Origin of the sequence: Amycolatopsis sp. NBC_00438 (assembly GCF_036026695.1) — a bacterium.
GTDB lineage: Bacteria > Actinomycetota > Actinomycetes > Mycobacteriales > Pseudonocardiaceae > Amycolatopsis.
Map to the genome: position 1 here is coordinate 6,373,333 of NZ_CP107923.1, position 227,329 is coordinate 6,600,661.

Annotated in this window: 209 protein-coding genes, 1 tRNA gene and 3 pseudogenes (1 of these 213 cut by a window edge); 94 read left to right on the forward strand and 119 right to left on the reverse strand. The window is 70.6% G+C overall.

What is annotated here, in order from left to right; genetic code table 11:
- Positions 1-135, forward strand: partial view of an NADAR family protein gene (locus OG494_RS28445; RefSeq protein WP_328443828.1) — the 3' end only. The gene continues 435 nt to the left of window position 1, outside the view; only the last 135 of its 570 coding nucleotides appear in the window; its start codon lies off the left edge, out of view; it ends in the stop codon at positions 133-135.
- 3 nt (positions 136-138) lie between these two features.
- On the opposite strand, the gene OG494_RS28450 is transcribed toward OG494_RS28445, so the two are convergent.
- The 3 genes from OG494_RS28450 to OG494_RS28460 form a co-directional block, all read right to left on the reverse strand.
- Positions 139-1,566 carry an alpha/beta fold hydrolase gene (locus OG494_RS28450; RefSeq protein ID WP_328443830.1) on the reverse strand — a complete coding sequence of 476 codons (1,428 nt, stop codon included), beginning with the start codon at positions 1,564-1,566 and terminating at the stop codon, positions 139-141.
- 54 nt (positions 1,567-1,620) lie between these two features.
- Entirely contained in the window at positions 1,621-1,935 is a 315-nt protein-coding gene (locus OG494_RS28455; RefSeq protein WP_328443832.1) for a hypothetical protein, read from the reverse strand.
- Between the two features lie 225 nt (positions 1,936-2,160).
- Positions 2,161-2,865 carry a FadR/GntR family transcriptional regulator gene (locus tag OG494_RS28460; protein ID WP_328443834.1) on the reverse strand — a complete coding sequence of 235 codons (705 nt, stop codon included), beginning with the start codon at positions 2,863-2,865 and terminating at the stop codon, positions 2,161-2,163.
- Between the two features lie 76 nt (positions 2,866-2,941).
- On the opposite strand from OG494_RS28460, the gene OG494_RS28465 reads away from it, so the two are divergent.
- Together OG494_RS28465 and OG494_RS28470 are read left to right on the forward strand one after the other, a co-directional pair.
- Positions 2,942-3,814 carry a carbon-nitrogen hydrolase family protein gene (locus OG494_RS28465; protein WP_328443836.1) on the forward strand — a complete coding sequence of 291 codons (873 nt, stop codon included), beginning with the start codon at positions 2,942-2,944 and terminating at the stop codon, positions 3,812-3,814.
- Positions 3,811-5,136 (forward strand): APC family permease, encoded by a 1,326-nt coding sequence (locus OG494_RS28470; protein WP_328443838.1) that lies wholly within the window; start codon positions 3,811-3,813, stop codon positions 5,134-5,136. Before OG494_RS28465 ends, OG494_RS28470 begins: the two co-directional genes overlap by 4 nt.
- Here OG494_RS28470 and OG494_RS28475 read toward each other — a convergent pair whose 3' ends face one another.
- The 3 genes from OG494_RS28475 to OG494_RS28485 are packed head-to-tail and all read right to left on the reverse strand — an operon-like array spanning position 5,137 to position 6,543.
- Positions 5,137-5,337: a hypothetical protein gene (locus tag OG494_RS28475; protein ID WP_328443840.1), complete on the reverse strand. Its 201-nt coding sequence runs from the start codon at positions 5,335-5,337 to the stop codon at positions 5,137-5,139.
- A 22-nt stretch (positions 5,338-5,359) separates the two neighbouring features.
- A complete protein-coding gene (locus tag OG494_RS28480) occupies positions 5,360-5,743 on the reverse strand; it encodes a hypothetical protein (RefSeq protein WP_328443842.1) in 384 nt (127 codons plus the stop codon).
- Positions 5,744-5,787: 44 nt separating this feature from the next.
- Positions 5,788-6,543, reverse strand: a complete 756-nt coding sequence (locus OG494_RS28485; RefSeq protein WP_328443844.1) for an acyltransferase — start codon at positions 6,541-6,543, stop codon at positions 5,788-5,790.
- A gap of 52 nt (positions 6,544-6,595) precedes the next feature.
- Here OG494_RS28485 and OG494_RS28490 point away from each other — a divergent pair, with 52 nt between their 5' ends.
- Together OG494_RS28490 and OG494_RS28495 are read left to right on the forward strand one after the other, a co-directional pair.
- Complete coding sequence (locus tag OG494_RS28490; RefSeq protein ID WP_328443846.1) at positions 6,596-7,558, forward strand: nucleoside hydrolase; 963 nt, start codon at positions 6,596-6,598, stop codon at positions 7,556-7,558.
- A gap of 11 nt (positions 7,559-7,569) precedes the next feature.
- Positions 7,570-8,703 carry a C40 family peptidase gene (locus OG494_RS28495; protein WP_328459048.1) on the forward strand — a complete coding sequence of 378 codons (1,134 nt, stop codon included), beginning with the start codon at positions 7,570-7,572 and terminating at the stop codon, positions 8,701-8,703.
- A gap of 354 nt (positions 8,704-9,057) precedes the next feature.
- Here OG494_RS28495 and OG494_RS28500 read toward each other — a convergent pair whose 3' ends face one another.
- The 3 genes from OG494_RS28500 to OG494_RS28510 all read right to left on the reverse strand — a co-directional run bounded on the left by OG494_RS28500 (position 9,058) and on the right by OG494_RS28510 (position 12,078).
- Entirely contained in the window at positions 9,058-10,281 is a 1,224-nt protein-coding gene (locus tag OG494_RS28500; RefSeq protein ID WP_328443848.1) for a glycosyltransferase, read from the reverse strand.
- A gap of 130 nt (positions 10,282-10,411) precedes the next feature.
- The gene (locus tag OG494_RS28505) at positions 10,412-11,233 is read right to left on the reverse strand and encodes a hydrolase (protein ID WP_328443850.1); all 822 of its coding nucleotides are present in this window, start codon (positions 11,231-11,233) and stop codon (positions 10,412-10,414) included.
- Positions 11,230-12,078, reverse strand: a complete 849-nt coding sequence (locus OG494_RS28510) for an alpha/beta fold hydrolase (protein WP_328443852.1) — start codon at positions 12,076-12,078, stop codon at positions 11,230-11,232. The genes OG494_RS28505 and OG494_RS28510 overlap by 4 nt, the downstream gene beginning before the upstream one ends.
- Before the next feature lie 98 nt (positions 12,079-12,176).
- Here OG494_RS28510 and OG494_RS28515 point away from each other — a divergent pair, with 98 nt between their 5' ends.
- The 3 genes from OG494_RS28515 to OG494_RS28525 all read left to right on the forward strand — a co-directional run bounded on the left by OG494_RS28515 (position 12,177) and on the right by OG494_RS28525 (position 14,370).
- A complete protein-coding gene (locus tag OG494_RS28515) occupies positions 12,177-12,548 on the forward strand; it encodes a winged helix-turn-helix transcriptional regulator (RefSeq protein ID WP_328443854.1) in 372 nt (123 codons plus the stop codon).
- 138 nt (positions 12,549-12,686) lie between these two features.
- Positions 12,687-13,826 (forward strand): serine hydrolase domain-containing protein, encoded by a 1,140-nt coding sequence (locus OG494_RS28520; protein WP_328443856.1) that lies wholly within the window; start codon positions 12,687-12,689, stop codon positions 13,824-13,826.
- A gap of 7 nt (positions 13,827-13,833) precedes the next feature.
- On the forward strand, positions 13,834-14,370 hold the full coding sequence (locus tag OG494_RS28525) for a hypothetical protein (protein WP_328443858.1): 537 nt from the start codon (positions 13,834-13,836) through the stop codon (positions 14,368-14,370).
- 6 nt (positions 14,371-14,376) lie between these two features.
- Here OG494_RS28525 and OG494_RS28530 read toward each other — a convergent pair whose 3' ends face one another.
- Positions 14,377-14,745: a VOC family protein gene (locus OG494_RS28530; RefSeq protein WP_328443860.1), complete on the reverse strand. Its 369-nt coding sequence runs from the start codon at positions 14,743-14,745 to the stop codon at positions 14,377-14,379.
- Between the two features lie 86 nt (positions 14,746-14,831).
- Here OG494_RS28530 and OG494_RS28535 point away from each other — a divergent pair, with 86 nt between their 5' ends.
- Complete coding sequence (locus OG494_RS28535; protein WP_328443862.1) at positions 14,832-15,461, forward strand: winged helix-turn-helix transcriptional regulator; 630 nt, start codon at positions 14,832-14,834, stop codon at positions 15,459-15,461.
- Between the two features lie 4 nt (positions 15,462-15,465).
- Here OG494_RS28535 and OG494_RS28540 read toward each other — a convergent pair whose 3' ends face one another.
- The gene (locus tag OG494_RS28540; protein WP_328443864.1) at positions 15,466-16,317 is read right to left on the reverse strand and encodes an SDR family oxidoreductase; all 852 of its coding nucleotides are present in this window, start codon (positions 16,315-16,317) and stop codon (positions 15,466-15,468) included.
- Between the two features lie 85 nt (positions 16,318-16,402).
- Between OG494_RS28540 and OG494_RS28545 the strand changes: the two are divergent.
- Positions 16,403-17,116 (forward strand): annotated as a pseudogene (locus tag OG494_RS28545) (helix-turn-helix transcriptional regulator); the annotation flags it as partial.
- An 11-nt stretch (positions 17,117-17,127) separates the two neighbouring features.
- Here OG494_RS28545 and OG494_RS28550 read toward each other — a convergent pair.
- Entirely contained in the window at positions 17,128-18,309 is a 1,182-nt protein-coding gene (locus OG494_RS28550) for an MFS transporter (RefSeq protein ID WP_328443866.1), read from the reverse strand.
- Between the two features lie 31 nt (positions 18,310-18,340).
- On the opposite strand from OG494_RS28550, the gene OG494_RS28555 reads away from it, so the two are divergent.
- The 3 genes from OG494_RS28555 to OG494_RS28565 all read left to right on the forward strand — a co-directional run bounded on the left by OG494_RS28555 (position 18,341) and on the right by OG494_RS28565 (position 20,925).
- The gene (locus tag OG494_RS28555) at positions 18,341-18,727 is read left to right on the forward strand and encodes an MmcQ/YjbR family DNA-binding protein (protein ID WP_328443868.1); all 387 of its coding nucleotides are present in this window, start codon (positions 18,341-18,343) and stop codon (positions 18,725-18,727) included.
- Positions 18,728-18,905: 178 nt separating this feature from the next.
- Entirely contained in the window at positions 18,906-19,481 is a 576-nt protein-coding gene (locus OG494_RS28560; protein ID WP_328443870.1) for a PadR family transcriptional regulator, read from the forward strand.
- A gap of 10 nt (positions 19,482-19,491) precedes the next feature.
- The gene (locus OG494_RS28565; protein WP_328443872.1) at positions 19,492-20,925 is read left to right on the forward strand and encodes an FAD-dependent monooxygenase; all 1,434 of its coding nucleotides are present in this window, start codon (positions 19,492-19,494) and stop codon (positions 20,923-20,925) included.
- 38 nt (positions 20,926-20,963) lie between these two features.
- On the opposite strand, the gene OG494_RS28570 is transcribed toward OG494_RS28565, so the two are convergent.
- Positions 20,964-21,482 (reverse strand): GNAT family N-acetyltransferase, encoded by a 519-nt coding sequence (locus tag OG494_RS28570; RefSeq protein WP_328443874.1) that lies wholly within the window; start codon positions 21,480-21,482, stop codon positions 20,964-20,966.
- A 10-nt stretch (positions 21,483-21,492) separates the two neighbouring features.
- Entirely contained in the window at positions 21,493-22,389 is an 897-nt protein-coding gene (locus tag OG494_RS28575) for a TetR/AcrR family transcriptional regulator C-terminal domain-containing protein (protein ID WP_328443876.1), read from the reverse strand.
- 137 nt (positions 22,390-22,526) lie between these two features.
- Between OG494_RS28575 and OG494_RS28580 the strand changes: the two genes are divergently transcribed.
- The 3 genes from OG494_RS28580 (at position 22,527) to OG494_RS28590 (ending at position 24,820) form a co-directional block, all read left to right on the forward strand.
- Entirely contained in the window at positions 22,527-23,231 is a 705-nt protein-coding gene (locus tag OG494_RS28580; protein ID WP_328443878.1) for a DUF2306 domain-containing protein, read from the forward strand.
- A 146-nt stretch (positions 23,232-23,377) separates the two neighbouring features.
- Entirely contained in the window at positions 23,378-24,352 is a 975-nt protein-coding gene (locus tag OG494_RS28585; RefSeq protein ID WP_328443880.1) for a chitinase, read from the forward strand.
- A gap of 51 nt (positions 24,353-24,403) precedes the next feature.
- A complete protein-coding gene (locus OG494_RS28590) occupies positions 24,404-24,820 on the forward strand; it encodes a hypothetical protein (RefSeq protein WP_328443882.1) in 417 nt (138 codons plus the stop codon).
- Here OG494_RS28590 and OG494_RS28595 read toward each other — a convergent pair.
- The 7 genes from OG494_RS28595 to OG494_RS28625 all read right to left on the reverse strand — a co-directional run bounded on the left by OG494_RS28595 (position 24,810) and on the right by OG494_RS28625 (position 30,782).
- Positions 24,810-25,655 carry a LysR family transcriptional regulator gene (locus OG494_RS28595; RefSeq protein ID WP_328459049.1) on the reverse strand — a complete coding sequence of 282 codons (846 nt, stop codon included), beginning with the start codon at positions 25,653-25,655 and terminating at the stop codon, positions 24,810-24,812. The genes OG494_RS28590 and OG494_RS28595 overlap by 11 nt on opposite strands.
- Position 25,656: 1 nt before the next feature.
- Positions 25,657-26,037, reverse strand: a complete 381-nt coding sequence (locus OG494_RS28600; protein WP_328443884.1) for a DUF427 domain-containing protein — start codon at positions 26,035-26,037, stop codon at positions 25,657-25,659.
- A gap of 64 nt (positions 26,038-26,101) precedes the next feature.
- Entirely contained in the window at positions 26,102-26,866 is a 765-nt protein-coding gene (locus OG494_RS28605) for an HAD family acid phosphatase (protein WP_328443886.1), read from the reverse strand.
- Between the two features lie 85 nt (positions 26,867-26,951).
- The gene (locus OG494_RS28610) at positions 26,952-28,115 is read right to left on the reverse strand and encodes a class I SAM-dependent methyltransferase (RefSeq protein ID WP_328443888.1); all 1,164 of its coding nucleotides are present in this window, start codon (positions 28,113-28,115) and stop codon (positions 26,952-26,954) included.
- Positions 28,116-29,081: a class I SAM-dependent methyltransferase gene (locus OG494_RS28615; protein ID WP_247061787.1), complete on the reverse strand. Its 966-nt coding sequence runs from the start codon at positions 29,079-29,081 to the stop codon at positions 28,116-28,118.
- 4 nt (positions 29,082-29,085) lie between these two features.
- Complete coding sequence (locus OG494_RS28620) at positions 29,086-29,865, reverse strand: enoyl-CoA hydratase/isomerase family protein (RefSeq protein ID WP_328443891.1); 780 nt, start codon at positions 29,863-29,865, stop codon at positions 29,086-29,088.
- A 95-nt stretch (positions 29,866-29,960) separates the two neighbouring features.
- A complete protein-coding gene (locus tag OG494_RS28625) occupies positions 29,961-30,782 on the reverse strand; it encodes an ABC transporter ATP-binding protein (RefSeq protein WP_328459050.1) in 822 nt (273 codons plus the stop codon).
- A 330-nt stretch (positions 30,783-31,112) separates the two neighbouring features.
- Here OG494_RS28625 and OG494_RS28630 point away from each other — a divergent pair, with 330 nt between their 5' ends.
- Together OG494_RS28630 and OG494_RS28635 are read left to right on the forward strand one after the other, a co-directional pair.
- Entirely contained in the window at positions 31,113-31,658 is a 546-nt protein-coding gene (locus OG494_RS28630) for a cysteine dioxygenase (RefSeq protein ID WP_328443893.1), read from the forward strand.
- Positions 31,655-32,050 (forward strand): rhodanese-like domain-containing protein, encoded by a 396-nt coding sequence (locus tag OG494_RS28635; RefSeq protein ID WP_328443895.1) that lies wholly within the window; start codon positions 31,655-31,657, stop codon positions 32,048-32,050. The genes OG494_RS28630 and OG494_RS28635 overlap by 4 nt, the downstream gene beginning before the upstream one ends.
- Positions 32,051-32,057: 7 nt before the next feature.
- On the opposite strand, the gene OG494_RS28640 is transcribed toward OG494_RS28635, so the two are convergent.
- Positions 32,058-33,044 (reverse strand): LLM class F420-dependent oxidoreductase, encoded by a 987-nt coding sequence (locus tag OG494_RS28640; RefSeq protein WP_328443897.1) that lies wholly within the window; start codon positions 33,042-33,044, stop codon positions 32,058-32,060.
- A 164-nt stretch (positions 33,045-33,208) separates the two neighbouring features.
- The gene (glgP, locus tag OG494_RS28645) at positions 33,209-35,737 is read right to left on the reverse strand and encodes an alpha-glucan family phosphorylase (protein WP_328443899.1); all 2,529 of its coding nucleotides are present in this window, start codon (positions 35,735-35,737) and stop codon (positions 33,209-33,211) included.
- A 133-nt stretch (positions 35,738-35,870) separates the two neighbouring features.
- Between glgP and OG494_RS28650 the strand changes: the two genes are divergently transcribed.
- Positions 35,871-37,295: a neutral zinc metallopeptidase gene (locus OG494_RS28650; RefSeq protein ID WP_328443901.1), complete on the forward strand. Its 1,425-nt coding sequence runs from the start codon at positions 35,871-35,873 to the stop codon at positions 37,293-37,295.
- Between the two features lie 589 nt (positions 37,296-37,884).
- Here OG494_RS28650 and OG494_RS28655 read toward each other — a convergent pair.
- A complete protein-coding gene (locus OG494_RS28655; RefSeq protein ID WP_326955499.1) occupies positions 37,885-38,865 on the reverse strand; it encodes a tetratricopeptide repeat protein in 981 nt (326 codons plus the stop codon).
- A 91-nt stretch (positions 38,866-38,956) separates the two neighbouring features.
- Here OG494_RS28655 and OG494_RS28660 point away from each other — a divergent pair, with 91 nt between their 5' ends.
- Entirely contained in the window at positions 38,957-39,364 is a 408-nt protein-coding gene (locus OG494_RS28660; protein WP_328443909.1) for a hypothetical protein, read from the forward strand.
- 43 nt (positions 39,365-39,407) lie between these two features.
- On the opposite strand, the gene OG494_RS28665 is transcribed toward OG494_RS28660, so the two are convergent.
- Positions 39,408-39,713 carry a thiamine-binding protein gene (locus OG494_RS28665; RefSeq protein ID WP_328443911.1) on the reverse strand — a complete coding sequence of 102 codons (306 nt, stop codon included), beginning with the start codon at positions 39,711-39,713 and terminating at the stop codon, positions 39,408-39,410.
- A 78-nt stretch (positions 39,714-39,791) separates the two neighbouring features.
- On the opposite strand from OG494_RS28665, the gene OG494_RS28670 reads away from it, so the two are divergent.
- Positions 39,792-40,292 (forward strand): MarR family winged helix-turn-helix transcriptional regulator, encoded by a 501-nt coding sequence (locus OG494_RS28670; protein ID WP_328443912.1) that lies wholly within the window; start codon positions 39,792-39,794, stop codon positions 40,290-40,292.
- A 59-nt stretch (positions 40,293-40,351) separates the two neighbouring features.
- Here the strand turns inward: OG494_RS28670 and OG494_RS28675 are convergent, their stop codons facing one another.
- The 3 genes from OG494_RS28675 to OG494_RS28685 all read right to left on the reverse strand — a co-directional run bounded on the left by OG494_RS28675 (position 40,352) and on the right by OG494_RS28685 (position 46,648).
- A complete protein-coding gene (locus tag OG494_RS28675; protein ID WP_247061728.1) occupies positions 40,352-40,717 on the reverse strand; it encodes a DUF3817 domain-containing protein in 366 nt (121 codons plus the stop codon).
- Positions 40,718-40,944: 227 nt separating this feature from the next.
- Positions 40,945-43,332: a GH92 family glycosyl hydrolase gene (locus OG494_RS28680; protein ID WP_328443913.1), complete on the reverse strand. Its 2,388-nt coding sequence runs from the start codon at positions 43,330-43,332 to the stop codon at positions 40,945-40,947.
- 91 nt (positions 43,333-43,423) lie between these two features.
- Positions 43,424-46,648 (reverse strand): GH92 family glycosyl hydrolase, encoded by a 3,225-nt coding sequence (locus OG494_RS28685; protein WP_328459051.1) that lies wholly within the window; start codon positions 46,646-46,648, stop codon positions 43,424-43,426.
- Between the two features lie 311 nt (positions 46,649-46,959).
- Between OG494_RS28685 and OG494_RS28690 the strand changes: the two genes are divergently transcribed.
- From OG494_RS28690 to OG494_RS28745, 12 genes are all read left to right on the forward strand, one after another.
- A complete protein-coding gene (locus OG494_RS28690; protein WP_323337544.1) occupies positions 46,960-47,943 on the forward strand; it encodes a LacI family DNA-binding transcriptional regulator in 984 nt (327 codons plus the stop codon).
- The gene (locus OG494_RS28695) at positions 47,940-48,977 is read left to right on the forward strand and encodes a class I mannose-6-phosphate isomerase (protein ID WP_328443914.1); all 1,038 of its coding nucleotides are present in this window, start codon (positions 47,940-47,942) and stop codon (positions 48,975-48,977) included. The genes OG494_RS28690 and OG494_RS28695 overlap by 4 nt, the downstream gene beginning before the upstream one ends.
- Positions 48,974-49,738, forward strand: a complete 765-nt coding sequence (locus OG494_RS28700; protein ID WP_328443915.1) for an ATP-binding cassette domain-containing protein — start codon at positions 48,974-48,976, stop codon at positions 49,736-49,738. Before OG494_RS28695 ends, OG494_RS28700 begins: the two co-directional genes overlap by 4 nt.
- The gene (locus OG494_RS28705) at positions 49,735-50,778 is read left to right on the forward strand and encodes an ABC transporter permease (protein WP_328443916.1); all 1,044 of its coding nucleotides are present in this window, start codon (positions 49,735-49,737) and stop codon (positions 50,776-50,778) included. The genes OG494_RS28700 and OG494_RS28705 overlap by 4 nt, the downstream gene beginning before the upstream one ends.
- A gap of 36 nt (positions 50,779-50,814) precedes the next feature.
- A complete protein-coding gene (locus OG494_RS28710) occupies positions 50,815-51,813 on the forward strand; it encodes an ABC transporter substrate-binding protein (RefSeq protein WP_328443917.1) in 999 nt (332 codons plus the stop codon).
- Positions 51,814-52,001: 188 nt separating this feature from the next.
- On the forward strand, positions 52,002-52,643 hold the full coding sequence (locus OG494_RS28715; protein ID WP_328443919.1) for a hypothetical protein: 642 nt from the start codon (positions 52,002-52,004) through the stop codon (positions 52,641-52,643).
- A gap of 39 nt (positions 52,644-52,682) precedes the next feature.
- The gene (locus tag OG494_RS28720) at positions 52,683-53,738 is read left to right on the forward strand and encodes a sensor histidine kinase (protein ID WP_328443921.1); all 1,056 of its coding nucleotides are present in this window, start codon (positions 52,683-52,685) and stop codon (positions 53,736-53,738) included.
- A complete protein-coding gene (locus OG494_RS28725) occupies positions 53,735-54,490 on the forward strand; it encodes a LytR/AlgR family response regulator transcription factor (protein ID WP_328443923.1) in 756 nt (251 codons plus the stop codon). Before OG494_RS28720 ends, OG494_RS28725 begins: the two co-directional genes overlap by 4 nt.
- On the forward strand, positions 54,487-54,834 hold the full coding sequence (locus OG494_RS28730; RefSeq protein ID WP_328443924.1) for a hypothetical protein: 348 nt from the start codon (positions 54,487-54,489) through the stop codon (positions 54,832-54,834). Before OG494_RS28725 ends, OG494_RS28730 begins: the two co-directional genes overlap by 4 nt.
- Entirely contained in the window at positions 54,834-56,558 is a 1,725-nt protein-coding gene (locus OG494_RS28735) for a sodium/solute symporter (RefSeq protein WP_328443926.1), read from the forward strand. Before OG494_RS28730 ends, OG494_RS28735 begins: the two co-directional genes overlap by 1 nt.
- 129 nt (positions 56,559-56,687) lie before the next feature.
- The gene (locus tag OG494_RS28740; protein ID WP_328443927.1) at positions 56,688-57,050 is read left to right on the forward strand and encodes a DUF485 domain-containing protein; all 363 of its coding nucleotides are present in this window, start codon (positions 56,688-56,690) and stop codon (positions 57,048-57,050) included.
- Complete coding sequence (locus OG494_RS28745) at positions 57,050-58,681, forward strand: solute symporter family protein (RefSeq protein ID WP_328459052.1); 1,632 nt, start codon at positions 57,050-57,052, stop codon at positions 58,679-58,681. The genes OG494_RS28740 and OG494_RS28745 overlap by 1 nt, the downstream gene beginning before the upstream one ends.
- A gap of 72 nt (positions 58,682-58,753) precedes the next feature.
- Here OG494_RS28745 and OG494_RS28750 read toward each other — a convergent pair whose 3' ends face one another.
- Complete coding sequence (locus OG494_RS28750) at positions 58,754-59,494, reverse strand: isocitrate lyase/PEP mutase family protein (protein ID WP_328443928.1); 741 nt, start codon at positions 59,492-59,494, stop codon at positions 58,754-58,756.
- On the reverse strand, positions 59,491-59,952 hold the full coding sequence (locus OG494_RS28755; protein ID WP_328443929.1) for a carboxymuconolactone decarboxylase family protein: 462 nt from the start codon (positions 59,950-59,952) through the stop codon (positions 59,491-59,493). The genes OG494_RS28750 and OG494_RS28755 overlap by 4 nt, the downstream gene beginning before the upstream one ends.
- A gap of 46 nt (positions 59,953-59,998) precedes the next feature.
- Between OG494_RS28755 and pdxR the strand changes: the two genes are divergently transcribed.
- Complete coding sequence (gene pdxR, locus OG494_RS28760; RefSeq protein WP_328443930.1) at positions 59,999-61,369, forward strand: MocR-like pyridoxine biosynthesis transcription factor PdxR; 1,371 nt, start codon at positions 59,999-60,001, stop codon at positions 61,367-61,369.
- Positions 61,370-61,916: 547 nt separating this feature from the next.
- Here the strand turns inward: pdxR and OG494_RS28765 are convergent.
- Positions 61,917-62,645: a peptidylprolyl isomerase gene (locus OG494_RS28765; RefSeq protein ID WP_328443931.1), complete on the reverse strand. Its 729-nt coding sequence runs from the start codon at positions 62,643-62,645 to the stop codon at positions 61,917-61,919.
- A 194-nt stretch (positions 62,646-62,839) separates the two neighbouring features.
- Between OG494_RS28765 and OG494_RS28770 the strand changes: the two genes are divergently transcribed.
- Positions 62,840-63,391 carry a DUF6939 family protein gene (locus tag OG494_RS28770; protein WP_328443932.1) on the forward strand — a complete coding sequence of 184 codons (552 nt, stop codon included), beginning with the start codon at positions 62,840-62,842 and terminating at the stop codon, positions 63,389-63,391.
- 95 nt (positions 63,392-63,486) lie between these two features.
- Here OG494_RS28770 and meaB read toward each other — a convergent pair whose 3' ends face one another.
- Positions 63,487-64,452 (reverse strand): methylmalonyl Co-A mutase-associated GTPase MeaB, encoded by a 966-nt coding sequence (meaB, locus tag OG494_RS28775; protein WP_328443934.1) that lies wholly within the window; start codon positions 64,450-64,452, stop codon positions 63,487-63,489.
- Entirely contained in the window at positions 64,453-65,640 is a 1,188-nt protein-coding gene (locus OG494_RS28780) for an acetyl-CoA C-acetyltransferase (RefSeq protein ID WP_328443936.1), read from the reverse strand.
- A 137-nt stretch (positions 65,641-65,777) separates the two neighbouring features.
- Here OG494_RS28780 and mce point away from each other — a divergent pair, with 137 nt between their 5' ends.
- Positions 65,778-66,233, forward strand: coding sequence for a methylmalonyl-CoA epimerase (mce, locus tag OG494_RS28785; protein ID WP_328443938.1), 456 nt, complete (start codon positions 65,778-65,780; stop codon positions 66,231-66,233).
- A gap of 426 nt (positions 66,234-66,659) precedes the next feature.
- Positions 66,660-67,652 carry an IS481 family transposase gene (locus tag OG494_RS28790; RefSeq protein ID WP_328443940.1) on the forward strand — a complete coding sequence of 331 codons (993 nt, stop codon included), beginning with the start codon at positions 66,660-66,662 and terminating at the stop codon, positions 67,650-67,652.
- On the opposite strand, the gene OG494_RS28795 is transcribed toward OG494_RS28790, so the two are convergent.
- Together OG494_RS28795 and OG494_RS28800 are read right to left on the reverse strand one after the other, a co-directional pair.
- Positions 67,649-68,221, reverse strand: a complete 573-nt coding sequence (locus tag OG494_RS28795) for a TetR/AcrR family transcriptional regulator (protein ID WP_328443942.1) — start codon at positions 68,219-68,221, stop codon at positions 67,649-67,651. The genes OG494_RS28790 and OG494_RS28795 overlap by 4 nt on opposite strands.
- A gap of 252 nt (positions 68,222-68,473) precedes the next feature.
- On the reverse strand, positions 68,474-68,842 hold the full coding sequence (locus OG494_RS28800) for an SPW repeat domain-containing protein (protein WP_328443944.1): 369 nt from the start codon (positions 68,840-68,842) through the stop codon (positions 68,474-68,476).
- 206 nt (positions 68,843-69,048) lie between these two features.
- On the opposite strand from OG494_RS28800, the gene ccrA reads away from it, so the two are divergent.
- The 4 genes from ccrA (at position 69,049) to OG494_RS28820 (ending at position 73,450) form a co-directional block, all read left to right on the forward strand.
- A complete protein-coding gene (gene ccrA / locus OG494_RS28805) occupies positions 69,049-70,389 on the forward strand; it encodes a crotonyl-CoA carboxylase/reductase (protein ID WP_328443946.1) in 1,341 nt (446 codons plus the stop codon).
- A gap of 174 nt (positions 70,390-70,563) precedes the next feature.
- Positions 70,564-71,772: a chromosome segregation protein gene (locus tag OG494_RS28810; protein ID WP_328459053.1), complete on the forward strand. Its 1,209-nt coding sequence runs from the start codon at positions 70,564-70,566 to the stop codon at positions 71,770-71,772.
- Between the two features lie 92 nt (positions 71,773-71,864).
- A complete protein-coding gene (locus OG494_RS28815; protein WP_328443948.1) occupies positions 71,865-72,317 on the forward strand; it encodes a universal stress protein in 453 nt (150 codons plus the stop codon).
- Between the two features lie 2 nt (positions 72,318-72,319).
- On the forward strand, positions 72,320-73,450 hold the full coding sequence (locus tag OG494_RS28820) for an adenylate/guanylate cyclase domain-containing protein (RefSeq protein ID WP_328443950.1): 1,131 nt from the start codon (positions 72,320-72,322) through the stop codon (positions 73,448-73,450).
- Between the two features lie 429 nt (positions 73,451-73,879).
- Here the strand turns inward: OG494_RS28820 and paaE are convergent, their stop codons facing one another.
- The 6 genes from paaE to paaZ are packed head-to-tail and all read right to left on the reverse strand — an operon-like array spanning position 73,880 to position 79,589.
- The gene (gene paaE, locus OG494_RS28825; protein WP_328443952.1) at positions 73,880-74,929 is read right to left on the reverse strand and encodes a 1,2-phenylacetyl-CoA epoxidase subunit PaaE; all 1,050 of its coding nucleotides are present in this window, start codon (positions 74,927-74,929) and stop codon (positions 73,880-73,882) included.
- Entirely contained in the window at positions 74,929-75,417 is a 489-nt protein-coding gene (paaD, locus tag OG494_RS28830) for a 1,2-phenylacetyl-CoA epoxidase subunit PaaD (protein ID WP_328443954.1), read from the reverse strand. The genes paaE and paaD overlap by 1 nt, the downstream gene beginning before the upstream one ends.
- Positions 75,411-76,268, reverse strand: coding sequence for a 1,2-phenylacetyl-CoA epoxidase subunit PaaC (gene paaC, locus OG494_RS28835; RefSeq protein ID WP_328443956.1), 858 nt, complete (start codon positions 76,266-76,268; stop codon positions 75,411-75,413). Before paaC ends, paaD begins: the two co-directional genes overlap by 7 nt.
- Positions 76,265-76,579, reverse strand: coding sequence for a 1,2-phenylacetyl-CoA epoxidase subunit PaaB (paaB, locus tag OG494_RS28840; RefSeq protein ID WP_328459054.1), 315 nt, complete (start codon positions 76,577-76,579; stop codon positions 76,265-76,267). Before paaB ends, paaC begins: the two co-directional genes overlap by 4 nt.
- 38 nt (positions 76,580-76,617) lie before the next feature.
- Positions 76,618-77,562 (reverse strand): 1,2-phenylacetyl-CoA epoxidase subunit PaaA, encoded by a 945-nt coding sequence (paaA, locus tag OG494_RS28845; RefSeq protein WP_328443958.1) that lies wholly within the window; start codon positions 77,560-77,562, stop codon positions 76,618-76,620.
- On the reverse strand, positions 77,559-79,589 hold the full coding sequence (gene paaZ / locus OG494_RS28850; protein ID WP_328443960.1) for a phenylacetic acid degradation bifunctional protein PaaZ: 2,031 nt from the start codon (positions 79,587-79,589) through the stop codon (positions 77,559-77,561). Before paaZ ends, paaA begins: the two co-directional genes overlap by 4 nt.
- 224 nt (positions 79,590-79,813) lie before the next feature.
- On the opposite strand from paaZ, the gene paaI reads away from it, so the two are divergent.
- Genes paaI through OG494_RS28865 form a run of 3 tightly spaced genes read left to right on the forward strand, consistent with a single transcriptional unit; the run spans position 79,814 to position 82,094 of the window.
- Positions 79,814-80,230: a hydroxyphenylacetyl-CoA thioesterase PaaI gene (gene paaI, locus OG494_RS28855; protein WP_328443962.1), complete on the forward strand. Its 417-nt coding sequence runs from the start codon at positions 79,814-79,816 to the stop codon at positions 80,228-80,230.
- Positions 80,227-81,504, forward strand: coding sequence for a phenylacetate--CoA ligase PaaK (gene paaK / locus OG494_RS28860; RefSeq protein WP_328443964.1), 1,278 nt, complete (start codon positions 80,227-80,229; stop codon positions 81,502-81,504). The genes paaI and paaK overlap by 4 nt, the downstream gene beginning before the upstream one ends.
- Positions 81,501-82,094 (forward strand): TetR/AcrR family transcriptional regulator, encoded by a 594-nt coding sequence (locus tag OG494_RS28865; RefSeq protein WP_328443966.1) that lies wholly within the window; start codon positions 81,501-81,503, stop codon positions 82,092-82,094. The genes paaK and OG494_RS28865 overlap by 4 nt, the downstream gene beginning before the upstream one ends.
- 1 nt (position 82,095) lies before the next feature.
- Here the strand turns inward: OG494_RS28865 and OG494_RS28870 are convergent, their stop codons facing one another.
- Entirely contained in the window at positions 82,096-82,407 is a 312-nt protein-coding gene (locus OG494_RS28870; protein WP_328443968.1) for a hypothetical protein, read from the reverse strand.
- A gap of 196 nt (positions 82,408-82,603) precedes the next feature.
- Between OG494_RS28870 and OG494_RS28875 the strand changes: the two genes are divergently transcribed.
- Positions 82,604-83,275, forward strand: a complete 672-nt coding sequence (locus OG494_RS28875) for a TetR/AcrR family transcriptional regulator (RefSeq protein ID WP_328443970.1) — start codon at positions 82,604-82,606, stop codon at positions 83,273-83,275.
- Here the strand turns inward: OG494_RS28875 and OG494_RS28880 are convergent.
- Positions 83,196-84,251: an AraC family transcriptional regulator gene (locus OG494_RS28880; RefSeq protein ID WP_328443972.1), complete on the reverse strand. Its 1,056-nt coding sequence runs from the start codon at positions 84,249-84,251 to the stop codon at positions 83,196-83,198. The genes OG494_RS28875 and OG494_RS28880 overlap by 80 nt on opposite strands.
- A 79-nt stretch (positions 84,252-84,330) precedes the next feature.
- On the opposite strand from OG494_RS28880, the gene OG494_RS28885 reads away from it, so the two are divergent.
- The 7 genes from OG494_RS28885 (at position 84,331) to OG494_RS28915 (ending at position 92,219) form a co-directional block, all read left to right on the forward strand.
- Positions 84,331-85,422, forward strand: coding sequence for a winged helix DNA-binding domain-containing protein (locus tag OG494_RS28885; RefSeq protein WP_328443974.1), 1,092 nt, complete (start codon positions 84,331-84,333; stop codon positions 85,420-85,422).
- Between the two features lie 85 nt (positions 85,423-85,507).
- Positions 85,508-86,965 carry a flavin-containing monooxygenase gene (locus tag OG494_RS28890; protein ID WP_328443976.1) on the forward strand — a complete coding sequence of 486 codons (1,458 nt, stop codon included), beginning with the start codon at positions 85,508-85,510 and terminating at the stop codon, positions 86,963-86,965.
- Entirely contained in the window at positions 86,965-88,623 is a 1,659-nt protein-coding gene (locus tag OG494_RS28895) for a GMC family oxidoreductase (RefSeq protein ID WP_328443978.1), read from the forward strand. The genes OG494_RS28890 and OG494_RS28895 overlap by 1 nt, the downstream gene beginning before the upstream one ends.
- 642 nt (positions 88,624-89,265) lie before the next feature.
- The gene (locus OG494_RS28900; protein ID WP_328443980.1) at positions 89,266-89,691 is read left to right on the forward strand and encodes an NUDIX hydrolase; all 426 of its coding nucleotides are present in this window, start codon (positions 89,266-89,268) and stop codon (positions 89,689-89,691) included.
- Between the two features lie 19 nt (positions 89,692-89,710).
- Positions 89,711-90,331, forward strand: a complete 621-nt coding sequence (locus OG494_RS28905) for a cytidylate kinase family protein (RefSeq protein ID WP_328443982.1) — start codon at positions 89,711-89,713, stop codon at positions 90,329-90,331.
- A gap of 107 nt (positions 90,332-90,438) precedes the next feature.
- The gene (locus OG494_RS28910; RefSeq protein ID WP_328443984.1) at positions 90,439-90,957 is read left to right on the forward strand and encodes a hypothetical protein; all 519 of its coding nucleotides are present in this window, start codon (positions 90,439-90,441) and stop codon (positions 90,955-90,957) included.
- Positions 90,954-92,219, forward strand: coding sequence for a hypothetical protein (locus tag OG494_RS28915; RefSeq protein WP_328443986.1), 1,266 nt, complete (start codon positions 90,954-90,956; stop codon positions 92,217-92,219). Before OG494_RS28910 ends, OG494_RS28915 begins: the two co-directional genes overlap by 4 nt.
- Before the next feature lie 5 nt (positions 92,220-92,224).
- Here OG494_RS28915 and OG494_RS28920 read toward each other — a convergent pair whose 3' ends face one another.
- The 3 genes from OG494_RS28920 to OG494_RS28930 form a co-directional block, all read right to left on the reverse strand.
- A complete protein-coding gene (locus OG494_RS28920) occupies positions 92,225-92,854 on the reverse strand; it encodes a class I SAM-dependent methyltransferase (RefSeq protein WP_328443988.1) in 630 nt (209 codons plus the stop codon).
- The gene (locus OG494_RS28925; RefSeq protein WP_328443990.1) at positions 92,851-94,575 is read right to left on the reverse strand and encodes a BTAD domain-containing putative transcriptional regulator; all 1,725 of its coding nucleotides are present in this window, start codon (positions 94,573-94,575) and stop codon (positions 92,851-92,853) included. The genes OG494_RS28920 and OG494_RS28925 overlap by 4 nt, the downstream gene beginning before the upstream one ends.
- A gap of 195 nt (positions 94,576-94,770) precedes the next feature.
- Entirely contained in the window at positions 94,771-96,237 is a 1,467-nt protein-coding gene (locus OG494_RS28930) for a chitinase (RefSeq protein WP_328443992.1), read from the reverse strand.
- A gap of 149 nt (positions 96,238-96,386) precedes the next feature.
- Here OG494_RS28930 and OG494_RS28935 point away from each other — a divergent pair, with 149 nt between their 5' ends.
- Positions 96,387-98,789, forward strand: coding sequence for a Tex family protein (locus tag OG494_RS28935; protein ID WP_328443994.1), 2,403 nt, complete (start codon positions 96,387-96,389; stop codon positions 98,787-98,789).
- 75 nt (positions 98,790-98,864) lie between these two features.
- Here the strand turns inward: OG494_RS28935 and OG494_RS28940 are convergent, their stop codons facing one another.
- The 4 genes from OG494_RS28940 to OG494_RS28955 are packed head-to-tail and all read right to left on the reverse strand — an operon-like array spanning position 98,865 to position 102,227.
- A complete protein-coding gene (locus OG494_RS28940; protein WP_328443996.1) occupies positions 98,865-99,278 on the reverse strand; it encodes a hypothetical protein in 414 nt (137 codons plus the stop codon).
- Between the two features lie 38 nt (positions 99,279-99,316).
- Entirely contained in the window at positions 99,317-100,078 is a 762-nt protein-coding gene (locus tag OG494_RS28945) for a 2-keto-4-pentenoate hydratase (protein WP_328443998.1), read from the reverse strand.
- Positions 100,075-100,524 (reverse strand): nitroreductase family deazaflavin-dependent oxidoreductase, encoded by a 450-nt coding sequence (locus tag OG494_RS28950; protein WP_328444000.1) that lies wholly within the window; start codon positions 100,522-100,524, stop codon positions 100,075-100,077. Before OG494_RS28950 ends, OG494_RS28945 begins: the two co-directional genes overlap by 4 nt.
- Positions 100,521-102,227, reverse strand: coding sequence for an acyl-CoA dehydrogenase (locus tag OG494_RS28955; protein ID WP_328444002.1), 1,707 nt, complete (start codon positions 102,225-102,227; stop codon positions 100,521-100,523). Before OG494_RS28955 ends, OG494_RS28950 begins: the two co-directional genes overlap by 4 nt.
- 236 nt (positions 102,228-102,463) lie before the next feature.
- Here OG494_RS28955 and OG494_RS28960 point away from each other — a divergent pair, with 236 nt between their 5' ends.
- On the forward strand, positions 102,464-104,068 hold the full coding sequence (locus OG494_RS28960; RefSeq protein ID WP_328444004.1) for a DEAD/DEAH box helicase: 1,605 nt from the start codon (positions 102,464-102,466) through the stop codon (positions 104,066-104,068).
- Positions 104,069-104,303: 235 nt separating this feature from the next.
- On the forward strand, positions 104,304-104,672 hold the full coding sequence (locus OG494_RS28965) for a hypothetical protein (protein WP_328444006.1): 369 nt from the start codon (positions 104,304-104,306) through the stop codon (positions 104,670-104,672).
- On the opposite strand, the gene OG494_RS28970 is transcribed toward OG494_RS28965, so the two are convergent.
- From OG494_RS28970 to OG494_RS28990, 5 genes are all read right to left on the reverse strand, one after another.
- A complete protein-coding gene (locus tag OG494_RS28970) occupies positions 104,653-105,474 on the reverse strand; it encodes an SMP-30/gluconolactonase/LRE family protein (RefSeq protein WP_328444008.1) in 822 nt (273 codons plus the stop codon). The genes OG494_RS28965 and OG494_RS28970 overlap by 20 nt on opposite strands.
- On the reverse strand, positions 105,471-105,848 hold the full coding sequence (locus OG494_RS28975) for a DUF1761 domain-containing protein (RefSeq protein WP_328444010.1): 378 nt from the start codon (positions 105,846-105,848) through the stop codon (positions 105,471-105,473). Before OG494_RS28975 ends, OG494_RS28970 begins: the two co-directional genes overlap by 4 nt.
- A gap of 84 nt (positions 105,849-105,932) precedes the next feature.
- Positions 105,933-106,832, reverse strand: a complete 900-nt coding sequence (locus OG494_RS28980; RefSeq protein WP_328444012.1) for an ABC transporter permease — start codon at positions 106,830-106,832, stop codon at positions 105,933-105,935.
- Positions 106,819-107,610 (reverse strand): ABC transporter ATP-binding protein, encoded by a 792-nt coding sequence (locus tag OG494_RS28985; RefSeq protein ID WP_328444014.1) that lies wholly within the window; start codon positions 107,608-107,610, stop codon positions 106,819-106,821. The genes OG494_RS28980 and OG494_RS28985 overlap by 14 nt, the downstream gene beginning before the upstream one ends.
- Before the next feature lie 19 nt (positions 107,611-107,629).
- Positions 107,630-108,688 (reverse strand): ABC transporter substrate-binding protein, encoded by a 1,059-nt coding sequence (locus tag OG494_RS28990; RefSeq protein ID WP_328459055.1) that lies wholly within the window; start codon positions 108,686-108,688, stop codon positions 107,630-107,632.
- Positions 108,689-108,871: 183 nt separating this feature from the next.
- On the opposite strand from OG494_RS28990, the gene OG494_RS28995 reads away from it, so the two are divergent.
- Both OG494_RS28995 and OG494_RS29000 read left to right on the forward strand, forming a co-directional pair.
- Complete coding sequence (locus tag OG494_RS28995) at positions 108,872-109,297, forward strand: hypothetical protein (protein WP_328444015.1); 426 nt, start codon at positions 108,872-108,874, stop codon at positions 109,295-109,297.
- Position 109,298: 1 nt separating this feature from the next.
- Positions 109,299-109,700, forward strand: a complete 402-nt coding sequence (locus tag OG494_RS29000) for a hypothetical protein (protein WP_328444017.1) — start codon at positions 109,299-109,301, stop codon at positions 109,698-109,700.
- Positions 109,701-109,762: 62 nt separating this feature from the next.
- On the opposite strand, the gene OG494_RS29005 is transcribed toward OG494_RS29000, so the two are convergent.
- The 5 genes from OG494_RS29005 to OG494_RS29025 form a co-directional block, all read right to left on the reverse strand.
- On the reverse strand, positions 109,763-110,758 hold the full coding sequence (locus tag OG494_RS29005) for an S-adenosylmethionine:tRNA ribosyltransferase-isomerase (protein ID WP_328444019.1): 996 nt from the start codon (positions 110,756-110,758) through the stop codon (positions 109,763-109,765).
- Positions 110,755-111,429, reverse strand: coding sequence for an SDR family NAD(P)-dependent oxidoreductase (locus OG494_RS29010; RefSeq protein ID WP_328444020.1), 675 nt, complete (start codon positions 111,427-111,429; stop codon positions 110,755-110,757). The genes OG494_RS29005 and OG494_RS29010 overlap by 4 nt, the downstream gene beginning before the upstream one ends.
- Before the next feature lie 44 nt (positions 111,430-111,473).
- The gene (locus OG494_RS29015) at positions 111,474-112,847 is read right to left on the reverse strand and encodes a purine-cytosine permease family protein (RefSeq protein ID WP_328444022.1); all 1,374 of its coding nucleotides are present in this window, start codon (positions 112,845-112,847) and stop codon (positions 111,474-111,476) included.
- Between the two features lie 241 nt (positions 112,848-113,088).
- Positions 113,089-115,056 (reverse strand): S53 family peptidase, encoded by a 1,968-nt coding sequence (locus OG494_RS29020; protein ID WP_328444024.1) that lies wholly within the window; start codon positions 115,054-115,056, stop codon positions 113,089-113,091.
- A gap of 319 nt (positions 115,057-115,375) precedes the next feature.
- Positions 115,376-116,524, reverse strand: a complete 1,149-nt coding sequence (locus tag OG494_RS29025) for an ROK family transcriptional regulator (protein WP_328444026.1) — start codon at positions 116,522-116,524, stop codon at positions 115,376-115,378.
- Between the two features lie 85 nt (positions 116,525-116,609).
- Here OG494_RS29025 and OG494_RS29030 point away from each other — a divergent pair, with 85 nt between their 5' ends.
- Entirely contained in the window at positions 116,610-117,881 is a 1,272-nt protein-coding gene (locus OG494_RS29030; protein WP_328444028.1) for an MGH1-like glycoside hydrolase domain-containing protein, read from the forward strand.
- Between the two features lie 323 nt (positions 117,882-118,204).
- On the opposite strand, the gene OG494_RS29035 is transcribed toward OG494_RS29030, so the two are convergent.
- From OG494_RS29035 to OG494_RS29045, 3 genes are read right to left on the reverse strand one after another with little or no spacing between them, the layout of a single operon-like run.
- Complete coding sequence (locus OG494_RS29035; protein WP_328444030.1) at positions 118,205-118,831, reverse strand: TetR family transcriptional regulator; 627 nt, start codon at positions 118,829-118,831, stop codon at positions 118,205-118,207.
- A 24-nt stretch (positions 118,832-118,855) separates the two neighbouring features.
- Entirely contained in the window at positions 118,856-120,427 is a 1,572-nt protein-coding gene (locus OG494_RS29040; RefSeq protein WP_328444032.1) for an alkaline phosphatase D family protein, read from the reverse strand.
- A gap of 32 nt (positions 120,428-120,459) precedes the next feature.
- Positions 120,460-121,116, reverse strand: coding sequence for a hypothetical protein (locus tag OG494_RS29045; RefSeq protein WP_328444034.1), 657 nt, complete (start codon positions 121,114-121,116; stop codon positions 120,460-120,462).
- A gap of 110 nt (positions 121,117-121,226) precedes the next feature.
- Here OG494_RS29045 and OG494_RS29050 point away from each other — a divergent pair, with 110 nt between their 5' ends.
- The 3 genes from OG494_RS29050 to OG494_RS29060 all read left to right on the forward strand — a co-directional run bounded on the left by OG494_RS29050 (position 121,227) and on the right by OG494_RS29060 (position 127,117).
- A complete protein-coding gene (locus OG494_RS29050) occupies positions 121,227-124,172 on the forward strand; it encodes an AfsR/SARP family transcriptional regulator (RefSeq protein WP_328444036.1) in 2,946 nt (981 codons plus the stop codon).
- Between the two features lie 164 nt (positions 124,173-124,336).
- Positions 124,337-125,557, forward strand: coding sequence for a hypothetical protein (locus tag OG494_RS29055; protein WP_328444038.1), 1,221 nt, complete (start codon positions 124,337-124,339; stop codon positions 125,555-125,557).
- Positions 125,558-125,881: 324 nt separating this feature from the next.
- Entirely contained in the window at positions 125,882-127,117 is a 1,236-nt protein-coding gene (locus tag OG494_RS29060) for a glucuronyl hydrolase (protein ID WP_328444039.1), read from the forward strand.
- A gap of 33 nt (positions 127,118-127,150) precedes the next feature.
- On the opposite strand, the gene OG494_RS29065 is transcribed toward OG494_RS29060, so the two are convergent.
- A complete protein-coding gene (locus OG494_RS29065; protein ID WP_328444041.1) occupies positions 127,151-127,606 on the reverse strand; it encodes a DUF4396 domain-containing protein in 456 nt (151 codons plus the stop codon).
- A gap of 290 nt (positions 127,607-127,896) precedes the next feature.
- Between OG494_RS29065 and OG494_RS29070 the strand changes: the two genes are divergently transcribed.
- Positions 127,897-128,913 (forward strand): autoinducer 2 ABC transporter substrate-binding protein, encoded by a 1,017-nt coding sequence (locus OG494_RS29070; protein WP_328444043.1) that lies wholly within the window; start codon positions 127,897-127,899, stop codon positions 128,911-128,913.
- Positions 128,914-128,916: 3 nt separating this feature from the next.
- On the opposite strand, the gene OG494_RS29075 is transcribed toward OG494_RS29070, so the two are convergent.
- The 3 genes from OG494_RS29075 to OG494_RS29085 all read right to left on the reverse strand — a co-directional run bounded on the left by OG494_RS29075 (position 128,917) and on the right by OG494_RS29085 (position 132,767).
- The gene (locus OG494_RS29075; RefSeq protein ID WP_328444045.1) at positions 128,917-130,485 is read right to left on the reverse strand and encodes an esterase-like activity of phytase family protein; all 1,569 of its coding nucleotides are present in this window, start codon (positions 130,483-130,485) and stop codon (positions 128,917-128,919) included.
- 183 nt (positions 130,486-130,668) lie between these two features.
- Complete coding sequence (locus OG494_RS29080) at positions 130,669-132,006, reverse strand: DUF6923 family protein (RefSeq protein ID WP_328444047.1); 1,338 nt, start codon at positions 132,004-132,006, stop codon at positions 130,669-130,671.
- Positions 132,003-132,767: a bestrophin-like domain gene (locus tag OG494_RS29085; RefSeq protein WP_328444049.1), complete on the reverse strand. Its 765-nt coding sequence runs from the start codon at positions 132,765-132,767 to the stop codon at positions 132,003-132,005. Before OG494_RS29085 ends, OG494_RS29080 begins: the two co-directional genes overlap by 4 nt.
- Positions 132,768-133,254: 487 nt before the next feature.
- Here OG494_RS29085 and OG494_RS29090 point away from each other — a divergent pair, with 487 nt between their 5' ends.
- The 3 genes from OG494_RS29090 to OG494_RS29100 all read left to right on the forward strand — a co-directional run bounded on the left by OG494_RS29090 (position 133,255) and on the right by OG494_RS29100 (position 137,328).
- A complete protein-coding gene (locus OG494_RS29090) occupies positions 133,255-134,667 on the forward strand; it encodes a family 2B encapsulin nanocompartment shell protein (RefSeq protein ID WP_328444051.1) in 1,413 nt (470 codons plus the stop codon).
- A 244-nt stretch (positions 134,668-134,911) separates the two neighbouring features.
- A complete protein-coding gene (locus OG494_RS29095; RefSeq protein WP_328444054.1) occupies positions 134,912-136,300 on the forward strand; it encodes a family 2B encapsulin nanocompartment shell protein in 1,389 nt (462 codons plus the stop codon).
- On the forward strand, positions 136,300-137,328 hold the full coding sequence (locus OG494_RS29100) for a family 2 encapsulin nanocompartment cargo protein polyprenyl transferase (RefSeq protein ID WP_328444056.1): 1,029 nt from the start codon (positions 136,300-136,302) through the stop codon (positions 137,326-137,328). The genes OG494_RS29095 and OG494_RS29100 overlap by 1 nt, the downstream gene beginning before the upstream one ends.
- A gap of 214 nt (positions 137,329-137,542) precedes the next feature.
- Here the strand turns inward: OG494_RS29100 and OG494_RS29105 are convergent, their stop codons facing one another.
- Entirely contained in the window at positions 137,543-138,670 is a 1,128-nt protein-coding gene (locus OG494_RS29105) for a CapA family protein (protein WP_328444058.1), read from the reverse strand.
- Positions 138,671-139,052: 382 nt separating this feature from the next.
- Here OG494_RS29105 and OG494_RS29110 point away from each other — a divergent pair, with 382 nt between their 5' ends.
- The 6 genes and pseudogenes from OG494_RS29110 to OG494_RS29130 all read left to right on the forward strand — a co-directional run bounded on the left by OG494_RS29110 (position 139,053) and on the right by OG494_RS29130 (position 144,582).
- Entirely contained in the window at positions 139,053-140,027 is a 975-nt protein-coding gene (locus OG494_RS29110) for a substrate-binding domain-containing protein (RefSeq protein ID WP_328444060.1), read from the forward strand.
- A 114-nt stretch (positions 140,028-140,141) separates the two neighbouring features.
- Positions 140,142-140,612 (forward strand): annotated as a pseudogene (locus OG494_RS48460) (ATP-binding cassette domain-containing protein); the annotation flags it as partial.
- A gap of 318 nt (positions 140,613-140,930) precedes the next feature.
- A pseudogene (locus OG494_RS48465) lies at positions 140,931-141,635 on the forward strand (ATP-binding cassette domain-containing protein); the annotation flags it as partial.
- Positions 141,636-141,708: 73 nt separating this feature from the next.
- Positions 141,709-142,743, forward strand: coding sequence for an ABC transporter permease (locus OG494_RS29120; RefSeq protein WP_328444063.1), 1,035 nt, complete (start codon positions 141,709-141,711; stop codon positions 142,741-142,743).
- A 12-nt stretch (positions 142,744-142,755) separates the two neighbouring features.
- Complete coding sequence (locus tag OG494_RS29125) at positions 142,756-143,427, forward strand: FadR/GntR family transcriptional regulator (protein ID WP_328444065.1); 672 nt, start codon at positions 142,756-142,758, stop codon at positions 143,425-143,427.
- 72 nt (positions 143,428-143,499) lie between these two features.
- Positions 143,500-144,582: a glycoside hydrolase family 88 protein gene (locus tag OG494_RS29130; protein WP_328444067.1), complete on the forward strand. Its 1,083-nt coding sequence runs from the start codon at positions 143,500-143,502 to the stop codon at positions 144,580-144,582.
- A 63-nt stretch (positions 144,583-144,645) separates the two neighbouring features.
- Here the strand turns inward: OG494_RS29130 and OG494_RS29135 are convergent, their stop codons facing one another.
- From OG494_RS29135 to OG494_RS29160, 6 genes are all read right to left on the reverse strand, one after another.
- Entirely contained in the window at positions 144,646-145,959 is a 1,314-nt protein-coding gene (locus OG494_RS29135; protein ID WP_328444069.1) for a DNA polymerase IV, read from the reverse strand.
- A 1-nt stretch (position 145,960) separates the two neighbouring features.
- A complete protein-coding gene (locus OG494_RS29140) occupies positions 145,961-146,275 on the reverse strand; it encodes a transcriptional regulator (RefSeq protein ID WP_328444071.1) in 315 nt (104 codons plus the stop codon).
- Entirely contained in the window at positions 146,272-146,892 is a 621-nt protein-coding gene (locus OG494_RS29145) for a hypothetical protein (RefSeq protein ID WP_328444073.1), read from the reverse strand. Before OG494_RS29145 ends, OG494_RS29140 begins: the two co-directional genes overlap by 4 nt.
- A gap of 54 nt (positions 146,893-146,946) precedes the next feature.
- On the reverse strand, positions 146,947-147,678 hold the full coding sequence (locus tag OG494_RS29150; protein WP_328444075.1) for an ABC transporter permease: 732 nt from the start codon (positions 147,676-147,678) through the stop codon (positions 146,947-146,949).
- Positions 147,675-148,583, reverse strand: a complete 909-nt coding sequence (locus OG494_RS29155; protein ID WP_328444077.1) for an ABC transporter ATP-binding protein — start codon at positions 148,581-148,583, stop codon at positions 147,675-147,677. Before OG494_RS29155 ends, OG494_RS29150 begins: the two co-directional genes overlap by 4 nt.
- A 152-nt stretch (positions 148,584-148,735) precedes the next feature.
- Positions 148,736-150,310 (reverse strand): alpha/beta hydrolase, encoded by a 1,575-nt coding sequence (locus OG494_RS29160; RefSeq protein WP_328444079.1) that lies wholly within the window; start codon positions 150,308-150,310, stop codon positions 148,736-148,738.
- Positions 150,311-150,582: 272 nt separating this feature from the next.
- On the opposite strand from OG494_RS29160, the gene OG494_RS29165 reads away from it, so the two are divergent.
- On the forward strand, positions 150,583-151,755 hold the full coding sequence (locus OG494_RS29165; RefSeq protein WP_328444081.1) for a macrolide family glycosyltransferase: 1,173 nt from the start codon (positions 150,583-150,585) through the stop codon (positions 151,753-151,755).
- Here the strand turns inward: OG494_RS29165 and OG494_RS29170 are convergent.
- Genes OG494_RS29170 through OG494_RS29195 form a run of 6 tightly spaced genes read right to left on the reverse strand, consistent with a single transcriptional unit; the run spans position 151,743 to position 158,115 of the window.
- Positions 151,743-153,392, reverse strand: a complete 1,650-nt coding sequence (locus OG494_RS29170) for a caspase family protein (protein WP_328444083.1) — start codon at positions 153,390-153,392, stop codon at positions 151,743-151,745. The two genes, OG494_RS29165 and OG494_RS29170, sit on opposite strands and share 13 nt — an antisense overlap.
- A gap of 2 nt (positions 153,393-153,394) precedes the next feature.
- Positions 153,395-153,772, reverse strand: a complete 378-nt coding sequence (locus tag OG494_RS29175) for an effector-associated constant component EACC1 (RefSeq protein ID WP_328444085.1) — start codon at positions 153,770-153,772, stop codon at positions 153,395-153,397.
- A 52-nt stretch (positions 153,773-153,824) separates the two neighbouring features.
- Complete coding sequence (locus tag OG494_RS29180; protein WP_328444087.1) at positions 153,825-155,543, reverse strand: aminotransferase class V-fold PLP-dependent enzyme; 1,719 nt, start codon at positions 155,541-155,543, stop codon at positions 153,825-153,827.
- Positions 155,540-156,307, reverse strand: coding sequence for an amino acid ABC transporter ATP-binding protein (locus tag OG494_RS29185; RefSeq protein ID WP_328444089.1), 768 nt, complete (start codon positions 156,305-156,307; stop codon positions 155,540-155,542). The genes OG494_RS29180 and OG494_RS29185 overlap by 4 nt, the downstream gene beginning before the upstream one ends.
- Positions 156,300-157,178, reverse strand: a complete 879-nt coding sequence (locus OG494_RS29190) for an amino acid ABC transporter permease (RefSeq protein WP_328444091.1) — start codon at positions 157,176-157,178, stop codon at positions 156,300-156,302. The genes OG494_RS29185 and OG494_RS29190 overlap by 8 nt, the downstream gene beginning before the upstream one ends.
- On the reverse strand, positions 157,165-158,115 hold the full coding sequence (locus OG494_RS29195) for an ABC transporter substrate-binding protein (protein ID WP_328444093.1): 951 nt from the start codon (positions 158,113-158,115) through the stop codon (positions 157,165-157,167). The genes OG494_RS29190 and OG494_RS29195 overlap by 14 nt, the downstream gene beginning before the upstream one ends.
- A gap of 932 nt (positions 158,116-159,047) precedes the next feature.
- Between OG494_RS29195 and OG494_RS29200 the strand changes: the two genes are divergently transcribed.
- Positions 159,048-160,034 (forward strand): Gfo/Idh/MocA family protein, encoded by a 987-nt coding sequence (locus OG494_RS29200; protein WP_328444095.1) that lies wholly within the window; start codon positions 159,048-159,050, stop codon positions 160,032-160,034.
- On the opposite strand, the gene OG494_RS29205 is transcribed toward OG494_RS29200, so the two are convergent.
- Both OG494_RS29205 and OG494_RS29210 read right to left on the reverse strand, forming a co-directional pair.
- Positions 159,995-160,576, reverse strand: a complete 582-nt coding sequence (locus OG494_RS29205; protein ID WP_328444097.1) for an NADAR family protein — start codon at positions 160,574-160,576, stop codon at positions 159,995-159,997. The genes OG494_RS29200 and OG494_RS29205 overlap by 40 nt on opposite strands.
- A 115-nt stretch (positions 160,577-160,691) precedes the next feature.
- Positions 160,692-161,897 carry a glycosyl hydrolase family 8 gene (locus OG494_RS29210; protein WP_328444099.1) on the reverse strand — a complete coding sequence of 402 codons (1,206 nt, stop codon included), beginning with the start codon at positions 161,895-161,897 and terminating at the stop codon, positions 160,692-160,694.
- Between the two features lie 157 nt (positions 161,898-162,054).
- On the opposite strand from OG494_RS29210, the gene OG494_RS29215 reads away from it, so the two are divergent.
- Positions 162,055-162,447 (forward strand): TIGR03618 family F420-dependent PPOX class oxidoreductase, encoded by a 393-nt coding sequence (locus OG494_RS29215; RefSeq protein WP_328444101.1) that lies wholly within the window; start codon positions 162,055-162,057, stop codon positions 162,445-162,447.
- A gap of 48 nt (positions 162,448-162,495) precedes the next feature.
- On the opposite strand, the gene OG494_RS29220 is transcribed toward OG494_RS29215, so the two are convergent.
- The 5 genes from OG494_RS29220 to OG494_RS29240 form a co-directional block, all read right to left on the reverse strand.
- Complete coding sequence (locus tag OG494_RS29220; RefSeq protein ID WP_328444103.1) at positions 162,496-163,038, reverse strand: TetR/AcrR family transcriptional regulator; 543 nt, start codon at positions 163,036-163,038, stop codon at positions 162,496-162,498.
- Complete coding sequence (locus tag OG494_RS29225; protein ID WP_328444105.1) at positions 163,038-164,579, reverse strand: acyl-CoA synthetase; 1,542 nt, start codon at positions 164,577-164,579, stop codon at positions 163,038-163,040. Before OG494_RS29225 ends, OG494_RS29220 begins: the two co-directional genes overlap by 1 nt.
- A 125-nt stretch (positions 164,580-164,704) precedes the next feature.
- Positions 164,705-165,907 (reverse strand): GTPase, encoded by a 1,203-nt coding sequence (locus OG494_RS29230; protein WP_328444107.1) that lies wholly within the window; start codon positions 165,905-165,907, stop codon positions 164,705-164,707.
- Positions 165,904-167,685 carry an isoniazid inducible protein IniA gene (locus OG494_RS29235; protein WP_328444109.1) on the reverse strand — a complete coding sequence of 594 codons (1,782 nt, stop codon included), beginning with the start codon at positions 167,683-167,685 and terminating at the stop codon, positions 165,904-165,906. The genes OG494_RS29230 and OG494_RS29235 overlap by 4 nt, the downstream gene beginning before the upstream one ends.
- 92 nt (positions 167,686-167,777) lie before the next feature.
- On the reverse strand, positions 167,778-168,782 hold the full coding sequence (locus OG494_RS29240; RefSeq protein ID WP_328444111.1) for an IniB N-terminal domain-containing protein: 1,005 nt from the start codon (positions 168,780-168,782) through the stop codon (positions 167,778-167,780).
- 300 nt (positions 168,783-169,082) lie between these two features.
- Here OG494_RS29240 and OG494_RS29245 point away from each other — a divergent pair, with 300 nt between their 5' ends.
- From OG494_RS29245 to OG494_RS29255, 3 genes are read left to right on the forward strand one after another with little or no spacing between them, the layout of a single operon-like run.
- A complete protein-coding gene (locus OG494_RS29245; protein WP_328444113.1) occupies positions 169,083-170,201 on the forward strand; it encodes a molecular chaperone DnaK in 1,119 nt (372 codons plus the stop codon).
- A complete protein-coding gene (locus OG494_RS29250) occupies positions 170,198-172,996 on the forward strand; it encodes a helix-turn-helix transcriptional regulator (protein WP_328444115.1) in 2,799 nt (932 codons plus the stop codon). Before OG494_RS29245 ends, OG494_RS29250 begins: the two co-directional genes overlap by 4 nt.
- 29 nt (positions 172,997-173,025) lie before the next feature.
- On the forward strand, positions 173,026-174,225 hold the full coding sequence (locus tag OG494_RS29255; protein WP_328444117.1) for a hypothetical protein: 1,200 nt from the start codon (positions 173,026-173,028) through the stop codon (positions 174,223-174,225).
- Between the two features lie 307 nt (positions 174,226-174,532).
- Here the strand turns inward: OG494_RS29255 and OG494_RS29260 are convergent, their stop codons facing one another.
- From OG494_RS29260 to OG494_RS29270, 3 genes are read right to left on the reverse strand one after another with little or no spacing between them, the layout of a single operon-like run.
- Positions 174,533-175,276, reverse strand: a complete 744-nt coding sequence (locus OG494_RS29260) for a ferredoxin reductase (RefSeq protein ID WP_328444119.1) — start codon at positions 175,274-175,276, stop codon at positions 174,533-174,535.
- Positions 175,246-175,845 (reverse strand): sulfite oxidase-like oxidoreductase, encoded by a 600-nt coding sequence (locus tag OG494_RS29265; protein WP_328444121.1) that lies wholly within the window; start codon positions 175,843-175,845, stop codon positions 175,246-175,248. Before OG494_RS29265 ends, OG494_RS29260 begins: the two co-directional genes overlap by 31 nt.
- A gap of 29 nt (positions 175,846-175,874) precedes the next feature.
- On the reverse strand, positions 175,875-176,486 hold the full coding sequence (locus OG494_RS29270) for a pentapeptide repeat-containing protein (RefSeq protein WP_328444123.1): 612 nt from the start codon (positions 176,484-176,486) through the stop codon (positions 175,875-175,877).
- Positions 176,487-176,531: 45 nt separating this feature from the next.
- Between OG494_RS29270 and OG494_RS29275 the strand changes: the two genes are divergently transcribed.
- The 3 genes from OG494_RS29275 (at position 176,532) to OG494_RS29285 (ending at position 179,132) form a co-directional block, all read left to right on the forward strand.
- Positions 176,532-177,425 (forward strand): ornithine cyclodeaminase family protein, encoded by an 894-nt coding sequence (locus OG494_RS29275; protein WP_328444125.1) that lies wholly within the window; start codon positions 176,532-176,534, stop codon positions 177,423-177,425.
- A 258-nt stretch (positions 177,426-177,683) separates the two neighbouring features.
- Complete coding sequence (locus OG494_RS29280; RefSeq protein ID WP_247061574.1) at positions 177,684-177,938, forward strand: hypothetical protein; 255 nt, start codon at positions 177,684-177,686, stop codon at positions 177,936-177,938.
- Positions 177,939-178,304: 366 nt separating this feature from the next.
- Complete coding sequence (locus OG494_RS29285) at positions 178,305-179,132, forward strand: hypothetical protein (protein ID WP_328459056.1); 828 nt, start codon at positions 178,305-178,307, stop codon at positions 179,130-179,132.
- A 106-nt stretch (positions 179,133-179,238) separates the two neighbouring features.
- On the opposite strand, the gene OG494_RS29290 is transcribed toward OG494_RS29285, so the two are convergent.
- From OG494_RS29290 to OG494_RS29315, 6 genes are all read right to left on the reverse strand, one after another.
- On the reverse strand, positions 179,239-179,805 hold the full coding sequence (locus tag OG494_RS29290) for a hypothetical protein (RefSeq protein ID WP_328444129.1): 567 nt from the start codon (positions 179,803-179,805) through the stop codon (positions 179,239-179,241).
- Positions 179,802-181,421 carry a substrate-binding domain-containing protein gene (locus OG494_RS29295; RefSeq protein WP_328444131.1) on the reverse strand — a complete coding sequence of 540 codons (1,620 nt, stop codon included), beginning with the start codon at positions 181,419-181,421 and terminating at the stop codon, positions 179,802-179,804. The genes OG494_RS29290 and OG494_RS29295 overlap by 4 nt, the downstream gene beginning before the upstream one ends.
- Positions 181,418-182,533 carry a toxic anion resistance protein gene (locus OG494_RS29300; RefSeq protein WP_328444133.1) on the reverse strand — a complete coding sequence of 372 codons (1,116 nt, stop codon included), beginning with the start codon at positions 182,531-182,533 and terminating at the stop codon, positions 181,418-181,420. The genes OG494_RS29295 and OG494_RS29300 overlap by 4 nt, the downstream gene beginning before the upstream one ends.
- A 1-nt stretch (position 182,534) precedes the next feature.
- On the reverse strand, positions 182,535-183,602 hold the full coding sequence (locus OG494_RS29305) for a hypothetical protein (protein WP_328444135.1): 1,068 nt from the start codon (positions 183,600-183,602) through the stop codon (positions 182,535-182,537).
- An 81-nt stretch (positions 183,603-183,683) separates the two neighbouring features.
- Entirely contained in the window at positions 183,684-185,177 is a 1,494-nt protein-coding gene (locus tag OG494_RS29310; RefSeq protein WP_328444137.1) for a carboxylesterase/lipase family protein, read from the reverse strand.
- On the reverse strand, positions 185,177-186,598 hold the full coding sequence (locus tag OG494_RS29315) for an ATP-binding protein (RefSeq protein ID WP_328444139.1): 1,422 nt from the start codon (positions 186,596-186,598) through the stop codon (positions 185,177-185,179). Before OG494_RS29315 ends, OG494_RS29310 begins: the two co-directional genes overlap by 1 nt.
- A 44-nt stretch (positions 186,599-186,642) precedes the next feature.
- On the opposite strand from OG494_RS29315, the gene OG494_RS29320 reads away from it, so the two are divergent.
- The gene (locus OG494_RS29320) at positions 186,643-187,860 is read left to right on the forward strand and encodes an RNA-guided endonuclease InsQ/TnpB family protein (protein WP_328444141.1); all 1,218 of its coding nucleotides are present in this window, start codon (positions 186,643-186,645) and stop codon (positions 187,858-187,860) included.
- Positions 187,861-187,874: 14 nt separating this feature from the next.
- On the opposite strand, the gene OG494_RS29325 is transcribed toward OG494_RS29320, so the two are convergent.
- The 9 genes from OG494_RS29325 to OG494_RS29365 all read right to left on the reverse strand — a co-directional run bounded on the left by OG494_RS29325 (position 187,875) and on the right by OG494_RS29365 (position 199,000).
- The gene (locus tag OG494_RS29325) at positions 187,875-189,527 is read right to left on the reverse strand and encodes an FAD-dependent oxidoreductase (protein WP_328444143.1); all 1,653 of its coding nucleotides are present in this window, start codon (positions 189,525-189,527) and stop codon (positions 187,875-187,877) included.
- Between the two features lie 9 nt (positions 189,528-189,536).
- The gene (locus OG494_RS29330) at positions 189,537-190,463 is read right to left on the reverse strand and encodes a ribonuclease Z (RefSeq protein WP_328444145.1); all 927 of its coding nucleotides are present in this window, start codon (positions 190,461-190,463) and stop codon (positions 189,537-189,539) included.
- A gap of 15 nt (positions 190,464-190,478) precedes the next feature.
- Positions 190,479-191,042 carry an HdeD family acid-resistance protein gene (locus tag OG494_RS29335; RefSeq protein ID WP_328444147.1) on the reverse strand — a complete coding sequence of 188 codons (564 nt, stop codon included), beginning with the start codon at positions 191,040-191,042 and terminating at the stop codon, positions 190,479-190,481.
- A 61-nt stretch (positions 191,043-191,103) separates the two neighbouring features.
- On the reverse strand, positions 191,104-192,630 hold the full coding sequence (locus OG494_RS29340; protein ID WP_328444149.1) for a TIGR03767 family metallophosphoesterase: 1,527 nt from the start codon (positions 192,628-192,630) through the stop codon (positions 191,104-191,106).
- A complete protein-coding gene (locus OG494_RS29345) occupies positions 192,630-193,688 on the reverse strand; it encodes an ABC transporter ATP-binding protein (RefSeq protein ID WP_328444151.1) in 1,059 nt (352 codons plus the stop codon). Before OG494_RS29345 ends, OG494_RS29340 begins: the two co-directional genes overlap by 1 nt.
- Positions 193,688-194,491: an ABC transporter permease gene (locus tag OG494_RS29350; RefSeq protein ID WP_247061559.1), complete on the reverse strand. Its 804-nt coding sequence runs from the start codon at positions 194,489-194,491 to the stop codon at positions 193,688-193,690. The genes OG494_RS29345 and OG494_RS29350 overlap by 1 nt, the downstream gene beginning before the upstream one ends.
- Complete coding sequence (locus OG494_RS29355; RefSeq protein ID WP_328444153.1) at positions 194,488-195,366, reverse strand: ABC transporter permease; 879 nt, start codon at positions 195,364-195,366, stop codon at positions 194,488-194,490. The genes OG494_RS29350 and OG494_RS29355 overlap by 4 nt, the downstream gene beginning before the upstream one ends.
- Positions 195,367-195,418: 52 nt before the next feature.
- Positions 195,419-196,546 carry an ABC transporter substrate-binding protein gene (locus tag OG494_RS29360; RefSeq protein WP_328444155.1) on the reverse strand — a complete coding sequence of 376 codons (1,128 nt, stop codon included), beginning with the start codon at positions 196,544-196,546 and terminating at the stop codon, positions 195,419-195,421.
- A 240-nt stretch (positions 196,547-196,786) separates the two neighbouring features.
- Positions 196,787-199,000 (reverse strand): RICIN domain-containing protein, encoded by a 2,214-nt coding sequence (locus OG494_RS29365; protein WP_328444157.1) that lies wholly within the window; start codon positions 198,998-199,000, stop codon positions 196,787-196,789.
- 280 nt (positions 199,001-199,280) lie between these two features.
- Between OG494_RS29365 and OG494_RS29370 the strand changes: the two genes are divergently transcribed.
- Positions 199,281-199,353, forward strand: a tRNA-Ala gene (locus tag OG494_RS29370).
- On the opposite strand, the gene OG494_RS29375 is transcribed toward OG494_RS29370, so the two are convergent.
- Complete coding sequence (locus OG494_RS29375; RefSeq protein WP_328444159.1) at positions 199,345-200,613, reverse strand: tyrosine-type recombinase/integrase; 1,269 nt, start codon at positions 200,611-200,613, stop codon at positions 199,345-199,347. The two genes, OG494_RS29370 and OG494_RS29375, sit on opposite strands and share 9 nt — an antisense overlap.
- Before the next feature lie 711 nt (positions 200,614-201,324).
- On the opposite strand from OG494_RS29375, the gene OG494_RS29380 reads away from it, so the two are divergent.
- From OG494_RS29380 to OG494_RS29390, 3 genes are all read left to right on the forward strand, one after another.
- Entirely contained in the window at positions 201,325-202,128 is an 804-nt protein-coding gene (locus tag OG494_RS29380) for a DUF4231 domain-containing protein (RefSeq protein WP_328444161.1), read from the forward strand.
- An 861-nt stretch (positions 202,129-202,989) separates the two neighbouring features.
- Complete coding sequence (locus tag OG494_RS29385; RefSeq protein ID WP_328459057.1) at positions 202,990-203,187, forward strand: serine hydrolase domain-containing protein; 198 nt, start codon at positions 202,990-202,992, stop codon at positions 203,185-203,187.
- A 438-nt stretch (positions 203,188-203,625) separates the two neighbouring features.
- On the forward strand, positions 203,626-204,492 hold the full coding sequence (locus OG494_RS29390; protein ID WP_328444162.1) for a hypothetical protein: 867 nt from the start codon (positions 203,626-203,628) through the stop codon (positions 204,490-204,492).
- A 629-nt stretch (positions 204,493-205,121) separates the two neighbouring features.
- On the opposite strand, the gene OG494_RS29395 is transcribed toward OG494_RS29390, so the two are convergent.
- Positions 205,122-206,051 (reverse strand): tyrosine-type recombinase/integrase, encoded by a 930-nt coding sequence (locus OG494_RS29395; protein ID WP_328444164.1) that lies wholly within the window; start codon positions 206,049-206,051, stop codon positions 205,122-205,124.
- Positions 206,026-206,445 carry a hypothetical protein gene (locus tag OG494_RS48470; RefSeq protein ID WP_442874290.1) on the reverse strand — a complete coding sequence of 140 codons (420 nt, stop codon included), beginning with the start codon at positions 206,443-206,445 and terminating at the stop codon, positions 206,026-206,028. The genes OG494_RS29395 and OG494_RS48470 overlap by 26 nt, the downstream gene beginning before the upstream one ends.
- A gap of 468 nt (positions 206,446-206,913) precedes the next feature.
- On the opposite strand from OG494_RS48470, the gene OG494_RS29400 reads away from it, so the two are divergent.
- Positions 206,914-209,586, forward strand: a complete 2,673-nt coding sequence (locus OG494_RS29400; protein WP_328444166.1) for an RICIN domain-containing protein — start codon at positions 206,914-206,916, stop codon at positions 209,584-209,586.
- Positions 209,587-209,921: 335 nt separating this feature from the next.
- Here the strand turns inward: OG494_RS29400 and OG494_RS29405 are convergent, their stop codons facing one another.
- The 3 genes from OG494_RS29405 to OG494_RS29415 form a co-directional block, all read right to left on the reverse strand.
- A complete protein-coding gene (locus OG494_RS29405) occupies positions 209,922-210,050 on the reverse strand; it encodes a hypothetical protein (protein ID WP_328444168.1) in 129 nt (42 codons plus the stop codon).
- A 116-nt stretch (positions 210,051-210,166) separates the two neighbouring features.
- Positions 210,167-210,601 carry a hypothetical protein gene (locus tag OG494_RS29410; protein ID WP_328444170.1) on the reverse strand — a complete coding sequence of 145 codons (435 nt, stop codon included), beginning with the start codon at positions 210,599-210,601 and terminating at the stop codon, positions 210,167-210,169.
- Positions 210,602-210,640: 39 nt separating this feature from the next.
- On the reverse strand, positions 210,641-211,510 hold the full coding sequence (locus OG494_RS29415) for a helix-turn-helix domain-containing protein (protein WP_328444172.1): 870 nt from the start codon (positions 211,508-211,510) through the stop codon (positions 210,641-210,643).
- 63 nt (positions 211,511-211,573) lie between these two features.
- Between OG494_RS29415 and OG494_RS29420 the strand changes: the two genes are divergently transcribed.
- Genes OG494_RS29420 through OG494_RS29430 form a run of 3 tightly spaced genes read left to right on the forward strand, consistent with a single transcriptional unit; the run spans position 211,574 to position 213,428 of the window.
- The gene (locus tag OG494_RS29420) at positions 211,574-212,203 is read left to right on the forward strand and encodes a DsbA family protein (protein WP_328444174.1); all 630 of its coding nucleotides are present in this window, start codon (positions 211,574-211,576) and stop codon (positions 212,201-212,203) included.
- A gap of 20 nt (positions 212,204-212,223) precedes the next feature.
- A complete protein-coding gene (locus OG494_RS29425) occupies positions 212,224-213,030 on the forward strand; it encodes an MBL fold metallo-hydrolase (protein WP_328444176.1) in 807 nt (268 codons plus the stop codon).
- Positions 213,021-213,428 carry a nuclear transport factor 2 family protein gene (locus OG494_RS29430; protein ID WP_328444178.1) on the forward strand — a complete coding sequence of 136 codons (408 nt, stop codon included), beginning with the start codon at positions 213,021-213,023 and terminating at the stop codon, positions 213,426-213,428. The genes OG494_RS29425 and OG494_RS29430 overlap by 10 nt, the downstream gene beginning before the upstream one ends.
- A 12-nt stretch (positions 213,429-213,440) precedes the next feature.
- Here the strand turns inward: OG494_RS29430 and OG494_RS29435 are convergent, their stop codons facing one another.
- The 6 genes from OG494_RS29435 to OG494_RS29460 all read right to left on the reverse strand — a co-directional run bounded on the left by OG494_RS29435 (position 213,441) and on the right by OG494_RS29460 (position 219,024).
- Positions 213,441-214,088, reverse strand: a complete 648-nt coding sequence (locus OG494_RS29435; RefSeq protein WP_328444180.1) for a response regulator transcription factor — start codon at positions 214,086-214,088, stop codon at positions 213,441-213,443.
- On the reverse strand, positions 214,085-215,251 hold the full coding sequence (locus tag OG494_RS29440) for a sensor histidine kinase (protein ID WP_328444182.1): 1,167 nt from the start codon (positions 215,249-215,251) through the stop codon (positions 214,085-214,087). Before OG494_RS29440 ends, OG494_RS29435 begins: the two co-directional genes overlap by 4 nt.
- A gap of 97 nt (positions 215,252-215,348) precedes the next feature.
- Positions 215,349-216,482 (reverse strand): ABC transporter substrate-binding protein, encoded by a 1,134-nt coding sequence (locus OG494_RS29445; protein WP_328444184.1) that lies wholly within the window; start codon positions 216,480-216,482, stop codon positions 215,349-215,351.
- A 631-nt stretch (positions 216,483-217,113) separates the two neighbouring features.
- Positions 217,114-217,422, reverse strand: a complete 309-nt coding sequence (locus OG494_RS29450) for a hypothetical protein (protein WP_328444186.1) — start codon at positions 217,420-217,422, stop codon at positions 217,114-217,116.
- Between the two features lie 490 nt (positions 217,423-217,912).
- Positions 217,913-218,488, reverse strand: a complete 576-nt coding sequence (locus OG494_RS29455; protein WP_328444188.1) for a DM13 domain-containing protein — start codon at positions 218,486-218,488, stop codon at positions 217,913-217,915.
- A 74-nt stretch (positions 218,489-218,562) separates the two neighbouring features.
- Entirely contained in the window at positions 218,563-219,024 is a 462-nt protein-coding gene (locus tag OG494_RS29460) for a hypothetical protein (RefSeq protein WP_328444190.1), read from the reverse strand.
- 31 nt (positions 219,025-219,055) lie between these two features.
- Between OG494_RS29460 and OG494_RS29465 the strand changes: the two genes are divergently transcribed.
- Entirely contained in the window at positions 219,056-219,340 is a 285-nt protein-coding gene (locus OG494_RS29465; RefSeq protein WP_328444192.1) for an LmrA/YxaF family transcription factor, read from the forward strand.
- A 122-nt stretch (positions 219,341-219,462) separates the two neighbouring features.
- Entirely contained in the window at positions 219,463-219,786 is a 324-nt protein-coding gene (locus OG494_RS29470) for a hypothetical protein (RefSeq protein ID WP_328444194.1), read from the forward strand.
- 197 nt (positions 219,787-219,983) lie between these two features.
- Here the strand turns inward: OG494_RS29470 and OG494_RS29475 are convergent, their stop codons facing one another.
- Entirely contained in the window at positions 219,984-222,797 is a 2,814-nt protein-coding gene (locus OG494_RS29475; RefSeq protein ID WP_328444196.1) for an ATP-binding protein, read from the reverse strand.
- A gap of 478 nt (positions 222,798-223,275) precedes the next feature.
- Here OG494_RS29475 and OG494_RS29480 point away from each other — a divergent pair, with 478 nt between their 5' ends.
- Positions 223,276-224,460, forward strand: a complete 1,185-nt coding sequence (locus tag OG494_RS29480; RefSeq protein WP_328444198.1) for a calcium-binding protein — start codon at positions 223,276-223,278, stop codon at positions 224,458-224,460.
- Between the two features lie 602 nt (positions 224,461-225,062).
- Here OG494_RS29480 and OG494_RS29485 read toward each other — a convergent pair.
- The gene (locus OG494_RS29485) at positions 225,063-225,404 is read right to left on the reverse strand and encodes a hypothetical protein (protein ID WP_328444200.1); all 342 of its coding nucleotides are present in this window, start codon (positions 225,402-225,404) and stop codon (positions 225,063-225,065) included.
- Between the two features lie 44 nt (positions 225,405-225,448).
- Between OG494_RS29485 and OG494_RS29490 the strand changes: the two genes are divergently transcribed.
- Complete coding sequence (locus OG494_RS29490; protein ID WP_328444202.1) at positions 225,449-226,516, forward strand: hypothetical protein; 1,068 nt, start codon at positions 225,449-225,451, stop codon at positions 226,514-226,516.
- A 45-nt stretch (positions 226,517-226,561) separates the two neighbouring features.
- Positions 226,562-227,149 carry a hypothetical protein gene (locus OG494_RS29495; protein ID WP_328444204.1) on the forward strand — a complete coding sequence of 196 codons (588 nt, stop codon included), beginning with the start codon at positions 226,562-226,564 and terminating at the stop codon, positions 227,147-227,149.
- Positions 227,150-227,329 lie beyond the last annotated feature (180 nt).

The following is a 227,329-nucleotide window of genomic DNA, read 5'->3' on the forward strand; positions in this document are numbered from 1 at the left end:
TCGAAGAAGGACCTGGTCTGGGGCAGCGGGCTCGCCCGCGAAGAGAAGAACGCCGAAAAGCCGGACTACTGGCGCGGGCTGAACCTGCTCGGCTTCGCGCTGATGGAGGTCCGCGAGCAGCTGCGCAACCGCTGACCCTCAGGGAGCGGGGATCGGCGCCCCGGCGCACGACGCCGACGTCGTCTTGCCCGTGTCGAAGAACGTGACCGCGGCGTCGGCGCAGGGCAGGGACGACAGCGAGCCGTGGGCGTCGTCCTCGATCGTCATCAGCGCGCCGCCGATCCGGCCCCGCATCGCCAGGGCCCAGCCGATCGGCGTCACCGGCTCGTAGGTGTGGCCGACGAGCTGCAGCGGGCTGGACCCCGGGGTGAACGCCCACGGCCGGGCGGGCAGGGGCCAGCCGACGCAGAGCTGCTCGTAGGAGCCGTAGCCACCGGCCACCGGGAGCCGTTCCTGCCGGTCGAGGCGGTGCTGCCAGACGGTCTCGAAATCGCGGGGACTCGGCGACTCGGTGCAGAGCAGCGCCGTCTGCTGGAAGTGGTTGAACGCGTACGGCTCGCCGTCCCAGCCGAGGCGCTGCGGCTTTCGGCTGGTTGCCGGTGTTCCACCGGCGCGGATGAGGGCCAGCTGCTTCGCCAAGTCCGCCCAGTCGCGGCGGGGGTTGGCGAGCATGCCGTTGACGGTCGCGCCATCGACGTCGCCGCGCGGGTGTGCGGTGAGTTCGGCCCGTAGGTCGAGCAGGGCATTGGCGACGTCGGGCTCTGTGGTCCCGAAGTGGTAGACGGCGTCGTAGCGGGCGATCCACGACGCGAAGTCGTGGAAGGTGTTCTCGCCGGCGGTGGTCTGGCCGTCGTCCATCGCCGTGACGTTCAGGTCCGGCGGCATGACGGAGTCGAGCAGCATCTTGTCGACATGGGCGTCGAACATGGTCCGGTACTGCGCGCCGAGCGCCGTGCCCCACGAGACGCCGTAGTAGCCGATCTTGTCCTCGCCGAGGGCTTCGCGGATGCGGTCCAGATCGCGGGCGATGGTGGGCGTGGTCAGGTTCCGGACGAACGCGGGATGGGCGTCGACGCACGCGCGGTTCGCCGCGGTGGCGCGTTCGGCGGCTTGCCGAGCCTGCTCCTTTTCCGGCAACGACGGGTCGGGCTCGGTGGTGTCGCCCGGGCACGGCAGGTCGGCGCTGTACCCGACCCCGCGCGGATCGAAGCCGACCAGATCGTGGTGGACGCCGATGCCTCCGGCGCGGCTGTCGGCGAGGTCGCCGGGCATGCCGAGGCCGGATTGCCCGGGCCCACCGGGGTTCAGCAGCACGGCCGGCCCGGTCCGGTCCCCGCTGGCCCGGACGCGGCTGACGGCGATGTCGATTTTCGGCCCACCGGGATCGGCGTAGTCGAGCGGCACCGGCACCTGCGCACATTCGGTGCGGTCGTCGCCGGGATCCCACCCCTTCGCGACGGCCGAGCAGAGCTGCCAGGAGAGCCCGTCGGCGGCGGCGATGGCGGGAGCGACAGAAAGCAGCACCGCGGCGACGAGCACCGGGACAGCGAACCGGGAGATCGACATGAGCCCAGCCTCGCGGGCGGCGCGGCTGCCGATGATCGGCCGATCAGCCGATGATCACCGCCGAACGGCCACGGGTTCGCGGTTCTGGCTTGCGGGCTTCTGGTGTGGTCGGACGCCGACCACACGGCGCTCGTCGAACTGCGGCCATGGCCGGCCTCCTCCGGGCAGCCTGGTCAGCCGGCTGCCCGGCTCGAGCGCAGCCTCGTCGGCCGCCACGCCGTCGGTGACGATCTCCAGCGTGATCGGCTGGGACGTGGTCGATTCCCGACCACGCCGAGCGCCGACCAGTTCCCGATCACGGCCGCATGCGCGCTGTCGTCGGTCCACGGCCGCGGCCGGGTTCTCGACCACCGCCGCACGCGCCGTCATCTGTCCACGGCAAGAGTCGGATTCCGACCGCAGCCGTACGCGCCGTTGTCGCCCACGATCACTGTCGGGTTCCGACCGCGGCGAGCTGATGCCGTGGTCAGTCAGCGACCAACGCCTCGGCGGCCGGCTCGCCCTGAAATCCGGCGCGCTTCAGTTCTGGGCGATCCTCAAACACGACGGTCTCAAGACCGTGGTCATCACCCTGACCACGAGGGGATCCCCAGGTCAGGTGAGGCCGACGAACATCGTCTGGTGCAGCCCGCCCACGTGGTCGCGGGTTATCCGGGTCGCCGCCTCTCGGTTTCCCGAGGCCAGGGCCTTCACCAGCTTTGCGTGCTCGCCGTTGGACTCGCGCAGCGTCGCCAAGGGGTACGGCAGGTAGAACCGGTACAACTCGGTCAGCACCGCTTCGTACTGGCGGACCGCTGCGGGCGGGCCCGGCGCAGCGACCGTCCGGTGGAACTCCGCGTCCAGCTCGTGGAACTCCGCCCAGCCCGTCGCCGTGTCCATTCGGGCGACCAGTTCCCGAAGGCGCTCGACGTCCGGGCGGCGTCTGGCCACCAGCTGGACCAAGCCCGTCTCCAGCACCAGGCGGTGGTCGATCAGCTCGCGGACCTCGGCGGCCGACTCGAAGTAGGCGACGACCTCGTTGACTCGCTTCCCCGGGGGGTGCTCGGCGACCAGGGTGCCGCCGCCGCGGCCACGGCGTCGCTCGATCAGGCCGTTTTCGGCCAACGTCTCCAGGGCGCGGCGGACCGTGATCTCGGCGACGCCCAGGGCGCGGGCGATGTCGCCGTTCGGCGGCAGCCGCTCCCCCGGCTTCAGCAGGCCCAGCTCGACGGCGAGGGCGATCCGGGCGCGGACCGTGTCCAACGCCGACAGCCGCCGGATGCCGGTCAGCTCGGGGGCGTCCAGGTCTGCCGTGGCCATGAATCCGACCGTACCGCACAAATTGCTCATCTTGAGCACTCTTGTTTAAGTGTTCAAGATGGACTATTTTCCGTCCATGCCGCGCCCACTCCCGATCGCTCTGGTGCAAGCGCCGCCCCGGCCCGGCTCGGCCGGGTTCGCTCGCGAGGTCGAAGCCCTCCTGAGCCGGTTTCCGGACACGCGCCTGGCCGCCTTCCCCGAGCTGCACCTCTGCGGTGTCGACGGTGAGGGCGACGAGCGCACCGCGCAGCTGCGGGCCGCCGCGGAACCGTTGCACGGGCTGCGGACCAAAGAGCTCGGCGAACTGGCCGGTGACCTGGGGATCTGGCTCGCCCCGGGCACCGTTTGCGAAGAAGGCGACCACGGCGAGCTGTTCAACACGGCTCTGGTCTTTTCGCCGCGAGGCGAGCTGGCGGGCTGGTACCGCAAGATCTTCCCCTGGCGGCCGCACGAGCCGTACGACCCCGGCAAAGAGTTCGTCGTCGCCGATCTGGCCGACGCCGGGCGCGTGGGCTTCTCGATCTGCTACGACGCGTGGTTCCCCGAAGTGACCCGCCACCTCGCGTGGATGGGCGCCGAGGTGGTGCTCAACCCCGTCCAAACCACGACGCCCGACCGCGCCCAGGAGCTGGTCTTGGCCCGGGCGAACGCGATCGTCAACCAGGTGTTCGTCGCGAGTGTGAACACGGCCGGGCCGTTCGGCATGGGCGACAGCCTGCTCGTCGGGCCGGAAGGTGACGTCCTCGGCGCGCTGCCCGGGCCCGGCGAGGGCGTCCTCGCGCACACGATCGACCTCGACGAGGTGGCGCGCGTGCGCCGGGACGGCACCGCGGGCACCAACCGGATGTGGGAGCAGTTCACTCCGGCCGACACGCCGCTACCCCTGCCGCTCTACCAGGGCCGGATCGACCCTGATCGCTGGCGTCCACGAGAAGGAGACGACCGATGACCTCCACGGCCGCGGCCCCGGCCGCCCTGCAGCGCCGGCTCGGCCTGCCCGGCGTCGTCCTGTTCGGGCTCGCCTACATGGCGCCGTTGATCGTGCTCGGCACGTTCGGCATCGTCGCGACGACGACCGAGGGCGCGGTGCCCTCGGCGTACTTGCTCGCCCTGGTCGCGATGCTGTTCACCGCGGCCAGCTACGGGAAGATGGCCGCCACCCACCCCGTCGCCGGCTCGGCCTACACCTATGTCCGGAAAGCGGTCGACGCGCGCGCCGGGTTCCTCGTCGGCTGGGCGGTGCTGCTCGACTACTTCTTCCTGCCGATGGTGATCTGGCTGATCGGCGGCGCCTACCTGTCAGCCGAGTTCCCGGGCGTGCCCAATTGGATCTGGTTGATCAGTTTCATCCTGCTGACGACGATCCTGAACGTCCTCGGCATCCAGATCGCCGAGAAGGCGAACTTCGTGCTGATGGCGTTCCAGATCCTGGTGATCGGCTTTTTCGTCGTTCTTTCGATCAAGCAGGTGCTGCACGTCGGGGACGCGCTGGCCAGCACGCAGCCGTTCTTCCATCCCGGCACCACGCTGGGCACGATCTCCGGCGGCGGCGCCCTCGCGACGTACTCCTTCCTCGGCTTCGACGCCGTGACGACGTTGACCGAGGAGACGACCGAGCCGCGCAAGACGATCCCGCGGGCCATCCTGCTCACCGCGTTGATCGGCGGCGGCATCTTCATCGTGCTGGCCTACTTCACCCAGCTCGCCCACCCGGGCAGCTCGTTCACCGACGAGTCGTCCGCCGCGTTCGAGATCGCGACGACGATCGGCGGCAACCTCTTCGCGTCGTTCTTCCTCGCCGGCCTGGTCGTGGCGCAGTTCGCGTCGGGGATCGCCGCACAGGCGAGCGCGTCGCGGCTGATGTTCGCGATGGGCCGCGACGGCGTGCTGCCGCGGGTCTTCGGCAAGCTCCAGCCGAAGTTCGCGACGCCGGTGTTCGGCATCGTCCTGACCGGGATCGTCGGGCTGGTCGCGCTGGCCCTGGACGTCAGCACGTCGACGTCGTTCATCAACTTCGGCGCCTTCACCGCGTTCACGTTCGTCAACGTCAGCGTGATCGCGACCTGGCTGCGCGACCGGTCCGGGAAACGGGTGCTGACCTGGGTGGTCTTCCCGGTGATCGGCGCCGTGGTCGATCTTTGGCTGCTGGTCAACCTGGACGGCATCGCGCTGATCTTCGGCCTGGTCTGGCTGGCGATCGGCGTCGTCGTCCTGGCGGCGATCACCCGCGGGTTCCGGCGGCCGCCGCCGGAGATGACCTTCGAGGAGTAGTCACGGGCAATCGCTCTCGCCGCCGCTCCGCTCGACGCCCGCGCCGAGCCGGCTCGTCCAGGTGAAGGTCGCGCTCGCCGAGGCCGGATGGCCGGGGGCCGGTCCGATGCCGTACGCGGTCGTCGCGCCTTCGACGAACATCAGCGGGCCGACGATCGGCCACACCACCGAGCCGATGGACAGCAGTGCGAAGGCGACCACGTCGCGGCGTCTCGCCACACGGTCAGCCGCCCGGGCATTGGTTGCCGCCGCCGCTGTGCTCCATGCAGTGGCGCGGCCATGGCGTGGGTGACGGCTGCGGCGCGTGGCGGACGTGGTCTACCCAGTTCATCCCGGCGACCGCGATGGCCACGAAAAGACAGATTCCGAAGAACCACGTCCAGCCCCGGCGGCGCGTGGCCGCCGAGACGACCACACCCACCAGTGGCAGCCCGGCGCCGAGCCAGGCCGCCCAGGTCAGGTAGCCGTCGCCCTCGTGCGTGCCCGTGCCGAAGACCGGGAAGCTTGCCACGAACCCGAGGAACGCCAGGAACGGGACGACGAGCACCAGCCCCACGGCACACAGCGCCAGGACGACCGAGGCCCACAACGCACGGACTTCCCCCACCCGGTCAGTATGGCCGGGCGACGGGCGGCAAAGCCTGAGTAGATCTACTGCTCGCCGAGGGTTTTCTGCAGCGCCTTGTTCGCCTTGCGGGCCATGTCCGCGACGGCCTCGCGGCGCGCGGCGTCGGCGGCGTAGTCGTCTTCGCGGTTACGCACCACGCGGGCCGGCATGCCGACCGCGATCGAGTAGTCCGGGATGTCGCCGCGGACGACCGCGTGGGCGCCGAGTACGCAGCCGCGGCCGATGCGGGTGCCCTTCAGGACGCTGACCTTGGTGCCGAGCCAGGTGTCCGGGCCGATGCGGACCGGCGTCTTCACGATGCCCTGGTCCTTGATCGGGACGTGGATGTCCGAAATGACGTGATCGAAGTCACAGATGTACACCCAGTCGGCGACCAGCGTGGCCGCGCCGAGCTCGATGTCGAGGTAGCAGTTGATGACGTTCTGGCGGCCGAACACGGACTTGTCGCCGATCCGCAGCGAACCCTCGTGGCAGCGGATGGCGTTGCCGTCGCCGATGTGCACCCAACGGCCGATCTCCAGCCGGCCGTACCCCGGACGGCAGTGGATCTCGACGTCCTTCCCGAGGAACAGCATCCCGCGCAGGATGATGTGCGGGTTGGCGAGCCGGAACTTGAGCAGCCGGTAGTACCGGACCAGGTACCAGGGGGTGTACGCGCGGTTGCGCAGCACCCAGCGCAGCGAATCTCCGGTCAGGAACTTCGCCTGCCGCGGATCGCGGCGCGCCTGCCGCCAGGCTCGCACCCGCGAAAGAGCGGGCGCACCCCACATCGACGTCATGCCGGTGACCGTAACCTGTGTGCGGGACGGGTTCACAGGCAAGGGGAGCTGGATGGGCACGAAGCTGATCATCGACACCGACCCGGGCGTCGATGACGCGCTGGCGATCGCGCTCGCCGCGGTCTCGCCGGACGTCGACCTGCTGGGCGTGACGACGGTCTTCGGCAACGTGCCCCTGGACAAGACCACGGCGAACGCGCGGCGGCTGCTGGAGCTGTTCGGCCGCACCGACGTGCCGGTCGCCGCCGGCGCAGCCCGTCCGCTGGTGTACTCGAAGCCGCGTGACGCGAAAGAGGTCCACGGCGGTGACGGCCTGTCCGGCCACGGCGACACGCTGCCCGACGCGACCCGGCCGCTCGACGAGCGGGACGCCGTCAGCCTGATGCTCGCGCTGCTCGACGCGGCCGACGAACCGGTGACGATCGCGCCGATCGGGCCGTTGACGAACATCGCCGCGCTGCTGGCCGCGCACCCGGGCGCGCGGGAGAAGATCGCCCGGCTGGTGATCATGGGTGGCGGTGTCACCTTCGGCAACAGCACGACGGCGGCGGAGTTCAACATCTGGAGCGACCCCGAAGCGGCCCGGCGGGTGCTGGTCGAGGAGGACGTCCCGGTGGTGCTGGTGCCGCTGGACCTCACGCACCGGTGCGCCGTCGACGCCGACTGGCTGGCGAAGCTCGCCGAGTCCGGCCCGATCGGCGCGACGCTCGAGGGGCTCACCTCGACCTACCGCCGGCACTACACGCGGATCTTCGGCGAGGACCGGATGGTCATGCACGACGCCGTCGCGGTCGCCGAGGCGATCTCGCCCGGGATCCTGCGCACCGAGACCTACCGGGTCGACGTCGACTGCGGGCTGGGCCCGGCGCGCGGCCAGACGCTGGTCGATCGGCGACGGCTCGGCGAAGAGGATCCGCAGTTCTCCCCCGGCCGGCTGATCGAGGTCGCGATGGACACCGACCTCGACGGCCTGCGCGGCTTCGTGCTGGACCGGCTGACCGGGGCCGCGCGGTGAGCGACGAGCCCGTGGTCGTCCCGGAGGACACGCCCGAGTCGACGCCACGCCGCCGCCGCGCCGGGATCGTGGTGGCCGCGGTCGTCGTGATCGCGGCCGCGCTCGTGGTCGCGATCCAGTTCGCGCCGAAGCAGGAGACGGCCGAGAACGCCGCCGCGACGGCGGTGCCGACGCCGTCGACGACCGTTGTCCCGAAAACGACCACGCCGCCGGCGACGCAGCCGAAGGTGCCGCAGGCGAGCGAGTTCGACGAGTGGGCGTCGAAGACCAGCCAGTGGCTCGACATCCCGCTGCGCGCGATGACCGGCTACGCGAAGGCCACGGTGACGCTGACCAAGGAGATCCCGGGCTGCCACCTGTCGTGGGTGACGCTGGCGGCGGTCGGGAAGGTCACGTCGGATCACGGTCGCGCGCAGGGCGGGCAGCTGGGCACCACCGGTGTGCTGACCAAGCCGCTCGGCACGATCGAGGTGCGCGACTTCTACAACAAGGTCGTCTCGACGGCGAACGCCGCCGGGCCGATGCAGCTGTCGCCGGCGCTCTGGGCGAAGTACAAGACGAGCGCGTCGGGCGGCAACCCGGACGTGCAGAACATCGACGACGCCGCGCTGGCCACCGGCCACGCGCTGTGCGCCGACGGCCACGACCTCTCGCAGGGGCAGACCTGGTGGGACTCGGTGAGCGCGCTGCAGTCGGCGCCGCTGTTCCTGCACCGGACGCTCGCGACGGTCAACGTCTACGGCACGGTCGGCCAGGGCACGGCGGCGCCGAACGCGGCGGTGCTGAGCGCGGTCAACTTCGCCATCGACAAGATCGGCCTCCCCTACATCTGGGGCGGCAACGGCACCGGCGGCCGCGACCCGGGCTTCGACTGCTCAGGCCTGACGACGGCGGCCTACGCGAGCGCGGGCGTCAAGCTGATGCGCACGGCCGACACGCAGTACCGCAGCGTGCAGCACGTGACCGAGCCGCAGCTGGGCGACCTGATCTTCTACGGCGAGCCGACGACGAAGATCCACCACGTCGGGCTGTACATCGGCAACCAGCAGATGATCGACGCGCCGCAGACCGGCCAGGCCGTGCAGGTCCACACGTACCGCAAGGACGGCGACGACTACGCGGGAGCGGGCCGGCCGACCGCCTGATCCGCGAGCCGGAGTGGAGAGCGCGTCGCGCGACGCGGGAGTGTGACGCCTTATCCGCGATCGTCGGACCAGGAGTGCGGCGCGGGTAGCGGGTACCTGATCCGCCGTCGCCGGACCGAGCCAGACCCGCACGGCCTTCTTCGCGAACCCAGGGCCGCTGGATGCGAAGACGCGGCGCGGCCCACGCGATGCGAAGCCGGACCGAACCAGGCCCGACCGGCCCTCTTCGCGAACCCAGCGCCACCGGATGCGACACGCGGCGCAGCCCACGCTATGTGGGACCAGGACCAGCCCGATCGCCGGACCGAGCCGGGCCGCGCGTCGCTGGGTGCGATGCGCGGCCCAGCCGTGCCGTCACGGACGTTTCTTGCCCGCGACCTCCAGGAGCGTCTTCGCGGCTGCCGTCGCACCGTCGTCGCGGATCGTGCCGGCTACCGCCTGGGCTCGCGTCCGCATCCCGGGTGCCAACGCTGTGGCGAACGCGGCCGACAGCGACTCGACCGTCGGTGTCGAACCTTCGTGCGCCACGCCGATGCCCAGCTCGGCGACCCGGGCCGCCCAGTAGGGCTGGTCCGCGATCCGGGGCACCACCACTTGGGGCGCGCCGGCTCTTGCGGCCGTGGTGGTGGTGCCCGCGCCGCCGTGGTGGACGACCGCGGCCACCTTGCGGAACAGCGCCTGCTGGTTGACTTCGCCGACGACGAAGCAGTCGTCGGCGTCGTCGATCGCGGACAAGCCGGCCCAGCCGCGGCCGAGGACCACCCGGCGGCCCTGCGCGCGGGCCGCCTCGGTGGCCACCTGGGCGATGCCAGCTGGGGCGTACGCGGCCATGCTGCCGAAGCCCACGTACACCGGCGGTTCGCCGGCGTCCAGGAACGCCTCCAGTTCTTCCGGCAGCGGCCGGTCGTCGGGCAGGATCCACGCCCCGGTCTGCACGAGGTCGAAGTTCGTCATGCCCTCGGACGGGCACAGCGCCGGGTCCGCCGCCAGCCACGGCCGGTCGGTGAACACGTGGTCGCGGACATTGTCGACCGGCGGCAGGCCGATCGCCGCCCGCCCGCTGTTCAACGCCGGGCCGTACAACGCGTTCACCCGCTCGGCGTCCTGCGCCCACCGCACCTCGAGGTCGGTCTCCTCGTCCGGGGACGGCGTTCCCGGCCGGATCCCCGGCGCGAACTGCCGCGACGGCAGCCCGAAGATGTGGAAACACGCGTACACGTACGGGATGCCCGCCTTTTCGGCCACATCGCGGGCACCGGCCGGCAACAGGCCGGTCGCCAGCAACACGTCGCATTCCTCCGCCGCCGCGCCGAGCGTTTCGAACCGCGCGGCGACCAAAGCCGGAGCGAGTTTGAACGCGTCCTCCCCCGTCGGTGGCTTCGGGTTGGCGACCACCGAACGCACCGTCGGGCCGAGCGGCACCAGCGGCACACCGGCCCGCTCCAGCAGCGCCACGAAATCGTCGTCCGGCGGCGCCGCCACCAGCGCCTCCGCCCCCAGTTCCCGTACCGCCACCGCGAGCCCCACCAGCGGTTCGACGTCCCCGCGCGATCCCCACGTCGTCAGCAAAACACGCACTGCAGAATCCCCATTTCCCCTGTTCCCGGCTTACGGCGGGCCATTGTGGAGCAACACCCCGGCCTTGCCGCAAGCCCCGGGGTCGGCTATAAATTGAAGGGGCGAGGAAATGAGTCAACGCCACTGCCGGTCAGCCGAGGTGGTCGTTCGCCCCGCTCACCCAGCCGATGTAGCGCTCCGCGGACCTGCGCACCGCACCTTTGGCGTCCCCGAGGACCGTGCCGCCCAGTAGGCCGTAAACGCGGTCGAACTCGTACGGTTCGAGCCGGTCGACGATCCGCCGCACCAGTCCCGCGGAAAGCGGGATCTTGTTCGGGTAGCTGCGCATGAACGTCACCCACCCCGCGTCGGCGACAGGCACGATCGTGTCGCCCGTCAGCAGCACGCCGCCGGTGTCGTTCGCGACGTGAGCCACCGCGGCGCCGGGGAAGTGGCCGCCCGCCTCGACGAGCGTCACGCCGGGCAGGATCCGCTCGGTGCCGGACCACTCCCGCAGCACCGGGTCCTCCCGCCGCACCCACTTCCGGTCGGCGCGGTGCACCAGCACCGGGACGCGGCCGAGCCGGTGGCTCCAGCTGACCTGCGAGCCGTACATGTGCGGGTGGCTGGCCACGATCACCGCGGCCCCGCCCAGCTCCTCGATCTTCGCGACCAGCGCCGGATCGAGGTGGTTCGGCGGGTCCCACAGCAGGTTGCCTTCGGCGGTCCGCACCAGGTGCGTCCACTGGTTGATGCCGAACGGCGGTTCGCGGTTGAACCGGTGCAGGCCCGGTTCCAGTTCGTGGTGCACCCCTTCGCGGCTGTCGGCCGCGAGCTTGTCCAGCGTCGTCCACACCTGACCGGAGGCAGGCACCCATTGCCGTTCGTCCGCGCAGATCGCGCACGCGCCGGCCGGGGGTCGTTCGGTGTCGGGGTGCTCGACCCCGCAGGTTCCGCAGATCCAGATCGTCATGGTGCCAGTCTTGAAGCTCCAGCTAGGTCGAGGTCAAGGAACGACGTCAGCAGCGGCGCGAGAACATCCGGGCGGTCCAGCGGGACGATGTGGCCGCAGTCCTCGGCGAGGTGCTCCGTGAGATCGTCGGCGATCGGCCGCAGCTGCCGCGCGAGGGTGTCACCGACCGGATGGGCACCGATCGCCAAGGCCGGCACCGTGAGACGACCGGCCTCGGCGATTTGCGCGGCACTCGCGGGCATGGCGCGGTAGTGCTCGAACGCGCACCTCAGGGATTCGCGGCCGGTGTACGCGGTGACGAAGTACTCGCGGATTTCCGGTGGTACCTCACGGTCTCGCGTGCCGGCGTCGAGGAACCAGCCGATGTAGTCCGCTTCGTGGCCGGCCAGGACCGTCTCGGCGAGGCCGGGCACGGCGTGGAAGCCGAACCACCACGGCGGCCCACCGGCGAGGAAGGCTTCGGCGCCGGGCAGGCGCCCGAGCAGCGACTCCATCAGCACAAGCCGCCGGACGCGTTCGGGGCGTCGCGTCGCCAGCAGGAACGCGGGCGGGGCGCCCGCGTCGATGCCGACGACCGCCGCCGTCGGCTCGCCCAGCGCGTCGAGGAGGGCTTCGGCGTCCGTGGCGAGGTTCGCGGCGTCGTAGCCGCCGTCGGCGCGGGTGGTCGCGCCGAGGCCACGCAGGTCCGGCGCGAGGACGCGGTGGTGGCGGGCCAGGTGCGGGATGACCGCCGACCAGAGCCGCCAGGTGTGCGGGAAGCCGTGCAGCAGCAGGACCGCGGGCCCTTCCCCGGCGTCGGCGACGTTGATCTTGATGCCGTTCGCCTCGACCCGATACTCGCGCACGCTGCCTCCTCGGCGGTTACCATTGGTTACCAGCAAACGGTAGGTAACAGCGTCCGCAGAGCCAAGAAGGCACTTTCGCGACAGGTGGTGAGCTCCAGGTGACCCCCTCCGGGAAAGGCGACCTCTTCGACCCGAAGTGCCCGACGCGCCGGCTGCTGGACCGGATCGGCACGAAGTGGACGTCGATGGCGGTCAAGGTGCTGGCCGAGGCCGAGCCGGACGAGGTGCGGTTCGCCGAGCTGCAACGGCGGATGCCGGGCGTCTCGCAGAAGATGCTGTCGGTGACCCTGCAGAGCCTGACGCGTGACGGCCTGGTCGCGCGCCGCGTCGAGGCGACGGTGCCGCCGAGGGTGCATTACCGGCTGACGGACCTGGGCCGGTCGCTCGAAGTGCCGCTCGCCGCGCTGCGGGACTGGGCGGAGGAGAACATGATGGCCATCGACCGGGCGCGGAACCTCGATCCGGGGTAGCGCAAGGCTTTCGGCCGCCCATGACTTGCCGGAAATCGTGATGATCGTCTCCGCGGTCCCAGGTGGACGTCGGATCGGTGACGCGAACGGCATTCACCCTTGCCCCTGACGTCAATGTCAGGTTTTAACGTAGCTCGCATGACCGACATCCACGGAACGCACGACGACCGCTTCGACGACGTCCGCGCCGCGCTCGAGAAGAACGTCGACTCCGGCGAGGAACTGGGCGCGTCCCTCGTCGTCGACCTCGACGGCGAAGTCGTCGTCGACCTCTGGGGCGGCTTCCGCGACCAGGCCCAGACCCGCACGTGGGACGAGCACACCATCACCAACGTGTGGTCGACGACGAAGACCGTGACCAGCCTGGCCGCGCTGATGCTCGTTGACCGCGGCGACCTCGACGTCCACGCGCCGGTCGCGAGGTACTGGCCCGAGTTCGCGGCCAACGGCAAGGAGGACGTCGAGGTCCGGCACCTGCTGTCGCACACGTCCGGCGTCTCCGGGCTCGACCGGCCCGCGGTCGTCGAGGACCTCTACGACCTGGAGACGTCGACGGCCCGGATGGCGGCGCAGGCGCCGTGGTGGGCGCCGGGCACGGCTTCGGGTTACCACGCGGCGAACTTCGGGCACCTGGTCGGCGAGGTCGTGCGGCGGGTGAGCGGGAAGCCGTTGAAGGCGTTCGTCGCCGAGGAGATCGCCGGGCCGCTGGGCGCGGACTTCCAGATCGGGGCCGCCGAAGCGGACTGGGGCCGGATCGCGGACGTCGTCCCACCGCCGCCCGCGCAGTTCGACCTCGACGCGCTGGGCCCGGACAACGTGCTCGTCAAGACGCTGACCGGGCCGGTCATCGACGCGAACGTCGCCAACACGCCGGCGTGGCGCCACGCGGAACTCGGCGCGGTGAACGGGCACGGCAACGCGCGGTCGGTCGCGCGGATGCTGTCGGCGCTCGCCCGCGGCGGCACGGTCGACGGCGTCCGCCTGCTCGGCCCCGACACGATCGACGTGATCTTCGAGGAGCAGGCGAACGGCGTCGACCTCGGGCTCGGCGTCCCGCTGCGCTGGGGCATCGGCTACGGGCTGCCGCTGCGCGAGACGGTGCCGTGGATCCCGGACGGCCGCGTCTGTTTCTGGGGCGGCTGGGGCGGTTCGATGATCATCATGGACCTCGACCGGCGGCTGACGATCTCGTACATGATGAACCGGATGGGTCCGGGCGTCATCGGCTCCGACCGCAGCGGCACGTACGTCCGGGCGGTTTACGGCGCCCTGGGATGATCCCGGCATGGACTCGGGGACGACCACGCAGCTGATCACTGTCGGCGCGACGCTCGGCGGGGTCGTGCTGACCCTGCTGACCACCACGTTCGTGGAGGGCCGCAAGCTGAAGGCGACCCAGCGGGCCGAAGCGCAGAAGCGCGCGACGGACCAAGCCAACTGGCTGCGGGACGAGCGTGTCAAGGCGTACGCGAGCCTGTCGACGGCGAGCGAGGAGGCGTTCCAGCTGATCCGGGCGGAGTTCCCCGAGCTGCTGAAGAACCGGAAGGTGGTCGAGGCCCGGTGGCGCGAACGCCGTGGCGAGCTTCGCAAGGCCTACAACCAAGTCGAGCTGTTCGGCACCGAAGAACCCCGCCGGCGCGGCAAGGAACTGTGGAAGGCGGCCCGCAACGGTGTGAACGGCGTCCTCGCCGAGCTGGACGTCGAGGAACCGGTGGTGCGGCGGGAAAGTCTCGACCGGGTGCTGACGGGGATCAGCGAAGCGGGTGAACGGTTCCTGGAGGCCTGCCGGGCCGACGTCCAAGGCACGGCCGAGGAGGACTGAGCTCGGTCAGGCCGGGCCGGCGAGGCCGATCAGGTTGCCTTCCGGGTCGGTGAAGTGGGCGACCACCAGGTCGCGGCCCGGCGCGCGGTCCGGGCCCATGCGGCGCGTGCCGCCCAGGCGTTCGGCTTCCGCCAGCGCCGCCGCGACGTCCGGGACGCCCACGTAGAACACCGTGTGCCGCGCGAAAGACGCGCCGCCACCCACGCCGCCGGGGATGCCGTCCGTTTCCGCGAAACCGTAGTTACCCGGCTCCGAAACCTGGTCCGACACCGGGCCCGACGTGTCGAACTCCCAGCCGAACAGCTCGCCGTAGTACCCGCGCAGCCCGGCCGGGTCGGTGCCGATGATCTCGAAGTGCACGACCGGAGCGGCCATGATCGGTTCCTTCCGTTCGACGTCCAGAGCCCCACCGTAGCCTGCATCAGTTGTTAAAAACAACCTCATGGTGGTAAATTGGCGCCATGCCGACCAGTCGCAGCTACGGAGACGCGTGCGCCACCGCCCGCGCGCTCGACGTCGTCGGAGAGCGGTGGGCGTTGCTCGTCGTGCGCGAGCTCTTGCTGGGGCCGCAACGGTTTTCCGACGTCCGCCGCGCGCTGCCGGGCGCCAGCTCGAACCTCGTCACCGACCGGCTCCGCGAGCTCGAAGGTCGCGGCGTCGTAACCCGCCGGACGCTGCCACCGCCCGCGGCTTCGACGGTCTACGAGCTGACCGCGTGGGGCCGGGAGCTGGAGCCGATCGTGCTCGCGCTGGGCGCGTGGGCCGCGAACGTCCCCCTCCCCGAGCCCGCGACACTCGGCGCGACGTCGGTGCTGCTGTTCCTCCGCGGGTCCGCCCGTCCACGCGGGATCGCCTGCTACCACGTCGAACTGGACAGTCGCGTGTGGACGGTCCGCACCGAACCCGGCCGCCTGACCGTCGAACCGGGCGAACCGGCCGGTCCGGACGCCGTCGTCCGGACCGACCCGCGCACCCTCAACGCGCTGCTCGAAAAGCCCGCCGGCCTCGACGCCGCGATCCGCGACGGCCGCGTCCGGATCGAAGGTGACCGGAAAGCCGTCCGCAGGCTGCTGCGCGAACACGAAGCCTGAGCACTCAGGCGAACGCGGCGACGTGGTCCTCGGCCCACGCGGCGAAGCCACGCGCCGGGCGGCCGGTCACCGCGAGGACCGTCTCCGTCGTCGGCTGCGGCCGGTCGACCAGCGCCGCCAGCCGCCGGATCCGCGCCTCGACGACGTCCGCCGAGCCGGCCGTGCCCAGGCCACGGGCCTCGAACGCCGTGGTCAGCTCGCGGCGGTAGTCGTCGAGGTCCTGGACTTCGACGCGCACCGGCCGGCCGGTGGCGAGCCCGATCAGCTCGGCCTGGCGCCGCACCGTCAGCGACTCGGGACCGGTCAGCGTGTACTCCGCGCCGGAGTGCCCGGACGCCGTCAGCGCGCAGACGGCGACGGCGGCGATGTCGGCTTCGTGGATCAACGCCGAGTGCGAGCCGGGGAACGGGTCGCGTACCACGCCGGCCGTCCGGATCGGCTCGGCCCACAGCAGCCGGTTGGCCGCGAACCCGCCGGGCCGCAGGAACGTCCACGGGATTCCCGAGTCACGCAAGGCCTGTTCGGCTTCGCCGTGGGCGCGGGTGATGGCGTCGTCCGACGCGGGGTCGGCGCCCGCCGCGGACAGCAGGACCACCTGCGCCATGCCGCCCGCGCGGGAGAGGAAGCCGCCGAGCCCGGCCGTCCCGGCGTAGAGGAACACCTTCGTGACGCCGTTCAGCGCCGCGTCCCAGCTCCCGGGCCGGGCCAGGTCCGCCGCGACCACCTCGACGCCGCCGGGCAGCCGGGCGCGGCCCGGGTCCCGGCCGGCCGCGCGGACGTCCTGTCCCGCGTCGAGCAGTTGTCCCACCAGCGCGCGGGCGATGTTCCCGCGGGCTCCGGTCACCAGAATCGTCATGTCATCAGGCTGGTCCCGACCAGGGCGATCGGGGTAGGCCGACCGATACCACCCCGGGCGGGGTGATGATGGCACGGTGGACAGCGTGGAACTGAGCGGTTTCCTGCGCAGCCGCCGGGCGCGGCTGCAGCCGGGCGACGTCGGGCTCGTGCCCGGCCCGCGACGCCAGACGCCGGGGTTGCGGCGCACGGAGGTGGCGCTGCTGGCCGGGATCTCCGTCGACTACTACGTGCGGCTCGAGCAGGGCCGCGGGCCGCGGCCGTCGGAGCAGGTCCTCGGCGCGCTCGGGCGGGCGCTGCGGCTGACCGGCGACGAGCACGCCTACCTCCGGCGGCTGGCCCACCCGGCGCCGGCGGCTCCGCCGCGCGAGGTGCCTGCCAACGTCCTGCGGCTGCTCGACCGCCTCGGCGACGTGCCGGCGATGGTGATCGACGCCGGTTACGACATGGTCGCCTGGAACCGGATGCTCGTCGCGCTGATCGGCGACCCGGCCGGCTGGCCGCCGCGGCGTCGCAACCGGCTGCGCCGGCTGTTCGACACCGGCGACACGATCACCGGCAACCGGCTGGACCTGGCCCGGCGGTGCGTCGCGGACCTGCGCGCGAGCGGGCCGTACCCGGCCGATCCGGCGGTCCGGTCGCTCGTGGACGAACTGCGCGAGGAGAGCCCGGAGTTCGCCCGGTTGTGGGCCGCGCGGGAGGTCGTGGTGCAGCGGACGCTGACCAAGCGGACCGTCCACCCGGTGGCCGGCGCGCTGAAGCTCGACTGCGAGATCCTCGCGGTGCCGGGCCACGAGCACCGGCTGCTCGTCTACACGGCGGCGCCGGGCAGTTCGTCGGCCGAAGGGCTGCGGCTGCTGGCTTCCCGCAGTGACGGCGCCAGTGCGAAGATCCCGAGCGTCACCACGACCGCCGACGACAACGCCCAGTGCAGCCCGACCCGCGTCGCCAACGCCCCGACCAGCACCGGCTCCACCAGGAACCCCAGGTAACCGCACGCGGCGACGGCGGCCACCGCCTGGCCCGGTTTGTCCGCCTGGTTGCGGCTCGCCACGCTCCACGCGATCGGCACGATCCCGGCCACACCGAGCCCGACCACCGCGAATCCCAGGATCACGGCGACCGGCCAGGGCGTGAGCAGGACCACGGCGAACCCCAGCACCGCGACCGTCGTCGCCGCGCGCGCGAACCGCACCGCGCCCGTCCGGGCCACGACCCGGTCGGCGACCAGCCGGATCGCGATCATCGTGGTCGAGAAGGCGAAGTAGCCCAAGGACGCCAGCGCGGGCGTCGCGCCGGTGACGTCGGCGAGGTACACCGCGCTCCAGCTGTTGACCGCGCCCTCGGCGACGAACCCGCAGAACGCGATCACGCCGAGCGGCACCAGCGCGGGGCTCGGCCACGCGAACGCCGCCTCGCCCTGACCGCGGTCGGCGCCGGTGAGGAACCGCGTGCGCGCCGCCCACAGCGCGAGCGCGAGCAGCACCGCGCCGGCGATCGGGAAGTGCACCGACACCGGGACGCGGGCCGCCTCCATCAGCGCGTCGACGCCGGAGCCCGCGAGGCCGCCGATGTTCCAGAAGGCGTGGAACCCGGCGAAGATCGGGCGGCCGTACCCCTCCTCGACCCGCGCCGCGTGCGCGTTCATCGCGACGTCGAGGAGGCTGTTGCCGACGCCGAGCACCACCAGCGCGGCGACGAACACCGGCGCCGACCAGGCGAACGCGACCAGCGGCAGGCCGGCGCACAGCACGACCGCGCCGAGCACGACGGCCGCGCGGCTGCCGATCCGGGCGAGCAGCGCCCCGGCTCCGAGCAGCGCCAGCACCGACCCGGCGGCCAGCCCGAACAGGCCCGTCGCCAGCTGCCCGGTGCTCAACCCCAGCTGCGCCTGCACCGCCGGCACCCGGGCCAGCCAGGTCGCGAACGCCGCGCCGCAGACCGCGAACACGACCGAGACCCCCAGGCGGGCCCGTTTCAGCTCCCCCGTCATACGGCCACCGTAGGGGATTACCCTGACGTCCATGGCCGGTTGGGACGACGTCGGCCGGATCGCGCGCGGGCTCCCCGAGGTGCTCGAGGAGAACGGCCGCGGGTATCTGGCCTGGCAGGTCGGGAAGAAGGGCTTCGCCTGGGAACGCCCGCTGCGCAAGGGCGATCTCGAAGCGCTCGGCGAGCGGGCGCCCGCCGGGCCGGTGCTCTGCGCGTACGTGCCGGACGTCGGCGTCAAGGACGTGCTGATCGCCGACGACCCGGCCGTTTTCTTCACCACTGCGCACTTCAAGGGCTTCTCGGCGATCCTCGTCGAGCTCGACCGCGTCGACCTGCCGACGCTCGACGAGGTGCTCACCGAAGCCTGGTTGTGCCGGGCGCCGAAACGGCTGGCGAAGGCGTGGCTCGAAAGCGGCTGAACTGCGGCGTTCGCTCCACCCTTGCGGCGTTGAAGGTCGGCTGCTGTCCACTGTGGAGGATGGTGCCGCGCCGCGGGTCGGCCTACCGGATGTCAGCCCTGCCGCTCGCCTGCGTCGGCAACCCGACTTGACCGGACCCGTATAGTCGGAACCGACTAATAGGGAGCGACTGACGACCATGGCAGCCCGCAAGATCCGCAACACCCTGGCGCTGGCCCTGCTGGGCCTCCTGCTGGAACGCCCGATGCACCCGTACGAAATGGCGTCCACGCTGCGCGAACGCCACAAGGACTCCAGCTTCAAGATCAATCCCGGGTCGCTCTACGACACGGTGGAGTCCCTGGCCAAGCACCGCTGGATCGAGCCGGTCGAGACGGTCCGGGAGGGCAACCGGCCGGAGCGGACCGTCTACACGCACACCGAGCTCGGCCGGCAGGAGTTCGTCGCCTGGCTGGACGAGCTCGTGCGCGTGCCGGTCGACGAGTACCCGAAGTTCGTCGCGGCGGTCAGCTACCTCGGCGCGCTCGGCCCGGACCGCGCCGCCGACGCGCTGGAAGAACGCGCCCGCCACCTCGCCGAACGCGTCGAAGGCGCGGAGACGGCGCTGGCGGACACGGTCGGCCAAGGGGCGCCGCGGCTGTTCATGATCGAGGTCGAGTACATCCGGCACGCCTGGCGGGCCGAGCTCGACTGGGCGCGCCGCACGGCCGCCGAAATCCGCAGTGGCTCCCTGCCCTGGCCCGAAACCTTCTGAGGGGAAGACCGTGCCCGATCTCGAAACCGACGTCCTCGTCGCCGGCGCCGGCCCCGCCGGCCTGCTGCTCGCCGCCGAGCTCGCGCTGGCCGGCGTGGGCGTCACCGTCGTCGAACGGTACCCGGAAAAGCCGCCGTTCTGCCGCGGGTTCAACCTGAACTCGCGCTCGCTCGACCTGCTGGCCCGCCGCGGGCTGGCCGCGGGCCTGGTCGCCGAAGGGCACCAGGTGCCGCACGCGCCGGCGACCGGCCTGCCGGAACCACTGCTGCTCGACGGCACCGCCACCGACCACCCGTTCTCCCTCGGCATCCCGCAGACCCGCGTCGAGGAGGTCCTCGAAGCCCGCGCACTCGAACTCGGCGCGGAACTCCTGCGCGGCCACGAACTGCGGAGCTTCACGCAGGACGCCGACGGCGTCACCGTGAACATCCACAATGGACTCACCGTCCGGGCGCGGTACCTCGTCGGCTGCGACGGCGGTCGCAGCACCGTGCGCAAGCACGCCGGGATCGGCTTCCCCGGCGTCGACGCGCGGTGGTTCGCGCTGCTCGGCGACGTCGAATGCGAGCTGCCGTACGGGGTTTCGGCCGGGCCGGACGGCCGGACGCTGTTCGTCATCCCGCGGCCGGGGTACGTCCGGATCGTCGTGCGGGAGGACGATCCGCCCGCGGACAAGGACACGCCCGTCACGCTCGAGCTGCTCCGGTCCCAGGTGGACGGGGTGCTCGGCCGGCACGTCGAGCTGCGCGCACCGCGCTGGCTGACCCGCTTCGGCGACGCCGCGCGGCTGGCCGAGCGCTACCGCGAAGGCCGGGTCCTGCTGGCGGGCGACGCCGCGCACATCCACCCGCCGGCCGGGGCGATCGGCGTCAACGTCGCGCTCGACGACGCGTTCAACCTCGGCTGGAAGCTCGCCGCGACGGTGCGCGGGACCGCACCGGAAGGCCTGCTCGACACTTACCACGCCGAGCGGCACGCGGCGGGCGAGCACATCCTGGCCAACACCCGCGCGCAGGTCGCGCTTTCGGAGGCCGCGGCGGCGGAACCGCTGGCCGACCTGATGCGCCGCGTCGCCACGCACCCCGCGGGGCAACGGGCGCTGGCCGAGATCATCACCGGCCTCGACGCCCGCTACGAGCCGGCCGGGCACCCGTGGCTCGGCCGCCTCGCCCCGGACTTCCCGTTGCGGGGCGACGTGACCCACCTCGCCGCGCTGCTGCACCCCGGCCGTCCGGTCCTCCTCGACCTGACCCCCGAGCGCGCCTTCGCCGCGTGGGCACCGGGAATCGACGTGGTCGCCGCACAGTCCACTTCGGACGTCGGGGCGCTGCTGCTGCGGCCGGACGGGCACGTCGCCTGGCTGACGACGGGTACGGACGACACCGGCCTCGCGGAGGCGATCCACCGCTGGGTCGGCGACATCCCGGTCCCGGCTTCCGCTTGACCAATGCGCCCCAAGGCCAGATTGGGGCGGTCGGGGCCTCAGCGCGGGCGGTTCAGGATCGCTCGTTGCTGCAAGCGGCCGGCGACCGGGAACGTGCTGTGCGGCGCGAACCCGAGTTTCGCCACCACCCGGGCCGACGGCGCGTTCGCCGGCTCGTAGATCGCCAGCAGCCGATCGGTGAAACCGGACGCGAAGACGTGGTCGCGCACGGCCGTCGTCGCCTCGGTCGCGTAACCGCGGCCCCAGCACGGCCGGGCGATCCACCAGCCCATCTCCACCGCGGGGTGGCCGAGGCCGGACTCGATGTTGTCGCGGCACACCAACGCCACCACGCCGTCGAACGAGCCGGGCGCCGCCGACACCGCGAACCAGCCGAAGCCGTGCTCGGCCCAGTGCTCGAGTGTCGCGCGGTGCTTGGCGAGCGTGTACTCGCGGGTCCACGGCTCGCCGGTGCCGACGTACCGGACCGTGTCGGGCACCTGGGCCAGCGCGAACAGATCGTCGAAGAAGGCTTCGGACCACGCGTGCAGCGTGAGCCGTTCCGTGGTGAGCAGCACCACGGTGAGTCTAGGACTCCCCCAGCAGCGCGGCGATTCCGTCGAGCTGGACCCGCAGCCCGAACTCGAACGCCTCGTCGAGGTCGACGTCGGCCAGCCCGGTGATCGTGTCCGCGAGCGCCGGGAACCGGCCCGACTCGAGGTGCCCGGTCAGCAGGGCCATGTCGGCTTCGAGACGCTGGGAACCGGTGATGCCGGTGTCCTGCTCGGCTTCGACCTCGATGGCGTGGCTCACCGCGAGCCCGCCGACCCAGCCGTTGAGCGTCATGATCACCTGCAGCCTCGTCCGGCGGTGCAGCCCGGTGCCGGTCAGCGCCCGCAGCATCCAGTCGACCAGCCGCAGCCCGCTCGGCACCACCGGCGGCCGCACCAGCGAGTTCAGCATCACCGGCGCGAGCCACGGGTGCCGCCGGTAGGCCCGCCACTGCGTCCGCGCGGCCAGTTCCAGCCGCGGCCGCCACCGAGCCGGGCCCGGCTCGGGCAGCTCCTCGACGCCGAGCGCGGCGTCGGCCATCAGCCGGACCAGCTCTTCCTTGTCCGGGACGTGCCGGTACAGGGTCATCGGGCCGACGCCGAGCTCGGCCGCGAGCCGGCGCATCGACAGCGCCCCGCGGCCTTCGGCGTCCGCCAGCGCGATGGCCGCCCGGACGAGCCGCGCCCGGCCCAGCGGCGGCTTCTGCGGCGTCCTGTCGCTCACCACCGTGCCGCTGCCCGGCACCGCGCGGACCCAGCCCTGCTCACCCAGCACGGTCAGCGCCTTCGCCGCGGTCGCCATCGCGACGCCCCATTCGCGCACCAGCGACCGGGTCGACGGAACGCGCTCGCCGGGCCGCAGCTCACCGGCGGTGATCCGGCGCCGCAGGTCCGCCGCGATCCGCAGATACGGCGCCTGCTCGGCCACGAACACCTCGATCCGTACTAGAACACTTCCCCCGGCCACCTAGAACGGTTTCAGGGTACTCCCCCATTGTCACCAGCAAGGATTGCCGCGTCCTCCCGCAGGTCCATACGGTGCCGATACAGCGTAAAAGACAGGGGGACGGCATGACCACGACAGAGAAACCGGCGAGCCCGAGCGGGACCCGGCGCGCCACGCCGTGGTGGCGCCGGCCGTGGGTGTTCCCGCTGGGCCTGATCGTCACGGTGTTCCTGGTGTTCTCGCTCCCGCCCTACCTCGGGCTGGACCCGGCCCAGTCGCGGATCCCGGCCCCGGACGGCGTCGCCTGGTACTACCCGGTGCTGGTCACGCACATCGGCTTCGCGACGGTCGCGATGGTGACCTGCGCTCTGCAGATCTGGCCGTGGCTGCGGCGGAAACACCCCGTCGTGCACCGCCGCACCGGCCGCGTGTACGTCTTCGCGGGCGCCATCCCGGCGTCGATCGCGGGGTTCGCCATCGCGGTCGCCGCGCCGTTCGGGCCGGTCGGCGCGGTGTCGAACGTCCTGCTCGCGACGCTCTGGTTCGGCTGCACCGTGCAGGGCTACCGGATGGCGCGGGCGCGGCGCTTCGGCGACCACCGGCGCTGGATGATCCGCAGCTTCGTGCTGTGCATGTCCATCATCAGCAACCGGATCTGGGCGATCGTCTGGTCGCTCGTGCTCCCCGGGCAGCTGGACACGACGTTCGGCGGCAGCGAACTGGCACTGGGCCAGGCGATCGCCGGGCTGACGACGTGGACCGGCTGGGTGATCCCGTTCCTGATCGCCCAGTGGTGGCTGGATCGGGGACGCCGGCGCGCGACGGCGTGAGAACGGGCGGAGCCGGCCGTGGGGCCGGTTCCGCCCCATCACCCGCCATCATGCCCCGAACGGCCTATGGTCCGGACCACATTAATGGTCTATACCAATTAGGTCCGGAATTCCCGCCGCCGCGCTGGTTGTCGTGAAGGTCCCCCATGCGTCTCCCCCGTCTCCGTCCGCTCCTGGCCGCTTTGGGCGGTTCGGCCGTGCTGGCCACCGGGTTCGCGGCCCCCGCCGGCGCCGCCGCCGGCTCGCCGATCCCGGTCGGCCCCTACGTCGACATGGGCGCGTGGCCGACGCCCAGCCTGTCGGCGATGTCCGCCGCGAGCGGCGTCAAAGGCTTCACGCTCGCCTTCGTCAACTCCTACGGCTGCAAGGCCAGCTGGTTCGGCGCGTACGACCCGCGCACGGCGTGGCAGAAGGACGAGATCACCAAGATCCGCAACGCCGGCGGCGACGTCGAGATCTCCTTCGGCGGCGCGTCCGGCATCGAACTGGCCCAGGCGTGCAGCACGTCGGCGCAGGTCGCGGCCGAGTACGACGCGGTCGTCAAGGCGTACGGCCTGAAGTACGCCGACTTCGACATCGAGGGCGCGGCCGTCGCCGACCCGGCGTCGATCACCCGCCGTTCCCAGGCACTGAAGACGTTGCAGACCAACAACCCGGGGCTGAAGATCTCACTGACCCTGCCGGCGCTGCCGACCGGCCTCGACGCGAACGGGCTCAACGTCGTCAAGGCGGCCAAGGACGCCGGCGTGAACCTGGACCTGGTCAACATCATGGCCATGGACTACTACCAGGGCGCGGGTGACCAGGGCGCGAAGGCGATTTCCGCGGCGAAGGCCACGCAGACGCAGCTGAAGTCGCTGTACGGACTGAGCGACGCGGCGGCCTGGAAGAAGGTCGGCGTCACCCCGATGATCGGCGTCAACGACTCGCAGAACGAGATCTTCTACCAGAAGGACGCCAAGGCGCTGGTCGCCTTCGCCAAGACGGTCCACCTGGGCATGCTGTCGTTCTGGGAAGCGGGGCGGGACGCGAACGCGTGCACCGGGGCGCTGTACAAGTGCACGAACGTGCCGCAGGCGAAGTACGAGTTCGCGAAGATCTTCGCCGGCTACACAGGCTGATCCGTCGCCGGGCGGGGCCTGCGAGCCCCGCCCGGCGGGCCGGATGGTCCGGTGGACGAACACGCCTCCTCCTTCGGCGCCGTCGCGTACGCCGAGCACCGGCCCGGTTACCCCGAGGCCGCCGTGCGGTGGGCGCGGTTGTGGAACGTGGTGGACGACCGGGTCGGCTGGGTCGCCGGGCCGGTGGCAGCGCGGCGATCGGCCCGCGTGAACACCCCCGCCGGCCGGCGGACCGAGACCGCCGGATTCGGCTCCGAGGAATGGGCCGAGTTCCCGCACGGGCAACGCCGTACCGCTGAATCCCTCGTGGCGGCACTGGCGACGCGGGCGGGGATCCCGGTCATGCCGGAGCCCGAGCGAGAAGCCACGCTCGGGCGGATCCGCGCCTACCTGGCGAGCCGGCCCGAGACCGCGGCAGGTGCGTTCACCCTTCCACTGCTGACCGGCGTGCTGCAGGTCACCAGCTGACGGCGTCGGCGAGCAGGGCGTCCCGCACCGCCGCGGGCCCCGCCCGGCACGGCTCGGTCCGCGTGACCACGAACAGTGTGTTGATCGGCGGTTCCGCCGGGTCCAGCAGGGCGACCAGCGCACCCGACGCCAGCTCGGCCGCGCACAGGTACTGCGGCAGGACGCTGACGCCGAAGCCGGCGAGCACGCACGTCAGCACGCCCCGCAGGTCCGGGACCACCACCGCGGGGCCGGGCGGCGGCCGCACGCCCAGCACCGTCCACCAGTAGCGGCGGATGATCGGGAGATCCTCCGCGTACGCCACCAGGGGCGCCGTCCGCGGGTCGCCGGTGAAGCCTCGGGGGCCGACCAGGACGAACTCCTCGTCGGTCAACGGCGTCGCCGCGAAGCCGCGGCCGCGGGGGCGGATCGTCGAGACCACCAGGTCGAACCGGCGCTCCGCGAGGCCGGCCAGCAAGTCGTCGGCCAAGCCGAAGCTCACCCGCAGCTTCAGGCCGTCGGAAACCAGGCCCGCCAGCGCGGGCAGGACACGAGCCGTCGTCAGCTCGGCCGGTCCGGCCAGGTGGACCGGTACCGCGAACCGATCGGCGGGCCCCAAGGCGACGTCGGCCAGGGCATCGACGTGCGGGGCGATCCGGGCCGCGAGTTCGTCGGCGACCGAGGTCGGCGTGACGCCGCGGGCGCGCCGGACGAACAACTGCTGCCCCAGCTGCGCTTCCAGGGCCCTGACCTGCGCGGTCACCGTCGGCTGGGACAAGCCCAGCGACGGTGCCGCACCGGTCAGCGAGCCCGCGCGGTGGACCGCGAGGAACGTGCGCAGCAGGTCGAGGTCCAGCTCAGTCCTCGATCAGCTCGATCGAGTCCACGACGTTCGGGTAGAACGCGACGTGGTCCTTGATCGCCGCGACCGCGTCGTACGGCTTCTCGTACGTCCAGATCGCGTTCTCGGCCTGCACGTCACCGGCGTTCAGGCTGTAGTAGCTGCTGTCGCCCTTGTACGGGCAGTACGTCTCGTGGTCGGTCCGCTCCAGCACGCTGAAGTCGACGTCCGCCCGCGGGATGTACTGCGCCGCCGGGTAGTTCGACTCCTGCAGTGTCAGCGCGTTGCGGCTGTCGGCCACCACGCGCCCGCCCGCCTTGACCACCACGCGCGCCTTGGTCGGCTCGACGGTGATCGGGTGGTCCGGGCCCGGGACCAGCACCTTCTTCTCCGGCATGTCAGCTCCTCGAAAAAAGTCGTGTACTGGGACCAGCACCCGGGACCCGGCGGTTATTCCGGCCTCAGGGCAGGTAGTACATCGGGTTCGGCAGCTTCACCGGACGCAGCCCGTAGCCGCCTTCGAGGTCACTGAACTGGTCACCGACGTTCAGCACGATCTTCGCGCCGGTCGCCTCGATGTGCGCCCGCGTGCCCGACTTGTACTGGACGGTGGTGCAGGTCAGCCCGCACGGCAGGTAGTCGGGCGCGGTCACCTTCGGTTTGAAGAACGCGCCGGCCGGGGCCGGGTACCCCTCGTTGGCGAGGTTCTTCAGCGACTGCGGGCCCTGCAGCTCGTTGCGGCCGGTCAGGAAGTACACCTTCACGCCGTGCTGCGCGGCCCAGTTGCTCAGCTCCAGCACCGGCTTGTTTGCGACGAACGTGCCGTTGTCGATGGCCTGCTGCTGCTTGACCGGGTCGAAGCCGAAGTCGTTGTCGGCTTCCCAGCCGTAGGTGATCTCGGAGGTGTCGTCGACGTCCAGCACGATCGCCGGGTTCTTCACCCGGCCCAGCTGCTGCTGCAGGAAGCGCTTCGCGTCGGAGACGACGTTCTTGGTGTCCTTCACGAACTTGCTCGCGTCGGAGTAGTGGTGCTTGCCCGCGGCGTCGAGGTAGTCGCCGTAGTAGGCCTTGACGTCGTTCTTGACCTGGCCGATGTTGGCCGGTTCGTGGGCGCGGGCGGCGGTGGCGGCGTCCGACCCGGCCAGCGCGGTGGCCCCCGAGGCGACGGTGGCACCGATCGCCGCGGCGGCGGCGAGCTTGACGAGACCTGACCATTTTCCGGACACGGCGACCCTCCAGTGAAGACTTGACGACTCGGGGAACCTACGTCACGTTCACCCGGAGTTCCACCCTTCGTTGGTTCCTGTTCACTTAAACCCGCTCGGCGCGGCACACGAACGCCACCGGCGCGCGGCCGATCCGCGTCAAAACCACGGACGCTTCCGCCGGCCCGCGTGGCTTGAGCCTGCGACGCAACGCGTCCGGGTCGACGTCGAGGCCACGGATCAGGATCTCGAGCCGGCCGACCTCGTGTCGCTTGAGGACGGCCTTCAGGGACTTTTCGCTGTACGGGCCCTGTTCCAGGACACGGAACGCGCGCACACCCGGTGGCGGCGTGTCACCGGTTAGGTACGCGATGCGTTCGTCCAGCTGCCACAACCCGTGCCGCGCCGCGTAGTGCCGGACCAGCCCGGCCCGCACGACCGCGCCGTCCGGGTCGACGATCCACTCCCCCGGCTCGCGCGCCGGCAGCTCGTCCGGTTCGGCGTCGGTGACCGTCCACTGTGTCCCGTCCGAGCGCAGCACGCTCGCCCGGCGGGTGACGCCCGTGCCCAGGCCGCGCCACAGGCACGACTCGCGCACCTGGCCGTCGAGGGACACCAGCTCGACCTCGTCGGCCCACGGCGCGATCGCGAAGTCCAAGCCGGGCGCGCACTTCACCGACAGCGGACGGCCCGGGTACGCCTCGACCAGCCCGTCGAGCGGCGGGGTGAAGTCCGCGGGTTTCCAGGACCGGCGTCCGGCCGAGTCGCGACGGGCCGGGTCGGCGACGACCACCGCGTCCCGGCTGACCGGCCGCAGCGCATCGGCTCGCGCGAGTCCGAACGAGACGCCGGCGGCGAGGCCGTTGTGCCGGGCCATCGCGAGCCGCACCGGGTCCACATCGGACCCGAGCGCGCGCCGCGCCACCCGGACGATCTCGACGAGGTCCGCGCCGACCGAGCAGGTGACGTCGTGGACGTCGAGGCCCGCCAGACGCTGCGCCCGGTGCCGGGCGACGAGCGACGCGCTGGCCTGCTGGAGCGCGTCAGAGGTGAACAGCCAGTCCACACCGGACAGTTTGCCGACGGCTTTCCGGCGCAGCAGCACGGTTTCCAGCACCGCGGCCGCGTGGTCTTCGCCGACGAGACGGCGCACGGCGGCGACGTCGGCGATGTGGTCGGTCAGCGGCCGTGCCGAGACCTCGGCGAGCGCCGCCTCACCCGCGCCGGAGCGCAGGTGGGCGACGTCGCCGAGGGTGAAGGAATAGCCCACTCAGGACGGCCGCTTGGTCCCGGTGATCATCACGTTGTAGAACAGCTCGCGCGGCAGCACCTTCGACAGCAGCTTCTTGTCCACAGCGGACAGCCGCAGCCACAGCTTGTAGGCGAACAGCCGCCAGCGGACGGTCAGCTTCTCCTGCGGCACCGCGGCTTCGAACGTCCGGATCGGCCAGCCGGCCAGCGCCGCGGCGAACTCCTCGGTGACCGCGCGGACGTCCTGGGCGCCGGCCCCGCGGGCCCACGACTCCAGCTCCGACGGGTCGAAGGTGTGGATGTCCACGACAGCTTCGAGCGCGGCGGCGCGCGAGGACTCGTCGAGCTCCTCCTGCGGCCGGCGCCAGCCGCTCAGCGCGGGCAGCTTCGTCACGTTGGTCGTCAGGAACCAGGTGAGCTGGCCGAGCTTGCGGGCGTAAGTGTCGCCGATCTTGGTCGGCTCGCCGGCGAACACGAACCGGCCGCCCGGCTTCAGCACGCGCAGCACCTCGCGGAACGCCGCCTGGACGTCCGGGATGTGGTGCAGCACCGCGTGCCCGACCACCAGGTCGAACGTGTTGTCCTCGTAAGGGATCCGCTCGGCGTCGGCGACCCGGCCGTCGACGTCGAGGCCGAGGCTCTCGGCGTTGCGCAGCGCGACCTGCACCATGCCCGGCGAGAGGTCGGTGACCGAGCCCTTCTTGGCGACGCCGCCCTGCATCAGGTTCAGCAGGAAGAAGCCGGTGCCGCTGCCCAGCTCCATCGCGTGCTGGTAGGGCTGGCCGTCATCACCCGCGACGGCGTTGAACACGTCCGTCGCGTACGAGATGCAGCGCTCGTCGTAGGAGATGGACCACTTCTCGTCGTAGGTGCCGGCTTCCCAGTCGTGGTACAGCACGTTCGCCAGCTTGGGGTCGGCCCAGGCGGCTTGGACCTCTTCGGCGGTGGCGTGCGGGTGCGGGGCCGGGTCGTTCACGTCGGTCAAGGCGTCATTTCCCTTCGAAAGTGGCCTTGCCGGGCCCGTTTTCGATGAACGACTTCATGCCGTTCTTCTGGTCTTCGGTCGCCCAGAGCGCGGCGAACAGGTGCGATTCGAGCTTGAGCCCGTTCGCCAGGTCGGTGTCGAGGCCGCCGTCGATGGCCGCCTTCGCCGCGCGCAGGGCGACAGCCGGCCCGTTGGCGAACTGGGACGCCCACTTGTGCGCGGCCGCGTAGACGTCGTCGGGGGCGACGACCTCGTCGACGATGCCCAGCGCCAGCGCCTCTTCGGCTTTGACGAACCGTCCGGTGTAGACGATGTCCTTGGTCTTGCTCGGGCCGATCAGCCGGGCCAGGCGCTGGGTGCCGCCGGCGCCGGGGATGACGCCGAGCTGGATCTCCGGCTGGCCGACCTTGACGTTGTCGCCGGCGACGCGGCGGTCCGCGGTCAGCGCGAGCTCGAGGCCGCCGCCGAGGGCGTAGCCGGTGATCGCGGCGACGACCGGCTTCGGGATGTTCGCGATCGCGGCGAGCGTGCCGGTGAGGGTCGCGCCGAACTTCGCGATCTCCGGGTAGGTGCGGGTGGCCATCTCCTTGATGTCCGCGCCGCCGGCGAAGGTCTTCTCACCGCCGTAGAGGATCACGGCGCGCACGTCGTCGCGCTCGGAGACCTCCTTGGCCAGCTCCGCGAGCTCGGCGGTGACCTGGGCGTTCAGCGCGTTGACCGGGGGCCGGTCGAGCCGGATCGTGCCGACGCCGTCCTTGACCTCCAGCGATACGAACTCTCCCACGCCCATCCTCCTCGGTCGACGAGTTGCCTTCGGCTCGAACCACTCTTTACCGGTGAGAGCCCATTCAACAGAGCCTACCGGCGGGTAAGGACAGCCTAGCGACGGCGGGCGAAGAAGCGATCGCCGGAGCGCTCCAGAACCAGGTCCTGGTCGAACGTCTTCGAAAGGTTTTCGCTGGTCACGACGTCGTCGACGAGGCCGGACACGACCGCGTGACCGTCGCGGAGAAGCAGCGCGTGGGTGAACCCCGGCGGGATCTCCTCCACGTGGTGGGTGACGAGCACCATGGCCGGCGCGTCCGGGTCGAGGGCCAGCGCGGACAGCCGCGCGACGAGGTCCTCGCGCCCGCCCAGATCGAGACCGGCGGCCGGCTCGTCGAGCAGCAGCATCTCGGGGTCGGTCATCAGGGACCGGGCGATCAGCGCCCGCTTGCGCTCGCCTTCGGACAGCGTGCCGAACGTGCGGTCGGCGAGGTGCCCGATGCCCATCGCGCCCAGCAGCTCGGTCGCGCGCTCGGTGTCGAGCTTGTCGTACTCCTCACGCCACCGGCCCACCACCGCGTACCCGGCGCTCACCACGACGTCCTTCACAAGCTCGTCGCCCGGGACGCGCTGGGCGATCGCGGCGGAGGTGAACCCGATGCGGGGGCGCAGCTCGAAGATGTTGACCTTGCCGATGCGCTCGCCGAGCAGGTCGAGCTCGCCGGTGCTCGGGTGCAGCTCGGCCGCGGCGAGGCGCAGCAGGGTGGTCTTGCCCGCGCCGTTCGGGCCGAGCACCACCCAGCGCTCGTCCAGTTCCACGGACCAGTCGAGGCCGGCGAGGAGGTCGTTGGTCCCGCGGCGGACGCCGACACCGGCCATCCGGACCACGAGGTCGTCAAGTTCGCTGGGCTGGATCGGCTCGCTCACGAACCCCATTCTGTCTGCCGTCGCGCGCGCGTGCGCACCCGCCCGGGTGAGACGGCGAATCGGCAGGTGGAAGACGTCCACGACGTGGAACGCCGCACGCCGGAAGTGCCGGGCGCGGCGGGGCTGTGGCAGGATCACGGGCATGTCAGCCGACGCGCCCGTGACCCCGGTGACCCGGGGCTCGTTCTGGCGCCGTCGCGCGATCGACCTGCTTCTCGTCGCTTCGGCCGGGTGTACCCCGGCGCGGCTCCGCTGACCCCCGCACGTCCTTTTCCCGACGTGCGCCCGGCGCCGCGCTAGCCCCCGCGTCCGATCACCGTCGCGTCCGAGGAGCCTCCGTTGACCACGTCCATCACCCGTCCCGCCGTCGAGATCCACCCGCAGCTGACCGACCCGCTGCTGCCCGAGCTGCTGCACCCGTCGCGGCTGCTGTGGACGCCGCGTGAGCTGGCGGACCTGACCGCCACCGTGACCACCGAACTGACCGCGAGCGTCCGGGACATCCTGCGGTTCGACGAAGATCGCCGCTGGTGGGCCCGGCTGGCGCTGACCGACGGCGTCGAGCTGTGGCTGCTGTCGTGGCTGCCGGGCCAGCGGACGAAGCCGCACGACCACGGCGGCGCGTCCGGCTCGTTCACCGTGCTGCAGGGCGAACTGGGCGAGGAGTACCGCTATCCCGGCGGCCCGATCCGGCGCCGCACGCACACCGCGGGCGACGGCATCGGCTTCGGCGCCGGGCGCGCCCACCAGGTCACCGGCCTCGGCGACCGGCCTGCGGCGAGCGTCCACGCGTATTCGCCGCCGCTGGTGGCGACCCGGGAGTACACGACGCTCGCGGACGTCCCGGCCGAAATCCCGCCGCTGCCCGCTATCGTCGGTCGATGAGCGCCATCGACACCGTCCTGGCCGCCGCCCGATCCGGCCTGGACCGGGCGACGCCGGCCCGGGCCCACGAGCTGCAGGAGGCGGGCGCGCTGCTCGTCGACATCCGGCCCCTCGCCAACCGCGAGGCCGAGGGCGAGATCCCCGGCGCGGTGATCGTCGAGCGGATCCACCTGGAGTGGCGGCTCGCGCCGGACAGCGAGTGGCGGCTGCCTTCGGTGACGCCGGACTCGACGGTGATCGTGCTGTGCAACGAGGGCTACTCGTCGAGCCTCGCGGCGGCCGACCTGCAACGGCTGGGCCTGCCGCGCGCGACGGACCTCGAAGGCGGCTTCCGGGCCTGGGCATCCGCCGGCCTGCCCGTGCAGACCGGCGGAAGCCCGGCGGTTCCCTAGGTTTCCGTCAGCTCAGCGCGGGCGCGACCTGCGAGGCGAACAGGTCGATGCCGGCGCGGTCGTACGCGGCTTCCGGGAAGTTGAAGATCGCGTAGGACATGCCGAGCTCGCCCATCGCGGCGAGCTTCTCGGTGACCTGCTCGGGCGTGCCGGTGGTCGGGCTGTTCACGAAGTTGCCGTACCAGCGCTCCGCGGCGTCTCCCGGGACGTACTTGCCGAGGTGGGACTTGAGCCAGGCCAGCTTGTCCTGGACGTCCTTTTCGGTTTCCCCGAGCACGACATTGTGGTTGACCGAGCGGACGATCGCGTCGAAGTCGGTCCCGACGTCCTTGCAGTGCTGCGCGAGGATCTCCGACTTCCGGGTGAACGTCTCGGCGTCGCCGCCGAAGTTCGTGTACTTCGCGTACTTGGCCGCGATCTTCAGCGTCTTCTTCTCACCGCCGCCGGCGATCCACAGCGGGATCCCGCCCTCCTGCGGCGGCAACGGACGCAGGATCGCGCCGTCGGTCCGGTAGTGCTTGCCGTCCAGTGTGGACTTCCCGGTGGTCCAGAGGTCCCGCATGATCTGAACGCCTTCGTCGAGCTGCCCGAGCCGCTCACCGGCGCCCGGGAAGCCGTAGCCGTAGGCCCGCCACTCGTGCTCGTACCAGCCGGCCCCGATCCCCATCTCGACGCGCCCGCCGGCGATGGTGTCGGCGGTCGCGGCGACCTTCGCCAGGTAGGCGGGGTTGCGGTAGCCCATGCAGGTGCACATCTGCCCGAGCCGCACGGTCTCGGTCGCGGCGGCGAACGCCGAGATCAGCGACCAGGCCTCGTGCGTGGCCTCCTCGGTCGGCACCGGCACGGTGTGGAAGTGGTCGTAGACCCAGATCGATTCGAAGGGCCCGGCCTCCGCGTGTTTCGCGAGGCCGAGCATGGTCTTCCAGTGGTCCGCGGGCTCGATGCCGGCGAGGTCGATCCGCCAGCCCTGCGGGATGAAGAGTCCGAAGCGCATACCCCCAACCTAACCCGCGGCACGCCCGGGCGCGGCGTGGTTTTCGGCGCTGCCCAGCTGGAGTTGCTCCAGGTCAGCGGCAGGCTTTCCCGGTGCGGGCGAGAAAGCCGTGAAGGACTCCTTACCGGCTCTTACGGCCGGGAAGGGGGCCTTCACGGCTTTCCTCAGGCCAGGATGACCCGGGCCAGCTCCGCGGACGTCGCCAGCAGGCCGTGCTTCGGCAGCACTCGCACCGTGTAACCGATCGCGCCCGGCTGGGGCAGCTTCAGCCGCGCCGCGAACGCGCCGATGCCGTCGCCCTCCATCGGGACCGTGACCGGGTCGCGCAGCTCGTCGTCGTCGCCGACCTTGCCGACCACCGCCTGGATGTCCACTTCGGACGGTTCCAGGCCGGCCAGGTCGATGCGCGCGCGGATCGTCACGTCGGTGCCCACCACCAGCGGCTCGGTCGCCTCGACCTGCAGCTCCGAGTCGAAGATCTTCACCCGCGGCCAGGACACCTCGATCTTGGTGCGGTAGTCCGCCAGCGACAACGCCCCGCGGTAGCCGTCGCCGGTGGCCGCGGCGACCGTGCGGGACGCCGGGAGGTAACCGTGGTCGACGTACTCGCGGACCATCCGGGACGCCTGCACCCGCGGGCCGAGCGTCTCCAGCGTGTGCCACACCATCGACAGCCAGCCGGTGGGCACACCGTCGGCGGAGCGGTTGTAGAACAGCGGGCCGATCTGCTGGCCGAGCAGGTCGTACAGGGCCGCGGCCTCGAGGTCGTCGCGGCGCAGCGGGTCGGCGACGCCGTCCGCGGTCGGGATCGCCCAGCCGTTGCTGCCGTCGTAGCACTCGTCCCACCAGCCGTCGCGGATGGAGAGGTTGAGCCCGCCGTTGAGCGCCGACTTCATCCCCGACGTCCCGCACGCCTCCAGCGGCCGCACCGGGTTGTTCAGCCAGACGTCGCAGCCGCGGTAGAGGTAGCGCGCCATCGACATGTCGTAGTCCGGCAGGAAGACGATCCGGTGCCGGACGTCCGCGCCGTCGACGAACCGGACGATCTGCTGGATCAGCTGCTTGCCGTTCTCGTCGGCCGGGTGCGACTTCCCGGCGACGACGACCTGGATCGGCCGGCGCTCGTCGAGCAGCAGTGTCCGCAGCCGCTCGGAGTCGCGCAGCATCAGGGTGAGCCGCTTGTACGTCGGGACTCGGCGGGCGAACCCGACGGTCAGCACGTCCGGGTCGAACACCGAGTCCACCCAGCCCAGCTCCAGCGGCGACGCGCCGCGCTGCAGCCACGCCGCGCGCACGCGGCGTCGCACCTCGAAGACGAGCTTCTCGCGCAGCTCGCGCCGCAGCCCCCACAGCTGGGCGTCCGAAACGCCCTCGCGCAGCGGCTTGTCGCCGGAGTCGAGGCCCCACTCACGGCCGAGCAGCGTGCTCAGCTCGCGCGCCACCCACGTCGGGCCGTGGACGCCGTTGGTCACCGACGAGATCGGTACCTCGTCGTGGTCGAAGCCGGGCCACAGCCGGGAGAACATCTTGCGCGTGACGCGGCCGTGCAGCTGGGAGACGCCGTTCGCGCGCTGCGCCAGCCGCAGGCCCATGTGCGCCATGTTGAACAGCCCGGGGTTGTCCTCGGCGCCGAGGGCGAGCACCCGCCGCGGGTCGATGTCGGGCACCAGGCGCCCGTCATTGAAGTAGCGCTGCACCAGGTCCACCGGGAACCGGTCGATGCCCGCGCTGACCGGGGTGTGCGTGGTGAACAGGGTGCCGGCGCGGACCGCGGGCATGGCCTCGTCGAACGCGAGGCCGTCGGCCTGCACGATCTCGCGGGCCCGCTCCAGCCCGAGGAACCCGGCGTGGCCTTCGTTCGTGTGGAACACCATCGGCTGCGGGTGGCCGGTGATCTCGCAGTACTTGCGGACGGCGCGGAAACCGCCGATCCCGGCCAGGATCTCCTGCCGCAGCCGATGGTCGGCGTCGCCGCCGTAGAGCCGGTCGGTGACGCCGCGCAGGTCGTCGTCGTTGGCCTCGGTGTCCGTGTCGAGCAGCAGCAGCGGCACCCGGCCGACGCGGGCCCGCCAGATCTGCGCGCACAGCTCGCGCCCGCCCGGCATCGCGACGCCGATCAGCACCGGCCGGCCACCCACGGTCAGCAGTTCGAGCGGGAACGCGTTCGGGTCGATCACCGGGTAGTGCTCGACCTGCCAGCCGTCGAGCGAGAGCGACTGCCGGAAGTAGCCGTTGCGGTAGAGCAGCCCGACGCCGATCATCGGCACGCCCAGGTCGGACGCGGCCTTGAGGTGGTCGCCGGCGAGCACGCCGAGGCCGCCGGAGTAGTTCGGCAGGGCTTCGGTGACGCCGAACTCCATCGAGAAGTAGGCGACCGCCGGCGGCAGCTCGGCGTCGTCACGCTGCTGGTACCAGCGCGGCTCGGACAGGTAGTTCTCCAGGTCGGCGGCGGCGACGCGGGCGCGTTCGAGGAAGTCTTCGTCGACCGCGAGCTCGTCGAGGCGGGCCGGCGGCAGCGCGGTGAGCATCCGCAGCGGGTCGCGCACGGCGTTGAACAGCTCGGCGTCCATCGACGCGAAGAGGTCGCGCGTCGGCGGGTGCCACGTCCAGCGCAGGTTGGTGGCCAGCGCGCCGAGGCCGGAAAGGGACTTCGGGAGGCTGGCGCGAACGGTGAACCGGCGGACTGCACGCATGGACAGCGACGATATCGGGCCGCCCCGCGCGCTGCTCGGGGAGTACTTCGGGGATTACGCGCACACGCCCTGTTAGCCCTGGGTATGGTCCTGCTCGTCGGGTACGGGCGTGGTGGGAGTGGAACGAGTGAAGATGATCCGAGGGGGACGCGGGCTGGTCGCCTTGCTCGCGATCGCGGCGGTCGCCGTGAGCGGGTGCAGCGGCAAGAGCGGTGGCTCCGGGCCGGTCGCGGACACCGGCGCCGGCTCGGTCGCCGGGCTGCCGGTGACGCACTTCGAAAGCGGCCTCAAGTCCGACGCGCCGACACCGAGCCTCGACGTCCGCAACGCCGACGGCGGTGAGGACGACAAGCTCGCCACCGCCGCGATCGACGACGTCCAGACGTACTGGGGCGAGATGCTGCCGTCGGACTTCGGCGTGCAGTTCGAGCCGGTGAAGTCACTGCTGTCCTACGACGCGAACACCGACACCGAGGAAACCGGCTGCGGCAGCGTCAAGAAGCTCGTGAACGCGTTCTACTGCCCGACCGACGACTCGGTGGCGTGGGACCGCGGCGTGCTGCTGCCGATGCTGCGCAAGCGGTTCGGCCCGATGTCGGTGGTCGTCGTGCTCGCGCACGAGTTCGGCCACGCCGTCCAGTACCGCCTCGGCGACAAGGCCGGGATCACCAAGAGCACCCCGACCGTGGTGAAGGAGCAACAGGCCGACTGCTTCGCCGGCGGCTACTTCCGCTGGGTCGCCGAGAACAAGAGCAAGTACTACCAGGTGTCGACGTCCGAGGGCCTGAACCAGGTGATGGCGTCGATGTTCCTGATCCGCGACCAGGCGGGCACCAGCGCCGCCGACCGCGGCGCGCACGGCACCGCGTTCGACCGCACGTTCGCGTTCCAGGCCGGGTTCGAGAAGGGCCCGAAGGAGTGCGCGGCGATGAACACCGACAACGTCAAGGCCCGGCTCACCGAGCGCCCGTTCGACAAGGGCGACAAGGGCAAGGGCGACGCGAAGTTCAACGACCAGGCCGTCGAGCTGCTGAAGAAGAGCCTCGACGAGGCCTTCAAGGGCGCGGGCGTCGCGGCGCCGGAGATCAACGACGGCGGCAGCTGCTCGACGACGGCACCGGCGTCCTACTGCCCGGACGACAACACGGTGAGCATCGACCTGGCGAAGCTGGCCGAACTGGCCCAGCCGATCGACCGTGAGGCCGAGATGAAGGGCGAGGACCCGGGCGGCATGGGCGACTTCGCCGCGTTCTCCGAGGTCGCGTCCCGGTACGCGCTGGGCATCCAGAAGGGCGTCGGCGCGTCGATCGACAACCCGAACGCCGGCCTGCGCACGTCGTGCCTGGTGGGAGCGTGGGCGGCGTTCACGAACCGCCCGGGCGACCTGCGCCTGTCGGCGGGCGACCTCGACGAGGCGATCGCGGACCTGCTGCAGCCGGAGAGCCTGGTCTCGGCGGACGTCAACGGCAAGCGCCCGGACAGCGGTTTCGACCGGGTCGAGTCGCTGCGTCGCGGGTATCTCGAAGGCTCGTCGGTCTGCTCGAAGCAGTACGGCTGATCTCCGGCTACGCGCGAAAGGCCCCCACCGGGAGGTGGGGGCCTTTTTGTGTTCGGGGCCAGTGGGGTTCCGGCGCGAACGGGCCACTCGCGCTCGTTTCGGAGTGAACGGTCCTTTCGCGCTCGTCACGCGAGGGGACGAACGGTCCACTCGCGCCCCCACCGGCACGAACGGTCCACTCGCCCCTCAACCGGAACGAACAGATCTCTCACGCACCTGCCCGAACGGACCGGACCACTCGCGCGCACCTACGCGACGGCCGCCTCGCGCCCGGCCACCGCGTACGAAAGACTCCCCACGGCGAGGTGGGCTTTCGTGTCCAGGCCAGTCGGGTTTCGACACGAACGGGCCGCTCGCGCTCGTTGCGGTACGAACGGTCCTTTCGCGCTCGTCGCGCGAGGGCACGAACGGTCCACTCGCGCCCCACCCGCACGAACAGACCACTCACGCGCACCTACGCGACGGCCACCACGCGCACGAAAGGCCCCCACCGCGAGGTGGGGGCCTTTCGCGTGACGCTCCAGCCGAACGCCGTGAGGGGCACCCTCAGGGACATAAGAGCCAGGAGGGTGCCCCTCACGGCATCGGCTCAGAAGAGAGCGGAAGCCAGGTCGCGGCGTGCCTTCATGACGCGGTCGTCGGCCGGGTCGAAGAGGTCGAACAGGGCCACCAGGTGCTCGCGGGCCTTGTTGCGGTCGTCGCCCGCGGTGCGGCGGACCACGTCGATCAGGCGCTTGAAGCTCGCCTCGACGTCGTTCTCCGCGATGTCCAGGTCGGCCGCCGCGAGCTGGGCGTCCAGGTCGGCCGGGTCGGCGTCGGCCTTCGTGCGGGCGTCCGGGTCCGCGGCCTCCGCTCGCGCCGTGAACTTGACCTGGGCCAGGGCGTTCTTCGCCAGCTCGTTGGCCGGTTCGACGTCGAGGATGCGCTCGTAGGCAGCCTGCGCGGCGGCGAAGTCGCCCCGCTCGAAGGCCTCCTCCGCCTCGGTGAAGCGCGGGTCCTCCGGCTCCTCGACCGGGCCGCCGCCGTTGGCCTCCGCCTCGCGGATCGCCGGCAGCTTGTCGCGCAGGGCGTCGAGCAGCGCGTTGATCCACTTGCGGATCTCGGGCTCGGGCAGCGCGCCGGAGAACGCGTCCACCGGCTGGCCGCCGCCGATGGCGACGATCGTCGGGATCGACTGCGCGCCGAACAGCTGCGCGATCCGCGGGTTGGCGTCGACGTCGACCTTCGCGACGATCCAGGCGCCGCCGGACTCGCCGGCCAGCCGCTCCAGCACCGGGGACAGCTGCTTGCACGGGCCGCACCACTCGGCCCACAGGTCGACGATCACCAGCTGGTGCAGGGACCGCTCCACGACGTCGGTCTGGAACGTCGCCTCGGTGACATCGATCACGGCCCCGGACGACGGGGCGGGCGGGGGTGCGTCACCCTCCGGGCCGGGGCCGCTCGCGGGCGGGGCCGGCGGCCGGCGCGCCGTTTCGGCACGGGCCTTGAGCGCGGACAGGTCGACCGCGCCGGAAAGGGCGGCGGACAGGGCCGCTGACTTCGCTGCAGATCCGCGTGGTTGTGTCACGGTTCCATCCTGGCACGCGCGCCGGAGTGTTTCACCGGGTGCCCGGCACGTCCGCTTGGCAGGACGCCGTGGCTGGGGCAGGCTCGGCCGCGTGCACATCCGGCGGGACGTCAAAGTGGGGCTTTCGATCGCCGCCGCCGTCCTCTGGATCGGCGCGGTGACGTTGCTGATCGTGCACCAGCCGGACCCGGGCGCGGCCTCCCCCGTCGAGCTGCGCGACCGCCTGGCCACGGCGCTCGCCGCGCACGATTCGGACGCCCTCGCCGGCCTGCTCGACTACCCCGGCTCCGGCGCTGACGACTTCGCCAAGGACTACGTCGCGGTCCTGGCCGGCAACGGCGTCCACAACGTCACGGTCGGCCTGACCCCGGACGAGCGCGAGCCGACCCGCGCGACGGTCGAGGGTGTCCTCGCCGACGGCCGGCCGTTCAGCTACCCGCTGACGGTGACGACCGACGAAGGCCGCTGGACGGTCGCCTTCACCCCGCCGCTCCCGTAAGCCCGTCGTGAGTGTTTAGGGCGGTTAGAACCGCCCTGAACACTCACGAGCCGTCGCGGAGGTGGGCTTCGATCCGGTCCACCTTGGCCTCGAGCTGGCCTTCGAAGCCGGGCCGGATGTCGGCCTTCAGGACGAGCCCGACGCGCGCCGAGCCCGTCCCCGCGGCCTCGACCGCGCGCTTGACGACGTCCATCACCTCGTCCCACTCGCCTTCGACGTTGGTGAACATGGCGTTGGTCGAGTTGGGCAGCCCGGACTCGCGGACCACCTTCACCGCGCGGGCGACGGCTTCGCTGACTCCGCCGTCCGGCTCCCCGCCGGACGGGCTGACACTGAACGCGACGATCATGCTCGGAAGTCCCTTCTTCGGTGCTCTTTCCGCCGGTCGGGCGACACGCGCCGGTACCCGCTGGTAACTTCGCGTGTCATGAACCGTCCGCTGCCGTTCGACCCGATCGCCCGCGCGGCACAGCTTTGGGAGGCCCGGATCGGGCCCTCCGGCACCATGGCCGCGGTCACCGGCGTGATGCGGGTCCAGCAGATCATCCAGTCCGCGGTGGACGGCGCGCTCAAGCCGCACGGCCTGACCTTCGCCCGGTACGAAGCGCTGGTGCTGCTCACCTTCGCCCGCAGCGCCAGCCTGCCGATGCGGGTGATGGGCGAGCGGCTCCAGCTGCACCCCACCAGTGTCACCAACATAGTCGACCGGCTGGAGCGCGACGGGCTCGTGAAGCGCGTCCCGCACCCGACCGACCGCCGCACGACGCTGGTGGAGATCACCGACGAGGGCCGCAAGCGCCGCGAGACGGCGACCGCGGCGGTCACCGAGATCGACTTCGGGCTCAACGGGCTGACCGAACGCCAGACGGAGCAGCTCACCGACCTGCTGACGAAGGTCCGCCGCGCGACCGGGGACTTCACCGAGTAGCCGTTCGGATACGAGAAAGGCCCGCGTCGACGACGCGGGCCTTTCTCACGTACTGGGAATCAGGCGGCGACGGGCTCCCGCACCTGGAACAGGCCGACACCGCCGTGGGTCAGCCGCTGCGGGCCGTCGAGCTTGCCGTTGCGCAGCGCCCACTTCTCGAACAGCCAGGTGAACAGCGGCGGGATGCTCGCGAGCAGCGCGAGGACCAGCGTCTTCGGGCGCCAGCCGAGCGGCTTCGCCACGGACAGGGAGACGACCACGTACAGGACGAAGATCACGCCGTGCACCATGCCGATGACGGGCACGCCGCCCTCACCGGAGGAGTGCACGACGTACTTGAGGAACATCCCGACAAGCAGCGCGGCCCAGGAAAGGGCTTCGGCGACTGCGGCCACGCGGAACACTAGAGCGGCCTTGCTGGACACTTCTTCCTCCTGTGGGGTCTCACCACTTTGTTCCTGACACAGAAAAGCCGCCCGACACACCATCCAAAGCGGACTGCCTCGGACGTCAACGGCGTTGTCGGACGTGCTGGTACCCAGTGTGAGGCGTGACGGCGCTCACCGGAACACCGGGGCCCGTGACCCTGCTCACGAACGTGGCCCGGGCACCGGTCCATTGTGGTCCGGACCACGTTCGTGAGCGGCGCTATCTAGTCAGAACACGGGGAAATCGGTGCTGCGGACGGCGAAGTGCCCCACGTCGCCTTCGCGGCATCCGTGGTGAGACCGAAGTCCAGCGTCGTGCCACTCTTCAGCTGCTCGAAACCGACGTAAACCTTGTCACTGCGCTTCGAGCCGACCTCGAGGCCCGAGATGTACTGCAGCTTCGAGCCGTCGGCGCCGCGCGCCTTGATGGTGACGTCGCGCCCGTTCTCCAGGTGCAGCGCGGACCGCTCGAACCGCGGCGCGTTGAGCACGAAGTTCCCAGTCCCTGGGACGGCCGGGTAGAGCCCGAGCGCGCTGAAGACGTACCAGGCCGACATCGTGCCGAGGTCGTCGTTGCCGGTGACGCCGTTGGGCGCGTTCGTGAACAGCGTGTGCGCGGCCCGCACGACCCCGGACGTCTTCGCCGGCTGCCCGGTGAGCGCGTACATCCACGGCGAGTGCAGGTCGGGCTCGTTGTTCGGGTTGTAGCGGAACTGGTCGTAGTAGTCGTACGGGCCGACCACCCAGTTCTCGCGGACGGCCGCCGCCGGGTCCTTCACCAGCTCGTCGTAGGCGAAGAAGTCGTCCAGGCGCTTGCCGGTGGCCGCCGGGCCGCCCATCCGCTGGACCAGGCCGGGGACGTCCTGCTGGACCAGCCACTGGTACTGCCAGGCCGTGCCCTCGTGGAAGCCGTCCTGGCTCTGCGGGCTGTACGGCCCGGTGGCGGGGGTGAACCAGTCACCGCCCGCGACCTTCGGCCGGAAGAAGCCGGTGAAGCCGCGGTCGGTCTGCGACGCGTCCCAGAGCGTCCGGTAGGTCCGGGCCTGCTCCGACAGCGCCGCCGCGTCGGACTTCTTGCCGAGCGCCGCCGCCATGACCGACAGGGAGCAGTCGCCGAGCGCGTACTCGAGGGTGGCCGACGCGCCGTGGTTCGGGTCGGTGTCCTGCCACTTCTTCGGGAAGTCCGGGTCGTACTGGACGAACCCGTCCTGCTGGTAGCTCGCGTTGCCCGAGCGGCCCTGGAACGGCGACGACGCGGGCGGGATTCGCGTCGAGTTCTGCAGCAACGCCTGGTAGGCACGCATCTCGTTGCCCGACAGCGCGCCGAACCGCCAGAGGTCCACCAGGAACGGCGTGACCGGGTCACCGGTCATCGTGTTCGTCTCCTGGCTGGCGTACGCCCACCGCGGCAGCCAGCCGCCCTGGTCGTGGATGGCCAGGATGCTCTTGGCGATGTCCTTCGCGCGGTCCGGCCGCAGCAGCGCCAGGAGCTGGTTCTGCGTGCGGTAGGTGTCCCACAGCGAGAAGAAGTCGTAGTACGTCCAGCCGACCGCGCGGTGGACCTTCTTGTCGAAGCCGTAGTAGCGGCCGTCGGCGTCGTTGGCGGTCAGGGGCTGCAGCAGCGTGTGGTAGAGCGAGGTGTAGAACACGGTCCGGTCGTCGGTCGTGCCGCCCTTGATGTCCACACTGGACAGTTCCCGCCGCCAGGTGCGCTGGGCGTCGGCCTTCGCCGCGTCGAACGACCGGATGTGCTCGGCGGCCAGGTTGCCCCGCGCGCCCTGCGCGTCGACCTGGGAGATCGCGGTGGTCGCGGTGACCTGGCTCGAGCCGCCGAACGTCAGCCACGCGCCGCGCAGGCCCGCGCCACCGCTCGACTCCTTGCTGCCCGGAGTGCCGCCGGCCGGCGACCACGTGCCGGACGCCTTGAACGGCTTGTCGAACTTCGTCGTGAAGTACGTCGTGTAGGACTTGCCGCCGCAGAACGCCTGCGACTCCACGGTGCCTTCGACGGTCCGGTCGTCGACGACGCGGATGCTGCTGCCGGTCACCGGTTCCTTGTCGTTGGCCTGCCCGACGTTGACGAAGACGTTGTTGTCACCGGGTTTCGTGAAGGTGTACCGCTCGGCGCCGGCCCGGGTCGCCGCCGTCGTCTCGACGTCGACGCCGCCGTAGCCGGTCAGGTGGACCTTGTAGTAGCCGGGCTTGCCGACCTCGCCGTCGTGGGTGAACGGCGCCGCGTACTTCGTCTGGTCGAAGGTCGCGGGCTTGGTCGTGTCGAACGCCTTGCCGGGCCCGATCTCACCGGTCGTCGGCAGCGTCGAGACCAGGCCGCCCTGTTCCCAGCAACCCGCGCCGGACAGGAAGAAGTGCCCGAAACCGCGGATCGCGGTGTCGGTGTAGCGGTAGCCGGCGTAGTGCGAGGTGATGGGGCTGACCTGCGTCATCCCGAACGGCGCCGACGCGCCGGGGAACGTGTTGCCCTCGTCCTGCGTGCCGATGAACGTGTTGACGGCGTCGAGCGCGTCCCCGCCGGCCGCTTCCGCGACCACCGGACTCACCCCCGTCGCCACGACGGCGAGCGTCAACGCGCCCGCCAAGACCTTGCTCCTCATCGAGCTTCCTCCCTGAAACGACGAAAGCCGTGAAGGCCTCCTTACCGGCCATAAGAGCCGGTAAGGAGGCCTTCACGGACAACAACAACTGCTAACCGATGGCGATGGCGAAGACGTGCAGCACGCCGCCGCTGACGTTGGACGGCAGCGTCACGCTGGCCACCGTCTTGCCCGCGTCGAGGGTGATCGGCGCCGTGCCGAAGATCATCGTGCGGATCTGCTGCGGGTCGCTGCCCGCGGCGTTGCGGTACGGCGTCGACAGCACGATCCGGTTGCCGAACGACGGCTGCGCGCCGCCGCCCCCGAGCGTCCAGTCGGACGTCCCGATCGTGGCGGTCGACTTGCTGCCGTCGGTGTAGGTGATGGTCAGCGTGCCCTGCGCGTTGCCGTTCGAGCCGGCGCCGAGCAGCGCGAGCCGGGTGCCCGTGCCGGTGACATTGACCGTCTGGCCGTTCGCGACCGCGTTGTCGGGGTCGCCGGCCGGGAACGACGGCCAGGTGAACTTGATGCCGTCACTGGTCACCGTGCCGCCCGGGGTGGCGCCGGCCGCGGCCAGCGCGTCGGCCGAGTAGCTCCAGCCGCCGCCGTCGAAGTTGGCCGCCGACGAGTCGGAGTCCGGCGAGATGCCCGCGTTGTTCACGGTGGCCAGCCAGCTGTTCGGCTGCGCGACCAGCACCGTGAGCACCGCTTGCGTCGAAGCCACACCCGGCGCCGAGAACGTCACCGGGATGCGGCGGGCACCGTCGGCCAGCCCCGCCGGCACCGAAACCGTCAGGTCGGCGTGCGCCTTGCCACCGGCCGGGACGGCGATGCTGCCCGACGCCGGCGTCAGCGTGATCCCGTCGACGCTGCCCGCGGTGTAGGTCCAGGTCCGGGCGGTCCCGGAGAGGTCCTGGACGCCCACCGAAGCCTGCGACGTCGACCCGGCGGGCGTCACCGCGCGGGCCGGGTCCACAAAGGACAGGCTCGGCTTCTCCTGCTCGCGGAACGACGGCGGCGCGTCGGCCGCGGCGCTGCCCCACGAGGTAGCCGTGGCGGAGCGGGTGTAGTCGAGCGTGCCGCCGCTGGAGATCAGCGACTCCGGCAGCCACGCCTTCGCGGCCGCGCCGCCGTTGACCTTCAGGCTGCCCACGTAGTCACCGGTGCCCGGCGCGTTGATCGTGATCTTCTTGCCCGCGCCGGTGGTGAGCACGGTGTGCTCGAAGCGCGGGGTGACGAGCAGCGTCTCGGCGCGGCCCGGGATCTCCGGGTAGATGCCCAGCGCGGACCAGACGTACCAGGCCGACATCTGGCCGAGGTCGTCGTTGCCGATCAGCCCTTCGGGATTCGGGTTGTACAGCTCGTCCATCGAGCGGTGCACGATCGACTGGGTCTTGGCCGGAGCGCCCGCGTAGGAGTAGACGTACGGCGCGTTGGAGTTCGGCTCGTTGCCCATGAAGGCGTACGGCTCCTGCGTGCCCGCGTTCAGCTTCGTGAAGAAGGTGTCCAGCCGGGACTGCGTCGCCGCGGGACCGCCGAACGCCGTCACGACGCCGCCGAGGTCGTAGGGCACCATCCACTCGTACTGCGCGCCGTTGCCCTCGACCCAGCCCTGCGAGCTGGCGGGGTCGTAGGTGCCGGCGAACGAGCCGTCCGCGTTGCGCGGCTGCAGGTGACCGGTGCCCGGGTTGTAGAGGTTCTGCCAGTTCTGCGCGCGCTTCATGAACGTCGTATATGTCGCGTTGTCCCCGAGCCGCTTGGCGAACTCGGCGATGGAGAAGTCGGCGCTGGTGTACTCGAGCGTGTCCGCGCCGGCGCCCGGCACGTAGCCGAGCTTCTGGTAGTCCTCCAGGCCCGGCCGCTCGGTGTAACCCTGCGTCGGCTGGGTGGCGCCCTTGATCATGAGCAGCAACGCCTTCTGGGCGTCGAAGTCGCGCGCGCCGAACGCGTACGCGCTGGAGACGATGATGTGGTACGGGTCGCCGTTCATCACGCCGGTGTAGTCGTTGGCCACCGTCCAGCGGTCCCACGACCCGCCCTGCTCGGCGTAGGCCATCATCGACCGGACGATGTCCGAGGTCTCCTTCGGGTCGATCGTCGCCAGGAGCGGGACCTCCGAGCGGTAGATGTCCCAGCCGGAGAAGTTCGTGTACATCGCGTGGCCCTTGTCGGACTTGTGGATCCGCCCGTCGAAGCCCGGGTACTGACCGTCCACATCGGAGAAGACGTTCGGCTGGATCAGCGAGTGGTACAGCGAGGTGTAGAACGTCGTCATATCGGCGTCCGAGCCACCGGAGACGGCGATCTTGCCGAGCTGGTCGTTCCACGCCTTGCGCGCGGCCGCGGCCACGGTGTCGAACGACTTCTTGGTGTTCTCGGCCTTGAGGTTGGCCTTCGCGCCGTCGACGGACACAAAGGACAGTCCGACCTGGACGTTCACCTGCGCGCCGTTGAGGTTCGCGAAGGTGACGTACCCGCCGCTGCCCGGGCCGGACACGGTGGTGTCCTGCTGCTTGGCCTTGGCCGGGCGCGCGATCGAGGCGTTGACGCCGTTGGGCTGCGCGACCTTCGCCTTGGCGCCACCGGTTTCGGCGGACTTGCCCGGCGTCACGGCGCCGTTCTTCCAGGTGCCGATCGACTCGAACGGCGTGTCAAACTTGGCCGAGAAGTAGACCCGGTAGCTGTTCTGCGCGCCGCAGAAGCGGCCGCTGGTGGCCCAGCCGCTGATGGTGTCCTTGCCGATGGTGATCGACGCGTCGTCGGTGCCGTTGACCGAGCCGGAGGTGTTGACCAGCAGCGTCGAGGACGCGCCGGCCGGGTAGGTCAGCCGCGCGGAGCCGGTGCGCTGGGTCGCGCTCAGCTCGACCTTGGCGCCGCTGTCGAGGGTGACGTCGTAGGCGCCGGCCGTCGCGTGTTCGTTGGCGTGCGAGAACTTCGACGTGTAGTGCCCGGGATCGGTCGCCGGGGACGACGACACCTCACCAACGTACGGAATGAACGGAATGTCCTGATAGGTCGAACAGCCCGCACCCGACAGGTGCGTCAGGCTGAAGCCGTTGAGCGCGTTGTCGTCGTAGAAGTACCCGCCGGGCTGGGACTTCACGGTGTCCGGGCTCCACTGGACCATGCCGAACGGCGCGACCGCGCCCGGGAACGTGTTGCCGGCGCCACCGCCGGTGCCGTGGTCCTCGCCGCCGGGGCGGGTGCCGACGAAGGGGTTGACCCACTTCGCGAAATCGGTCGCGGGGGCCGCCGCGGCGGGCATCGCGGGAGCCACCGCAGCCGTCACCGCCAGGGCTAACAAGATCGAACCGGCTCTCCAGCGCGCTCGCGCCATCGCCATCGCCTCTCCACCACATCAGCGCGACCAGAGGGTGAATGACAACCTTGTCGCGCGCTCGGTCGAACCGGGCCACCTTGGGCAGCGGCTCACGAGACAGTCAAGGGTGCTGTCAACACCTGTCCACTTCCGGACAAGCTGATCAGCCGTCTGACCTACAACTTCCGTAGTCGAATCGGCACAATCCGCGCCCAAGGCGTTGACAAGCACCGGGACCTTGGCGTTCAATCCCGTGCACTATGACAACGTTGTCTCCACCCGGCCGGGACCGGGACGGCAGCACGCGCACCGCGAGCCGCCGGGCCACGATGAGCGATGTGGCCAGGCTGGCGGGCGTGTCCATCAAGACCGTCTCGCGCGTGGTCAACGACGAACCGGCGGTGCACCCGGACACCGCCGAGCGGGTCATGGCGGCCATCGAGCAGCTGGGCTTCCGGCGCAACCTCGGCGCGCGGAACCTGCGCCGCGGGTCGACCACCGGGACCATCGGGCTGATCGTCGAGGACGTCGGCAACCCCTTCTACTCCGAGCTGAACCGCGCGGTGGAACGCATCGCGACGTCGTTCGGCCGGCAGGTGCTCACCGGCTCGTCCGAGGAGAACTCCGACCGCGAGCGCGAGCTCGTGCTGGAGTTCTGCGCGCGGCGGGTGGACGGCATCCTCGTCGTCCCGGCCGGTCTGCAGCACGGCTACCTGGTGCCGGAGATGCGCGCGGGCACGCCTGTGGTGTTCATCGACCGCCCGGCGGGCGACATCGTCGCCGACACGGTGCTCGTCGACAACCTCGGCGGCACCATCGAAGCCGTCACCCACCTGGCGAAACACGGTCACCGGCGGATCGCGTTCCTCGGCGACAGCCCGGACATCTTCACCGCGGCCGAACGCCTGCGCGGGTTCCGCGAAGGCTGCGTGCGCAACGGCATCTCCTACGACGAGTCCCTGGTCTCCATGCACACCCCGACGCAGGAGTTCATCGGCGACGCCGTGAAGCGCCTGCTGCACGGGCCCGACGCCGCCACCGCCGTGATCGCCGGCAACAACCGGGTCGCCGTGCACCTGCTGCGGGCCCTGGCCCACGCGGAGTACCGCCCGGCGATGGTCGGCTTCGACGACTTCGAGCTGGCGGACCTGCTGGACCCGCCGGTCACCGTGATCGCGCACGACGTGAGCGCGCTGGGCCACGCCGCGGCCGAGCTGCTCTTCGCCCGTGTCCAAGGAGACCAGTCCCCGCCGAGAAAGGTAGTCCTGCCCGTGCATCTCGTCGCCCGTGGTTCCGGTGAGGTCGCCCCGTGACCCTCGAACCGATCCGGCTTCCGGCCAACCAGCCGCCGCAGTTCTACCGCGGGGGCGACGCCATCGCGGCGTTGCGCGGCGCCTCATCCGACAAGAAGTTCGGCCCGGAGGACTGGGTCGCCTCGGTCAGCACCATGTTCGGCCAGGAGACCAACGGCCTGACCCGGCTCCCGGACGGCGCCTGGCTGCGCGACGCCGTCGAGGCCGACGCCCCGGGATGGCTCGGCGCCAAGCACGTCGAGGCGCTCGGGACGTCGACCGGCCTGCTGGTCAAGCTCCTCGACGCGGGCCAGCGGCTGCCCGTCCACTTCCACCCGGACGACGCGTTCGCGAAGCAGCACTTCGACTCGCACTTCGGCAAGACCGAGGCGTGGATCGTGGTCGGCACCTACGGCGACGACCCGCGCGTCTACCCCGGCTTCAAGGAGACGCTCTCCAAGGCGACGGTGTCCGAGTGGACGCGGGAGCAGGACGTGCCGTCGATGCTGGGCGCGTTGAACAGCGTCCCGGTGACCGCGGGCGACACCGTCTACATCCCCTCCGGCCTGCCGCACGCGATCGGCGAGGGTGTCTTCGTCGTCGAGCTGCAGCAGCCGACGGACTTCTCGCTGACCATCGAGTGGCGTGACTTCCTCGCGTCGCCGGAAAAGGGCCACCTCGGGCTCGGTTTCGACACCGCGATCGAGGCGCTGGACACGTCCGGCTGGGACGCCGGACGCCTCGAAACCATCATCAAGCGGACCGCGGGCGACACCGCGGCCACGGTGGATCTGCTCGCCGCCGGCTCGGAGCGGTTCTTCCAAGCCGAGCAGCTTCGCACGACCGAAGTGACAACGTTGTCACTCGACCCGTCGTTCGCGGTGCTGGTCGTCCTCGACGGCGAAGGCACCCTGCGCACCGAGCACGGTGGCGAACACGCACTGGCCAAGGGCGACACGTTCGTCGTGCCGTTCGACGCGGGCCAGACCGAACTTTCCGGCACCGCGACGGTGATCCGCTGCCGCCCGCCGGCCCTCGAAGGGCGGACCGGATGAGCGAAATCCTGTTGGACGCGATCGACCTGACGAAGCACTACGGGTCAGTCGAAGCGCTGCGCGGAGCGTCGTTCCAGGCCCGCGCGGGTGAGGTCACAGCGCTGATCGGCGACAACGGCGCCGGCAAGTCGACGCTCGTCAAGTGCCTCTCCGGCGCGGAGCAGCCGACGTCGGGGAAGATCCTCCTGGACGGCGCGGAAGTGCACTTCGACTCCCCGACGACGGCCCGGCGCCTGGGCATCGAGACCGTCTACCAGGATCTGGCCGTCGCGCCGGAGCTCGATCCGGCCGCGAACCTGTTCCTGGGCCGGGAAATCCACCGCAAGGGGATCCTCGGCAAGCTCGGGATGCTGGACAAGGCCGAGATGCGCCGCCGGGCGATCGAGGAGTTCCAGCGGCTCGGCGTGACGCTGCAGAGCACCGACGTCCCGATCGGCTCGCTGTCGGGCGGGCAGCGGCAGAGCGTCGCCGTGGCACGCTCGGTCGTGTGGGCGTCCAAGGTCGTGTTCATGGACGAACCGACCGCCGCGCTCGGCGTCGTGCAGCGCGAGCGCGTGCTCGACGTCATCAAGAAGGTGCGCGACAAGGGCATCGCCGTCGTGCTGATCAGCCACAACATGCCCGAGGTGCTGTCGGTCGCCGACCGCGTCGAGGTGCTCCGGCTCGGCAAGCGCGTGGCCCGGTTCACCGGACCCGACACGAAGCTGGAAGACCTCGTCGCCGCGATGACCGGCGCCCTTGTGCAGGAGGAGGCGGCGTGAGCGCCCCGGCCCCGGAAATCCAGTCCACTGTGGAGGAAGGCTTCGGCAAGCGCCCCCTGGGGAAACGCCTGATCGGCGCCAACACGTTCTGGATCGCGCTGGTGCTGGTGGCGCTGATCGTGGTGTTCAGCGTGCTCGCGCCGGACGCGTTCCCGACGGTCTACAACTTCCAGCTGCTGCTCATCGAAACGGCCGTGCTGCTGGTGCTCTCGGTCGGCATGACGTTCGTGATCATCACCTCGGGCATCGACCTGTCGGTGGGCTCGGTGCTCATCTTCGCCGGCATGGTCGGCGGCAAGACGATGGAAGCCATGTCCGGGGGTGACGCCGGCGGCGCGGGCTGGGGCGTGATCATCGTCGGACTGGTCGTCGCCATCCTGGCCGGCACGGTGTGGGGCCTGGTCAACGGCTTCCTCATCGCGGTCGCGGGCATCCCGCCGCTGATCGTCACGCTCGGCACGATGGGCGCGGCGCTCGGCGCGTCCCTGCTGATCAACAACGGCAGCGACGTGCGCACGGTCCCGGTCGTGCTCAACAAGCAGCTCGGCTACGGCACGTCGTTCGGCGTCGTCCCGAACCTGGTGCTGATCGCCGTGGTGATCACGCTGATCGGCGCGTGGCTGCTGCACACCACGAAGTTCGGCCGCTACACCTTCGCCATCGGCTCGAACGCCGAAGGCGCGCGACGCGCGGGCATCGGCGTCACCGCCCACCTGATGAAGGTCTACACGCTGACCGGCGTGCTGGCCGGGCTCGCCGGGTTCCTGTCGCTGGCCTACTACAACTCGACCACCATCACCGGGCACACCAGCGACAACCTCAACGCCATCGCGGCGACGGTGATGGGCGGGACGAGCCTCTTCGGCGGTGTCGGCTCGGTGCTCGGCACCGTGATCGGCGTGTTCATCCCGGCGGTGCTGAAGAAGGGTTTCAACATCACCGGCGTCCCGGACTTCTGGCAGATGATCGCGGTCGGCGCCGTGCTGATCGCGGCCGTCTGGTTCGACCAGCGGCGCCGCCGCCAGCGCAACTCCCGCTGACTCCCCGAGTTCCCCGAGTACAAAGAGGTGCTTCCGATGAACTTGACCAAGACGCTCGTCGCGGCCGGTGCGCTGGCGTCCGCCGCCGCGCTGCTCACCGCGTGCGGTTCCGGCACGGTGGGCGACACCGGCGGCGGCAGCAGCCAGGCCAACTCGGCCAACGCCAAGAAGCTCGCCCTGATCCCGGGTGTGCAGGCCGAGCCATTCTACATCTCACTGCAGTGCGGCGCGCAGGCCGAGGCGAAGAAGCTCGGCTACGAGCTGACCACGCAGGCGCCCCAGAAGTTCGACGCGCCGCTGCAGACCCAGCTCGTCAACGCGCTCGGCACGAACCCGCCGGCCGCGCTGCTCATCGCGCCCACCGACGACACGGCGATGCTCGCGCCGATCCAGCAGGTCAAGGCGCGCGGCACGAAGATCGTCGAGGTCGACACCTCGCTCAAGGACACCGGCGTGGCGGAGTCGTCCGTCTCGTCGGACAACGCCGCGGGCGGCAAGCTCGCCGCGCAGACCATGGCCAAGCTGGCCGCCGGCAAGAGCGGCTCGGTCCTGGTGCTCGACACCATCGCCGGCACGTCGACGACGGCCGCCCGCGTCAAGGGCTTCGAGGAGGAGCTGAAGAACACGCCGAACCTGAAGTCGGTCGGCGTCCAGTTCACCCAGAACGAGCCCGACCAGGCCGCGTCCAAGGTGACCGCGGCGCTGGCCGCCACCCCGGACCTCATCGGCGTCTTCGCGACCAACCTCAACACCGGTGAGGGCGCGGCGACCGGCCTGCGCAACTCCGGCAAGGTCGGCGCGGTCAACCTGATCGGCTTCGACGCCAGCCCGTCCGAGGTCGAAGGCCTCAAGAACGGCCAGTACCAGGCCCTGATCGCGCAGGACCCGGCGTCGATCGGCACCCAGGGTGTCGACCAGGCGGTCGCGGCTCTCGAGGGCAAGCCGGTGACCCGGAACCTGACCGCGCAGCTGCACTCGATCACCAAGGACGACATGGCGGCCAACTCTCAGTACTTCTACAAGCAGAGCTGCTGACCCGTCCGTCAGAGGCCCCGTGAGAGGTGTGCGCGCCTCTCACGGGGCCTCTGAACTGGGCTTTCCTCACTGCCGGTCACCGTGGCAGGGGAACCACTCACCGCATGGGTCATTCCCCCGGACGGGCGTCTTACGTCACACTGACTGCACATGCATCGGCACATGCACGAGCCGCCGGGGAGGGTGCGATGGGGTACGAGAGGCCGGCAGTGCACCGGACGATCTTCGCAGTGGACGTGGAGGGGTACGGCGATCCGCGCCGGACCACGCCCCACCGGCTGGCGCTGCGCGAAGGGCTTTACAGTGCCCTGCGCCGGGCGTTCGACGACGCGGGCGTCCCCTGGGCGGACTGCCGGAACGAGGACTGCGGCGACGGGGTGTTCGTCCTGGTCCCGCCGGAGATCCCCAAGGGGCCGTTCGTCGAGTTCCTGCCGAACGCGCTCGCCGTGGCGCTGCACCGGCACAACCTGACCCACGACGCCGGGGCGCGGATCCGGCTCCGGATGGCGCTGCACGCGGGCGAAATCGCCTACGACGACCACGGCGTCACCGCGCCGTCGATCAACCACTCGTTCCGGCTGCTGGAGGCGCCGCCGCTCAAGGAGGCGCTCAAGTCGTCGCGCGGTGTGCTGGCCCTGATCACCTCGGCGTGGTTCTTCGACGAGGTCGTCCGGCACAGCGACGGTCTCGACCCGACGACGTTCCGGCCGGTGTCGGTGGCGGTGAAGGAGACCCGGACCACCGGCTGGATCTCACTGCCCGACCGGCCCTTCCCGGCCGACGCGGAGCTGCTGGCCACGGCCGGACCTGGCGGGACCGTGGCACCGTAGGATCTACTGCCCTGGACACCGTCGCCGAGGGGAGGCCCGATGACCGCGCTGCGCCTGGGGGCGGCGTCCCGCGCCGACCCGCTGCCGGTGCTCGCCGCGGCCCGCCGGATCACCGACGACCTGCGTGACGGCCTGTCCGGCACCCGCGCCCGCCGCGCCGCGCACGGCCTGCGGCGGCTGTTCGGCTTCCCCGGCGTCGGCCTCACCGACCTGTCCGGGGTACTGCACTGGTCGGGCCGTCCCGGGCCGGACGACGTCGTCGCGACGGTGCTGGACGGCGTGCTGCACAGCGAGGAACCGGCCTCCGCCGACGACGTCCTCGTGCTGCCGCTGCACGCCCACGACGAGCTGGCCGGGGCGCTGCTGGTCGTCGGCGACGTCCGGGACTCCGTCGCCGGCCAAGCCGCGGACCTGGTCATCCGGGCGCTGGAACGCGGCCGGCTCGAGGCGTCCGCCGAACAGGCCGCCCAGGCCGAACTGCGCGCGCTGCGGGCCGAGATGTCGCCGCACTTCGTCTACAACGCGCTCACCGTCATCGCGTCGCTGGTGCGCTCGGACCCCGACCGCGCGCGGGACCTGATGCTCGACTTCGCCGACTACACGCGCTACAGCCTGGCCCGGCACGGCGAGTACACCGTCGTCGCCGAGGAGTTCCGCGCGATCGAGACGTACCTGGCGCTGCAGCGGGCGGTGCTCGGCGAACGGCTACGCGTCCAGGTGCGGGTCGCGCCGGAGATCCTCGCCGTCGCGGTGCCGTATCTGGTACTGGAACCGTTGGTGGAGAACGCGATCCGGCACGGCATCGAGCCGCGCCCGGAGGCCGGGCTGGTCCAGGTGCACGGCCAGGCGGAAGGGAACGACTGCGTGATCGTCGTCGAGGACGACGGCGTCGGCATGGACCCGAAGCGGGCCGCGGACCTGCTCGCCGGGCAGGTCGGCGACGACGACGCCGCGGGTCTGGGACTGGCCAATGTGGACAGACGGCTGCGGGACGTCTACGGCGCCTGGTACGGCCTGACCGTGGAGACCGAGGTCGGGGCGGGCACCCGGGTGATCGTGCGGGTGCCGCTGTTCCAGCCGGGAGTGCTGCCGTGACGGGCCTGCGCGTGCTCGCCGTCGACGACCTGCCGCCCGCGTTGGACGAACTGTGCCGGATGCTGCGCGAAGCGCCCGAAGTCGGCGAAGTCGTCGGCGCGGGTGACGCGCTGAAGGCGTTGAAGCTGCTTCAGGCGGACAGGTTCGACGCGGTGTTCCTCGACATCTCGATGCCCGGCCTCGACGGGCTCGAACTGGCGTCGCTGCTGACGAAGCTGAGCGAGCCGCCGGTGATCGTGTTCGTCACGGCGCACGACGGCCACGCTGTCACGGCGTACGGCATCGGCGCGGTCGACTACCTGCTCAAACCGGTCCGGGCCGAACGCCTGTCAGCCGCGCTGGCGAAGGTCGGCCGGATGGCGACGCCCGCGGGCCGGCCGACGCCGGACGCGATGGCCGCGCTCCCGGTCGAGTCCGGCGGCCGCACCCGCTACGTCCGCCGGGACGACGTCCTGTTCGTCGAGGCGCACGGCGACTACGTCCGGCTGCATACCCGTGGCGGTGTGCACCTGGTGCGGATGCCGATCTCACGGCTCGAGGAGTACTGGGAGGGCACCGGGTTCAGCCGGGTGCACCGCGGCTTCCTGCTCGCCGTCGGCGCGGTGCTGGAGCTGCGCAGCGACTCCGCCGGCGGGCTGCTCGCGCACACCGAGGCGGGCGACGTCCCGGTCAGCCGGCGCCACGCGCGTGACCTGCGGGACCGGTTGCTCGAAGCCGCCCAACGCGGCCGGCTCGGGCCGGGCGCGCGATGAGCAGGATCCGGCGGGTCGCCGTGACCAGCCCGCAGACGCGCCTCGCCCACGCCCGCCGTCGCTCACGCGGCCGCTGGCGGGTCCCGCGGCTGCCGCCGGCGGAGACCCAGCGCGCCACCGCGCTGTACCGCGCGCAACGCCGTCACGGCCTCCCCGCGCTGGTGCTGATGTTCGCGCTGCTGCTGGGCCTGCCGGGGGTGTTCGCGCTCTTCCCCGGCCTCGATTCGTTACGCCTGCTGGGAATCCCGGTGTCCTGGCTGATGATCGCGGTCCTGCCGTACCCGTCGATGGCGCTGCTGGCGCGCTGGCAGCTGCGCCGCGCCGAGCGCATCGAGGACGAGTAGTGGGCGTCGCGCTCGCCGTCGCGCCGGTCGTGCTCATGACGCTGCTGATCGGCGTCCGCGGCGTCGCCGCGATGCGCACGACGTCGGACTTCCTGGTGGCGTCCCGGCGGATCTCGCCGCTGGTCAACTCGGCCGCGGTGTCGGGTGAGTACCTGTCGGCGGCGTCGTTCCTCGGCGTCGCCGGGCTCGTCGTCAAGGACGGCATCGGCGCGCTCTGGTACCCGGTCGGCTTCACCGCCGGCTACATCGCGATGCTCGTGCTGGTCGCCGCGCCGATGCGGCGCTCGGGCGCGCTGACGGTGCCCGACTTCGCCGAAGCCCGGCTCAACTCCCCCGCCCTGCGCCGCCTCGCCGCCGTCGTGGTGCTGGTGATCGGCACCATCTACGTCGTCCCGCAGTTCCGCACCGCGGGACTGGTGCTGACGGCGGTCGGCGGCACGCCGTACTGGGTCGGCGTCGTGCTGGCCGGCGCCGCGGTCAGCGTCACCCTGGCGCTGGGCGGGATGCGCGCGGCGACGTACGTTCAGGCGTTCCAGTTCGTGCTGAAGCTGCTGCTGTTCCTGATCCCGGCGATCTGGCTGGTGCTGCAGGCGGGCGCGGTCAACCGGGCCGACGCGCTGAACCCCGTCGAGTTCACCCACTTCACCCGCGAGACGCCGGTGAAGTTCGAGGTCGACGTCACGATGGTGATCCGCGAACCGACCGCCGTCCGGCGCAACGGCCTCGCGGAAACCCTGCCGCCAGGCGAATTCACCGCGCACAGCCAGGACGTCTTCGTGTTCGGGGAAGGCACGGCCGTGCCCGCGGTCCGCGGTGGCGCCCCGCTCGGCGGCCCGGACTGGCGGCGCCCGCTGCTCGACCTCGGCGACCAGGGTTACCCGCTGCTGGGCACGTGGTCCGTGCTCATCGCGACGATGCTCGGCACGATGGGCCTGCCGCACGTGCTCATGCGCTTCCACACCAGCCCGGACGGCCGCGCCGCGCGCCGCACCGCCGCGATCACCGTGGCCCTGCTGGGGATCTTCTACCTCTTCCCCGGCATCTACGGCGTCCTCGGCCGCGTCCTCGTCCCCGGGCTCTACCTCTCCGGCGCGACCGACACGGTCGTCGTCGCCCTGCCGTACCAAGTGGACAGTGGCTGGGCCGGCGGGCTGTTCACGGCGCTGCTGACCGCGGGCGCGTTCGCCGCGTTCCTGGCGACGTCGCTCGGGCTGCTGCTGGTGATGTCCGGGGCGCTCGCCCACGACCTGGTGCCCGGTGGGCTGCGCCGGCTGCGGTTCGCCGTGTTCGGCGTCGCCGGGGTGATGGTGCTGCTGGCCCTGCGCTCAGCCGAACTGGACGCCGGGGTGCTCGTCACGTGGGGCTTCACCGTCGCCGCGTCGACGTTCTGCCCGCTGCTCGTGCTCGGCATCTGGTGGCCGCGGCTGACCGCGGCCGGCGGCATCGCCGGTGTCCTGACCGGGCTCGTCGCGTCGTCCGGCTCGATCCTGTTCGCCCTCGCCGGCCCGGCACTGCACGGCTGGGTGGCGATCTTGGTGCAGCAACCGGCACCCTGGTCGGTACCGCTGGCGTTCGGCGTAATGGCGTTGGTCTCCCTGCGCGGCCGGCCTCCGCTCTGGGCGACGTCCGCGATGCTCCGCCTGCACCTGGACGAACCCCGTTCGGCCAGGCCGCGCGACCGTTCGTCAACCGTTCGTCGTCTCGCGAGGCTGTTGAGCCGCTGATTCTTCACGCGGGCCTTACTCCTCCCTACGGTGACGCGGACCACTTTTTCTGGGGCCAAGCCCCAGACCCCCTAGCCAGGGGCAAGCCCCTGGACCCCATTCGAATCCGCAACGTCGCGAGGGAGCAGTATGAGCACGACGGAACCCGGCGGACCCCCGGACACGGCTGACGCCGTCTGGGAACGCGCGCACAACAGCACCGAGTTCCGGGAGCTGCGCAGCCGCCTGCGCCGGTTCGTCTTCCCGATGGCGGCGTTGTTCCTGCTCTGGTACCTGCTCTACGTCCTGCTCGCCGACTACGCGCACGGCTTCATGAGCACGAAGGTCTTCGGCAACGTCAACATCGGCCTGATCTTCGGTCTCCTGCAGTTCGTCTCGACGTTCGTGATCACCGGGCTCTACGTCCGCTACGCGAACCGCCGTCTCGACCCGATCGCGGAGAAGATCCGCGAGGACATCGAAGCCGACAGCACGAAGGGGGAGCAGGCGTGATCACCACCATCGCCGCGGGAGTCGAAGGCAGCAACCCGCTCCTCAACATCAGCATCTTCGGTGTGTTCGTGATCATCACGCTGGTGATCGTGTTCCGGGCCAGCCGCAACAGCAAGACGGCGTCGGACTACTACGCCGCCGGCCGCGCGTTCACCGGCCCGCAGAACGGCATCGCGATCTCGGGTGACTACCTGTCCGCGGCGTCGTTCCTCGGCATCGCGGGCGCGATCGCCATCTACGGCTACGACGGCTTCCTCTACTCCATCGGCTTCCTGGTGGCCTGGCTGGTCGCGCTGCTGCTGGTCGCGGAACTGCTGCGCAACACCGGCAAGTTCACGATGGGCGACGTCCTGGCGTTCCGGATGAAGCAGCGTCCGGTCCGCGCGGCGGCCGCGACGTCGACGATGGTCGTGTCGTTCTTCTACCTGCTGGCCCAGATGGCCGGCGCGGGCGGCCTGGTCGCGCTGCTGCTGGGCATCGAGGGCAAGACCGGCCAGTCGCTGGTCATCGTCATCGTCGGCGTGATCATGATCGCCTACGTGCTCATCGGCGGCATGAAGGGCACCACCTGGGTCCAGATCATCAAGGCCGCGCTGCTGATCGTCGGCGCGCTCGTGATGACGCTGTGGGTGCTCGGGAAGTACGGCTTCAACTTCTCGGCGCTGCTGCAGGGCGCGGTCGACAAGGCGGGCAAGACGGGTGAAGCGCTGCTCGGCCCGGGCAAGCAGTACGGCGCCACCGGAACGTCCAAACTGGACTTCTTCTCCCTCGGCATCGCGCTGGTGCTGGGCACCGCGGGCCTGCCGCACGTGCTGATGCGCTTCTACACCGTGCCGACCGCCCGCGACGCGCGTCGCTCGGTGGTCTGGGCGATCGTGCTGATCGGCGTGTTCTACCTGTTCACCCTGGTGCTGGGCTACGGCGCGGGCGCGCTGGTCGGCCCGGACAAGATCAAGGCCGCCCCCGGCGGCGCGAACTCGGCGGCACCGCTGCTCGCGCTCGAACTGGGCGGGCCGGTCCTGCTGGGCCTGATCGCGGCGGTCGCGTTCGCCACGATCCTCGCGGTGGTGGCGGGCCTGACGATCACGGCGTCGGCGTCGTTCGCCCACGACGTCTACGCCAGCGTCATCAAGAAGGGCAAGGCGACGCCGGGTTCGGAGGTGAAGGTCGCCCGGATCACCGCCCTGGTGATCGGCGCGGTCGCCATCCTCGGCGGCATCCTGGCCAACGGGCAGAACGTGGCCTTCCTGGTCGCGCTGGCGTTCGCGGTGGCGGCGTCGGCGAACCTGCCGACGATCCTCTACTCGCTGTTCTGGAAGCGGTTCAACACCCAGGGCGCGCTGTGGTCGATCTACGGCGGCCTGGCCATCACGATCATCCTGATCGTGTTCTCCCCCGCGGTCTCGGGCAAGCCGATCGACCCGAAGACGCACAAGAGCGCGTCGATGCTCCAGGGCGTCGACTTCCACTGGTTCCCGCTCGACAACCCGGGCCTGGTCTCGATCCCGATCGCGTTCTTCCTCGGCTGGCTCGGCACGGTCCTGTCGAAGGAGCACAACGCGAAGAAGTACGCCGAGATGGAGGTCCGCTCCTTGACCGGCGCGGGCGCCGAGAAGGCCGTCTCCCACTAGCGGTCACCGACACCGAAGGCCGTCGCGAGGGTGTTCCCGATCCCCTCGCGGCGGCCTTCGGCCATTCCCCGGTCAGTACGGCAGGGTGCCCTTGGCGACCTCGGCCAGGGTGTCCGCGAGGAACTTCCTGGTGTGGCCCCACAGGCCGCCGCCCAGCGAGATCCGCGCCACGCCCAGCTCGGCGAGCCCGGCGATGCCGGGGCTGCCCGGCCACGCGGGCGCGTTGACCGCACCGCCGACGCCCTGCACGAACTCCGCGAGCACGTCCGCGGTCCGCAGGTGGATCGGGTAGACGCAGTCGGCGCCCGCCTCGAAATACGCCTTCGCGCGAGCGACGTTGTCGGCCAGCACCTCACGGGGGTCGCTCGCGCCGCGGAACGAGTCGACGCGCGCGTTGATCACCAGGCCGTCACCGGCCGCTTCACGCAGGGCGGCGATCCGCCCGGCCTGCACAGCGACCGGCCGGACCTGCCCGGTGACGCTGTCGGTGTCCTCGAAGTTGAGGCCGGCCGCGCCGGCGTCCAGGAGGCGGGCGGCCAGCTCGGCGCCATCCAGGCCGTAGCCGGACTCGGCGTCCACCGTGACGGGCACACCGACGGCCTTCACGATCCGCGCGGCGGCCGCGAACATCTCGTCGACGGGCGCCTTCTCCCCGTCGGGGAAGCCGAGGGAGGCCGCGACGGCGACCGAACTGGTCGCGATCGCCGGGAACCCGGCGGCCTCGACGACCTTCGCGGTGTCGGCGTCCCAGGCGTTCGGCAGCACCAGCGGCTTGCCCGGGACGTGCAGGGCCTTGAGCGCGGCGGCGCTCACGCGTCGCGCTTCGGCAGCGGCGTGTGGCTGGTGACGGCCACCCGGTTCCAGCTGTTGATCGCGATGACCTGCCACGCGACGGCGCGGTACTGGTCTTCGGTGAACACGCGCACGGCCTCGTCGTAGACGTCGTCGGGGACGCTCTGGGTCGCGGCCAGCTTGGTCATCGCCTCGGTGAGGGCCAGGGCGGCCTGCTCCTGCTCGGTGAACAGGGTCGTCTCGCGCCAGCCGTCGAGCACGAACAGCCGCCGCGGCGACTCGCCGATCTCGAGCGCGTCGCGGCTGTGCATGTCGAGGCAGAACGCACAGCCGTTGAGCTGCGACGCGCGCATCTTCACCAGGTCCAGCAGCTTCTGCTCGATCCCCGCGTTGGCTGCCGCCTTCTCCACCTCGGCCTGCACGTTCGCCATCGCCTTGTAGATCTCGGGCGCGTGCCCGAGTCCGATTCGCTTCGTCATGGTGTCCACGCTAGCTCGCACTGGCCCACGGGTATGGTCCAGTCGTATGGCAGATTCGTGGACCAGTTCGGGCCTCGACGTCCACCTCGGCTGGCAGCCGGAGACCGGCCGCACCGGCCTGGCCGCGGCGATCCGGGCGGCCATCCGCGAAGGCCGCTGGCAGCCGGGCGCGGCGGTGCCGTCGACCCGGGCGCTGGCCCAGGACCTGGGCGTCGCCCGCGGCACGGTCACCCGCGTCTACGCCGACCTCGCCGCCGAAGGCTACCTACGCACCACCCAGGGCGCGCCGACCCGCGTCGCGACGGCGGGCGCGCTCCCCCAGTCCGCGCCCCGGCCGGCGCCCCGCGACCCGGCCCCGCGCTGGGACCTGCGGCCGGGCCGGCCGGACCTGACGGCGTTCCCCCGCCAGGCCTGGATCACGGCGACCCGCCGAGCCCTGCTGCGGACCCCGGCGGCGGCGTTCGGCTACGAGTCGGAACTCGGCGCCCCGGAGCTGCGCGACACGCTCGCCGCGTACCTGGCGCGCAGCCGCGGTGTGGTCGCGGACCCGGCGCGGATCGTGGTGTGCCACGGGTATTCCCACGCGATCGCCGTCCTCGCCCGGGCCCTGTCCGGCCTCGGTATCACCGAGATGGCGTTCGAAAATCCGTCCCTGCACATGTACCGGGACATCGCGGCGGCTCAGGGAACGCGAGTCGTCGGCGTGGAGGTGGACGAACACGGCCTCGACGTGTCCGCATTGGACAGTCCGGCGGTGGTCGTCACGGCGGCACACCAGTACCCCACCGGCGTGACTCTCGCCCCGCACCGCCGAACCCAGCTGGCCCGTTCGGGCGCCCTGGTCCTGGAAGACGACTACGACGGCGAGTTCCGCTTCGACCACCAGCAGGTCGGCGCCCTGCAGGCGCTCGCACCGGAACGGGTGATCTACGCGGGCACGGCCAGCAAAACCCTCGCCCCGGCGTTGCGCCTGGCCTGGCTGGTCCTCCCCCGTTCCCTGGTCGAACCGGTCCGAGCGGCCATGGCGGACAGCGGCTCCCACCCGGCGATCCTGAACCAGCTGGCCCTGGCCGAGCTGATCGACTCGGGCGGCTACGACCAGCACGTCCGCCGCAGCCGGGCCGAGTACCGCTCCCGCCGAGCCCGCCTCCTGGCGGCCCTCCCGGAAACGGTCCGCCCCCACGGCATCGCGGCGGGCCTGCACCTCCTGCTGATGCTCCCCCCGGACGGCCCCACGGAAACAGAGGCGCTGGCAGCCTGCCGCCGCCGCGCGATCGGCATCGAAGGCCTGGGCAGCTACTGGATGGACACCAACCGCCCCGGCGGCCTGATAGTCGGCTACGCCGCCCCACCCAGCCACGCCTTCCCCAGCGCCCTCCAAACCCTGATGGAGGCCCTCTGGGAAATCAACACCTAACCCACTCCCCAAGGCACACAACTCGACTCGCCCGGCACCCGAACCGACCCTGCAGACACGCAACCGGACTCCCCAGGCACGAACCGACCCTCCAGGCACGCGAGCCGACTCCCCAGGCACGCGAGCCGACCCTCCAATCACGCGTGATGCCTCTCCAATCACGTGTGATGCCCGCTCAATCACACAAGATGCCTCTTAGCACGCACGAATCCCCCTGCCGTGCAAGCAAGTTCCGCCGCCGATCACCCGAATCCCGCCCCGCCCGCACCGTCCCGGCCTTGATCACGCCGGCCCCAGCCTCAACCGCGCGACTACCAGCCTCACCGCGCCAGTCCGCCCCCCATCACGCCGGTCACGCCCTAGCCACGCAAATCCCGGCCGCAATCACACAAGTTCCGGCCCCAATCACACGAGTCCCGGCCCCGATCACGCCGGCCCCGCCCTCAATCACGCGCGTCCCCGCCCCAACCACGCCAATCCCGCCCCTATCAAGCGAGTCTCCTACCGAGCCCGCGGGCCACCCCGTCGAGGCGGCCCGCGGCACCCGTCAGAACCAGCAGTCGGGCCGAACCTGGAGCAGTTCCGTCTTCAGCACCGGCGTCCCGTCGACCGGCGCCGGGTCATCCGCGGTCGGCTGAACACCGCCCGCGGCGACCTTGTCGAGCGTCCGCAAGCCCGCCGCGCCGACCGTGCCGAACACCGTGTAGTCCGGCCGCAGCGCGGAATCGCCGTACACGACGAAGAACTGCGAGCCGTTCGTGGCCGGACCCGCGTTGGCCATCGCCAGCAATCCCCGCGCGTAGACGCGCCGCGCGCCGGTCGGGTCGGTGGGCGCCGGCGGCAGGTTCACCGGCAGCTCGTCCTTGTACTTGTAGCCCGGCCCGCCCTCACCGGTCGCGGTCGGGTCGCCGCACTGCAGGACCTTCAGCGTCGGGTACGACGTCAGCCGGTGGCACACCGTGCGGTCGTAGAACCGGTGCTGCGCCAGGTGCAGGAAGCTCTGCACCGTGCATGGCGCCTCCGCGCGGTCGAGCCGCAACGGCAGCGCGCCCTGACTGGTCGGGACCGCGACGTCGACCTTGCCGCGATCCGGTGTGTGCCGCGGGTCGGGCGGCAGCGGCACCGGCCGCGAAGCCGGCTCGTCCGGCGTCTCGGTGTACTGGCAGGGGCCGTGCGTGGTCTTCGGCGGTGGCGGGGTGTCGTCCGCGGTGGCGACACCACTCCCGGCCGCGAACATCGCGCCTACCGCCAGCGCGGTGACGAGTGCCTTCTTCATCTTGCACGTCCTCCCAGTGATCGCCCGGTTCCGGAGCGTCCGCAGTCTAGGACCCGGCACCGACAGGAAGAACCGGCGAAAGTCGCCCATGTCATCCACTCGGGTGAACCCCGGCGCCGGAACCCGGAAATTGTCGGACCCCCGGAGCACGATCTCGATCACGCGGCAAAGCGCCGCCGACGAAGGGGGAAGTCATGGCGGTCCACGTGGTCAACCGGCGAAGAAACACTGTGGCGGCAAGCCATCCCGGCGCGCTGATCGCGGACGTGACGTCGCGCGGGCCGGAGCCCTGGGTGCGGTTCAGCCCGTTCTACCCGCACGGCGGGATCCCGGTGCCGTACTCGCCGGGCGTCGAGAGCGCGTCGGTCGAAGGGATCTGGCAGGCGCTGAAAGTCTTCCGCGGCACGGGAATCGACGTCGGGAAGCTGGGCGTGACGTCGATGAAGGGCCTGAAGCGCACGGTCCGCAAACGCGGCGAGGTGGTGGGTCACCGCACCGGCGTCGAGGGCTCGGAGCTGCTGGCGTACGAACAGGCCCGAAGGCGGATCTACCTGCCGTCCTACCGCTGGGTCCTGGAGAACCGGCTGGCCGACCTGGTCGGCGAGCTCCGCGAAGCGAGCGCGGAGCGGGACATCGTCCTGCTGGACTACACGACGAACGGTGACGTCGAGAACCTGTCGAAACCGTTGTCCCACGCGGCATTGCTGCGAACGCACCTGACCGGGGAGTGGCCGTGTTCGCTCTGAGCCTCCGGATATTCGCCCGGCTCGTCAACGGCGCACTACGCCTGGTCGCCGAGCACGGGAAACCTCCGCGATTCGGCGCCGCTCCTGAAGCGGCGTCAGCCCCGCAGGTCCGCGATCAGCGCGTCGGCGGCGGCGAACGGGTCCAGCTCCCGGGCGACGACCCGTTCGGCCACGCCCGCCAGCCGGCCGCCACCACGCAGGTCGGTCAGCTCGGCCCGCAACCGCCGGAGCGCGATGGCCTCCACCTCGTCGCGGGCCCGCGCCACCCGGCGGCGGCCCAGCTCGTCGTGGGCGACCAGCCAGTCGTGGTGGTCGGCCAGCGCGCGCACGAGGTCGTCGACGCCCTCGCCCTTGGCCGCGACCGTCCGGACGATCGGCTGGCGCCAGCCCGGCCCCCGGATCTCCCGGCGCGCCAGCGAGATCATCTGCTTGAGGTCGTGCACCGTGGCGTCCGCGCCGTCGCGGTCGGCCTTGTTGACGACGAAGACGTCGGCGATCTCCAGCACGCCGGCCTTGGCGGCCTGGATCCCGTCGCCCATGCCCGGCGCGAGCAGCACCACGGTGGTGTCGGCCAGTTTCACGACGTCCACTTCGGACTGCCCGACCCCGACGGTCTCGATCAGCACCACGTCGAAGCCGGCCGCGTCGAGCACGCGCACGGCCTGCGGGGTGGCCCACGAGAGCCCGCCGAGGTGGCCACGCGTGGCCATCGACCGGATGAACACGCCGGGATCGGTGGCGTGCTCGGTCATCCGGATCCGGTCGCCGAGCAGCGCGCCGCCGGAAAACGGCGAAGACGGGTCGATCGCGAGCACGCCGACCCGCTTGCCTTCCGCACGCAGCGCGGTGAGCAGCGCCGACGTCGAAGTCGACTTGCCGACGCCGGGCGGTCCGGTGAGCCCGACGATCCGGGCCCGCCCGGTGTGCGGCGTCAGCGCCCGCGCGATCTCCGCGACGCGTGGGTGGGCGTCCTCGACGAGCGAAAGCAGCCGCGCGACGGCACGGGGTTGCCCGTCCCGCGCGCGGCCGACCAGGTCGTCGAGGTCGAGTGGGCCGGTCACTTACGCGGACGGCACCCGCAGCAGCAGGGCGTCGCCCTGGCCGCCACCACCGCACAGAGCGGCGGCACCGAGCCCGCCGCCGCGGCGGCGAAGCTCGTGGATCAGGTGCACGGCCAGCCGCGCCCCGGACGCCCCGATCGGGTGGCCGAGCGCGATGGCGCCGCCGTTGACGTTGACCTTCTCCGGGTCGATGCCGAGCTTGTCGGTCGACACCAGGCCGACGGCGGCGAAGGCTTCGTTGATCTCGATCAGGTCGAGCGCGTCGGCGGTGAGCTTCTCCTTCGCCAGCGCGGCGAGGATGGCGTTCGACGGCTGCTCGTGCAGGCTCGCGTCCGGCCCGGCGACGACCCCGTGCGCGCCGATCTCGGCGAGCGGCGTGAGGCCCAGTTCCTCGGCCTTCGCCTTGCTGGCCACGATCACCGCGGCGGCGCCGTCGGAGATCTGCGAGGCCGAGCCCGCGGTGATGGTGCCGTCGGAGGCGAAGGCGGGGCGCAGCTTCGCGAGGCCCTCGGCGGTGGTGTCGGCGCGGACACCCTCGTCGGTGTCGAAGACCACCGGGTCGCCCTTGCGCTGCGGGATGGAGACCGGCGCGATCTCGTCGGTGAAGTAGCCGTTCTTGATGGCTTCGGCCGCGCGCTGGTGGGAGCGCGCCGAGAACGCGTCCTGCTGCTCGCGGGTGACGCCGTAGCGGGCGTTGTACTTCTCCGTCGACGAGCCCATGGCGACCTGGTCGAAGGCGCAGAAGAGACCGTCGTAGGCCATGTGGTCGACGAGCGTGGTGTCGCCGTACTTGAAGCCGGAGCGGGACTTGGGCAGCAGGTGCGGCGCCTGGGTCATCGACTCCTGGCCACCGGCCACGACGAGGTCGAACTCGCCCGCGCGGATCAGCTGGTCGGCGAGCGCGATGGCGTCGAGGCCGGAGAGGCAGACCTTGTTGATCGTCAGCGCGGGCACGCTCATCGGGATGCCCGCGGCGACCGCGGCCTGGCGGGCCGGGATCTGGCCGGCACCGGCGGTCAGCACCTGACCCATGATCGTGTACTGCACCGCGTCCGGGGCGACCCCGGCGCGTTCGAGGGCCGCTTTGATCGCGACCCCGCCCAGCTGCGCCCCCGTGAGGTCCTTGAGGGACCCCAGCAGGCGCCCGATCGGTGTACGGGCGGCACCCAGGATCACGGAACCGGACACGGCGTCCTCCAAGCTTCGGCGCATGGGCAGTTCGCTCGACCATACCCGGGAGGTGACCTTCTTGATGGAGCCAGTGTGAGGCGGGGCACGCCACGATTCCGGCTGGACGCCGTACCGCGGCCCCCTATCCTGCCTCCATGAATGACGCCCTGAAGCCGTTCGTGACGGCCATCGACCACGTCGGCATCGCGGTCCCGGATCTGGATGCGGCCATCGAGTTCCACCGCGCGCACTTCGGCCTGGAAGTGGCGCACGAGGAGGTGAACGAGGAGCAGGGAGTCCGCGAAGCGATGCTGCGCGCGCCCGGCACGGCGGGCACGGAGACGCAGATCCAGCTGCTGGCCCCGCTGCGCGACGACTCGGCGATCGGCAAGTTCCTCGCGAAGAGCGGCCCCGGGCTGCAGCAGCTGGCGTACCGCGTGTCCGATGTGGACGCGGCAGCGGCGGCCCTGCGCGGCCAGGGTCTGCGCCTGCTGTACGAGGAGGCGAAGCGCGGCACGTCCAACAGCCGGGTGAACTTCGTCCACCCGAAGGACGCGGGCGGCGTCCTCGTGGAGCTGGTGGAACCGGCCAAGGACGGCGCCGCGCACTGAGCGCCGACGCCCAATCCTGACCGGCACCACAGGGTCAACGCGGAAGCCACTGTGCGCAACAAGAGCCGCGAAGCAAGGGCGGTGCGGCTCCGCGTAGCCGACGCCGCTGCGGTAAGCGGGGCGGGGCGGGGCGGGGCGGGGCGGGGCGGGGCGGGGCGGGGCGGGGCGGGGCGGGGCGGGGCGGGGCGGGGCGGGGCGGGGCGGGGAAAGCCTGACCCGCATCGGCCGGCGGCGTCCAGCCCGGCTTGTCACCGTCACCTGCGGGCTGGGTCCCCTGCGGCGCCGGGTCCTCCGGCCCTAGGTGTGATGTCCAGGGACGTTGTCCCGAGTTGAGGTGACCAGCGGCGGCCTGTCGTGCTGACAGGTGAAGGCCTCCGGATGTGAAGTGGAGCTGTGTAGGAACCACATCACCGCCCGGAGGCCTTCGTGTCCCACCCTAACGCCACCCTCACCCCACGCACCCGACTACGGCTCGCCCGCCTGATCGTCGAACACGGCTGGACCTGCACCGCAGCAGCGAAGATGTTCATGGTCGCGGCCAACACTGCCCGCAAGTGGGCCGAGCGCTACCGCACCGAGGGCCTGGCCGGGATGGCCGATCGCAGCTCGCGTCCGCACCACAGCCCGACCCGCACACGCGAGCCGGTGGTACGGCAGATCGTGCGGCTGCGGTGGCGGCACCGACTGGGCCCAGTCCAGATCGCCGGCCGCCTCGGCCTGCCCGCCTCGACCGTGCACGCGGTGCTGGTGCGTTGCCGGATCAACCGGTTGTCCCGGATAGACCGGGTCACCGGTGAACCGCTGCGCCGCTACGAACACGACCATCCCGGTTCGCTGATCCATGTCGATGTCACCAAGTTCGGCAACATCCCCGACGGCGGCGGACACCGCTACCTCGGCCGGCAGCAGGGAGCCCGCAACAAACGCGCCACTCCCGGCTTGCCCCGCAACGCCTACCGCAATCCCCGCACCGGCACCGCCTTCGTCCACACCGTCATCGACGATCATTCCCGGGTCGCTTACGCCGAGATCCACGCCGATGAGACCGCCGCCACCGCCACTGCGGTCCTGCACCGGGCGGTGGGCTGGTTCGCCGACCGCGGCGTCATCGTCGAACGCGTGCTCTCGGACAACGGTTCCGCCTACCGCTCTCATGCTTGGCGTGACACCTGCGCCGAGCTGCAGATCACTGCGAAACGGACCCGGCCTTACCGGCCGCAGACCAACGGCAAGATCGAGCGGTTTCACCGCACGCTGGCCGAGGGCTGGGCCTACGCCCGCTTCTATCCCTCGGAAACCCTGCGGCGGGCGGCGTTACCGGGGTGGCTGCACTTCTACAATCATCACCGACCCCACAGCTCAACCGGCGGCAAGCCGCCGGTCACCCGGCTGACCAACCTCCCCGGACATCACACCTAGGCGGGCGCGGCCTTGGCGGCGAGCGACTCCGCGATGAAGGTGAGCTCGCCGTCGAACTCGGCGGGGAGGTCGTCCTCCGAATGGCGGGCCGTCGCGTGCCGGTGGCTGACCGCGCGGGCGAGCAGGCCCGACGCGCGGTCGACGTCGGCGCTCGGCAAGTGGCCGCCGGTGGCCGCCAGGATCACCGAACGGACCTGGCGCACCAGCGCCTGGAAGCGCTCGTGGAGGGCGTCGCGGACGGCGTGGTGGGTGTCGGCCTCGCGCCACAGCAGGTGCGAGAGCCCGAGCGACCGGCTGAAGCGGCGGTCCAGTTCGCGGACGAGCCGGCGCAGGCTGCCCGCCAGGTCGCCGGGGACGACGACCGCGGCCGGTTCGATGCGCTCGTCGGGCAGCCGCTCGACGAGGGCGGTGAGCAGGTCCGCCTTATGCCGGAAGTAGTAGTGCACCAGGCCCTTCGGCACCCCGGCCCGCTCCGCGACGCGGGAGGTCGGGGTGGCGTCGAAGCCGGATTCGGCGAAGAGCACCTCGGCGGCGCAGAGAATGCGCTCTTTCGCCGAATCCTCGGTCATTCCGGTGCCTCCTGGTCGTTCGGTGCGGCCGTGTGGTGCCAGTCGTGCGGCCAGCCAATCAGTGACGGCCAGCCGGTCGTGCAGCCGACCGGTCAGTGCCGGCCGGCCAAGTCGGTCAGTGCCAGCCGACCGACCGTGCAGCGCCAGCCTGCCGTGCAGCGCCGGCCGGTCGGTCAAGGCCAGCCGGTCGGTCAAGGCAGCCGGTCAAGGCCAGCCGACCGGCCGTGCAGCCGGGTGATCAGTGCCCGCGGCTCAGTGCTGGCCCGCCGTGCGGTGCGCGGCGTTCGCGACCGGCATCGCCGCCGCGCCCGCGATGACCGTCAGTACCCCGGCGATCCAGGACGTCCAGGACGCGCCGTTGAGCTCGGTGTACTCCAGCACCCACGGCGCGATGAAGAACAGCACGCCGAGGGCGATCTGGATGCCCTCGCCGTAGACGAGGCCGGGCTTCGCTAGCGAGACCAGGCCGTCGAGTGCGATCAGTGCTCCCAGGACGACCATCGTCCACATCACGGTCGCGTCCGTGCTCAGCCAAAGGGGTGAAAGAGCGGCGACGACCCCGATGACGACCTCGGCCCAGTCGTGAGGCCGGGTCCACGCGCGCGTGGTGACTTCACTCATCCGTGCTCACCTCCGTAGGTGATCCTGCTGGTCGGGTGGGTATTCCCTCGATCGATCATCCGGTTTGACTGGCCGGCCGGTCAAGATTGATCGGTCACAGTTGGAGGTGTAATCGTGCTGCTCGTCTCGTACAGTTGTGGACGCGAGTTACCGGCGAGTAATTTCTGCCGCCAACGCCGTTGACCCCCATCTCCGCGGAGGAACCGATGACGCAGCTCGGCGAGATCCAGCAGGCCATCCTGAACGGCGAGTCGGCCGCGGTCGGCTCGTTGCCCGTGCCGGAGACCTACCGGGGCGTGACCGTCCACGCGGACGAGGTCGACATGTTCGAGGGCCTCGAGAGCCGGGACAAGGACCCGCGCAAGTCGCTGCACGTGGACGAAGTGCCCGTCCCGGAGCTGGGCCCCGGCGAGGCCCTGGTCGCGGTGATGGCGAGCGCCATCAACTACAACACCGTGTGGACGTCGATCTTCGAGCCGATCCCCACGTTCAAGTTCCTGAAGAAGTACGGCAAGCTCTCGCCGCTGGCGAAGCGGCACGACCTGCCCTACCACGTGGTCGGCTCGGACCTGTCCGGTGTCGTGCTGCGCACCGGGGTCGGCGTGCACACCTGGAAGCCCGGCGACGAGGTGGTCGCGCACTGCCTGAACGTCGAGCTCGAGAGCCCGGACGGGCACAACGACACGATGCTCGACACCGAGCAGCGGATCTGGGGCTTCGAGACGAACTTCGGCGGCCTCGCCGAGGTCGCGCTGGTCAAGGCGAACCAGCTGATGCCGAAGCCGGACCACCTCACCTGGGAGGAGGCCGCCTCCCCCGGGCTGGTCAACTCCACCGCCTACCGCCAGCTCGTCTCGCGCAACGGCGCGGACATGAAGCAGGGTGACGTCGTCCTGATCTGGGGCGCTTCGGGCGGCCTCGGCTCCTACGCGACGCAGTACGCGCTGAACGGCGGCGCCCTCCCGGTGTGCGTCGTGTCCAGCCCGGAGAAGGCCGCGATCTGCCGGAAGCTCGGCGCCGAGCTGATCATCGACCGCAGCGCCGAGGCCTACAAGTTCTGGAAGAGCGACACCGAGCAGGACCCGAAGGAGTGGCAGCGGTTCGGCGCGAAGATCCGCGAGCTGACCGGCGGCGAGGACCCCGACATCGTGTTCGAGCACCCGGGCCGGGAGACGTTCGGCGCGTCCGTCTACGCCGCGCGCAAGGGCGGCACGATCGTCACCTGCGCGTCCACCTCGGGCTACATGCACCAGTACGACAACCGCTACCTGTGGATGAACCTGAAGCGGATCGTCGGCTCCCACTTCGCGAACTACCGCGAGTCCTGGGAGGCGAACCGGCTGATCGCGAAGGGGCTGATCCACCCGACGCTGTCGAAGACGTACTCGCTCGAAGAGACCGGGCAGGCCGCGCTGGACGTCCACCGCAACGCGCACCAGGGCAAGGTCGGCGTGCTCGCGCTCGCGCCGCAGGAAGGCCTCGGCGTCCGCGACGAGGAGAAGCGCGCGAAGCACCTCGAAGGGATCAACGCGTTCCGCGGCGCCTGAGCCGCGAGGACCAGCCGGATCCGGGTGTCGGGAACCGCCCGGATCCGGTCCGATCCGGCAAGATCCTTTCGCCGCATCAGACGCCACTTTCGGCGCAGGCCCCGGGTGCTCACCCTTTGGTGACCCGGCTGCGACTACGGTAGGCGCATGAGCCTTGGCGATGAACGGGAGCTTGTGCCGCTGGGAGCCGGCTTCGACGTGGCGAAGCGCGGGTACAGCCGAGCACAGGTCGACGAGCACCTCGAACGGCTGGACGCCGACCTGAAGATGCTCACCGCGGATCGGGACGCCGCCATCGCGCAGGCCGGCGACCTGGCCCGGCAGCTGGAGATCGCGCGCGGCGAGATCGCGGACCTGCGCGGGCAGGTCGACCGGCTGGCCCAGCCGCCCACCAGCGTCGAAGGCCTCTCGGAGCGGCTGCAGCGGATGCTGCGCCTGGCCCAGGACGAGTCCGCGGACACGCGGGCCCGCGCCGAAGCGGAGGCCGGCCACATCCGGGCCAAGGCCGAGACGGACGCGAGCGCCATGCGCGCCCGCTACGAGCAGCTGCTCACCGAGCTCGACCTGCGCCGCAAGGAGATGGAGGCGGAGCACCGCAAGGTGCTCGAGGACGCCCGCGCGCAGGCCAAGGAGATCACCGACAAGGCCGAGGCCGAGCGCACGAAGCTCGACACCGAGTCGTCGGACCGGCGCACGAAGGTCGAAGAGGACTTCGAGATCGCGATGGCTTCGCGCCGCACCGAGGCGATGCGGGTGCTGGCCGAGCAGGAAGCCGCGAGCAAGGCCGAGGCCGCGCGCCGCGTGCAGGAGGCGACCCAGGACGCCGCCGACATCCGCGCGAAGATCCTCGAGGAGGAGAACGCCACCAAGGCCGAGGTCGAGCGTCGGCAGCGGGAGTCGGTCGCGGACGCGAACAAGCGCCGTCAGGATTCGATCAACGAGGCCAACGCCCGGCTCGCCGAAGCCGCGGACGAGGCGCGGCGCCGCGTCTCGACGGCGACCGAAGAGTCGAACCGGCGGATCACCCAGGCGAACGAGCGCGTCGACTCGCTGCGCAAGGTGCGCGGCGGGCTGGCCGAGCAGGTGCGCGCGGCGCGGGCGGTGCTCGCCGAGGCACACACCGTCCTCGGCGACGAGGTGAAGGTGCCCGCGGAGATCACGACCGATCTGAAGGCGGCCGACCTGAAATCGGACGCGCCGGCGGCCGAATCCGACACCGGGAAAACGAAGCCGGTGAACGACGTCGAAGAGACCATCCGGATCCGGGCCTCCGACGTCCCGAAGCCACCGGCGGCCTCCAAGCAGGCGGCGAAAGCCACTCCCAAGCCCACGCCGAAGCCCAGTCCGCGGCCAAGCGGAGCGCGGAAAGCGACTGGCGAGTAACCTTCGACCCGACACGAGCTCGGACGAGCCCGCGCGGTCGACGCCGACCGCCATCGTCCCTGCTCACGCGGGATCACCTGGAGGTTTTGCGCATGGGTGCGGCATATCGGACCGTGGTGGTGGGCACGGACGGCTCGGAGTCCTCGTTCGCGGCGGTGGACCGCGCGGCGGCGGTGGCCGGCGACGCGGGGGCGACGCTCGTCATCACGTGCGCGTTCTACCCGGCCAGCAAGACCGACATCGACAAGGCCCAGGACGTCCTGGGTGACGAGGCCTACCAGGTCGTCGGCTCAGCGCCGGCCGAGGACACACTGCAGTCCGCGCGGGACCGCGCGGTGCGCGCCGGCGCCGAGAAGATCGACACGGTCGCGGTGAAGGGCGACCCGGTCGACTCGCTGCGCAAGGTGGTGCACGAGCGCGAGGCGGACCTGCTGGTCGTCGGCAACCGCGGGCTGAACACGATCGCGGGCCGGATCCTGGGCTCGGTGCCGTCGGAGGTGGCGCGCAAGTCCGGCGTGGACGTGCTGATCGTCCACACGACCTGACCGTGCCTGATTCGAGTGAGGAACTTCAGCAGCGGCTCGAGCGGATCCTGCTCGGCGGCCGGCGGAAGTACACCCGGCTCGAAGTAGCCGAAAAGGCCGGCGTGCCCGACGATCGGTCGCGCCGGCTTTGGCGTGCGCTGGGGTTCGCGACCGTCCCCGACGACGAGGTGGTCTTCACCGACGCCGACGTCGACGCCATGCGGACGGCCGATCAGCTGGTGCAGTCGGGCTTGATCGACCCGAGCATCGAGGTGGCGGTGACGCGCGCGCTCGGCCAGCACCTGTCGCGGCTGGCCGAGTGGCAGGTCGACATGCTGTTCGAGCTGATCAAGGAGCAGCCCGAGCTCGGTCGCAGCGAGCGGCAGGTGGCGCGGCTCGTCGACCGGCTGCTGCCGGAGCTCGAGCAGGTGCAGAACTTCGTCTGGCGCCGGCACCTGGCGGCGTACGCCGGGCGGGCGTTCGCGGCGCCGGATGAGAACCTCGAGACGCGCACGCAGGTGGTCGGGTTCGTCGACATGGTCGGCTACACGCGCCTGACGCGCCAGATCGACGAGGACGAGCTGAGCCGCGTGCTCGACGCGTTCGAGCTGCTGGCGACGGAGACGATCGCCGACCACCACGGCCGCGTGGTGAAGATGATCGGCGACGAGGTCCTGTTCGTCGCCGACTCGGCGGTGGCCGCGGCGGAGATCGCGCTGGCCCTGACCGAGCGGACGTCGGCGGACGAGAGCATCCCGGCGGTTCGCGCGGGCATGGCGTCCGGCCGGGTCTTGAACCGCTTCGGCGACGTCTACGGCTCGGTGGTCAACCTGGCGGCCCGCCTGACGTCGGTGGCCCGCCCGGGCACGATCCTGATCGACCGCGAGCTGGCCACCGAGCTGGCGGAAGAACCGGCGTACGAGCTGCGCCAGCGCCGCCCGGTGACGGTCCGCGGCTACAACCGCCTCCGCCCATCGGCGCTGCGCCGGGCGCGCGCGGTCCCGACGGGTGTCTTCGCAAGCTCACAGCAGCTGGCGGCGGAGATGATGGGCCTCACGGAGCCGAACCCCGCGGAAGACGAGCCCGCGCTTCTCGGCGAGGACACCGCCGAGACACCCCGCGCACGCCGCCGTCGCCGCAGGCGCATGCTCTGATTCGCGCCGGCACCGGCCGAAAACACCCCTGCCACTCCCGGACAAGCACCCGCCGGTTCGAGCGTTCCCGAGCGGCCAACACGGCCACGGGAACGGCCAACACACTGCCCGCAGTAGCCAACACGGCACGCGGCGCCCGTCGGCGAACCAGCCTGTCGGCGTGTTGGCCGTTCCGGTCGCTGTCTTGGCTGCTCCGGTTGCCGCGTTGGCCGTTGCCGTCAGCGCGTTGGCCGTCGCCGTCCGTGTGTTGGGCGGAACGGCCTCGCCGTGCTCGCTCGGGCGATGACTTCGCCGAAACTCCCCCGCCACTCCCAGGGGGGGCGTCCCCAGGTCCAGTCTAGTGGCGACCACCGTCCGGACCTCGGGAAACGGGCCTGGTCGGCGAAGTTGCCCACAAGTCGGTGGGCCTGTGGACAACCCGCGAAAGGGTCAGGCGTCGTAGTCGACTGTCACCGTCTCCGAGACCGGGTACGACTGGCACGTCAGGACGAAGCCCGCCGCCACCTCCGCCTCTTCCAGGGCGAAGTTGCGGCGCAGGTCCACCTTGCCCTCCGTGACGCGTGCTCGGCACGTGCCGCACACGCCGCCCTTGCAAGCGAACGGCAGGTCCGGGCGGAACTTCTGGGCGCCGTCCAGGACCGATGACGACCTGGGCAGCGTCATCGACGACGAGCGGCCGTCCAGGACGACTCGGACTTCCGAGGACGCTCCCGCCACCGTCGGATCGATGTGGGTCACCGGTTCCGGCGGGGTGTCGACGTAGAACAGCTCCTGGTGGATGCGTGCGCGGGGCACGTCCAGGGAAACCAGCAGCTCCTGCGCGCCCGTCACCATCTCGAACGGGCCGCACAGCCACCAATGGTCCACTTCGGACACCGAAACCAGCGAGGAGAACAGCTGCCGCAGCTTCGGGACGTCCAAGCGGCCGGTGAACAGTTCCGCTTCGCGCGGCTCGCGGGACAGGACGTGGATCAGCTCCAAGCGGGACGGTGCGCGGTCCTTCAGGTCCGCCAGCTCGTCCGCGAACATCACCGTGTCCGTGCGGCGATTTCCGTACAGCACCGTCACCGTCGCGTCCGGCGTGGCCAGCAGCGACGACACGATCGACAGCACCGGCGTGATGCCCGAGCCCGCCGCGATCAGGACGTGGTGGCCACCTTCGGAAAGGTCCGGGGTGAACGAACCCGTGGGCGGGGCGACCTCGATCGTGTCGCCCGCGCGGACGTCGTTCAGCAGCCACGACGAGAACAGGCCGCCCGGGACCAGGCGGACGCCCACTCGCGGTGCCGTGCCCGCCGCCGCGCAGATCGAGTACGAACGGCGCTCGTCGCGGCCGTCGACCGAGCGCCGCAACGTCAGGGACTGGCCCGGCTTGAAGTCGAAGTCCTGGGCCAGCGCGGACGGCACGTCGAACGTGACGGCGACCGCGTCGTCGCACAGCCGCGCGATGCCCGCGACCTTCAAGGGGTGGAACGCCACTAGATCTCCTTGACGTGCTCGAAAGGCTCCTGACACGACCGGCAGCGCCGCAGCGCCTTGCACGCCGTCGCGCCGAAGCGGGACTGCTCCTCGGTGTCCGCGGACCCGCACAGCGGGCACGGCACCGCCGTCACCGGCGCCGACAGCGTCAGCGGGATCGGGCCCGACCGCCGCGGTGCCGCGCCCGGCGGGGCGATGCCGGCCTCGGCCAGCTTGCGACGGCCTTCCGACGTGATCCAGTCCGACGTCCACGACGGCGACAGCTGGGTCCGGATCTCGACGTCCGCGTAGCCCGCGCCGACCAGCGCGTGCTCCAGGTCGTCGCGCATGGTGTCCATCGCCGGGCAGCCGGTGTACGTCGGCGTGATCGCGACGACCACGCGACCGTCCACTTCGGACACCGAGCGCAGCACGCCCAGGTCGGCCAGCGTCAGCATCGGCAGCTCGGGATCGGTGACCGTCGCGGCGACCAGAGAAGCGGTCACCATTTCGCGTCCGGCATCGCCCGGGCCACGCTCTGCAGCTCCGCCAGCAGGAACCCCATCTGCTCGGTGTGGACGCCGTCGCGGCCCGTCCGGCCGGACACACCGGCGAGCTCTCCGGACGAAGGCCGGGTAAGAGTCGCCGCGGAAAGCACCTGGTCCAGGACCGCATCGAACTCCGGGCGCAGCGAAGCCGCGTCCACCAGCTCCACCGGATGCGTCCGGAACAGCTCGCCGACGTACGGCCACACCGCGTCGAGCCCCTCCTGCATCCGCTCGTGCGACAGCGGCGTGCCGTCGCCGAGCCGGACCAGCCACTGCGCCGCGTAGTCGCGGTGGTAGGTGACTTCCTTGACGCCCTTGTCCGCGATCGCCGCCAGGACCGGGTCCACCGACGTCACCAGCCGCTGCAGCAGTGCGAGGCGCCACGTCGAGAACACGAACAGCCGCGCGATGAGGTGCCCGAAGTGCTCGCCGCCCAGCTCCGCGAGCCGGACGTTGCGGAACTCGTTCTCCACACGGTCGAACGCGAACGAGTCCTCCGAACGCGAAGAACCGTCGGCCTTGCCGGCGCGCGCCAGCAGCAGCCGCGCCTGGCCGAGCAGGTCGAGGCCGATGTTCGCGATCGCGACCTCGTCCTCCAGCTCGGGCGCGTTCGTGCACCACTCCTGCAGCCGGTGGGAGAAGATCAGCGCGTCGTCGCCCAGCATCAGGCAGTACGCCGCGAGCGCGGTACCGTCCACACCGGACGGCACCGAAGTGTCCACTCCGGACAGCGGGTCCTCGAAGCCGGTGCCGAACGCCCAGCGGGCGTCGTTCTCCTCGGTCAGCGACTCGTAGACGTTGTCGAAACTCATATGTGCGGCACCTCCTCGGGGATGTCGTAGAACGTCGGGTGCCGGTAGACCTTGTCGCCGCTCGGCGCGAAGAACGGGTCCTTCTCGTCCGGCGAGGACGCCGTGATGTCCGACGCGCGCACGACCCAGATCGACACGCCTTCGTTGCGCCGCGTGTACAGGTCCCGCGCGTGGTGCAGCGCCATCTCGTCGTCGGCCGCGTGCAGCGAGCCGACGTGCACGTGGTTCAGCCCGCGCTTGCCCCGGACGAACACCTCGTACAACGGCCAATCGTGCTTGACCGGGCCGGGCGCGGCGGGGACACCCTCCAGCGGGACGGCCCCGTGGCCGCCTTCGGCAGTCAGGTCGCTCACTTGCGCTCCTCTTTCTTCGCCGCGTGCGCCACGGCGGCTTCGCGAACCCACGCGCCGTCGTCGTGCGCGCGACGCCGGTGGGCGACGCGCGACGCGTTGCACGGGCCGTTGCCCTTCAACACGTTCTTGAACTCGTCCCAGTCGACCGCACCGAAGTCGTAGTGCTCACGAGAAGCGTTCCACTTGAGATCGGCGTCCGGGAACGTGACACCGAGCGCGGCCGCCTGCGGCACCGACATGTCGACGAAGCGCTGCCGCAGCTCGTCGTTGGTGTGGCGCTTGACCTTCCACGCCATCGACTGCGCGGTGTTCGGCGAGTCGGCGTCGGGTGGCCCGAACATCATCAGCGACGGCCACCACCAGCGGTTCACGGCCTCCTGGACCATGTCCCGCTGCTGCTGGGTGCCCTTCATCATCGTCATCAGCAGCTCGTAGCCCTGCCGCTGGTGGAAGGACTCCTCCTTGCAGATGCGGATCATCGCCCGCGCGTACGGCCCGTAGGAGCTGCGGCACAGCGGCACCTGGTTGCAGATCGCCGCGCCGTCGACCAGCCAGCCGATCACGCCGACGTCGGCGAAGGTCAGCGTCGGGTAGTTGAAGATCGACGAGTACTTCTGCTTGCCCGTGATCAGCTTGTCGGTCAGGTCCGCGCGGTCGGCGCCCAGCGTCGCCGCGGCCGAGTACAGGTAGAGCCCGTGGCCGGCCTCGTCCTGCACCTTGGCGAGCAGGATCGCCTTGCGCCGCAACGACGGCGCGCGCGTGATCCAGTTGCCCTCGGGCTGCATGCCGATGATCTCGGAGTGCGCGTGCTGCGCGATCTGCCGGATCATCGTCTTGCGGTAGCCCTCGGGCACCCAGTCGCGCGGCTCGATCCGCTGGTCGCGCTCGATGGTGTGCTCGAAGAGCTCCTCGAGTTCGGTCTCAGGCAAAGTGGCGGTCACGGCTGCTCCTTCGACACGAGGGTCAGGACGTCGTACTTCGCGACCGAGTCGCCGTCGGAGTTGGTCACGTCGGCGTCCCACCGGACCTCGCCGTACTCCTGGTCGATGCGCGGCGTGATCTGCTTGGCGGTGAGGGTCACGGTCAGCGCGTCGTCCACCTTGACCGGCGTCAGGAACCGCAGGTTCTCCAGGCCGTAGTTGGCCAGCACCGGGCCGGGCTCGGGCGAGACGAACAACCCCGCCGCGAACGAGACGACCAGGTAGCCGTGCGCGACGATCCCGCCGAACAGCGGGTTCGCGGCCGCGGCCTCGGGGTCGGTGTGCGCGTAGAACGTGTCGCCGGTGAACTCGGCGAAGTGGTCGACGTCGGACTGCAGGACCGTGCGCGGCCCGGCGACGACGGAGTCGCCGATCTTCAGCTCGGCCAGGGACTTGCGGAACGGGTGGACGTCGCTCTCGGTGCGCGGCGCGCCCGTGACCCACCGGCCGGTGACGGCCGACAGCACCGCGGGCGAGCCCTGCACGGCCGTGCGCTGCATGTGGTGCAGCACGCCGCGGATCCCGCCCATTTCCTCGCCACCGCCCGCGCGGCCGGGGCCGCCGTGCACCAGCTGCGGCATCGGCGAGCCGTGGCCGGTCGATTCCTTGGCGTCGTCGGCGTCCAGCACCAGCAGGCGGCCGTGGTAGGCCGCCGCGCCGAGGACGACCTCGCGGACGAACTCCTTGTCGGCGCTGACGATCGAGCCGGCCAGGCTGCCGCCGCCGCGCGCCGCCAGCTCGATGACCTGCTCGGTGGAGGTGTAGGGCAGCAGCGTCGAGACCGGGCCGAACGCCTCGACCTCGTGCGGTTCGGAGCGCTCCGGGTCGGCCTTGAGCAGCACCGGCGAGAGGAACGCGCCGCGCTCGGCGTCCGCGTCGACGACCTCGACCTTCTCCGGGTCGCCGAACACGATGCTGCCGGCGTCGAGCAGGGCCTTCAGCGAGCGCCGGACCTCTTCGCGCTGCTCCAGGCTGGCCAGCGCGCCCATCCGGACACCCTCGGCGGTCGGGTTGCCGACCGTCACCTTCGCGAGCCGCGCGGACGCCGCCGCGGCGACGTCATCGAGCAGCGAAGCCGGGACGAACGCGCGGCGGATCGCCGTGCACTTCTGCCCCGCCTTGACCGTCATCTCCGAGGTCAGCTGCTTGACGTAGAGGTCGAACTCCGTCGTCCCGGGGCGCGCGTCCGGGCCGAGGATCGAGCAGTTCAGCGAGTCGGCCTCGGCGTTGAAGCGGACGGCGTTGCGGATGATCGCCGGGTGCGCGCGCAGCTTCTGCGCGGTGGACGCCGAGCCGGTGAACGACACCAGGTCCTGCGCGGTCACGTGGTCGAGCAGGTCGCCGACGCTGCCCGCGACGAACTGCAGCGATCCTTCGGGCAGGATCCCCGACTCGATGATCAGCTCGACCAGGCGGGCCGTGAGGTAGGCCGTCTGGCTGGCGGGCTTGACCAGGCTCGAGACGCCGGCCAGGAACGCCGGGGCGAACTTCTCCAGCGGCCCCCACACCGGGAAGTTGAACGCGTTGATCTGGACGGCGACGCCTCGCAGCGGCGTTGCGATGTGCTGGGCGACGAACGTGCCGCCCTTGCTCAGCGGCTCGACGTTGCCCTCGACGTAGACGGTGTCGTTCGGCAGCTCGCGCTTGCCCTTGGAGGCGTAGCTGAACAGGACGCCGATGCCGCCGTCGATGTCGAACTTGGAGTCACCCAGCGTCGAGCCGGTCTTCGCGGAGAGTGCGTACAGCTCCTCGCGGTGCTCGCGCAGGTGCGAGGCCAGTGCCTTGAGCAGCGCCGACCGCTGGTGGAACGTCAGCTCGCGCAGCGCCGGGCCGCCGACCCGCCGGCCGTACTCGAGCGCGCCCGCGAAGTCGACGCCCGCCGAGGAGACGCGGGCGACCTCCTCGCCGGTCGTGGCGTCGTGCAGCGGGGCACCGTCTTCCGCCGCCGTGTGCCACTCGCCCGAGACGTAGCTGCGCAGCAAACCCATCGAGTCCGACCTCTCCACCGAATTACCTACCGGACGTTCAGTAATTCCATCGTAGCCGCTGGCCGCCGAGATCGGAAGGCCCCGGCGCTTGACACCGGCCCGGACCTCTGCCTTTACTGAGGCGCACCACCGGATGACCGTCCATTCGGTCAGTCCATCCATGCCCCCGCCGCCGCCCTCAGCGGAGGCGCTCCGCGCCGCAGGGCCTGTTCAACGGAGAGTGCATGACCAACGCCGCGCACACCATGTTCGCCGCGGACGAGGCGTCCCGCGCGCTGGGCATCACCCTCGTCGAGGCGGGCGACGGGCGCGCGGTCGCGACCATGACGATCACCCGGTCCATGGTCAACGGGCACGACATCGCGCACGGCGGGTACGTCTTCTTGCTCGCCGACACGGCCTTCGCCTGCGCGTGCAACACCCACGGCCCGGTCACCGTCGCCGCCGGTGCGGAAATCTCGTTCGTCGCCGCCGGCCGGCTCGGCGACCACCTCGTCGCGACGGCCACCGAGCGCACCAGCTACGGCCGCAACGGCATCTACGACGTCACGGTGCAGCGGGAGACCCCCGCGGGGCCCGAGATCGTCGCCGAATTCCGCGGCCGCAGCCGCGTCATCTCCGGGAAACGGGACCAAGCATGATCGAGGCGAACCTCTCCGCCGACGAGCTGGCCGCGCTGCAGCTCGAGCGTCTGCAGTGGACACTCCGGCACGCCTACACGAATGTGCCGGCGTACACGAAGAAGTTCGACGACGCGGGTGTGCACCCGGACGACTGCAAGGAGCTCGCCGACCTGGCGAAGTTCCCGTTCACCACCAAGCAGGACCTGCGCGAGAACTACCCGTTCGGGATGTTCGCCGTGCCGCAGGAGCAGGTGCGGCGCATCCACGCCTCCAGCGGCACGACCGGCAAGGCCACCGTCGTCGGCTACACCGAGCAGGACATCGACACCTGGGCCACGGTGATGGCCCGGTCGATCCACGCGGCGGGCGGACGGCCGGGCCACAAGCTGCACAACGCGTACGGCTACGGCCTGTTCACCGGTGGTCTCGGCGCGCACTACGGCGCGGAAAAGCTGGGCTGCACGGTGATCCCGGCGTCCGGCGGGATGACGGCGCGGCAGGTGCAGCTGATCACCGACTTCCGGCCCGAGATCATCATGGTGACGCCGTCGTACATGCTGACGCTGCTCGACGAGTTCGAGCGCCAGGGTGTCGACCCGCGCGCGAGCTCGTTGCAGGTCGGCATCTTCGGCGCCGAGCCGTGGACCGAGCAGATGCGCTCGGAGATCGAAGAGCGGTTCGCGATCGACGCGGTGGACATCTACGGGCTGTCCGAGGTGATGGGCCCGGGTGTCGCGCAGGAGTGCGTCGAGACGAAGGACGGCCTGCACATCTGGGAGGACCACTTCTTCCCCGAGGTGATCGACCCCTTCGACGAGCACGTGCTGGGCGGCGGCGAGACCGGCGAGCTGGTGTTCACGTCGCTGACCAAGCAGGCGCTGCCGATCATCCGCTACCGCACGCGCGACCTGACGGCGTTGAACCCGGGCACGGCGCGCCCGGCGTTCCGGCGGATGGACAAGGTGACCGGCCGCACCGACGACCTGATCATCCTGCGCGGCGTCAACGTCTTCCCGACGCAGATCGAGGAGATCGTGCTGCGGATGGCTTCCCTCAGCCCGCACTTCCAGCTCGTCCGGTCGACGCGCGGCCGGCTCGACCACCTCACCGTGCTGGTCGAGGCGCGTCACGACGCCGTCGCCGAGGACCGGGTGCGCGCCGCCGCCGAGCTGGTCACCGGCGTCAAGGACGGCGTGGGCGTGACGGTGTCGGTGGACGTCGTCGACCCGGACACCCTCGAGCGGTCGATGGGCAAGATGCGGCGGATCGTCGACCAGCGGGACAAGACGTGACGGCACCTCGGCGCGGGCGCCCCGGGTACGACCTCGAATCGCTGCTGCAGGTGGCGGTGAAGCTGTTCAACGAGCGCGGTTACGACGGCACGAGCATGGAGGACCTCTCCCGCAAGCTCGGCATCACGAAGTCGGCGATTTACCACCACGTGCCCAGCAAGGAAGAACTGCTGCGGCTCTCGGTCGACCGGGCCCTGGACGGCTTGTTCGCCGTCGCCGAGGAAACCGCGCGGCTCGACGGGCGGGCGATCGACCGGCTGGAGCACCTCGTGCGCGGCAGTGTGCTGGTGCTGGCCGACCGGCTGCCGTTCGTCACGCTGCTGCTGCGCGTCCGGGGCAACACGAAGGTGGAGCGCGCCGCGCTGGCCCGCCGGCGCGAATTCGACCTGCTGGTGACGGACCTGGTGAAGCAGGCCGAAGCCGAGGGTGACATCCGCCCGGACGTCGACCCGGCGGTGACCGCGCGGCTGATCTTCGGCATGGTCAACTCGCTGATCGAGTGGTACCGGCCGCGGCGCGGCTCGTCGGCGGCGGAAGTGGCCGACACCGTCTGCAAAGTGGCGTTCGAAGGGCTGCGCACGCCGTCGTAGGTCAGTCGCGGGCATTCGGGGGCGGGCGCCCCGCTTGCCAAAGGAGCGCGTCGCGCAACTGCTCGATGAGTTCTTCGTCGTCCGATTCGGAAGGATCGGCGCCGAGCGGGATCCAGCGCTCGGAAACCTTCTCCCCCTCGTCGAAGCTCGTGATCACGATTCCGGAGTACGACAAGGACTCCTCGTCCGCGCAGTCGCCGTCCGGGACCGGTTCGTCGGCTTCGAAGGCGTCGTCGAAGCTGACGTGACGATGCTGCAGGCGGACGCTCACCCAGCGTCCCGCCGGCCGGATCGGCGCGTCGTCTTCGATCATCTGCTCCTACCCCCGGTCACACGGGCCCCCTGCCGTCTCGTCGCGTCCGGGCGCCGGGAAGTTACCGGCGGGTTGTTCCGGTTCCGTAACGACAGCCGTCGACGCGGAAATTCGGTTGCCCGCAACCGGAGTCACTCTCTTGACGAGAAGTCAACTACTTGTTGACAGCGTGCCGTTCCCCGGCGAGGCTGAGCGGATGACCAGCGGAACGCGGCCCCGGCGGCGCCGGCTCGAGCCGGCCGAGCGGCGCGCCGAGATCCTCGCCGCCGCCCGTCGGCTGTTCGGCGCGGGCAGCTACGCGTCGGTGTCCACTTCGGACATCGCCGAGGCGGCCGGGGTGGCGCGCCCGCTGATCAACCACTACTTCGGCGGGAAGCGCGAACTGTACCTGGAAGTGGTGCGGCAGCTGATGATCGTGCCGGCGCCGGTGACCGAGGCGCTGCCGGACACCACGATGGAGGAACGGCTGACGATCGGCGTCGAGCGCTGGATCGACGTCGTGGACCGCAACCGCGACGCCTGGCTGACGGTGATCGGGCCGGAGTCGGCGGGCCGCGACCCGGAGATCGAGCGGATCATGCTGGAGGCCGACGAGATCGCCGCGGACCGCGTGCTCGAAGCCGCGTTGATGACCGACGTGACCGAAGGCCGCGAAGAGCTGCGCGCGATGATCCGGTCGTTCGGCGGGATGCTGCGGGCGGCGTCGCGCGAATGGCTCATCCGCGGCACTTTGGACCGGACGGCGCTGCGGACGTTCCTCACCGATTCGATCCTCAACCTGCTGAAGCTCACCTACCCGGCGGTGCTTGCCGAGCGGCCCGGAACCGGCGCGCGTATGCCGCGGGCGTCATCCCGGTCCAGCGCTTGAACGCGTAGATGAAGCTCGACGCCTCGGCGTAACCGAGCCGGTACGCGACGTCCTCGACGGACAGCACGCCCGTGTCGAGCAGCTCTTCGGCCAGGGCCTGGCGGACTTCGTCGACCAGCGCGCGGTAATTGGTGCCGGCCTCGGCCAGGCGCCTCCGCAGCGTGCGTGTGCTGAGCGTCAGCTGGCGGGCGATTTCGTCCATCCCCGCGTCGACGCCGCCGAGGCGCACCAGGCGTTCGCGGACCTGCTGCGAGATCCCGGAGCGCTGCCGCTTGCGCGTGACGAGGGCCTCGCACTGCGCGGCGCAGAGTGCGACGGTCTGTTCGTTGGCCTGCGGCAGCGGCAGCGCGAGGAACGCCGGGTCGAGCGTGGCGCGGCAGGCGTCGGCGCCGAACCGGGGCTCGACGCCGAACGCCGCCCGGTAGGCGTCCACTGTGGACGCTTCGTGGCGGAAGCTCAGGTCGTCGAAGGCGATCTCGGGCAGCAGGTCGCGCATCACGGCGAAGATCGCGGACAGGTCCCGCAGCACCAGGAACCGGGCGACGTCGACGGGCACGCGGCTGTCGTCGAGCTCGAGGGTGATGCGGTCGCCGTCGGCCACGACGTGCGGGATGCAGAACGCGAAGCTGAGGTCGAAGTAGCGCAGCGCGAACAGCATCGCGTCGCGCAGCGTCGGGCTGCTGATGCAGGCGAACCCGAAGATGCCGAAGGTGGTGACGCGGTAACGGCGCCCGAGCTCGAGTGCCGTGGCGTCCGAACCGTCCAGCGCGGCCAGCGCGCGGACGACGGCCAGCTCCTCGCGCGCGTCGACCTGCGCCGCCGGGTCGGCGAGCAGGTCCGGGGTCACCGACGTCGCGGCCAGCAGCCGGCCGGAGGCCAGACCGCGGTCGGCGGCGAACCGCGTCATCAGCTCGATGCTCGCGGTACCGCGCGGGAAGTCCCAGTCCCCGACGGCGGGGGCGGCGAGCTCGGCCATGGCCGGAAGTATGGATCACGTCCTGCGGCGCAGCTCATCGAGGACCGGAATTGTCCGGGGTGATCGTTAGGGTGACGCCGTGACGACGTTGAGCCGACGGGCGCTGAACCGCGCGACGCTGGAGCGCCAGCTGCTGCTGCGCCACGCGAAGATGTCCGCCCGCGACGCGGTGGAGCACCTGGCCGGGCTGCAGGCGCAAGCGCCGTTCCCGCCGTACTACGCGCTGTGGGCGCGCCTGCACGGCTTCCGGCCCATGGACCTGGCGGAGCTGCTGGAGAGCCGTCAGGTGGTCCGGATCGCGCTGATGCGCGGCACGGTCCACCTGGTGACCGCGGCGGACGCGCTGGCGTGGCGGCCGGTGGTGCAGCTGCTCTACGACCGCGACCTCAAGCAGAACACCCTGCACGCGCAGGCGCTCGCCGGGCTGGACCACGACGTCGTCGCCGCGGCCGCGCGAGAGCTGCTGCTGGACGCGCCGCTGTCGAGCACCGCGCTGGGCGCCGAACTGGCGCGGCGGTGGCCGGACGTCCCGACGGCGTCGCTCACCCACCTGGCCCGCGGCCGGCTGCCGCTGGTGCAGATCCCGCCGCGGGCGATCTGGGGCAAGGCCGGGCAGGCGACGTACGCGTGCCTGGACGAGTGGGTGGCTTCGCCGCTGCCCCCGCCCTCACCGGCCGCCCTGATCGCGCGGTACCTGCGCGCGTTCGGCCCGGCGACGGTCGCGGACGTCCAGACGTGGGCGGGCATCACCCGGCTGGGCGAGGTCGCGGCAGGGATGGACCTGCGCCGCTACCGCGACCCGGACGGCCGCGAGCTGCTGGACCTGCCGGAGCTGACGGTCCCGGAAGAGGACGTCCCCACGCCGGCGCGGCTGCTGGGGCCGTTCGACCAGACGATCCTGTCCTACGCCGACCGCACCCGGGTGATCAGCGACGAGCACCGCAAGCGCGTCATCACCCAGAACGGCCTGGTCAAGGGGACGCTGCTGGCGGGTGGGTACGTGCGCGGGTTCTGGGAGCTGAAGGCCTCCCGCAAGGCCGCCGCGGTGGAGCTGACGCCGTTCGAGAAGCTGCCGAAGCGCGACCTGCAGGCCTTGGAGAGCGCGGCGGCGCGGCTACTGAGCTGGGCGGAACCAGGCGCGGAGACGCGGGAGGTGCGCGTGCTGGCTTGACGCGTCCGCGCGTGGCCGAAAATCTCGATCGCGTGACCGCTCGTGTCCTGTTGTCACAGGCTCCGAGTGGGTAGCTTTCTTCAGCATGACGAGTTCGGCGAAGGGGCCGTCGGTGCTGATCGTGGGCACCGGGTTCGGCGGCATCGGCACGGCGATCGAGCTCAAGCGCGCCGGTCTCACGGACTTCACGATCCTGGAGAGCGCGGCCGAGCCCGGGGGCGTCTGGCGGGACAACACCTACCCGGGTGCCGCCTGCGACATCCCCTCGCCGCTGTACTCCTACTCCTTCGAGCCGAACCCGCGCTGGCCGAAGCGGTTCTCGCACCAGCCGGACATCCTGGCCTACCTGCGCGGCGTCATCGCGAAGTACGGCCTCGAGCCGCACATCCGGTACGGCGCCGAGGTCACCGAGGCCGTGTTCGACGACGGCGTCTGGCGCGTCGTGACCAAGAGCGGCGAGACCTACGAGGCGAACGTCTTCGTCCCGGCCGTCGGGCAGCTGTCGCGGCCGGTCCTGCCCACCATCCCCGGGCGGGACCGGTTCGCGGGAGCCGCGTTCCACTCCGCGCGCTGGGACCACGACGTCGACCTGCGCGGGAAGCGCGTCGCCGTGATCGGGACCGGGGCCAGCGCCGTGCAGTTCGTGCCCGAGGTGCGCAAGCAAGCCGAACGGGTGACCGTCTTCCAGCGGACACCGCCGTACGTCCTGGCGAAGTCGGACCCGGCCTACCGCGGCTGGCAGCACTGGCTGTTCGAGCACCTGCCGCCGACGCAGCTGCTCGGCCGGCTGCGGATCTTCCTGCTCGCCGAGTACGCGACGTACGCGATGACGCGCCACCCTGTGCTGGCGAAGATGTTCGAGCTCCGGACCGCGCAGCTGCGTCGCCGGCACATCAAGGACCCGGCGCTGCGCGCGAAGCTGACACCGGAATATCCCTTGGGCTGCAAGCGGATCCTCTTCACCAACGACTACCTGCCCGCGCTGGCGCAGCCGAACGTCGACGTCGAGACGGCGCGGATCAGCGAGATCACCGAAAAGGGCGTCCGGACCGAAGACGGCGTCGAGCACGAGGTGGACGTCATCGTCTACGGCACCGGGTTCGCCGCGACCGACTTCCTCGCACCGGTCAAGGTGCGCGGGCCGGGCGGGCGGTCGCTGCAGGACGCGTGGTCCGGCGGCGCGCGGGCGTACCTCGGGATCACCGTGCCCGGTTTCCCCAACCTGTTCTGCGTCTACGGGCCGAACACCAACCTCGGCGCCGGGTCCATCATCTACATGCTCGAACGCCAGGCTCGGTATATCCGTCAGGCCGTAGAACGGTTATCCCGACCTGACGTGTCCGCGCTGGACGTCCTGCCGGAGGTCGAGCAGCGATACGACGACGAGGTGCAGGCGCGGCTGGGCCACAGCGTGTGGAGCGCGTGCACGAGCTGGTACCGCCAGGCCGACGGCCGGGTGACGACCAACTGGCCGGGCCTGGTCACCGAGTACGACCGCCGGACCAAGCGGTTCGACGTGGCCGACTACCGGGTGGTGGGCTGATGGACTACGACGTCCTGGTGATCGGCTCGGGCTTCGGCGGCAGCGTCACGGCGTTGCGGCTGACCGAGAAGGGCTACCGCGTCGGCGTACTGGAGACCGGCCGCCGGTTCGCCGACGACGAGTTCGCGAAGACGTCGTGGCGGCTGCGGAAGTACCTGTGGGCGCCGAAACTCGGCTGCTTCGGCATCCAGCGGCTGACGCTGCTGAAGAACACCTTCGTGATGAGCGGCTCGGGCGTCGGCGGCGGTTCGCTGGTGTACGCGAACACGCTGTACGAGCCCCCGGACAAGTTCTACGCCGATCCGCAGTGGGCGCACATCACGGACTGGAAGGACGAGCTCGCGCCGTACTACGACCAGGCGAAGCGGATGCTCGGCGTGGTCGAGAACCCGGCGACGACGGCCGCCGACCGGGTACTGCGGGACGTCGCCGAGGACATGGGCATCGGGCACACGTACCGCCGCACGCCGGTCGGCGTCTACTTCGGACAGTCCGGAGTGGACCCGTTCTTCGGTGGCGCGGGACCTCTGCGTCAGAAGTGCACACTGTGCGGCGAGTGCATGACCGGCTGCCGCGTCGGGGCGAAGAACACGACGGTGAAGAACTACCTCTACCTGGCCGAAAAAGCGGGCACCGTGGTGCATCCGCTGACCACAGCTGTTTCGGTCCGGCCGATCGAGGGCGGCTATGCGGTGGACACCGTCCGCACCGGGCGGTGGTCTCGCCGGACGTTCACCGCGTCACAGGTGGTGTTCTCCGCGGCTTCCCTGGGCACCCAGCGGCTGCTGCACCGCCTGCGCGACAACGGGACCCTGCCGGAGTTGTCGCCGCGCCTCGGGCTGCTCGCCCGCACGAACTCCGAAGCCGTGCTGGCCGCGCGGTCGCTGCGGGACGACACGGATTACACGCGCGGCGTCGCGATCACGTCGTCGATCCACCCGGATGCGGTGACGCACGTCGAGCCGGTGCGGTACGGGCGCGGCAGCAACTTCATGGGCCTGATGACGACGGTGCTGGTCGACGCCCAGACCGGCAAGCGGCGCTGGGTGCTGGGGGCGCGCGAGCTGTGGCGGCAGCGGCGGAACGTCGTCAAGCTGCACAACCCGCGGCGCTGGTCGGAGCGGATGATCGGGCTGCTGGTGATGCAGACGCTCGACAACTCCGTGACGACGTACACGAAACGCGGCCTGTTCGGCCGCCGCATGACGACCAAGCAGGGCGCGGGCGACCCGAGCCCCTCGTGGATCCCGGCGGGCCACGAGGTGACGCGCCGGGTCGCGGAGAAGATCGGCGGCCTCCCGCAGGGCGCGTGGACGGACCTGGCGAACATCCCGATCACGGGCCACTTCATCGGCGGCTGCGCGATCGGGGACTCGCCGGCCACCGGGGTGGTGGATCCGTACCAGCGGCTGTACGGGTACCCGGGCCTGCACGTGGTCGACGGTTCGGCGATCTCGGCGAACCTGGGCGTGAACCCGTCGCTGACCATCACGGCCCAGGCGGAACGGGCAATGGCCTTCTGGCCGAACGCCGGCGAGGCGGACCCCCGGCCCTCGCTGGGAGCGGAGTATCGGCGAGTGGCGGCGGTGGCACCCCGAAAGCCGGCGGTGCCCGCGGAGGCACCTGGCGCGCTAAGGCTGCCAGTCGTGCCCAAGTGAACTGATGGGCCGGTTCACACAGCCACAAGTAGTAGTCAGGAATCAGCCGTAGACCATCGATGATTACCTGACTCGGCGATGATTTGCCTGCGGCGATACCCGCCGATCGACACTCTCAGTAGTCCCGCTCCTGATCCCGTAGTCACCCGGGCGAGTCATTTCCGAATTTCGAGGCAGGACGTACCTGCCACGATGAATCTGCCGTCGGCGACCTGCACGCGCGTCTGCAACAGCTGCCGACCACGCGCGTACTTCCTCGATTGAGGATATCCACGACCAACGAACCGACGTGCGAAGCGGGCGACCGGCCGACTGGAGAACATCGTGACCAGCGCCGATGCCTCCTTTCTGCCATCGGGCGCCAGGTCTCGCGGAGCACATCGAATGATTCGACGATGACTCGGATCAACGAGCGGTACAGGTGCGATCCCGGCGACCTTCCCATTCCGCTCACAATCAGTAGGCAAGCACGCAGCGGACGCCACCCAGAAGAAGTATTGGTAGGGTGCAACATCTTCGCCGGCCCAAACGACTTAGCCAGGACACCGAGAAGACCCCCGGAGGTGATCACCACCGATCGATGGGCATCCGGCTGGTACAGCAGGCGGCGACACGCAGCAGACGATCAAAGGAACAGATTTCATGAGAGTACGGTTCGCCCAAAAAGCAGTAATTCTCAGAGAACGCGAACTGCTCCTGGTGCGAAAGAGCGATTCGGACCCGCACAACCCGAATCTGTGGGAACTACCCGGCGGCGGCCTGCAAGCCGCCGAGACACTGGACGACGCACTGCGCCGCGAGGTCTGGGAGGAGGTCGGACTCAAGGTCACCCCCGGTCGCCTCGTGCACATGTGGGAATGGGACATGCCCATCGGCGGCGAAACGACCAAGGTCGTTGCCGTGGCACGGTTGTGCGATATCGAGTTCGGCACGGTGAGCCGCGAGAACAACGACGCCGAGGATTTCATCTCCGATGTTCGCTGGATTCCCCTTTCCACCGCATCGGACCTACCCTTGATCGCAGATCAGGAATACACGATCAAAGAGGTCGCGAACTCGTTCACATAACCGACTCGAGGGGGAGAAGTTGACTCGCAAGAATCGGATCCTGATCTCCGGTTGGACGGCAGCCGGAAAAACGACTCACGCCCGCCTGGTGGCCGCCGAGCTCGGGTGGACCTATATCGGCATGTCTCACGTCATGAAGGAGTTCACCGCGATAAAAGACCTTCGCGACTGGACACCACAGCAGGACCAGCTTCGACGAAGCGATAGAAGCATCGACCTCAAGGCGGACGACCACCTGCTCGAGGTGGTTTCGAGCAGTTCCTCCATAATCGTGGACGCCTGGCTGCAACCGTGGTTGTACCGATCATCTTCGGCGATCCGGGTCTGGCTCGATTCCAGCAGGTCAGCTCGCGCGAAAAAATGTACCGTATCGTACCTGCGCGATCAGAACCTCATGCCTGAACGACAGGCAGCAAACATAGTGCATGACAAGGACGTCTTCGCACGAGAACAGTTCGCCAGGCTCTACGGCATCCGGTTCGGTTACGACCCTGCACTGTTCGACCTGCGCATCGACAATTCGACCTACATCGCGGATACCTCCATTTCGGCGTCCGACGCCGGGATCAGGGAGTTCCAGCCCGTACTCATGCGACGCCTTGAGTTCCTGCTCGAATCCGCCCGGGGCGGTGAAGAATGATGCGTCACACGGACTGCTTCATCTGCCAGGCAGTCCACAGCCAGGAGAAACGCTGGACTGATCACCCTCTGCTGCTGAAGCACGGACGCGGTTGCGTCCTACCCGGCGTGGGCGCCCTCGTGGCGGGCTACATCCTCGTATCACCCGTGGAACACGTGCCGAACCTGTGCTCCGCGTCGCCGGAGACCGGGTTCGCCGAGTTTCTCGGGCAAGTCCTCGAAAGTCTCGGCAGCCGCTGGGGAGAGGTGACCTACTGGGAACACGGAGGAGTCTCGGCCCCTTCGATCCCCACATCGGCGTGCGTGGATCACGCGCACCTCCACGTAGTACCGGGCTCCTACGACTTGCGACTGCCCACCGGCACGACCGTGTACGCGCCCGACGCCCCGGCAATGCTGGCGGAGCACTCGGCCGAGTGGCGAGGCCGACCTTATCTGATGCTGGGCTCGACCGGGAGCCCGTGTGCACTCGTCGAGGACGTCGGAGTTCCGCAGTACTTTCGGCGCCAGCTCGCCACGGCGATCGGAAAGCCGGACCTGTGGGACTACGCCGCGTTCCCCGGCGAAGCCAATGTCCGAGCCACGTTGACACTGCTTCGCGACTTCACGACCGAGGCAACGGAATGAAGTCGGAGCTCCTCCCCACGACAAAACACTACCGATGCGTCGACGAAGCCCTCGCAGACTCGACGATCTCCGCCATCCGAAGGAAGTTCGATTCGGTTCTCGAGAGCGGCGTACAGCGGCGCGGCCTGCCGGACGACATGCTCGCAGCGGGCCAGTACCTCGACCGCTTCGAATTCGAGCAGCGCGGCCTCTTCGGCACCGCCGCCGCGATTCTCGTGATCAGCAGCACGCCACACGTCGACAACGGCGTCCAGAAGCTTCAGTCGCTGGTGAACTACCTTCGCCACCGCGAGACGCTCGAGCCGAACCTCGCGCAGGATCCGGAAGAGGCGATCGAGACTTCCCGCCGGATAGCCGTGGAAAGACTCGACACCTTCAAGACCGCGGACGTCGTCTTCGCCCTCTCCCGAGTCCCGGTCATCGTGCTCGGACGTGACACCCACCTTCAGGCGCTGATCCAGCGCGTCATCGCCGCGCGCCTGAGCGGAGGAGGATGGGCCACCCGGCTCGACAACACGGGTTCGTTCGATCCGCTGGCGACGGCGCACACCCTGCGAGCCCTGACAGCCGCGTCCGTGCCGGTGAACGAGAACGACGTCGCGGCGCTGCTTCGACATCTCGACTCTTCTTCGATCGACGAGAATCCGTACGCGAGGATATTCGCGTTGACGGTCATCGCCACGATCAGGCTCAAGACCCGACGCGAATTCCTCGAAGAGGAGCACCGCAGGCTGGTCGGCACACTGCGCACCCAGATGTCCTCGCCGGCGGAGGCGAACTACGAGTACACCGCGGGCCGACGGCAGTACTACGTTCGCATACCGTGGCAGCTGTACCTCATCGAGTTGACCTTGCGCCTGTTCCCGTCGACGAAGTTCTTTTCCTTCCTGTGGCAACAGCACCTGCTCATGACGACGAAGATGATCGACTCCCCGACGGGGTTCACCTACCGGTCGTCGGGCGAGGCCCAGTCCACGCGAACACACGGGATCACCTGTGAACTGATGCGGCTGATTTCGGCGAGCTTGGACGCCGCGCCGCGGATGCGTTTTGTCGGCACGACGATCAACACCGCGACCCGGGTCGCCTACTCGCGCGTCACCAACTTCGTCCTGTGGCTGGCCGCGGCGGCGATGATCGGTTACACGGTCCTGACTTGGGCACTGAGCAATCAGCACAGCGTACTGGAACTGGCACCGAACTTTCTGGCGACGATGGTCTTGGTGCTGCTGCAGGTCGCGCTCGCGAGAATTCGCAAGTAACGACACTACTTGCGTTGTGCGAAAACTTTGACAAAGGCCGAATTCCGGCCGTACGCGACCCCCTCGAATTCGGTCACGCGCGCCGGACGAAATCCACTGCCGAGAAGCTCGCGCATGTACCCGGCCGAGAAGAAGTGGCGGACGTGGCCGTCCAGCCGGTACATGTCGTCCTCGATCCTGCTCCCCTTCCCGCACAGCGGGTCGGCGACGGATTTGCACAGCGCGACCAGGCGACCTTCTTCGGCGAGGAGGCGCGCGACCTCGCCGACGAGCTCGCGGGTCACGCTGTCCGGGAAGTAGTGCATCGACAGCCGGGCGTAGACCAGGTCGAAGGACTCGGGACGAAGATCCAGTGGCCGGGAAAAATCGGCCACGCGGAAATCCACACCGACGTCCGCGTGGACACTGGCGGCCCGACGGATCGCGACCGCCGAGAAGTCCAGTGCCAGCACATCGTGTCCTTCGGCGGCCAAATACGCCGCATCCGCTCCTGAACCACAACCGAGTTCGAGCACCCTCGACGGCACCGGGAGCGATCGAGCGGCTTCCATCGCCAACGATGACGGCCCGCCCGGGGTCTTTCCGATCTCGCCCCCGTTGTGCAGGTCGTCCCAATGCCGAATTTGTTCGGTCATCGGGTCCCGCTTCCGGCGGTCAGCTCCGTCGTCACCGCGACGTACGCGCGGATCGCTTCGTTCTCCTCCGCCGCGCGCCAGACCGGGACCGCGATCATCGGCGGGATGTCCGTCACCGGGACCACCGTCAGGCCCGGGAACGGGTAGCGCTCCAGCAGCGACAGCACCGTGATGTGCAGGCCGATTCCGCGCGCCACCAGGGTGAGCATGTCTTCGACGCCGATGCGGGTGCGGCCGATCAGCTGGGGGACGTCGTCCTGGGTGCGGGGGATCGGGCGGCCCGACGGGGTCCTTGGTGGGGCCCACTGGTCGCGGGCCACCGGGTTCAGCGTCTTGCTCGGGTCCAGCAGGCGGTAGTCCGCGATGTCCTCCAGGCTCACCGACTCCCGCGTCGCCAGCGGGTGGTCCTCGCGCATCAGCAGACCCCGGGGCAGGGACAGCAGCGGCGGGCCGGTGCGCAGGTTCGGCAGGTCGAACGACCGCGTGTCGCCGCCCGGGGACCAGTGCAGGACCAGGTCGAGGTCGCCCTCGGCGAGCAGGTCGTGCTCGTTCCAGCGGGCGCCGATGCGGGTCGGGGTCAGGCTCACCTCGCACGCCGGGTGGCGGCGCTCGAACTCCGTCGTCAGCCGGGTCACCAGGTCGCCGCCGAGGCTCGCGACGTAACCCACGCGCAGCTTGCCGCCGATCCGCCGGCCGGACACGCGGGTTTCGGCGAAGATCGCCGCCAGGTCCGCGACACCCGCGCGGGCGCCCGAACGCAGCCGCTCCCCCAGCTCCGTCAGCCGGACGCCGGTGTCGTCGGCCACCACCAGCGGGCCGCCGATCTCGGCCTCCAGCTCGCCGATCTCCTTCTCCAGCGCGTCCGCCGTGCTGCGTACGCGCCAGGCCGCGGACTCGAAGTCGCCTTCGCGCGCCACGATCAGCAACGTCGCGACGGCGCGGATCGCGGCCAGTTCCATCAGCGACCCCGTCCGCACCACCTCGCGCGCGGCCGGCGGCGGTTCCAGCCCCGGGTCGCCCGCGAGGATCCGCCGGTGCAGCCCGCGCAGCCCCGGCCCCGGGTCGGCGCCCAGGTACTCGGCCAGGCGACGGCGGATGCCCTCGAAGTGCGCGAGCGCGTCGGCCTGCCGCCCGCTGCGGTAGTAGGCGAGGATCAGCTGCGCCGCGAGCCGCTCGTCGAACGGGTGCTCGGCGGCCAGCCGCGGCAGCGTCGCCAGCAGCGCCGCGTGCCGCCCGAGCCGCAGCGAGACGTCGTGGCGGTCCAGCCGGGCCGCGTGCCGCTCGGCTTCCAGGCCCTCGCGGACGCCGGTCAGCCACGGCGAGTCCAGCCCGGCGAACGGCTCGCCGCGCCACAGCGCGAGCGCTTCGTCGAACAGCGCGGCCGCGGCGACGTCGTCCGACGCCGCCCGCGCCCGCGTCACCTTGTCGCGGAACCGGTGCAGGTCGACCGACGCCGGGTCGACGCGCAGCACGTAGCCGTGCGGGGTCCGCTCGATCGCGCACCCGGCGGCACGCAGCCGCGAAAGGTAGCTCCGGAGGGTCGCCGTCGCGCGGTGCGGCGGGTTGCCGCTCCAGACGCGGGTGACGAGCTGGTCCGGCGTCACCGGCCGGTTCGGGTCGGCCAGCAGCGCCGCGAGGACGTAGCGCTGGCGGGTGTGCCCGACGTCGAGGACGGCCCCGCCGGATTCGGCTTCGAGGGTGCCGAGGACACCGAACCGCATCGCCGACCTCCTCCCGAAACCTGTTCACACCCGCTCCGACCTGCGGATTCCATGTTTCCGCAACGATCACACACGGACCGTCCTGCAGTCTAGGTGGCGGGCGCGCGGCCGGGGGGTCTGCGCGTGCCGGCTGGGGGTGTCATGAAGGGGCCCTTCCGGACGAGCGTCCGGAAGGGCCCCTTCATGGCGTGTGCGTCACGGCAGGCCGGCGAGCCCAGCGGACACGGTGTTCGAGAACGCGTACCCGGCGGTCGCGTCCCAGTTGATCGACCACGTCATCGCGCCGCGGATCGTCGGGTAGGTCGCGGACGGCTTGAACGAGCCGCACGACGTGCCCTTGGCCAGGCAGTTCAGCGCCGCCACGGTGTTGGCCGGGGCCTGGTAGCCACCGCCCGCCGCCTGCGACGACGCCGGCAGCCCGAGCCCGACCTGGTCGGCGCGCAGGCCGCCCTGCAGCTGGATGCAGGCCAGCGCGGTCAGGAAGTCGACCGTGCCCTGGGCGTAGACGCTGCCGTTGCAGCCGAGCATGGTGCCCGAGTTGTAGTACTGCATGTTGACGATCGTCAGGATGTCCTTGATGTTCAGCGCGAGCTGGAAGTAGCCGCCGCCGGTGGACTGCATGTCGATCGTCTGCGGCGCCATCGTGATGACCTTGCCGCCGCCGTTGTAGATGCTGCGCAGCGCCTGGCCCATGTAGGTGGCGTTGACGCCGTTCTCCAGGTCGATGTCGACGCCGTCGAAGCCGTAGTTCGTGATCAGCGACTTGATCGAGTTCGCGAAGTTGTTCGCCGAGTTCGAGTCGCCGACGCTGATCGTGCCGTTCTGGCCGCCGACCGAGATGATCACCTTCTGGCCGCGCGCCTGCACCGTACGGATGTCGGCCTTGAACTGCGCGTCGGTGTAGCCGCCGAGCTGCGACGACAGGCCGGAGTCGAGCGTGAAGCTCACCGCGCCCGGCGTGCCGGTGGCATCCGCGAAGGACACCGCGATGATGTTGTACTTCGTCGGGACGTCGGCCAGCTTCAGCGCCTTCGCGCCGTTGTAGAAGTTCTGCCAGTAGCCGGTGAGGACGTGCTTGGGCAGGTCACCCTGGGTCGGCGGCGGCGTGGTCGTCGTCGGCGGGGTGGTCGTGGTGGGCGGCGTCGTCGGGGTGGTGGGGGTCGTCGGCGTCGGGGTGCCCGGGCCGTCGAGGTTGACGTCGTCGGCGAAGTAGGTCGGCTGGCCGTACCAGCCGTGCAGGTAGACCGTCAGCGACGTGCTCGCGCCGGTCGTGAAGCTCAGCGACAGCTGCGAGTAGCCGCTGGTGCCGGGCGTCCAGGTGCTGGTCGTCGCGGAACCGGAAACGCCCAGGTAGACGTAGCTGCCCTGCACCCAGGCGGACAGCTTGTAGGCGGTGTTGGCCGAGACGGTGAGCGTCTGCGAGCACTGTGCGTTGTCCGACGACGTCGGCGTCGCGCTCAGGGCGCGGCTGCCGCTGTGGACCGGGGTGCTCACCGCGGTCGGGACCGCGGTGCAGGTCCAGCCCGAGGTGCCGGACTCGAAGCCGGGGTTGGCGAGGATGTTGGCCGCCGAAGCGCTGCCGGCGAGCACGAACGTCACGCCGAGACACAGCGCGACCGCGGAAAGTAACGACAACAGGGCTATACGGGCTTGGGGGACCACGGGGCGACCTCCACTGGTCGTGAGGCAGGTCACCACAAAATGGACTAGACCAATCTCATTGTCAAGGAGCCCCATCCGAAAGTCGGGGTGGTCGGAACGGCAGAATGTGAGGATCGGATCCACCGAAGGCGAAGCAGGAGCGTGTTGCAGTGAGCGTGTCGGTCGAGCAGAGGATCGCCGAAGAACTGGGCGTGCGCGAAGGACAGGTCAAGGCCACCGTCGAGCTGCTCGACGGCGGTTCGACCGTCCCGTTCATCGCGCGGTACCGCAAGGAAGTCACCGGCATGCTCGACGACGCGCAGCTGCGCACGCTCGAAGAGCGGCTGCGCTACCTGCGGGAACTCGACGAGCGCCGGCTCGCCGTGCTCGATTCGATCCGCAGCCAGGGCAAGCTGGACGAGGCCCTCGAGGCGTCGATCCTGGCCGCGGACACGAAGTCGCGGCTCGAGGACATCTACCTCCCGTTCAAGCCGAAGCGCCGCACGAAGGCGATGATCGCGCGCGAGGCGGGCCTCGAGCCGCTGGCCGACGGCCTGCTGAACGACCCGACCACGGACCCGCACGCCGCGGCCGCGGTGTTCGTCGACGCGGACAAGGGCGTCGCGGACGCGCAGGCCGCCCTCGACGGCGCCCGCTCGATCCTCGTCGAGCGCTTCGCCGAGGACGCCGACCTCATCGGCGACCTGCGCGAGAAGATGTGGGGCCAGGGCCACCTGGTCGCCAAGGTCCGCAGCGGCAAGGAGGAGGACGGCGCCAAGTTCTCCGACTACTTCGACTTCTCCGAGCCCTACACCAAGCTCCCCTCGCACCGGATCCTCGCGATGCTGCGCGGCGAGAAGGAAGAGGTCCTCGACCTCACGATGCTGCCGGCCGAGCCGACCGACGAGCCGCAGGTCGGGCCGACCGACTACGAGACGCGCATCGCCGCGAAGTTCGGCGTCACCAACGAGGGCCGCCCGGGCGACAAGTGGCTCAACGACACCGTGCGCTGGGCGTGGCGCACCAAGATCCTGCTGCACCTGGGCATCGACCTGCGGATGCGGCTGCGCCAGGCGGCCGAGGACGACGCCGTGCGCGTGTTCGCCTCCAACCTGCGCGACCTGCTGCTCGCCGCCCCGGCGGGCACCCGCGCCACGATGGGCCTCGACCCGGGCTTCCGCACCGGCGTCAAGGTGGCCGTCGTGGACGCGACCGGCAAGGTCGTCGACACCCACGTCATCTACCCGCACCAGCCGGCCAACAAGTGGGACCAGTCGATCGCCGAGCTGGCCGCGCTGTGCGCTCGGCACAAGGTCGACCTCGTCTCGATCGGCAACGGCACGGCGTCGCGCGAGACGGACAAGCTCACCCAGGAGCTCATCAAGAAGCACCCGGAGCTGAACCTGACCAAGGCGATCGTGTCCGAGGCGGGCGCGTCGGTGTACTCGGCGTCGGCGTTCGCTTCGGCGGAGCTGCCGAACATGGACGTCTCGCTGCGCGGCGCCGTCTCGATCGCGCGCCGGCTGCAGGACCCGCTGGCCGAGCTGGTGAAGATCGACCCGAAGTCGATCGGTGTCGGCCAGTACCAGCACGACCTGTCCGAGGTCTCGCTGTCCCGCTCGCTCGACGCGGTGGTCGAGGACTGCGTGAACGCGGTCGGCGTCGACGTCAACACGGCTTCGGCACCGCTGCTGACCCGCGTCTCGGGCATCACGACCGGGCTGGCGGAGAACATCGTCTCCCACCGCGACTCGAACGGCCCGTTCCGCTCGCGGACCGCGCTGAAGGAGGTCGCGCGACTCGGGCCCAAGGCGTTCGAGCAGTGCGCCGGCTTCCTGCGCATCCCGGACGGCGACGACCCGCTCGACTCGTCGTCGGTGCACCCGGAGGCGTACCCGGTGGTGCGGCGGATCCTGTCGGCGACCGGCACCGACCTGCGCGCGCTGATCGGCAACACGCGGACGCTGACTTCGCTGCGCCCGGCCGAATTCGTGGACGAGACGTTCGGTCTCCCGACGGTGACGGACATCCTGGCCGAGCTGGACAAGCCGGGCCGCGACCCGCGCCCGGCGTTCAAGACCGCGACGTTCGCCGAGGGTGTCGACAAGATCGGTGACCTGAAGCCGGGCATGCGCCTGGAAGGTGTGGTCACGAACGTGGCCGCGTTCGGCGCGTTCATCGACGTGGGTGTCCACCAGGACGGCCTGGCGCACGTTTCGGCGCTGTCGAAGAACTTCGTGAAGGACCCGCGCGAGGTCGTGAAGCCCGGGGACATCGTCAAGGTGAAGGTGCTCGAGGTCGACGTGCCCCGGAAGCGGATCTCGCTGACGCTGCGGCTGGACGACGAGCCGGGTGCGCCGTCCGGCAACCGCGGCGGCGGTGGCGGCGGCGGTCGTGACCGGGGTCAGCAGGGCGGCGGCGGTGGCGGTGGCCAGCGCCGGGGCGGTTCCGGCGGCGGTCAGCGCGGCGGCTCGGGGGGCGGCGGCGGTGGCGGCCGGGGCGGCAGCTCGGGCGGCTCCGGCGGCTCCGGCTCGATGGCGGAAGCACTCCGCCGGGCCGGCTTCGGCAAGTAGGACCAGAGGTCCGTGAAGGCCACCTTGAGGGACTCTGAGTCCCTCAAGGTGGCCTTCACGGCCTGGGCGAGCGGGTCACTTCAGCGCGACCAGGCCCACCACGAAAAACCCCGCCGGGACCACGGCCGCCGACAGGCTGATCAGCCACGTCCCGCCGCGCCAGCCGGCCGGGGACGCGTCGAGCACCATCCCGCGCACGAGCGCCGCCTCGACGACCGCCGTCAGCAGGAACCCGAGGCCCACGCTGAAGATCGACGCCGCGCCGACGAAGAACAGGCCGGACGTCGACGCCGCGCCGAGCGGGGCCGCGACCTCCCAGCGCACCAGCCCGGCGCTCGCCGCGAGCAGGGCCAGCAGGAGCACGAACGCGACCAGGAACCCGACCCGCGCGCTCGTCTGGTGCTGGCCGCGGGTGAACAGCCAGAACCCCGCGTCGAGCGCCGCGACGACCACGGCCAGCACGACGAACCCGGCACGGAAAGTCAGCACATGATCACTCTAGTGCCCGGACGGTCGGTGCCCCGGCGTCACACGAAATGGGCTTCGACGCGGCCCAGCGCGCCGAAGTCGGCGACCACGTGGCCGCCGGCGTGGATCGGGCACGGGGTGGTCGCCGTTCCCGTCGTCACCACGTCGCCCGGGCGGAGGCGGTGGCCGGTGTGGGCCAGTTCCGTCGCGAGCCAGTGCAGCGCCAGCCTCGGGTCGCCCAGGACCAGGCCGCCGTGGCCGCGGGCGAACTCCTCGCCGTCGGCGTGCAGGACCACCGCGTGGCCCGGCAGGTCGAGGTCGCGCCAGCCCGGCACGGCCCGCCCTTCGACGAACCGGCCCGCGCACGCGGCGTCGGCCAGCAGCTGCGGGCCGCCCGCGTGCCGGTGGTCGGTGTAGCGGCTGTCCGGCATTTCGAGCGCGAGGAACATCGTGTCCACCGCGTCGAGCACCCCGCCCAGCGACGGCCCCGGGCCGGGGTCGGCCTTCATCCGGAAGGCGAACTCCGGTTCGGCGACGCCCATCGTCATCGTGTCGGCCGGCACCGGGGTGCCCTCGAGCTGGTGGAACCGCTCGAACAAGGCGCCCGGCAGCGGCCCGGGGACGCCGAGGTGCTGCTGGGCGTACGCCGTGGTCGCGGCGATCTTCCAGCCGCTCACCGGCCCCGCCAGCTCGGCCAGCGCCGCCTGCGCGGCCCGGCCCTCGGCCGCGTCACGCGGGCGGACGTCCGCCGGCAGCCCGTCCAGGCGGTCGCCGGTCTGCCACGCGTCCCAGAGCAGCTCCGCCGCCCGCTCGTGCTTCACGCTCGTGATCTTGCCAACCGGAACACCGGGTGTCGATCGGCTTCCGCCTCGAACGCCTCGACCGGGCCGCTGCCCTTGGCGTCGAAGTAGGGCGCGGTGACCGGGATCTGCCGGACGTAGGCCCGCAGCACCGGCGCAGCGGTGGCGGCGTCGGCCTCCTCGACCTCCCACGTCTCCCGCTTGCCGCCGCGCCGCAGCCGCGCGACGGGCTCCGCGCGCAGGTTGTGCACCCAGGCGACGGCGCCGTAGGGCGCGACTAGCCAGCGGTCGCCGCCGGCCTCGACGACGTTGACCGGCGTCGTGCGGTCCGCACCGCTCTTGCGGCCCTTCGTCGTCAGCAGGACGCCGCCCTTGCCCGCGGCCGGGACGCCGCGGGCCAGCAGCGGCTTCACCAGCGCGTTGACGGACTTCCGCAGCGTGCCCAGCCGGTACTCCCTGGCCATCATGGGTGCATAGCGTAGGCCCCGGAGAGGTCCCGCACCCGCGCCCAGACGCCGTCGAAGCGCTCGGCGTCGACGACGGGCTTGCGCAGCGCCGCCAGCGCGATGGCCTGCTGGGCCTCGGTCGAGCTCGGCTTCCCGTTCAGGTCCACCGCCGCGAGGCTGAAGTCCTGCACCAGCACCGCGAAGATCTGGTCGACGACCTGCTCGTCGAGCCCGGTGATGCCGGCCTGCTCCAGGACCAGCTGGCCGTAGACGACGAGCGTGAACAGCTCGGTGAGCGCGAGCCCGAAGTCGAGGTCGGCCTGCTGGGCCTCGTCCGGCGTCGCCTCCGTGAGCAGCTTGACCAGCGCGCCGGCCTGCTCGGTGAACAGCGCGACGTTCGGGATGTGCGACGCCTGCGCGTACGCGGCCTTCCAGTCGTGGAACCGGACCTTCGACAGCCCGCGCGCCGGGCCCTGGCGGAAGAGGAACTCGTCGTCCGCGGCGTCGGTGCGGGTCGGCACCGGCGCGTACTCCTGCGGCGCGAACAGGTAGGCGGGCATGAACTTCGCGATCAGCGCGAGGTTCACCGCGACCGTGCCCTCGAGCTTCGGCAGGCCGTCGATGTCGTTCTTCGCCATCGCGAGGTAGGTGTCGGCCTCGAAACCCTTGGCCGCCACGACGTCGGCGACCAGGCCGATCACCTTCTGCGCCTCGGTGGTCACCTTCATCTTGGTGATCGGGTTGTAGAGCAGGTAGCGGCGGTCCTCGGCGGTGGCGCTGCGGAAGTAGTCGACGGCGCGATCGGAGAACAGCTTCATCGCGGTCAGCCGCGCGTAGGCCTCGACGAACTCGCGGCGCACGTGCGGGAAGTTCGTCACGGGCTTGCCGTAGAGGACGCGGTTGTGCGCGTGGGTGATGGCCTCGTACAGCGAGTGCGTCGCCATGCCGATGCCGCCGAAGCAGAGGTTGAACTTGCCGATGTTGACCGTGTTCAGCGCGGCGCTGAAGGCCTCGGCGCCGACGTGCAGGATGTCCTCGGCGTGCACCGGGTAGTCCTCGAGCCGGAACTCGGCGACGTACATCTGCGACGGCACGACGTTCTTGACCACGTGGTAGTCCGGGTGCTCGGCGTCGGCGTAGAAGAAGACGTACTGGTCCGGGCCCTCGACGCCGTCGATCCGGCCGAACACCGCGACCGTGCGGGCGACGTTGCCGTTGCCGATGTAGTACTTCGAGCCGGTGGCGCGGTAGCCGTCGCCGTCCTTGGTGAGCACCATGTCCGAGGAGTAGATGTCGGCGCCGTGGTCCTTTTCGGACAGTCCGAACGCGCCGACGCCGCCGGCGTCCAGCGCGTCCGCCGCGCGCTTGCGGGCGACGTCGTTGCCGCTCTGCCACACCGGGCCGAGGCCGAGGATCGTGACCTGCCAGGGGTACCAGTAGTTCAGCCCGTAGAACCCGAGGATTTCCGACAGCGCGGCGACGCGGCTGGTGTCCCAGCGCTTGTCGGGGTTGCCGTCGGCGTTCGCGGCGGGCGTCAGGAAGGTCGAGAAGAGGCCTTCCTTGCCGGCGAACTCGAGGAAGTCCGCGTAGAAGGTGCGGGCGTGGTAGTCCTCGGCCAGCTTCGCCTTGCCACGCTGCTCGAACCAGTCGATGGTGGCCCGGAGCAACCGGCGCGTTTCCGCGTCGAAGTGGGCCGGGTCGTACTCGTGCGGGTTCAGCAACATGGGTGAGCCTCCTCGATTACCGACCGGTAACTTAGCAAGGCGATCCGAGTGCGGGCAATCTCACTAGGGGTACGTCACTCGCGTTGGGTACACTGATCTTGCGGGCCGCTCAGTTCTGCCTCGGCCCGCTGCTGTTGTCGACTACCACGCGCCGCGGCCGTTGACCGGTCTGCGCCGGGCAGGACAACCCTTCTCAGGTAACGGAGACCAGGGCGCCCCTGCGCCCGCATGCACTTATGACCACTTTCGCTGAACTCGGCCTGCCCACCGCCATCGTGGACGCGCTGGCCGCCCAGGGCGTCACCGAGCCCTTCCCGATCCAGGCGGCGACCCTGCCGCACACCCTCGCCGGGCGTGACGTGCTCGGCCGCGGCCGGACCGGCTCCGGCAAGACCTACGGCTTCGTGCTGCCGCTGCTGGCGCGCCTCTCGGCGGGCCCGACGCGGCGCAGGCCCGGCCGTCCGCGCGCGCTGATCCTGGCGCCGACCCGTGAGCTCGCGACGCAGATCGAAGCGTCCATCCTGCCGCTCGCCAAGCCGCTCGGCCTCAAGACGACCACCATCTTCGGCGGCGTCTCGGCCAACCCGCAGATCACCCGGCTGCGCGACGGCGTCGACATCGTCGTCGCCTGCCCCGGCCGGCTCGCCGACCACATGCGCTCCGGGCACGTCAAGCTCGACGCCATCGAGATCACCGTCCTCGACGAGGCCGACCACATGGCCGACCTGGGCTTCCTGCCCGAGGTGCGGCGGATCATGGACGCGACGCCGTCGCGCGGGCAGCGGATGCTGTTCTCCGCGACCCTGGACAACGGCGTCGACGTGCTGGTCAAGCGCTTCATGACCGACCCGATCACGCACAGCGTCGACTCGGCGCAGTCGCCGGTCTCGACCATGGAGCACCACGTGCTGCACCTCGAGGAGACCCACCGGCTGCCGGTGCTGGTCGACCTCACCGCGGCGCCGGGCCGCACGCTGGTGTTCACCCGGACGAAGAGCCGCGCGAAGGCGCTGACCCGCAAGCTCGTGGCGTCGGGTGTCCCGGCCGTCGAGCTGCACGGCAACCTCGGCCAGAACGCGCGCACGCGCAACCTCGAGGCGTTCTCCTCGGGCGCGGCCAAGACGCTGGTCGCGACGGACATCGCGGCACGGGGCATCCACGTCGACGACGTCCGCCTGGTCATCCACGCGGACCCGCCGGTCGAGCACAAGGCGTACCTGCACCGCTCGGGCCGCACCGCGCGCGCCGGCGCGTCCGGCACGGTGGTCACGCTGATGACCGACGCGCAGGTCCGCGACGTCCGCGACCTCACCCGCAAGGCCGGCATCAAGCCGACCACCACCCAGCTCGGCCCGGGCCACCCGCTGCTGGCGGAGCTGGCCCCGGGCGAGCGGTCGTTCACGGCGTCCCCGAAGAACCCGCCGGTGGACAACCGCCCGAAGAAGGTCACGGCCTCCGGCGCCGCACCGGGCACGGGCCGCGGCCGGCGCGGCGGCGCCCCGGCCACCCCGAAGGAGAACCGCGGCGGCGAGCGCTCGCGCGCGGCAGCGGCCCAGTCCCGCCGCGACGACCAGCAGCCCCGCTCTTCCGGAGGAGGCCGCCGTGGCGGTGCCCCGGCCGGTTCGGGCGGTTCGCACCGCTCCGCCGCCCCGGCGGGTTCCGGCGGCACGGGCAACCCGGGCGGCGCACGCCGTTCCGGCGCCCCGGCCGCGGCGAACAAGTCCGGCGGCGGCCGCCGCGGTGGCACTCCCGCGGCCGGCGCGGGCGCCGGTGCCGGTCGTTCCGGCGGCGCGGCGGCGTTCTCCTCGGGCACCCGAGCGGGCGCCCGCCGAGGCCGCTGACGGCTTCGCACTTAGCTGACGACACGACCCCCGGGCGCTCTGCCCGGGGGTCCTGTCGTTCCCGAAGTGCGCGAGCAGGCTCCACAAGAGCGCGCGTGACTCCGGCATCCGGCTACGGATCAGCAGGGCCGGAGTTTCAAGCCCTTTGCGATGCGGTGGCCGACGTACCGACCTTTGCCGCCGGCGGGTGCGGCGATCACCGGCACCGGGCAAGCGCTCGTGGCATGCTCTCGCCATGGAGGACACGGAACTGGTGCAGACCGGGATCGGCCTGCTCGCGTCGGTCTACCGGCTTCGGCAGAACCTGCGGGACGGTAACGACGAGTCCGGCTCGAGCGGGTATCCGGAGCTGCTCGAAGGCGCGTTCGACTTCACCATGACGGCGGACATGAACGTCCCGGCGGAGCACGTCGCCGATGTGCAGCACATCGTCAACCAGGCCGTGGACCAGCTGGCTCATCGGCAGGAGGCCGTGATGCGCGGGCTGCTGATGGGGTTCGTCAAGATCGTCGAGGCGTTCGAGGAAGAGCAGCCCGAGCCCGACGTCCTGGAAGTGCTCCAGCAGCTCTCGCTCGAGGTGGCCACTAGCCCGCCCGAGGACTGACGGCCGGGTGGGTCAGGATCCGGCCCGTCCGGGGGCCGGCTCGGACCGCGTCGAGGCCGTGCCACTCCTGGGCCACCAGGTACAGCGTGTCCTCGCTCAGCGCGCACGCGAAGCACCCCAGGTCCAGCTCCACCCGCTCCAGGACTTCGCCGCCTTCGCGTACCCGCGTGCACGACTTGCCCGGGACGTCCGCCACCCAGATCGCGCCCGACGCGTCCAGCGCGATGCCGTCCGGGACGCCGTCGCCGAGGTCCGCCCACACCCGGCGGTCACGCAGGGAGCCGTCCGGCCGCACGGTGAACGCCGTCAGGCGGTTCGCGTACGACTCGGCCACCACCAGGGTCGCGCCGTCCGGGGTCAGGGCCATGCCGTTGCCGAACGCGATGCCGTCCGCGACCTCGCGGACGTCCCCCGAAGGGGAGACGTACTTGACCACGCCCGGCCGGTAGGCCTCCCCCGCCATCAGGTCGAAGCCGCCGCCGTTGACGTAGCAACCGCCATCCGGAGCCACCACGATCTCGTTGAAGCCGGTCGAGCCCAGGTCGGCGTGGGTGGCCAGGGAGCCGTCCCCGGACAGCCGCAGCAGCAACCCCTGCGACGACGAGACGATCAGCGGGTCGCCGCCGAGGAAGTCGAAGCACATCGGCATCGTCGGGAAGTCCGCGCGGAACACGACCTCGCGCTCCCCCGCCGGCGTGACCGCGACGATCTCGTGCGCCAGCCAGTCGGCGAACCACAGCCGGCCGTCGTGCCAGCGCGGGGACTCGCCGAACGCGATCCCGCCGGTCAGCACCCCGGTCATCGCCACACCCCCAGCACCAGCGCCACGACCACGATCTTCACGAGCCAGTCGCCCGCGTGCAAGGCGGCCAGCCGCACCGGCACGTTCTCGTGCAGCACCGAACCGGCCAGGAGCAGCACCGGGAAGCCCACCCAGAGCACCAGCGCCAGGCCGAGCGCACCCGCGACGCCGTCGACGCCGATCGCGGCGGTCAGCCCGGCGAACACGATGACCAGGGCCAGGGTCCGGACGAACTCCGCGGCCATCTTCCACGGCGCGGGACGCTCGGCGGCCGCCGTGCTCAGACCGGCCCACACCCGGCCGAACGCCGTGTACCAGGCGGAACTCACCACGAACCCCGCCACCGAAGCCACCAGCACAGCCACGACACCCATCGCAATCTCCTTCGCGTAGGACCTGCTTGCGAAGGGGACGTCGACGCCGTCAGCGGCGCTTCGACACGCCGCGCGGAAAACTTTTCAGAGGGACGCCGTCAGCCCGCGGGCCCGCAGCACCGAGCGCTCCAGCGGACGGAACACGATCAGCTCGATCCCGACGCCGACCAGCAGGATCAGGAAGATCGCCGCGATCACCGTCTCGATGCTGTTGAGCGAGGACCCCTGGTTCAGGTACGCGCCGAGGCCGACGCCGAGCTGCGGGGACAGCGCGATCAGCTCGGCCGCCATCAGCGAGCGCCACGAGAACGCCCAGCCCTGCTTGAGCCCGGCGAGGAAGCCCGGCAGCGCCGCGGGCAGCAGGATGTGGCGGGCCGACGACAGCCGTCCCGCGCCCATCACCTGGCCGACGCGCGGCAGGATCGGCGGGATCTGGTCGATGCCCGAGACCAGGCCGTTCGCGATCGACGGCACCGAGCCGAGCAGCACGACGAAGTAGATCGCGCCGTCGTTGATGCCGAACCACAGGATCGCGGCCGGCACCCACGCCACCGACGGCAGGCTCTGCAGCCCGGTCAGCAGCGGCCCGATCGCGGCCCGGACCACGCGGACCTTCGCGACGAGCAGGCCGAGCGGGGTACCGAGCACGACCCCGGCGATGAAGCCGAGGGCGGCGCGGTGCACCGACGTCCAGACGAACCCGAACACCTCGCCGGTGACGACGTGGCTCCAGAACTCGTCCCACACGGCGAGCGGCGCGGGCAGCTGCGTCTCCGGCCAGAACGCCGCGGCCCACAGCAGCTGCCAGACGACGACCAGCACGACGAGCGCGAGCACCGGCGGCAGGAAACCCCAGGCGAACCGCTTCCAGAAGCCCGGCCGGCGGTCACCGACCGGGGTGTCGAGCGAGTCCAGTCCGGCGCCTACAGCGTCGAGATCCTCGACGTCGGCGGCATCCCTGGTGGGCCGGTCAAGCTGCGGCATGGGTGCTGATCACCTCTCGCAGGTGCCCGGTGATCTCTTCGGTCAGCTCCTCGGCGTCGGCCAGCGGCACGTCCGCCCACTCGCGCACGACCCGCCCGGGCCGCGACGACAGGAGCACCACGCGCTGCCCGAGCCGGACCGCCTCGCGCACGTCGTGGGTCACGAACAGCACCGACGTGCCGGTGCTGCGGTAGACGCGCAGCAGCTCGCCCTGCAGGACGTCGCGGGTGATGGCGTCGAGCGCGGCGAACGGCTCGTCCATCAGCAGCAGCGCCTGCTCCGGGTCACCGCCGACACGCAGGGTCGCGGCCAGCGCGCGGGCCAACGCGACGCGCTGCCGCATCCCGCCGGACAGCTCGTGCGGCCGCTTCGCGCCGGCGTCGGTCAGCCGGACCAGGTCCAGCAGCTCGGCGGCCTTGTCGCGGCGCTCGGCCCGGCCGAACCCGGCCAGCCGCAGCGGCAGCTCGACGTTGCGCGCGGCGGTCAGCCACGGCATCAGCGCGGCCTCCTGGAACATCACCGCCGGCCGGGACGTCGTGAGCGTGATCTCCCCCGCCGACGGCGCGTCCAGGCCCGCGACCAGGTTCAGCAGCGTGCTCTTGCCGCAGCCGGACGCGCCGAGCAGGCAGACGAACTCGCCGGGCGCGACCGCCAGGTCGACGCCGTCCAGCGCGACGACCGCGCGACCGCCCGTGCCGAACGTCTTGCGCACGCCGTCGAGCTGGACCGCGGCCGTGCCGGTGTGCCCGGTCCGGCCGGTCGGGAGGGTCGTGGTCATCGCAGGCTGCCTCTCGGGATCACTTCGCGAGCTCGGGGGCGTTCACAGCGGGCTGGTTCTGGGCCTTGAGGACGTCATTCAGCGGGCCGAAGTCGGCGAAGCCCTTCAACGCGACGGCGCTCTTCACCACACCCGCGGTCACCGAGTCCTGCGCGAGCTGCGGGAACTCGGCGGGGATCGGGTCCGTCGTCAGCTCGATGTTCGAGAACGCGCGGTCGATGACCGCCGGGCTCAGGCTACTGCCGGCCAGCTCCTTGAGCGCGCCGTTGACCACGGTCTTCGCGTCCGCCGGGTTGGCCTTCGCCCAGTCGATCGCGGCCAGCTGGCCCTTCAGCACGGCGCGGACGGTGTCCGGGTGCTCCTGCAGGAACTGGCTGCGCACGATGACGACGGTGGTCGGGAAGCGGCCGCCGGGCCACAGGTCCTTCTCGTCGAGCAGGACCTTCGCGCCGGCGTCGAGGACCAGCCGCGACGACCACGGCTCGGGCAGCCAGCCGCCGTCGACCTCGCCCTTCTTGAAGGCGTCGAGCGTCTTCGAGTTGTCCAGGTTGGTGATCTTGACCTGGCCGGTCAGGCTCTTGCCGGCGAGGAACTTCTTGAGCGCGACGTCCTGGGTGTTGGCCAGCTGCGGCGTGGCGATGTTCTTGCCCTTGAGCGCGTCGACGCTCGCGATGTCCGGCTTGACGACCAGCTGCGCGCCGCCCGAGACCGCGCCGGAGACCAGCTGGATGGTGCCCTTGGACTTGGTGAAGGCGTTGATCGCCGGGCCGGAGCCGATGTAGGCGATGTCGAGGGAGTTGCCCAGCAGCGCGTTGACCTCGTCGGGGCCCGCGTTGAACGTCTGGGTGGTGAGCTTGGTCGAGCCCAGCTCCTGCTTGAAGAAGTCCTTCTTGACGCCGATCAGCGCCGGGGCGTGCGTGACGTTCGGGAAGAACCCGAGCCGGACCTCGGTGGCGGCGCCCGCGTTGGCGGCGGGCGCGGTGTTCTCCGCGGCGCGGGAACAGCCGGCGAGCACGCCCACGACGGTCAGGGCGGCGAACGCCGAGGCCAGGAAGCGGGTTCTGTGGTGGGAGCGCACGTCAGCGTCGCCTTTCACGGGGTCGATGTCGGGGCGAGGTTCGCACGGTCACCCACTGGGCCGCATAGCCATCCGCATCCCGGGAAATCGAGTGAGATTTCTTGACATCGGCGAACGAGACGCCTACGTGCAACCGATCGGCCGGTTCCCGCGTGTTCCCCCGACGACTTCCGAGGGGGTTCGATGCGGACGCAGCTGCACATCCAGCAGGTCTTGCTGACGTGGACATGGGGCGGGCTTTCGTTCCACGCGGTCGACTGGCTGGAGTCCCGGGGGATGTCGTGGTGGCCCGCGGTGGCGACGATGTGGGCGGCCCTGCCGGCCGGGTTGCTGCTGGGCTGGCTGCTGTGGCTCGGCACCGGCCGCGGACCCGGTCTGCGGTTGGCGCTGGTCGAAGCCTCGCCGATACCCCTGCTCGTGCTCGGGCTGACAGGCTTGCTGGCCGGGACCTCGAGCCGGGGCCACCTGTTCGTGTTGATCTGGCTGTCCGCTCTCGCGTTGATCTTCTTGGTGATCATCGCGGGCACTGGGAGTGAGAAATCAGCCGATGCGGGCAACCGGTCGCGTCATCCGGACGTGGTACAGGTGACCACGGACTTGGGAGGTTGACATGACGAGCACCGCACACCGTGCCGGCCAGGGGGCCACCATCCGCGTGGCGCTGGTCGTTCTCTTCGTCGGGCTGGGCCAGGCGTCGTTCGAATGGCTCCGGTCACTCGGGATGGACGCAGTGACGAGCATGGTCGTCTGGGGGATCCCGGTCGCCACCGCGGCGGCCGTGTCGCTCGTGCTGTGGCTGGCGTCGGACCGCGCGTTCGCGCTGCGGACGTGGCTGCCGGTCAGCCTGTGCATCCCGGTGTACCTGGGCGGCCTGTTCGGCCTGGCGACCGGCACGGCGAGCCTGGTGGCCTCGATCGTCAGCGGCGTCGGCCTGGGGATCACAGCCGTCGCCGTGGCGGGCCTGTACCGAGCCCGCCGCCACGACGACGCCCGCGAACCGGCCCGCCAGTAGCGGATGTCCGTGAAGGCCTCCTTACCGGCTCTTATGGCCGGTAAGGAGGCCTTCACGGCTTTTCAGCGGCGCAGGAGCAGGGAGACGTCGCCGAACTCGTGCCACAGGTAGCGGCGCTCCACCGCCGCGTCGTAGGCGCGCTGGACCAGCTCCGGGCCGGCCACCGCCTCCAGGAGCAGCAGGTGGGACGCGTCCGGCGCGTGCAGGCCGGTGACGATGCCGTCCACGACCCGGGCCGGGCGGTCCGGGCCCAGGACCAGGTCCGTCCAGCCTTCGGACGCGCCTTCGGCCGCCGATTCGAGCGCGCGGGCCGCCGTGGTGCCCACCGCGACCACCCGGCCGCCGCGGGCGCGGACCCACGAAACCAGCGCGGCGGTCGTCGCGGGCACCCGGAAGCGCTCGGCCTGGGGTGGCTCGCCCGGCTCCAGCGACGAGACGCCGGTGTGCAGCAGCAGCGGCGCGAACAGCACGCCGTCGGTCACCAGCCGCGTGACCAGCGCGTCGGTGAACGGCCGGGCCGCCGACGGCATCTCCGCGCTGCCCGGCTCGCGGGCGAACACCGTCTGGTAGTCGCTCAACGGCCACGCGCGCGGGACGTAGCCGTAGCGGATCGGGCGTCCGCTCGCGGCCAGCAACCCGGGCACCGGGACGGACACCGAAGCCCGCCACAGCCGCGCCTGACCCGGCACGTGCTCGGCCAGCAGCGTCAGCGACGCGCCCCCGGGCAGCGCCAGCCGCTCCCCCGGCCGGCCGTCGAGCAGCGGGCCGCCGGGCGCGCGCAGCTCGACCACCCACGCGCCGTCGTCCAGCCCGGTCGAGAAGTGGACGACGACCTGCTGCCGGCCGCGGCGCGCGTCGATCGCCGCGGGCAGGGTGCCGGACGTGTTGACGACCAGCAGGTCCCCGGCCCGCAGGTGCTCACCCAGCGCGCCGAAGACCGTGTGGTGCACCCCGGCCGGGTCCGCGACGAGCAGGCGGACCTCGTCGCGGGCCAGGCCGCGAGCTTCCGGGGGCGCCGACGCCGACAATTCGCCGGGCAGGTCGAACCGGACGCTCATGCGGGCACCAGCAGGTCGGCGGCGCGGTAGCGGCCGCCGGCCGGGCGTTCGTCGAGCAGCCGCAGGAACGCCGGGACCGCCGTCTCGGGCAGCGGCCGGTCCGAGATGTCCTCGCCGGGAAAGGCGAGCTGGTGCATCGCGGTGCGCAGGTCGCCGGGGTCGACCACGTAGACGGCCAGGTCCGGGTGTTCCGCGCCGAGCACGGCGGTGAGCTGGTCGAGCGCGGCCTTCGCGGAGCCGTACCCACCCCAGCCTTCGTAGGCTTCGACGGCGGCGTCCGAGCTGACGTCGACGAGCGTGCCGCCGGTTTTCGTCAGGGCGGGCAACAGGAGCTGGATGAGCGCGAGCGGCGCGAAGACGTTCACGCGGTAGACGTTTTCCAGCTCCGCCAGGGGATAACGCCCCAAGGGCGGCAGCGGGCTGACGCCGAGCGAGCTGGCGTTGTTGACGAGCAGGTCGAGCGCGGGCCCGACGGCGGCGGCGAGTTCGGCGCGGTGGGCCGGGTCGGTGACGTCACCGGGGACGGGCGTGAACCCGGCTTCCCGGGCGGCTGCCGTCAGCGCGGCCGCGTCCCGGCCGTCGCCGACGACCGTCCACTTGCGACGCACGAGCGCCGCGGCGAGGGCCTTCCCCAGCCCCGCCGAGGCGCCGGTGATCAGAGCGACTGGCATGGTTCCTCCTTGCAGGGGTACCACACCATCGTTGAACCTCTACATTAGTCGAGGTCAACCGGGCGGCGGCCACGCAGCAGGAAATAAGCTGCCAGCGAAACGACGAACCCGACGTAGTAGGCGAGATCGGCGCCGTGCAGCGCCGCGGCGACCGGGCCGGTGTAGAGCGACGTGTTCATGAACGGCACAGCCGCGCCGAAGCCCGCGACGAACGCCACGACCGCGGCCCAGGGACGCGTGGTCGTCGCGGCCCGGGCGTCCACGCGCCGGCCGCCGCGGGTGCGCCGCAGCCAGTCCGGGAGCACGACCCCGAGGAACGGCGGGATCCAGTAGCTGACGAACAGCAGCACGTTCTGGAACTTCGACGCCAGCTCGCCGCTGTGCATCCAGAGGATCAGCGCGAACGCGAGCACCGTGACGACCACCGCCGACACCGGCCGCCGCAGCCGGACGCCGACGGTCTGCAGCGCGAGCGAGCCGCTGTAGTCGTTCATCGCGTTGGACGACACGGCCGCGAGCGCGATCACCGCGAGCGCCAGCGAACCCAGGAACCCACCGCCGAGCAGCGTCGCGACGCCGGTCGCCGTCTGGTCGCCGAGTGACGTCCCGAGCGCGAGCCCGAGGCCTTCGCCGATCGCGTACGACGCCGTCAGGCCGAGGAGCGTGAACCAGAAGACGCCGCACGACGACGTGTCCGCGGGCAGGTAGCGGCTGAAGTCGGAAGCGTACGGCGCCCAGGAGATCGCCAGCGACAACGCGATCGTCGAGAACAGCACGACGGCGCCGGTGTGGTCGCCGCCGGTCGCCGTGTCGGCCGTCGCGACCGGGTGTCCGGAAAGGACCTTCACGGCGAGCGCGGCGAACGCGAGCACCAGCAGCACGCTCATCACCGCCTGCACGCGGTGGATCAGCGCGTACCCGAAAACGCCGAGCGCGCACTGCAGCACCAGCACGATCAGCACCGCGGCCCAGAACGGCAGCCCGGTCAGTTCGGCCAGCGCTTCGCCGCCGAAGAGCCCGACCAGCGCGTCCCAGGCGATCGAGCCGAGCCACTGCACCAGGCCGGGCAGCACCACACCGCCGCCGAACGGCAGCCGCGCGAGCGGGAGCTGGCCGGTGCCGGTGCGCGGGCCCCAGGTGGAGAGGTAGGCCACCGGCAGCGAGCCGAGCACGGTGCCGGCGAGCATCGCGACCAGGCCCGTCCAGAACCCCAGGCCGAGCGACGCCGCGAGGGTGCCGGTGAAGACCGCCGTCATCGTCAGGTTCGGCGCGAACCACACGCTGAACAACCGCCACGGCCGCCCGAACCGGTTGTCCTCCGGGACCGGCGTGATGCCGTGGGTTTCGATCGCCAGGTCCGATCCCCCGGTGGGCATCCGCCCGCCGTAGACCTCGGCGTCGAGACCGCGTCCGCTCATGTCCTGCCTCCACTCGGCTGATCGGGCTCACCCTAGGGCGCGAGCAGCCGGTTGCCCGCCGCAAGTGCGCGCCGCCACACCGCGGGACACGGCCGCGCGGTGCAACACGGCGAATCACACGCGGAAGCCCGCACCAGCGGCGCCAGCACGCGATGCGCCGGGGTTCCCGAAACGCCGTGAAGGCCTCCTTACCGGCCATAAGAGCCGGTAAGGAGGCCTTCACGGACCTCGTTGGAAACTGCTAGACGAGCAGCAGGAACAGCAGCCCGCTGGGCGCGCCGAGTCCGGTCACGTCGTCGTAGCCCTTGGCGGTGTGGATCGTCAGACCCTGGTAGTCCAGCGTGCGGGCGGAGCGGAGCAGGCCGCCCGACGCGTCGACCGAGTTGGCGTAGTCGACCCGGGCCACCGCGGCGTTGTCCACGTGCTGCACGTCGCTGATCGCCTTGGTGCGCGAGGTCAGCTTGTAGATCACGGGGTTGATGAAGCCGTGGTGGAAGTGGTCGAAGCTGTCGGCCACCGCCATGATGCCGGCGAACACCGGCGACGCGAGGCTCGTGCCGCCGATCCGGTACTGGTCGTAGTGCGCACCCTCCGGGAAGGTCTGCGTCTGGCCGACCAGGAAGCCGGTGTTCGGGTCGCCGATCGCGGAGATGTCCGGAACCACGCGGCCCTTGTGCCCGGCCGTCTGGTTCTTCGTGGACAGCGCGTCCGGCACGACGCCCTTCTGGTAGAAGGGCTGCGCGAACAGGCGGCTCGTGCCACCACCGGAACCGGAGGTGTACGCGGCCGGCCCGTAGACGCCGTTGGTCAGCGAGGACTTGCTGGTCTCCCAGCCGGTCTCGAAGATCTTCTGGCCGTTCTTGCCGATCGCGATGGACGTGCCACCGACCGCGGTGATCCACGGCGCGGAGGCGGAGAAGTCCGGCGACGGCGTGCCGAGGCGCGCCACCTCGTCACCGTTGTCGCCCGAGGAGAAGTACACGCCGATGCCCTCGAGGACCGCCTGCAGCGAGATCTGGTTGAAGACCTTGACCTCGTCGGCCGGGATGTCCTCGCCGGTGTCGCCGTAGGAGTTCGACACGATGTCGGCCTTGTGGCCGGCGATCACGTAGTTCAGCGCCTCGTCGAGGGCGTTGTCCTCGCACGACTCGCCGCCGACGTAGAGGATGTTCGCACCCGGCGCGAGACCGTGGGCGGCCTCGACGTCGAGGGTCTCCTCGCCGTACCAGCCCGCCGCGTCACACTGGTCCGGCGGCTCGAGAACCGGGTTCGCCGGGAAGATGTGCTGCGAGAACTGGCTCTGCTTCAGCGGGTGCTGCGGGTCGTTCTTCTTCGCGTAGGTGCTCGCGTCGGCGTAGATCGTCGGCGAAGCGAAGGCGTCCACGATGGCGATCGTGGTGCCGCGGCCGTCCGCGCCGAACTTCGCGGCCTGGTCAACACCGTAGGCCGAGCGGAGCTGGCCCGGGGTGTAACCGCAGGGCGCGTAGGGCAGCTGCTTGCCGTTGTAGGCGGGGTCGGTGGTGTCGACCTTCTCGCCGTAGTAGGAGCTGCACGGCGGCGCGTTGCGGAAGCCGGGGCCGGGCGCGACGTCCGAGGGCTGGACCGACTTGGCCGCCTTGCCGGAGTCGATGCCGTCCGTGTGGTCCGGCTTGAACAGGTTGGTCGCCTGGTCCACGCCGACGACGCCGAGCACGTCGTTCGCCAGGTTCGCGGGCACCGACAGGTTCTTGTCGGCGGCGCGAAGGGTCTGGCCCTTGACGTTGTACTTGCCCAGCTTCACGGCGAAGGCGTTCTGCGTCTGGTCGGCGGTGCCGGTGGCCTCGACGTAGGCGCGGTTCGACGGGATGTCGCCGATGCTGAAGCCGCTGCCGGTCAGCCACGCCTTGACGGCGTTGACCGTCGCGTCGCTGGCGGCGAAGCGGTCCCGCACCTGGTCGGTGCTCAGGAACTGGCGGTAGGTCTTGCTGTCCGGGTCGGACACGGCCTGGGCCAGTGCCTCGGCCCCGGCGTTGTCGCGCTGGTTCAGGTAAACGCGGAAGCTCAGCTTCGCCGCGGGCGCCGTGTCGGCGACCTTGGCCTGCGCGTTCGCCCACAACGGGTGCGACTGCGGAATGTCCTGACGCCCCTGCGCCGACGCCGCCGCCGGCAGGGCCGCGGTGAGACCACCCACCACCGCGAGCGAAAGGAGCAGGGTGGAGCTTCTTCGCACAGAAATCTCCCTCTTCTGATTCGGCCCCCAGGTAAAGGACCTAGAACTCCGGACGAGACTAGATCGGGGTTCCGTCTCCGGGGAAGTACTTGCGGAACCGTTATTTCGGCGCGAATTCACGGGACCCGGACCGTGGTACGGAAATCCGTTTTGTCTCACGAAATACGCGAGGATTGATCCCCGATGCGCGGTAAGTCCGATTCTCGGCGGTATCGCGGACCACGCGGGAAGGGCGCCCGCCACCTACGAAAGTCGGTCGCTCCGTCCACTCCGGACAGTCGAACCGTGACGGCATTCGAACCGTCACCGGCTCCCCGCTTCAGACCCGCGACGCCAGCCGGCGATCCACTTCCACCGGGGAGAACACCGATTCCACCACCATCGCCACCGCGCCACCCAGCGCGAGCCCCGTGCCACCGATCTCGACCTGCAGACTCTGCGTAGCGCGCGGCAACGCCCGCCGGTACAGCACCTCGCGCACGCCCGCCACGAAATGCGGCTCGGCCAGGTCGCCGGCGATCACCAGGACACCCGGGTTGACCACCGACACCAGCGTCGCGAGCACCTCGCCCACCTGACGGCCGGCGGATCCGGCCAGCCGGACCGCCGCCGGTTCGCTGGCCAGGATGCGGTCGCGCACGCCCGAGCCCGACGACGTCGGCAGGCCCTGCTCGGTCAGCCGCGCGGCCAGGGCGCCCCCGCTGGCGACCGCCGCGAGGCAGCCCAGCGAGCCGCACATGCAGCGGGCCTCGGGGAAGCCCGGCAGCCGGATGTGGCCGATGTCGCCGGCCCCGCCGTCGATGCCCCGGTAGACCTCGCCGCCGATCACCAGGCCGGCGCCGATGCCGGTGGACACCTTGACGACCACCAGGGCGGCCGAGTCCGGGTGCCGCGCGCGGTGCTCCCCCAGGGCCATCAGGTTCGCGTCGTTGTCGACCAGCACCGGCGCGCCGAAGCGCCCGCCCAGGTACTCGTCGATCGGGTAGCGGTCCCAGCCCGGCATGATCGGCGGCTGCGTGACGCGCGCCTGACCCGGCTCGACCGGCCCCGGCACGGAGATCCCCACGCCGCAGACCGGCAGGTCGACGTCGGCGAGCAGCTCCTCGAACCACTCCGCGATCCGGCCGAGGACGGGTTCCGGCCCGTCGGCGACGCGCACCGGGCCCTCGCGGCGGGCGAGCCGGCGTCCGGAGAGGTCGGTGAGCGCGACCTCGGCGTGCATCGTGTCGACGCTCGCGGCGAGGACGACGGCGTGCCGGTCGTCGAACCGCAGCTGCCGCGCCGGGCGGCCGCCGGTGGAGTCCTCCTGGCCGCCCTCGGCCAGCAGGCCCGCCGACTGGAGCAGGTCCAGCCGCGCGGTCAGCGTCGAGCGGGACAGCCCGCTGCGCGTGAGCAGGGCCTTCCGGGTGGTCGCCTGACCGGTCCGGACCAGTCTCAGCAGCTCACCGGCGCTGGTCGGCGTGGTCATCCGGGCCCCCTTCGCAGTGGCTCACATCATCCCAGGACGTACTTTTGTCCATTGACAAGACATAAGTAGGAGATAGATTGGACACATGGACGTAACATGGGGGTCCGCTGAGGCTGTCCTCGCCGACAACTGGATCGGCTCGTCCACCGTGCCGTCCCGCGGGCTCTACCCGCACCAGTGGAGCTGGGACTCCGCCTTCATCGCCTTCGGCCTGCGCCACCTGGCGCCCGAGCGCGCCCGGCGCGAGCTGGTGACGCTGTTCTCCGCGCAGTGGCGCGACGGCCGCGTCCCGCACATCCTCTTCAACCCGGACACCCCGCCCGAGGCGTACTTCCCCGGCCCCGCCTTCTGGCGCGCCGGGCGGACGTCCGGGCTGATCCAGCCGCCGGTCCACGCGCGCGCCGTGCTGGCCGTGCACCGCGCCGACCCCGCCGGTTCCGGCGCCGAGACGTTCCTCGCGACGCTCTACCCGAAGCTCAAGGCCTGGCACGGCTACCTGCGGACCTACCGCGACGCCGGCGGGCGCGGGCTCGCCTCGATCGTGCACCCGTGGGAATCCGGGATGGACAACAGCCCGGCCTGGGACGGGCCCCTTTCGCGCGTCACGCCGGCCGACCCGGCCGGGTTCGTCCGCCGCGACCTGCAGCACGGCCACGCCGCCGACCGCCCGAGCGACGACGACTACGGCCGCTACGTCCGGCTCGCGTCGGCCTACCGCGACACCGGCTACCTCGACGCGCGCTGGGCCGACGTCGACGGCGGCTTCACCGTCGAAGACCCGGGCCTCAACGCGCTGCTGGCCGACGCCGAGCTCGCGCTGGCCGAGATCGCCGAGGTGCTCGGCCTGCCCGCGGCCGCAGCCACCCACCGCGAGAGCGCGGCCCGCGTCGCCAAAGCACTGCAGGAAACGTTGTGGGACAGCGCGTCCGGCTTCTTCTTCGCCCGCGACGTCCGCACCGGCGAGCGCACCCGCGAGTACACCTGCGCCGGGCTGCTGCCGCTCGTGCTGCCGGACCTCGCCGTCGCGCCCGCGCTGCTGGCCACCGCCACCGGCCCGCGCTTCCGGCTCGGCCAGGTGCACGGCGTGCCGAGTTACGACCTGACCGCGGCCGACTTCGACCCGGGCCGCTACTGGCGCGGCCCGTCATGGTTCAACGTCGGCTGGCTGGTCCGGCAAGGACTGCTGCACCACGGCGAGCACGCGCTGGCGTCGTGGCTGCGGGACGACCTCGTCGCCACGGCCACCCGCACGGGTTTCGCCGAGTACGCGGACCCGTTCACCGGCACCGGTCACGGCGCCCGGTCGTTCGGCTGGACCGCGGCGCTCACCGTGGACCTGGTGTCCACCCCCGGCTGACGGCCGGCCCAGCCGCGTCGGGGGCGGATGGGCCGGCCGCCGCTTAAGCGTTGCCCGGAGCCCGGTCACGGGAAAGCCGGGACCGCTGGACGGCCGTCGCGAGAAAGCGTTTTCCGCGTGGAGTCCGAGGGACCCGCACCACCCCCAGCCGGGTGCGGGTCCCCCGTTGTCCGTGCGGCGGAGCTCCGGTTTCCGTGGCGGCGGACCGGGCCGGACACCGAAGATCCTGCCGACTCCGGTGTCCTGTCAGGATTTCCGCAGTCTACCTTCGCGGGGCCCGCGGCAACCGTGCATTTTTCATGGTCCACACCGTGAATCGGGCATCAGGGGAAACCTACGCCGGACGACAGCAGCAGGAACGCCCGATCGGCGGCGGCGACCGCGTCCGGATGGCGCCGCACAGCAGGGATTCCGGCCGCGACGGCGTCCATGTTCGCCGTCGCCAGCAGCCGGCGGACCGCCGCGATCTGCGCCGCCGCCAGTTCGGCGTCCGGTGCCGGCACTTCCGCCTCCTTCAACGCGAGGGCCAGCGCCGCCTCCCCCGCGGAGGTGAACTCCGTCAGCCGCGCCACCAGCGCCGGTGTTCCGGTGACCAACCGGAACACCGCGACGACCTCGGGCGCGTCGCACAGGCCGGTCACCGGCTCGCGCTCGGCGAGGCCGCGCAGGAACGCCTCCCGCAGCGCCGCCAGGGGTCCCTGTCCCGGCCGCCGCGCGCGGACGACGTCCGCCGCGTCCGTCTCGTGGTCGGCGAACCGGTGCAGCACCAGGTCCTCCTTGCTCGGGAAGTAGGCGAAGAGGGTCCGCTTGGACACCTCGGCCACCCGCGCCACCTCGGCGACCCCGACGGCGTCGAACCCGCGCTCCAGGAAGAGCGTGATCGCCGCCGTCGAGATCGCCGCCCGCGTGCGGAGCTTCTTGCGCTCCCGCAGGCCCAGTTCATCGGTCACGTCACTCAGCGTAGCGCCCGGGTGTCAGACCTTCTGCAGGCCAGGCGTCCCTGCTTGCACTACGTAGCTGGCGTCGTTCTTGATGACCACCTTCGCCGGGTCGTAGACGCTGGTGTCGGACGTCGTCATGAAGTCCGCCCGCGTCTGCGACGGCGTGGCCGTGACGCGGACGTAGCCGCGCTCGCCCTTGCAGTACTTGACGTGCGGGTTGTTGGCCAGCCAGGCCGCGGTCGGCGGGGTCGCGGTGTCGCTGTTGCTCGTGACCGACGTCGTGACCAGCTCCGAGCCGATGAGCGGGTCGCTGTGGTCGAAGTAGTCGAGGCGCAGGTCGGCGGCCCAGTGCCGGTGGACGTCGCCGGTCAGCACGATCGGGTTGGCCACCTTCCGGTCGACCCAGCCCTTGGCGATCCGGTCGCGCGAGGCCTCGTAGCCCTGCCAGGAGTCGGGGCTCTCGCAGGTGGCCTTGTTGCCGTCGCCGTCGCGCGTGGCGAAGAAGACCTGCTGGCCGAGGAAGTCCCAGGTGGCCGGGTGCGATTCGAACTGCTTGAGCAGCCACGCTTCCTCGGTGCTGCCCAGGATGCTGCGCGACGTGCTGCGCATGTCGGTGCAGGAGGGGCCGCCCGAGCCGGACGGGTCGGCGACCTGGGCGTTGCGGAACTGGCGGGTGTCGAGCATGTGGAACCGGGCCAGGTTGCCCCAGAGCAGCTGCCGGTACAGCTGGATCGACGAGCCGTTCGGCTTCGCGGTCGAGCGGATCGGGGTGTGCTCGTAGAACGCCTGGAACCCGGCGGCCTTGCGCGCGGCGGGCGCGGGCGAGGTGGTGCCGTTCCAGTTGTTCATCACCTCGTGGTCGTCGAAGACGACGATCCACGGCGCGATGGCGTGCGCGGCCTGCAGGTCGGCGTCGGTCTTGTGCTGGCCGTGCCTGGCGCGGTAGATCGCGAGCGTGGTCGCGTCGTCGGCGACGGCGAGGCTGCGCGGGTTGCGGTCCGCCGCGGCGCGGCCCGACTTCTTCTCGTAGATGTAGTCGCCGAGGAACAGCACCAGGTCCGGGTCGTCGGCCACGACGCCCTTGTACGCGTGGTAGTAGCCCTCCTCCCAGTGCTGGCAGGAGGTGAAGCAGTACTTGAGCTGGTTGACCGCGGCACCGGCGGCGGGCGCGGTGCGCGTGCGGCCGACCGGGGAGATGTAGCCGGAAGTCTTGAAGCGGTAGAAGTATTCCCGCGCGGGCTGCAGGCCCACGGGTTCGATGTGGACGCTGTGCGCGGCCGCGCGGACCGCGCTCACCGAGCCGCTCTGCACGACGGAGGAGAACGCCGCGTCGTTCGCGATCTCCCAGTCGACCGCGTACGTCGCGTCGGGCATGCCGCCGAAGCCGTCCGCGTTGAGCGGCGCGGGCGCGAGTCTCGTCCACAGCACCACGCTGTCGGGCAGCGGATCGCCGGAGGCGACGCCGAGCTGGAAGGGATCGTGAATGGCGGGGGCGGCCGCGGTGGTGCGGGCGTTCGCCCAGGACGGCAGGGCCGCCGAGGCGGCGGTGGCGGTGACCGCGGCGAGCCCGCCGAGGAGCACCCGGCGCCGGTTGACCTGACTCATGTCGGAAGTCCTTTCGGGGAGGGGAGAAGCGGTCAGGCCGCGAAGTCGGTGATGCCGTCGCTGCAGGACTTCAGGTCCGGCTTGCCGGTGGTGTAGTTGGCGACGCAGACCTTGTAGAAGACCCAGCCGCCCTTCGCGACGGTCACGGCCTTGTCGACCTTCGTGCCCTCGCCGCCGGAGTTCCAGACGTAGAACGGGCCGGCGCCGCCCTTGAGCCAGTAGGCGACGACCGCGGAGTAGCCGTCGGCATCGGTGTCGTAGACCAGGAAGTGCGAGTCGGACGAGCGGTACTGGCCCTCGCCGGCGCAGGCGTCGGCGCACTGGCCGCTGCCCGTGCCGACGCCGCAGTCGGGCGCGATCCGGGTGTCGGAGCCGGTGTTGACGTAGGTGTCGGAGACGTAGCCGCCGAGCGCGGGCACGTAGTCCCACAACGTGCTCGTGCCGAAGGTGCCGGTCACGGAGGTGCCGACGGTCTGGCAGTCGATGCTGACCGACGCGCCGTTCGCGACGGTCTTGACGGCCGTGGCGCTCGTGGTGGGCGCCCGGCGGACGTTCAGCGGGTCGCCCGCGGTCTTGATGGTGCCGGTCGCCGCGGCGGACGCCTCGAGCGCGCCGCCCACCGAGAGCGTGCCCACCGCCGTGAGAATGATCCCTAAGCCGGCGATACGCCGGAGGTTCAAACGCTTCATGGCGGGAGCGTGACGCACTCCGGTACACGTCCCATACAAAGCGCCCGACCTGCGGACAGACACTCCGAATGGATCTATCGGGCACGGTGGTGGGGAAATAACATCCGGGCATGGGGGAACTCATCGGGCAGGTTGAGACCACCTCGCTTACCATCCGCGTCCTCGGCCCGCTGGAGGTCACCGCCGGCGGGCGGGTGATCGCCCTCGGCGGGCCGAAGCCCCGGCTGCTGCTGGCCGCCCTGGCGCTGCAGCCGAACGTCGTCGTGTCGACGGACGTGCTGGTGGAAGTGCTGTGGCCGGATTCGGCGCCGCGGTCGGCCGCGGCGAACATCCGGACGTACGTCCATTCGCTGCGAAGGCGGTTCGCCGAGATCGACCCCGAACTCGGCGAACGGATCAGCAGCCGGGCCTCCGGCTACCTGCTGACGGCGTCACCGGACGAACTGGATCACCTCTCCTTCACCGCGTCGGCGGGTGAAGCGCGGGAAATGCTCGATCGCGGCGACGCGGAGAGCGCTCTCGAGCTGCTCGACCGGGCCGACGCCCGGTGGCGCGGCGAAGTCCTCGAAGGACTCCCCCACGACCACAGCTGGGGCGCGACCGTCGCCCGGCTCGCCGAACTGCGGCTTTCGGTGCAGGAGCAGCGGTTGCGCGCGCGGATCGACTTGGGCCGCACCGGCGAGGCCGTCGCCGAGCTGCGCGGCCTGGTCACCGAACACCCGCTGCGAGAAGAGCTGTGGGGGCAGCTGATCGTCGCGCTGCGGGCCGCGGGCCGGACCGCCGACGCGGTCGAGGCGTACGAATCGGCCCGGCGGGTGCTGCGCGAAGAGCTCGGCGCCGAACCCGGCGCCCGGCTGCGGGAGCTGCGCGCGACGCTGGTGGTGCCGGAGAGCGTGCCGGCCACCCGCCCCGCCGACGTCGCCCCGGTCTGCCAGCTCCCCCTCGACCTGCCGGACTTCACCGGCCGCGACGACGTCCTCCGCGAAGTCGTCGCGCTGATGCGGGAACGGGCCGGCTCGGGCGCGCCCGCGGTGATCGTGCTGTCGGGCGCCCCCGGCGTCGGCAAGTCCGCGGTCGCCATCCGCGTAGCGCACGCGGCCCGCGAAGACTTCCCCGACGGGCAGCTGCACGTCGACCTGGCCGGGACGTCGTCGTCGCCGCGCGCGCCGATGGGGGTGCTCGCCGAGCTGCTGCACGCGCTGGGCATCCCGGACGCCGGGCTGCCGCGCGAGCTGGCCGAACGGGCCGCGCTGCTGCGCTCGCGGCTGGCCGGGCGGCGGATGTGCGTGGTCCTCGACGACGCCGGCAGCGCCGCCCAGGTGCGGCCGCTGCTGCCCGGCGCCGGGGCGTGCGCGGTGCTGGTGACCAGCCGGCTCCGGCTGCCCGGGCTCGCCGGGGCGAAGCCGGTCGACGTCGACCTGCTGCCCGAGGCCGAGGGCGCGCGGCTGCTGGAAGGCATCGTCGGCGCCGAGCGCGTGGCCGCCGAACCGGAGAGCGCCGCGGCGATCCTGCGCCAGTGCGGGCACCTGCCGCTGGCGATCCGGGTGGCCGGCGCGAAGCTCACCCACCGGCCGGGCTGGACGCTGCGGCTGCTGGCCGACCGGCTGCGCGACGAGCGCCGGCGCCTCGACGAGCTGCGCGTCGGCGACCTCGCCGTCCGCGCGAGCGTGACCCTGTCCTACGACCTGCTGCCGATGTCGGCGGCGACGGCGTTCCGCGGGCTCGGGCTGCTCGGGCCGGTGCAGTTCCCGGCGTGGACGGTCGCCGCGGTGCTGGGCCGCCGTGAGGCCGACGACGTGCTCGACGTCCTGGTCGACGGCCACCTCGTCGAGCTCGTCGGCTCCGATTCCGCCGGGCAGCCGCGCTACCGGCTGCACGATCTGCTGCGGGTGTACGCCGTGGAGCTCGCGGAGCAGAGCGACGCCGCGAAGACGCGTGCCGGCCTTCGGCGGGTACTGGAGGGTTACCTCGCGCTCGCGCTCGAAGCGGCGCGGCGGATGCCGCTCCACTTCTTCGGTATGTACTGCGACGACGAGCTGCCCCGGCCGCAGCTGCCCGCCGACGTGCTGCCGGACGAGACCGCGGCGTGGTTCGCGGCCGAGCGGCACACCAGTGTCGCGGCGGTCTCGCTGGCCGCCGAGCACGGCTTCGACGACCTGGCCTGGCAGCTGGCGTCCGCGCTGACGCCGTACTTCGACCTGCGCGGTCACCAGGACGACTGGCACAGCACGCACATCCTCGCGCTCGCGTCGGCCCGGCGGACCGGCTCGCTGCGCGCCGAGGCGATCGTGCAGCGCAACCTCGGCCAGTACCTGCTCTACCAGGACGAATACGCCCAGTCCCGGGTGGCGTTCGACGAGTCGAAGGCGCTGTTCGAGCAGGTCGGCGACGCCCAGGGCGTCGGCATCGCGCTGACCGGGCTGGCCACGATCCTGCGCATCGAGGGCGAAGACGACCGCGCGCTCGACCACTGTCACGAAGCCCTGAAGCTGTTCGCCGAGGCGGACGACCCGCACGGGGAAGCCGTCGCGCGCATCGGCGCCGGCGCGGTCTGGATGTCGCGCGGCTGCTACGCGGCGGCGAAGCGCTGGTTCACCGACGCGCTCGAGCTGTCGGCCGCGATCGGCGACCGGCACCGCGAGGCCCACGCGTTCAAGCGGCTCGGCCTGCTCTACCAGCACCAGGGCAACCTGGCGGCCGCCCGCGAGCACGTCGACCAGGCGATCGCGCTCTTCACCGAACTCGGTGACGACCACTGCGTCGGCTACGCGAATCAGAACCTCGGCGAGCTGTGCCTGCACAGCGGCGACTTCGCGCACGCGCAGCTGTTGCTGGTGAACTCCCTGTCGGTGCACCGCCGCAACGGCGACCGGCGGTCGGAGGCCGAGGTGTCCCAGCTGCTCGGCGAGCTGCACCGGGCGTTGTCGCAGCCGGAGCGGTCCCGGGAGTACTCGGAGCGCGCGCTGGCGATCTGGCACGAGCTCTCGACGCGCCCGAAGGACCCGGCGACCCCGCCCGCGCCGCCGGCCGCACCCCCGCACATCGTCTCCGCCTGAGCTCCCGGCGAATGCCATGAGGGGCACCTTCAGGGCTTGTCTGTCCCTGAGGGTGCCCCTCATGGCACTCGCGGCTCGGAGTCGAGTCGCTTTGTACGGAAGATGTATGACCCCCCGCCAGGCTTTGCCACGTTCGAGTGAACGAGGGCGAAGGGAGACCGGGGATGATCCGGATCAGGAAGACCGGCCGCGTGACCGCGGCGGTTCTGGCCGCGGGGGCGGTGACGGCGCTGGCCGGAGCCCCCGCCCACGCCGCGACCGCGGTGGCGAGCGGCTGGACCGCCGACTTGTCCACTGTGGACGGCGACGACGTCAACGTCACCGGCGCGGGCGGCACGCTCACGCTGGCCGACGCGGCCTGGCACCGAACGGCGCTGGTCTTCGCGGGCAGCGAAGGCAGCCTGCTCCTCGCGGAACACCCGCTGGGCAGCCCGGCCAACCGCGTCAACGCCGGACTGACCGCCGACACGCCGAAGGGCACGAGCGTCGAGGTCGACGTCCGGGGCCGCACCGGCGCGGACGACTGGACGGAGTGGACACCCGCCGGCACGCCGCTGCGGGCGACCGTCGGTTCGGTGCAGGTGCGGATCCGCCTGCACAGCACCACCGACGGCGTCCGCCCGGCCGTCCGGAACGTCACGCTCAGCGCGGACTCCGTGCCGCAGGTCAACGCGCTGCTCGCGACGACGCCGTTGACCTACAAGGTCTACGGCACCCGTGAAGGTCTCGTCGGCGGCACCACCGCCAACGGCCACAAGATCGTCAGCCACGACCACTTCGTCTCGTTCCCGTCGGGGAAGTCCGTGTCCCCCAAGGGAACCGGCAACTACACTGCGCGCGTCTGCCGCACCGACGGCAGCAAGTGCGAGTACGCGCCGGTGTGGGAGGTCGGCCCGTGGAACGAGCGTGACGACTACTGGAACCCGGCGTCGGTCCGCTCGGAGTTCAAGGACCTGCCGCAGGGCAAGCCCGAAGCGCAGGCCGCCTACCTCGACGGCTACAACGGCAAGAAGGACGACTCCGGCCGCACGGTCCAGAACCCGGCGGGCATCGACCTCGCCGACGGCGTGTTCTGGGACGGCCTCGGCATGTCCGACAACGGCTACGTGAACGTGACGTACCTGTGGACCGGCTCCGGCCCGACCGGCGTGGTCAGCACCGCGGGCGACCCGCTCAACGTCCGGGCGAGCGCCGGCACGTCGGCGGCGGTCAAGGGCCTCGCGGCGAACTACGCCAAGGTGACGATCGAGTGCTACACCACCGGCGACACGGTCACCGGCAAGTTCGGCACGAGCAACATCTGGGACCGCATCGGCGCCGGCCACTACGTGTCGGACACCTACCTGCAGACCGGCTCCGACAGCCCGGTGGCCCCGCTCTGCTGAGCGGCCCGCGGCTCAAGTGAGCCTTGATCATCGCGTGGTTGACTGCCCTCACCCCCGCGATAACAGCGAAGGCCCGGCATCCCCCGCCGGGCCTTCGCCCATTTCCGCCGCCGGCCGGCCCCCGGGACCCGGCACAGTCGCGACCCCGCCCCGCCCAACGCGCCTTCGCGTCGGGCATTCGCCCATTTCGCGCAGTGCGTATTCCGCTCTCCGGGACATCAATTCACAACCGTGAACAAGCGTCCGCCGGGTGTACAAGGACATGTCCGTTGTGTAAAACTTCCGGCACCTGGAGCATTTCCCCACACGGAATGGCGGGCACCTGTGAGCGTTACCCGGAGAACCCTGCTGACCACCGCGGCCGGCGCCGCGGTGGCGGTGAGCGCCAGCACCTCCACCACCGCGTCGGCGGGCACATCCACTGCCGTCGACCAGGCATCCGTCACCCGGACGCTCCGCCAGGCGGCCGACTACGCGGTGGCCAAGCTCCGCGCCGTGGCCCCCGGGGTCACCGCGTTTCCGACCGGCACGAAGTTCGAGAAATGGGCTTATTCGCAGAATGGCGACTGGGTCGGCGGATTCTGGCCCGGTCAGTTGTGGCTGGCGTACCTGCACAGCGGCGACGAACAATTCAAGACGCTCGCGCTGGCGTCCGCGGACAAACTCGCGCCGCGGCAGTTCGACACCGGAACGCACGATCTCGGTTTCCTCTTCTACCCGTCGTGGGTCACCGCGTGGCGGCTCACCGGCGACGAGAAGTGGAAGGCGGGCGCGGTGCAGGCCGCGGCGTCGCTGATCAAGCGCTTCAACCCGGCCGGGAAGTTCATCCGCGCCTGGGGCGCGCTGACCGACCCGAAGGACGCGGGCCGCGTCATCATGGACACGATGATGAACCTCGACCTGCTGGCCTTCGCGAGCAAGCAGACCGGGGACTCGCAGTACCTCGACATCGCGATCGCGCACGCGAAGACGGCGCAGCGCACCTTCGTGCGCCCGGACGGCTCGACGCCGCACGTGTTCGACTTCGACCCCGTCACCGGCGCGCCGATCGGGCAGAACACCGTGCAGGGCTACAGCCCGACCTCGTGCTGGTCGCGCGGGCAGGCGTGGGGGATCTACGGGTTCACCACGATCTACCGGCGCACCGGCGACCAGGAGTTCCTGACGACGGCCCGGCGCCTGGCGGACTACGCGCTGTCCCGGCTCACCCCGGACCACGTGCCGGTGTGGGACTACCTCGCCCCGCAGGCGCCGAACGACGCCAAGGACGCTTCCGCCGGCGTGATCATGGCGTGCGGCCTGCTCGACCTGGCCGAGCAGACGCGCCGGCCGCAGTACCGGGACAGCGCGCTGCGGATCCTCGACGCGACGTCGCGGACGTGCCTGACGACGAAGTCGGCGCGGGCCGAGGCGGCCGTCGCGCGCTGCACCCGCAACCGCCCGGCCGAGGACGGCGTCGAGATCTCGCTCCCGTACGCCGACTACTACCTGCTGGAAGGCATCCTGCGGGTGCTCGACCGCGCCGCGGTGGACCGCGCCGTCGACCTGTCGAGCCGATAGCACCCAGGGGAGGCCGCCACCTCCCCGAGGCCGTCAGTGCTGGTGATGGGCGTGCACCTTCGCGTGCCCGAGCCCGCGGCCGATCATCCACTTGTTCACCGGCACCGTCACGACGAACGCGATCGCGAGCGAGATCACCAGCGACAGCCAGAAGAGCACGCTGGCCAGGCCCGCGTCCATCGCCCCCGGGATCGCCACGACCACCGTGTTGTCGATGACCTCCATGACCGCGATCGACACCGTGTCCGCGGCCAGCGCGACCTTGAACGCCGCCGCCGGGTCCAGGCCCGACTTGAGCACGCCGCGCATCGTCAGGCCGTAGCCGAAGACGAAGGCCAGCACGATCGACAGGACCACCGTCGCCGCGTTGGGCAGGCCGAACGCCGTGCCCAGCACCATGCCGAGCACCTCACCGATGGCGCAGCCGGTCAGGCAGTGCAAGGTCGCCTGGACCGCGGTCGCCCACGAAGCCCCATGCTGTTCGCTCATGCCGTCGATAATACCCCCAAGGGGTATCCAGGCGCCTGTCTCGCACACCACAGCGCGAGCACGCACAGCGACCCTCGACCCCCCGATACACTACCCAGAGTGGCATTACCTGTCACTAGCCGTAGCGAACACCGCCGACCAGGCATTACCCCGTCGGAAAGCCACCAGGTAGAACTCACTTCCGTAACCCTTTGCGCACATCCCGTTGACCACAGTTACCCGGGGCCCTACGTTCGCCGTGGGTCTCCACCGCGCGCAGACCGTCGCCGAAGCAATGAGGAATGGGTGGGATGCGAGGGCCGACGAGGACGTCCCGGCTGATCGCGGCGCTGCTGCTGAGCGTGGCGTTCGCGCTCGGCGGCTGCTCGGAACAGCTCGGCAGCACGCCGCCGCCGGCACCGACGCGGATCGCGTTCGTGCCCAAGATCGCCAAGATCCCGTACTTCGAGGCGATGAACAGCGGCGGGCTGGAAGCCGCGAAGCAGCTGGGTGTCGAGTGGACGATGAACCCCCCGGCGACGGTCGACCCGGCCGCCCAGGTGACGATCCTGCGTGGCCTGATCGCGCGGAAGGTCGACGTCATCGTCGTCGCGCCGAACGACCCCGCCGCGCTCGCGCCGGTGATCGCCGAGGCCCGGGCGAAGGGCATCCACGTCCTCACCTCGGACACCGACGCGCCGGGCACGCAGCGCGAGGTGTTCGTCAACCAGGCCAGCGCCGAAGGCATCGGCAACGCGGTCACCGACGCGCTGATGGCGAAGACCGGCGGCGCCGGCAAGTACGCGATCGTCTCGTGCGGCCCGGCCGCGGCGAACCTCAACAGCTGGATCTCGGTCCAGAAGCAGTACACCGCCGACCACTACCCCAAGGCCCAGCTCGTCGAGACGGTCTACGCCGGCGAGGACGAGGACAAGGCCGTGGTCCTGGCCAAGCAGCTGATGGCCCGCCACCCGGACCTGACCGGCCTGGTCGGCGAATGCACGACGTCGGCGCCGGGCGTCGCGAAAGCCGTGAAGGAGCAGCAGAAGATCGGCCAGGTGTTCACCGTCGGCGTCGGCACGCCGCAGTCGATCAAGCCGTACCTGCTCGACGGCTCGTGCTCGCAGTCGGTGCTGTGGAACGTCGAGTCACTGGGCTGGCTGACCGCCTGGACGGCCAAGCAGGTCGCCGACGGCAAGCCGCTGAGCCCGGTCAACAAGGTGAACCTGGAGTTGCCGGCGGTGAAGTACGACGCCCCGTCGAAGACCGTCCTGCTGGGCGATCCGCTGCTCATCACCGCCGACAACGTCGACCAGTTCAAGTACTGATCTCTACCGGACGTCGATGGTGACCGTCGCCGTGCTGGTGACCGCCGGGAGCTTCGCGGTGTCGACCGCGAGGTACTCGCCGTCGTCCTGACGGCCGTCCGGCAACGTCTTGACGTGCAGCGCGTACGGCGGGGCCGCGTTCGTCACGCCGTCGATGCCGAAGTCGTTGTCATTGCTGATCACGAGGGTCCGGCCACCGTCGGTCGTCGCGACACCCTCGACCTTGTCGTGGCCGAAGAAGCCGCCGGCCGGGTCGAGCCCGGTCACCAGCGCGCCGAGGTCCAGGCTCAGCTTCTTGCTCACCGGCTTGATCCCCGCCGCGGCGAGGTCCTCGATCGCGTCGGCGGTGGTGTCCTTGCCGACGTAGGCGTCGATGCTCTTGCCGCCGACCAGCACGCCGCCCTTGACGGCGTCGTAGCCCGCTGCCTCCGGGCCGACGTCGGTGGCGCCGGACAGGTCGATCTCGAAAAGCTTCTTGTACGCGCCCGGTTCGGGCTTGCCGTCCCGTTCGTCCACCAGGAAGCGGGTCGCCGACAGGGCGGTGATCTCGCTGACCGCGGTGCCCGTCGTGTCCGGGTCGTCGAGCAGGTAGAGGTACTCGTGCGTGGCGCGGGTCCGCAGGTCGACGGTGACGATCCGCAGCGTGGTGACGTTGCCCGGCTTCTTCGTCAGGTCCAACTGCTGCAGCGCGGACTGCATGACGCCGACGAGCGTCCGGCCGTCCGGGGTCAGCGCGAGACCTTCCATGCCCTTGTTCGGCACGCGGTACTTCAGCTCGGCGGGCAGCGAGCCGTCGAAGGGCGAAAGCCGCTCGATCGCCCGGCCGTCGCGGCCGAAGTGCGTGATGAACGGGCCGTACTCGTCGGACACCCAGAACGTGCCGTCCTTCTGCGCGACGAGGCCTTCGGAGTCGTAGCCGTCCGCCGACTTCGGCAGGACGTTCCCGTCGAGGTCGACGATCTTCTCGCCGGTGTCGGCCTGCGGGCTGACCTGGCCGTTGTACGGCGTGCCGTTCGCGGCACGCAGCGGAATCGTCCTCTCCAGCACGGCTTTCCCGTCGCGGAGCCGGAACTTCCCGATGGCCGGGGTGAACGCGGGCAGCGGCTCGATCTTGCCGCCGCCGGGCGCGTCGACGTTCGGGCCGCGGTCGGTGAGGCCGTAGAACTCGTCCCGCTCGCCGGGGACCGGGGTCAGCGCGGAACCGTAGGCGCCGCCCTTGATCTGGACGCCGCCGATCGTGGCCAGGGGCTTCAGCGCGGTCGGGTAGAGCTTCACAGCGTCGGAAACGGTGTAGGTGAAGGAATCACGGCCGCGGAAGCCGGGCGCCGGGGTGTAGTGGAACGCGCCGTCGGCGCCGATCGTGACGGTGCCGTGCGCGGCCGCGGTGTGCCGCACGACGGCGGTGGCGCCGCGGTCGTTGCCGAGCACGTCGTCCTGCAGTGCGTGCCCCGCGCGGACGCGGTAGTGGTCGTCCTTCGCCCGCGGCCCGTGCTCGTGTGCCGAGGCCGGCCCCGCCGCGGCCAGCGGCAGCGCCAGGACCGTGGCCACCAGGGCGATTCGTACCCGCTTCATCGGTTTTCTCCTCCTCCGGCGCGTGACTGCGCCGGAGGAGGAGTCTGAGTGGCCGAAGTGGACAATGCCCGTCTTCGAGGAGGCCGTGGCGTTAACGGTGCCGCCGGGTGGTCTGCCGCAGCTCGTCGTGAGTGTTTAGGGCGGTTAGAACCGCCCTAAACACTCACGACCCCGGCCACGGTGCTAGCGGTGGCGGCGAGCTGCGGCGACCGCTCCGGCGCCCAGCACCAGGATCAACGTCGTGAGGCCCCAGCGGCGCTGCTCCTTCGTCCGCACGGCGGTGTCCTGCACCACGGGTTCGGGCTTCTTCGTCGGGACCACGTGCGGCCTTTTCGTCGATGGCGGCGGGGTCGGCGCGACCGTCGTGGGCTCTTCCCGTGGTGACGGCGTCGGCGTCGGCGCCACCACGGCGACCGGTTCCTCCACCGGCGGCGGCTGCGACGGGGGCGGCGGCTCGGGCGCCGGGGTTGTCGGTGTCGGTTTCGGTTTCGGTGCGGGAGTGGGCGTCGGCGGGTTCGGCGGCGGCGAGTTGGGCGGTGGGCTGTTCGGCGGGGGTGTGTTCGGGGGCGGGGTATTGGGCGGCGGCTCGGTGGGCGGCGGCGTGTTCGGCGGCGGCTCGGTCGGCGGCGGCGAGGGCACCGCCGCCTCGGCGTAACAGCCGGCCGCGTCACCGCTGGCCAGCACCGGGCCGGTCGAGATCTCGACCGCCGGACCCGAGCCGTCGCGCGGCAGGCGGTACGTCACGCTCCGGCGGCCCTCGTGGTTGGCCGTCGCGTAGATCGAGCCCGGGCCGAGGACGACCGAGCCGTACGCGCCGCCGCTCGGCAGCCGCAGGCCCGGAACCACCGCGACCTCGCCCGACGACGGGTCGAGCGTCACGACCGAGCTGTCCCCGCGCGACGACGTCGAGATGCCGTACAGCAGCCCGTCCGCCGGGTCGTAGGCGAAGTCGTCGACGCCGTCGGCCAGCGCCACCGGCCGCAGCGACGTCCGGTGCACGACGCGCACGTAGTCGGCGCTCGCCGGGTCGACGTCCACGGTGTACAGGTCACTGTTCTGCCTTACGTACCAGCGGTTTCCGGCCACCACGCCGGCGGTGGCGCCGGTGACCTGGCTCCACACCGGGTGCCGGCTGCCCGCCTTGCCGACCACGCCGAGGTCGGTGACCGCGCCGGTCCGGCTGATGCGCACGGCGTGCGCGCCGTCGTGGTAGCGGCCGGCGCGGGTGCCGTCGGCGACGCCGTACACCACGTCCTGCGCGGGCGCGTAGCCCATCGCGTTGATCCAGTACCCGACCTCGGTCAGGCGTTTCGTGAGGCCGTCGGGCAGCGACAGCAGCCGCAACGTCGTCGGCGCGCCGCTGCGTTCGTTCTCGGCCTGCAGGATCGTGCAGCCGTCAGGGGCCGGGGCCGCCGGGCGCTTCGACGGCGACGGAGCGAGCCACCCCGTCGCCGCGAGCAGTGCCGAAACCACCGCGGCGATGCCGAGCATCGCCGCCCAGCGGGCCCTCCCGCCGGTCAAGCCAGCCTTTCCAGCGCCGACTTGAACGCGTCCGGCGGGATGCTCGCGCCGCCGCTGAACGGGTTCTGCAGCTGGTAGATCGCGAACAACAGCAACGTGATCGTGCCGGCCAGGGTCGAGACGATGATGATGTGCGCGGCGAGCCGGGTGCCGCCGAAGAGGTTGGGCAGCAGGATCGCCGTGATGATGCTGCCGAGGACGAGCGCGAACCAGACGACCGCGCCGACCCCGCCGCCGCCGGCGTTGTTCAGCCGCTGGGTGCGGGACTGGTACACCGACCAGAGCTGGTTGCTCGCCTCGGTCTTGCGGTCGATCTGCCAGTCGCCGTCGACGTTCGCGGCCGCGACGGCCTGGCGCATCTGGTCCAGCTGCGTCCAGCCGGTGGCCGGGATCGCGCCGCCGTCGGCCAGGCGCGGCCACTCCTGCTGCTCGACCGTCTGCGAGTAGGCGGTGGCGAGCTGGCGCACGCGGTCCGCGGTGTCGGGCGGGAGCGCGTCGGCCGCCCAGGTCGCCGCCACGAGGCTGTCGGCCTCGGTCTGCGCGTCCTGGGTCGCGCCGCCCACCGAGTCGTAGAGCGAGATGAGCACGAACGCCATCAGCACCGCGTGCAGCCCGCCGACGATGGTGAACACCTGGCCGGCCGCGTCGTTGTTGTCGGCCCGCCCCTCGTCCCAGCCGAACCGCCGGACCAGGTACCCGATCACGGCGCCGACGAGCGCCGCGCCGACCACCCACAGACTGCCGGCCAGGAAGATGTTCATCCGAGTCCTTTCACCCGCGCGACGGCGCGGGACGAGCCACCCGGTGAATTCCGCGACCGGGACCCGCTCAAGTTAGTCATCCATTTCCGGGCGGACAACGTAGCATTGTGGGAATCATCCGAGTGGCCGCACCCGCGCTCCGATTATCGCCGGTTCGGCCCAGCCGACCGGCACCGGGGCCCGTCCCGCCACCGCGTGGCGCTACGCCGAATTCCCCTTACGAGCAGGGAACATTCCCGACCGAGTGACGCGCGAGCACCCGCCGTCACCAATTGTGGCCGACACCCCGCCGGCGAGTGTCCGGAATGGCCGGACCGCGGCCCGGTGAATAACCCGGTGACCCGATCGTGTCATTGTGCGGCTCCGCCCGGTTGATATGTTGATTTCGCGGCGCCGGCAACCGCGCATTATCGAAAATCGCAGGTCACAACTCCGCGCGCCGCAGGGCGGGCGCGCACCGACTCCGAACGAATGGGTGGTTCTCGCTGTGACTGTCACCGACCCGGTGGACTCCGCGACCGCGGAACAGGCACCTCTGAGCCTCGGCCGGGCCGCGGCCCGGACCCTGGCGACGACGACGAAGTCCGTCCCGCAGATGCAGGGCATCTCGTCGCGGTGGCTGCTGAAGCTGCTGCCGTGGGTCGAGGTCTCCGGCGGCGCCTACCGCGTCAACCGCCGGCTGAGCTACTCCGTGGGCGACGGGCGGGTCACGTTCACCACGACCGGCGCCGAGGTCCGCGTGATCCCGCCGGAGCTCGGCGAGCTCGCGCCGCTGCGCGGGTACGACGACGAAGAGGTCCTCACCGAGCTGGCGAGCCGCTTCGGCCAGCAGGAGTACGAGCCGGGTGACGCGCTCGTCGAGTTCGGCAGCCAGGCCGACCACGTCTTCCTCATCGCCCACGGCAAGATCACCAAGGTCGGCACCGGCGCCTACGGCGACCAGACGGTGCTCGGCACGATGGCCGACGGCGACTACTTCGGCGAGAACGTGCTGGTCAGCGGCGACGGGATCTGGGAGTTCACGGCGAAGGCCGTGACCCGGTGCACCGTGCTGACCCTGCCGCGCCAGGCGTTCCAGGACGTCCGGGACCGGTCGGAGACCCTGCAGGCGCACCTGGAAGCCTTCGTCGCCGGGGGCGCGTCGGCCCGCAACGACCACGGCGAAGCGGAGATCACGCTCTCCGCCGGCCACGACGGCGAACCGGCGCTGCCGGGCACGTTCGTCGACTACGACAGCTCGCCGCGCGAGTACGAGCTGAGCGTCGCCCAGACCGTGCTGCGGGTGCACTCCCGCGTCGCGGACCTCTACAACCAGCCGATGAACCAGATCGAGCAGCAGCTGCGCCTGACCGTGGAAGCGTTGCGGGAGCGGCAAGAGCACGAGCTGATCAACAACACCGACTTCGGCCTGCTGCACAACGCCGACTTCGCCCAGCGCGTCCCGACCCGCACCGGGCCGCCGACGCCGGACGACCTCGACGACCTGCTTTCGCTGGTGTGGAAGGACCCCGGGTTCTTCCTGGCCCACCCGAAGACCATCGCCGCGTTCGGCCGCGAGTGCAGCAAGGCCGGGATCTACCCGGACGCCGTCGACATGGGCGGGCACCAGGTGCCGGCGTGGCGCGGGATCCCGATCCTGCCGTGCAACAAGATCCCCGTCACCGAGACCCGCACCAGCTCGATCCTGCTGATGCGCACCGGCGAGCAGGCCCAGGGGGTCGTCGGGCTGCACCAGACCGGGCTGCCGGACGAGTACCAGCCGGGCCTGAACGTCCGCTTCATGGGCGTCTCGGAACAGGCGATCATCTCCTACCTCGTGTCCGCCTACTACTCCGCCGCCGTCCTGGTGCCGGACGCGCTCGCCGTGCTGGAGAGCGCCGAGATCGGCCGGGAGGGCTGATGCCCGAACCCGCCACGCCACCCCGGAAGCCGGACGCGGAGCCCCCGCGGCTCCGCACCGTGGGGGTCGAACCCCCACACCCCGCGCCGGTGGCGCTGCCCCCGGACCCCCGTAAGGCGGGGTATGGCCTCCCCCCATCGGCCTTCGGCCCGACGGGGCTGGGCACGGCCGCCGCCCGGATCGTGCCGAAGCCCGCGGGCGCCCGTCCTCCTGAAGCCCCAGAACCCGATCGGCGCGTGAAACCTTGACCGTCACCGAAGAACCGGCGCCGCCGCAGCTGTCACTCGGCACCCAAGCGGCCCGCACGCTCAGCACGACCACCAAATCGCTCCCGCAGATGCGCGGCATCACCCCGCGGTGGCTGCTCTCGCAGCTGCCGTGGGTCGAGGTCCCGGCGGGCAGCTACCGGGTCAACCGGCGGCTGACCTACACGATCGGCGACGGCAAGCTCAGCTTCTTCAATACCGGCGCCCGCGTCCAGGTGGTGCCCGCCGAGCTGACCGAGCTCGAACTGCTGCACGGGTTCGGCGACGAGCAGGCGCTGGCCGCGCTGGCCGACGCCTTCGAGCAACGCGAGTACGAACCGGGCTCGGCGATCACCACCGCCGGCGACCCGCTCGACACGCTGGTGCTCATCGCGCACGGCAAGGTGACCCAGCACGGCCGCGGCGAATACGGCGACGAGACGCTGCTGGGCACCGCCACCGACGGCGACCACTTCGGCGCCGACCTGCTCGCCCGCGACGACGCGACCTGGAAGTTCACCGCCCGCGCGAAGACCCGCGTGATCGCGCTGATCCTCCCGGCGTCGGCGTACGCCCGGCTCAACGGCCGCTCGGAGTCGCTGCGCGCGCACGTCGCCGAGATGGCCGGCCGGGAACGGAAACCCCAGAACGCCCGCGGCGAGGCGAGCATCGACCTGTCCGCCGGCCACGACGGCGAGCCGATCCTCTCCGGCACCTACGTCGACTACGACCCGTCGCCGCGGGAGTACGACCTCGCTGTCGCGCAGACGATCCTGCGCGTCAGCAACCGCGTCACCGACCTCTACAACCAGCCGATGAACCAGCTGGAGCAGCAGCTGCGGCTCACCGTGGAAGCGTTGCGGGAGCGGCAAGAGCACGAGCTGATCAACAGCACCGAGTTCGGGCTGCTGCACAGCGCGGACCTCAAGCAGCGGATCACCACCCGCAGCGGCCCGCCCACGCCGGACGACATGGACGAGCTGCTCACCCGCCGCCGCAAGACCCGGTTCTTCCTGGCGCACCCGCGCGCGATCGCGGCCCTCGGCCGCGAGTGCACCGCGCGCGGGCTCTACCCGGCGACGACGGTCCTCGACGGCCGGCGCGTGAGCGCGTGGCGCGGCGTGCCGATCCTGCCGAGCGACAAGATCCCGGTCACCGACGCGGGCACGACGTCGATCATCGCGATGCGCACCGGCGAGGACGACGCCGGCGTGATCGGGCTGCGGCCGGCGTCGCTGCCGGACGAGTACCAGCCGGGCCTCAACGTGCGGTTCCTGGGCATCAACGAGCGCGCGGTGACGTCGTACCTGGTCAGCGCCTACCACTCGGCGGCCGTGCTGGTGCCGGACGCGCTCGGCGTGCTCGGCGACGTCGAGGTCGGGCGCTGATGACCACCTTGGACACACGCACGGCGGCCCGCCCGCTCTCCGACGTCCTGACCTGGAGCAAGAGCCTGGTCGACGCGGCGACGCGGACGGCGGCCGAACGGCTGCCGGAGTCGATGCGGCGGATCGCGGGCTACCACTTCGGCTGGTGCGACGCGAAGGGCGAGCCGACGCGGGGTGACGGCGGCAAAGCGCTGCGCCCGGCGCTGGTGCTGCTGTGCGCGGAGGCGGTGGGCGGGGACGCGGCGGACGCCGTGCCCGCCGCCGTCGCGGTCGAGCTCGTGCACAACTTTTCGCTGCTGCACGACGACGTCATGGACGGCGACACGACCCGGCGGCACCGGCCGACGGCGTGGACGGTGTTCGGCACCGGCCCGGCGGTGCTCGCCGGGGACGCGTTGCTGTCACTGGCGTTCGAGCTCCTCGCGCCGAGCGGGGTCGCGAGCACCCGGCTGCTGTCGGCCGGGGTCCTCGACCTGCTCGACGGCCAGGCCGCGGACCTCGGCTTCGAGCAACGCGACGACGTCACGCCGGGCGAGTGCGTCCGGATGGCGGAGGGCAAGACGGCGGCGCTGCTGGGCGCGGCGTGCACGCTCGGCGCGCTGGCCGGGCGGGGAAAGCCCGAGGACGCCGAGCGGCTGGGCGCGTTCGGCCGGTCGGTCGGCCTGGCGTTCCAGCACATCGACGACCTGCTCGGCATCTGGGGCGACCCCGACGTCACCGGCAAGCCGGTGTACTCGGACCTGCAGAACCGCAAGAAGTCGCTGCCGGTCGTGACGGCCCTGTGCTCCGGCACGCCGGCGGGCGCCGAGCTGGCCGAGCTCTACTCGGGCCCGGACCCGCTCGACGAGGCTTCGCTCGCCCGCGCGGCCGCTCTCGTCGACGAGGCCGGCGGCCGCCAGTGGAGCCAGGCCCAGGCCGAAGCCCTCCTGGCCAAGGGCCTCCGCGACCTGGCCGCGGTGAACCCGGTCCCGCGCGCCGGCGCCGAACTCGCCACCCTGGCCCGCCTGATCACCACCCGCACCCACTGACCCCGTACCCGGAGGGTCGGTTCGCGTACCCGGACAGTCGGTTCGCGTACCTGGACAGTCGGTTCGCGTGCCTGGACAGTCGGTTCGCGTGCCTGGAGGGTCGGCTCACGAACCGACTCCCTGGGTACGCGAACCGACCCTCTGGGTACGCGAGCCGACTCCCTGGGTACGCGAGCCGACTCCCTGGGTACGCGAGCCGACCCTCCGGGTACGGCTACTTGCCGGGGCGGGTGAGGCCGTCTTTGTCCGCTCCCAGCGACAGGATGTTCTTGTCCGTGTCGCTCAGGGCCTTCGTGACCTGCGCTGACGTCGGAGATGTCGACAAGTCGAGAAGGCGGATGGGCGCGTCCAGCTTGATCAGGGTCGGGACGTACTCGGCCTTGTCGACCTTCCAGCGGTCGCCGTCGCGGACGAAGCGGAACCGGGCCGCCGCGCCTTCCTCCGTGTCCCCGCGCGGGTCGGAGTGGCGGGCGACGCTGTTGCCGAGGCCGTAGGCCACCCACTTGTCCCCCACCTTCTCGAACGGCTGCACCACGTGCGCGTGGTGGCCGACGATCAGGTCGATGTCGTCCGAACCCAGCAGCTTCTTGGCCTGGCTGCGCTGCTCGGCCGTGGGGTCGTGCTGATACTCGACGCCCCAGTGCAGGCTCGCGATCACGACCTGCGCGCCCGCTTCGCGAGCCTTCTTCGCCGCCGCCAGGACGTCGTCGACGTCGATCTGGTTGGCCAGCCACGGTTTCCCGGCCGGCACCTTGATCCCGTTGAAGCCGAAGGCGTAGGACACCTGCGCGACCTTGACGCCGTGGACGTCCAGGATCAGCGGCGTCGCCGCTTCCTTCGCCGACCGGGCCGAGCCGGTGTGCTTGAGACCGTTCGCGTCGAGCGCGTCCAAGGTCCGCTCGACGCCGCCCGCGCCCTGGTCGATGGTGTGGTTGGACGCCGTCGAGCAGGTGTCGTACCCGGTGTCCTTGATCGCCGCCGCGATCTCCGGCGGCGCACTGAACGACGGATATCCGCTGTACGGCCCGCCTTCGGGCGCCAGCGGCGTCTCGAGGTGGCAGATGCCGAGGTCGGCGCCGGAGATCAGCGGCTTGATCCCGGCCAGCAGCGGCCGGTAGTCGAACTTGCCGTGCCCGTCGGCCTCGGCCTGGTCCGACAGCGCCGGGTGGATCAGGACGTCGCCGGTCGCGACGACGCTGAACGACCCGTCGGGCGCCGGAGCCGAAGCGTCCGAAGACGACTCCGGGAACGGCGTCGGCGCCGGACCCTGCTGCGGCGGGCTGCTGCAGGCGGCCAGCAGGACGGCGGTCCCGGCGAGCGCGGCGAAGCGGTAGCTCGTCATCGATCCCCCTCGTGGACGTGGTCGGGCCATCCTCCCAGTCGGGCGAATCCGACATCCCGTGGGCAGCTTCCGCCAGGAACCAGCGCAACAGTCGACAACACCGATCACAACACTCACACTGGACAACCATCGGACAACGCGCAGGTTGAGCCCTCATTAATACGATTAATGGCCGGGCTCGCGCGACACGACGATCACACAGAGTAGATCTCACTCCGCTAACTGCCTGGCCGCAGCGTCTTGACGTCACCCGAACGAGTGTCTTGTAATACGAGTCACACGGCGTTCACGCGCCCGCAACACTCACCCCCGGCCCCCATGGGAGCACTCGATGTCCACATACCCGCACAGGTCACGGACCTGGGGCGTTGTTGGTTGTTGTTTGATTGCTGGTGTCATGTTGGCGGCCTGCTCCTCCGGCAAGACCGAAGCACCGGCGTCGCAGCAGGCGCCCGCCAACGGCAAGATCACGCTGTACTACCTGCAGAAACAGGGTGACCAGCAGTACTTCGTCGAGCAGGCGCAGGGGGCGCAGGAGAAGGCGAAGGAGCTCGGTGTCGAGCTCAAGGTCGTCAACCTCGGCCAGGACGCCAACAAGGCGATCACCGAACTGGACGCCGCGGTCGCGCAGGGCGCGAACGGCGTCGCCATCGTCGTCCCCGACCAGGCCATCGGCCCGCAGGTGATCGACAAGGCGAAGAGCGCGGGCATCCCGATCATCGCCTCCGACGACGTCATCAAGGACGGCTCCGGCGCGAAGGCCCCGTTCGTCGGTTTCAACGGCAGCCAGATGGGCGACTCGGTCGGCACCGAGGCCGGGAAGCTGTTCAAGGCCGCCGGCTGGACCGCCGCCGACACCAAGATCATCAGCGCCTACAAGCAGGACCTCAGCGTCTGCACCGACCGCGTCAACGCCGCCAAGTCCGCGTTCGCGAAGGCCGGCGACCCGGGCATCCCGGTGATCGACGTCGGCACGGACAACTCGCCGGTCGACGCGCAGAACCGCTCCGGCGCGGTGATCGGCTCGAACCCGGGCGTCAAGCACTGGGTCGTCTGGGGCTGCAACGACGAGAACGAGACCGGTGTCGTGACGGCGCTGGCCAACTCGGGCGTACAGGCGAACAACATCATCGGCGTCGGGCTCGGCGCGTACCTCACCTGCAAGGACTGGGCGGCGGGCAAGGACACCGGCAACAAGTCCGCGCTCTACATCTCCGGCGCCGAGGTCGGCCGTTCGGCGATCCAGGTGCTGGTGGACAAGGTGAAGAACGGCAAGGAGCTGCCCGCGGAGACGATCGCGAAGACCACGATCGTCAACAAGGACAACTACAAGCAGGCCGGCGTCAACTGCACCTGACCGATCTCCCGTGCCCGTCACTTTCACGTGAAAGTGACGGGCACGGGTTCCACCGCTCGAAGGGCGATCATGTCCAGCTCTGCTCCCGCGCTCGCCGTCGAGGGCATCGGCAAGCGCTTCTCCGGGGTCACCGCCCTCGACGACGTCTCCCTGGAGATCCGCTCCGGCGAGGTCCTCGCGCTGATGGGCGAGAACGGCGCCGGCAAATCGACGCTCCTGCGGGTGCTCTCCGGCGACCAGGGGCCCGACGACGGCCGCCTGCTGCTCGACGGCACCGAGATCACCTTCGACACCCCGCGCGCGGCGATGGCCGCCGGGGTGCGCGTGATCTACCAGGAACCCGAGATCATCCCGCACGTTTCGGTGGCGGAGAACGTCTTCGTCGGCGAACTCCCCGCCAAGGCCCGGGTCTTCAACCGCCGCACACTGCTGAAGGCGACGCAGGACGCGCTGGCCGAGTACGGCTTCGAAGGCGTGCTCAACCCGGCGACGCTCGGCGTCGCGCTCTCGGCCGCGCAGCGCCAGATCGTCGAGATCCTCCGCGTGCTCACCGCGGCCACCCCGCCGAAGGTGATCGCCTTCGACGAGCCGACGTCGTCGCTGTCCGAACACGAGGTGGACGCGCTGTTCCGGCTGATCGGCCGGCTGCGCGACAACGGTGTCGCGGTCGTCTACGTCTCGCACCGGATGAAGGAGATCTTCCGGCTCGCCGACCGCGTCGCGGTGCTGCGCGACGGGAAGCTCGTCGGCGTCCAGCGGGCCGGGGAGACCGACGAAGCCAGCCTGGTCCGGATGATGATCGGCCGCGACCTCTCGGCGCTCGAACGCCGTGTCACACAGGACACCGGCGAAGTCGTGCTGAAGCTCGACAACGTGACCACCGACGACGTCACCGGCATCTCCCTGCAGGTCCGCGCGGGCGAGGTCGTCTGCCTGGCCGGGCTGGTCGGCGCGGGACGCTCCGAGCTGGCCCGCGCGATCGTCGCCGACCTGCCGATCCGGTCCGGGACGGTCGAGCTCGCCGGAAAGCGGTTGCGCGCGCGCAACCCCGGCGACGCCGTCAAAGCAGGCATCGGCTTCGCGCCCGAAGAGCGCAAGACGGACGCGTTGCTGATGCAGCGGTCCGTGCGCGACAACATCTCCATCTCGGTCCTCGACCGCCTTCGCCGCTTCCGCGTCGTGAAGCGCGCGAAGGAACGCACACTCGTCGAGGAGTACATCCGCGAGCTCCGCGTGCGGACGCCGTCGATGGAGCAGGAAGTCCGCAAGCTCTCCGGCGGCAACCAGCAGAAGGCCGTTCTGGCGCGGTGGCTCGCGCGGCGGCCGAAGCTGCTGATCCTGGACGAGCCGACCCGCGGCGTCGACGTCGGCGCGAAGGCCGAGATCTACCGGATCATCGACGGCCTCGCCGCGGAAGGCATCGCGCTGCTGGTCATCTCGTCGGACCTGCCCGAGGTGCTGACGCTGGCCGACCGCATCCTCGTGATGCGCGCGGGGCGGCTGGCCGGCGAGATCGCCAGTGCCGACGCCACCGAGGAAGCCGTGCTGACCCTCGCCATCCCCGAAACCGAACCCGCAGTAGAAGAGCAGCAGGAGATCGGCGCATGAGTGAGCTTGCGAACGAATCATTCAACACAGCGCTCGCCGCTCAGGCCGAACTGAGCGTCAGCGAGGTCGGCGCATGAGTACCCCCACCCAGGAGAAAGCCATGTCCTCGGAGCCCGCGGCGCCACAGCAGCCTTCGGTCCTCCGCCGCGTGCTGACCGGCATCGGCGTCCAGAACTCGAGCCTGATCATCACGCTCGTCGCGCTGATCATCCTGCTGAGCGTCCTGAACGACAACTTCCTGCGCACCAACAACCTGCTGCTGATCGGCAGCGCGATCACCATCATGGGGCTGCTCGCGCTGGTGCAGACCCTGGTGATCATCCTGGGCGCGCTGGACATCTCGGTCGGCTCGATGGCGGGCCTCGCCTCGGTCGTCTCGGCGATGGTGTTCACCTCGTCCGGCAACGCCGAGGTCGGCATCCTCGCCGCGGTCGGCGTCGGCATCGTCTGCGGCCTGGTCAACGGCATGATCATCATCTTCGGCCGGGTCAACCCGGTGGTCGCGACGCTGGCCATGCTGGCCACCTACAAGGGCATCGCGCAGGTGATCTCGGACGGCAAGTCGCAGGGCTACACCGGCGGCGACGACCTGTTCATCTTCCTGGCCAAGGGCGCCATCCTCGGCCTGCCGTCGCTGGTGTGGGTGTTCCTGATCGTCGCGGCGGCGCTGCACTTCCTGCTGAAGTACACCGACATCGGCCGCAACGTCTACGCGATCGGCGGCAACGACACGGCCGCGCGGCTGGCCGGCATCAACATCAACCGGTACATCATCGGCGTCTACGCGCTGGCCGGCGTGGTCGCGGCGGTCGCGGGTGTCCTGATCACCGCGCGCACCGGCTCGGGCCAGCCGGTGTCCGGGTCCGAGGGCCTGGAGCTGCAGGCCGTCACCGGTGCCGCGCTCGGCGGCACGATGCTCAAGGGCGGCCGCGGGTCGATCATCTCCACAGTGCTCGCGGTGATCATCCTGGGCGTGCTCGACAACGGCATGTCCGGGCTGGGCATCAACCCGTTCTGGCAGAACGTCGCCCACGGCGCGCTGCTGGTGATCGCGGTCGTGCTGCAGCAGCTGCGCAGCGGAGAGCGCCGCGTCGGCCTGCCCGAATAGCGCGGCCCGGCGATGAGCGATCCCGGGCGTGGCCTGCACGCCCACATCGTCGACGAACTGGGCCGGCTCATCGTCGAAGGCGTCCTCGGGGACGGGCAGCCGCTCGTCCCCGAGGACCTCGGCCGGCGCTTCTCGGCGTCCCGCACGGTCGTCCGGGAAGCGTTGCGGGTCCTCGAATCGAAGGGCATGGTGTCCGCGCGGCCGCGCGTGGGCACGTGGACGCTGCCGCCGGAGTCGTGGGACGCGATCGACCCCGACGTCATCGCGTGGCGCGTCAACGGGCCCGACGGCCGCAAGCACCTGCACGAGCTGCTGGAGCTGCGGCTGACCATCGAGCCACAGGCGGCCCGGTTGGCCGCGCACCACCGGCGCCCGGGCGAGCTCTCGGCGATGGCCGCGGCCTACGAACTGATGGCGGACGCGGTGGAACGCCAGGACACCGCGGCCTTCCACGACGCCGACTCGGAGTTCCACGCAGCCTTGATCCGCGCTTCCGGCAACGCGCTCATCGCGCAGCTACAGGTGCCCGTCGTCGCGGCTCTGCGGGCGCACGGCGAGCCGCTGGAGCTCGTCGCGCACTCCCGCGTGCTCACGCTGGTGCTGGCGAAGAACGCCGACGGGGCCGAATCCGCGTCGCGCCGGCTGCTGGAAACCGTTGCGCCGTACCGCTCACCGGCACCTTGACACGTCCAGCGGGAAGCCTGAACACTCGCTGCGACCCACCCGCCGCCACGACCTGCTGAGGAGGACGCTCCCATGCGTTTCCCGGGAATTCGCGGCTTCGGCGTGCTCGCGGCCGTGACGCTGACCGGCGGGCTGCTGTCCGCTCCGGTGGCCACCGCGGCCGCCGCGGACTGCGCCGTCGCGGACCAGATGGTCGCCGCCGGCAACTACTGGGTCGCCAACGGTACGAACCTCGACGCGATCGACTGGCAGAACGCGACGTTCCACGTCGGCAACCTCGCCCTGGTCCGGACCACCGGCCAGTCCAACCACAAGACGCTCCCCTGGGCGGAGGCCGCGAACTACCAGCTGCCGCAGGACCCGAAACGGCCGTTCTTCCCGGACGACCAGGCGGCCGGCGAGGCCTACCTCGACCTCTACACGTACTTCCACCCGGAGATCTCACTCGACTCGATCCGCACCCGGATTCGCGCTGAGGTGGCCAGCGTCAACGCCGGCCACCGCGACTACTGGAACTACGTCGACGCGCTGAACATGGCGATGCCGTCGTTCGCGCGGATGAGCGTCATCGACCATGATCCGTCCTATGTGGACGCGATGGACCAGCTGTTCAAGTCGTCGGAACACAAGCTGTTCAACGAGTTCACCGGCCTGTGGTACCGCGACGCGCGCTTCACCGGCTCAGGCGTGTTCTGGTCGCGCGGCAACGGCTGGGCCCTGGCGGCGCTGACGAAGGTGCTGCAGGCCCTGCCCGCCACCGACCCGCACCGCGCGGAATACCTGCGGGTGTACAAGAAGATGGCGTTCTCGTTGTCCCTGCTGCAGCGGCGTGACGGCTTCTGGAACCCGGACCTGCTGAACCCGTTCGACCACGGCGGCCCGGAGAGCAGCGGCACGGCGTTCTTCGCGTACGGCATCGGCTGGGGCGTCAACGCGGGCATCCTCCCCGCCGCGAAGTACCGCCCGGTCGTCGACAAGGCGTGGACCGCGCTCTCGACGAAGGCGTTGCAGCCCAACGGCCTGGTGGGCTACGTCCAGGGCGTCGGCGACCGCCCGGCGACCGCTGGACTGAACGACACCGCCGCGTACGGCGTAGGCGCGTTCCTCCTGGCCGGCCAGGAGGTCGCCAAACTCCAGGGCTGCTCCGCCGAGTAGGTCCCAAAGCCGTGAAGGCCTCCTTCCCGGCCATAAGAGCCGGGAAGGAGGCCTTCACGGCTTTCACAACAGGCAGTCGCCGGGTTCGCCGCGGCGTAGGGCCGGGTCGTCCTGGAGGAACGTTTTCGCGCGACCGGGGCCGCTTGTGCGGTGCTCGAAGCGGACCGTGACGCGGCCGTGGCCTGCCCCCTGGACCCAGCCCGTACCGTGTTCTTCGTGGACCACGTCGTCGCCTTGGCGCCAGGTCGACGGCGGTGGCGTGGGAGTGGCCGGGGCCGCGGGGGTGACCACCGTCGAAGACGGAGTTTCCGGGACGGCCAGGGTGAACAGCGCGTCCTGGTGTGGCACCGAAAGCCCGCTGTAGGCGACGCCCGCCAGGCGGATGCCGCCGAACTCCGCGGGATCCAGCAGGAGCCGCTCCGCCGTCGCCGACAGCTCCGCCAGGTCGTCCGTCGGGGCGGAGATCGTTTCCGACCGCGTCACCGTGTGCATGTCCGTGTGCCGCAGCTTGATCACCACCGTGCGGGCCACCCGCTCGGCCTTGACCAGCCGCTGGTGCGCGCCCACCGCGATCCGCCGCACCTGCTCGCGCAGCGTCGCCAGGTCCTTGATGTCGATGTCGAACGTCGTCTCGGCGCTGACCTGCTTGGTCTCGCCGCGGTCGGCGACCGGGCGGTCGTCGAAGCCGGTGGCCAGCAGGCGCAGGTCACGCCCGACCACGCCGCCCAGCGTGCCGACGGCGTCCTTTTCGGACAGTGCCGCCAGCTGCCCCAGCGTCTGGACGCCGATGAACCGCAGCTTGCCCTCGGCGACCGGGCCGATCCCCCACAACGCGCGCACCGGCAGCGGCGCCAGGAACTCGCGTTCGGTGCCCTGCGGCACGACCAGCAGCCCGTCCGGCTTGGCCTCGTCGGAGGCGATCTTCGCGATCTGCTTCCCGTTGCCCGCGCCGATCGACGCGACCAGGCCCGTCTCGGACCGGATCCGCGCCCGCAGCGAGGCACAGAACTCCGTGACCGCTTCGAACGAGGCACCCACGAGCGAAGGCGGCTCGGCGAACGCCTCGTCCAGGGAGATCTTCTCCAGTACCGGCGCCACCGACGTGACGACGGCGAAGACCTCCTGGCTGAGCCGCTCGTACACGCGGAACCGCGGCTGCACGATCACGCCGTTGGCCGGGAGCAGCCGCCGCGCCTGCGCCATCGGCATGGCCGAGTGGATGCCGAACGCGCGGGACTCGTAGCTCGCGCCCGCGACGACGCCACGGGGCCCGGCGCCGCCGACGAGGACGGGACGCCCGGCCAGCGTCGGCCGGGTGAGCTGCTCGGCCGAGGCGTAGAAGGCGTCCAGGTCGAGGTGGATCACCCAGCGGGCCACGTCAGTCCCCGCCGGTGGCGTCCAGCAGCAGGTGCAGCGCCTTGGTGTAACTCTCGAACGCGGCGCGCCCGGCGGCGGTCAGCCGGACCAGCGTGACCGGTGTGCGGTGCTCGTAGGCCTTCGTGATCTCGACGTACTCGGCGTCTTCGAGCTTGCGCAGGTGCGTCGAGAGGTTGCCGGCCGTCATGTCGAGCAGCTGCTGCAGCCGCGGGAAGGTGATCTGGTCGTCGGCGCGCAGCCCGGCGAGCGCGACCGTGACCCGCAGCCGCGCCTGGGCGTGGATGACGGGGTCGAGCTGTGGCAGCGGATCGCTCATCGGCGGCCGCGCTTCTCACGCGCGAAGTACACGATCGCGCCGAGCAGGAACCCACCGCCGCCGCAGACGGCGAGCACGAGGAAGTTCGCCGGGAAACCGACCAGCACGCTCAGCGCCGAGGACACGATCATCCACGCGCCGAGGCCGTACATCAGCTTGTCCTGCCACAGCATCCCGCCCGCGAGGTACATCACGCCGGTCAGCAGCAGCCAGGTGCCCGACCACAACAACGACACCTGATCGGAGGACAGCGAACCGAACTGCGTGATCCGGATGTCGACCACGCTCAGCCCGATCGACGAGAGCGCCCAGCTGTAGCCGTACATCGCGCCGACCGTGCGGGACGGCCCGCGGATCCCCCGCCCGCTCCGGGCGCTGACGTAGGTGGTGTAGCCGATCGCGGCGAAGAACAGCACCGCGACGACCACTCCGGCGATCCAGCCGGGCACGTTCCCGGTCCGCGTCGCGTAGTAGGCGAAGCCCCAGCCGAGGATCCAGGCGAGGGCCCACGCCGCGAGCATCCGCGCCGGGCCCCCGCCCAGTTCCCGGCGCATCCGCCGGTTCTGCTGGGCGATCAGGTTCAGCGACTCCTCCGCCGACAACGGCTCGTCGTCCACCTGTCTCACCCTCCCGTGCAGACCCCGCAGTACTGCACGGAAGTTAACACGCATTCACAGCCGCGCCGTGTCCAGCCGGAACCGGCGCACCACCACGAGCGCCGGGACGATCAGCCAGCCCGCCAGCACCAGCACCGCCAGGCCCATCCCGCCGGCGTGGGCGAGCGGTTCCAGGCCGACCCGGCCGAGCCAGAACGTCGGGAAGAAGTGGGCGAGCGTGGCCATCCAGTCCGGCAGGACGTAGAGCGGGATCCACAGGCCGCCGAGCATGCCCAGCGGCATCATCAGCGCGCCGGTGACCGCGCCGACCGTGTCACCCTTGCCGAACAGGCCGATGGCCAGGCCGAGCACGGCGAACGGGAGCGTGCCGAGCCACAGTGACACCAGGACCAGGCCCCACTGCGCGGCGCTCATCTGCACCCCCATCGCCAGGCCCGCGGCGAACACCACCACGAGCACCGGCAGGGCGACGGCCATGGCCGAGATGACCTTGACGACCAGGTAGCCGGGGCCGCGCATCGGCGTCAGGCGCAGTTGCCGCTGCCAGCCGTCGGTGCGTTCCTGCGCCACTCTCGTGCCGGTGAACAGCGCGCCGCCGCTCGCGCCGTACGCGGCGAGGTTGATCATGGTCTGGACGTCCGCCGGGAGGCCGTTCGGCGCGACGAGCTTGCCGAAGATCGAGCCGAACAGCAGGAACATGGCCACCGGCATGCCGATGGTGAAGATGGTGAACTGCGGGCTGCGGACGATCCGCTTGATCTCCAGGCTCAGGTACGTCGTGTTCACGCAGGCGCTCCTTCGGTCTCGTCGGCGGTCAGGGCGAGGAACGCCTCTTCCAGGCCGAGCGCGGTGATTTCGATGTCGGCGGCGAGCGGGTGCGCGGCGAGCAGGCCGCGGATCGCGGCGTCGGAGTCGGCGCAGGCCAGCTCGGCGCGGCCGGCGCGGATCTGCACGCTCGTGACGCCCGGGAGCGCGGCCAGGTCGCTCTCGCCGGCGCCGGGCACGACGGCCTTCAGCACGCGCCCGGACACCGCGGCCCGGACCTCGGCGACCGGGCCGTCGGCGACGACCTTGCCGTGGCGCATCAGCACGACGCGGTCGGCGTAGTCCTCGGCCTCGGCGAGGTAGTGCGTCGCGAACACCACGGTGCGGCCGGTGTCGGCGAACCCGCGGATGGACGCCCAGAAGGACCGCCGCCCGTCGACGTCCATCGCGGCGGTGGGCTCGTCGAGCACGAGCAACTGCGGGTCGCCCGCCAGGGCGAGCGCGAACCGCACGCGCTGCCGCTCGCCGCCGGAAAGCTTGCCGCAGCGGCGTTTCACGAGGTTCCGGAGGCCGGCCCGGGCGATCACCTCGGCCGCCGGCAGCGGCTTGGCGTGCGTCGAGACGACCAGCGCGACGATCTCGCCGACGGTGACGTCCGGCAGCAGCGCGCCGTTCTGCATCATCGCGCCGACCAGCCCCCGGTCGACGGCCTCGCGCGGGCTCCCGCCCCCGACGACGACCTCCCCCGCGTCCGGCTTGGTCAGCCCCAGCAGCATGTCGACGGTGGTCGACTTGCCCGCGCCGTTCGGCCCGAGCAGCGCGACGACCTCCCCGCGCGCCACCTCGACCGAGACGTCGGCGACGGCCGTGACCTGCCCGAACCGCTTGGTCAGGCCGTGGAGCGCGAACGCCGGTCCGGTGTCCATGGGTCCCCCTTCGTGAACTTTGAATCGCAAAGTCGCTGTGGACTTTGTAACACAAAGTCCACGTAACTTCAAAGCCCACGGTGTCGGAGAGCGCACAAAAACGGGGTGCCGGGCACTGGGCCCGACACCCCGCTTTCAGCGGTTACCGCAGGTCAGCCGGTGAACCGGCCCGAAACCAGGCCCTGAGTGTCGGCCTTGGCCGATGCGGCCGGAGCCGGCGCCGGGGGCGTCGGCTGGGGCAGCGGGGCGCACTCGACGTCGGCCGTGCGGCCCGGCTTGCGGGCCGGGAGCGCGCCCGTCGCCAGGTAGTCGGCGATCTTGTTGTCGACGCACGCGTTGCCGCGCGGGGTGATCGCGTGGCTCGTACCGCCCGGCTCGGCGATCAGGGACGCGCCCGGGAAGCGGCTGCGGACCTCGAGGCTGCCCGGGAACGGCGTCGCCGCGTCCAGCGTCTCGTCGATCATCAGCACGCTCTGCACGCCGTGGCCGTCGACCTTCGTCGGCGTGCCCGGCTTGACCGGCCAGTTCAGGCACGGCGCGTTGTACCAGGCGTTCTGCCAGGTGAAGTACGGCGCCTTGGCGAACGTCTTCCAGTTGTCGGCCTTCCACTGGTTCCAGCTGGTCGGCCACTGGACGTCGGAGCACTGCACGGCGAGGTAGACCGCGTAGCCGTTGTCGTCGCCGAGGCCGCCGAACGCCTCGAACAGCGACTTCATCGTCGCCACGTCTCCGTTGTTGACGAACTTCGAGAGCGCGTCGCCGAGCAGCGTCCAGCGCAGCTGGTAGTAGGACGCCTGCTGGATGACGTCGATCAGCTCGTCCGAGCCGATGACCCCGCCCGCGGGGTGCAGCGCCAGCTTCAGCAGCTGCTCGTTGACCAGGTGCTGCACCGCCGACTGCGTCTTGCCCAGGTGGTAGACGTCGTCGTGCTGCGCGAGCCAGCCGAACCAGATCCGGATGTTGACGTCGAAAGCGACGTCCTGGTTCAGGTTGTCGCCGTACCAGACGCCGCGCGGGTCGACGGTCGAGTCGAGGATCATCCGGCGCACGTTCTGCGGGAACAGCGTGCCGTAGACCTGGCCGAGGTAGGTGCCGTAGGAGTAGCCGTAGAAGTTCAGCTGCTTCTGGCCCAGCGCCTTGCGGATGGAGTCCATGTCCTTGACCGTGTCGGTCGTCTTCATGTTCTGCAGCAGCGCGCGCGAGTTGTTCTTGGCGCAGGCGTCGGCGTACCCCTTGGCCTTGGCCAGCCAGGTCCGCTCGAGCTGCGGCGTCACCGGCACGTACTCCGGCCGGTCGTAGGTCATGTAGTTCGGGTCGCACGAGAGCGCGGGCTTGCTCGAGCCGACCCCGCGCGGGTCGAAACCGACCCAGTCGTAGGCGTCGCCCGCGTGGTTCGGCACCCTCGGACCGCGGGTGGCCAGCAGCAGCCCGGAGCCGCCGGGGCCGCCCGGGTTGGTCAGCATGACGCCCTGGTACTGCGCGTCCGCGACCTTGTGCTTGACCCGGCTGACGGCGAGCTGGACCTGCTCGCCGTTCGGCTTCGAGTAGTCGAGCGGGACCGGCAGGTACCCGCATTCGGCGCCGGCGGCGACCAGCGTGGGATCGGTACACGGCCCCCAGGCGATCGACGCGGCGGCCGGCGCGGGCGCGGCGGTCGCGGCCGGCGCGGCCACGAGCGCGGACGCCAGCGCGGCGGCGGCCACCGCGGCGATTACAGCACGTCTCACTGTTTTCTCCCTTTTCGGCTCCGACGAAAGCGGGTGAACCCTAGACCCGCCTCCGGGCCGCAGGTACCGCAAACGGTTGCCCGTCGGCGAATGCCCTACGAAAGGAGGAAATCGGGTGGCGTGCCGAATCGGACATCCCGTACGGTGCCGGTCATGATCTACTTCATCCGCCTCCGCCGCGTCTGAGACGGCGTGACCGCAGGACCGCCCGCCCACCGGAGCGGTCCCCCCATCTGCGCGCCGTCTGCCCTTCTTCCTCTTGAAGGAGACTCATGCTGCGCAAGCACATCGTCATGGTCGGCTGTTCCGCGCCGAGCCACGTCTACCCGTCGCTCGGCGTCATCCGCGAGCTGGTGCGACGCGGGCACCGCGTGTCCTACGTCGTCGGCTCGCCGCTGGCCGGGCTGGTGTCGCCGACCGGCGCGTCCGTGGTCGAGCACCCGACGCTCTTCCCGCTCGGTGAGGCCGCCGTCTGGCCGGACGACCCGGCCGACGCGATGCGCGTCTTCCTCGACGAGGCGATCGCGATCCACCCGCGGTTGACGTCGGTCTTCGACGAAGACCGGCCCGACCTGCTGCTGTACGACATCGGCGGGCTGGGCGCGCCGGTGCTCGGGCAGCGGTACGGCGTCCCGGCCGTGCAGCTGTCGCCGACACTGGTGGCGTGGGACGGTTACGACGAGGACATGGCCGAGGTGATGGCCCCGATCAAGGCGTCACCGTCCGGTGTGGACTATGCCGCGACGTACACCTCGTGGTTGCGGGCGAACGGGATCTTCGCGGACGCTTGGGAGTGGCTCGGGCACCCGTCGCGGGTCCTGTCGCTCATCCCGCGGGCGATGCAACCCCACGCCGAGCGCGTCGGGGCCCACGTGCGGTTCGTCGGGCCCTGCCTGGACCCGTCCCGGCTGGCCGACCGTTCGTGGCTGCCACCGTCGTCCGGGAGGCCGGTGCTGCTGGTGTCGTTCGGGACGGCGTACAACGACCAGCTCGACGTCTACCGGGCGTGCATCGAGGCGTTCGCTTCGGATTGGCACGTCGTGATGTCGATCGGCAAGCACGTCCCGCCGGAAGCGTTGGGACCGCTGCCGTCCTCGGTGGAGGTCTTCGAGAGCGTGCCGCAACTGGCGGTGCTGGAGGCGGCGTCGGCGTTCATCACGCACGCCGGCATGGGCGGCGCGACGGAGTCGCTGTGGTTCGGCGTCCCGACGGTCGCGATCCCGCAGGCCGCGGACCAGTTCGGCAACGCGGCCCAGCTGGAGGCCCTGGGTGTCGGTAAGCACCTGCCGGCTTCCTCGGTGACCGCCGCTTCGGTGCGAAAGGCGGTCGACGAGGTGTCGTCGTCACCTTCCATCGCTGCTCGGCTCGCGGAGCTGAAGGCGGAGATCCGCGGCCACGGCGGTGTTCCCGCGGCGGCGGACGCGGTGGAGTCCTATTTGGACTGACGGCGGAAGGCGGCGACGCCCAGTCCGAGGAAAACCAGGAAAATCAGGAACAGGAGCACGACCCAGCTGCCCAGGCCTACGGCGAGCAGGATCCCGATCGCCAGAGCGACCATCAACCCAGCGGTGCCGAGGTAGAACCGCGCGTCCCGGGCCTCGCCGCGGGGGTCGGGCACCTCCGGGACCAGCGGGGCTGTCCGTTTCACGGATGGTCCCGCCGGTCTCGGCTGTCTCGGCTGGGCTGGTGCCACCTTGGCCGCCGGGCCCACTCTCCGCACTGGCGGAATGGGTGAGCCCGGCTGCGCCACCGCCGTCGGCGCAGCCGACGGCTGTGGCGGTGGCGGCTCGGCAACCGGGGCGTTCGGGAGAGGCGCCGCCGGCACCTCTTCCACCACAGGCTCCACCGGCACCAGTTCCACCACCGGCACCTTCTCCACCAGCGGCGGCTCTTCCCTTGGCGGTGCAGCCTCCACCAGCGGCACCTTCTCCATCAGGGGCACCTCTTCCCTTGGCGGTGCAGCCTCCACCAGCGGCACCTTCTCCATCAGGGGCACCTCTTCCCCCGGCGGCGCAGCCCCCACCACCGGCCGCCCCTCCCCCGCTTCCACGGCTTCGACCGCAGGCACCTCAGGCACCTCAGCCGGTGACGTTTCAGTGACCGCCACATCACCCGTCGACATTTCGGCCGCCGGTGCCACCGCGGCGGCCGTCACCCAGGCCAGCGCGGCCGCCGAGACCGTCCGGCTGTCGTCGTCGACCAGCCGCCGGATCTCCGCCTCAGTGCGGGCCTGGACCACCTCGTTGCCCACCCGGTTGAGCCGCACCAGCCCCTCCAGCGCCGTCAGCCGGTCCGAGGCGATCGGGCTCGTCAAACCGTGTCGCAGGTACTCCGGCAACGCCCACCGAGGGTTGCGCGCGAGCACGATGCGACCCTCCACATCGGACTGGTGCTTCGGCCGCTGCCGGGGCATCTCCGCCACCACGTGCTCGTGGACGTAGCTGTACAGCTCGTCGACCGTGACGTCACCGTCGCCGTCGAGGTCCGCGCTGCCGTCGCGCAGGCCCGCCACCAGGTGCCGGGTGAAGACCGAACGCGCCGCCGAGCCGACCACCTCGTCGCCCTCGAACGAATACTGCGTCGCGTCCGACGCCGTCAGCACCGCACGGCCGCGGCCCTGGAACCGCTCCAGCGTGTGCACGTCCGTGCCCGCCTTCGCCAGTCTTCCGGACGGGAACGCGCCGCTGTAACAACAGTCGAGCACCAGCACTTTCTGCCGCGACGCGCAGCCCGCCAGCGCGCGGTCGACCTGCTCGGCCGCCAGCGCGGTGAACATCAGGCTGTCGCGGCGGGTGTTGGCCATCGCCAGGTAGAGGCTGCCGTCGTCGTCCTTCACGCCGTGGCCGGTGAAGTACAGCAACGTCAGCTCGTCACGACGCCGGCCGCGGTAGAACTCGCCGATGGCCTCGCCGACGACGTGGTGCGGCTGGTCGACCAGCGTCGTCACCTCGAAACCGGCGATCTCCGGGTCGCTCAGCACCGCCGCCAGCGCGCGGGCGTCGCCGCCGGGCGCGGTCAGCCGCCGCAGCGCCGGGTCGGCGTACGTCTCGGTCGCGATCAGCAGCGCGTGCCGCCCGGCCACGGCTACCCGTGCCGGCGGACGAAGGCGTCGATCAGCTGCTGCCGCTCGGCCACCGTGGCGCGTTCCAGCTCGACCGTGTCGCCGTCCACCGTCACCGTGATCTTGTGCTTGCCCGCCTGCCGCCCGAGCCAGTCGCGCAGCGTGTCGACCAGCCCGGGGAACACCCCGCCGGCCGCGCTGAACGCCACCACGAGCGTGCCGATCGTCACCGGGTCGGCGGCCTTCGCTCCCTCGGGCGGCTCGCCGGCGGGGACGGCCAGCACGTCGAGGTCCAGCTCCCCCAGCTCGGCCCGCAACCGCCGGGCGAGCCGGTCCAGCTCCTCGGCGTCGGCGTCGTCGCCCGCCTCCAGCCGCAGCAGGGCCCGCCGCGTGTCGGTCATCGGGACATCGTCCGCCACACCGGGGGCGCGGACAAGGTCCGATCGGGCAGCCTCAGGCGCGGATTTCGTTGAGGTAGTTGTAGATCGTGTAGCGCGTCACGTCCAACCGCCCCGCGAGGTGGTCGACCGCGTCCTTGATCAGGAAGTACCCCGCCTCGTCGAGTTCGCGCACCACCCCGGCTTTGTGGCGTTTCTTCATCAGGTCCACCGGGATCCCGGCCTTGCCGATCGCCCGGTCGACCAGGAACCGTTGCAGGCTGTCGACATCCGGTGGGAAAGTCTCCGGCTCGCCGTTGCCGCCCGCCGAAGCGGCCGGGTCGACGCTGTTGACGCACAGGCAGCCGACCGCGACACCGTCGGCGTCCCGCAGGAAGAGCGTCGACGACCGGATCGCGCGGCCGTCCGGGCCGTGGGTGCGGTAGTTCGTCAGGTCCTGCGTGGTGCCGCGGCGGACCAGGCCGAGCAGCAGGTCGGTCATCGGGCCGCCGACGCTGCGGCCGGTGAGGTCACCCGCGATCGCGACGATCGAGTCCGGCAGCCGGCTCAGGTCGTGGAGCAGCACCTCGTTGCCCGGGCCGAGCATCGCCGCGAGACCCGGGATGGCCGGCACCAGCGCGGTCAGCACCTCGTGGGTCGTCGCCCCCGCGGCCGGGATGGCCATGGGTTCCCGTGGCTCGGTCAGCGTCTTCAGCGCTTCGCGGAGCAGGTCCGCGGCGGCCGCCGGGGTGGACGCGTGCGGCGACAGCCGGACGTGCTCGGGCCGGACGGTCGCGGCGATCCCGGCGTTGGCCAGCGCGGCGCCGACCTGCTCGGCCGGGTGACCGGGCAGTGTGAACGCGAGGATCCCGGCGCGGCGTTCGGTCGCCGAGACGATCTCGGCGCCGCAGGAGGCGAGCACTTCCTCGAAGGACCCGATCCGCTCGGCGATCCGCGCGGCGATGGCGCCGACCCCGGCGTCCTCCACCAGCTCCAGGGCCTCGGCGAACGCGCCGGACGTGATCGGGCTGAGGTTGGAGATCGACCAGGCCTGGGCGGTGGTGTCCGGCGGGTGGATCTCGTCGTCGAACAGGCCGGGGTCGCGCGCGCCGGTCCAGCCCGACAGCACCGGGTCCAGCCGCTCCAGGGCCCGGTCCGACAGCACCGCGAAGCCGGTGCCCCAGCCCGCGCGCAGCCACTTCTGGCCGCCGACGACCAGGACGTCCGCGACCTCCCATGGCGCCTCGACGACGCCGAAGCCCTGGATGCCGTCGACGACCAGCAGCCGGTCGCCGACGACGTCGCGCAGCGCGGCGAGGTCGGCGCGGAAGCCGGTGCGGAAGTCGACGGCGCTCACGCTGACCGTGGTGATCTCCGGCGTCAACGCCTCCGCGATCCGCTCGGGCGTCACATAACCGCCGGTCAGGCGCCTCAACTTGAGACGTCCGGCTTGCTCGGCGCGGGCCCACGGGTAGGTGTTGGCCGGGAACTCCGCGGCCGACACCAGGACCTCGCCGCCGCTGTGGAACGCGGCCTGGAACAGCCCGAGGCTCGTGTTCGGCAGCAGCACGGTGTGGTCGGTGTCCGAGCCGGACAGCCGCGCGGCGGCGGCCTTGGCCCGGATCTCCTGCCGCATCAGCTCGTCCACAGTGGACGGCCCGGCCGTGGTTGCCTGGTCGAGCAGCGCGGCCGTCGTGTCGAGCACCGCGTGGGACGGCGGGCCGAACCGGGCGAAGTCGAGGTAGCCGGCGGGCTCGTCGAACTGGAGCAGGTACCGGGGCGAAATCCGCGTCACGCGAGGATCCTCGCCAGGAACTGCCGGGTGCGTTCGTGCTTCGGCGCGCTCAATACTTGATCAGGCGGCCCGGTCTCGACGACGGCGCCGTCGGCCAGGAACACCACCTCGTCGGCGGCCTCCGCGGCGAAGCTCATCTCGTGCGTCACGACGACCATCGTCATCCCCTCCCCCGCCAACGTACTCATCACTTCGAGCACCTCCCCGACCAGCTCCGGGTCCAGCGCCGACGTCGGCTCGTCGAACAGCATCAACTTGGGTTTCATCGCCAGCGACCGCGCGATCGCGACGCGCTGCTGCTGCCCGCCGGACAGCTGCGCCGGATAGGCGTCACCGCGGTGCGCGAGGCCGACGCGGTCGAGCAGCTCCAGGCCCTGCTTGCGTGCCTCGTCCGCTTTGAGGCCCAGTACCCGGATCGGGCCTTCGACGACGTTCTCCAGCGCCGTCCGGTGCGCGAAGAGGTTGAAGCGCTGGAACACCATGCCGATGTCGCGGCGCTGGCGGGCGACGTCGCGTTCGCGCAGTTCGTACAGCTTGCCGCCGCGTTGCCGGTATCCGATCGGCTCGCCGTCGACCCAGATCTGGCCGGCGTCGATCGTCTCCAGGTGGTTGATGCAGCGCAGGAAGGTGCTCTTCCCGGCGCCGGACGGCCCGAGCAGGCAGACGACCTGTCCCTTGTGGACCTCCAGGTCGATGCCGCCGAGCACTTCGGTGTGGCCGTAGGACTTCTTGACGCCGACGGCGCGAAGCAGTGGCTCAGACACGGGCACTCCTCACCAGCGGCACGCCGCGCAACGCCTTGCCCGCGCGGGAAAGCGGCCCGCGGTCGGCTTGGCCGAACGCGCGTTCCAGGTAGTGCTGCCCGACCCCGGCGACGGTCACCACGACCATGTACCAGACGGCCGCGGCCAGCAGCGTCTCCATCACCAGGAGGTTGTTCGACGAGATGTTGTTGGCCGCGTGGATCAGCTCGGTCACGCCGATCACCGACGCCATCGACGTGCCCTTGAGCATGTTGATGAAGTCGTTGCCGGTCGGCGGGATGATCACGCGCATCGCCTGCGGCAGCACGACCCGGCGCAGCGTCGCGGCCGGCGTCATGCCGATCGACTTCGCGGCTTCGGTCTGTCCACTGTCGACGCTGTTCAGCCCGGCCCGGACGATCTCGGCCATATACGCGCTTTCGTTAAGCGCCAGGCCGAGGAACGCCGCGGTGAACGCGCTGATCAGCACGTTCGTCTGCGCGTCGACCAGGAACGGGATGTGGATGACCGGGAAGACGAGCGCCAGGTTGTACCAGAGCAGGATCTGCAGCAGCACCGGCAGGCCGCGGAAGATCCAGATGTAGCCGGCGGCGAACCACCGGGCGACCGGGTTGGCGCTGCGGCGCAGCAGGGCGATGACGATGCCGAGCACGATCGCGACGGCCTGCGACAGCACGGCGAGGACGACGGTGTTGAGCAGCCCGGTCGCCATCACCTTGAAGAAGACGAAGTCCGGGACCTGGCTCCACTCGATCTGCGCGTTGCCGAGGGCGATGCCCAGCAGCACGAGCAGCGCGACGATCACGACGGCAGCGACCCACCGGCCCCAGTGGCGGAGCCGGACGATCGGCAGTGGCTCAGCTTCCGCCATTGACCGCGGCCTCCTTGATGGCGCCCTGGTCCACACCCCAGGCCTGCAGGATCTTGCCGTAGGTGCCGTCGGCGATAAGCGCCTGCAGGGCCTTCTGCACGGAGTCCGTCAGGGGCTTGTCCTGCTTGTTGACGCCGATGCCGTACGGCCCGCCCTCGATCGGCTCACCCGGGACGACCTCGAAGAACTTGCCGTCACCGGCGGTCCGCGAGATGTAGACGGCGCTGGGCAGGTCGTTGAGGATCGCCGCGACGCGCCCGGTGCGCAGCTGGTTCTGGTTCTGGTTGTCGCTGTCGGTCGCGGTGACGTTCACCGCGGGCTTGCCGGCCTGGGTGCACTTCGTGCTCTGCGTCGCGGCGAACTTCTGGTGACTGGTCCCCTGCACGACGGCGACGTTCTTGCCGCACAGCGCGTCCGGCCCGGTGATGCCGTCCGGGTTGCCCTTGCGGGTCATGATCGTGATGCCAGAGGTGAAGTAGTCGACGAAGTCGATCTGGGCCTGGCGGGCCTTGGTGTCGTTCATCCCGGCCATGGTCAGATCGATGCGGCCGGACTGGAGACTGGTGATCAGCGAGCCGAAGGCCATGTCCTGGTGCGTCACGCTCACCCCGAGCTTCGCGGCGATCGCCTTGGCGAGGTCCACCTCGTAGCCGATCGGCGTCTTGCCGTCGGCGGCGTAGAAGTTGTTGGGCGCGGACTGCAGGTTGGACGCCAGGTGGAGCACGCCGGCCTGCTTGACGTTCGCCGGCAAAGCGGCGTTGAGCTGGGCATCCTTCTGCACACCTTGGACGATCGCGGTGGTGTCCGGAATGCCGGAAGCGGGCGCGCCGGGAGCCTGCGAGGTCCCGCCCGCGCCGTCCGGACCACCACCACAAGCGGTCACCAGGACGGCCAAGCTCGCGAGCAACACCGCCTGGACTGCACGGGAACGGGACATAGCGGACCTCCACTGTTCGGCTGGCCGGAACGGTACAACTCGTTGTTGAAGAGGTCAACTGGGTGTTGAAATCTGGTTCGGTCGGCCACGGTCAGGTACGAACGGGCCGTTCGCGCCCGGCTGGGGTTCGTGAGCGGGCTGTTGACGACCGCTGCCGGGGCGCGAACGGGCCACTCGCGACGGCGGCCGAGCACGAACGGCCCGTAGGCGACGACCGGCACCGCACGAAAGGGCCACCGGCGACGGCCGGCAACGCGCGAGCGGCCCACTCGCGACGGCCGGCCGAAGCGAACGGCCCACTCACGACGACCGGCCGAGCACGAACGGCCCGTAGGCGACCGCCCGCACCGCACGAAAGGGCCACCGGCGACGGCCGGCAACGCGCGAGCGGCCCACTCGCGACGGCCGGCCGAAGCGAACGGCCCACTCACGACGACCGGCCGAGCACGAACGGCCCGTAGGCGACCGCCCGCACCGCACGAAAGGGCCACCGGCGACGGCCGGCAACGCGCGAGCGGCCCACTCGCGACGGCCGGCCGAAGCGAACGGCCCACTCGCAACGGCCGGCCGAGCACGAACGGCCCGTTGGTGACGACCGGCAGGGCGCGAACAGGCCACTGGCAACTTCCCCAGCGCGAACGGCCCGTTGGTGACGACCGGCAGGGCGCGAACAGGCCCTTTGGCGACCATCCACAGCGCACGAACGATGCGTCGGCGACTGACCGCCGGGCGCGAAAGGGCCACTGACGACCACCACCGGGCGCGAAAAGGCCACTCGCGCCCGGCGAAAGCGCACCAACGGGCCATTCGCGCACGTGAAACCCCGAACCGGCAACCAGCGCGACCGGCCCGTTCGCCACTACAACGCCACGAACGGACCGTTCGCGCGACTGCCGGCCGATCACAGAGCGTCCGGTGCTAGCTTTCGCGCCATGAGCCTGCGGATCGGCATCCTGGGTGCGGCCCGGATCGCACCCACCGCCCTGGTCAAGCCCGCTTCAACAAACGCCGACGTCGAGGTCGTGGCGGTGGCCGCGCGGTCCGCCGACCGGGCGCAAGCGTTTGCCTCCAAGCACGGCATCGCCCGGGTCCACACGTCCTACGAGGCCCTGCTCGAAGACCCCGACGTCGACGCCGTCTACAACCCGCTGCCGAACAGCCTTCACGGCCGCTGGACGCGCGCCGCGCTGGAAGCGGGCAAGCACGTCCTCTGCGAGAAGCCCTTCACCGCCAACGCGGCCGAAGCGCGCGAGATCGCCGACCTGGCCGCCGCTTCGGATCGCGTTGTAATGGAGGCTTTCCACTACCGCTACCACCCTCTCGCCTTGCGGGTGGAGGAAATCGTGGCGTCAGGCGAGCTCGGGACGTTGCAGCGCGTCGAAACGTCCCTGTGTTTCCCGCTGCCGAAGTTCTCCGACATCCGCTACGACTACGGCCTGGCGGGCGGCGCGACGATGGACGCGGGCTGCTACGCGGTCCACATGGCCCGTATCTTCAGCGGTGGCGAAACCCCGGAAGTCGTTTCGGCACAAGCGAAACTGCGTGACGCGAAGATCGACCGCGCGATGACGGCCGAGCTGCGCTACCCCGCGGGCCACACCGGGCGGGTCACGTGCTCGATGTGGTCGTCGACGCTGCTGAAGATCAGCGCGAAGGTGATCGGCACGCAGGGCTCGCTTTTCGTGCTGAACCCGGCGTCCCCGCAGGTGTACCACCGGCTCTCCGTGCGCGCCGGCGGCGCCCGCCGCACCGAACGCTTCGGGCGGCGGGCGTCGTACGCGTACCAGTTGGACGCCTTCGCGGCGGCGGTCTTGGAGGGCGCACCCGTGAAGACGTCGGCCGAGGACGCCGTCGAGACGATGGGTGTGATCGACGCGATCTACCGCGCGGCCGGGCTGCCCGTGCGCGAGCCGAGCTGAGCCCGCACGTCGGCGAGGGCGAAACCGAGCAGGTTGAGCCCTCGCCAGCCGCGGGGGTTCGCGGTGCGCGGGTCGTCGGCGGCCAGGCCGATGCCCCAGACCCGGTCGAGCGGGCTCGCCTCGACGAGCACCCGGTCGCCGGTCCCGGCGAGGTACCCGGCCAGGTCGGGGTGCTGGGCGAACTTCGCGACGTTGCCGTCGACGACGATCTCGCGACGGGAAGCGACCCAGGTCGCCTCGTCGAACCGACGCACCCGGCGGCCGAAGTCCTTGGCCTGCTTGGGGTGTCCCGCGGTCAGGACCTGCGCGGCGACCTCCTCGTCACCGAAGAGCTGCGCCTTGCGCCACATCATGTAGTGCTCGGCGGTGGCGAACCGGACGTCGTCCACGACGAACGGCGACGGCCACCACTGGCTGAGGCAGCCGGAGCCGGCCCCACCACCACGCGGCGGCCGGTTGCCCCAGAAGTAGACGTACTTGAACCGCTTCCCCGCGTCGAGCGCACGGGTCAGCTCCTCGACGCTGCGCGGATACCTGCTCACAACCCCAGTCTCACGCACCCCGCCCCCACTCCGCGCCCCATTTTCCGAAGTCCGTGAAGGCCTCCTTGAGGGACATAGAGTCCCTCAAGGAGGCCTTCACGGACTTGAGGCGAACCTAGGCGGCGACGTAGTTGCCGGTCAGGATGAGCAGCACCTGGATCGTGATGCCCGTGCCGTAGTAGTCCGTCGAGTCCGGGGAGAACGCCGCGATCGACGTCCACAGTTTGTCCAGCCACGCCTGGCTGCCCGGGTCCGTCATCGCCGCCACGGCGAACGGCGCGGTGAAGCACGGGTGCTGGCCGCTCTCGGTCTTCGTGCCCGAGAGCGAGTAGCCGCTCTGGATCTTCGACGGGTCGCCGCCCGTCGCGGACTTGATCCACGTGTTCATCTTGCGGACCTGCGCGGCGGCCGCGCTGCCGGACGCCGAGATCGCGTCCGCGCCGAGGCGCCACGGGTCGCGGCAGGCGTTCCAGCTGTACTTGCCGTCGTACGGGCCCTCGAGGAAGTCCGCCGGCGCCGGCTTCGGCGTCGAGTTCGTGTTGACCACGAAGTCCGGCAGCAGCCCGGTGTTCGGCGCATACTGCGACTGCAGCCGGCTCACCGCGGTCTCCGAGCGGGTGCGCACGGAGTCCCAGAAGCTGTCACCGGTGGCCTTCGCGAAGGCCCGCAGGTGCCCGGGCATCCAGTCCGACGAGCGCGAGCTGTTCTTGTACTCCGCGTCGTTGCCCCAGTCACCCAGCAGCGTGAACTTCGTGCTGTTGTTGACCTCGCTCTTCTTGATCGCGTTGATGATCCGGACGGCCTCGGCCTTGTAGTCGACCGACCCCGTGCTGCCCCACTTCGTGTCCGCGATCAGCAGGCCGTACGCGATTTCGAGGTCGCCGTCGGTGGCCGAGTCGCTGCCGTTGACGCTCTTGCAGTTCGCGTCCTGCTCGGCCGCGTGCAGGTCCTTGTTGTTGACCGACGGATGGGCCTTGACGAACTTCACGATCCCGTCGACGATCGCGCGGGCCTGCGGGTCCTTGTCGGCCATCATCGCCGAGATCGTCACGCCGTAACCCTCGCCTTCGGCGACGAAGGAGTGGTCGGCGTCCTTGGACAGCACGGCGTAGGTGCCGCTGCCGCACTTGGTCGTCAGGAAGTTCTTCTTCCAGAAGTCGTAGTACTTCTGGAGCACCTGGTCCTGCGTGGCCTGCGAGACCGAGGGCCGCAGGGTGCCCGGCACGTACGGGGTGCCGGCCGCGGACGCGGTCGCGGGCACGCTCAGCAGCCCGGCGGCCAGCGCGGCCGTGGCCACCACCGCCCGGACGATCTTCTTCATCGCTCCTCCGTAAAGGACATCGTTTCGGCTGCGGCGACAGCGGTTCGAGAGTGACAGAAAGTTCAAGAGCAGGTCAAGACTGTTAGGAAACTTTCCTTACAATTACCGTGAGTGGTTTCACGGTCCCCCGCTCGCCCGGACGGACTAGCGTGGGGGCATGGAGATCGACCGCGGCGCGGACTTCCGCGCCTTCTGGACCGAACGGCGCCTGGCGTCCCTGACGACCGTCCGCCCGGACGGCACCCCGCACGTCGTCGCGGTCGGCGTGACCGTCGACTTCGAAGCCGGCCTCGCCCGGGTGATCACGTTCGACTCGTCGGTCAAGGCCCGGCTGACCCGGGCCGCGGGCGCCGACGGGATCGCGGTCGCCGTCTGCCAGCTCGAAGGCCCGAAGTGGTCCACTTTGGAGGGACGCGCGGTGTTGCGCGACGACCCGGAATCCGTGCGGGACGCGGAAAACCGCTACGCCGCGCGCTACCGCCAGCCGAAGCCGAACCCGCAGCGGGTGGTCCTCGAGATCACCGTGAACCGGATCCTCGGCAACGCCTGACCCCGGCTTGTCGTGAGTGGTCAGGGCGGTTAGAACCGCCCTGACCACTCACGAGCCGCGGGAGTGCACCAGCCGGGTGTACTCGGCCAGCAGCGCCGCCAGCTCGCTGTGCTCCCCCGCCGACGCGAGCTGCTGGTGCCCGACGAGCATCGCCATTCCCAGCGACGTCAGCGTCCGGGCCAGCGCACGGTCGCCGACGATGCCCTTGACCGCCCTGCCGACCGTCCGGACGCGGGCCTCGTCGACGCGTTTCTGCGCCGCGCGCACGCTCTCGTCGTTCATCCCCCACGCCCGGATGGCCGCCTCGGCCTCGTGGTGCAGGCCGAGGGTCAGGTCCATCAGCGCGGCGAAGTCCGCCGACGGCCCGCCGGTGCCGAAGTCCCGCTCGCGCAGGATCAGCACCTGCCGGTTCTCCCAGTGGTCCAGCAGTTGCTCCACGAAGCCCGGCCAGCCGCCGAAGTGATGGTAGAACGACCCGCTCGTGACGCCGAGGTCGCGGCAGAGCCGGCCGACGTTCAGCTCGGTGAACCCGTGCTCGGCCAGCACCTTCAGCGCGGCCTCGAAGTAGGCCTGCCGCGTGACCGGCGGCATCAGACGTTCCGGCTCCGGTCCCGCCAATACGGCTCGCGCAGTGAGCGTTTCAGGATCTTGCCGGTCGCGTTGCGCGGCAACGCTTCCACGACGTCGACACTGCGCGGGCACTTGTAGTGGGCCAGGTGCTCGCGGCAGAACTCCATGAGCTTGTCGGCGTCGAGCTGATCACCGGCCACGACGGCCTTGACCTGCTCACCCCACCGGTCGTCCGGGACGCCGATCACGGCCACCTCGGCGACGCCGGGGAACTCCGCGACGACCCGCTCGACCTCGGGCGAGTACACGTTCTCGCCGCCGGTGATGATCATGTCCTTCACGCGGTCCTCGAGGAACAGGAACCCGCCGTCGTCGAGGCGGCCGACGTCGCCGGTGCGCACCCAGCCGTCCACAACGGTCTCCGCGGTCGCCTCCGGCTTGCCGAGGTAGCCCGCCATCCGCTGGTCGGTGCGGATCCAGACTTCGCCGGCGTCGGCGTCTTCGAGCGTGACCGGGTCGACGATCCGGACGTCCACTCCGGACAGTGCGGTGCCCGCCGACGCGAGCCGGTCCGGGCGGGAGTCGTCGCGGTGCGCCTGCGGGTCGAGGGCGGTGACCGCGCCGGACAGCTCGGTCATGCCGTAGACCTGGGCGAACTTGACGTCGGGCCAAGCGGCCAACGCCTTGCGCAGCAACGGGAGCGGCATCGGCGAAGCGCCGTAGCAGAGGTACTTCAGCTTCGAGAACGCCTGCATCGCCTGGTCGCCGGCCTGGGCGAGGCCGGCGACGACGGCGGGCACCAGGAAGGCGTGCGTGATCCCGGCCGCCAGCGCGGCGAACAGCGACGCCGCGTCCGGCTCGCGCGTCAGGTACGACGGTTCGCCGTACAGGAACCCGGAAACCGCGTAACAGCTGCCGCCGACGTGGAACAACGGCATCGCGACGAGGTTGACGTCACCCGGCCCGATCGGGAACGCGGTGCCCGCCGCGATGCCGTGGGCGAGGATGCTGCGGTGGGTCAGCACGGCGCCCTTGGGGAAACCGGTGGTGCCGCTGGTGTACATGATCAGGACGCCGTCGTGCTCGTCGAGTTCTCGCGGACCGACGGGTTCCGCGGACAGGAGGGACTCGTATCCGTCGTTGTCCCCGCCGACGACGACCACGCGTTCCAGCGCGGGCAGCCGATCCCGGATCGCTTCGAAGGTGGGCAGCAGTTCGGCGCCCACGAAGACCACCTTGGCACCGGCGTCCGCGAGGACGTAGGCGAGTTCGTCGCCGGAAAGCCGCCAGTTGACCACGGCGTTCGCGGCGCCGATCCCGGCCGCCGCGAAAGTCGTCTCCAGGCAGGCGGGGTGGTTCTTGTCGACGAACGCGACGCGATCGCCCCGGCCGATCCCGGCCGCCGCCAGCGCGCCCGACAGCCGCCGGACGCGGTCGTCGAACTCCGCCCAGGTCCACGCGTGGTCGCCGTAGATGAGCGCGGTGTCCGTGGCGCGCTCGCGCGCCCAGTGCGCGAGAAGCTCGCCGAACAGCCGGACCCGGGGGCGGTGGTCTTCGGGCATGGCGGGTTTCCCTTCGGGCCGGCGCTGGACCGTAGACCGCTCTATGGTGCGTCGCGCCCGGGCGCGCGTCAAGGCCGGACAGGGATCGCCGGATCAGCCGACCGGTCGGTGTTTTCCTTGCCGCGTCAGCCGAACAGGGCCAGCAGACCTTCGGCCGAGCGCACCACGACGTGCGCCGCCGTGCGTTCCGCGTGGGGGCGGTCCGGGCGCTCGGCCTCGTGGCGCCAGCGGCGCAACGCGTCCAGGCCCGAGTCGTAGATCTCGCCGGGGTCCGCGTCCGGCTCCAGGCCGAGCCGGTCGGCCGGCGCCGTGCCCTGGGCACCCAGCAGCCGCACCGCTTCCTCGGCCGGCTCACCGGACAACGCCGTACGGCCGCCGCGGATGTCGGCGATCAGGCGCAGCTCGCGGAAGTCGTGGGCGGCCGCCGCGAACCGCTCCACCCGCGACACCAGCCGGTCGCCGCCCGCGCGGGGTTGCGCCGCCAGCAACGCTTCCAGGCGGATCACCGCCGTCCGCGCCTTCAACGCTTCGGCCCGCGCGACAAAACACCCCGCCAGGGTGTCGCGCAGTTCGCCGAGACCACTGCGGCGGACCAGCTCCGCCGAGAGTTTGACGCGGTCGTCGCAGCCGGTGCGGATCAGCGTCAGCGCCAGCCGGACGCCGAACATGCCGAAGCGCACCACCAGCGAGCGGCGCGTCTCCACCGGGATCGGGCCGGGGAACGCCGGGTCGGTGAACGAATCGACCGACAACACGTACCGTTCCAGCTCTTCGCGCGGTACCGCGGCGAAGGCGGCCAGCAGGTCGAACTCGTCGTCCCGCAGCGAACGACCGCCGTAGGCCAGCTGCCCGGCGACGGCGATCACGCCCAGGAACCCGGTGCACAGCGGGTCTTCCCGCCACGCCCGCCGCGCGAGCTGCTTCGCGGTCAGCAGCGCGTCGATGCGGCCCGCGCCGACCTCGTCGGCACGCGAGAGCACCAGCACCGAGTTGACCGCGCTCTGCCGCGCGAACGGCGAGCCGCCCGGCGGGTGCGCCGCGGCGAGCTCGTCCGGTTCGAGGTGGCGCACCAGGCGGACGGTGGCGTCCGGGAAGTCGTCGGCCGGGCCGGGGTCGTCGAGCAGCACGAGGTCGCGCAGCGCCCGCGTCGGCCACTCCCCGAGCGCGGCGGACAGGGTCGTCTTCCCGGACGACGGCGCCCCGGCGAACGCGACGCGCAGCGGTTGCTCCAGCCGGTGCTGGCAGTCGAGCAGCACCGCCGACGCGCGCGGGTCGTCGCGGTAGAGCCCGGCCGCGGCGGCCAGCAGGTCGCGGACGTCCTGGGTCACGCCGAAAGCTCCCGCCGCGTGGTCCGGCCCGCGATCGTGCCGAGCTCGCCCGCGCGCTGGTGCAGACCGGCGAGCCGGTCGATCTCGCGTCTGATGTGGACAGTCCGCCGCTCGCGCTCGGCCGTGCCGGCCAGGATCGTCTCGCGCTCGTGCGTCAGCTCGTCCGCGAGCTCTTCGGCGAGCCCGGTGAAGTGGTCGCGCAGCCGGCGCTGCACCACGCGGATCGAGTCGCGGCATTCCTTGCCGAAGCGCAGGAAGACGTCGTCGACGTGCCGTTGCGCGGCCTGCTTGGCGACGGCTTGGCGGCGCTGCAGCCGCATCCCGCCCTCGTCCTTGATCGTCTTCGCGGCGAACGCCGCGCCGGCGCCGAGCGAGACCGGGTTGATCAGCGGCAAGCCGGCGAGGCTGGTCACCAGGCCGAACATCAGCACACCGCCGTACGACCCGCGCAGGCCGGTGAAGGCCTGCTGGCCGACCTTGAACTTCTCGATCTTCGGACGGCGGACGTCGTCGAGGCCTTCGACACCGGAGCCGTCGAGCCGCAGGTCGGGCAGCGCGCCCTCGTACTGGGCACCGAAGCAGGCCGCGGTCGCCTGCGCGATCCACTCGGCCCGGTCGGCGAGCCAGCCGTAGTTGGTGTCGACGGCTTCGGCGAGCGCGTTGTCCAGCCACGGGGCGAACTCGTCCCACACCTTCGCCGGATCGCCGTCGTCGAAGGTCTGGTCGATGGTGTTCACGATCTTGCGGGTCCGCTCGCGCAGGTCGTACTCGGCGTCGGACAGCAGATCGGTGATCTCGTCGGACAGCAGGTTCTGCCAGCGGGTGTTCTGCCGGCGCAGGTCGTCGGCCCGGCGTTGCGCCCGCTGCAGCAGCGCCGCCTGGCCCAGCCCGGCCTCCTGCCCGGCGGCGTCGGCGCGGTCGCGCAGGGATTCGACGAGTTCCGCGGCGGCGGCGCGCACACCCACGGCGGCCAGCAGCGCGCGGGACTGCTCCGGCGGCCGCGCGGCCTGCTCGGCGATCCAGGTGAGCAGCTCGGGAAAGCCCGAGCGGGCGTTGAGATCGGCGTCACCCGCCTTCGCCGCAGCCTGGCGCACGACGGCCGAGACCGGCAGCACCGGCGCGTCGATCCCCGCCTCGGCGAGCATCGCGCGGTCGCGCTCGGCGACGGCGCGCCAGCCCGGACTGGCGTCGATCTTGGTCAGCGCGAGCACGACGTGCGGGCACCAGGTGCGCACGTGCCGGGCCAGCGCGAGTTCGGCGGGACTCAGCGACGCGGTCGCGTCGGAGACGATGATCACCGCGTCCGCCTCGGCGAGCAGGTCCAGCGCGGCGGCGGTGCGCGGCGAGCGCGGGTCGCCGACCGGCGGCGTGTCGACCAGGACGAGCCCGGCCGACAGGAGTTCGCGGGGCACACCGACCTCGACGCGGCTGAGCGTGCCCGCCGGCCGGGCGCCGAGCTCCCCGGTGAGCCGTTCGACCGCGACGGGGATCCGCTCGAGGGACCGGCCGACCAGCGTGGCGGCGGGTTCTTCGGCGTACCCGATCTCGGTCGGCACGGCGGGGGTGGCGGCGTCGCCGACCGCGCACACCGGCGCGTTCAGGACGGCGTTGAGCAGGTAGCCCTTGCCCTGTTTGGGAAAGCCGAGGACACCCAGCCGGATCTGCTCGGCGGGGGCGTCACGGCGTCTGCGCAGGAGCTCGGCGAGATCGGCGCGGCCGTGGGTGCGGCACGCGTCCAAGGTCTCGTTGAGCACTTCGAGCCAAGCTGGGGCGGTCACGACGAAGGAGTCTCCCCCGTACGAGTGATGGACGCGAGCCGGGTGCCCGTTCCGCGGTCGCACCCTGACCGCGGAACGGGCACCCGAGGGGATCAGTGACCCAGGTGGATGTCGTTGTGACCGAGGTCGCCGACGTGGATGTTGCCCAGCGCGTTGTGGCTGAGGTTGTCGGTGACGCCCGACACCACGTCGTGCACCGCGTCGACACCGTTGTTGCTCGCGATGTCGCCGACCGCGTTGTGGTCGACGCCGCCGACGGCACCGGTCACCGTGGTGACGGTGTTGTGGGTGATGTCGCCCAGGCTGTTCTGCACCGCGCTGGTCAGGTCGCCGCCGACGTGCTTGACGTCGAGGTCGCCCACGTTCTTCAGCGTGCCGGTGAAGTCGCCGATGTGGTTGGTGACCTCGCCGACGGGGCTCACGGCGCCGGTGACGGCACCGGCCAGGTCGCCGCCGTGGACCGGGGCCGCGACGTTGCCCGTGACATCGGTGACGACCTGCTCGACCTGGCCGACGCCGTTGTGGCCGTCGACGGCGCCGGTGACGGCACTGCCCAGGCCGAGCGAACCGGCGTCGATGCCGTGGGCGAGGTCGCCGCCCAGGCCGAGGGAGTTGGTGACGCTGCCCGCGAGGGCCGTCACGTTCGCGGCGTTGGTGACGTCGGTCACGCTCGACAGCTGCTGACCGCCGAAGACCGCGCTGGTCGGCAGGCCGAGGTCGCCGACGACGGGCAGTTCGCCGACCCCGCCGACACCGCCGACACCGAGGTCGCCGAGACCCGGCAGCGCCGGGGTGGCCGGCAGGCCGAGGCCCGCGGTGAGGGCGGTGAGCTGGTCGATCGCGCCCTGGATGCCGGTGCTGTCGGTGCCCAGCGAGGACAGGTCGCCGATCGCCGGGAGACCGCCGACGGCGGGGAGGCTGTCGACCGGGACGTAGTCGAGCACCAGCGGGATGACCTCGTGCACGTCGGCGGCGCTGACGTCGCCGAGACCGGCGAGGGCGAGCGCCTGCTGCGGGTCCGTCCCGAAAGCCGCGAGGGCGGTCGGGTCGTTGAGCAGGTTGAGGGCGAAGTCGTGCAACGTCTGCACGGAGTCCATGGAGGTTCTCCTGATCCGGTGGTTCGGGGGACGGCATCGGCCGCTGGGGCCGGTGTCCATCGCCAAGTTAGGCAGCCGGTCCCCCCACGCACATCGGGGATCACTCCGAGTCGCATCCGACTCAGCCGATAGGGGATCGATATGTCATCGTTAGGGAGTTAGGGGCTCATCCGAGATGCTCGCAGTTGGGTTAAATCCCTCCAGACCCTTGCCTGACTAACCCGTTTGGGTGAGGATGCCCCGAGCCCTAGGGGGATTTCCTGCCCCCGATCGGCCCCGCGAGGTGAGGAGGAAGCGCCGTTGCCCTATGTCCTCGGGATCGATGTGGCACAGGGGCGGACCCACGCCGCGATCAGCCACCGCCACGGCCCCGGCTGGAGCGCCCCCGAGCCCCTGTGGCTGGGCGAACGCTCCCCGGCCGCGGCGTCCGCGCTGTTCCTGGACGACGAGGGGTACCTGCTCACCGGCGACGCGGCGGCGCAGGCCGGCGCCCGGGTCCCGTCCCGGCTGCTCACCGGCTTCCACCGGCGCATCGGCGACGACGTGCCGATGGTCGTCGAAGGCGAGTCCTTCACACCGGAGACGCTGACCACGGTGCTCGTCGAAGGCATCGCCGAGCACGCCGAGACCCAGTTCGGCGGGCCCCCGCAGCACCTGGTGCTGACCCACCCCGGCGACTGGGGCGGTTACCGCCGTGACGTGCTGCGGCGGGCACTGGCCGACGCCGGGTTCACCGCGGTCACGCTGGTCCCCGGCTCGATCGCGGCGCTCGGCGCGCACCTGCCCGTCCCCGGCCCGGGGGTGACCGGCGCCGGCGTGTGCGAGTTCGGCGCCGACGGCGTGAACGTCACGCTGGCCACCCCGAGCGGCGCGAACGGCTGGCAGATCGGGGCGAGCGCCGAAGGCGTGTCCCCGGCGGCCGCGCTGAGCACGCTGTTCGCGCTCGCCGGCACCGCGTCGACGTCGCCGAAGGGACTCGCCGGCGTGGTCTTCTGCGGCGACGTCCCGCCGCACGCGCTGCCCGCCCGGCCGCCGTGCCCGATGTTCGCGGGACCGGTTCCGCCGGCCACCACCGCGCTCGGCGCGGCCGCCCTCGCCGGGCTGCGCGCCGAGGGCCGGGGCACCCCCCAGGAACCCCCGGCCGTCGAGACCACCCTGCTGCCCAAGATGGACACGCTCGGTGAGCTCGGCGAGCGGCCACCCCGCCCGCCGGTCGAGATCACCCCGTTCGAACTCCCCGAACGCACCGGCCCGATGGACCTGTTCCGGCGACGGCGGCCCCTCGCCGCCGCGGTCCTCGCGCTCGCCGCGGCCGTCTCGGCCGTCCTGATCACCATCACCGCCCGCGAAGCCACCGCCGGCCCCGACCAGCCTCCCGCCCCGAGCCACTGCGCCCCCTCCGGTGAAGGTCACTGTTGAACACTCTGCTCACGCAGGCCGCCTCGCTCCACCCCGTCCCCGTGCACCCGGCGGCCCGGCAGCTGCTCGACCAGGTCGCCGCCGACCCGGCCGCGCCACTGCGGCTCGCCGTCGTCGCCCCCGGCGGCTACGGCAAGAGCGTGCTGCTCGCCGCGCTCGCCCGCGCCTACCGGGACGCCGGCGCCGACGCCCTGCTCGTCGACGACGCCGACCGGATCGACGCCGACCAGCTCGAGGAGCTCCTGGCGGGCGCCGACGGCCCGATCGTCGTCGCGCACCGCCCGGCCGCGGTCGCGGCCGGCTGGACGATGCTGCAGCTCGCCCCGCTCGGCGTCAACGATGTCGCGCGGCTGATCGAGACGCTGACCGGCAAACCGGCCGACCCGGCCGCGGCGGCCGAGCTGTACGCCGCCAGCGGTGGGGTGCCCCGGCTGGCCGAGCGCGCGCTGCTCGGGCGGCTGGAGGAGTTCCGCCCCGAACTGGACGAGCTCGACGACGACGTCCTGCGCTACCTGATCGCGGCCGAAGCCGGCGCGGGGCGCAACCTCGACCTGCTGTGCGCGCTGCTGGACCGCACGCCCGACCAGCTGCCCGGCATCGTGGACGGCGCCCGCGCGACCGGTCTGCTCGCCCCGGACGACACGCTGCTGCCCCTGGCCTCGGCCGCCGTCCGCGACTTCGGCCCGCCGGCGCGAAGGCTGACGACAGTGCAGCGGCTCGTCGAGCTGCAGCTGGCGAACGGCCTCCCGGTCCTCGACCTGGCACGTTCGTTGCTGGGTACGGGAAGCACCGGCACGTCGGCGGCGGCGGCCTTCGCCGCGGCGGCCGCCGAAGCCCTGCCGACGGACGCCCGCCTGGCGACCAGGCTCTTCGAAGCCGCCGCGGAGGCGGGCGACCGCTCCCCGGTGGTCACGGCGGGCTGGGCCCGCGCGGCGGCCCTGTCCGGCGACCTCGACACGGCACTGCGCCTCGGCGACGGCATGCTCGGCGCCCCGGACCCCGAGACCCGCGCGGCGGGCGCGGAAATCGCGGCCACGGTGCTGGCCCACCGAGGCGAGCTGGCCCGCGGCGCGGAGCTGTACCAATGGGCCGCCCGCGGCGGGCAGACCCACGACGCCGGCGCGCACCACGCCGCGGCCCACAGCGGCGACCCGAACCTCCCGGCAGGCCACGGAGGCGACGCCCAGCAGTCTGCGGCCCACAGCACCAGCGCCCACTCGGCGCCCTACGGCACTGGCGCCCACCATTCGGCGTCCCAAGGCGCCGACGTGCACCACTCGGCGCTCTACGGCTCCGGCGTCCACCACTCGGCGTCCCATGGCGCCGGCGTCCACCACTCGGCTTCCCAAGGGGCCGGCGTCCACCACTCGTCCGCCCATGGCGCCGGCGCCCACCTCTCCGCGCCCCACGGCCCCGGTGCGGGTGTCCCGGCGGCCCACGGCACCGGCTTTCCGGCAGGCGGCGCCCATTACCCGGGGGCTTACCGCGCCGGGCCGTATCTCTCGGCGGGCCGGGGCGGCACCGACGCGTTCGCGGCGACGGCCCTGGTCGGCACCGGTGACCTCGCGACCGCCCTCCGGCTGCTCGACTCCCCCGCCCCCGGCGTCGCGCCGACCTTGTTCGCTGGCGCGGCCACCCGGATGGCGCGCGGCATCGCCGACTCCGTGTCGGGCTGTGCGACCGAGACGTTGTCCACCCTGCTCGGCGCGGCGGCGATGCTGGAACCGGCGCTGGGCGGCACGTTGCTGCCCGACACCCCGGCGGCGCTGGCCGCGCTCGCCGCGGTGCACACCGGCGAACTGGCCCTGGCCGAGTCGGTGCTGACCCGGGCCCTGGCCGGCCGGATCGGCGGCGACCTCTTCGCGGCGCGGCACCGCCTGCTGCTGGGCTGGGTGGCGATGGCCGCGGGCGACCTCGCGACGGCGGCGGAACACCGCGACGCCGTCGCCGGCCGGACGCTGGAAGCCCGCGACGAATTTTTCTTCGCGACGCTGGAGCTCGGGCTGGCCCGCCGGTCCAGTGATCTGGTCGGGCTGCAGCGGTCGTGGGACCGCGCGTACCAGGCGTCGATGCGGCAGCAGACGGATCTGTTCACGCTGTTGCCGTTGGGCGAGCTGGTGATCGCGGCGGCCCGCACCGGCGCCCACGCGAAGCTCGCCGGTCAGCTCGAACGCGCCCACGCCCTGCTGACCCGCCTCGGCGAACCTCCACTGTGGACGGTCTCCCTGGTCTGGCACGAGCTCCACGCGGCGATCACCCTGGAAGACGCGGAAGCGGCGAAGGCCCACCTGGCGACGTTGACCTCCCACGCCCACTGCGGCCGTCACCCGAGCGCCCTGGCCACGGCGGCCCGAGGCTGGCTCGCGGTGCTGAGCGGCACGTTCGCCCCGGACGAGATCTCGGCGGCCGCGGCGGAACTGCACGACCTGGGCCTGCGCTGGGACGCGTCCCGGCTGGCCGGCCAGGCGGCGATCCGCACGTCCGACCGCAAGGCGATGGTCCAGCTCCTGGAGGCGGCCCGCCAGTTCCAGGGCACGGGCGTCCGCCGCGAGGCCGGCGCCACGGAACCGGCGTCGTCGGGCACCGGGCTGGCGGCACTGAGCGAACGCGAACTCGAAGTCGCGCGGCTGGTCGTCGAGGGCCTGACGTACAAGCAGGCGGGCAGCAAGCTGTTCATCTCGAGCAAGACGGTGGAGCACCACATGGCCCGGATCCGCGGGAAGCTGGGTGCGGCGGACCGCCGGGAACTGCTGGCGACCCTGCGAGAACTGCTGTCCCGCCCCGACGCCCCCTGACACCGCAGCGGTCGGGCAGGATCGGGTGGGTGACGATCGCCGCGGACCGGGACCGCTTGCTCGACCGGCCGCGCGAGGCCCTCGACCGAGCCCGGCGCGACCCGGCCTGCTGGGCCGAGTTCGCCTACGACAGCGCACCCGACGAGGAAGGGCGACTGACCGACCGGCACCGGCGCGCGCGGTTCGGTCTGCTGCTGGCTCTGCAGTACGACCGCCGCGAGGCTGACCTGCCACTGCTGCGTTTTGTGCTGCGCCAGCAGATCGTCCACTACCGGGAACTGGTCAAGCACTACCTTCCGGCGGACTTCCTCCTGGCCGGGCTCCTCGTCGCGGAGCACCGGCAGGTCGAGGACGTCTGGCTGCACTGGGAGGCGAAGGAGCTCAGCTTCGACACCGCCCTCGGCTACCGGGACCACCTGCTGCTGACTCCCGGCGTCGCGAAGGTGCGGGAAGCCGTGGCTCGGAGCACCACCCCGGCGCGGGACCGCTTGCTCGACCACATCACCCGGCTCCCGTGGACGGACGCCGACGTCGACGACTGGCTGGCCGGGCAACGCCGGAACTTCCCCGGCGACCCCGCGGCCGAAAGCCTGAAAACCTGGTCCCACCACGCGGCCGGCCTCGGCGACCCCGCGGCGTCCCGCCGTTTCCTGCTCGCCTGGGCGGACGGTGAGCCGAGAACGGCCGGCACGCTCCACATGGTGCAGTTCCAGCTCGCTAGCCAGGGCTACCTGGCGGAGGCGATCGCGGTTCAGCGGGAGGTGGTCGCACTCGCCGAGCCGGAGGAGCGCAGCTCCAAGTTCGAGACGCTGGCGGAGCTGCAGCGGGAAGCGGCGGACTTCCCGGGCGCGTGGGAGTCGTTGCGCACGGCCGCGGCGGAACTGCCTGCCCACCGGCGGGCCTGGCTGCCCGGGCTCTGGTGCCAGGTCGCGAGGGAGTGTTTCCTCCTGGTACCGCTCGCCCCCGGGGTGGGCGAGGCCCGCGCGGCGTTCGCGCTGGGCGAGGAGGTGCTTCGTGCCGGCACGTGCCGGTGGATGAACGGCGCCGTCGACGCCGCGTTCACGGCCGCCGAGCACCTCGGCGACGCCGAACTGCTCGCCCGCGTTCGTGCACTGCGCCGGATCGCCGACGAAGAACAGGCGACGGCGATCACCGAGCGGCCGGCCACGGCCGACGTGGACGTGGCCGGTGAGAGGCAGTCAGCCGCCGGACACAGCGAGGACGACTGAGTTCAGTCGCTGGAGCCGAGCCTTCCGGTCGGAGCAGGCAGCCCTGGTAGGAGCCACGGTCGAGGTCGGTCACGGCCGGGACCGACGCGATCGGAGCAGCGCAGTGCAGTGCAGCCGCGGTGCAGCCACACGGCTGAGGATCTCAGTGCGTTCACGTCGAACGAGACAGCCACCGGGCACAGCCAGGACGGCCGACCTCGATCGAGGCTGGGTCGAGGCGATCACGGCGGAGCCACGGTCGAGATCGGTCATGGCGGAGCGGGAACGTTCGGCGCAGGCGGCCGCGGTACCGGTGGGGTGATCGAGGTCAGTCGCGGCTGGGGCCGAAACGTTCGGTGCGGATGCGGTGGGGGTCGTGGCCCAGCGCCACCAGGATGTCCGCGACCGTCTCGACGAAGCCGGTCGGGCCGCAGATGAAGCACGTCGCGCCGAACTCCGCGGGCCACGCCGCGGTGTTGAGTGTCGCGACGTCGATGCGGCGGGGGATTTCGTCGCGGCCCTCGGGCTGCTCACGGGTGTAGACGTACGTGACGTCCAGGCCGGCTACCGGTGTGCGCAGTTCCTCGGCGTAGTACAGCTCGGCCGGGGTGCGCAGCGAGTAGATCAGCTTGAACGGCGTGCGGACGCCCGCCGCGCGGTGGGCGCGGACCATGGCCATCAGCGGGACGATGCCCGAGCCGCCCGCGACGAGGAGGACCGGTTCGGGGTCGGCCGGGCGCCAGACGAACCAGCCGCCCACCGGGCCGCGGATCTCGACCGGGTCGCCGATCGCGTACGGGCCGGTGAGGTGCTCGGACACTTCGCCGTCGGCGACGCGCTGCACGGTCAGTTCGATCCGGTCACCGTCGGCGGGGGCGGCGAGCGAGTAGCTGCGCTGCGCGCGGTAGCCGTCGGCGGCCGTCAGCCGGACGTCGACGTGCTGTCCCGCGAGGTGCCCGGGCCAGCCCGGCAGGTCGAAGACGAGCGTGCGGGCCGTCGGGGTCTCGTCGCGGAACTCGGCCAGGCGGGCGACCCGCCAGGCTAGTCGCCCTGATACCGCTGTTCGCGCCATGGATCCCCGTAGTCGTGGTAGCCGACGTTCTCCCAGAAGCCCGGCTCGTCGCGGGTCTTGAGCTCCAGCCCGCGCACCCACTTCGCGGACTTCCAGAAGTACAGGTGCGGCACGAGCAGCCGCGCCGGGCCGCCGTGCTCGGGAGTCAGCGGCTTGCCGCCGTACTCGTAGACGATCCAGGCCTGGCCGTCGAGCAGGTCGGCCAGCGGCAGGTTCGTGGTGTACCCGCCGTAGGAGTGCGCCATCACGTAGTCGGCCGCGGTGTCGAGCCCGCCGACCAGCGTGTCCACCGGGACGCCCCGCCAGCGCGTGTCCAGTTTGGACCACTGGGTGACGCAGTGGATGTCCACAGTGAACTTCTCGCTGGGCAGGGCCGTCAGCTCCGACCAGCTCCAGGCGTGTTTCTCACCGGTCTCGGTGGTGACGGTGAACTCCCACGTCTCGGTGCGCACGCGCGGAGTCGGACCCGCCGACAGCACCGGGAAGTCCTCGGCCAGGTACTGCCCGGGAGGCAGGCGCGGGTTGCCGCTGCGGGCACGCCCCTGGAACCCTGGTGTCACGACGCCCATCCGGACCTCCCTCCTGCTGCCGAAGCAGTCTAAGCCCGCACGCGTAGTCCCAGCGACGTGACGAGCACCGCAGCCTGTTCGGGTGAAACGATCGCCGCGGCCAGCTCGGCGTTCAGCGGGTCGAGCGCCGAGAGGTCGCTGCCCCGCAGGTCGGCGCGCGCCAGCTTGACGGCGTGCAGCATCGCCCCGGACAGGTCGACGTCGGCGAACACGGCGTCGCCGCAGTTCGCCCCGGTGAGGTCGGCCTCCCGCATCCGCACCCCGTGGAAGGCGACCGACCGCAGGTCGGCACCCGCCAGCCCGGCGAACGACCAGTCGCCGCCGGTCACCCGCAACGGCCGCAGCTCGCATTCGGTGAACGTGGCCCCGACGAGCTTGCACCCGGTGAACTCGGCGTCGAAGAAGTTGCACCGTTTGAAGGCGCACCCGGTGAAGGCCGAGTCGACGTGCCGCGACGCGTTGAAGCGCACGTTGCCGAACACGCAGTCGGTGAACGTCGAGTTCCGGGTGAGCGCCTCGGAGAGGTCGACCTCGCGGAACTCGCACCGCACGTACCGCCGCCCGACGATTTCCTCCCCGTACCAGTCGTCACGGGTGAACTGCCGGTCCTCGACGGGTGGATCTTGCGTGGCATCGGGCACTCGGCCAGGCTAGCGGCCACCGACCGCGAGGGGGGGTGCCGAAGCATGCTGGACGCCGACGACGTCCGGGCGGCCGTGCCGATGCGGGCAGCCGTCGACGCGGTGCGGGACGCGTTCCTCGACCTCGCCGCGGGCCACTTCGAGGTGCCGCAACGTCTGTCCTTCGACGGCGGCACGACGCTCGTCATGAGTGCCTGCCACACACCCACCGGCCGGACGGCGGTCAAGACGCTCAGCCTCGTCGCCGGCCGCGACCCGATGATCCTCGGGACCCTGGTGTGGAACACCACCGAGGGGCAACTGGTCGCCGACGCGATCGCGGTGACGACGTTGCGCACCGGCGCGGTGTCCGGCGTCGCCACCGACCTGCTGGCCCCGCCCGAGGCGAGCCGTCTGGCCGTCATCGGCACCGGCGCCCAGGCCGCGGACCAGATCCGCGCGGTGGCGGCGGTCCGCCCGATCCGGCAAGTGACCGTCTTCGGACGCTCATCCGAACGAGCCGCGAGGTTCGCCGACCGGTTGAGCACCGAGTTTCCCGGCGTGCGCGTGGCGCCGAGCGTCGAGGACGCCGTGTCCGACGCGGAGATCGTCTGCTGTGCTACTTCGTCGGCCACTCCTCTCTTCGACGTCGACGCCTTGCCGGAGCGCGTCCACGTCAATGCGATCGGATCTTATCTGCCGTCCATGCGGGAGCTGCCGGCCGAGCTGCTCGCGACGGCCGATTGTGTTGTGGTGGACCAGGTCGAGGCCGTGCTCGAAGAGGCCGGCGAGGTGATCCACGCGGTGGACAGTGGCCTGCTTCCGCGGGATTGTTTGGTGGAACTGGGGAATGCGCTTCGGGAACCTCCGGTGGTCGGTGGGCGGACGGTGTTCAAGTCCGTCGGGGTGGCGGTGCAGGACTGGGCCATCGCGCGGCTGCTCGGCGAAGCGGGTCGGTGATCGCGCGGGAGCCGGAGTGAGAACGGTTGCCGCGCCGAGCCGCTCTTGCCCGGCCGCAGCCGGGCGAATGGCGGCACCTTGACGATCGAGGGCGCTAAAGGCCGCTTCTGGCTCACTGAGCGTGCCAGCGGTCCAGCAGAGAGCAACAACAGCGGCCAAACGGCGCAATCTGGGGCTTGAAGCGTTTGACAGGTCACCCAATCCGGGAATTTCGGCGGCATGTCTCCTTGGCGAACCACCACTCGACGGAACACGGCCGTGCGGGTCATCACGGCGATCGGCGCGATCTTCGCGGGGATCGAAGTTCTCTACATGATCATGGTGCTCGCCGGCGCCAATGCCGGTAACTCCTTCTTCGTCTTCATCAAGTCATTGGCGGTTCCTCTCGCGTTGTTCTGGCCGGGCCTGTTCCCGGTCAGCAACCCGAGCCTGGCCGTGATCCTCGACTTCGGCCTGGCCGCGGTGTTCTGGCTGGTCGTCACCGGCATCATCGCCCGCTTCGCCGGTCGGTGACGGGCGGCGCCACCCGCACCGCCCACTGGACTGCCGCCTGCCGTCGCCGCCCCCTCCGGCGACGGCAGGTGGCTCACCAGCGTGACGGCGAGGGTGCGCCGCGGAGCCGCGTTTTCCGGCCGCGGTCGGAGATCGGCTGCCGGACAGCGCGCTCCGAGCAAGACCGAGAGCCGTGAGGTCACGACTCCGCGACCCACAACGCCCCCGCACCCGCCTGTGACGAAGCAGGCTCCAGACCGCGGCCGAACCGTTCGGGCTGGTCACGAAGGGCATCGTCGACCGGTGAACGACCACCGGCCGCCTCTCACCCCTTCGGGCGGCCACCCGCCATCCCCGCCGAGCCGCTTCTTCGGCGACACTGGACGGATGACTGACGGCAGATGGTTCGACGGCTGGGCGCCCTGGCCTGAGCTGGCCGGGCTGGCCGCGGCCGGGCGTTCACTCCTCCCGAACGTCCCGGTCACGCCCGCCGCCGTCGTGCGGACCGTCACCGAGCAGCTTGTCGGGCGCCGGTTGACCGCCAAAGTCGACGGGCGCGAAGTCCGCCTCACCCTCACCGAACTCCACTACCCGGCCGACAGCCTGCGCCTGGCCACCGGACGTGTCGGCGACGTGCGCATCGTCGCCGAGGACGTCGATTGGCCCGAGCCCGCGGACGAATCCGGCGAGGAGGGCAGCATCCCGCTCAAGCGGGTCACCGTGCTCGCCGACGATGTCCGCCTGCGCTCGCTGCCCACTCCGGCCGCCATTCCCGCGCGGGTCGAGCTGCGGATCGCCGTGTCCGCGGACGTGCTGCGCGAGCGGGTGGCGGCAGTCCGCCCCGGCATCGTCGCCGCGCCCGCCGAAAGCGGGCTGCTCCAGATCCACTGGGCCAAGCGGCCGCAGTGGGGTCACCTGACCCTGGAGGCCCTGGTGGAGGGCGATGCTGTCGTGCTCCATCCGCGGACCCTCCACATCGGACGCCGGCAGCTGAAACCACCGGCGCGATTCCGCCCCATCGTGCTTCCGCTGCCGGAACTCCCGCCCGGGATAAAGGTGACGAAGGTGGAGCCACGGCACGACGAACTCGTGCTCCACACCGTGGCGGAGGAATGGCCAGAACGGCTTTCCCGCATTCCGCTGACCGATCTGCTGAGCTGGCTGACCACCGCGGCGATGACCCTGACCCTGCCGAAACTCGGTACGCGCCCATAGCTTCCCCCTTCATCGGTGAACCCCACACCGACGAAGCTACTCGAACGCCCGTTCGAACACATCACTCACACGGGTACAACCGGGAAATCGTTGCGCCGCAAGAGAATCAAGCGTCCCGATCACGCAGATAGCGCGTGTGGTCCGCCTGCCGGTCGACGTCCGCCGCGTAGAACCGTTCGGCGATCCGATGCGCTTCCGCTTCGAGCAACTCGAGCTGTGCCACCAGTTCCGAAGCCGCGCCGGCCCGCCGGGAGGCGAACCACCACGGCAGATTCAGGAAGGACTCCACCGACAACGGCAGATCGGTCCGCACCAGCCGGATCACGGAGTGCCGCAGATCCGGATCAGCCGACAGCCGTGCGGGCTGCGCAAGCAGGTCGGCCAGCACTTCGGCGATCCGCCGAACAGTGTCCACAGTAGACGCGGGCATCCGCGACGCCTGGGAAGTCACCGAGGAAACCAGCGTCTCCAAAGACGCGCGCAGCTCCCCCGAAGTGTCGGGCAGCAGCCGCACCTTCTCCGGTGGCGCGAGCAGCGCGCCCACCGCGTACAGCGCGACCACGACGACCGGCCACAGCCCGCCGATCACCCCGGTCAGGTACAGCCCCAGGCCGGCGAGCCCGCCGACGCAGCCGGCGAGGTTCTTGGTCGAGCCCAGATAACGCAGCATCATTGGTACCCGCGAATCTCCTGGAAGACGCTCGAAAGCTGGACCTTGCGCGCGTCGAACACCTTGCCGCCGGTCATCGTCGCGACCTGCGTCAGCTCGTCGCTCGACCCCTCGCCGAACAGGACCGTGAACACCGGCACCTGCTTCATCGCGGGCGGCAGCGAACCGAACGACGCCTGGAAGCCGGCCAGGGACGAGCCGTTCGAGTTCTCCCCGTCGGTCATGAGGACGATCGACGTGAACCGGTCGGGATCGCGCGCCGCCAAGGGTTCCAGCACCCGGTAGGCCTCCGCGAGGCTGTCGTAGATCGCCGTCCCGCCACGAGCGGTCAGCCCCTCGGCGAACGCCTTGATCCGCGCCAGCTCGGCCGCGGGATCCCGCTCCGGGACAACGAACGTCGAAGCCGGCGAAGGCCCCGAATTGAAGGGCAGCATCGTCACCTCTTCACGGCTCCGGAACCGCCGGTACCGGCCGGTGAGCGAGTTGTCGGCGCCCGTCAGCCCGGCCAGCGCGGTGCGCAGCGAGTCGATCCGGTCGCCCTCCATCGAGCCGGACGTGTCGAGTACGTACAGCGTCCGCGACGGCCTGCGGATCTTGTCGAAGTACGCCTGGAGCAGGGCGTCGACGGCCTGCTGCGTCGCCGGGAACGGCAGTTCGACGAGGTCCCGCTGCGCGAACTGCGATCCCAGCGTCACCCCGGGGACGACCGGACGCCGCTGGGTCGTGTCCATGATCCGCTTCTGGACGTCCGGCGTGCGCAGGTAGCCGGAAAGCCGCTGGTGCGCCGAACGCGCGTCGGAGCCGGCGTCCGCCAGCAGCGTCAAGGGATAGTCCGCCGTGACGACGCCGTCGCTCGGGTAGATCAGCTTCAGCGGTTCCGGCAGCTTCCCGGACGCGTTCGCCGACAGCAGCACGGACTCGTAGTTGATCAGGCCGTCGACCTTCTGCCCGGGGTCCTGGCCGGTCGCGCGCCGCGTGTAGGCGTCCGACAGCCAGCCCGACGAGCCGGCGGAAAGCGCCTGGGCGCTGAAGAACTGCGTCAGCTGCGGGGTGACGGCGGCGATCTGCTGGGCGTCGATCGCGTTGCCCGCGCCCGCGAGCGCCGACGCGACGCCGACCAGCGCCGAGAACCCCGAGTTCGACGCCGACGGGTCGGTCATCCCGTACGTGAACGCCTTCTTCCCGGCCTGCGCGGCGATCTCGCCCCAGCCGACCGGCTTCCCGGTCCAGCCGAGCCGTTGCGCGGATGACGCCGACAGTCCCAGCACCACCGGTGAACTCATGATCTTGACCTGGTTGCCGAGACGCTTCGCCGCGTCGGGAATCCCTGCCGGGTAACGGTTCGAGGAGAACCAGACGGCGTCGTACTTTCCGTCGACGCTGCCGTTCGCCAGCGCTTCCGCGCCTTCCAAGGTGCCGGTGAAGGTGAACTTGACCTTGATGCCGGTGGCCTTCGCGGCCTCGTCGAGCACCGGCTGCATGTCCGCCAGCTCGCTGCCCGCGAGGATCCTGAGCGTCCCCGGCTCAGGATCCCCCAGCGGCGCGGACGACGAAGAACCGGAATCGGCGCAGCCGGCCAGCAACACCGCGCTCAGGGCCACCAAAACGAGCTTCTTCATACTTCCCCCTCGTGCGAACGCCGGAGGTGGTCCTCGGCGCGGCGAAGCTCCCCGGACAGCGACTCGACGGTGGTCGCCATGGTGCGGACGGCGTCCGCGCGGAAGCCGTCGATCGCGTCGATCGAGGCGTAGATCCGGTCGAACGACGCGCGGATCGTCTCGGTCGCGACGGCCGGATCGCTGCTCGCCTTGCGGATCTCCGCGGACTGCGTTTCCAGCAGCTCGGAGTTGGCGCGGATCAGCCCGTCGGTGGTCGACCGCAGCGCCGCCACCTCGTCGAGGACGTCCCGCTGGCCCGCGAGAGCAGCCGAGACGAGCAGCGCGACGCGCAGTGCGGACACGGTCGTCGACACCGCCCGCTCGACGCCGCGGATGAGTTCGTCGTTGGTGCGCCGCACCAGGTCCAGCGCGAGGTAGCCCTGCGCGCTCACCGCGAGCTGGGTGAGCAGGTCCTGGTGCCGCTGCCGGATCGGGTAGAGGATGTCGCCGCGCAACGCCTGGGCCCGCGACGGGTCGGCGAAGTCGAAGACCGACGCCTGCCGCTCGATGGCCGCGTCGACGGCTTCGGCGAACAAGGCCGCTTCGGCGAGCTTCCCCAGCACCTTCCACAGCCGTTCGCGTTCGCCCCTGATCGCGGCGTTGTCCCGCCGCAACCGGTCCTGCCGCGTCCGCAGGTCGACGACCAGCGCGTTCACCGGCTCGTTCGCCGCGTGGTACCGGTCCAGGGCCCGCTTCGCGCTGTGCGCGACCGGGAACATCCCCAGCAGCTTCCGCCCGGTGATCGGCAGTTTCGCCGGGTCCAGCTCGGCGACGGTCCGGCGCAGCCCGGCCAGGGTCAGCGTGACGCCGTCCTGCGGGGACGCGGCGCCGCGCAGCGAACGGTCGAGCATGGTCCCGGCGACGCCAGCCGCGGCCCGCATGTCGGCCTCGCCGACGGCCAGCAGCTCGTCGAGGACGTCGGTGAACTCCGGCGACTTGACGTCCAGGGCTTCCAGACGCGTCGCGAAGACGTCGGCGCGTGCGGTGATCTCGGCGCGAGTGTCTTCCCCGAGCGTGACGAGCCCGGCGGCGCGTTCGGGGGAAACCGCGGTGACGGGGGTGAGTTCGGCCATGTCAGTACTGCTTGCCGACGGCGTCGAGCAGGCGTTCAAGGGTTTCGAACGACGGTGGCTCGACGGCGTCCACCAGGTCGGCCGGTGCTTTGACTCGAGCGGCGACGTCGGCGAAGAGCTTCGGGTCGGTGGTGCGGAACCCGAACGTCGCGGCGAGCTTGCCCAGCTCCGGATCGGTCGCGAGCAGCCGGCCGACCTGGTCGCCCTCGGCCGAGAGCGGGACCAGCGTGTGCTTGGAGTACACCGTCGGCGCGGTGTAGATCAGCCGCATGTCCGGCCGGATCGAGCCGTCGCCGCGGACGGCGCGGTCCACGAACTGCGACTCGTAGATCAGCGCCAGGGGTGTCTTGCCCAGGCCCGCGGACAGGTAGTCCTCGAACGGCCCTTCGGTGCTGTTCTGCGTGTATCCCTGGTCCAGGAACAGCTTCGACACCGAAGGCAGCACCTTCGCCTCTTGGTCGGGTGTGCTGACGACCGCGTTGCCGTTGGCCACGAAGGAAACGATCGACAGGTACATCGCCGCCGAGTTCGACTCACGCGGGTCGGTGGTCGTGACCAGGACGTTCTTGCGGGCCGGGTACGCGGTGTTGCCGGGCAGCTGGTCCCAGCGCGTGCCCGCCTTCGCGACGTCCAGGTACTTCGCGACGTCCAGGACGTCGTAGTCGCCGGCGCCCTTGTGCACCACGCCGTTCGCCTTCAGCAGCGCGACGATCGGCTCGAACGTGGCGATCGCCATCGGCGACTGGAACGGCGTGTAGACCGTGGTCACCTTGCGGTCGCGCTGGATCTTCTGCGCCGCGGGTGAGGACGACGGGAACGCGAAGGCGTACTTCCCGAGTTCGACGGTGGTCGCGATCTGCCGCGACCCGGCCGTGTCGACCTCGACCTTCAGCCCGTGCTTCGCGAAGGCGTCGACGACGCGCTGATCGGTGAAGAAGGCCTGCTTCTCCGAGCCGATCACGCCGCGCACCGTGGTGAGACCCGGCCCGGAGTCGTTGCCCCAGACGATCACCGCCACGACCGCGAGCAGCAGCACCACGGCCAGTCCGATCGATACCCGGCGTTTCACGAGCCACTCCCCTCAGCCGCCTTCGCTCATTTGACGCGGGAGGGAGCCGGTTCGAAGTGAACAGCGGGTGAAGGAACGGTCTCAGGTCACCGGGAACCAGGTCCCCGACGCCCATTCCGTGTCGCCCCAAGCTTTTCGCTCTTCGGCGCGTGGATCGAGCACCAAGTCCGTGTCTTCCCGGAAAACCAGCACCGGCCGCAGCTCCGGGCCGTACGGCGGCCATTCGGGGCCGTCGGCGGACGCGACGCCGTCGTGCACGAACCGCACCCAGCAGCGGTGGATCAGGAACGCCGCGCGCTCGCGGGCCGGGTTCACGTCGGTCGCTTCCGCGAACAACGGCAGCGGCGTCTTCCACGCCATCGTCGTCTCGGTGCCGTGCCCGCCGTCGAGCTGCTCGGGCACGCCGGGGGCCGCGATGTCGATGCGGTAGCGGTAGACGGGCGCGTGCGCGGACTGCGCGTCGGCGAGGCGTTGCGTCGGGATGCCGTAGCGTTCGTCGCCCATCGCGGCGATCTTCGCGGCGTTGAGGTCCGGGACGCGGCGGAGGTACGTCTCGAGGAGTTGCGAAGTTCCTTCGGTGCCAAGGATCTTCGTGAGGACGTCGTCCGCGGGCGCCGTCGCGACGTCGTCACCCAGCATCATCGCGTACGTACTGCCTTCGTTGCTGTTGCAGCCGACGAGCAGCGGGACGCCGGCCGCGCTGCCGCGGCGGATCGGCTCGATCGGCACCTCCGGCAGCACGCGGGGGTGCAGCGTCGGGCGCCACAGCCACAGCGCCTGGAAGCCGGTGAGGATCCGTTCCTGCGCCTCGACGAACTCCTTGGCCGGCAACGCCCGCAGGGATTCGACGTCGTGGCAACCGACTTCGTCGAGCAGCCGCCGGGCCAGCGCGGTGCCGGTTTCCGGTGTCGCCACGTGGTCCGCGCCGCCGCTGCTGCTGATCGCCTGCGCGAACAACCCCGTGCCGAGCGGGCTGCCCATCAGGTTACCGACGCTCTTCGCGCCCGCCGAGACGCCGTAGACGGTGATCCGCGACGGATCACCGCCGAACGCGGAGATGTTGCGGCGCACCCACTTCAGCGCGGCGATCTGGTCGAGCAGGCCGCCCACCCCGGCGTCCGCCTCGGTGTCGCCGAAGATCCCGGCGAGGTGCAGGAACCCGAGCGAGCCGAGCCGGTAGTTGATCGTGACGACGACGATCCCGGCGCGCGCGAACTCCTCGCCGTCGCCGAGCTGTTCGCCGTGGCCGACGCGGTAACCGCCGCCGTGCAGCCAGAACAGCACCGGGTAGCCACCCTCGGGCGCGGGCTCCTCCGGCGTGCAGACGTTGAGGTACAGGCAATCCTCGTCGCAGACCGCCTGCGGGTTCATCGGGTCGGGCGACTGCATCGCGTGCGGCCCGTACTCCGCCGCGACGTGCACGCCACCCGAGAGCGAAGGCGGCTGCGGCGCCTTCCACCGCAGCTCGCCGACCGGCGGCCGGGCGTACGGGATCCCGCGCCACCGGCGGACGCCGTCACCCGCCAGGCCCACCAGCGCCCCGAGCTCGGTCGTGACCGTCGGGACCGAGGCCATCAGAGGGAGGCCTGCTCTTCGGTCGGGAGGCACACCTCGAACCGGGTGTTCCCTGGCTCCGACTCGACGCGCAGGTCACCCTGGTGCCGCTCGACGACGATCTTCCACGAGATGTCCAGGCCCAGCCCGGTGCCTTCGCCGACCGCCTTGGTCGTGAAGAACGGCTCGAAGATCCGCCCCTTGATGTCCTCCGGGATGCCCGGGCCGGTGTCGCCGATCTCCACGCGCACCTGGTCGTTGACGCCCCACGTGCGCAGCGTCAGCGTGCCTTCGCCGCCCATCGCGCCCAGCGCGTTGTCGATGATGTTCGTCCAGACCTGGTTGAGCTCGCCCGCGTACGCGGGGATCTTCGGCAGGCTCCGGTCGTACTCCTTGACGACGCGCACGCCGTCGCCGATCTTGCCGGCGAGCATCACGAGCGTGGAGTCGAGGCCGTCGTGGACGTCGACCCACTGATGCGGCGACCGGTCCATCTGCGAGTACTGCTTGGCCTTGCCGACCAGCGCGGAGATGCGGGTGGTCGAGTCCTCGATCTCGCCCATCAGCATCTCGGTCTCGAGCGCGTAGGCGAGCCAGCGGACGGCGCCGTCCATGAAGGTGTCGCCGACCTGCTCCAGGACGTTGTCCAGGTCGGTCGTGGTGAGCCCGGCCCGGACGTAGATGTCGGCGAGGTCCCAGCCGCCGTCGATGTCGTGGTCCTCGAACCAGTCGCTGATCTGGTCTTCGCGGTCGGACTGCTGCATCGCGCTCAGCTTCGGGGCCTGCGCCACCTGCTTGACCAGCTTTTCCTGGACGTCGATCAGCTGGTAGAGCAGCTCGGGATCGATGGTCTTCTTCGCCAGGAAAGCCAGCTTGTGCCGCATCCCGGCGACACGTTCGCGCAGCGCGGACGTCGCCCGGACGGCGGCCGCGGCCGGGTTGTTCAGCTCGTGCGTCAGGCCGGCCGACAGCTCGCCCAGTGCCAGCAGCCGGCGTCGCGACCCGATCACGGTGTCGCTGTTGCGCCAGCCGAGGTACATGCCTTCGAGCAGGTGCGTCGCCATCGGGAACCACCGGCGGAACTCGAAGGAGAACTCTCGTGACGGCAGCGTCAGGAACGTGACGTCGGACAGCGCACGCACCGTCGCGTTGTAGCGGTGGTCGCTCTCCTGGTGCACGAAGAACTGCGTCGCGCCGAAGTAGGCGCCACGCTGGTCGGACCGGTTGGTCTCGACCTCGGTGCCGCTGACGAGCCGCGTCATCCGGATCGCGCCGCTCAGCAGGACGTAGAAGCAGGTCGCTTCGTCGCCTTCGCGGATGACGACGGTGTCGCCCTCGTACTCCTCGAGCACGGCGTTGTCGGCGATCCAGTCGAGCTGGTCCTCGGAAAGGTGTTCGAACAGGAAGAGGCCGCGAAGCTCTTCCCGCGGCAATGCGCTCATTCCTTCACCCCTGTTTTGTCGGTGGCCGGGGCTACGTTTCCCGCATGTCCCGCTTTCGCTTGACGCCCACAGCCGAACAGGAGGCTCGGCTGCTGGTCCATTGCGCCCACGCGCGGTTCGTCTGGAACCTCGCCGTGGAGCAGCACTCCCATTGGCGGCCCGGGCGGCCGCTCCCTCCAGGCTACGTCGAGCAGGCGCGGCAGCTGACCGAGATCCGGGACGAACACGCGTGGTTGCGCGAGGGCTCGGTCACCGTCCAGCAGCAGGCGCTGCGCGACTTCGCCCAGGCTCTGCGCAGCTTCTTCGGAGGCACCCACGGCAAGCCGACTTGGCGCCGAGCCGCGGTCCACCAGGGATTCCGACAGGTCGCCGTCCGGCCTGAGCACGTACGAAGGCTCAACCGGCGGCGCGCCGCCGTGTGGGTGCCCAAGGTGGGCTGGGTCCGGTTCCGCTGGTCGCGGCCCCCGTCCGGCGAACTCAAGTCCTACCGGATCACCCGCGACCGCGCCGGGCGGTGGCACCTCGCGTTCGCCGCTGTCCCCGCGCCCATTCCGGCGCCGGGCGACGGCAGCGCGGTCGGGATCGATCGAGGCGTCGCCGTGTCGGCGGCACTGTCGACCGGAGAGCTCCTGCACTGCCCCGGGCTGTCCCGCGCCGAGCGGGCGAGAGCGTTGCGGCTGCGACGGCGGCTCGCCCGGGCCGCCCGCGGATCGAACCGGCGAGCCAGGCTGCTCCGAGCGATCGCGCAGCTGACCGCCAAGGAGTCCGCACGCCGGAAGGACTGGGCGGAAAAGCTGACGACGCGTGTCGCCCGCGAGTTCGACGTGATCCGGGTCGAAGACCTGCGCATCACGCACATGACCCGATCGGCGAAAGGCACCGCCGCGGCGCCGGGACGGCGAGTGCGGCAGAAGTCGGGCCTGAACCGGGCGATCCTCGCCCAGGGGTGGGGTCTGGTGGTCTCGCGCTTGGAGCACAAGGCTCCGGGCCGGGTCGAAAAGGTCCCTGCCGCCTTCACGTCGCAACGTTGTTCCGCCTGCGGGCACGTGGCGTCCGAATCCCGCGAGAGCCAAGCGGTGTTCCGGTGCGTCGCCTGTGGGTACAGCGGCAACGCGGACGTGAACGCGGCCAGGAACATCGCCGCCGGACGGGCGGTGACCGCGCGGGGAGGCGGGACAGTGGTCCGGCCGGTGAACCGTGAACCTCGGCGACCCGACCCGGCCGTGCCGGGCTCGCGCCGCCGGAATCCCCTGGTCGGATGACTGCGGGGAGGACGTCAATGTTCCTCCAGGTACCGGTGTACCAGCGTCACGGCCATCGCGCCTTCGCCGACCGCCGACGCCACTCGCTTGACCGACTGGGACCGCACGTCGCCCGCCACGAAGACGCCCGGGATCGACGACTCGAGGTAATGCGGGTCACGGTCCAGCGTCCAGCCTCTCGGGCGCTGCCCGGCGGCCAGGAGGTCCGGGCCGGTGCGGACGAAGCCGTACTCGTCGCGGTGGAGGTCGTCGCCGAGCCACTCCGTGCGCGGGGCCGCGCCGATGAAGATGAACAGGTGGCCGGTGTCGACCTCCTCGGTGACGCCGTTCTCGCAGAGCGTGAGCCGCTCCAGGTGGCCGTCGCCGTGGGCCTGCTTGACCGTGGTGCGGGTGCGGACGTGGATGTTGTCGATGCCGGCGATCTGCTCGATCAGGTAATGCGACATCGACGCTTCCAGGGACTCGCCGCGCACCAGGATGCTGACGTCGCTGGCGTGCTTGGAGAAGAACACCGCGGCCTGGCCGGCGGAGTTCGCGCCGCCGACGATGTAGACGTGCTCGCCCTTGCACTCGGGCGCCTCGGTGGCCGCCGAGCCGTAGTAGACGCCGCGGCCGCTCAGCTCCTCGATGCCCTCGGCGTCCAGCGCCCGGTAGGTGACGCCGCTGGCGAGGATCACCGAGTGGGCGGCGATCTCGCTGCCGTCGCCGAAGGTGATGACCCGGGACGAGCCGCGGGCCTCCAGGCCGACGACGTCGCGGGCGGTCAGCACCTCGGCGCCGAACTTCTGCGCCTGGCGCCGGGCCCGGTCGGTCAGCTGCGCGCCGGAGACGCCGTCGGGGAAGCCGAGGTAGTTCTCGATGCGCGAGCTGGTGCCGGCCTGCCCGCCGGTGGCCTTCTTCTCGACGAGCACCGTGCGCAGGCCCTCGGACGCGCCGTAGACCGCGGCGCCGAGCCCGGCCGGGCCGCCGCCGATGACGACGAGGTCGTAGAACTCCTGCGCGGGGCGGGTCGACAAGCCGACCGCGTCCGCGATCTCGCCGCTGGAGGGGTGCTTGAGCACGGTGCCGTCGGGGGTGACGATCACCGGGATGTCGGCTTCGACGGCGTCGGCGGCCTTGAGCAAGCGCTTGCCCTCGTCGTCCTCGACCGAGTACCAGCGGTAGGGCACGGCGTTGCGCGCGAGGAAGTCGCGCATGTGGAACGACGGCGACGAGTACCGGTGGCCGAGGAGCTTGACCTCGTCGACCGGCTTGTCGCCGACGGCCTTCCAGGTCTCGACGAGCGCGTCGATCACCGGGTAGAGCTTCTCCTCCGGCGGGTCCCACGGCTTGAGCAGGTAGTGGTCGACGTCGACGACGTTGATCGCCTGGATCGCGGCGTCGGTGTCGGCGTAGGCGGTCAGCAGGGCCCGGCGGGCGTGCGGGAACAGGTCCATCGCCTTCTCGAGGAAGGCGATGCCGTCCATCTGCGGCATCCGGTAGTCGGCGAGGATCGCCGCGACGGCGTCGCCGCGCAGCTTGATCTCGCGCAGCGCGTCGAGGGCGTCGGCGCCCGAGTCGGCGCGGATGATGCGGTAGTCCTTGCCGTAGCGCCGGCGCAGGTCACGGGCGACCGAGCGGGACACGGCGGGATCGTCGTCGACGGTCATCAGGATCGGCTGGCTCACGCTTGCAGCCTACGGCGCGAGGCGCTCCGCTGGGGAGGACCGGCGTTTCGGCACCTGGACCCGCTCCAGGTCTCGGGCCACCACGATCTCGCCGTCGAACTCGGCCCGGGCTTCGTCGAAGAACCGCCGCGGCTCGGTGTAGCGCTGGGAAAAGTGGGTCAGCACGAGCTGCCGGACGCCGGACTCGGCGGCCACCCGCGCCGCCTGCTGAGCGGTCAGGTGGCCGAAGTCACGGGCCAGGGTGGTGTCCTCGGCGAGGAACGTCGACTCGATCACCAGCATGTCGGCGTCCTCGGCGAGGGCGTAGACGCCGTCGCAGAGGCGGGTGTCCATGACGAACGCGAACCGCTGGCCGCGCCGGGGCACGCTGACGTCGTCCAGGCTCACCGTCCCCAGCCGTCCGTCGCGCTGGAGCTTCCCGACGTCGGGGCCCTGGATGCCGAACGAACGCAGCCGCTCGGGGAGCATCGTCCGGCCGTCCGGCTCGATCAGCCGGTAACCGAACGCCTCGACCGGGTGACTCAGGAGCCGCGCTTCCAGGACGCCGAACTTGCCCGATGCGATCTGCCCGCTCGAGGAGATCGGCTGTTCCCGCAGGTCGGCGGTCTCGTAGAACGACGTCGCGTGCCGCAGCCGTTCGAAGTAGTGCGCGCCGGACGCCGGGAAGTGGGCGTGCACCGGGTGCTGCACCTTGTCCAGCGACAGCCGCTGGATCACGCCGGACAGCCCGAGGCTGTGGTCGCCGTGGAAGTGCGTGACGCAGATCCGCGTGACGTCCGTGGCGGCGACGCCGGCGTGCACCATCTGACGCTGGGTGCCCTCGCCGGGGTCGAAGAGGAGGCCTTCGCCGTCCCAGCGCAGGAGGTAGCCGTTCTGGTTGCGGTGGCGCGTGGGCACCTGGCTCGCGGTGCCCAGCACCACCAGTTCGCGGGTCACATCCCCGCACGGTACTCAGGCGGCGGCGGGTGTGTTCGCGATTTTGCGCAGCCGGAAGGCCAGCACGAGCAGCACGATCCCGTAGATCAGCGCGTAGATGCCGACCAGCAGCGCGACGCCGTACGCGCCCGCGATCGGGTTGATCACGATGAGGATCCCGGCGAGCACGGAGATCGCGCCGGCCAGGATGAGGAACGCCTCGCCCTGGATCTGCTTGCGCAGCCGGATCGCGGCGGCGATCTCGGCGATGCCGGTGACGATCGCCCACAGCCCGACCAGCAGCGCCAGCAGCAGCACGGTGATCCCCGGCCACACCAGCACCAGGATCCCGGCGACGATGCCGAGCACCCCCAGCACGCCGTACGCGGCGCGGTGGGCGCCGTCGCCCGGCCGGAACGCCTGCATCAGCCCGCCGATGCCGTCCACGATCGCGTAGACGCCGTAGAGGATGGCCAGCACGAGGACGGTTTCGCCGGGCCAGACGAGCGCGAAGATCCCGAACAGCACGGCGAACACCCCGCGCACGGCGGTCAGCGGCCAGGCCTGGCGGGGTTCGACGACGATTCCGAAGGCGGTCATGTCCCGCTCCTTTGCACTCCGGGAGCCCCAGTATCGCGACATCCGACGCCGATGGCGCGGTTCACCACCCGTTCGGGCGTGGATCCCGGAGCAGCAGCTCGACGTTGCGGTCGGCCGCGGTCCCGGCGCCCCGCTCGGGGCCGTCGCGGTGCTGCCAGTAGTTCGCCGACAGCTCGCGGGACAGCCCCGCCAGCCCGATCGGGTCGTCACCGCCGCCCGTCACCGGTCCACTGTGGTCGACGATCGTGACCACAATGGACAGCGTGCCGTCGGCGTTGTCACGCACCTCGACGAGCCGGGCCTGCTGCGGCCAGTCGATGTGCGACGCCGTCGTCACTTCCCAGAACGTCGCCTGCGGGGTCACCTTGTTCTCGTGGGTGTGACCGTTCACCCAGAGGACGACGTTCGGCGACGCGTGCAGCAGCGCGGCCAGCTCGTCGGCCAGCACCCGCCGGTCCGGGCCGTGGTCGTTGACCAGCGTGTCGAGGGGGTGGTGGCTGAACAGCACGACGAGCCGGTCCGCCGACGCCGCCAGCTCCGCCCGCAGCCACTCGAACTGGGGAACGTCGAGCGAGCCTTGCCAGAAGCCGTGCGGGTTGACCGTGTCGAGCACCAGGCAGCGCAGGACGCCGTGGTCGAACGCGTAGTAGGCGGTGTCCGACTCGGCGTTCGCCCGGACGTATCCGTGGCCGTGGCAGTCGACGTGCGCACCGATCCACTCGGCGCGCGAGACGTGCCGCCGCTCGGGATCGGGCGTCACGGGCACCGTGGCGCCGTCCAGCAGCCGCGCGACGACGTCCCGCTCGGCCTGGTCGAAGCCGTGCAGCAGCTCGACGACGTCGCCCTCGGGCAAGGCCGTCAGCTTGTCCCCGCCGACCGTGACGTCCGCGAGCTCCGGCCACGGCGGGACGACGCCCTGCAGCATGTTGTCGTGGTTGCCGTAGACGGCGTACCACGGCACCCGCAGCCCGGTCGCCTCGAACGGGCGCGCGGCCGCGTCGAGGGCGCCCGGCGCTTCCGGGAAGCCGTAGCGGGCCCGCGCGTGGTCGTCTTCGCAGCCCTCCGGCGTGCCGTCGGGGTGCCAGTAGCGGACGTCGTAGGTCGCCGGGTCGCTCGCGTGGACGCCTTCCCAGTGCCCGCGCTTGCCGGAATCGGGGTCGACCGGGCCACCGTCGAGCGTGCCCAGGTAGGCGCGCAGTTCGTTGGCCTGGCAGGCGTCGGTCGCGTCGCCGGTGGACACCGCGAAGTCGACGTCGGACTCGTTGACCGCGCGCACCATCGCCTCGACGACGTGCGTCGTGAAGACGTCCTGCGGCCGGTAGGTGCCGATCAGCGGGAGGTACGGCCGCAGCGGCGAATCCGGGTCGGCGTGCCGTTCGAGGTACTCGACCCGGGTCGGCGACTGCGCGTCCATCACGTGCAGGTCCGACAGGTGCGCGAACCGCGCCAGCGGCGTCCCGGCCCGGGACGGCGAGGCCGGCGCGAGGTCCTCCCGGACGGCGTGCGGTTCGCCCGGTGCCTCGGCGAGCCGCCGGTAACCCAGCTCGCCCGCCTCGGCCCGGACGATCCGCCGGCGCGTCGTGTCCACTACGCGTCCGCCGCCAGCAGGACCGGGCGGCTGCCGAAACCGACGGCCGCCGTGCTGCCCGGGAGCAGCTCCGCGGCCGTCACGCTCGGCAGGTCCGCGAGCACCGTCGTGCCGTCCGGCAGCACCGCCGTGAGGCGGGTGACCGCGCCGCGGAAGCTGTGGTCGGTGACGCGGGCCGGGCCGCCGGGTTCGAGCGTCACCGACTCGGGACGGACCAGCACGCGCACGGCCGCGCCGTCCGCCCGCTCCCCCGGCTCGGCCAGCTTCAGCCGCTGCCCGGCGACGTCGACCTCGGTGCCGCCGCCGGTGACGGTGCCCGCGAGGTGGTTCATCGTGCCGACGAACTCCGCCACGAACGCCGTCGCCGGGCGCGCGTACAACGCGGCCGGGGTGTCGCACTGCTCGAGCCGGCCGTCCTTCATCACGCCGACGCGGTCGGCGATCGACAGCGCCTCCTCCTGGTCGTGCGTGACGAACAGCGTGGTGATGCCGACCCGCAGCTGCAGCCGCCGGATCTCGTCCCGCAACTGCGTGCGCACCTGGGCGTCCAAAGCGGACAGTGGCTCGTCGAGCAGCAGCACGCGTGGCTCGATGGCCAGCGCCCGGGCGAGCGCGACGCGCTGCTGCTGGCCGCCGGAGAGCTGGTGCGGGTAGCGCTTGGCGTGGCTGTCCAGCCCGACCAGCTCCAGCAGCTCCTGCGCCCGCTGGTGCCGGGGCGCCGTGCCCTGGCCGCGCAGCCGCAGCCCGAACGCGACGTTGTCCAGCACGGTCAGGTTGGGGAACAGGCTGTAGGCCTGGAACACCATGCCCATGTCGCGCTTGTTGGCCGGCACGCCGACGACGTCGGTGCCGTCGACGAGTACCTCGCCCGAGTCGACCTGCTCGAGGCCGGCCAGCACGCGCAACGCCGTCGTCTTGCCGCAGCCGGACGGCCCGAGCAGTGCGACCAGCTCGCCGGGCTCGATCAGCAGGTTCAGCCCGTCGAGGGCCTTGACGTCGCCGAATTCGCGGCGCAGACCGCGGAATTCCACGGAAGCACCGGTTTTGGTCTCGATCATCAGGCGGTTCCTTGCGGTGCGGGGGCGATGGGCGCGGCCGGGTTGTGCTCACGACGGCGGCGGCCCGCGACGAGGGACAGGACGAACAGCAGCAGGAACGCGACGAACAGGCTGAACAGCGACACCGCGACCGACACGCCGGCCTCGGACTGTCCAGTTTGGACGGTCCACACCGGGAAGGTGTCCATCAGCAGGATGCTGGCCAGGGTGTATTCGCCGAGCACCAGCGCCAGGTTGAGGAACGCGGCGCCGAACACCGCGCTGCGGATGTTGGGCACGATCACCCGCAGCAGCACGGTGCCCCAGCCGGCGCCGAGGCTGCGCGCGGCCTCGACCAGCGTCGGCAATGCGATCGCCTGCAGGCCCGCGTCGAGCGTGCGGTAGGTGAACGGCAGCGCGAGGACGACGTACTCCAGCACGAGGATCACCGGTGTCCCGTTGATCACCTCCGGCGCGTCCGCGAACACCACGAGCACGCCGTTGACCAGCACGATCGGCGGGATGACCAGCGGCAGCAGGCTGATCCCCTCCATCACCCGGCGCAGCTTCGGCTTGCGCAGGTGCACCCAGCTGACCGTCGGGACCATGATCAGCAGCGTGAGCACGACCGTGCCCGCGGCGACCCACAACGACGTGCCCAGCGTCTCGAACAGGCCCGGCTCGTCGAGCAGCTTGCTCCACGAGACGAAGCTGTGCGTGTCGTTGACGTCGCGCAGGCTGAACTCGACCGACGCCGCCATCGGCACCAGGAAGTACAGGCCGAACAGGGTGAGAATGGTCCAGCGACCCCATTTGTTCGTCATCCGAGCCACCTCGACGCGCGCCGCTGCATCCACGAGTAGAACGCCATCACGATCGCGACCACGACGATCATGCCGAGGCCGAGCGCCTTCCCGAGGTTCTGCTGGTCCGCCACGACGTTGCCGGAGACCAGCGAGCCGATCTGGATCGGCACCAGCGGGATGATGCCGGTGGTCAGCGCGTACGCGGTGGCGTAGGCGCTGAACGCGTTGGCGAACAACAACAACGTCGAAGCCAGGAACGGCGGCAGCAGCACCGGGACGGCGATGAGCCGGAAGTACTGCGCGCGCGTCGCGCCCAGGTTTTCCGCCGCCTCGCGCCACTGCGCGCGCATGCCTTCCAGCGCCGGGGTGAACACGATGACCATCAACGGGATCTGGAAGTAGATGTAGACGATCGCGATGCCGGAGAAGCTGAACAGGCTGAACCCGGACGCGTAGAGGTCGAGGCCCAGGCCGGTCAGCGCCTTGGTGACGATGCCGATGCTGCCGAGCGTGGCGATGAACGCGAACGCCAGCGGCACACCGCCGAAGTTGGCCAGCACGCCGGCCGCGCTGGAGACGACCTTGCGCAGCAGGCCGTCCGGCTTGGACCCGAGCACGGCGTGGGCGAGCAGCGCGCCGAGCACGGCGCCGACCACGGCGGTCAGCGCGGACAGCTCGATGGACGTCACGAACGACCGGCCGAACTGGTCCTTGAAGGCCGCGCCGAGGTTGTCGGTGGTGAACGCGCCGTCGTTGTCCTGGAAGGCACCGACCGCGACCATCACCACCGGCGCGCCGAGGAAGACGCCGGTGTAGGCGAGGAAGGGCAGCAGGCCGAGGTGGCCGGTCACCCACTTGAGCAAGCGCCGCGCGAACCCGGGGCGCACGGGCACGGCGGCAGGCGACCCAGCGCCTGCCGCCGTGGTGAGGGTTTCGGCCGTCACGTCAGCCGACGGCCTTCGCCCACTCGTCCGCGACGACCTTCTTGGCCGCGTCGATCTGGTCGTTGCTCGGGAACTTCGTCTCGCCGGGGATCTGCGGCAGGGCCGCGAGCGAGGTCTTGTCCGCGGTGCCCGCCGTCTCCATCTTCGGCAGCCGCGCTGGGCGCGAAAGGCCCTTCAGGAAAAGGTTCTGGCCCTCGTCGGAGAACAGGAACTCCTGCCACAGCCGCGCGGCGGCCGGGTGCGGGGCGGTCTTGCTGATCGCCTGGCAGTAGAAGTTCGAGTAGACGCCGTCGGCCGGGACCGCGACCTTCCAGTCGACCTTGCCCTCGAGCTTCTTGGCGTAGCCGGCCTGCAGGTAGTCCCAGTCGAGCGTGATCGGCGTCTGGCCGCTTTCGACGGTCGCCGCGCTCGACTGCACCGGGATGAAGTTGCCGGACTTCTTGAGGTCACCGAAGTAGGTGATGCCGGGCTTGATGTCGGCGAACGAACCGCCGTTGGCCAGCGCCGCGGCGTACACGCCGGCGAACGCCGCGCCCGCCTTCGTCGGGTCGCCGTTGAGCGCGATCTTGCCCGCGTACTCCGGCTTCTTCAGGTCGGCGAAGGACTTCGGCGGGTTCGGCACCTTCTTGGCGTCGTAACCGATGGAGATGTAGCCGCCGTAGTCGTTGACCCACTGGCCGTCGGCGTCCTTCTGGTTGTCCGGGACGTCGGCGAAGGTCGCGACCTTGTAGGGGGCGAGCAGGCCGTCCTTGGCCGCCGTCAGCGCGAAGGCACCGCCGAGGTCGAGCACGTCGGGCGCGCGGTCCTGGCCCTTGAGCTGCTTGACGGCGTTGACCTCGTCCTGGCTCGAGCCCTCGGGGTTGGCCTCGGTGACCTTGAGGCCGTACTTCTTCTTGAAGGCGTCGAGGACCTCGCCGTAGTTCGCCCAGTCGTGCGGGAGGGCGATGACGTTGAGGGTGCCTTCCTTCTTCGCCGCCTCGACGAGCTTGTCGAGCCCGCCGAGGTCGGCGGCCGACTTGGCGGTGCCGGCGGCACCGGAGTCCTTGCTGTCGGAAGATCCGCCACAGGCGGTGAGTACCAGGGCACCTGCGGCGACCGCCGCGGTGAGCGCCGCGAAACGTCTGTTCACTTGCTACGTCCTCCGATACCCGGGGTGGCTGTGCGAGCGAACGCTCCCCGAGCAAGGTGAACAATCCATAACTTCCCGGTAAATATGTACTACCGTACGCATGCACGCTCTGTAATCAGACTTTTCGCCCGTTCGGCGGTTGCCCGTTAACCCGGCCGACGGATTTCGCGTGAGGACTTCCGTTACGGAAAATGAGGACCGGCGTGCGCCGCGGCCGCCACCACGACGCACGCCGGTTGATCAGGGGTAACTCACCAGGTTGACCGGCTTGGTCCCGGTCGGCGTCGTGTCACCGGTGGTGTTGATGACGTGCGTGATCGTCCCCTGGTAGTTCAGCGAGACGGTCACCATGTCGTGGAACTTGACACCCGCGGTGTTCGGCGCCTCGAAGGCGTGCGCGCTGGCGACCGAGGGGTTGGTGCTGAAGTAGCAGTAGCTGCCCAGCCCCCACGCCTCGTGACTCGTCACGTTCGGGCCCACCTTGTACGCGGAGTAGCCCTTCGTGGAGCCGTTCATCCAGCCCGCCTGGTTCGGCACGTCGTACGGCATCTCGTTCTGGAAGAAGTACGTCCGGCCACCGTTGCCGTTCCAGACGACCTGCGTCTTCTGGTAGTGCTCGACGAACAGGCCGTACATCGTCACGTTGTTGCCGTTGACCGTGAGCCCGTTGTCGGCGGTGTTGGTGGTCCAGCCGACGTTGTTGCCGTTGTCGGCGTGGTCGGCGCGCCAGATCCACATGTGGTCGCCGATCACGTTGTTGCTGTTCACCACCAGGCTGTTGGTCGCCTTGCCGACGGCCGGGCCGCCGATCCGGAAGAACACGTCGTGCAGCGACGTCGGGTCGGCCGAGTGGTCGGCGGTCGAGCCGGCCGCACCGACCTGCATGAGCGTGTTCGAGTTGGTCGTACCGGCGTCGATCAGCAGGCCGGCCACCTTCACGCCGTTGACGTCGTCGACGTTCATCGCGGTGACGCCGCCGTCCGGCACCAGGGTCGCGATGCCGAGGCCGAGCACGACGGTGTCGGGCCGGGTCACGTGCAGCGCCTGGTTGAGGTGGTAGACACCGGGCGTCACCAGCAGGTTCTTCCCGGCGGCCAGCGCGGCGTTCATGTCCGCGGCGGTCGCGCCGGGCTTGGCGATGTAGAACTGGTCGATCGGCAGCGAAGTGCCCGGCGCGGCGCCGTTCGCCCAGCTCGTGCCGGCCGCGTTGGTCTTCACGCCGGGGACGAACACCTGGTAGTTGCCGGCGTTGTCGATGTAGAGGAACGGCTTCTCGCGCACGACCGGCGTCGAGGCGACGGTGGTGTAGGGCGGCGACGGGAAGGTGTTCGAGGGAGCGCCCTGGACGCCGGCGAAGACCATGTTCCAGTTCGAACCGTTCCAGCTGCCGAACTGCGAGTTGCGCGAGATCCACTGCTGCTGCGAGCCGGAGCGGACCTGGCCGTCGATCTTCGAGTCGGAAATCCAGCCGCCACTGGCCCAGCCGCCGTCGTCGAGCTGCAGGTCACCGCGGACGTGCATGCGGCGGTACGGCGCGGCCTGGCTGACCGCCCACCGGTCGGCGCCGCCGGTCGGGTTGACGGACAGGTTCTCGGCGCCACGCCAGAAGTTCTGCGTCGCGTTCTGCGGCGGGAACCAGTCGGCCTCGACGTGCACGGCGCCGTTGATCGTCACGGCGTCCGGGCTCAGCCCGAGACCCAGCACCTGCGTGTAGAAGCCGACGTTCACGTCGTTGGAGTACGTGCCCGGCTTGAACATCACGGCGTAGCGCTGGCTGCCGAACTGGTTGCGTTCCTGCTGGCCGAAGATGCCGTTGAGCCGGCTCTGGATGCTGGAGCTCGACATGGACGGGTCGAAGATCACCACGTTCGGGCCGAGGTCCGGCTGCCCGGAGGTCGGAGGAGTAGTGCCACCCACGGGGGTAAGTGTGAACGACTGCGCACTGGTGTTGTTACAGGAGTACTGCTGAAGCTGGACGGAGTCGGCGGTGGAGGCGCCCGGCACGTCGAGGCACTTCCCGCTGTTGCGGTTCACGAAGTGGTACCGCCCGCTGCCCTCGTCGACGGCCTGCCACTGCTGGTTGAGGCCGTTCGAGTAGCTCCACAGCTGCACGAGCCCGCCATCGGCGGTCGAGACATCGGTGACGTCCCAGGCCGCGGCGGCGTTGTTCCGGGTGTTGACGCGGAAGTAGCCGTCCCCGGTCGACTGGAACTGCCACTCCTGGGAAGCGCTTTGATTGCAGCTGTACTGCTGCACGACGGTGCCGTTCGTACTCGCGGCAGCCCGAGCATCAACACACTTCCCACTGTTCACGGCGGCGACCGTGTACCACCCGTCAGGGGTGATCGCGGCCTGAGCCGCCGGCGCCGCCGCTACGACGGTGAGCAAGCCCGCGACCAGGGCGGACGCTGCCGAGAGCACCGTCATCACCCGCCGTCGCACCGGACTCTTCATCGAAACCTCCTCTGCCGCACAGGCGGCGTTCTTCGAGCAGGAAACGGCAGAGGCATGCCCGGTGAAGACGCGGCGTAACGGGCGGGGACCTCGGCGTCACAACCGCCGAAAATGTAACGGCGGACACACCGGGAGTCAATACACGCCTAAAAATAAGTCCTAAAACTGCAGGTCACAAGGTTGTGCCCGAGTTGGTGACCATGCGGGCACCCCCGCGTCAGGGGCCTCTGGGCGGCGTGTAGTGTATGGACATACGAGATGCGGAGTTCACCTTCGCCTCGGGGCTATGGCGCAGCTGGTAGCGCACCTCACTGGCAGTGAGGGGGTCAGGGGTTCGAGTCCCCTTAGCTCCACTCTCTCGCAGAACCCCTTCGTTTCAGCCTTCCTGGCTGGTCGGAGGGGTTTTCTGCATTCCGGATTCGATCTTCGGTGATCGGCTTGCGGCGCGATCTTGTGCTACTGCTGGGGCAGAACTGGAGCACCGCCCCAGCCCCGGCCGACCGTCGGCGCGGTCTTTCGGCTGCTCCTGGGCCCGGCCAACGGGTGACCCCCACCGTGGCGAAGAGGGGGACAACCGGCGCCATTCGCCCACCGTCGACCACACTCGGAGACGGTGTCGGTGGTGGCGGGGCCGCCGTGTGCCAGCGGCGCTCGAGATCGTCGAGCAGCCGCTGCTCGACCTCCGGGGCGACGTGGGAATAGGTCTCGATCACCCGGTTGTCCAGATGATGACCGAGCCTGCGGGCCTGCGCGATCTCCGGTGCGCCGCCCGCGATCAGCCAGGTCTTGTGACTGTGCCGCAACCCGTGGAAAGTCAACCCCGGTCGGACCGCCGCGCAGCCCGCCTTTGTCCCGGACACCTCGCTGCCGTCGACCGCCGGGCGGAAGACCCGCCGCAGGAACGTGGAGCGCCACAACCACGTCCCGCTCGGCGTGGTGAACACGAACTCATACCGGTGCCGCGCGAGATGCGCGCGTAGCAGCGCGACCAGGAACGGCGGCAACACGATCGCCCGCGCGGAGGCCCGGGTCTTCGGCGGACCCAGCCACCGCATCGACCCCGACTCGTGCAGCGCACCCACCAGCGGATCGATCACGATCACGCCACGTCGGAGGTCGACATTGTCGCGACGGAGTCCGGCGAGTTCGCCCCAGCGGCAGCCGGTCCAGGCCGCGGTGATGACCAGCAGCCGTGCAATCGGGCCGCCGAGCAGACCGGCCTGCTTAGCGATCCGCACCGCCTGCTCCGGCGTCGCCCACATCCGCTCCGGTACTGCCCGTCGTGACCGCCTGCCACGACGCCTCCGCCGACGTACCGGGTTGAACGGGATCAGCCGCTCGTCGGCGGCGTCGGTCAGCAGCATTGACAGCAGGTTCAGCTGCGCACTCACCGTAGACGGGGCGTACCCCGCTCGCTCCAGCTCCCGAGCCCACTCGGTCACCCCCAGCGCCGTGATCGCACCCAACGACGTGTCCCCGAACTTCGGGAGGATGTGACACCGCAGCCGGCTCCGATAGCTCTCGATCGTCCGCGGATCCAGATCCAGCGACCGGAACCACCGCGCCACCCACTCGGCCACCGTGATCGCACTATCCGCCGGATCGATCCACACCCGCCGACGCCGATCCACCTCCAACCCGGACGCATAAGCCACAGCATCACGCCGCGAACCAAATCCGGGCACTGACCGAACGCCGGAACCTTGCCGTCGATATCTCACGCGCCACGACCTGTTGCCGCACTGCTCCACCCACGCCACAACGACCTCCACACCTGGATGAGACCAACGAGGCGTTGGCCCCAGCGGTGGAGTTCCCCAGCGCAGATGCCTCCAACGTCGCCCCGCAGCTGCGAGAACGCAGCTGGCCAACCGACCATCGCCCGCGATGTCCAGTTCACGTTCCGGAAGGTGTCCTAGTTCCCAGAGACGGGCGTAACCGGCCGCTGAATGGTCGGCGAAGAAACTCGCAGCCACAGACCACCGATAAATGCACTCTCGTGGCCGATGAGCGTGCCAGTGAAGACAATTCCCCTGACGTTTAGCAAAGGCCGCGCACTCATGTGATGTCGAACTTGGTTGCTGCTATAGGCGTCGCGACAATGAGCCAGCTGGTCCAGCATCTTTGGGCGAGGAGGTAGATGCGTAGGCATCGGGAATCTCCAACGGAGCAATGATGATCACGGAGTGTAGTAGCTGCATCCTCGATGCTGCCGTCCGCTAGTCCATCCGGGCTGTCTTGTCGAATCCTCTGGCATGGCCCACTCACCCCCAAATAGGGTATCGACCCGACTACGCTGTGTTTACTGTTCGAGGGGAATTCGGGTGACGGAGCAGCCATTGTCGGAAACCGGCAGCGACGACAGGGAACGCGAGGCAGCGCATGGAGTCTCGCAACAGCAAAGCGCGCTGCGGGAAGCGAAAGTCAGGCAGCGGCTTCGCTATGTCTGGCTCATCGGCAGTCTGATCGTAACAATTGGACTCGGCGGGGCCACCGCTTACGGATTCTGGATCACCAACCGGACGCCGTTCAGCTACGTAGGTCTGATCGCGGGTGCGGCATCGACGACTGCGGCCGCATGGCTGATCCTGCGGAACCGGCCGGACATCGCTGATGAAGCCTATCAACTGTCCGAGCGCGAGCACAAACATATGTTGCTGGTTTCCGCCATTTCCCGCGAGGCCAAGAAGTCGCTGCGGGTGTACAGGGCTCTATCCTGGCGTGACATCGACGTCTACCGGCGCAAGGCAACCAGAAACCGCCGAGTCCACAACCTATTCCAAGCAATCATCATCGTGGGTTCGATCGTGGTGACCAGCCTGACCAGCGCGGGCCTCACCGAACCGATACTGCGCTGGGGTGGTGCTAGTATCGCGGCATTGGTGAGTATCTCGGCCGGGTTTACCGGCTATTTCAAGTTCCGTGAACGCGGGTTCAACCAGCAACAGACCGCCGACGCGATTGAGAAGGAATACAACGCCGTCGACCTCCGCGTTGGCGACTACGACATCCCCGACGAAGATAAGGCTCTCAAGATCTACGCGCAGAAGGTTGAGGCGTTGAAGGAGGAGCAACGTAAACGCGAACTACAGCTGGAACAAAGCTCCTCGCCCGAGGAAAAACAGTAGTCGATCCTGCCGCGCCCGCGACTCGGGTTCACATCGTCCAGACGGAGAAGGTGTCACGCGGTGGGGGACGGTGCGGGCGCAGCAGGTTAAGTTCGTCGTGGCGAGCTACAAGCCTGCTGCCCTCGCGAGCGACAAGTGCGCGAGTGCCCGCCGATGGTTTCGGACTTACTGCCATCCGGGGGCGAAGCCAGCGCCCGCAAGACCGCGGTACAGATCACGCCCACCGCCGTGGCCAGCGGTGAATTCGGGAGGTCCGGCACGTGCGCCCACGCCAAGGCATCAGCGATCAGGAGGGCGCCCGTTCCTGCTATTCAGTGGTGAATGACACGTCGGTGCGCGCCTGCACTTCCACAACCGTCGTCAAGAGATCACTGGCCACGAACAGGCGCCTCACTCCGAGCCGACCTCGGCCGCCCACACGAGACGCGCACCCCTAAGTAGCGGAGGAACCGCTCGTGCGGCCCGAACCATCGATCGCAGCGCCGAATGCGGCCCGTCGGCTCTGACCAGGTCGAGCGCCGCCGGTCGCCGCCCGCGAAGGCCACGTCGACCTAGTCCACGTCCTGGGTGAGCTCGGCGATCCGGTCGCCGAAGATGTACTCGGCGCAGTTGCGGGCGTCGTCGCGGAGCACCCGAGACAGGTCCCCGCGCCGGATCTGGATGTCCGCGATGTACCCGTCGTCGTCGACACTGAAAGGCTCGCGGCAGGAGAAACAGCTCTGACTGCGATCACCGCAGCAGCCATCGCGCTCACGACTGTGCTGGCTTTCGCGGTTGGCATCCCGCCGATCAACGACACCGCGCTGAAAGCAACGATCGCCGACATGCCCCAGCCCGCGGCCCACCGGCGCGCTGGTCCGGATCACCGGATCAGGCGGCCAGTGGTCCGGCACGTCGGGGGTCCACGACATCGCCACCGGCGCCCCAGTCCGGTCGGCCGGCACCTTCCGGATCGACAGTGTCACCAAGGTGTTCACCGCCGTCCTGCTCTTCCAGCTGCTCCAGGAACACCGCGTCCAACTCGACGAGCCGGCGCAGCGCTACCTGCCCGGCGTGTAGCGCGCCCCTAGCTTCAATTGCAGGACTTCACTATCCTGACGCTCTTCGCTTCCAGGGAGATATGATGACGACCCGAGCAGTTATCGTCCTATTAGCCATGCTTACCACTGCAGTAAATGCAGGATGCACTGTTCCACAGGGCCCTACACCACGAAAACCGCTTCCAGTGGGCGGCGATACAGGGATCTCCCCCGTTGCGACCTCAGTGACCACGACCAGAACCACGGTCGACAAACCAAATCCCAGTTCCGTCGTTCAGAATCAGAGCCCAGCTTCTTCGACGCAAGCCGCAGCACCTACCTTGCCGATGACATCAGCTTCACTCAACACGCCGCCAAGTCCCAGACCTCCCGATCCAGGCCCGACCACTACCCAGCCATCTCAGACCAGTACAGCACCACCGACTGTCCAACCGCCCCCCGGCTGGGGATGTGGCTGGTGGACATGTCCTTGACCTCTACTGGAGCGGCTACTACCGCGTGGTGGTCCCGTGCACCCGCGATCGTCCTGGACGTCGCCGTGGGAACGGCGTTACTCTATTTCTTCGGGTGGATTCGCACCGATGCCACGTATCGGACGCTAAACGTCAACGTGAGCATGCTCAGCCTCAACCCAGCTACCTACGTGTATCGCGGCTTCATCGTGCTCTTGCCGACGATATTGCTTTTGGGCTTCATCATCGTTGTGGCCAGTGCCCTGCACCGTCGGTTCGTGGTGCGGACACCTAGTACCGACAAGGGCCGTGGCCGTATCCGTCGAGCGCTGATCGCGATACGATCCGTGGGTTGGCTCGGATTGGCTACTGCTGCCGCAACGACTATCGCCGTCGTATCCCAAGGCGGTGCGCCGCCTTACTGGTTGCCCTACGTATTGGCAGCGAGCTCCGCCGCCCTGGGTTATGCCGACCAGAGCTCTGCAGACAAAACTCACGAGGGCGGACGATCACGTGGTGTACGCGCCTCGGCGCTGGTGGTGCTGTGTGCCGTAGGCACACTCATGATCATCATGTCCTATGCGGAGCGTTTAGGAGTCCAGCAGGGACAGCAATTTCTCGCTACGGCGCAGGATCAACCAACTGTGGCGTTACACACGAAAGAGCGGCTCAGTATTGCCGGGGCCGGAGTCAAAGTCGTGCGACTGACCGACGAAGGAAGCGAATTTCATTACCGTTATACAGGTTTGGTCCTACTGATCCGCAGCGGAGACGACTATCTACTTGCACCTCGCGGACTGACCCCTGATTCGCCTCGGCCCGTGTTCGTCGTACCAAAAGACAAGGCGCGATTAGACCTCGGCACCTGGTAGCCTGCTGCAAACGCGGGCCGAGTTCAGAGTACTGAAGCCCTGATCGCGGCGTGATGTCTAGGTCCGATGGAACCTTAAGGCGTGTTTCATAAGTCTTGTTCGCAATTTTTACGCCCAGGCGGCCCTTGCGGCACCGCGTGACCACCCGAGTCCCGCTCAACTCGCGACCATCCGCCTATGCCGCATAAGGTGCGCTCTGGTTAGCCACCCTCAGTAGTGGCACCTCGACTCGATGCGGGCTCGTTAACCAAGGTCGCTCATGACGTTGCTCCGACTGCACGACGCGGCCCGGGCTGATTCTGATCGGCTGGATCCAAGCCCACGTCGCCTGCCGGATGCGCCAGATGTTCGACACGCGCGCGGAGCAGTCCTCTCACGAATTTCACTGGGGCACAGCTGGGGCAAACCCCCTGTTACAACTGCAGTCAACAACACACTGTTGCCAGCAACGACACCGAAGAGCATCATTCGACTAGGAGATTCTCTATCGCCGCAGGTCAGGACCATGATCGGCCCACACTGGCAGTGAGGGGGTCAGGGGTTCGAGTCCCCTTAGCTCCACATCGTAAGGAACCCCTTCGTTTCAGCCGTTGTAGCTGGCCGGAGGGGTTTTCTGCGTCCGGGTTCGATCATCGGTGATCGGCTTGCGGCGTGATCTTATGCTCCTGGTGGGGCAGAACTTGAGCACTGGCCCCACCCTCGATATGGCGTCGGCGCGGTGTTCCTGCTGTTCGCGGGCCCGGCCGACCGGTGACCCCCACCGTGACGAAGAGGGGGACAACCACCGCCACCCGCCTACTGTCGACCACACTCGGTGATGGTGTCGGTGGTGGCGGGGCCGCGGTCTGCCAGCGACGCTCGAGATCGTCGAGCAGCCGCTGCTCGACCTCCGGGGCGACGTGGGAGTAGGTCTCCACCACCCGAATGTCCAGGTGATGCCCGAGCCGGCGGGCCTGGGCGATCTCCGGTGCGCCGCCCGCGATCAGCCACGTCTTGTGGCTGTGCCGCAGCCCGTGGAACGTCAACCCCGGCCGGACCGCCGCGCAGCCCGCCTTCGCCCCGGAGGCGTCGCTGCCGTCGACCGCGGGACGGAATACGCGCCGCAGGAACGTCGAGCGCCACAACCACGTCCCGCTCGGCGTCGTGAACACGAACTCGTACCGGTGCCGGGCGAGGTGCTCGCGCAGCAGCGCGACCAGGAACGGCGGCAACGCGATCGTCCGCGCCGAGGCCCGGGTCTTCGGCGGGCCCAGCCATCGCATCGACCCCGACTCATGCAGCGCACCCACCAGCGGATCGATCACGATCACGCCACGTCGGAGATCGACGTTGTCCTGGTGCAGACCGGCCAACTCGCCCCAACGGCACCCGGTCCACGCCGCAGTGATCACCAGCAGCCGCGCGATCGGCCCACCGAGGACACCGGCCTGCTCGGCGATCCGCACTATCTGCTCCGGCGTCGCCCAGATCCGCTCCGGCACGGCGAGTCGTGACCGCCGGCCCCGGCGCACCGGGTTGAACGGAATCAGCCCCTCAGCGGCCGCATCGGTCAGCAACATCGACAAAAGATTCAGCTGTGCAGTTACCGTCGACGGGGCGTACCCCGCTCGTTCCAGCTCCCGGACCCACTCGGTCACACCCACCCAACGGCAGGTCGCCGAACTTCGGCAGGATGTGACACCGCAACCGGCTGCGATAGCTCTCGATCGTCCGCGGATCCAGATCCAGCGAGAGGAACCACCGCGCCACCCACTCAGCCACCGTGACCGCGCTGTCGGCCGGATCGATCCACACCCGCCGGCGCCGATCCACCTCCAACCCAGCGGCGTAGGCCGTAGCCCCACGCCGCGAGCCAAATCCGGACACCGACCGAACGCCGAAACCTTGCCCTCGATATCTCACGCGCCACGACCTGTTGCCGCACTGCTCCACCCACGCCACAACGACCTCCACACCTGGATGACCAACGAGGCGCTGGCCCCAACGGTGGAGTTCCCGGCGCAGATGTCTCCAACGTCGCCTCGCAGCCGCGAGAACGCAGCAGGCCGACCATCGCCCGCGATGTCCAGCTCACGTAACGACGGAGAGCAGGTCATCCAGTGGACCGCCGACGGCGGGGCACCCAGTTGCAGCCCTGGAAAGGTTCCCGGGATTGCGCTCTCTTTGAAAGTTTCACGGGATCGCGCTCTTCTTTCGCCGCAGGCCATAGACATGTTTGACACCACGAGTCGACCCCGCTTATCGTCCTGTCGAACCGATTCGACAGGACGACTTACCGACAGATGCCTTGCTCCGCGCGCATGGAGCCGGTAGATGAGTCCATAGTGGACCTCGCCATTTTGGCGCCCCGGCGGGTAGTGACGATGGGTCCGATGATCGGTGTATCCCCGTAGACGCGACACCCGCGAAAGGGATTTCTTGATGCGTCAGAACAGCCCTCGCACGCTGTCCCAGCGCTTCGCCCGCGCAGCGCTGGCCGGCGCCACGCTCCTCGCGATCATCGACACGGTACAACCCGCCGCCGCAGCACAGCCGGCCGTCGCAACACAACCGGCCCCCGCGGCCGCAGCTGCCGGCGCCGCCGCGATCGCCTCGGTCGACCTGGCCGGGACGTGGAGTTTCACGCCGACGGGGCGAGGGGCGACGTCGATCACCGTGCCCGGCGGCGGCTGGTACAAGCAGGGCTTCACCGACGTGAACGAGGCGGTGTACTCGCGCACCATCACCGTGCCCGACTCGGATCAGCCGCAGTCGACGTGGATCGAGTTCGGGGCGGTCAATCACCAGGCGACGCTGTCGGTCGACGGCCGGGTGGTGGCGACGCAGACCACGTCGTTCACGCCGTCGAATTTCGACATCTCCGCCTACGCGGCCCCCGGTAGCACCCACACGATCAGCGTCGCCGTGAAGGGCCGCGGCGCGTTGAAGGCATCCAACGGCCGGTACCTGGTGCCCGACGCCGCCGACTGGTCCGAGGCGGTCCCCCAGGGGATCTTCCGGTCCGCGTTCCTGCGAACGTACCCGGCGGTGTACGTCAGCGACACATTCGTGCGTACGTCGGTGGCGAACAAGACGTTGAGCTACGACGTGTCGGTGCGCAACACGTCGGGCAGTTCCCGGTCGGTGACGTTGACCGGGTCGCTGTCGTCCAACAGCGGAACGGCTTTCAGCTACCCGGAACTGCCCAGCCGTACGGTCACCGTGGCGGCCAACTCGACCGTGACCGTGACCGTCGGGCCGGTCGCGTGGAACCTCGACAGCACCTCGTACTGGTGGCCCAACGTGCCGTACCGGCCGGGGTACCGGGCGCAACTGCACGGGCTGGCGGTGCATGCCGTCGCCGATGACGGGCACACCAGCGACGCCACGTACCGGTTCGGGTTCCGGGAGACCACCCAGAACGGTGACTACTACTACCTCAACGGCGTGCGCGTGAACTTCCGCGGCGACAACCTCCAGGGCGCCGACTACGACCGGATCAACAACGGCGGCAAGGGCGACGCCTACGACACCCTGCCCGGCTTCCTGCCCCCGTCGCCCGGCAACGGCGGCTGGCCGCAGGCGGTCGACAACTACCAGCGGCTCAACTACAACGTGGTCCGCATCCACCAGGAGCCCGCGAGCCCGTACATGGTGGACGTCGCCGACGAGATGGGCCTGATGATCATCGACGAGACCGCGATTCGCGGCTCCTCCGGCAAGCAGGACTGGATCGCCGGGCACGACAACATGGTCAACCACGCCCGTGCGCTGGTCCTGCGCGACCGCAACCACCCCGCGGTCATCCGCTGGAGTCAGGTCAACGAACCGAACCAGAGCGGCCAGGATTCCGAACAGTTCGAGAAGGACCTGTACGCGGCGATCAACGGCAACGACGGCACCCGGCCGGTCATTGCCGAGGTGGGCGTCGACGGGAATCTCAACGGGTATCCCGGGATGACGTACGCCAACTTCGCGGTGATCCCGCACTACGTCGACGGCTTCGGCAGGTACGGAGAGGGCCTGAAAACCGTGAACGGGCGGCCCGACGGCGAGGGCGAGTACATCTGGCCGGCATGCAACAACAAGCAGGGCTTCGAGTGGTTCGCCACGGCAACCCTGGCCAAGCGCGGTAAGAACGCCACCGACCTGCGTCCGTACACGCTGCTGTCCGCCTGGGCCAGCGTCGTGCCCGGAGTGCGGACCTCCGACTTCACCCCGGAGGAGGGCGGTCACCCGATCTACGGCGCGGACAACCTCCCGGCCCCCTGGAGCAACCCGCAGATCCAGCGCGTGCAGGCGGCGTTCAACCCGGTGGCCGCGGTCGACCTCCCGTTCTGGTCCGCCTCCGGCGCCTCGGACTCCAACGGCACCTTCCCTCTGCCGCAGGCCGTGCCCAACTACGCCCGCAACGCCGCGGTCACCCGCAGCATCACCGTCTTCAACGACGACTTCGCCGACACGTCGGTGGGCTTCACCTGGACGGCGCGGCTCGACGCACCGGACGGCGCGGTCGTCGCGTCCGGAAGCACGACCCTGACCGTCCCGCTCGGCTCGCGGGTCACCCAGCCGGTGTCCTTCACCACCCCGGCCACCGGCAACCGCGTGTACCTGCAGCTGTCGACCACGAAGTCCGGCAGCCCCGTCTTCACCGACGCGGTGGAGTACTTCAACCTCGCCGGAAGCGGCGGAGACGGACCCGCACCGGGCACCTACCGCATCGTCAACCGCAACAGCGGCAAGCCGCTCGCTGTCGCGGGAAACTCCACCGCGGACGGTGCCAAGGTGGTCCAGCAGAGCGGCACCGCCACCTGGACCATCGCCACGACCTCCGACGGCTCCTACACCCTCCAGTACGTCCCGAGTGGAAAGGTGCTCGACGTCAACGGCAGCAGCAGCACGGCCGGACTGCAACTGCAGCAGTGGACGGCCAACGGCGGCACCAACCAGATGTGGTATCTGCGGTCCACCGGCAACGGCTACTACACCATCATCAGCCACGACAGCGGACTGGCGGCGGACGTCTCCGGTGCGGCGACGAGCGACGGGGCGCAGGTCGTGCAGTGGACCGCCAACGGCGGGGCCAACCAGCAGTGGCAACTGAACCGGGCCTGACCGGACGACCCGGTTCTCGCCTGTTGCCGCGGCGTCGACCGCTACCCCTGGCCGCTCGGCCCTGCGGCCAGGGGCGGCGGCGAGACGTCAACTCCGAACGTCGGCAAGCGACCACCACCGAGCACCTTGTCTCCGCTTCCATCGGTACGGGCCGGCAGACCACCGCGGTGAACACAGTGAACCGCCTCGCCCGGCTGCTCTGGATGTTCGATGCGAGCGCGGCCATTCCTCTCAATCGCCGCAGGTCAGGACCATGATCGACCCTCACTGGCAGTGAGAGGTCAGGGGTTCGAGTCCCCTTAGCTCCACTCTCTCGCAGAACCCCTTCGATCAGGTCATTTCGGCAGGTCGGAGGGGTTTCTTCGCGTCCGGAACCGATCCGCGAGGTCGCCGCAGTCGAGTGCGTGCCGGGCGGCGGCCACCTGCGCGGGCGTGACCTCGTCGCGGAAGGCGAAGTTGCCCACGGGCGAGACCGGTGCCTCCGGGGCCGCGTAGTCGGCGACGAGCCAAGCGTTGCTCAGCGGTTTCGCATGACCGGGTTTGCCTACTGGAAAGGCGAACCGGGCGCCGATCGGGTTGCTCAGCCCCAGAAGTCGACGATCCCGACGTCTACGGGTGCCAGCATGCCGACCGTGCCGAGGTACACGCCGAGCACCGCTGCCTTCCCCGGCAGGTCCGCGCGCAACGGGGCGGTGATGATCTCGTCGTGCGGTCCCTGGTAGATCAGCACCCGCCGACCGGAGGTCACCGCGTCTTGAAGGTTCCGCTGCCTCGGCGTGAAGTCCGCGGCATCCGTCGGGTGCTCGCGGCCGGTCCACGCTTGGTAGTAGGCGCGTTCGTCGTCGATCGAGCCCGCGGCGGCGAGCGCCTCCCGGTACCGGGCCGGCCCGGCGCACAGCGGCGCCCACACCACCAAGACCAGCGTGAGCACCCCCGTGGTCCGCGAACGCGGGAGCACCAGGACCGGCAGCAGCACGAGGAACAGCGACGGGTTGCCCGGCCTCCGGACCACCATGATTTCACCGGCGGAATGCCGAACTGACCGGCCGCCGCTTCACCCGGTTTCCGCCTGTGGCCTGACGCGGTCGCGGAAGGCGGCCGGGGTAGTTCCGGCGCGCTGGTGGAAGTACTTGGAGAAGTTGGACGAATCGTCGAAGCCGAGTTCGGCGGCGATCCGGGCCACCGGGTCAGGCCCGTGGGCGAGGAGGCGTTTGGCTTCGAGCACGATGCGCTCGTCGACGAGCTGTTTGGCGGACAGGCCGGTGTTCTCGCGGGCGAGCCGGTTGAGAGTGCGGGTGGAGTAGCCCAGCCGGGCGGCGTACTCGGCGACCTTGTGCCGGGAGCGGAAACTCTTCTCCACCTCGTCGCGGAACCACACGAACGCCTGGTGGGTAGGCGGGCGGCGGCCGCTGCCTTCCGGGACGGCCATCACGAGCAGGAGCAGCACCGCGGCCAGCACCCGGGCGAGCGCGGCGTCCCGAAGCCTCGTCCCCACCGCTGCGGCGGTGGCGAGCGCGGTGGCCAGTGCGGTCGATGCGGGGGTCCCCGAGACCGTCGCGGCGGCCCAGTGGTTGGGGGTGGCCACCCCCGCGGACCGGATCAGCTCCCAGGTGCCGGTGTCGATCGCCGGCGGGGTGAACAGGAACACCGGGCCCTCGATGGCGTCGATGACGCCCCACTGCTGCACCTGACCGGCGCGCACCCACATCAGGTCGCCGGGCGCGAGCGGATAACCGGTGAAGTCGACGGTGTGCACGGCGCGGCCCGCTTCGACCCTGATCAGGAGGTCGAAATCGAGCCGCTGCGGGGCGACGAACTCGCGCGGACCGCCCCGGGCCCGCATGCGCGCCAGCGAGGTGAGCTCGATCTCGCCGGTCACCCCCGGCGGCGGCTCGTACCGGACCGGCCGGATGTTCTGTCCCATTTTCACCATGATAGGTCACACGACGACCGTGAAAAGACCTGGTTGCGCTCCTAGCCTGTGGTCATGGCAGTGAAATTGACCTATGTGTTCGACGCCTACTGCGGCTGGTGCCACGGCTTCGGCCCGGCCGTGGCCGGGTTCGCCGGCGCCAACGCCGGGCGGATCGAGCTCGACGTCGTCAGCGGCGGCCTGTTCACCGGCGGCCGCGTCGCGCCGATCGGCACCACGCCTTACGTCGCCGACGCCAACGCCCGCATCACCGAGCTGACCGGCGCCGAGTTCGGCCCCGGCTACCGCGCCCTCGTCGCCGACGGCCGGTTCATGATGGATTCCACGGCCGCCGCCACCGGCTTCGCCGCGCTGCGGACCCTCGCCCCCGACCGAGCCCTCGAAGCCGCCGAAGCCATGCAACGCGCGTTCTACGTCGACGGGCTCAGCCTCTCCGAAGCCGGCACCTACCGGCACCTCGCCGAACAGCTGGACCTGGACGCCGACGCCGTGCTGACCGGATACGCCACCTCGGGTGCCTCGGCCTCGCAGGACTTCACCCGCGCCGCCCGGCTCGGCGTCACCGCCTACCCGACGCTGCTGCTGCACACCGAGACCGGCGTGATCCGGCTGGGGAGCCCGGCTGCCACCGCCGCCCACCTGTCCGACGCCCTCGACCGCCACCTCACCGCTGTTTCCGAATGACCCTCCGAAAGGACCTGGCCATGAGCCCCCTGACCTACCAGATCATCGACGCGGCCGACACCTCGCTGAACAAGACCAGCGTGCTGGTCACCGGCGAGACGGAAGCCCTCGTCGTGGACGCGGCCTTCACCCGGGCCGACGGGCACCGGATCGTCGCTGCGGCCCTCGACTCCGGCAAGCGGCTCACCACGGTGCTGATCACCGCCGGCGACCCGGACTTCTACTTCGGCGCCGAGGTCATCGCCGACGCCTTCCCCGAGGCGGTGTTCCTGGCACCGGCCGACGTCATCGAGCACATCCGCGACACCTACGACAAGAAGCTGGCCGCGTGGGCGCACCTGGGCGCCAACCTGCCCACCCGGCTGGTCGACATCGCGCCGCTGACCGCGCCGTCGGTCACTGTGGACGGTGTCGGCCTCGATGTCCGGCGCGGCAGCACGGCGCTGGGCGACCGCGCCTGGTACGTCTTCGAGCCGGCGGGACGCGCGCTGCTCGGCGGAGTGCTGCTGTTCGAAGGCCTGCACGTGTGGACCGCCGACAGCGCGACCACCGAACAGCGCGCGGAATGGCTCCGCGTCCTCGACGACCTCGAAGCGCTCGAGCCTGCCTTCGTCGTGGCCGGCCACCGGGTCGCCGACGCGCCGACCGACCCGACGGCGATCCGGCACACCGGCGAGTACCTGCGGTTCTTCGAGAAAACCGTCGCCGAGGCCGGCGACGCCACCGCGGCCGAGGAGCGGCTGCTGGCCGCCTACCCGGATGCCGGACTGAAGATCGCCGCGTCGATCGGCACCAAGGTCGCGAAGGGCGAAATGACATGGGGCTGACCGAGGACACCACACCCGTAGCCGTCGTCCGGCGGCAGTACCTCGCCTCCGCCGCCGGCGACCTCGGCGCCCTCCGGGCGACCCTGGCCCCGGACGTCGAGTGGACGGAGATGGCCGGGTTCCCGCTCGCCGGCACCTACCGCACTCCCGACGGCGTGACGAGCGGCGTCATGGAGAAACTGGCACACGACTGGGAAAACTGGACCGCCCACGACGACACCTACGTCGCCGACGGCGAGAACGTCGTCGTCCTCGCCCGCTACACCGCCGGCCACAAGGCGACCGGCAAACCGCTGAACGTCCGGGTGGCCCACCACTTCACGGTGCGCGGCGGGCTGATCGTCCGGTTCGAACAGTTCGTCGACACCGCCCTGGTCCGCGATGCGGCCACCGCGTAACCCGCTCGCCGCTCAGGTGAGTTCCAGCAGCCCCCGGCGTACCGCTTCGGAGACGGCCGCCGCCCGGTTGTCGGCGCCCAGTTTCCGGTAGATCCGCACCAGGTGCGTCTTGACGGTCGCTTCGCTGAGGTACAGGGATTCCGCGATGGAGCGGTTGCTGTGCCCGTCGGCCAGCAACCGGACGACTTCTCGCTCCCGTTCGCTCAGCTCCGGCGGCGGGCTGACCACCTGGCCGACGAGATGCCCGACAACCTCCGACGCGAGGCCGATGCGGCCGGCGGCGGCCTCGCGCACGGCCAGGAAGAGCTCCTCGGGCGGCCCCGCCTTGAGCACGTAGCCGCGGGCGCCGGCCTCCAGCGCGCGGACGACGTCGGCGCGGCCGGAGTAGCTGGTCAGCATCACCACGGCCGTGCCGGCAGCCTTGGTGGTCAGCCGGCGGACGGCCTCGGCTCCGTCGATGACGCCGTCCGTGCCCGCGAAGCGCAGGTCCATCAGCACGACGTCGGGGGCCAGCTCGGCGGCGAGGAGCACCGCCTCCTCGCCGCTGCCCGCTTCCGCGATCACCTCGAGATCCGGCTCACCGTCGAGCAGGGCTCGTAGTCCGGCCCGCACGACCGCGTGGTCGTCGGCGATCAGCAGGCGCAGCGGAGACGTCATCATCGGACCGCCGTGGAGGTCACCGGCACGACCGGGCCGGACCGCAGGCGACCGGGGACGGTGACCCGGATCCGCGTGCCCCGGCCCGGAGCGGTGTCGACCTCGAGGTCACCGCCGAACTCGCGAAGCCGCGCCCGCGCCGACGGCAGGCCGACGCCCCGGCCCGGACCCGACGGCTCGGCGGGATCGAAGCCGACACCGTCGTCGCGCACGTCCAGTTCGACGTGGTCCGGGTGGTGGTGCAGGGTCACCAGCAGGGTGGTGGCGTGCGCGTGCTCGCGGACGTTGGCCAGGGCGCCCTGTGCCACCCGGAACAGGGCGGTGGCGGCTTGTTCGCCGAGGTCGGGGCCAGGGCCGCCGACCGAGCGGAACCGCACGCGCGCCGCGGTGCCGTCCTGCCGGGCGCGGTCGCACAGCAGCCGCAGGGCACCCCCGAGCCCGGCGTCCTCGAGGGGAGAAGGGGTAAGGCCCCCGATGATCCGCCGTGTCTCGGCGAGACCCGTGCTCAGCCGGTCGGTGACCACGCGAACGCGGGTCCGCGCGACATCCGGCTCGTCCCAGCTCCGCTCCGCCGCCTGCAGCAGCATCACGCTGCCGGCCAGTTCCTGGGCCAGCGTGTCGTGCAGGTCACGCGCGAGGCGCATGCGCTCCTCCAGCACACCCGCCCGGCGCTGCTCCCGCTCCAGCGCCCGGTACAGGGCCACGGTGCCCCAGACGGCCGCGACGGGGATCAGCGCGATCTCCGGGTCGAACCGGCCTGCGGACTCGGTCAGCTGACCGACCAGCACGACGGTGATCACGGCCACCGCGACCGTCGCGCCACGGCGTCCGAGCGCCCGCAGCACCGCCCAGGCCAGCGGCACGGCGCACCAGACGTAGGCGACGGTCAGGAACGGCGGGGTCAGCGCGACCAGGACCGTCCACAACAGGAGCAGGGCCGCGACCCAGAAGTACCGGACGCGGACGCCCATCGTGGACCACAGCGCGAGACCGGCCGCGTACACCACGGCCAGCACCGAACTGACGGTGACGATTTCCCAGCACAGGGGAATGTTCAGGCTGACCAGCCGGACCATCGCGGCACCGACGACGACGAAGAACACGAGGTGTGGCAGCTGCCACAGGAGTCGGCTTCCGCGTGCCGACGACGGCGAATGGTCGGACACGGCGAACCCCCTGGACGGATAATCCAATTAGGACAGTGCCGTCCAGGAGCTTAGCCGATGCCGGTGTGGCGCACGTCAAGTTGTGGCTCACGTCAAGTCAGGCGCCCGGGTGCAGTCCGGGCCAGCCGGGCGTGGGGTCGCCCTTGACCTCGCCGAAGTACAGCGCGAAGGTCTGCTTCCACCGCTCCACCTCGGCGCGGTCGGCCATGAAGCGGGGGAATCCGCCCAGGTCGGCGTTCGGGTACTCCCAGATCGGCTTCAGCCCGGCCGGCGGCGTGACGTCCGTGCGGACCGACCAGCCGTTGAAGGACGCCTGCTGCTGCGTGAGCGACAGCTGCCAGTTCAGGTAGAGCTTGGCGGCGGTCGGGTTCTTGGCCTGCTTGAAGATCGCGGCCCGCTGGCCCCAGGCCATGAACGGGTGCCCGTCGGCGACCACGAACCGCACGGGCGCCGACGCGGGCGAGGTCAGCGAGCCCGCGCCGCCGATGCCGATCGCGGCCTGTCCGGCCATCACCGCTTCGCCCGGTGTGTTGCTGCCGCGCGCGAACCGCACGCCCTGGGTGGCCAGCTTCGCCACCCAGCCCCAGCCGTAGGCCTGGACGTAGCGCGTGTAGAGGTAGAGGACGGCGTCGTCGTCGTGGGGGTACGACGACGCGATCTTCCCCTGCCACTTCGGGTCGACGAGGTCGAGCGGGGTGCGCGGCGCTGCCGACCCGACCGCCGACGTCCCGTACATGAAGCTGAAGGCGAGCGCCGAAACCGCGACCCAGGCACCCTGGCGGTCCTTGAACGCGTCGTGGACCTTCGAGAACCCGGCGGGCTTGTAGCCCAGCAGGCGCCCCTGTTCCTTCCAGCGCACGAAGTCCTGCACGGTCTGGAGCTGCACGAGGTCCGGGACGAGGGTGCCGGTGGCGAACTGGTTGTCGACCCGCACGTCGTGGTACTTGCTGTAGTCGACGATCAGCGTCAGGTCGATGCCCGGGAAGCGGGCCTTGAAGGCCGCCTTGGTCGCGTCCTGCTGGGTCGGGGTGTCGCCGCCGGCGTAGATGACGAGCTTGCCGCCCTCCGCCAGCGCGGCCCGGTAGAGCTCGTCGAGCGTCCGGGTCTCCTCGGGGCCGCCGCCTGATGGCGACGCGGGCGAAGCTGACGCCGCGGTGGCACCCACGCCGACGCCGATCGCGGCGCCCGCCCCGGCGGCAAGGACACTTCGTCTGCTCAGGAAGGTGGCCACGTCGAGGAAACCTCTCTACTTGGGGAACGTGCGATGCCCAGGCGCCGTGGGCCACCGTCATTGTGGTGCGATCGAGCCGGCCATCGCATCGTACGGACGGAGCGATCAGGCGCGCTGAAGAGGGAAGCTGCGTTCAACCGAACGATTGAACGGCCGATTCCGCACGGCACCGAGGCCCGCTCGCGACGTTGGCCATGTCACCGTCCGCGGGAATGAGTGACTCTTGCAACCTGCACGCTCTGCCCAAAGACGTACAGCGATAGAGCCAGCTCGGGCCGGCCGGTAGCACTCGAGCACAGCCTGCACGCCCTGGACAACCCATCCGGCATTCGCGCGAGCCGACGAGGTCGGCGGCATTGTCGCCACGCTCACCGCGCGCGACGCGGAAACCTTTGGCAAGGCCGATGACAACCGGCTGAAGCGGTGGATCCATGAACGGCTCACGGCGTGGGCTGGAGAAGTGCCGGGCGGTTCGAAAAGTCGTGGTCGTGGTGGCTGTCTCGCTGGCGGCGACGTCTCTTCTCTTGCGGGCCGCCCGGGCGCAGCAGTATCGCAGGCATGGACAGCAACGCACGAGTTCGTTCGATACAGGAACGAAATGATCATCCGGAAAGCATCTGTTCGAGTGAGCTCACGAAGATCCTCCCCGGCCGCCTTGGTCTTGCCCACGATGTCTCGCGGATTGACCGTCGCCACGAGCCTGAGCCGCGGACAGGAACTTCTTCGCGCCGCCGGGAAACAGCTCCAGCAGCAACCGGGTGGAAGCGGTTGGCGTCTGGGTCCTGGCGCGGCCGAGCTCGTCACGGCGATCGACGAGTATGCCCAGTACGACCAGCTCAGGATCGGCCTGGACTCGGACCAGGTTCGGTGCGCGCAACGCCGCCGTGGCGACGGAGTGCGCGTCGACGGGATCGGTCTTGCGGCCCTTCCCTGATGTCACCCGCTCATCGGCTACTTGAGACTGGGCCGCAGGACCGGGTCCGGCCAGTCTCTGGTCCAGGTGCTCGGTGAGTCGCTCCCACATTGCGGCTGCCCGCCGGTGGCATTGGCGTGGCTCTTGCCCGTGGCGAACACCCGATGTCAGCAAGGAAGGCACCGCTACTTCGAGCAGAACAGACCTCGACGCGTCGAGGCAGGGAGAATTGGATGCCGGTGATCATCGGGATGGATCCGAGGTGGCGAATGACCCGTCATACAGTCGCGCTGAGATGCGTGCAGATCGGTTCGGCCCGATGGCGGAGGTTGTCCAGTCCGGCTCACAGGTGGGACCGTCGGACCACACGGCCGGCGCCGTGGGCGAGAACCGGTGGGCCGTCATCACCTTCGCGGCCCTGTCGGCGGCCCCAGGTCGTCGTGATCATGACCTTTCGGCCGCGCATGCTTCGGCGAACCCGGACCGGGGAGCGACACAGTGAGCGCGACAAGCGGTTTCAGACTCGCGGACCGGTCAGTTCGGCCGCACCGAAGGACACGTCGAAGCGGTCACACCAAAGGCTCACGCTGGCGTAGCCGGCCAGGTCGGTCCCCGCGGGCAGTGGGTAGTTCTGGTTTCCCTTGTTGCCCTTGAGCTTGCCTGCGTCGAGGTACTTGCCGTCGTCGAACACGTCCCAGCCGTCCTTGCCCGGTTTCACCGGCGCGTCGGTGAGCCAGACGTGCACGTCCGGGCCGCTGCTGGTCTCGAGGTTCTCCAAGCGCAGCACGAGTGCTCCGTCGGCTGCCCGCAGGACCCGGACGGTGCCCGTAGTCGGGTGCTCGTGGCTGATCAGCGTCCCGGTCGCGAGTTCGGCCGGCGTAGCCGGTGGCGAGGGCTGCGACGCAGAGGGCTGCGACGTCACAGCAGAGGGTTGTGCCGTCGGCGCGGCGGCCGGCAGGGACTCCTGCACCGTCTCGTCCACCCACAGCTGCCACGGCTGGAACCAGAACAAGCCCGCCGCGACCGCGACCAGGCCCGCCACCAGGACACCGACGACCCAAGGCCGGGCGAGCAGGCGCCGCGTGCGATTCATCTCGTACTCCTCCACATCGTTCCGCTGACACCTCATTCAACGGGACAAATCGCCCAGCAGTGTCCGGCGCGCGGTTACCGATCCCTTACGGACGAACCCGGGAGGACCGGTGCCGGAGATCGTTCCGGACCGTGCTCGCCGGCGAGAGACGACAAGGACATACCAAGGGCGGCACCGATCATCGTGAACACGCCGCGCGGCCAGAAGATGTGACTGTCGAGAAAGGACACACTCGCGAGCAGGAGGACCACCGCACCCGGTGCCGCCCACCACCTCGCACGCGCGACGGCCGCGGCGACAATCAGGACGTTGGCGGCGAGAAAGCAGCCCGAGCCGATATAGCCGAGCAGGTCGCCGATGGCGAACACGGCACCGACGACCGGCGTGGCACCGTTCTGGACGCGCACCACGGTGCCCGCGGCGACCCCCGCGACGGCGTCGAGCCCGCCGTAGAAGGCCGCGAAACCGAACGCCGCCAGCCGCCCCGGCCACCGAAGCCACGGCGGCGCCGAGGTCAGCAACTGCCACTGCGCCACGGCCAGCAGCGGGAAGACCGGGAGCAGAACGATGTGCAGCGCTGCCCACCACGCCGTGGATGCGGAGAGCCTGCCCGTCCAGGTACGGCAGGCGACGGTCGCGTTCTTCGCCGATCAGCGGCACTGGGTGGCCGGCGTGCTGGCCGAAGCGGGCATGCCCGCCACCCGGACCGGTGCGGCGGCCGAGGCTTACCTGGTGTCCCTGGAGGGGGCACTGCTCCTGGCCCGTGCCCACGGGCAGCCGGACAGCGCCGCCGGACAGGATCGGGATGTGGTCCGGTCGGTGGCGGCAACCCTGGTCGACGCCTTGCTCTGAAACGCCACGCATCGCCGCGGCGCCTTGCCGGTAGAGCCGGAGCACGACGGTGACGATGTCACGACTGATGGCAGCGGTGGCCCTACTCAGATCACCGAGTTCACCAGGAGGAAAGAAGTCCCGTGAGCGAAGTCGGCCGGGAGGCGATCATCGTTGTCACACAAGAAGATCTCTACAACTCGACACTGCCGGCGGTTCGCCGGGGCGGCCACCGGGTGGTGTCGGAACTGCCGCCGACGCTGGCGACGGCCGTGTTCTCGGAATCCGGATTTTCCGCACCGGGAGCACAATTGTTCTTCGACACCGTCCCGCTCGACGTCGTGAATCGGCTCGACGCGCGGTCCCGGCTTTTCGTCAGGGCGTGGCAGGCGGGAAAAGAACCCCAGACCCGTCCCGGCGACGGGCTTTCCTGGGACGCTCCCGGGTTCACCCCGCCCGGTTGGTAGAGCGACCCGAGGCGTTCTACGGTCAGCCCGGCCGTCGTCGGCCGGATCGCGATGGCGTAATCCGCGCCGGGCTTGGGCAGCCCCCACTGTTCCCGGATGAACGCCCGCGCGACAGCGGGATCGCCGATCTGCTCGCTGAAGCCGAGCGCGCATCGAGCACCGGTTGACGAAGGTCAACACCGAGACTCGTTCGAACATCATTCCGGAGACCAGGCCATGGGCGTGGCGCCCATCGCCGCAAGTACGGACTCGCCGCGTGCTCGCTGCTCCCCGCCGATGAACACCAGCGTCCGTGCCCACTGGTAGCGGCAGCCGGCGTCCTGCAGGGCGGCGGCTGCGGTGCTCAACCCGTCGCGGCCGCCGGTGTGCAGGGCCGCTGCGCGGTCGACGATGGCGATCGCGATCGGATTGCCGTCCGCCGCCACGCGTGCGCGCTGCAGGCGGGCTGCGACATCCTCGTGCCCGGACAGAACGGCTGCCTCGGCCCACAGCGCGGCATACCAGGGACGCCACTCGGCGTACAAGTGCGTCGACTGCTCCGGCGACGTGTCCAACACCTGCGTCGCCTCCTCGGCCTGACCGCAGTGCAGCAGGAGCAAGGCGTCGAAGAAGTCGCCGAAGGTAACGTCGGTCCGCAGGCGTCCTGGCGTCATGAGGGCGTCGAAAATGTCCAGCCACGCGGCCCGGGCGTCGTCGTCCCCACGCAGTCCGTGCACGGTCGCGGCCGCATACGCGCCGCCACTGAGATTGCCCGCACGGGGGCGTCCGGCCCGCTCCCACCCCTCGCGGAATCGCTCCGCCAGCGTGATCGTCTCGTCCCAGTCGCCCGCCAGCGCCGTGACGAGGAGCAGCTGCACGGTGGCCAGGTGGCCCTCCTCCGCATGGAAGGGCAGGTCTCGCAGGCGTTCGGCCAGTCTCCTCGCGGCCGGCAGATCGCCGGTGGCGACAGCGCACTCGGCGGCCATGCCGAAACTGTCGAAGAACTCCAACCCGGCCACCGCCGTCACCGGCATCGACGCCAGCAGCTCCGCGCGCCGCAACGCGCTGGCCGCTGCGGCACGGACCTGCCCCCGAGCCAGCTGTACCGCAGTGAGCTGGTCCAGTGCGGCATTCTCGATCAACGGGTCGCCGATGCGACGGGCCAGGGTGAGAGCGCGCTCGATGAATTCGACGGTGGCTGGATCGTCGATGGCGCCGTTGAACGCCTCGGCGGTCAGCAGCCGCGCCTGCGCGGCCAGGTCGCTGCCGGCCAGCGCCCACCCCTCGGTGACCAGCGCCTCGACTTCGCCGACCGCGGGTGCGGTGGCCATGAGTCCGGGGGCACGATAGATCAGCACGGCATTGCGGGCGAGGTCACCAGCCGCGCCGGCCCGATCACCCGCGCGCAGCGCTGCGTCGGCCGCGCACCGACGCAGCCGCAGAGCCTCGGTGCCGACATGCCGCGACTCCGCCGCGCCTGCGGCGCCGCGCAAGGCGTCGGCGGCGGCCAGGTCGTCGGCGGCGAGCCCGGCCGCCTGCTCGTAGCGTCGCTGCGACTCGCCGGGCATCCCGCGGGTGAAGCTCAGTTCGGCCAGCCCGATCGCCAGCCGGTAAGCCTCCGGGCGGTATCGATCGTTGCCCGCTGCCCAGGCCAGCGCACCCCGCAGCTCATCGACGACCTCATCGAACCCGGCCCGCCATGCGTCGACCGGTTCCCGGGCCACCAGAGCAGCACTTTCATCCAGGCACCAGCTCAGATGACGGGAGAACGCCTCGACCGCCTCGCCCGCCTCTTCGAGCCGATCGACACCGTATTGGCGGATGGTTTCCCAGACGCGGTAGCGAGTCCCGCCCGGCCCCACGATCGCGACCAGCAAACTCTGCTCGGCCAGCTCAGCCAAGATGGTGGGAACGGCGCCGGCCGGCACCGGCGGCCAACCGGCCACAGTGGCCGCCGCGGCGGCGGTGAACGGGCCGGCGAAAACCGAGACCCGGCGCAGCACCGCCTGAACCGGCTCGGCCAGCAGCGCGTAACTCCAGTCCAGCGTCGAACGCACCGAACGATGCCGGTCATCGATGCGCGCGCCGCCGGCCAGCAGGCGCAGCCGGTCGGCCAACCCGGCTTCGAGCCCATCGAGCCCCAGCGACGGGAACCGGGCGGCGGCCAGCTCGATCGCCAACGCCATGCCGTCCAGGCCCCGGCAGATCGCGGCGATCCGTTTCGTGTCCTCGGGCATCGGCGGTCTCCCGCCGGCCGCGGCTCGCCCGGCGAACAGCTCGACCGCGTCCCCCAGTCCACCGTCGTCGGCCTCGACGGACAGCCCGGGCACCGGGAACACCCATTCGAAGGGCACCAGCAACCTGGCCCGGCTGGTGGCGAGCACCGTCAGCCGGGGACTGCCGGCGAGGAGCTGTTCCAGCAGGAGCACCACACCGTCGGCCACGTGCTCGCAGTTGTCCAGCACAAGCAGCGTTTCCCGGTCGGCCAGCCGGCCGAGGACATGATCCGTGGCCGAGTGGCCTTGGCTCTCTCCGATGCCGAGCGCGTCAGCGATCGCCGGGGCGATCATCGACGTATCGGTCACCGGTACCAGGTCGACGTATGAGACGCCGTCGGCGAACCGGTCCGTCATCTCACCGGCGACGCTCAGGGCCAGCCGGGTTTTGCCGACCCCGCCCGGACCGACGGCCGTGACCAGGCGGCGCCGGCCGAGCGCCTCGGTCAGCGCCGCCCGTTCGGCCACCCGCCCGACGAAGGGCGTCAGCCGGGCGGGCAGGACGGCGACTGTCGTGGCCCGGACCGGTTGAGTCCCCAGCGCGGGCCGCGTGGTTGCTGCGACAACGGCCAGGGCGCGGCGATTGGCCACCTGAAGCTTCCGCAGCAGGGAGGAGACGTGACTTTCCACGGTGCGGATGGAGACGGTCAGCCGGGCGCCGATCTCGGCATTGGTCAGATGGTCACCGAGCGCAGCGAGTACCTCGGCCTCCCGTGCGGAGATGCCCACCTCGGCAGGTACCTCCTGATCGGCCACGTTCGGATTGTCCCCCGCCGGCCTGACGCTGTCAGTCGAACGCGAGAACGAGGTCGTGTTCGTCGGGACGTATCGCTGCCCGGCCCCGGTCCGCTGCGCCGGCATGGCGGAGGGGGAACGGCCCGGCCGGCCCGCGCGGCGGTGAAGGCGTCGGCGAAGGCATCCGTGGCCGCCACGGAATCTCCGGATCCGTGGCGGGCACGGATGCCCAGCGGCCCGATCTGGCTCAAGGTTGGTACCAGGCCGCAAACGTTCGCTGATCGAGCACCCCAGGCAGGAGAGCTACGGGAGATGCGGGCTTCGCAGCAAGGCCTACCGCGACTACGAAACGTTACGCGTCGGCATGCAAACCCTCCTCCACGACCTCGGCATCACTACCGGCACCACCGCCCCCTTCCTGACCGCAGCAAGTGACCGGACACGCCCACGTCCGACGTCAGTAACAACCACATCATCAACAACACTCAGGAGATTGCACATGTTCAGTCGACGCAGAATTCGTCGGACGGTCCTCGGCCCGCTCGTCGCCGGCACCGCCATGATCGGGGCTGCCGGGCTGACCGCGGTGCCGGCGCACGCCGCGCCGGCCGGCGTCACCGTGGCGCTGAACGGGTCGGTGCTCACCGTCACCGGCGACGCGGGGAACAATGGCCTCGTAGTAGGCAGAACCCCGGCCGGCACCATCACCCTCAACGGCGCCGTCGTGCTGGGCGGAGCCGCAACGACCGCCACCGTGTCGCTGATCCACATGGATGGCGGAGCCGGCGACGACACCCTGAAATTCGATGAGACCAACGGCGTCATGCCACAGGGCGAATTCATCGGCGGCGACGGACGCGACAAAATCACCGGTGGTTCGGGCGCCGACACCATTGTCGGCGGCCCAGGCAACGACAGGGTGGTCGGGGGCCCCGGCAACGACACAGTGAGCCTGGGCGCGGACACCGACGAGTTCACTCTCAACACCGGCGACGGCAACGACCACCTCGACGGCGGCGCCGGGACCGACGGCCTGATCGTCAACGGATCCCCCACGATTCCCTCCTTCACCGAAACTGTCCTCGTCAGTGCCAACGGACCACGGACGACGCTGCGCCGCGTCCAGCCCACCGCCCCGAGCACCGTGATTCAGGACGTGCTGGACGTCGGTGGCGTCGAGCAGGTGAAGCTGAACCTGGCCTCCGGTCCGACCGATGCGCGCCCGAATTCGGTGTCCGTCGCGGGGCTAGGCACCGACATCAGCGTGATGCGGGTCAACCTCGGCTCCTTCGTCAGTCCCAATCCCGGCTTGCGGAACACCTTCAATATCTCTGGCACAGATGGCCCGGACAGGATCCGGATCGCCGGCTCGGCGGCCAAGGGCGTTTCGGTGAGCGGAGCCGGGTCCGGGGCAGTACTGGTCACCGGCGCGCAGTTTTTCGGGGTGAGCGGAAATGCCGGCGATGACGTCATCGACGCCGGCGGCCTGCCCGCCGGCACGGTCGAGACTCTCATCGAGAGCGGCGATGCCAGTCCGATTCTGACCCCCGGAGGAAACGATATCTTGGTCGGTTCGCCGGGCAACGACGAGCTGTTCGGTGGCGTCGGTGACGATCGGCTCGAGGGCCGGGGCGGCAACGACATCCTCGATGGCGGTGCCGGAAACAACGTCATCATCCCCTGAGGTATCCGCGCGACAACGCTGAGCCGGTTCCTTGGGGACCGGCTCAGCCGGGTGACGGACTCGAAGAACGCGGGCGCGACCCGGACCGTCGGCCAATGCCAAGAACGACTGCACCCCCGGCTGCAGGACACGGCCCGTCGCCGCCTCGTCGGCGACGCCGAGCAGTGCGACCGGCAAGCGGAATGCGTTACCTGGCTCGACGTAAGGCAGACCCGTGATTTCGCGCAGGACCACACTTCGCGACCCGGCCGGCCGCGTCCGGATCGCCGGCTGGAGATCGAACTGCCGCCGCCACCGGCCGTGGACGACGTCCCTCGGCGGACTGAGCGAAGGCCGAGTCCTTGACACAGCAGCAGGTGCACACAGTCGCAGCATCACTCGAATGCCGGTTAACGCGGTGAAACGTCCCGGCGAGTCAGAGGTGGATGCCCGGCAAGGGGGGGCGGGAGAGGGTCGGCGACGTCACCGTGACCTGATGATCGGACGCTGGGCGCAAGGGCCCTCGCTGCGTCACGTGGTCCTCGGTCACCTGCTCCGGAAACTCCTGTTTGTCGGTGTCAAAAGGCTGCGCGTTTTCGCGCTTCGACGACTACAAGGCGGTTTCAGTCATGCCCATGAATCGACCCGTTCCCTTCGCGCTCGGTGACGCTCGCGCCGCACACGATCGCGTTTACGAGACCGAGGTCCACGACGGCACGGCGTGGGTGCCCGATGGTCAGCTCGTCGTGCTGCCGGACATGGTGATGCACCGGGGAAAACACGTGCACACCGTCGACTACCACGGCGCCAACCACGCGCTGCTGATCCAGGGCAAGGAGGGCGACCCCACGTTTCAGGCCCGGCTCAACCTGACCGACTGCGGGACAGCCTTGGTCGGAACGATTTCCACCGGTGGCGACGCGCCGCAAGCTGTGCGAGGGGTGGGATTGGAACAGGTCTACCACACCCAGCGGCGACTCAAGAAAGCTGCTGCCGCGCCGTTCAAGCCGTGGGAAAGGTCGACCGCGGCAAGGGCGAGACCACGCTGGAGATGGTCCCGCAGTTCGAACCACCCTTCCAGCAGGACGCGTTCACGATCCTGCCGGCCTCGGGAAACCACTCGTTCACCGGTGTCTCGACCGACAACGACGACAACGAGTACGACTGGCGTGGCAGCACGAAGACGGCGCCCGCGCTGGCCGCGGCCCGCGCCGCTCGTGCCGGCCGTGCGAGTGTCCTCGCCGCCGCGGCGCCCACCGCCACGATGTCCCTGCAGGACCTGGACAACGTCTCGTCGATCCAGATCGTCACCGATGCCAAGGGCAACCAGGTCACCGTCGATTTCGCCCAGATCACGTGTGGCGGCTACTTCAACAAGTGTCTCGTCAACGCGCTGGACGCCCAGTGGATCGAGGGCATCTACGGTCACCCCTACTCCCTGCCCGAGGGCGCGGAAGCCGTGTTCACCACCTCCAAGCAGTTCTTCCACGACCACGCCGTCCTCGGCACGGGCCAGATGCTCTACGACAACCTCGGCGCCGACTCGCAGTACAAGGATCTGCTGCGCGGGATGAACACCCACGTCATGCACACCGCCTGGGAGAACATGGGCAAGAGCAAGACGGTCGGTCCGCAGTACCAGGAGGCGAGCAACGCCTTGTACATCCAGGGCTATCGCGACGGCGTCGCGCAGATGAAGCCGTACCTGGACGACCCCGGGAAATGGGCGGCGGCCTACTACGACTGGCTGACCGACACCGCCAACCTGCTCACCTGGCAGATCCAGATCGCCAGCGCGACCACACCGATCTTGTCCGCGGAGGTACCCGGCGCGGTGAACGGCACCGCGCAGGCGCTGCAGTCGGCGCCACTGCGCGACCCGTTCGGAACGGTGGTCGGCGTCATCCGGTTCGACACCCGACGGCTGGGCCGGGACATCGCGGCTCAGGAGCTCGGCGTCAGCGGACTCTGGACGGAGGAAGCGGCCCAGGCCTACGCCAACGCCCTCGGCGTCGCGATGATCAAACCCATCTTGTCGAGACTGACGCAGGCGAGACCTGCGACCACCGACGGTTGATCGCCGCATTCACGCCTGTCCGGACTCGGTGGTGACGACACGCTGGTGGTCACCGTCTCCCTGGCACAACTCGATGTCGGTTACCAGCGGAGGTTCAACGGCGGTGTGGTGTTTGCGGTCGCGGGCACAGTGGACTGGGCGACCGCGGCGCAGCTGGCCGACGCGGTGTTCACGGCAGCGCCGGCCGTGCTGGTGGTCGATTTCGGCGGCTTGGCCGAGTTCAGCGTTAATTTCGACGCCGAGAACGTCGAAAGCGCTCTTACCACCGGCCGTCGATTCTGCCATCGCGGCCAATGTTTCGAGAGCGTCAATTCCGCCGAGTTCAGCGCCGGCGCCTCCAAGCGGTGTAAGGACGTCGCAGATGCCGTCACATGCGGCGGTGAGCAAGGAAGCAGCCACTGGCCTTCGACCGGTTCTGGCACAACCTCGTCCACGCTGTCGGCCGCACCGGCCTGCGCTACGACCGCGACCCGCATCAAGCCCAGTACTGCGGCGCCGGAGATGCATGACCAGCGTCGGCAGCCGACGGAGGTCGACAACTCATGGGGAATGGGTTCATCACGGTCCGCCCTAGTCTCACACCAGTTTCTACTGGGGCACAGCTGGGCCTATCGTCGCAGGTCAGGGCCATGATCGACTCTCACTGGCAGTGAGGGGGTCAGGGGTTCGATCCAGCACTCCTGGTGGAACGTGACTGGAGCACCGCCCGGGCCATCCTCCGTTGTCGAGGTGATGGCCGCCCCGGCGGGCCTGGGCGATCGACGGCACTGCCCGCGATCAGCCAGGTCTTGCGACTGTGCCGCAGCCTCTAGA

What these genes read in the sequence shown, in the direction of transcription:
- OG494_RS29050 (WP_328444036.1), top strand. Translation starts at nt 121,227, where the DNA reads ATGGGGGAACTCATCGGGCAGGTTGAGACCACCTCGCTTACCATCCGC.
- OG494_RS29285 (WP_328459056.1), top strand. Translation starts at nt 178,305, where the DNA reads ATGACTGACGGCAGATGGTTCGACGGCTGGGCGCCCTGGCCTGAGCTG.
- OG494_RS29350 (WP_247061559.1), bottom strand. Translation starts at nt 194,491, where the DNA reads ATGACGAACAAATGGGGTCGCTGGACCATTCTCACCCTGTTCGGCCTG.
- OG494_RS28895 (WP_328443978.1), top strand. Translation starts at nt 86,965, where the DNA reads ATGGACTACGACGTCCTGGTGATCGGCTCGGGCTTCGGCGGCAGCGTC.
- OG494_RS29055 (WP_328444038.1), top strand. Translation starts at nt 124,337, where the DNA reads ATGATCCGGATCAGGAAGACCGGCCGCGTGACCGCGGCGGTTCTGGCC.
- OG494_RS29215 (WP_328444101.1), top strand. Translation starts at nt 162,055, where the DNA reads ATGGAGATCGACCGCGGCGCGGACTTCCGCGCCTTCTGGACCGAACGG.
- OG494_RS29260 (WP_328444119.1), bottom strand. Translation starts at nt 175,276, where the DNA reads ATGGCGCGAACAGCGGTATCAGGGCGACTAGCCTGGCGGGTCGCCCGC.
- OG494_RS29025 (WP_328444026.1), bottom strand. Translation starts at nt 116,524, where the DNA reads ATGACCACGCCGACCAGCGCCGGTGAGCTGCTGAGACTGGTCCGGACC.
- OG494_RS28960 (WP_328444004.1), top strand. Translation starts at nt 102,464, where the DNA reads ATGACCACTTTCGCTGAACTCGGCCTGCCCACCGCCATCGTGGACGCG.
- OG494_RS28890 (WP_328443976.1), top strand. Translation starts at nt 85,508, where the DNA reads ATGACGAGTTCGGCGAAGGGGCCGTCGGTGCTGATCGTGGGCACCGGG.
- OG494_RS28530 (WP_328443860.1), bottom strand. Translation starts at nt 14,745, where the DNA reads ATGGCCGCTCCGGTCGTGCACTTCGAGATCATCGGCACCGACCCGGCC.
- paaC (WP_328443956.1), bottom strand. Translation starts at nt 76,268, where the DNA reads ATGAGTTTCGACAACGTCTACGAGTCGCTGACCGAGGAGAACGACGCC.
- OG494_RS28455 (WP_328443832.1), bottom strand. Translation starts at nt 1,935, where the DNA reads ATGACGGCGCGTGCGGCGGTGGTCGAGAACCCGGCCGCGGCCGTGGAC.
- OG494_RS29455 (WP_328444188.1), bottom strand. Translation starts at nt 218,488, where the DNA reads ATGAATCGCACGCGGCGCCTGCTCGCCCGGCCTTGGGTCGTCGGTGTC.
- OG494_RS28685 (WP_328459051.1), bottom strand. Translation starts at nt 46,648, where the DNA reads ATGGCGCGAGCGCGCTGGAGAGCCGGTTCGATCTTGTTAGCCCTGGCG.
- glgP (WP_328443899.1), bottom strand. Translation starts at nt 35,737, where the DNA reads ATGCGTGCAGTCCGCCGGTTCACCGTTCGCGCCAGCCTCCCGAAGTCC.
- OG494_RS29225 (WP_328444105.1), bottom strand. Translation starts at nt 164,579, where the DNA reads ATGCCCGAAGACCACCGCCCCCGGGTCCGGCTGTTCGGCGAGCTTCTC.
- OG494_RS28900 (WP_328443980.1), top strand. Translation starts at nt 89,266, where the DNA reads ATGAGAGTACGGTTCGCCCAAAAAGCAGTAATTCTCAGAGAACGCGAA.
- OG494_RS28640 (WP_328443897.1), bottom strand. Translation starts at nt 33,044, where the DNA reads ATGCGCTTCGGACTCTTCATCCCGCAGGGCTGGCGGATCGACCTCGCC.
- OG494_RS28800 (WP_328443944.1), bottom strand. Translation starts at nt 68,842, where the DNA reads ATGAGTGAAGTCACCACGCGCGCGTGGACCCGGCCTCACGACTGGGCC.
- OG494_RS29010 (WP_328444020.1), bottom strand. Translation starts at nt 111,429, where the DNA reads ATGCCAGTCGCTCTGATCACCGGCGCCTCGGCGGGGCTGGGGAAGGCC.
- OG494_RS28490 (WP_328443846.1), top strand. Translation starts at nt 6,596, where the DNA reads ATGGGCACGAAGCTGATCATCGACACCGACCCGGGCGTCGATGACGCG.
- OG494_RS28550 (WP_328443866.1), bottom strand. Translation starts at nt 18,309, where the DNA reads ATGACGGGGGAGCTGAAACGGGCCCGCCTGGGGGTCTCGGTCGTGTTC.
- OG494_RS29300 (WP_328444133.1), bottom strand. Translation starts at nt 182,533, where the DNA reads ATGGCCGAACTCACCCCCGTCACCGCGGTTTCCCCCGAACGCGCCGCC.
- OG494_RS28625 (WP_328459050.1), bottom strand. Translation starts at nt 30,782, where the DNA reads ATGGGGTTCGTGAGCGAGCCGATCCAGCCCAGCGAACTTGACGACCTC.
- OG494_RS29070 (WP_328444043.1), top strand. Translation starts at nt 127,897, where the DNA reads ATGCGAGGGCCGACGAGGACGTCCCGGCTGATCGCGGCGCTGCTGCTG.
- OG494_RS29000 (WP_328444017.1), top strand. Translation starts at nt 109,299, where the DNA reads ATGACGAGCACCGCACACCGTGCCGGCCAGGGGGCCACCATCCGCGTG.
- OG494_RS28870 (WP_328443968.1), bottom strand. Translation starts at nt 82,407, where the DNA reads ATGATCGAAGACGACGCGCCGATCCGGCCGGCGGGACGCTGGGTGAGC.
- OG494_RS28700 (WP_328443915.1), top strand. Translation starts at nt 48,974, where the DNA reads ATGAGCGAAATCCTGTTGGACGCGATCGACCTGACGAAGCACTACGGG.
- OG494_RS28720 (WP_328443921.1), top strand. Translation starts at nt 52,683, where the DNA reads ATGACCGCGCTGCGCCTGGGGGCGGCGTCCCGCGCCGACCCGCTGCCG.
- OG494_RS28680 (WP_328443913.1), bottom strand. Translation starts at nt 43,332, where the DNA reads ATGAGGAGCAAGGTCTTGGCGGGCGCGTTGACGCTCGCCGTCGTGGCG.
- OG494_RS29065 (WP_328444041.1), bottom strand. Translation starts at nt 127,606, where the DNA reads ATGAGCGAACAGCATGGGGCTTCGTGGGCGACCGCGGTCCAGGCGACC.
- OG494_RS29120 (WP_328444063.1), top strand. Translation starts at nt 141,709, where the DNA reads ATGAGTACCCCCACCCAGGAGAAAGCCATGTCCTCGGAGCCCGCGGCG.
- OG494_RS29275 (WP_328444125.1), top strand. Translation starts at nt 176,532, where the DNA reads ATGCTGGACGCCGACGACGTCCGGGCGGCCGTGCCGATGCGGGCAGCC.
- OG494_RS29240 (WP_328444111.1), bottom strand. Translation starts at nt 168,782, where the DNA reads ATGGACTCCGTGCAGACGTTGCACGACTTCGCCCTCAACCTGCTCAAC.
- OG494_RS28650 (WP_328443901.1), top strand. Translation starts at nt 35,871, where the DNA reads ATGATCCGAGGGGGACGCGGGCTGGTCGCCTTGCTCGCGATCGCGGCG.
- OG494_RS29015 (WP_328444022.1), bottom strand. Translation starts at nt 112,847, where the DNA reads ATGAGCGGACGCGGTCTCGACGCCGAGGTCTACGGCGGGCGGATGCCC.
- OG494_RS28525 (WP_328443858.1), top strand. Translation starts at nt 13,834, where the DNA reads ATGGACTCGGGGACGACCACGCAGCTGATCACTGTCGGCGCGACGCTC.
- OG494_RS28555 (WP_328443868.1), top strand. Translation starts at nt 18,341, where the DNA reads ATGGCCGGTTGGGACGACGTCGGCCGGATCGCGCGCGGGCTCCCCGAG.
- OG494_RS28915 (WP_328443986.1), top strand. Translation starts at nt 90,954, where the DNA reads ATGAAGTCGGAGCTCCTCCCCACGACAAAACACTACCGATGCGTCGAC.
- paaK (WP_328443964.1), top strand. Translation starts at nt 80,227, where the DNA reads ATGATCGAGGCGAACCTCTCCGCCGACGAGCTGGCCGCGCTGCAGCTC.
- OG494_RS29295 (WP_328444131.1), bottom strand. Translation starts at nt 181,421, where the DNA reads ATGAAGAAGCTCGTTTTGGTGGCCCTGAGCGCGGTGTTGCTGGCCGGC.
- OG494_RS28995 (WP_328444015.1), top strand. Translation starts at nt 108,872, where the DNA reads ATGCGGACGCAGCTGCACATCCAGCAGGTCTTGCTGACGTGGACATGG.
- paaI (WP_328443962.1), top strand. Translation starts at nt 79,814, where the DNA reads ATGACCAACGCCGCGCACACCATGTTCGCCGCGGACGAGGCGTCCCGC.
- OG494_RS28815 (WP_328443948.1), top strand. Translation starts at nt 71,865, where the DNA reads ATGGGTGCGGCATATCGGACCGTGGTGGTGGGCACGGACGGCTCGGAG.
- OG494_RS29400 (WP_328444166.1), top strand. Translation starts at nt 206,914, where the DNA reads ATGCGTCAGAACAGCCCTCGCACGCTGTCCCAGCGCTTCGCCCGCGCA.
- OG494_RS29140 (WP_328444071.1), bottom strand. Translation starts at nt 146,275, where the DNA reads ATGAGCGATCCGCTGCCACAGCTCGACCCCGTCATCCACGCCCAGGCG.
- OG494_RS28635 (WP_328443895.1), top strand. Translation starts at nt 31,655, where the DNA reads ATGAGCGCCATCGACACCGTCCTGGCCGCCGCCCGATCCGGCCTGGAC.
- OG494_RS28465 (WP_328443836.1), top strand. Translation starts at nt 2,942, where the DNA reads ATGCCGCGCCCACTCCCGATCGCTCTGGTGCAAGCGCCGCCCCGGCCC.
- mce (WP_328443938.1), top strand. Translation starts at nt 65,778, where the DNA reads ATGAATGACGCCCTGAAGCCGTTCGTGACGGCCATCGACCACGTCGGC.
- OG494_RS28985 (WP_328444014.1), bottom strand. Translation starts at nt 107,610, where the DNA reads ATGACCACGACCCTCCCGACCGGCCGGACCGGGCACACCGGCACGGCC.
- OG494_RS28690 (WP_323337544.1), top strand. Translation starts at nt 46,960, where the DNA reads ATGAGCGATGTGGCCAGGCTGGCGGGCGTGTCCATCAAGACCGTCTCG.
- OG494_RS28875 (WP_328443970.1), top strand. Translation starts at nt 82,604, where the DNA reads ATGACCAGCGGAACGCGGCCCCGGCGGCGCCGGCTCGAGCCGGCCGAG.
- paaZ (WP_328443960.1), bottom strand. Translation starts at nt 79,589, where the DNA reads ATGGGTTTGCTGCGCAGCTACGTCTCGGGCGAGTGGCACACGGCGGCG.
- OG494_RS29310 (WP_328444137.1), bottom strand. Translation starts at nt 185,177, where the DNA reads ATGGCCTCGGTCCCGACGGTCACGACCGAGCTCGGGGCGCTGGTGGGC.
- OG494_RS28485 (WP_328443844.1), bottom strand. Translation starts at nt 6,543, where the DNA reads ATGACGTCGATGTGGGGTGCGCCCGCTCTTTCGCGGGTGCGAGCCTGG.
- OG494_RS28505 (WP_328443850.1), bottom strand. Translation starts at nt 11,233, where the DNA reads ATGACGATCTGGATCTGCGGAACCTGCGGGGTCGAGCACCCCGACACC.
- OG494_RS29345 (WP_328444151.1), bottom strand. Translation starts at nt 193,688, where the DNA reads ATGATCGAGACCAAAACCGGTGCTTCCGTGGAATTCCGCGGTCTGCGC.
- paaD (WP_328443954.1), bottom strand. Translation starts at nt 75,417, where the DNA reads ATGGTGACCGCTTCTCTGGTCGCCGCGACGGTCACCGATCCCGAGCTG.
- pdxR (WP_328443930.1), top strand. Translation starts at nt 59,999, where the DNA reads ATGGCAGATTCGTGGACCAGTTCGGGCCTCGACGTCCACCTCGGCTGG.
- OG494_RS29105 (WP_328444058.1), bottom strand. Translation starts at nt 138,670, where the DNA reads ATGACGAGCTACCGCTTCGCCGCGCTCGCCGGGACCGCCGTCCTGCTG.
- OG494_RS29100 (WP_328444056.1), top strand. Translation starts at nt 136,300, where the DNA reads ATGACCACCTTGGACACACGCACGGCGGCCCGCCCGCTCTCCGACGTC.
- OG494_RS28980 (WP_328444012.1), bottom strand. Translation starts at nt 106,832, where the DNA reads ATGCCGCAGCTTGACCGGCCCACCAGGGATGCCGCCGACGTCGAGGAT.
- OG494_RS29415 (WP_328444172.1), bottom strand. Translation starts at nt 211,510, where the DNA reads ATGGGACAGAACATCCGGCCGGTCCGGTACGAGCCGCCGCCGGGGGTG.
- OG494_RS28460 (WP_328443834.1), bottom strand. Translation starts at nt 2,865, where the DNA reads ATGGCCACGGCAGACCTGGACGCCCCCGAGCTGACCGGCATCCGGCGG.
- OG494_RS29365 (WP_328444157.1), bottom strand. Translation starts at nt 199,000, where the DNA reads ATGAAGAGTCCGGTGCGACGGCGGGTGATGACGGTGCTCTCGGCAGCG.
- OG494_RS28535 (WP_328443862.1), top strand. Translation starts at nt 14,832, where the DNA reads ATGCCGACCAGTCGCAGCTACGGAGACGCGTGCGCCACCGCCCGCGCG.
- OG494_RS28730 (WP_328443924.1), top strand. Translation starts at nt 54,487, where the DNA reads ATGAGCAGGATCCGGCGGGTCGCCGTGACCAGCCCGCAGACGCGCCTC.
- OG494_RS28520 (WP_328443856.1), top strand. Translation starts at nt 12,687, where the DNA reads ATGACCGACATCCACGGAACGCACGACGACCGCTTCGACGACGTCCGC.
- OG494_RS29410 (WP_328444170.1), bottom strand. Translation starts at nt 210,601, where the DNA reads ATGGTGGTCCGGAGGCCGGGCAACCCGTCGCTGTTCCTCGTGCTGCTG.
- OG494_RS29210 (WP_328444099.1), bottom strand. Translation starts at nt 161,897, where the DNA reads ATGAAGAAGATCGTCCGGGCGGTGGTGGCCACGGCCGCGCTGGCCGCC.
- OG494_RS28740 (WP_328443927.1), top strand. Translation starts at nt 56,688, where the DNA reads ATGAGCACGACGGAACCCGGCGGACCCCCGGACACGGCTGACGCCGTC.
- OG494_RS29420 (WP_328444174.1), top strand. Translation starts at nt 211,574, where the DNA reads ATGGCAGTGAAATTGACCTATGTGTTCGACGCCTACTGCGGCTGGTGC.
- ccrA (WP_328443946.1), top strand. Translation starts at nt 69,049, where the DNA reads ATGACGCAGCTCGGCGAGATCCAGCAGGCCATCCTGAACGGCGAGTCG.
- OG494_RS28665 (WP_328443911.1), bottom strand. Translation starts at nt 39,713, where the DNA reads ATGATCGTCGCGTTCAGTGTCAGCCCGTCCGGCGGGGAGCCGGACGGC.
- OG494_RS29425 (WP_328444176.1), top strand. Translation starts at nt 212,224, where the DNA reads ATGAGCCCCCTGACCTACCAGATCATCGACGCGGCCGACACCTCGCTG.
- OG494_RS29320 (WP_328444141.1), top strand. Translation starts at nt 186,643, where the DNA reads ATGTCCCGCTTTCGCTTGACGCCCACAGCCGAACAGGAGGCTCGGCTG.
- OG494_RS28925 (WP_328443990.1), bottom strand. Translation starts at nt 94,575, where the DNA reads ATGCGGTTCGGTGTCCTCGGCACCCTCGAAGCCGAATCCGGCGGGGCC.
- OG494_RS29220 (WP_328444103.1), bottom strand. Translation starts at nt 163,038, where the DNA reads ATGCCGCCGGTCACGCGGCAGGCCTACTTCGAGGCCGCGCTGAAGGTG.
- OG494_RS28920 (WP_328443988.1), bottom strand. Translation starts at nt 92,854, where the DNA reads ATGACCGAACAAATTCGGCATTGGGACGACCTGCACAACGGGGGCGAG.
- OG494_RS28580 (WP_328443878.1), top strand. Translation starts at nt 22,527, where the DNA reads ATGACCACGACAGAGAAACCGGCGAGCCCGAGCGGGACCCGGCGCGCC.
- OG494_RS28710 (WP_328443917.1), top strand. Translation starts at nt 50,815, where the DNA reads ATGAACTTGACCAAGACGCTCGTCGCGGCCGGTGCGCTGGCGTCCGCC.
- OG494_RS29290 (WP_328444129.1), bottom strand. Translation starts at nt 179,805, where the DNA reads ATGATGCTGCGTTATCTGGGCTCGACCAAGAACCTCGCCGGCTGCGTC.
- OG494_RS28470 (WP_328443838.1), top strand. Translation starts at nt 3,811, where the DNA reads ATGACCTCCACGGCCGCGGCCCCGGCCGCCCTGCAGCGCCGGCTCGGC.
- OG494_RS28970 (WP_328444008.1), bottom strand. Translation starts at nt 105,474, where the DNA reads ATGACCGGGGTGCTGACCGGCGGGATCGCGTTCGGCGAGTCCCCGCGC.
- OG494_RS28600 (WP_328443884.1), bottom strand. Translation starts at nt 26,037, where the DNA reads ATGCCGGAGAAGAAGGTGCTGGTCCCGGGCCCGGACCACCCGATCACC.
- OG494_RS29125 (WP_328444065.1), top strand. Translation starts at nt 142,756, where the DNA reads ATGAGCGATCCCGGGCGTGGCCTGCACGCCCACATCGTCGACGAACTG.
- OG494_RS29200 (WP_328444095.1), top strand. Translation starts at nt 159,048, where the DNA reads ATGAGCCTGCGGATCGGCATCCTGGGTGCGGCCCGGATCGCACCCACC.
- OG494_RS28955 (WP_328444002.1), bottom strand. Translation starts at nt 102,227, where the DNA reads ATGTTGCTGAACCCGCACGAGTACGACCCGGCCCACTTCGACGCGGAA.
- OG494_RS29430 (WP_328444178.1), top strand. Translation starts at nt 213,021, where the DNA reads ATGGGGCTGACCGAGGACACCACACCCGTAGCCGTCGTCCGGCGGCAG.
- OG494_RS29175 (WP_328444085.1), bottom strand. Translation starts at nt 153,772, where the DNA reads ATGACCGACACGCGGCGGGCCCTGCTGCGGCTGGAGGCGGGCGACGAC.
- OG494_RS28540 (WP_328443864.1), bottom strand. Translation starts at nt 16,317, where the DNA reads ATGACGATTCTGGTGACCGGAGCCCGCGGGAACATCGCCCGCGCGCTG.
- OG494_RS28770 (WP_328443932.1), top strand. Translation starts at nt 62,840, where the DNA reads ATGGCGGTCCACGTGGTCAACCGGCGAAGAAACACTGTGGCGGCAAGC.
- OG494_RS29005 (WP_328444019.1), bottom strand. Translation starts at nt 110,758, where the DNA reads ATGAGCGTCCGGTTCGACCTGCCCGGCGAATTGTCGGCGTCGGCGCCC.
- OG494_RS29465 (WP_328444192.1), top strand. Translation starts at nt 219,056, where the DNA reads ATGTGCAGCGCTGCCCACCACGCCGTGGATGCGGAGAGCCTGCCCGTC.
- OG494_RS28755 (WP_328443929.1), bottom strand. Translation starts at nt 59,952, where the DNA reads ATGACGAAGCGAATCGGACTCGGGCACGCGCCCGAGATCTACAAGGCG.
- OG494_RS28950 (WP_328444000.1), bottom strand. Translation starts at nt 100,524, where the DNA reads ATGATGGCCAGGGAGTACCGGCTGGGCACGCTGCGGAAGTCCGTCAAC.
- OG494_RS29195 (WP_328444093.1), bottom strand. Translation starts at nt 158,115, where the DNA reads ATGTCCCGTTCCCGTGCAGTCCAGGCGGTGTTGCTCGCGAGCTTGGCC.
- OG494_RS29075 (WP_328444045.1), bottom strand. Translation starts at nt 130,485, where the DNA reads ATGAAGCGGGTACGAATCGCCCTGGTGGCCACGGTCCTGGCGCTGCCG.
- OG494_RS29435 (WP_328444180.1), bottom strand. Translation starts at nt 214,088, where the DNA reads ATGATGACGTCTCCGCTGCGCCTGCTGATCGCCGACGACCACGCGGTC.
- OG494_RS28560 (WP_328443870.1), top strand. Translation starts at nt 18,906, where the DNA reads ATGGCAGCCCGCAAGATCCGCAACACCCTGGCGCTGGCCCTGCTGGGC.
- OG494_RS29085 (WP_328444049.1), bottom strand. Translation starts at nt 132,767, where the DNA reads ATGAACATCTTCCTGGCCGGCAGTCTGTGGGTGGTCGGCGCGGCGCTC.
- OG494_RS28715 (WP_328443919.1), top strand. Translation starts at nt 52,002, where the DNA reads ATGGGGTACGAGAGGCCGGCAGTGCACCGGACGATCTTCGCAGTGGAC.
- OG494_RS28670 (WP_328443912.1), top strand. Translation starts at nt 39,792, where the DNA reads ATGAACCGTCCGCTGCCGTTCGACCCGATCGCCCGCGCGGCACAGCTT.
- OG494_RS28795 (WP_328443942.1), bottom strand. Translation starts at nt 68,221, where the DNA reads ATGACCGAGGATTCGGCGAAAGAGCGCATTCTCTGCGCCGCCGAGGTG.
- OG494_RS28765 (WP_328443931.1), bottom strand. Translation starts at nt 62,645, where the DNA reads ATGAAGAAGGCACTCGTCACCGCGCTGGCGGTAGGCGCGATGTTCGCG.
- OG494_RS29190 (WP_328444091.1), bottom strand. Translation starts at nt 157,178, where the DNA reads ATGGCGGAAGCTGAGCCACTGCCGATCGTCCGGCTCCGCCACTGGGGC.
- OG494_RS29155 (WP_328444077.1), bottom strand. Translation starts at nt 148,583, where the DNA reads ATGGACACCGGACCGGCGTTCGCGCTCCACGGCCTGACCAAGCGGTTC.
- OG494_RS29045 (WP_328444034.1), bottom strand. Translation starts at nt 121,116, where the DNA reads ATGAAGCGTTTGAACCTCCGGCGTATCGCCGGCTTAGGGATCATTCTC.
- OG494_RS29165 (WP_328444081.1), top strand. Translation starts at nt 150,583, where the DNA reads ATGCTGCGCAAGCACATCGTCATGGTCGGCTGTTCCGCGCCGAGCCAC.
- OG494_RS29265 (WP_328444121.1), bottom strand. Translation starts at nt 175,845, where the DNA reads ATGGGCGTCGTGACACCAGGGTTCCAGGGGCGTGCCCGCAGCGGCAAC.
- OG494_RS28880 (WP_328443972.1), bottom strand. Translation starts at nt 84,251, where the DNA reads ATGGCCGAGCTCGCCGCCCCCGCCGTCGGGGACTGGGACTTCCCGCGC.
- OG494_RS28450 (WP_328443830.1), bottom strand. Translation starts at nt 1,566, where the DNA reads ATGTCGATCTCCCGGTTCGCTGTCCCGGTGCTCGTCGCCGCGGTGCTG.
- OG494_RS28975 (WP_328444010.1), bottom strand. Translation starts at nt 105,848, where the DNA reads ATGGGTGTCGTGGCTGTGCTGGTGGCTTCGGTGGCGGGGTTCGTGGTG.
- OG494_RS29315 (WP_328444139.1), bottom strand. Translation starts at nt 186,598, where the DNA reads ATGAGCGCATTGCCGCGGGAAGAGCTTCGCGGCCTCTTCCTGTTCGAA.
- OG494_RS29395 (WP_328444164.1), bottom strand. Translation starts at nt 206,051, where the DNA reads ATGTTGCTGACCGATGCGGCCGCTGAGGGGCTGATTCCGTTCAACCCG.
- OG494_RS29040 (WP_328444032.1), bottom strand. Translation starts at nt 120,427, where the DNA reads ATGAGTCAGGTCAACCGGCGCCGGGTGCTCCTCGGCGGGCTCGCCGCG.
- OG494_RS28965 (WP_328444006.1), top strand. Translation starts at nt 104,304, where the DNA reads ATGGAGGACACGGAACTGGTGCAGACCGGGATCGGCCTGCTCGCGTCG.
- OG494_RS29030 (WP_328444028.1), top strand. Translation starts at nt 116,610, where the DNA reads ATGGACGTAACATGGGGGTCCGCTGAGGCTGTCCTCGCCGACAACTGG.
- OG494_RS29130 (WP_328444067.1), top strand. Translation starts at nt 143,500, where the DNA reads ATGCGTTTCCCGGGAATTCGCGGCTTCGGCGTGCTCGCGGCCGTGACG.
- OG494_RS28585 (WP_328443880.1), top strand. Translation starts at nt 23,378, where the DNA reads ATGCGTCTCCCCCGTCTCCGTCCGCTCCTGGCCGCTTTGGGCGGTTCG.
- OG494_RS29335 (WP_328444147.1), bottom strand. Translation starts at nt 191,042, where the DNA reads ATGACCGCCTTCGGAATCGTCGTCGAACCCCGCCAGGCCTGGCCGCTG.
- OG494_RS29480 (WP_328444198.1), top strand. Translation starts at nt 223,276, where the DNA reads ATGTTCAGTCGACGCAGAATTCGTCGGACGGTCCTCGGCCCGCTCGTC.